A 168,107-nucleotide genomic window follows, 5' to 3' on the forward strand; every position below is an offset into this window, starting at 1 on the left:
GGGGACTGCGCCTCCTTCCCGTCGGCGCGGTACGGGGAGCGGCTGCTGATCCACCACTGGGACAACGCCGTGCAGGGGCCGCGCACGGCCGCCGCGAACATCCTGGGCGGCGACGAGCCCTACGACCCCGTCCCCTACTTCTGGTCGGAGCAGTTCGGGCGTTTCGTGCAGTACGCCGGGTACCACGTGGACTCCGACCGCATGCTGCTGCGCGGGGACCCGGACGGGCCCGCCTGGTCGGTGCTGTGGCTGCGCGACGGCCAGCTGGTCGCGCTGTTCGCCGTCGGCCGGCCCCGCGACCTGGCGCAGGCCCGCAAACTCATCGCCCGCGGCGTCCACCTCGACGACGCCCTGGCCGCCGACCCGGCGGTGCAGCTCCGGGCGGCGGTCCTCTGACGCCCGTGGTGGTGTCGGAGGCGTAGCGGACCCGTCAGGACGGAGCAACGGGTGGCCTGAGCGGTTCCATGGTGTCGGTCCGGGATGGCACGCTTGTCCTGTGACCGAGATCGACGCAAAGATTGACTCCCTCGTCCCCTCCTGGCTGTACGTCCCCGATGTCGCCGAGCGCCTCGGCGTGGAGGTGACCCGGGTCCGCCAGCTCATCAAGGAGGGCCAGCTCATCGCCGTGCGCCGCGGTGAGAACCGGGTGCTGATGATCCCCGCCGACTTCATCGGCGAGGAGAAGATCGTGAAGGGCCTCGCGGGTACCCTCACCCTGCTCAAGGACGACGGGTTCAGCGACGAAGAGACCCTGGAGTGGCTGTTCACCCCGGACGAGAGCCTGCCCGGCACCCCCGTCCAGGCCCTGCGCGACAACCGCGGCACCGAGGTGAAGCGCCGCGCCCAGGCACTCGCCGTCTGACCGAACGACCCGCCACCGCCGCAGCCACCCGAGGGGGACCCGCCCGTATGAGCACGCGTACGAGCACGAGCACGAGCACGAGCACCAGTACGGGCATCCGCGCCCAGCTCGCCGACGCCCGGCTCTACCTGTGCACCGACGCGCGCAAGCGCCACGGCGGCCTGGAGGAGTTCGCGGCGTTCGCGGACGCCGTGCTGGCCTCCGGGGTCGACGTCGTCCAGCTGCGCGACAAGAGCCTGGAGGCCCGCGAGGAGCTGGAGTACCTCGCGGCCCTCTCGGAGGAGTGCGGACGGCACGGCAGGCTGCTCGCGGTGAACGACCGCGCCGACGTGGCGCACGCCGCCGGGGCGGACGTCCTGCATCTGGGCCAGGGCGACCTGCCCGTGCCGGCCGCCCGCGCGCTTCTCGGCGACGAGGTGATCATCGGGCGGTCCTGCCATTCCGAGGCCGAGGCGACCGCGGCCGCCGTGGAGCCCGGTGCGGACTACTTCTGCACCGGGCCGGTGTGGCCCACCCCGACCAAGCCCGGCCGGGCCGCGCCGGGCCTCGACCTGGTCCGGTACGCGGCGGACCTGGGCACGGACCGGCCGTGGTTCGCCATCGGCGGGATCGACCTTTCCAACGTGGAGCAGGTGCTCGACGCCGGGGCCCGCCGGATCGTGGTCGTACGGGCCGTCACCGAGGCGGCCGACCCGGGTGCCGCGGCGGCCGAGCTGGCCAAGCGGGTGCGCTCCTACGAGGACTGAGCGAGGGCCGGGCGACGGCGGAGCGGTGGCCCGCAGGGGGCGGGCGCCGTGCGCGGCCGTCTCGCGCCGCGAGTGCGGGATGTCCAAGGAGTGGACATTTGGGCGTCGTCTGTTGGGACGGCCCAGTACTCGCCGATAGCCTGAGGCGCATGGCCCTCGGAACCGCCTCCACCAGGACCGATCACGCGGTCACCATCCGTGAGCTGCTGGCCTCCGGCGAGCGCTCGTACTCCTTCGAGTTCATGGCGCCGAGGACCGAGAAGGGCGAGCGGACCCTGTGGAACGCGATCCGCCGCATCGAGGCGGTGGGCCCCACCTTCGTCTCCGTCACCTACGGCGCGGGCGGCAAGTCCCGCGAAGGCACGGTCCGGGCGACCGAGCGGATCGCCTCCGACACCACCCTGACCCCGGTGGCGCACCTGACCGCGGTCGACCACTCCGTCGCCGAGCTGCGCAACATCATCGGCCAGTACGCGGACGCGGGCATCCGCAACATGCTCGCGCTGCGCGGCGACCCGCCCGGCGACCCCATGGGGGAGTGGCTGCGGCACCCGGAGGGCGTCGACTACGCCTACGAACTGGTCCGGCTCATCAAGGAGTCGGGCGACTTCTGCGTGGGTGTCGCCGCCTTCACCGAGATGCACCCCCGTTCGACCGACTGGGAAAGTGATACGCGTCACTTCGTCGAGAAGTGCCGGGCCGGCGCGGACTACGCCATCACCCAGATGTTCTTCAACGCCGAGGACTACCTGCGCCTGCGTGACCGCGTCGGGAAGGTGGGCTGCGAGACCCCGATCATCCCCGAGATCATGCCGGTCACGAACGTGAAGCAGATCGAGCGCTTCGCCCAGCTCGGCAACGCGCCTTTCCCGCAGGAGCTCGCGGACCGTATCCTCGCGGTCAAGGACGATCCGGCCGCGGTGCGGGCGATCGGGGTCGAGTACGCGACCGAGATGTGCCGGCGGCTGATGGCCGAGGACATCCCGGGGCTGCACTTCATTACCCTTAATCACTCCACGGCGTCGTTGGAAATCTACGAGAATCTGGGACTGCACCAGAGGTCGTGAGGGCGGACCCGCCGCCCCAGTGGGCCGACGACGGTGAACGGTGAGGAAGTGCGCTCATGGCCTACACAGTGCTCTACATCGCCTTCGGGGTGGTCGCGCTGTGGCTGCTCGGTGAAGTGCTCCTGCAGTACAAGGCGCGGCTGAGATGGCGTCTGCTGGCCTTCGCGGGGTTCCTTGGTGTCGTCCTGGGCGTCTACCTGCCCTCGGTCCTCGTCATCGTGGTCGGTGCCGTCGCCTTCGGCGCGGGCCAGACCTTCGTCACGCTCTCCTACCGCCGCGGCTTCGTCGAGGGATGGGCGCTGCGGTCCCCCAAGGAGGGCGCCGACGACGAGGAAGACGAGGAGGCGCCGCCGCTGCCACGCCGTGCCGCCGGCCGCCGCGGCCGGGGCGCGCAGCGTGACGAACTGCCGGACGACGGCCTGACGACGCCGTACGAGGAGCCCGCGGGCGACACTCCGGCCGGTGCGGGCGTCGGGCAGTCCTACGACAGCTACGCCGCCGCCGGCCCGGCCGCGGCGGCACCCGCCGGGATGGACTCCACGCAGGTCTATCAGCCCATGCCCCTGCACGAGGACAGCGGCGAGTACCCGATGTACAACGGGCAGCCGAACTACGCCCAGGACCCGTACGCGGGCGCCGGTTACCAGGACTACGCCGCCACCACCGGCTACGGCGACTGGAACGGCGGCCAGCAGCAACAGCAGCCCGCCGCCGCCTCGTACGACGCGTACGGACAGCAGCAGCAGACCGGCGGCTGGGAGCAGCAGCAGACGGCGGCCTACGGCACCTACGCGGGCGGCTACCAGGACCCGTACCAGGGGCAGGGCCAGGGTCAGGGGCAGGGGCAGGGCACCCAGCAGCAGTACGGCTACGAGACCCCGGCGGGCGGCGTGTGGGTGCCGCAGCAGGGCGGGGAGCAGCAGCCCTACGTCCCGCAGCAGCAGAACACCTACGACCAGCAGGGCCAGCAGCAGGGGCAGCAGCAGGGCCAGTACGACCCGTACGACCCCTACCGCTACAACTAGCGACCGCGGGCCGCGGACCCGTCAGCCGAAGCCGACCCGCTCCAGCCGGAAGTCCAGCAGCCCGGCGTCGCCGAGGACCTCCACGTCCTCGGCGGCGACGGTCCGCCGCCGGTGGACGAGGAGCAGAAGTCCGAGCAGCGGGCCGCGCACCGCGACGGCAGCCTTCTCGCCCCCGAGGTGCCGCAGCAACGGGGGGCAGCGGGGAGGCCAGGTCCGCGCCCTCCGGCACGGAACCCGGCGACTCGGTCTGCGCGACGATCTCGCAGCAGAGGCGGTAGGGGGCGCCACCGCTGTCCGGGCGCGGGACGCGTGTCTCAGCGGCTGCCGCCGGGACCGCCCGCTATGAGGTCGGCGGCGATGGCACCGGACATGCCGGTGTGGGCGAGGCCGCCACCGGGGTGGGACCAGCCGCCCACCAGATACAGACCGGGGACGAGGAGCCGGTTGCCGGGGTGCAGATGCGCCCCGTCCGCGCCGGCCAGGGCGGGGCGGGGGAGCCGGCCGCCCGGGGTGCCCGTCTCCTCCTCGGTGTCGGCGGGCGTGTGCACCGCCCGCCACAGCAGGCGGTCCGTCAGATCGGGCAGGACCGCGGCCGCGGCCTCCTGCGCCGCGTCCGCGACGCGCTCGGCCGGACCCGGCGCCCGCCAGTCCACCCCCGACGGGCCGTGGGGCGGGACCGTGACGCTCAACGTGACCGACTCCGAGGCGTCGTCGGGCCGCAAGGTGTCGTCGTCGGGGCGCAGCACCGTGACCGTCGGGCGGTCGTACAGCTCGCCCCGCGACAGTGCGGCCGCCTCGGCCTCCAGGTCGGCGGTGTGGACGACCGTACGGTGCACGGCGTCCGAGGGCCGGGCCCCGCGCAGCGCCAGACAGACCGTGAGGCGCCCGGGGCCCTCGCAGCGGGGGCCGGGACCGATGCCGTCCCACACGCGGTCGGCGCCCCGGACGCCCCGGGCGCCGTGCGCCAGCAGCGGGGGCAGCAGCCACGGGGCGACACCGGCGACGACCGTGTCGGCCTCCACCCTTGTGCCGTCGGCGAGTTCGAGACCGGCCGCGCGGCCGTCCTTCTCCACGATCCCCGCGACCCCGGCCCCGAAATGGAACTCCACCCTCCGCGCCACGCACCGGGCGTGCACGGCGTCGGCCAGCGCCCGCATGCCGCCGCGTACGTACCAACTGCCGAAGGTCTGCTCCAGGTACGGCAGCACGGTGGCGCTGCCGGGCGCGGTGCGCGGGTCGAAGCCGTACGCCAGGGCGTAGGAGCCGAGCAGCGCGGCGAGCCGAGGATCGTCCAGTTCGCGCCGGCCGACGTCGGCCAGGGTGGGCGCGCCGCGCCGGAACAGCCCCCGTCGCACGGGAGGCGCCGGATACGGATCGCGGCCGAGCGCGGCCGGGTCGCCGGCGAGCGCGTCCTCCAGCAGGGGGCGGCGCGTGGCGTCCCACACCTCCCGGGCCCGCACCAGCAGCTCGCTCCAGCGCTCGCCCGCGCCGGTGCCGAGCGCCGCGTCCAGGGCCGCGACGACCCCGCCGCGGGACGCGTTGGGCAGCGACACGGACGCGCCGTCGGAGAAGACGTGGCGGCTCGCCGGATCGACCTGGCGCAGCGCGACGCTGTCCTCCAGGCTCTCCCTGCCGGTCTTGACGAACAGGTCGCGGTAGACGGCGGGCAGGTGCAGCAGGCCCGGGCCGGTGTCGAACCCGAAACCCGCGCGCTCCAGTCGCCGCACCCCGCCCCCGTGGGTGCCGGCCCGCTCGTACACCGCCACCCGGTGCCCGCCGGTGGCGAGCCGGGCGGCGGCAGCCATGGCGCCCATCCCCGCGCCGATCACCGCAATCCGTGCCATGAACGGGACTCTAACCCCAGCCACCGACAACGCCGCGACCGGCCTTGCGGCGTTCCCTGCGGGCCTTCCAGCGCTGCCAGGCACGGCGGATCCGCGACAGTATGAAGATCACCGTGATGACGCCCAGCACGAGCAGCACGGCCGCGATGCAGGCCGCGGCCACCGGGTGGAAGAGCGCGAAGACGATGATCGCGGCGACGCCGACGTCCTCCGCGAGGCTGATCACGATGTTGCTCACGGGCTCCGGCGAGGTGTTGACGCCCAAGCGGAGCCCGGCTTTCACCAGATGGCTCACCAGCGCCGTCGTCCCGCCGACCGCGCCCGCGGCGAGCTGCGGCAGCGAGCCGTCCTGCCCGGCCAGCAGGGCCGCAACCACGCCCCCGGCGACCGGCCGGATCGCGGTGTGCACGGCGTCCCACGTGGTGTCGACGTAGGGGATCTTGTCCGCGACCGCCTCGCAGAGGAACAGGATCCCCGCGGCGATCAGCACGTCGGTTCGCTCCAGGGCGGGCGGCACCTGGTCGCTGACGCCCGTGGCGCCCATCAGGCCCAGCAGGAAGACCACGGCGTAGGCGTTGATCCCGCTCGCCCAGCCGCTGGTGAACACGAGCGGAAGTACCGACATGGGCCGTGATGCTACCGAAGCCCTGGAAAACCACCGCGGCCTTTGAGCGATACGACCCGGTCATGAGTACCTGTACTCAGACCCCCACTTGAGTACCCGCACGGATGAGCGCGGGGCGGCCCGGACGCCAAGGTGGAGGCAACGGAAGGGCACGGCACCGGCACCGCCGACACGGGGCGGCGGAACGGCGCGGCGCCCGGCCGGAGCGGGGGTGCACGGCGGAGCGCCGTCCTGGAACGGCCCGACGGGGGATCGGGCCGCGCCGGGACGGCGCGCCGTCGTGCCGCGCTCAGGTGCGGGCGTGCCCCGCGACCCGTCCCTGCAGGAGCCGCGACAGGGCCGCGTGCACGTCGTCGATCGACCGCTCGGGCTGGAAGGACAGCCAGTCCAGCGCCGCGACGAGCACCATCCCGAAGAGAGCGGCCGCCGTGAGCGGCACGTCGATCTCGTCGCTGAGTTCGCCCGCCGTCACCGCGTCGTGCAGCGTCTGCTCGACGACCGCGACCGCCTCCTTGCGCAGCACCATGAGCGTGTCCTGCCAGGCGCGGTTGGTCCGCCACAGCTCTGCCACGTACAGCTGCGTGAAGGACGGGTACTCGGCGATGAAGGCGAGGCCGGCCCGGATCATCGCGTCGATCGCGTCCACGTGGCTGCCGCCGCGGGCCGTGACGCCCGCCCCCGCCTCCCGCAGGGAGGCCGTCAGCAGGCCGACGCCGTGCCGCAGCAGTTCCTCGAAGAGCTCGTTCTTGCTGGCGAAGTTGTAGTAGACGGTGCCCTTGGCCACCCCGGCGCGCTCGGCGATCTCGTCGACCGTGGTGGCGGAGAAGCCCTGCTCGGCGATGAGCGTGACCGCGGCCTGGAAGAGCTTCTGCCGGGTGGCCTGCCGTCGTGCACTGTTCATGACGACGATTGTCTACGGTCCGGGCGCCCGGTTCCGTGCGGCCTCACAGGGACAGCTCCGGATGCAACCGGTCCAGCGTCCACACCTGCTTGCGGCGGGCCGCCACCGCGGTCAGCGCCAGCGCGCCCGCGGTGAAGGCGAGCAGCACCAGGACCGCCCGCCACACCGGCCAGAGCCCGCCGCCCGTGATGAGGTGGCGCAGCCCCTCGACGACGTAGGTCATCGGCAGGAAGGGGTGGATCGCGTTGAAGAAGCCGGGGCTGGTCTGCACCGGGTAGGTGCCGCCCGCCGAGGTCAGCTGCAGCATGAGCAGCGCCAGCACCAGCACGCGTCCCGCCGGCCCGAAGCGGGCGTTGAGCCACTGCACGATGGCGGCGAAGCAGGCGGTCACCAGCACGAGGAAGCCGACCGTCCCGGCCGACCGCACCATCTGCAGGCCGATCGCCCAGTGCAGCACCGCCATCAGGGCCAGTGTCTGCAGCACCCCTATGGCGAGCACCGGCAGCCAACCGGCCACCGCGATCCGCCAGGCGGGGGCGCCCGCGGCCATGGCGCGCCTGCTGAGCGGCGTCAGCAGCATGTAGGCGACCATCGCGCCGACCCACAGGGACAGCGGGATGAAGTAGGGGGCGAAGCCCGTCCCGTAGTTGGGCGCCTTGTGCAGCGACTGCGCGGCGAGCCGGACCGGGTCGGCCATCACCTCGGTGCGGTCGGCGCGCTCCGCGCCGTCGTAGTCCGGGATCCGGGACGCGCCGTCGTGCAGGCCGTCGGCGAGCTGACCGCTGCCGTCGGTGAGCCGGGTCAGACCGGTCGTCAGCTGGTTGCTGCCGTCCGACAGCCGGTACATCCCGCCCGCCAGGGTGTCGGCTCCCGAGGCCAGGTCCCGGAGCCCGGCGTCGAGGGCGCCCGCGCCGTCCGACGCCGTCCGCAGCCCCTTCGCCACCTTGTGGGCGCCCGCGTTGAGCCGGTTGACACCGTCGACGGCGTTCTGCAGCTTCGTGGCGAGCGCCGGGTCCGACAGCGCCACGGCCGCCGAGTGCAGCGTGCCGAGGTCGTCGCGGAGGTCGTCGAGGGCGGCGGAGTGCCCCTGCACGTAGGCGTCGAGACGGGCGGCGACGCCTGCCACCTCGTCGGCGGCGTCGACGGCCTTCTTCAGCGTCCGGCACTGGGGGGTGACGGCGCCCAGCGGGCACTGCTCGGCGTAGGCGTCGTGGATCCCGGCGGCGGCCGCCTCGGCGTCGCGGGCCGCCCGCGCCGACTGCCGCGGCAGGTCGCCGATGCCGTCACGGGCGGCCTGCGAGCCGCGGGCGACGACCCGGGCCACCGCGTTGATCTCCTTGACGTGCTGCTTGACGAAGGTCAGTTCGTCCGAGGCGCCGTTGACCTTGTCGGCCAGTGCCTGGGTCCCCGAGGCGACCTGACCGGCGCCGCTGTCGAGCGCTCCCAGCCCGCCGGCCAGCGAACTGCTGCCCTTCTTCGCCGTGTGCAGGCCGCCGGCCAGTCGGCGCGCGCCGTCCTCGGCGGTGGATATGCCGTCACCGAGCCTCTTGGAGCCGGTCCGGGCCGAGCCCGCGCCCTTGGTGACGTCGTCCGCGCCGTCGGCGGCCCTGACGGTCTCGTCGTGGAGGTCGGAGAAGGCCACGAAGATCCGGTCGTAGAAGTCCCTCGACGCCTTGGTGGAGGCGGCGGACCGCACTTCGGAGAAGACCGTGCGGGAGATCTGCCCCACGACGTAGTTGTTCGCGTCGTTGGTGCGCACCTGGAGCGCGCCGGTACGCGGGTGGTCGCCGGAACTCGATGCGACGCGCGCGCTGAAGTCCCCCGGGATGGTCAGCGACAGGTAGTACGTGCCGTCCTCGACGCCCCTGGCCGCCTCGGCGGCACTGGTCTCGCGCCAGTCGAAGGTGTCGCTCTCCCGCAGGCCGTCCACGATGGAGTCGCCCGCGGCGAGCCGTTGCCCGTTCACGGTGGTGCCCTGGTCGGCGTTCACCAGGGCGACGGGGATCTTGTCCAGCCGCCCGTAGGGGTCCCAGAAGGACCACAGGTACAGGGCGCCGTAGAGCAGCGGCAGGAGCAGCAGCGACACCATGGCCGCGCGGGGCAGCCGCCCCCTGCCGAACTTCCTCAGCTCAAGCGCTGCCAGCCTCGGCGTGCGCATCGGCCGCCCCCTCCTCGTCGTCGGTCTTCGTGTCGGTTTCCGCGGCGGTTTCCGTGGCGGGCGGCCGGGTGCGCACCACCACGGCGTCCTCCGGAGCCTGGGAGCACACCGCCAGCACGGTCGTGCCGCCCGCGGCGACGGCCCGCAGCATCGCCCAGGCCTCCTCGCGTTCCGCCGGGGCCAGCTTGTGGTCGGCGTCGTCCACCGCCAGCACCTTGGGGCGGGCCAGCAGCGCGAGGGCGGTGCCCAGACGCAGGGCCTCGAGCCGCTCCAGGTCCCGGGCGGCGGTGCGCTCGGCCTTGGGCAGCGTCGACAGGTCCAGCCCGGCCGCCGTCAGCGCCTCGTCGACGCGCGCCCTGTCCGTCGCGCCGGGCCGCACCAGTTCGCGCAGCGAGCCGCCGAACCGCCGCTGCAGCAGCACGCGTTCCCGAAGGTGCTCGCCGACGGTGAGGGCCGGGTCGAGTTCCGCGACCCCGGTGACGGGGCCGAGCGCCGCGACGCGGCGGACCGCGGCGAGCTGTTTGGGCAACGTGAGCCCGGCCACCTCGGCCCGGCCCTCCGTGGCGCGCATGCGCCCGGTCAGCGACAGCAGCAGACAGGTGCGGCCCGAGCCGGAGGCACCCTCGACGGCGACCAGGCCGCCCGCCGGCGCGGTGAAGGTGACGTCCCGGAACACCCGGCCCCGGGGCCCCCTGAGCCCGAACCCCTCCGCGGTGATCACTCGCCCGCCCCCATTCTCCTTTGTACTGACTGGTCAGTGCAAAAACACTAACGCATGGCGCCACCGGACCGCGAATCCAGGGGCGTTGTCCGGCCACCGCGACCGTTTGTGCAGGTCAGCGCGATTGTCAGAGGTGTGCTTCACGATGAGTGGCGAAGGTCAGGAACTGTCGGACACGTCATGCGAAGACAGGAGGAACGTGATGACCGTGCCAGCCCGCAGGGCCGCCGTCGCCGGCGGCAGTGCCGCCGACGTCCACCCCGTGCTGCGCAAGGCCACCGCCCCCGCGGCCGCCCTCGACCTGCTCGTCCAGGCCCGGCGGGGGCTCGATGAGGCCGCCGTCATGGAGACCCCCAACGACCGTTTCGCCACCGCCCACTTGGCCGCCCTGCGCACCGCGGCCGCCGTCCTCGCCGTGCGCGGCCGCCCCGAACCCACCAGGCGGCGCCGGCGGCGGATACGCAGTGCCTGGGAGGTACTGCCCGAGGTCGCGCCCGAACTGGCCGAGTGGAGCGCCCTGTTCGAGGCGGGAGCCCGTCAGCGGGCCCGCGCCGAGGCCGGCATCCAGGGCGCGGTCAGCCCCCGGGAGGCCGACGACCTCGTCCGTGCGACGGGGATGTTCCTGCGGCTCGTGGAGCGCCTGCTGGTGCTGCAGCCCGTGCTGGACCGGCCGCAGACCGGCCGTCCCGCTTGATCGGCCGCCGGGCGGCGGCCCACTAGAGTGGGTCCCAGGCTGGGCCGACCGGTCCCCTGCCCCGTCCGTCCGCGAGGAGCCGTCCGCATGTCCCGTCCAGGAGGGGCCGAACCGCTGCGGCCCCGCGCAGCCCTGCGTACCGCCGTGGTCTGGGAGGTCCTGCGCGATGCGCTGGACCGGCAGGCCAAGGCCGCCGGACGGGACGTCCTCGACGTGCTCGACACCGGTGGCGGCACCGGCAACTTCGCGGTACCCGTGGCCAGTCTGGGTCACCGGGTGACCGTGGTCGACCCCAGTCCCGACGCGCTCTTCGCCCTCGAACGCCGCGCGGCGGAGGCAGGCGTCACCGAACGTGTCCGCGGGGTGCAGGGCGACGCCCACGGCCTGCTCGACGTCGTGCCGGCCGGCAGCCACGACGTCGTGCTCTGCCACGGCGTGCTGGAGTACGTGGACGACCCCGCCGAGGGCGTGCGCAACGCCGCCGGCACCCTGCGCGCCTCCGGCGCCCTCAGCCTGCTCGCCGCCAGTCGTCACGGGGCCGTGCTCGCCCGGGCGCTCGCCGGTCACTTCGGCGAGGCCCGGCACACCCTGGACGACCCCGACGGCCGCTGGGGCGAGGGCGATCCGGTGCCCCGCCGCTTCACCGTGGGCGAGCTGACCGCGCTGGTCGCCGACGCCGGGCTGCGGGTCGGATCGGTGCACGGCGTCCGGGTCTTCGCCGACCTCGTCCCCGGCGTCCTGGTGGACACCGAACCGGGCGCGATGGACGCTTTGCTGAGGCTGGAACTGGCCGCCGCCGAGCAGCCCGCGTTCCACGCCGTGGCGACCCAGTTGCACGTGCTGGCCGAGCGCGGCTGAGCCGGAACGGGGGGCGCTTCCCCTTGCCTCTTCCGGTCACCCACCGGGAGGAGTCCGTCACACGCCCCCCGATTCCCGGTTCAGGGCCTTATGCTGGCATGACGTGGCGTTCGACGGGGAAAACACCCCCCGTCGGATTGGCGTAGTGGGGCGGGTTTCACGGGGGCGATTCCCTGCCTATCCTGGAAGGGTCGTACCGGTCGCTCCCCCGCGACCGACGAGGAGGAGGACTCCGTGCCGCTCTCGGAGCACGAGCAGCGCATGCTCGAGCAGATGGAGCGAGCGCTGTACGCCGAAGATCCCAAGTTCGCGTCGGCGCTTGAGGGAAGCGGGCTGCGCACCTACACCAGGCGGCGCGTCTACCTGGCTGTGGCGGGCTTCCTGGTGGGCATCGGGCTGTTGATGGGCGGCATGATCGCCCAGCAGCCCTGGATCAGTGTCGTGGGCTTCCTCGTGATGCTCGGCTGTGCCGTTCTCGCCGTCACCGGCTGGCGCCGTGCCGCCAAACCGGGTGCGGCCCCCGCTCCCGCGGGGAACTCCCCGCAGGGTGCCGCCGGACGGGGCCGTCGCCACCAGCCGCGGCGCAAGATGATGGACCGCATCGAGGAGCGCTGGCAGCGGCGCCGCGACGAACAGGGCCACTGACACACAGACCAAGACGAAGGGGGCGGGGTTCCGGTCGGAACCCCGCCCCCTTCGCCATGCCGTCCTTGCGTGGGCCGGCGGGAGTGCGGCAGGCGGCCCGCCGACAAGCGGCACCGCACACCGCCGCGCGCCGCTCGTGGGGACCGGACCCCTGGGGGCCGGCCGACCGGCCGGCCCCCAGCCAGGGGCCTCAGGAGCTCCGGCGCTGCCGCAGCGGTCGCATCACGGCATCGCCCGCACCGCGCAGCCGGGCCGAGAAGCGGTCCGAGGCCGCCGACCAGCGCTCCGCGGACCGCCAGACGACCCGGACCGTGGAACGCGGCAGCAGCACGGCACGGATCCGCGTCATGACGTCCGCGTTCCTGCGCAGCCCCTCCCGCACCAGCTGGACGTCCTTCGCGGAGCCCGTGTTCGTCGGCGGTCGCGGTGAGAACAGGGCCTGCTCCACCGCGGTCGCCAGACGCTGCGCCGCCTCCGCCGAGGGCCCTTCCAGGCCGCCGTCGCGGACGAGGCGCGCCGCGACCCGGCGCGGGGTCTCGGACTCGTCGGGCCGCAGACCGTAGTCCCAGGCGGTGTCGATCAGCTCCAGCCAGGCCGCCAGGGTCCGGGCACCGTCCCGGGCGCCCATGGCGTCCAGCTCGCCGGCGGTCAGGCCCTGCGGGGCCCCGCCCTGCCCGTCGGCTCCCGCCGTGCCCCGGGCGCGCCCGGTGAGCTCCAGCCACGCCGCCAGGGCCGCCGGGTCCTGGCCGCCGCCGCGCAGCCGCTGGAAACGCTGCCTGCGCCGCCAGAGCAGCGGCAGCAGCAGGACCAGGACCACCAGCGGCACCACGGCCCAGGCGAGGACGCGCAGCGTCCATGTGACGATCCGCGGCCACAGCCGCTCGTCCTCCGTGCCGACGCCCGAGGCCTGCCCCAGGGGGTCGCAGTTGCCGAGCTGGGCGTCCTTGCCCAGGCAGGACGGGGAGACGGTCGGGCCGGTGCTGGCCCCGGCCCCCGCGGACTGCTCAGGGGTGTCGGGCGCAGCGGGCCCGGAGTCGGAGGTGGCCGCCTCCTGGGTGTAGCCCGGCAGGGTGCCGCGGGTCGGCGTGGGCTCGAACCGCGTCCAGCCGACGCCCTCGAAGTACACCTCGGGCCAGGCGTGCGCGTCCTTCAGCCCCACCGCGTACGCACCGTCCGACTCCGAGGTGCCGGGCGTGAAGCCGACCGCCACCCGCGCGGGGATGCCCAGGGTCCGCGCCATCGCCGCCATCGTGAAGGCGAAGTGGATGCAGAACCCCTCCTTGTTGCGCAGGAAGCGGGTGATGGCCTGCACGCCGCTGCCGGAGCGCACCGAGGTGTCGTACGAGAAGGCGCCCGAGGTGAACCACCGCTGCAGCGCGAGGGCCCGCTCGTAGTCGTTGGTGGCGTCCTTGGTGACCTCCAGGGCCGTCTGCGCCACCACCGCGGGCAGCGAGTCCGGCACCTTCGTGTACTCGGCCCGCAGCCGGGCGTCCGCAGGCGGCGCGCTCGCCAGCTGCTGCGCGGTCGGCTCCAGCGCCAGGCTGCTGACCTGGTAACGGGTGTCCGAGGTGGTCTGGCCCCGGTCGCCGATGATGGTGCGGCCCGTGGGCTCGAAGCGCCAGCGCCCGTCGACCTGCACCTGTGTGGCCGGGTACGGCAGCGGCAGCCACATCTGGACGTAGCTCTTGTCCGCCGCGACCGAGGTGGTGACCTCGGTGGCCTTCACGTCGGGACCGAGCCCCTGGGGGCTGGGCAGCACCTTGGGCACGCCGGTGAGGGAGCGCTGTGCGGGCTCCCACTTGTCACCGGTGAAGTGGTCGAGCGCCACGATCCGCAGGTACATGTCCGCGTTGGAGACGGCGTTCGTCCGGTACCGGAGCACGACGCGGTCGTCCGGCTGGTTGAGGTTGTCCTGGAGCGCGACCACGGGGTTGACCGCGGAGATCGTGCCGCCGCCGCGCCCGCTGCCCGTGCCCGAGCCCCCCGTCGGCAGCAGCCCCACGCCCATCGAGGGCAGCGCCGCCGGCGCCACCAGGGCGACGCCGAGCGCCATCGCCCCTATGCGGCGCCCGGTCCGCACCGGGGCCACCGCCCCGGTCGGTCCTCCGTACCCGGCGCGCGCCCCGGACCCGACGCCGCCGAAGACCCGGCCCCAGCGCGAGATCCGGTCCCGGCCCTCGGCCAGCAGGAGCAGCAGGTAGCCGACGGCGGCCAGCAGGAAGTACGGCCAGCGGGTGCCGTCGCTCCCGGCCAGCCCCGCCGCGATCGAGTACAGGGCCAGCAGCGGCAGCCCGGCCGGGGCCGCGCTGCCGTAGGTCACCGCCAGCGCGTCCACGGTCAGCCCGATCAGCAGCACGCCGCCGAGCAGCAGCAGCCGGATGCCCGGGGTGACCGGCGCCGGGATGGCGAACTGGGTCACGTCCTGCATCGCGGACGTCAGCAGGTTGCCGAACTGGGTGTACGCCGCGGGCCCCGGCAGGAACCCGAGCAGGGCCTGTTCCCCGGCGAACATCAAGGTGAGCACGAGCAGCGTGACCACCGCCTGCGCCAGCACGGTCAGCGGGCGGGCCAGCGGCACCCGCCGGGCCAGCGCGCCCACCCCGGTCTGCAGCGCCACCAGGAAGGCGGCCTGCAGGATCCACGAGTTCGGCGTCGCCAGCGGCAGCAGCGAGCAGGCGGTCATCAGCGTCGCCGCCGCCGCGCAGACCGCGAGCCGTCCTCGTCCGCTCATCATCGCGTCCCCGCCTCCTCACGCGACCGGTACCGGTCGGCGCGCTGCCACAGGTCGGGCAGCCCGTCGCCGGCGGCGGCCGGGAGCACCGTCCAGCCCGCCTCGTGCAGCATCCGCACGGCCCGGGCCGAGCCGTCCTCCGGTGCGTCCGCGTCCGTGCCCGTCCGCGGCGCCTCGGGCCGTCCCGTCCCGTCCTCGTCCAGCGCCCCCCAAGCGGCGCTGTCCAGGACGAAGGCGACGGCGGCCCCCGCCCGCTGCCTCATCCGCCCCGCCATCGCGGCCTGCTCCTCGTCGAGGTCCCCGAAGAAGGCCACTAGCAGGCCCTCGCTGCCCGTGCGCAGCACGTCCAGTGCACGGGAGAGCCCGGCGCCGTCCGAGTGGTCGACCACGGCCAGGGTGTCCAGCAGGGTGCCGGCCGCGTCGGAGGAGTCGGTGCCGCCGAAGCCGTCGTTCCCGGGCACCGTGCTGCCGGTGTCGGTGAGCAGCCGTACGGAGTAGCCGCGCTCCAGCATGTGCATCGCCACCGAGGCCGCCCCGGACACCACCCACTCGAAGGCCGAGTCCGGCCCGGCGCCGAAGTACGCCACGGCCCGGGTGTCCAGCAGCACCGTGCACCGGGCGCGGTGCGGCTGCTCCTCGCGGCGCACCATGAGCTCGCCGTACTTGGCGGTCGAGCGCCAGTGCACCCGGCGCAGGTCGTCGCCGTGGCGGTAGCCGCGCGGGATCACGTCGTCCTCGCCCGCCAGGGTCAGCGCGCGGGTGCGGCTCTCCCCGTAGCCGGAGGAGTCGCCCTTGAGCTTGACCGGCGGCAGCGGCTCCACGCGGGGCACCACGGTCAGGGTGTCGTACGCGCTGAAGGAACGGGTCAGCTCGCACATGCCGAAGGGGTCGGTCAGGCGCAGCTGCAGCGGCCCCAGCGGGTAGCGCCCGCGCAGGTCGGAACGGACCCGGTAGGACACCTCGCGGTGGCCGCCGGGCTCCACCCGGTCCAGGATGAAGCGGGGCCGGGGCCCCAGCACGTACGGCACCCGGTCCTGGAGCATCAGCAGGCTGGTGGGCAGCCGCGACACGTTGTCCACCCGCAGGTGCACCCGCGCCTCGGACATCGCCGGCACGCGCGAGGGCGACAGCCGGCGGCTGCCGGCGACGCGGTAGCGCGTGCGGTGGAGCACGGCCACGCAGACCAGTGGCAGCACGGCCAGCAGCAGGCCGACCCGCAGCAGGTCCGGCTGCCCCAGGACGTAGGCGCAGACGGCCGCCGCGATCCCCGCGGCGAGGAACGAGCGGCCCCGCGTGGTGAGGCCGCCCAGGGCGGCCCGGAAGCCGCTTTCACGCTCGGTCACGCGGCACCTCCAGCGCCCCCGCCCGTCGTCCGGGTCACCGGCTGCCGTACGGGTCGGGGACCGGCGTGCGCTGCACGATCTCCGCGACGACCTGCTCCGGGGTGCGCCGGTTCAACTGGGCCTGCGCGGTCGGCAGCAGACGGTGCGCCAGCACGGCGCCGGCCAGCGTCTGGACGTCGTCCGGGAGCACGTAGTCCCGGCCGTCCAGGGCCGCCGCGGCGCGGGCCGCGCGCACCAGGTGCAGTGTGGCGCGTGGGGAGGCGCCGAGTCTCAGGTCCGGGTGGTCCCGGGTGGCCGAGACCAGGCTCACCGCGTAGTGCCGCACGGCCGGGGACACGTGAACCGTCCGTACCGCGTCGACGAGTTTGACGATCTCGTGCGCGTGGGCGACCGGCTGCAGGTCGTCCAGCGGGCTGACGCCCGCGTGCACGTCGAGCATCTCCAGCTCGGCCTCCATGCTGGGGTAGCCGATGGAGACCCGGGCCATGAAGCGGTCCCGCTGCGCCTCGGGCAGGGGATACGTCCCCTCCATCTCCACCGGGTTCTGGGTGGCGATGACCATGAAGGGGCTCGGCAGCGGGTAGGTGCTGCCGTCGATGGTGACCTGCCGCTCCTCCATCGACTCCAGCAGCGCCGACTGCGTCTTGGGCGACGCGCGGTTGATCTCGTCGCCGACGACGATCTGCGCGAAGATCGCGCCCGGCTTGAACTCGAAGTCGCGGCGCTGCTGGTCGAAGACGCTGACCCCGGTGATGTCCGACGGCAGCAGGTCCGGCGTGAACTGGATGCGCCGGACCGAGCAGTCGATCGACCGGGCCAGCGCCTTGGAAAGCATCGTCTTGCCGACGCCGGGGACATCCTCGATGAGCAGATGTCCCTCGGCGAGCAACACCGTCAGCGCAGTCCGTACGACCTCGGGCTTGCCCTCGATCACGTTCTCCACCGACCGGCGTACGCGGTCCGCCGTGGCAGTCAGATCGCTGAGGCTCGCTCGCGCGTCATAGGTCGTCACCCGGTTCTCCTCGGCCCGTTCCTAGGGACACGGTCATCCCTGGACCGGCCCTCCCCGTTACACGAAGCATTCTCCCCTTCAACTATGCTCCGCGTCACTCCGCTTCCGTTACTCGTTTGTGATTTCGCGCAGCAGGCCGGTGTGCACGTCGAACACAAACCCCCGCACATCGCCCGTGTGGGTCAGGAAGGGGGACGTCCGGACCCGCTGCATCGACTGCCGTACATCCTGGTCGACGTCACGGAAGGACTCCACCGCCCAGGTCGGACGCTGGCCCACCTCCTCCTCCAGCTCCGTGCGGAACTCCTCGGTCAGCGACTCCAGGCCGCAGCCGGTGTGGTGGATCAGCACGACCGAGCGGGTGCCCAGGGCGCGCTGGCTGATGGTCAGCGAGCGGATGGTGTCGTCGGTGACCACGCCGCCGGCGTTGCGGATGGTGTGGCAGTCGCCGAGCTCCAGGCCCAGCGCCTTGTGCAGGTCGAGGCGGGCGTCCATGCAGGCGACCACGGCCACCTGCAGAACGGGGCGGGCGTCCATGCCGGGGTCGCGGAACTGCTCCGCGTAGCGCCGGTTCGCCTCGACCAGCCGGTCGGTGACGGACGCCGTGCCGGTGCCGGCGGGAACCGCGGACTCATGCGCGTTTATCGACATGACACGACCGTAGAGGGCACGGTCTCTTCCGACCTGCTGTGGGGTCCGGCAAATCTCGGTCAAACCGGTGCACTGTGAGGTAACCCACAGGCGTCTCGCGCGCTCGCCCGTGCGGGTGATTCGGGCACGGACACCCACGAGGGCGCCCGTGCCAGGGCAGGCTTCTCGTTGACCGTGGGGGCCGGTGGAGTAAAGTGGCGCGAAGTGGGTCGACCAACCTGGTGCGGGAGGTGCGGATGTTCCTCGGGACGTACGCGCCACGGCTGGACGACAAGAGCCGGCTGGTCCTCCCCGCGAAGTTCCGCGAACAGTTCGCGGACGGCCTGGTCATCACCAAGGGCCAGGAGCGCTGTCTGTACGTATGGCCGGTCGAGGGCTTCCACGCCCTCACCGAGGAGCTGCGCAGCGCCCCCCTCACCTCCAGGGCGGCCCGCGACTACATGCGCGTGCTCTTCGCCGGCGCCCATGACGAGGTCCCCGACAAGCAGGGCCGCGTCACCCTCCCGCAGCCCCTGCGCGACTACGCCGGACTGCGCCGCGACTGCGCGGTGATCGGCGCCAACACCCGGGTCGAGGTGTGGGACGCGGTGGCCTGGGAGGACTATCTGGCGGGTCAGGAAGACGCCTTTTCGGCGTTGTCCCAGGAGGTGCCTCCCGGCTTACTGTGACCTCGCCCGTAGCCTGATGGCTCACGTACGAGTACGTGACGCTCGGCCTCCTCCCGCTCCCCGGTCCGCTGGCACTCCTTCCCCGGTGCCAGAAGGCCGCCCACGAGCGGGCGGGGACCCAGTGGTACGTCCCCGCGAGCAGATGAGAAGGGCTTCATGAGCACCACCCCGTCCGAGCCACGCCACGTCCCGGTCATGCTGGACCGCTGCCTGGACATGCTGGCGCCCGCCGTCGAAGCGCCGGGCGCCGTGGTCGTGGACGCCACCCTCGGCCTCGGCGGGCACAGCGAGGCACTGCTGCGGCGGTTCCCCGAGGTCCGGCTGGTCGCCGTCGACCGCGACCCCGCCGCGCTCAAGCTCGCCGGTGAGCGGCTCGCCCCGTACGGCGACCGGGCCACCCTCGTGCACGCCGTCTACGACGAGATCCCCGAGGTGCTGGAGCGGCTCGGCGTCCCCAAGGTGCAGGGCGTCCTGTTCGACCTGGGCGTCTCCTCCATGCAGCTGGACGAGGCCGACCGCGGCTTCGCCTACGCCCAGGACGCGCCGCTGGACATGCGCATGAACCAGACCGCGGGCATCAGCGCCGCCGAGGTCCTCAACACCTACCCGCCGGGCGAGCTGGTGCGGGTGCTGCGCGACTACGGCGAGGAGAAGTTCGCCCGCAAGATCGTGGAGGCGGTCGTCCGCGAGCGGGCACGCGAGCCCTTCACCACCAGCGCCCGGCTGGTCGAGCTGATCCGCGAGGCGCTGCCGCAGGCCGCCAAGCGGACCGGAGGCAACCCGGCCAAGCGCACCTTCCAGGCGCTGCGGATCGAGGTCAACGGGGAGCTGACGGTGCTGGAGCGCGCCATCCCCGCGGCCGTCGCCACGCTCGCCGTGGGCGGCCGGATCGTCGTGCTGTCCTACCACTCCCTGGAGGACCGCCTCGTCAAGGGCGTCCTCGCCGCCGGCGCGGCCATCACGGCACCGCCCGGGCTGCCCGTGGTGCCGGAGCAGTACCAGCCGCGGCTCAAGCTGCTCACCCGCGGCGCCGAGCTGCCCACGGAGGACGAGATCGCCGCCAACCGCCGGGCCGCCCCGGCGCGGCTGCGCGGCGCCCAGCGGATCCGCGAGGCCCTGGCGTGAGGCGGCGCACCTCGGCGGCGCGCTCGCCCTTCGTCCTGCTGATCGTGCTGCTGCTGGGCGGCGGCCTGATCACCCTGCTGCTGCTCAACTCGGCGGTGAACCGGGACTCCTTCAAGCTCAGCGAGCTGCAGAAGAAGACCACCCAGTACACCGACGAGGAGCAGGCGCTGCAGCAGGAGGTCGACCAGTACTCGGCGCCGGACGCGCTGGACGAGCAGGCCCGCGACCTGGGCATGGTCCCCGGCGGCAACCCGGCCTTCCTCGCCCCCGACGGCACCGTCCTGGGCCGCCCCGGCGCCGCGCCGTACGTGCCGGCCCCCAGCCCGAGCACGGCGCCCGCCACCGTCGCGCCCAGCGGCTCCGCGGCCGCCTCCCTGGGCCCGACGACGTCCGCCTCCGCCAAGCCCAGCACGAGCCCCGAGGAGACCCCGTGACCGCTGCTCCGGGGCCCCGTGCCCTCCACCCGCCCCGATCCGCCCGTCCGGCCGGCCGGGAAGGTGCCGGGGCGTGGTGACCCGCGACGGGGAGCCGCCGCGCGAGCGGGGCGACCGCGGCGAGCGGGGCGAACGGCGTGACCGGGCCGACCGGGAGAACGGCGCCGGCCGCCCGGGGCCCGACGCCCGGGGCCGTGGCGGCCGCGGTGACGGCGACGGGGCCGCCCCCCGGCGCCGCCAGGTGCCCCGGGGACGCGACGGCGACGCCGGAGCGCCCGCACGCGGCGGCGAGACCGGCGAACCCCGCCGCAGGACCGCGCCCGGGCCGCAGGCGGGGGCACGCCGGCCCGCCGCACGCGGCGCGCGGCCGCGTGACGACGGCGGCCGGACCGCCCGCGAGCCGGGCCGCGACCCGCGCGCCCGCAGGCCCACCCCGCGCCGCGAGGGATCCGGCGCGTCCGGCACGTCCGGCAGCGCCGGCACCTCCGGCGTGCCGCACGGACGCACTCCCGGGGCCCGCAGGCCGGCGGCCGGCGGACGCGACGCCAGGGGCGCCCGGGACCGGGCCGGCCGCGGGGCCGTACCGCCGCGGCGCAGGCCCCCGCGCCCGGTCACGCCGGCCGGTGCGCCGCTGCTGCGGCTGGGCCGGCCGCGGCCGCGCCTGCGGCTGGTCAGCTTCGCGCTGACGCTGGTGATGCTGACCTTCGTGATCCGGCTCTTCCAGGTGCAGGCCGTGGACGCCGCGACCTACGCCGCCAAGGCCGAGGTCAACCGCAACGTCAAGGTGACCCTCGCCGCCGAGCGCGGGACGATCACCGACCGCAGCGGGGTCGACCTGGCCACCACCGTCGACGCGTACGACATCACGGCCGACCCGATGCTCTTCACCCCCAAGTACGCGAAGGCCAAGGACGCCCCGGCGCGCGCCGCCGAACTGCTCGCGCCGATCGTCGACGGCGACCAGAAGAAGATCGCCAGGCAGCTCGCCAACTACCCGGGGTCCCGCAACGAGATCATCGCCCGGCAGCAGTCGCCGCAGGTCTGGAACCAGATCAAGGACCTGCAGAGCGCGCTCGCCGACCGGGCCGAGAAGGGCGACGGCGTCAACTACCTCGCCGGGGTGTTCCGGCTCCGGCACGCCAAGCGCGTCTACCCCGCGAGTGACCTCGCGGCGGGCGTGATCGGCTGGGTGAACGCCTCCGGCGCGGGCGGCGGCGGCCTGGAGAGCCGCCTCGACAAGGCACTGGCGGGCAAGGACGGCACCGTCACCTACGCCCAGTCCGGCGGCCGCCGGGTGCCCACGGCCAGCGTGCAGGAGCGCGCCGCCGAGCCCGGCACCGACGTGGAGCTGACCCTGGACCGGGACATCCAGTGGGCCGCCCAGCGGGCGATCACCCAGCAGGTGAGGGCGTCCGACGCCGACCGCGGCTACGTGATCGTCCAGGACACCCGCACCGGGCAGGTGCTGGCCATGGCCAACGCCCCCGGCTTTGACCCCAACGACCTGACCCGGGCCGACCCCACCGCCCTCGGCAACGCCGCGCTGCAGGACGCGTACGAGCCCGGCAGCGTCAGCAAGCTGATGTCCATGGCCGCGGTCCTCGACGAGGGCGTGGCCACCCCGGACACCCACGTCACGGTGCCCGGCACCCTGCCGCGCGCCGACCGCGTCTTCCACGACGACGTGGACCACGGCACCTGGCACCTGACCCTGAACGGGGTGCTCGCCAAGTCCAGCAACATCGGCACGATCCTGGCCGCCGAGCAACTCGGCAAGAACCAGAAGCAGGCCAACCGCGTCCTCTACTCGTACCTGAGGAAATTCGGCATCGGGCGGCCCACGGGGGTCGGTTTCCCCGGCGAGACGCCCGGCATCCTGGCGAGGCCGGACCAGTGGAACGCGTCCCAGCAGTACACCATCCCCTTCGGGCAGGGCCTGTCGCTGAACGCGCTGCAGGCCACCTCGGTCTACTCGACGATCGCCAACGGCGGTGTACGGGTCGAGCCCAGCCTGGTGCGCGGCACGACCGGCCCGGACGGCCGCTTCGTGCCGTCCCCGCAGGCGCCGAGGAGCCGGGTGGTCAGCGCGAAGACCGCCAAGACGCTCACCACCATGCTGGAGTCCGTGGTCGGCGACGAGCAGGGCACCGGCACCAAGGCCCGCATCGCGGGGTACCGCGTCGCGGGCAAGACCGGCACGGCCAACCGGGTGGACCCGGAAACGGGCACCTACAGCGGCTACACGGCCTCGTTCATGGGATTCGCCCCCGCCGACGACCCGCGGCTGACCGTGTCCTGCGTGATCCAGAACCCGACCCGCGGCAGTTATTTCGGTGGTCAGATCTGCGGCCCGGTGTTCAAGCGGGTCATGGAGTTCGCCCTGAAGTCCCTGCAGGCGGCGCCCAGCGGAACCAAGGCCCCGAACCTGCCGGTCGAGTGGGACCCCTCGAAGTCGTGACCGGCGAGCAGGGGAGGAAGGAACGGCGGCCGTGAACGGACACGACCCCACAGCGGAAGGCACGGGCGGTAGCCCCGCGCACGCGGACCGTACCGGAGGAAGCAGCAGGCCGGAAGCCCGGCGAGGGGCTTTTGGCCCGGAGCCCGGCCCGGCGGGTACTCTCACGGCCGTGTCACACGCCGATCAGTCCCCCCGCCCCGAACCGACGCAGCCGGGCGCACCCCGCCCCAGCCGGGTCCGGCCCGTACCGACCGCGGAACTGGCCGCGCGGCTGGGCGCGGAACCGCCCGCGCCGAGCGCCGCCCCGGTCACCGGGATCACGCACGACTCACGGGCCGTCCGCCCCGGCGACCTGTACGCCGCGCTGCCCGGTGCCCGCTTCCACGGTGCCGACTTCGCCCCGCAGGCGGCCGAACTGGGGGCCGCGGCAATCCTCACCGACCCGGCGGGCGCCGAGCGCGCGGCGGCGACCGGCCTGCCGGTGCTGACGGTCGGGGACCCCCGGTCGCGGATGGGGGAGCTGGCCGCCGAGATCTACGGCCGGCCGGGTGAGGACCTGCTGCAGATCGGGATCACCGGCACCTCCGGCAAGACCACCACCGCCTACCTCATCGAGGGCGGCCTGCGGGCGGTGCACGGCGGCAGGACGGGACTGATCGGCACGGTCGAGTCCCGGATCGGCGACGAGCGGATCAAGAGCGAGCGCACCACCCCCGAGGCCACGGACCTGCAGGCACTCTTCGCGGTGATGCGCGAGCGCGGGATCGAGTCCCTGGTCATGGAGGTCTCCAGCCACGCCCTGGTGCTGGGACGGGTGGACGGGGCGGTCTTCGACGTCGCCGTCTTCAACAACCTCAGCCCCGAGCACATGGAGTTCCACTCGGGCATGGAGGACTACTTCCAGGCCAAGGCGCAGTTGTTCACCCCGCGCCGCAGCAAGGCCGGCGTGGTCAACATCGACGACGAGTACGGCCGCCGCCTGGTCCGCGAGTCGCAGGTCCCGGTCACCACCTTCTCCGCCGACGGCCACCCCGACGCCGACTGGCGCGCCGAGCACGTGGTGACCGGGCCGCTGCGCTCCACCTTCACCGTCGTCGGCCCGGGCGGCGTGCGCATCGAGGCCGCCTCGCCCCTTCCCGGCCCCTTCAACGTCGCCAACGCCCTCGCCGCGATCGCCGCCCTGGCGGTGGCCGGGATCGACCCGCAGACGGCCGCCCAGGGCGTCGCCGCCGTTCCGGGGGTGCCGGGCCGGCTGGAGCGCGTCGACGCGGGCCAGCCGTACCTCGCGGTCGTCGACTACGCCCACAAGACCGACGCCGTCGAATCGGTGCTGCGGGCCCTGCGCAAGGTCACCAAGGGCAACCTGCACATCGTCCTCGGCTGCGGCGGGGACCGCGACGAGACCAAACGCGGCCCGATGGGCGCCGCCGCGGCACGGCTGGCCGACACGGCCGTGCTGACCTCGGACAACCCCCGCTCCGAGGATCCGCTCGCGATCCTCACCGCGATGCTGGCCGGAGCGGCCGGGGTGCCCGCGCACGAGCGGGGCCACGTCGTCGTCGAACCCGACCGGGCGGCGGCCATCGCGACCGCCGTCGCCCTGGCCCGGCCGGACGACACCGTACTGGTGGCCGGCAAGGGCCATGAGCAGGGCCAGGACATCGCCGGAGTGGTACGCCCCTTCGACGACCGAGAAGTGCTGCGCGCGGCCATCGAACGGGCCGCCGGCACACCAGCGCAGGAGAAGGACCAGGACCAGCTGTGATCCCACTCACCCTCGCCGAGGTCGCACACGCGGTCGGCGGGAGCACGTACGACATACCGGACCCGACGGTGCCCGTCACCGGGTCCGTGGAGATCGACTCCCGCAAGGTGACGCCGGGCGGCCTCTTCGTCGCCTTCCAGGGCGAGCACGTGGACGGTCACGACTACGCGGAGCGGGCCGTCGCGGCCGGAGCGGTCGCCGTACTGGCCGCCCGGCCGGTCGGCGTGCCCGCGATCGTCGTGGACGACGTCCAGGTCGCCCTGGGCGCACTGGCCAGGCACGTCATCGAAAGGCTCGGCGCGACCCTCGTGGCGCTGACCGGATCGGCGGGCAAGACCAGCACCAAGGACCTCACCGCCCAGCTGCTGCAGCGGCTGGCGCCCACCGTGTGGCCGCCCGGCTCGCTCAACAACGAGATCGGGCTGCCGCTGACCGCGCTGCGCGCCGACGCCTCCACCCGGCACCTGGTGCTGGAGATGGGCGCCCGCGGCATCGGCCACATCCACTACCTCACCGAACTGACCCCGCCGAGGATCGGCGTGGTCCTCAACGTAGGCACCGCCCACATCGGCGAGTTCGGCGGCCGAGAGCAGATCGCCCAGGCCAAGGGCGAGCTGGTCGAGGCGCTGCCGGAGGCCGCCGACGGCGGCGTCGCCGTACTCAATGCGGACGATCCCCTCGTACGCGCCATGTCCTCCCGCACCAAGGCGCGCGTCGTGCTGTTCGGCGAGTCCGCCGACGCCGACGTCCGCGCCGAGAATGTCCGCCTCAACGACCGAGGTCAGGCCGTCTTCACGCTCACAACGCCTACCGGGTGCAGCGAAGTGACCTTGCGCCTGTACGGTGAGCACCACGTGTCGAACGCGCTTGCCGCGGCCGCCGTAGCCCGTGAACTCGGCATGCCCGTCGAGGAGATCGCCACCGCGCTCTCCGAGGCGGGGACGCTGTCCCGCTGGCGCATGGAGGTCGTCGAACGGCCGGACGGCGTGACGGTCGTGAACGACGCCTACAACGCGAACCCCGAATCCATGCGAGCCGCCCTGCGCGCGCTCGCGGCCATGGGCCGTGCCGCCGAGGCACACGGGGGACGCACGTGGGCGGTGCTGGGCGAGATGGCGGAGCTCGGCGGGGAGGCCCTCGCGGAGCACGACGCTGTCGGACGGCTGGCCGTCCGGCTCAACGTCAGCAAGCTCGTGGCAGTCGGCGGCCAGGCGGCCGCCTGGGTGCAAATGGGCGCCTACAACGAGGGTTCGTGGGGTGAGGAGTCGGTGCACGTGTCCGACGCTGAGGCGGCGATCGACCTGTTGCGCAGTGAACTGCGTCCGGGGGACGTCGTGCTGGTGAAGGCATCGAGGGCGGTCGGCCTGGAGCGGGTCGCACTCGCGCTGCTCGACGGCGTCGAGGGCGGGGGCGCTGAGTAATGAACCAGATCCTGGTCTCGGGTGTTCTCGGTCTGTTCCTGTCCCTCATCGGCACCCCGATGCTGATCAAGCTGCTGGCCCGCAAGGGCTACGGCCAGTTCATCCGCGACGACGGGCCCAAGGAACACCACAGCAAGCGCGGTACGCCCACCATGGGTGGCATCGCCTTCATCCTGGCCACGCTCGTCGCGTACGCGCTCACCAAGGTCATCACCTCGGAGCGCCCGACGATCTCCGGCGTGCTGGTGCTCTTCCTCTTCACGGGTCTGGGCGTCGTCGGCTTCCTCGACGACTACATCAAGATCGTCAAGCAGCGCAGCCTGGGCCTGCGGGCCAAGGCGAAGATGGCGGGCCAGCTGATCGTCGGCATCACCTTCGCAGTGCTGTCGCTGCAGTTCTCCGACGCCCGCGGCGTCACCCCGGCCTCCACCCGGCTGTCCTTCACACAGGACTTCGGCTGGTCCCTGGGCCCGGTGATCTTCGTGATCTGGGCGCTGTTCATGATCCTCGCGATGTCGAACGGCGTGAACCTCACCGACGGCCTCGACGGCCTGGCCACCGGCGCCTCGGTGATGGTCTTCGCCTCCTACACCGTCATCGGCGTGTGGCAGTACGGCCAGTCCTGCTCCAACGTCATCACCGCGGGACCCGGCTGCTACGACGTACCGCACCCGCTCGACCTCGCGGTCGTCGCCGCGGCGCTGATGGGCGCCTGTTTCGGCTTCCTGTGGTGGAACACCTCGCCGGCCAAGATCTTCATGGGTGACACCGGCTCGCTCGCGCTCGGCGGCGCCCTGGCCGGTCTGGCCATCTGCTCCCGCACCGAGCTGCTGCTGGCGATCCTGGGCGGCCTCTTCGTCCTGATCACCCTCTCCGTGGTCATCCAGGTCGGCTCCTTCCGCCTGACCGGCAAGCGCGTCTTCCGCATGGCACCACTGCAGCACCACTTCGAGCTCAAGGGCTGGAGCGAGGTCCTGGTCGTCGTCCGCTTCTGGATCATCCAGGGCATGTGCATGGCCGTCGGCCTCGGTCTCTTCTACGCGGGCTGGGTGGCCGCGCAGTGACCTCGGCCCCCGGGCAGGAGCCCGGCTCCCGTCAGGACGGACTTCCGCCGGCCGCCGTCGAGGCGGCCGGGCGGCTCGGACTGCCGGGCCGCCGGGTCACCGTCGCGGGCCTCGGCGTCTCGGGCGTGCCCGCCGCCAAGGTGCTGCACGCCCTCGGCGCCCGCGTGACGGTCGTCAACGACGGCGACGACGAGCCGGCCCGGGCCCAGGCCGCCGAGCTGGAGGCGCTGGGCGTCACCGTGCGGCTCGGGGACGGCCGGACCCTGCCCGAGGGCACCGAACTGATCGTCACCTCGCCCGGGTGGAAGCCCACCAGCCCGCTCTTCACGGCCGCCGAGGCCGCGGGCGTGCCCGTGTGGGGCGATGTGGAGCTGGCCTGGCGGCTGCGCGGCCCCGGGGCGGCGCCCTGGCTCGCCGTCACCGGCACCAACGGCAAGACCACGACCGTGCAGATGCTCGCCTCCATCCTGAGCGCTGCGGGCCTGCGCACCGCGGCGGTCGGCAACATCGGCACGCCGATCCTGGACGTCGTCCTGTCCGGGCAGGAGTACGACGTCCTCGCCGTGGAGCTGTCCAGCTACCAGCTGCACTGGGCCCCCTCGGTGCGCCCGCACTCGGCCGCCGTCCTGAACCTCGCCCCGGACCACCTCGACTGGCACGGCTCGATGGAGGCCTACGCCGCCGACAAGGGCCGCATCTACGAGGGCAACAAGGTCGCCTGCGTCTACAACCTCGCGGACCCCGCCACCGAGGCGCTGGTCCGCGAGGCCGACGTCGAGGAGGGCTGCCGCGCGATCGGCTTCGGCCTCGGCAGCCCCCGGCCCTCGGAGTTCGGGGTCGTCGAGGGCATCCTGGTCGACCGGGCCTTCGCGCCCGAGCGGCACAAGAACGCCCAGGAGCTGGCCGAGGTCGCCGACGTGCACCCGCCGGCCCCGCACAACATCGCCAACGCCCTGGCCGCGGCCGCCCTCGCCCGCGCCTTCGGCGCCCCGCCGGCCGCCGTCCGGGACGGGCTGCGCGCCTTCCGGCCCGACGCCCACCGCATCGCCCACGTGGACCGGATCGACGACGTGGACTACGTCGACGACTCCAAGGCGACCAACACCCACGCCGCCGAGGCCTCCCTCGCCGCCTACGAGCACATCGTCTGGATCGGCGGCGGCCTCGCCAAGGGCGCCACCTTCGACGAGCTGGTCAAGGGCGCGGCCAAGCGGCTGCGCGGCGCCGTGCTGCTGGGGGCGGACCGCGCCCTCATCCGTGAAGCGCTCGCGCGACACGCCCCCGAGGTCCCGGTCGTCGACCTCGACCGCACCGACACTGGGGCGATGGCGGCGGCCGTCCACGCCGCGCGGGACCTCGCCCACCCGGGGGACACGGTGCTGCTGGCACCGGCCTGCGCCTCGATGGACATGTTCGCGGACTACAAGGCTCGCGGAAACGCCTTCGCGCAGGCCGTACGGGATCTGCGGGCGCCCGGCGCCGGGCAGTAGCCGGGGCCGCTCCGGCACGCACCGCGACCTAGGAGGGGACATGACGGCAGCCGACCACGGTGACGCCTCCGGTTCTCGTTCCCGCAACGCCCTGAAGGCGCCCGGCCGCCCCCCGCGGGCGGCGTCGTCCCGGCCCGGGGCGGCCGCCTCCGGGGCGCGCACCCCCGGTGGGAAGGCGTCGCGGGGCAGCGCGCTGCGCGGCGCCAGGGTCGTCCTGGACCGCGCCATGCGGGCCTGGGACCGCCCGCTGACCGCGTACTACGTCATCCTCGGCAGCAGCCTGCTGATCACCGTGCTCGGCCTGGTGATGGTCTTCTCCGCCTCGCAGATCAAGGCGCTGGAGTACGGGCTGCCGTCCACGTACTACTTCCGCAAGCAGCTGTTCGCCGCCGTGCTCGGCACCGGCCTGCTCGTCGCGGCCTCGCGGGTTCCGGTGCGGCTGCACCGGGCGCTGTCCTACCCGCTGCTCGTCGGCTCGGTCTTCCTCATGGCCCTGGTCCAGGTGCCGGGGATAGGGCAGTCCGTCAACGGCAACCAGAACTGGCTCTACCTCGGCGGCCCGTTCCAGCTGCAGCCCAGTGAGTTCGGCAAGCTCGCGCTCGTCCTGTGGGGCGCGGACCTGCTGGCCCGCAAGGAGGACCTCAAGCTCCTCGTCCAGTGGAAGCACCTGCTGATCCCGCTGGTGCCGGTGGCCTTCCTGCTGCTCGGCCTGATCATGCTCGGCGGTGACATGGGCACCGCGATCATCCTCACCGCGATCCTGTTCGGCCTGCTGTGGATCGCCGGTGCCCCCACCCGGCTGTTCGCGGGCGTCCTGGGGGTCGCGGGGATGATCGGCTTCCTGCTGATCAAGACGAGCGGCAACCGCATGGACCGGCTGGCCTGCATCGGGGCCACCGACGTCACTCCCGGTGGCGGCTGCTGGCAGGCCGTGCACGGGATCTACGCCCTGGCCTCGGGCGGATGGTTCGGTTCCGGACTCGGCGCGAGCGTGGAAAAATGGGGTCAACTGCCCGAACCGCACACCGACTTCATCTTCGCCGTGACCGGGGAGGAACTGGGGCTGACGGGGACGCTGTCGGTGCTCGTCCTCTTCGCGGCTCTAGGCTATGCGGGTATCCGCGTGGCCGGTCGTACGGAGGAGCCCTTCGTCAGGTTTGCCGCGGGAGGCGTGACGACGTGGATCACGGCGCAGTTCGTGGTCAACATCGGTGCGGTGCTCGGCCTGCTGCCGATCGCCGGTGTCCCGCTCCCGCTGTTCTCCTACGGGGGCTCGGCCCTCCTGCCGACCATGTTCGCGATCGGGCTGCTCATCTCCTTCGCGAGGAGCGAGCCCGCCGCGCGAGCGGCACTCAACGCGCGGGGGCCCGGCTACTGGCCGGGGGCAATGACACGGACGATGAGGCGGTTCGTCAGACGGCGACCGTCCGGAGAGCGGTGAATTTCGGTGCATGTCGTACTCGCCGGTGGGGGGACCGCCGGCCACATCGAGCCCGCGCTCGCGCTCGCCGACGCCCTGCGCAGGCAGGACCCGACCGTGGGGATCACGGCACTCGGCACCGAGCGGGGTCTGGAGACCCGGCTGGTGCCGGAACGCGGCTACGATCTGGCGCTCATCCCGGCCGTCCCGCTGCCGCGCAAGCCCACCCCCGAGCTGATCACCGTCCCAGGGCGGCTGCGCGGCACCATCAAGGCCGCCGAGCAGATCCTGGAGCGGACCAAAGCCGACGCGCTCGTCGGCTTCGGCGGCTACGTCGCCCTGCCCGGCTACCTGGCCGCCAAGCGGCTCGGCGTGCCGATCGTGGTGCACGAGGCCAACGCCCGCCCGGGCCTCGCCAACAAGATCGGCTCCCGCTACACCGGCTACGTGGCCGTGAGCACCCCGGACAGCAAGCTCCGGCACTCCCGCTACGTCGGCATCCCGCTGCGCCGGTCCATCGCGACCCTCGACCGCGCCGCGGTCCGCGCGGAGGCGCGTGCCGCCTTCGGCCTCGACCAGAACCTGCCGACCCTGCTGGTCTCCGGTGGTTCCCAGGGCGCCCGGCGGCTCAACGAGGTGATCGCCTCCGTCGCCCCGCGCCTGCAGCAGTCCGGCGTCCAGATCCTGCACGCGGTCGGCCCGAAGAACGAGCTCCCGCACGCCGACAACATGCCCGGCATGCCGCAGTACGTCCCGGTCCCCTACCTGGACCGGATGGACCTCGCGTACGCCGCCGCCGACATGATGCTCTGCCGGGCCGGCGCCATGACCGTCGCCGAGCTCTCCGCCGTGGGCCTGCCGGCCGCGTACGTCCCGCTGCCGATCGGCAACGGCGAGCAGCGGCTGAACGCGCAGCCGGTCGTCAAGGCGGGCGGCGGCGTCATCGTCGACGACGCGGACCTCAGCGCGGAGTGGGTGCTCGGCAACGTGCTGCCCGTCCTGACCGATCCGCACCGTCTGTACGAAATGTCGCGCGCCGCGGCCGAGTTCGGCCGCCCGCACGCCGACGAGCTGCTCGTCGGCATGGTCTACGAGGCGATCGCCGCCCGCCGCGGCTGAACCCCGGTGCCGGCCGGGCACCTCCGGCACCCCCGGCGGGCGACGCCGGGGGTCCCCCGTGCTCCGTTGGGGTCACGGGGGAGGAGGCCCGGCCCGCCGGGCGGCGCGCGGCCGCCCGGGCACCCAGCACGACGACTAGCCTGCCCGGAAGCGCAAGGCAGTTCCGACGACCCCGGAGGCGAACGTGGCCGTACCGACGACCGTCGAGGCGGCCGGCGAGCAGGACGGCGGGACCGAGCGCCCGCCGCGGCGGAGCCGGCGCCTCATCGTCCTGACGGCGCTCGCCGCGGCCACCGTGCTGGGCGGCACGGGCACCTGGCTGTTGTACGGCTCCGCCTGGCTGCGCGCGACGCAGGTCCGCGTGACGGGCACGGAGGTGCTCTACCCCGACGAGGTGCGCGACGCCGCGCAGGTGCCCCTCAACGGGCCGCTGGTTTCCGTGGACACGGACGTGATCGCCCGCCGGCTGAAGGCGCGGCTGCCGCGCATCTCCGCCGTGGAAGTGGAGCGTTCGTGGCCGCACGCGATCACGCTGAAAGTGACGGAGCGAACTCCCGCCGCCCTTGTGAAAGGTGACGGGTACTTCGTCGAAGTCGACGCGGACGGCTTCCGGTTCGACGAGCGGGACACTCCTCTCAAGGGTGTCCCCATCATCGAATTGAGGCCTGACCGCGACTCCGCGAGCTACCGTCTTTTTGGGACAAAACGACTATTGGCGGCGGCGGTTCAGGTCGCGGCGGACCTGCCGAAGGCCGCATACCGGGACGCACAGCTCATCGATGTGCGCTCATATGACGACATTACGGTCGAACTGACCGGTGGGCGTGCGGTGATGTGGGGGAGCGCGGATCGAGGGGCGGAGAAAGCGGTTGCCCTCACGGCGCTGATGAAAGTCGAGCACGATGCCGAGTTCTTCGACGTGAGCGCCCCAACATCCCCTGCTGCGTCGGACGGTTGACGTCCCAGCCTTCTGTTCGACACCCTGGTTGGTCCGGCTCTGGCGTGATCACATAGGGTCAAAAGAAAAACGGGAGGTTCGGCGTGTTCGTTGAACGCGAACCGCTTGTCGATTTAGTGTCCTGTCCCAAAGGCAGTGCGGGACAGACATACTGGTAACCCTAAACCTCAGGGTTAGGGTTCGGATCGGCCGGCCTTCCCGACGGTCCCCACAGGTATACGTAACTCGAGGCGAGAGGCCTTCGACGTGGCAGCACCGCAGAACTACCTCGCAGTCATCAAGGTCGTCGGTATCGGCGGCGGTGGCGTGAACGCCATCAACAGGATGATCGAGGTCGGTCTCAAGGGCGTCGAGTTCATCGCGATCAACACCGATGCACAGGCCCTGCTGATGAGCGACGCCGACGTCAAGCTGGACGTCGGCCGTGAACTCACGCGTGGACTCGGCGCCGGGGCCAACCCGGACGTCGGCCGGAAGGCCGCCGAGGACCACCGCGAGGAGATCGAAGAGGTGCTCAAGGGCGCCGACATGGTCTTCGTCACCGCGGGCGAGGGCGGCGGCACCGGTACCGGCGGCGCGCCCGTCGTGGCCAACATCGCCCGCACGCTGGGCGCCCTCACCATCGGTGTGGTCACCCGGCCGTTCACCTTCGAGGGACGCCGCCGGGCCAACCAGGCCGAGGACGGCATCGCCGGGCTGCGCGACGAGGTCGACACCCTCATCGTGATCCCGAACGACCGGCTGCTGTCCATCTCGGACCGCCAGGTGAGCGTGCTGGACGCCTTCCGCTCCGCGGACCAGGTGCTGCTCTCCGGTGTCCAGGGCATCACCGACCTGATCACCACCCCCGGTCTGATCAACCTCGACTTCGCCGACGTGAAGTCCGTGATGTCCGAGGCGGGTTCGGCCCTCATGGGCATCGGCTCGGCCCGCGGGGACGACCGCGCGGTCGCCGCGGCGGAGATGGCCATCTCCTCGCCGCTGCTGGAGGCGTCCATCGACGGCGCCCGGGGCGTACTGCTCTCCATCTCCGGTGGCTCCGACCTCGGCCTGTTCGAGATCAACGAGTCGGCCCAGCTGGTCAGCGAGGCCGCCCACCCCGAGGCCAACATCATCTTCGGTGCGGTCATCGACGACGCCCTGGGCGACGAGGTCCGGGTCACCGTCATCGCGGCCGGCTTCGACGGCGGGCAGCCGCCGACCCGCAACCGCGACAAGGTGCTCGGCTCGTACTCCTCCCGCGAGGAGAACTCCCCGTCGTCGCCGGCCCGTCCGGCCACCCAGGCCACCGAGCCGGCCCGCCCGGCCTTCAGCGGCCTGGGCAGCGTCACCCAGCGTGAGGAGGGGCCGAAGCCGGAGCCGGTGGCCGAGGTGCCCGCCCAGCCGATCGCCCCGCAGGTTCCCCCGGCGCGTCCGTACCAGGACACCGCCGCCGAGGAACTCGACGTACCCGACTTCCTGAAGTAAGCACAGTCACACGTGATAACGCTCAACCACGCACGTCCGGGCGGCGCCCACTTCGCCTTCACCGACAGGTGGGGCGGGGTGAGCGCCGCTCCGTACGACAGCCTCAACCTCGGCGGCGCGGTCGGTGACGACCCGGCCGCCGTCCGTTCCAACCGTGACCTCGCCGCACGCGGGCTGGGCCTCGACCCCGCCCGGGTGGTGTGGATGAACCAGGTGCACGGCAACGACGTCGCCATGGTCGCCGCCCCCTGGGCCGACGGCCGGGTCCCGGAGGTGGACGCCGTCGTCACCACCCGGCCCGGACTCGCCCTCGCGGTCCTGACCGCCGACTGCGTCCCGGTCCTGATGGCCGACGCGCACGCCGGGGTGGTGGCCGCGGCCCATGCCGGCCGCCCGGGTCTGCTGGCCGGGGTCGTCCCGGCGGCGGTCGAGGCCATGGTCGGCCTCGGCGCCCGCGCGGAACGGATCACCGCGATGACCGGCCCCTCGGTCTGCGGCGCCTGCTACGAGGTGCCCGAGGCGATGCGCGACGAGGTCGCCGCCGCCGTCCCCGAGGCCCGGGCCACCACCAGCTGGGGCACCCCCTCCCTGGACATCGCCACCGGAGTGCACGCCCAACTTGCCCGGCTGGGTGTCCCGATGGGTGAGAAATCCCATATTTGTACGATGGAGTCCGGAGACCACTTCTCGTACCGCCGTGAGCGGACCACCGGACGACTCGCGGGATATGTCTGGCTGGACGGCCCGAGTGACTGACCGTACGCAAGAGCGAAGGGCCGAGCTGGCCGGGAACCTGGCAGCGGTCGAGGAGCGCATCGCGGCGGCCTGTGCGGCGGCCGGCCGGGCGCGGGACGAGGTGACCTTGATCGTGGTCACCAAGACCTACCCGGCGAGCGACGTGCGGATCCTGTCGGAACTCGGCGTCCGCCAGGTCGCGGAGAACCGCGACCAGGACGCCGCCCCCAAGGCGGTTGCCTGTGCGGACCTGCCGCTGACCTGGCACTTCGTGGGCCAGCTGCAGACGAACAAGGTGCGCTCGGTGGTCCGCTACGCGGACGTCGTGCACTCGGTCGACCGCCTCCGGCTGGTCGACGCGCTCTCCGCGGCCGTCATGAAGTCCGAGCGGGCCGACCGCGAACTCGGCTGCCTGGTCCAGGTCGCGCTCGACGCCGAGGCCGGGGCGCAGGGCGCCCGCGGCGGAATCGCACCCGATGCCGTCGAAGGGATCGCCGAAACCGTCGCGGCCGCCCCCGGACTGCGCCTTGACGGACTGATGACGGTCGCACCGCTGGCGGGCCCGTACGCGGGTCAACCCCGCGCCGCCTTCGATCGGCTGGCGGAAATCGCATCCTGCCTGCGCGCGTCGCATCCGGCTGCAAACATGGTCTCGGCAGGGATGAGCGCGGACCTCGAAGAGGCCATCGCCGCCGGTGCGACACACGTACGCATCGGTAGCGCGGTACTCGGAGTCCGGACCGGGCTCGGGTAACGTCACCAAACAAGTCGGACCACACAAAAAATATGGTCTTTCCCCGCTGAGAGGACGCAGAGCATGGCCGGCGCGATGCGCAAGATGGCGGTCTACCTCGGCCTCGTGGAGGACGACGGGTACGACGGCCCGGGCTTCGACCCCGACGACGAGTTCGAACCGGAACCCGAGCCGGAGCGCTCCCGCCGACCGCACCAGTCCCACCAGCCACCACATCAGACACAACCGGAGGAACCGGCACGCATCGTGCATGCCCCGGCCCCCCGGGAACCACGGATCGCCGCAGTGGCATCCATCACACAAGAACGCCATAGCCTGGAGAAGAACGCGCCGGTGATCATGCCTAAGGTCGTGTCGGAACGAGAGCCGTACCGGATCACGACACTCCACCCCCGGACGTACAACGAAGCCCGTACGATCGGGGAACACTTCCGCGAGGGCACGCCGGTGATCATGAATCTGACGGAGATGGACGACACGGACGCGAAGCGACTTGTCGACTTTGCCGCCGGGCTGGTCTTCGGGCTGCACGGCAGCATCGAGCGGGTGACGCAGAAGGTGTTTCTGCTGTCGCCTGCTAACGTCGATGTCACGGCGGAGGACAAGGCCCGCATCGCCGAGGGCGGGTTCTTCAATCAGAGCTGAGATACGCAACCGTACGAAACCGGCCGCGAGGGCCATGGACGAGCAAGGGAGAGGGAAGCGCGATGGACATCGCACTCCAGGTGCTGTGGATCGCGCTGATGTGTTTCCTGCTCGTCCTGATCTTCCGGTTGGTGATGGACTATGTTTTCCAGTTCGCTCGATCGTGGCAGCCTGGGAAGCCCATGGTGGTCGTCCTGGAGGCCACCTACACTGTCACCGATCCGCCACTCAAGCTTCTGCGGCGGTTCATCCCGCCGCTGCGTCTCGGGGGCGTGGCGCTCGACCTGTCCTTCTTCGTATTGATGATCATCGTGTACATCCTGCTCACCGTCGTAGGGGGCTTGCGAGGATGACCGATGCGGGCTCCCGATATGTCGACGATCACGTTGAGGTGAAGAGATGCCACTGACCCCCGAGGATGTGCGGAACAAGCAGTTCACGACCGTCCGCCTCCGAGAAGGCTATGACGAGGACGAGGTGGACGCCTTCCTCGACGAGGTCGAGTCGGAACTGACGCGTCTGCTCCGTGAGAACGAGGACCTGCGCGCCAAGCTGGCCGCGGCGACCCGTGCGGCCGCCCAGAACCAGCAGCAGGGCATGCGCAAGCCGGAGCCGCAGGACGGCCGCGGTCCCGGGGCCCCCGTGCCCGCCGCCATATCAGGACCGCAGCCGGTACCGCCCCAGCAGATGGGCGGACCCGGTCCCCAGGGACCCGGCAGCGGCCTCGCCCTGCCCGCCGGGCCCAGCGCACAGCAGGGCCCCGGTCCGATGGGCCAGGGTCCGATGCAGGGCGGTCCCATGGGCCAAGGCCCGATGGGTCAGGGTCCGATGGGCCAGGGCCACATGGGCCAAGGCCCGATGGGTCAGGGTCCGATGGGCCAGGGCCCGATGCAGGGCGGTCCCATGGGTCCCGGCCCGATGGGCCAGCACGGCCAGCACCCCATGGGTGGTCCCGGTCACCCGATGCAGCAGCAGGGCCCCGGTGGCGACAGCGCCGCCCGTGTGCTCTCGCTCGCCCAGCAGACGGCCGACCAGGCGATCGCCGAGGCGCGCGCCGAGGCGAACAAGATCGTCGGCGAGGCCCGCAGCCGCGCCGAGGGCCTCGAGCGCGACGCCCGCGCCAAGGCCGACGCCCTTGAGCGGGACGCGCAGGAGAAGCACCGCGTGGCCATGGGCTCCCTGGAGTCCGCCCGCGCCACGCTGGAGCGGAAGGTCGAGGACCTGCGCGGCTTCGAGCGCGAGTACCGCACGCGCCTGAAGTCGTACCTGGAGAGCCAGCTGCGTCAGCTGGAGAACCAGGCCGACGACTCGCTCGCCCCGCCGCGCACCCCCGCGGCCGCGTCCCTGTCCTCCGGTTCCGGAGGCATGGGCGGCACGATGGGCGGCGGCACGATGGGCGGCATGGCCACGGCCGGTGCCGGCACCATGGGCGGCGGCCAGGGCTACGGCGGGCAGGGCATGGGCGGCGTCGGCGGGCAGAACCCGACGTACGGCGGCCAGCAGCAGATGTCTCCCGCCATGACGCAGCCGATGGCACCGGTGCGGCCGCAGGGGCCGGCGCCGCTGCAGCAGGCGCCGACGCCGATGCGTGGGTTCCTGATCGACGAGGACGACAACTAGTCGCCTGCGGCTTGCGTGACAGGGCCGGGCCCCCAGGGAATCGCTTCCCTCGGGGGCCCGGCCCTTTGGCGTGCCTGTTGCGGCCGGGTGGTTGTGTGCGGGTCGTTTGCGCCTGCGGCGGGCGGTTTTCCCGCCGCCCGCCCGGTTGCCCGGCGCGGTCAGTGCGGGTCTGCGCTCTGTTGGGTTGGGGTCGGTGCCGCGCCGGGGCACGTCTCCCCCAGCCTTCGGCCGGGGGGACCCCCACAGCGCTCGCGGTTTACCCCCACGTCATTGGGCGCCGGGTCCGCCGCTCGTCTCCCCCAGCCTTCGGCCGGGGGGACCCCCATGGGCGCACCCCGCCACACCCCCTCCCGATGTCGCGGCGCATGACGGCCGGTGGGGGGTGAGTAGGACACTTGCGGCAACCCCGAACCGCTTTCTGAACCCCGTCCGGCCGTCAGCCGCCCATACGACCGGAGGGGGTGTGGCGGGGTGGTCCCCCCCGGCCGAAGGCTGGGGGGGAGGGGCGGGCGGCGGGGGATGCCCGCCGCAGGCGCAAACGGCCCGCGGACGACGACGCCCTCCGCCCACAGGGAACGTGGGCGGAGGGCGGCGTGTGGGGGTGCGGTCCCGCGGGGGTTACCGCTTGCGGAGGTGGAAGGTGAGGCCGAGGGCCTCGTCGGTGAAGGCGGGGCCGTAGCCCTCCTCCGGGGCGCCGGAGGCGAAGTCCGTCGCGAGGACCTCGTCCGCGACGAGCCGCGCGTGCTCGGCGAGGGCCTCCGCCAGTTCCGCGTCCGCCGCGGCCCAGCGCAGCGCGATGCGGTCCGCGACGTCCAGGCCGCTGTTCTTGCGGGCCTCCTGGACGAGCCGGATGACGTCACGGGCCAGGCCCGCGCGGCGCAGCTCCGGGGTGATCTCGAGGTCGAGCGCCACGGTCGCGCCGGAGTCGGACGCGACGGACCAGCCCTCCCGCGGGGTCTCCGTGATGATCACTTCCTCCGTCGACAGGGCGACCGGCTCGCCGTCCACGAGGACCGACGCGTTGCCCTCGCGCAGCGCCAGCGACAGCGCCGCCGCGTCGCACTCGGCGATGGCCTTGGCGACGGCCTGGACACCCTTGCCGAAGCGCCTGCCGAGGGCGCGGAAGTTGGCCTTGGCCGTGGTGTCGACCAAGGAGCCGCCGACCTCGCTCAGGGACGCCAGGGAGGCGACGTTGAGCTCCTCGGCGATCTGCGCCCGCAGCTCCTCGCCCAGTGTCTCGAAGCCCGAGGCGGCCACCAGGGCCCGCGAGAGGGGCTGGCGGGTCTTGACCCCGGACTCGGCACGCGTGGCGCGGCCCAGCTCCACCAGGCGGCGTACGAGGGCCATCTGGTCGGACAGGACGGGATCGACCAGCGCCTCGTCCACCGTGGGCCAGCCGGCCAGGTGCACCGACCCGGGGGCGCCCGGGGTGACCGGGACGACCAGGTCCTGCCAGACGCGCTCGGTGATGAACGGCACCAGCGGCGCCATCAGCCGGGTCACCGTCTCGACGACGTCGTGCAGGGTGCGCAGCGCCGCCTTGTCGCCCTGCCAGAAGCGGCGCCGCGAGCGGCGCACGTACCAGTTGGACAGGTCGTCGACGAAGGACGAGAGCAGCTTGCCCGCGCGCTGGGTGTCGTACGACTCCAGGGCGTCGGTGACGTCCCGCACGAGCGCGCCCAGCTCGCCCAGCAGCCAGCGGTCCAGCAGCGGGCGGTCGGCCGGGGCCGGGTCGGCCTCGCCCGGGGCCCAGTCGGAGGTGCGGGCGTACAGGGCCTGGAAGGCGACCGTGTTCCAGTACGTCAGGAGGGTCTTGCGGACGACCTCCTGGATCGTGCCGTGGCCGACCCGGCGGGCCGCCCAGGGCGAGCCGCCGGCCGCCATGAACCAGCGCACGGCGTCGGCGCCGTGCTGGTCCATGAGCGGGATGGGCTGCAGGATGTTGCCCAGGTGCTTGGACATCTTCCGGCCGTCCTCGGCGAGGATGTGGCCCAGGCAGACCACGTTCTCGTAGGCGTTCCGGTCGAAGACCAGGGTGCCGACCGCCATCAGCGTGTAGAACCAGCCGCGGGTCTGGTCGATCGCCTCGGAGATGAACTGCGCCGGGTAGGTGCCCTCGAAGAGCTCCTTGTTCCGGTACGGGTAGCCCCACTGCGCGAACGGCATGGAACCCGAGTCGTACCAGGCGTCGATGACCTCGGGCACGCGCACGGCCTCGGCGGAGCACTGCGGGCACGCGAAGGTGACGTCGTCGATGAAGGGCCGGTGCGGGTCGAGGCCGGTCTGGTCGGTGCCGGTCAGCTCCGACAGCTCGGACAGCGAGCCGACGCAGGTGAGGTGGCCCTCCTCGCAGCGCCAGATGGGCAGCGGCGTGCCCCAGTAGCGGTTGCGGGACAGCGCCCAGTCGATGTTGTTGTTGAGCCAGTCGCCGAAGCGGCCGTGCTTGACCGCCTCCGGGTACCAGTTGGTGCGCTCGTTCTCGCGGAGCAGGGCGTCCTTGACCGCGGTCGTGCGGATGTACCAGGACGGCTGCGCGTAGTAGAGCAGCGCGGTGTGGCAGCGCCAGCAGTGCGGGTAGCTGTGCTCGTACGGCAGGTGCCGGAAGAGCAGCCCGCGCGCCTGCAGGTCGTCGACGAGGGCCTCGTCGGCCTTCTTGAAGAACTGGCCGCCGACGAGCCCCAGGTCCTCCTCGAAGGTGCCGTCGGGGCGCACCGGGTTGACCACGGGCAGGCCGTAGGCGCGGCAGGTCTTGAGGTCGTCCTCACCGAAGGCGGGCGCCTGGTGGACCAGGCCGGTGCCGTCCTCGGTCGTCACGTACTCGGCGTTGACGACGAAGTGCGCGCCCTCCATCTCCACCAGGTCGAAGGGCCGGTCGTACGTCCAGCGCTCCATCTCGCGGCCGGTGAAGCTCTGCCCGGTGGCCTCCCAGCCTCCCCCCAGGCCTGACGGCCCGGGAGGTGCCCCCACGCCGAGCGCCTTGCCGAGCAGCGGCTCGGCGACGACCAGCTTCTCCCGGCCGTCGGTGGCGACGACGTAGGTGACGTCGGGGTGGGCGGCGACCGCGGTGTTGGAGACCAGCGTCCAGGGGGTGGTCGTCCACACCAGGAGCGCGGCCTCGCCCGCGAGCGGGCCGGAGGTGAGCGGGAAGCGCACGTAGACCGAGGGGTCGACCACGGTCTCGTAGCCCTGTGCCAGCTCGTGGTCGGACAGGCCCGTGCCGCAGCGCGGGCACCAGGGCGCGACGCGGTGGTCCTGGACCAGCAGGCCCTTGTCGAAGATCTGCTTCAGCGACCACCAGACGGACTGGATGTACTCCGGGTCCATCGTCCGGTAGGCGTCGTCGAGGTCCACCCAGTACCCCATGCGGGTGGTCAGCTCGGCGAAGGCGTCGGTGTGCCGGGTCACGGACTCGCGGCACTTGGCGTTGAACTCGGCGATGCCGTACGCCTCGATGTCCTTCTTGCCGGAGAAGCCCAGCTCCTTCTCGACGGCGAGCTCGACCGGCAGGCCGTGGCAGTCCCAGCCGGCCTTGCGGGTCACGTGGTGGCCCTGCATCGTCTTGAAGCGCGGGAAGACGTCCTTGAAGACGCGGGCCTCGATGTGGTGCGCGCCGGGCATGCCGTTGGCGGTGGGCGGGCCCTCGTAGAAGACCCATTCCGGCTTGCCCTCGGTCTGCTCCAGGGAGCGGGCGAAGACCTTGTTCTCCTGCCAGAACGCGAGCACCTCGTGCTCGAGCGCGGGCAGGTCGACCTGGGCGGGGACCTGGCGGTACTGCGTCATCGGATTCTGCCTCCGGCGGACACGTCGTGTGCGTATTCCGTCGGAGGGACGAGAGCACGTGCTGTGACTGCTCCCGCGGTACCACCCTCCTTGGCTGCGGACGGGCCCTCGCGGGCTCGCTCCGCAACCCCCTCATTGGGGTCGCGCTACCGGGTCTACTCGCCCTCGCGGGCTTTCTTCCGGCGGCTCCGGGGTGATCTTCACGTCGCGCACACCCCCGGGCTTCCACCGTCCCCGGGTCGCTATGGGCTGCGTACGGCGCTACTCGTCCCCTTCCACGCCTTTCGCTCCGCCCAGTGTAAGGGGCCGCGGGGTGCCGTGTCGGCCGGGTTTCCGCAGGGAGGCGGTGTGACCCGAATGGCCCGGTCCGCACCCTGTTACCCGTTGGTACCGGAATACCTCGTGGAGAGCTGGGCACAACGGATGCAGACCTGCCTCCCGACCCGGCACGGCAGGCGGATCAGGCGGCGTGCCCCGTTGCCGCGGGTCCGGAGTCGATTTATCGTTCCGGCACGATTCGCGAGCAAGATCACAATATGTGAAGGGGCCTCGGCCATGGTGGGGAAGAAGACCACCGTCACGAAGAAGACGACGGCGAAGAAGACGGCACCGGCGGCCGCCTCCGCGGCCCGCAGGAGCGCCGCGCCCACCGCCCGGAAGGCGGCGGCCAAGCGCCCCACCAGGGCCGCGTCCCCCGCTCGCAGCGACACCGCCACGGCCGGCGAAGGAGCGGCCGAGGAGAAGCGGACCCCCGCGAAGCGGGCGGTCCCCCGTACGTCGGCGCCGCCGGAGAAGGCGGCGCCGGCCACCAGGACGACCGCGAAGAAGGCCGCGGCCGGGAAGAAGGCGCCCGCGAAGAAGGCTGTCGTACGCAAGGCGGCACCCGCCGCGAAGAAGGCCGCGGCGCCCGCCGCGGGGAAGACCGCGGCCAAGGCCGCAGGAAAGAAGGCGGCCGTGGCGGAGGAGACGACGACCAAGGCGGCGTCCACACGGAAGACCGCGGGACGTACCGCGAGGAAGACCGCGCCTCCCGCCAAGAAGGCGGTCACGGCGGCGGAGAAGCCCGCGAAGGCGCCGGCCGCGGCGAAGAAGACCGCACCGGCGAAGAAGGCCGCGCCCGCGGGGAAGGCCGCGAAGACGTCCAAGACCGCCAAGACCGCCAAGACCGCCGGTACGGCCGCGACGGCCGCACCCCCGAGGACTGCGAAGACCGGCACGACCCCCGCCCGAGCGGCGGCGAAGACCACGAGGGCCACGAAGGCCACGAAGACGGGAGCCAAGACGGTGGCAGCGAAGAAGACGGCGGCCGGTACGGCCGCGGCAGGGGCGTCCGCCTCCGCGGTCCCCACGGCCCGCATCGCCGAGGCGACGGGCGTCGTCGCCGCGGGCGACCTGGCCGTACGGCCCGACGAGGAGCCGTGGTCCGAGGAGGAGGTGGACGCGGCACGCGCCGAGCTGCTGGCCGAGATGGACCGGCTGCGGTCCGAGATCTCCACCTCCGAGGACGCCATCACCGGGCTGCTGCGCGACTCGGGCGACGGAGCCGGCGACGACCAGGCCGACACCGGCACCAAGAACATCACGCGCGAGCACGAGATGGCGCTGACCGCCAACGCCCGCGAGATGCTCGCGCAGACCGAGCACGCGCTGGAGCGGCTGGACTCCGGCACGTACGGGCTCTGCGAGTCCTGCGGCAAGCCGATCGGCAAGGCGCGCATGCAGGCCTTCCCCCGTGCGACGCTCTGCGTGGACTGCAAGCAGCGCCAGGAGCGCCACTGACCGCGGACACGGGGGAATCGCGGGGCCCGAACGCCCGCAGCCCCGCTGTTCGGACGTATGTGCCGTAACCTCGTCTGCGTCAGGATCCGGACTGGCGCAGATCAGGGCTGAAGGACTCACATGGCGAAGGCACAGGAGACCGCGGCGGACACGGCCGAGGAGCCGACCGGCGGTACGGACGAGGTCACCGGCAAGGGGCCGCGGCGGATCGCCGTGCTGCTCGGCGTCGCGGCGCTCGCGTACGTCCTCGACCTCCTCTCCAAGATCTGGGTGGTGACCAGCCTCGAGGGGCACGAGTCCATCGACGTGTTCGGCAGCTACCTGCGCCTGGAGGCGGTGCGCAACGCGGGCGCGGCCTTCGGCTTCGGCCAGGGCATGACCATCGTCTTCACGGTGATCGCGGTCACGGTGATCGTGGTGATCGCCAGGATCGCCCGCAAGCTGCACAGCGTGCCGTGGGCGATCGCGCTGGGGCTGCTGCTCGGGGGTGCCTTCGGCAACCTCACGGACCGGGTGTTCCGCGCGCCGGGCTTCCTGCAGGGGCATGTGGTCGACTTCATCGCGCCGACCCACTTCGCGGTCTTCAACCTGGCCGACTCGGCGATCGTCTGCGGCGGCATCCTGATCGTCCTGCTGTCCTTCCGCGGTCTCGACCCGGACGGAACCGTCCACAAGGACTGAGCCGGGATCGGGGCGGCGGAGGACGCCCCGCGGATCCGGCATACTCGATCAGGTGAGTATGCCTGCCGAAGTTCGATCCCTCCCCGTCCCCGATGGTCTCGAGGGCGAGCGCGTCGACGCCGCCATCGCCCGCATGTTCGGTTTCTCGCGGACCAAGGCGGCCGAGCTGGCCGCCGCCGGGAAGGTGACGATCGACGGCAGCGCCGCCGCCAAGTCCGACCGGGTGTCGGGCGGTGCCTGGCTCGAGGTCGAGATGCCCGCGCCGCCGCGCCCGGTGGAGGTCGTCGCCGAGCCGGTGCCCGGCATGCGGATCGTCCACGACGACGAGCACGTGGTCGTGATCGACAAGCCCGTGGGCGTGGCCGCACACCCCAGCCCCGGCTGGACCGGCACCACGGTCATCGGCGGCCTGGCCGCCGCCGGCTACCGGATCTCCACCTCCGGCGCCGCCGAGCGCCAGGGCATCGTCCACCGGCTCGACGTCGGCACCTCGGGGCTGATGGCCGTCGCCAAGTCGGAGATCGCGTACAGCGACCTCAAGCAGCAGTTCCGGGAGCGCACCGTCGACAAGCGCTACCACGCGCTGGTCCAGGGCCATCCGGACCCGCTCAGCGGCACCATCGACGCGCCGATCGGCCGCCACCCGAACCACGACTACAAGTGGGCCGTGACCGCCGACGGCAAGCCCAGCGTCACGCACTACGACCTCGTCGAGGCGTTCCGCGCGGCCTCCCTGCTCGACATCAAGCTGGAGACCGGCCGCACCCACCAGATCCGGGTCCACATGGCCGCCCACCGCCACCCCTGCGTCGGCGACCTGACCTACGGGGCCGACCCCACCCTCGCCAAACGGCTGAGGATCACCCGCCAGTGGCTGCACGCCGTCCGCCTGGGCTTCTCCCACCCCGAGGACGGCCGCTGGGTGGAGTTCGAGAGCTCCTACCCCGACGACCTGCAGTACGCCCTGGACGCCGTGCGAGCCGACAGTGCCTGAGACCTACGAGGTCCGGGTCGCCTCCGACCCGGACGACCTGAAGGCGTACTACGCGGTGCGGCACGAGGTCTTCGTCGTCGAGCAGAAGGTCCCCGCCGAGCTGGAGTACGACGCCCACGACGCCGACGCCGTGCACGTCCTGGCCACCGGCCCCGGGGGCGGCCTCGGCGCGGGCCGGCTGCTCCTCGGCGAGGACGGCACCGGCATCCTCGGCCGGCTCGCCGTGACCGGCGCGTCCCGCGGGCTGGGCATCGGCGTGGCCCTGGTGCGCGCCATCGAGGACGAGGCCCGGCGGCACGGCCTGTCCGCCGTCGAGCTGCACGCCCAGTCCCACGCCGTCGGCTTCTACGAGCGCCTGGGCTACACGTCCTTCGGCGAGGAGTACGAGGAGGCGGGCATCCCGCACCTCTCGATGAGGCGCGTGCTCTGACCGGGGCGGAGGCGGCCGACATGCCACGCTAGGGGTGTGGATCAACTCGCGCTGTTCTTCGCCCTGATGCTCGCGGCCATCGTCATGGTGCCGCTGGGCGACCGGATGGGGCTGCCGTCGCCCGTGCTGATGACACTGCTCGGGGTCGTGCTGGCCCTCCTGCCGTTCGTGCCGAACGTCGAGATCAACCCCGAGCTCATCCTGCCGCTCGTGCTGCCGCCGCTGCTCTACGCCTCCGTACAGCGCACGTCCTGGCGGCAGTTCGCCGTCAACAAGAAGGCCATCTTCCTGCTGGCCGTCGCACTGGTGCTGATCACCACCGCGGCGGTGGGCGCCATCGCCAACGCCGTCGTCCCCGGCATCTCGCTGGCCGCCGCCCTCGCGCTCGGCGCGCTGGTCGCCCCACCCGACCCGGTGGCCGCGACCGCCGTCGCCGGGCGCCTCGGCCTGCCGCGCCGCATGGTGTCGACCCTGGAGGGCGAGGGGCTGTTCAACGACGTCACCGCGATCGTCGTCTACAACGTCGCCGTCGCCGCGGCCGTGACCGGCTCCTTCTCCTGGCCCGAGGCGCTCGGCGAACTGCTGCTGTCGGCGGTGGTCGCGGTCGGCGTCGGCGTCGTGCTCGGCTGGACCGCCTCCAAGCTGATGGGCGTCGTGGGTGACCCGACCCTGCAGATCGGGCTCTCGCTGCTCGTCCCGTTCGCCTCGTACGCGATCGCCGACGAGGCGCACGGCTCCGGCGTCCTCGCGGTGCTCACCACCGCGCTGTTCCTCGCCGAACACGCCCGCGACGCCGACGACGTGACCGGGCGACTGGTCGGCGCCACCTTCTGGGAGGTCGTCGACACGCTCGTCACCGGCGTCGCCTTCGGCCTGATCGGCCTGGAGCTGCACAACGTCTTCGGCGTCGGCGCCGGCCGCTGGGGCACGATGCTGAGCCACGCGGCGATCGTCGTCGGCGCGGTCGTCCTCGTGCGGCTGGCCTACCTGATGCCGGCCGCGGCGGTGACCAGACGGCTGCACAAGCGGCGCGACCTCGACGAGGACATCCCGATGTCCTGGCGGGAGACCGTCGTCATGTGGTGGGCCGGCATGCGCGGTGTGGCGTCCGTCGCCCTGGCGCTGGCCATCCCGCACACCACGGAGGCCGGCGAGGCCTTCCCGGCGCGTGACGAGATCCTCTTCATCGCCTTCTCCGTCGTCCTCACCACCCTCGTGCTGCAGGGCCTCACCCTTCCGCAGGTCGTCAAGCGGCTCGGGGTGAGCAGCGACACCCAGGTGGAGCACGACATGGAGATGCTGCTCGCGCTGCGCGCCATGGCCGCCGCCAAGCAGCGGCTGAAGGAGGTCGAGGCGACCGAGGACTTCTCCGAGGAGGTCTCCGAACTCCTGCACCGCCGCGCCTTCGACGTTGGGGCCCGGATCTGCCCCGACATCGTCGACGACGAGAAGCGCGAGCGGCACACCGCCCGCGTGCGCCGCATCAGGACCGTCGAGCGCGTCCAGCGCGACATGCTCTCCGCCGCCCGGCACGAGGTCCTCGCCGCCCGCAGCGAGCCCGGCTACGACCCCGAGATCGTCGACCGGGTGCTGCGCCAGCTCGACGTGCGCAGCCTGCGCGTGTCCCGGTAGCCGGCCCGGCGCGTTGCCTAGCGGGATCCGGGGCCGGGACCGATGTCCTCGGCCCCGGGCGTGGCCTGCTCCCGGTCCGGGGCCTCGGCCAGGCCGGGGGCGGTGGCGGTGTTGATGCGCGGCAGCGCGTACGGGTGCTCGCGGCGCAGCCAGTCGATCATCTGCTCCCGCACCACGCAGCGCACCGTCCAGATGTCGTCCGCGTCCTTCGCCGTGGCCAGGGCCCGCACCTCGATCGTGGACGGGGTGGCGTCCGTCACCACCAGGCCCCAGGCCCGGCCGTCCCACTGCTCGCATTCCTTGAGGACGTCGTGGAGGTGTCCGCGCATCAGGTCGACGGGCGTGGCGTGGTCCAGGTGGAAGTAGACGGTGCCGGTCATCCGGGCGTTGCCGCGGGACCAGTTCTCGAAGGGCTTGCTGGTGAAGTACGAGACCGGCATGGTGATCCGCCGCTCGTCCCAGGTGCGGACCACCAGGTAGGTGAGGGTGATCTCCTCCACCGTCCCCCACTCGCCCTCCACGACCACCGCGTCGCCGATCCGGACCATGTCCCCGAAGGCGATCTGCAGCCCCGCGAAGAGGTTGCCCAGCGTCGACTGGGCGGCGATGCCGGCGACGATGCCGATCAGCCCCGCGGAGGCCAGCATCGAGGCGCCGAAGCCGCGCATCGCGGGGAAGGTCAGCAGCATGGCCGCGATCGCCACCACGCCGACGACCGCGGTGACCACCCGCTGGATCAGGCTCACCTGCGTCCGCACCCGCCGCACCCGCGCCGCGTCCTGGGCGGCGGAGGCGTAGCGCGAGTAGGACGCCTCCACGACGGCCGCCGCGACCCTGACGACCAGCCAGGCACAGGCCCCGATCAGCACCAGCGTCAGCACCTGCCCGATCCCGCGGGTGTGGCCGCGGGCCAGGTGCGCCTGTTCGTACGAGCCGCGCAGCAGCGAACTGCAGATCACCAGCTGGAGCGCCAGCCGGGCGCGCCGCAGCAGGTTCCACAGCGGGGTCTCCGGATGCCGGGCGTCCGCCCGGCGCAGCGCGTGGTCCACGGCCCAGCCCACGGCGAGCGTGACGACGAGGGAGCCGCCCACCACGCCGAGCGGTCGTATGACGGAATCCATGTCTTCGACGGTAACGGGCATGATGGAGCCCGTACCCGACCGTGCGCCGATCATGGGAAGTGAAATTGTGAGCTCCGGCATGACCATCGTGCTGTTCCACTCGGCCTACGGACTCCGTCCCGCCGTGCACGCCGCCGCCGACCGGCTGCGCGCGGCCGGCCACGAGGTGCACGTGCCCGACCTCTACCAGGGGCGCACCGCGGACACCGTCGAGGAGGGCATGGCCATCAAGGACGAGATCGGCCGCGACGAACTGCTGATGCGCGCCGTCACCGTCTCCGGCCCGCTCTCCGGCCGCGGCCTGGTCTACGCCGGGTTCTCGCTGGGCGGTTCCATCGCCCAGAACCTCGCCCTCGCCGACGAGAGGGCCCGCGGCCTCCTGCTGCTGCACGGCACCTCGGACATCGCCGACGACGCGGCCACCGACCTCCCCGTCCAGCTGCACGTCGCCGAGCCCGACCCCTTCGAGCCCGACGACTGGCTGAACGCCTGGTACCTGCGCATGCGCAAGGCGGGCGCCGACGTGGAGATCCACCGCTACCGGGGCGCCGGACACCTCTTCACCGACCCGGACCTCGACGACTACGACGCGGAGGCGGCCGAGCAGACCTGGGCGGTCGCCCTGGACTTCCTCGCCGACCTCGCGGCGGAGGCCGGGACGGCGGGGGAGGCGTAACGCCCCTGCGGACGGGGGCCGTTGTCAGTGCCCGCTGAGATCATCCGGGACATGGGTGTTCTCTACGGGTACTACTCCGCCGCCGACGACAAGGACGCCGCACGCGCCGTGGTCCGGGAGTTCCGCGAGCTGTGCGAGTTCCGCGGGCCTCGCGAGTTCCGCGAGGCCGACGGCGACGGTCGCGACCAGCACGTGACCCAGGGCATAGACCCGGTCGTGGAGTTGCTCCCCGCGGAGGTGCTCATCACCGGCCGCGCCCCCGAGGACGTGCGCTCCGACCCGCGCCGCGGCGCCCTGGTGGGCGTGGCCGGCGAGGGCAGGGTGGTCGCCGTCTCCCTCACCGACAGTTTCCGCGACGCCCTCGCCGCCTTCGACGCGGACCTGCTGGACGACGTCGCCATGGGGTGGTCCCGCACCTCCGGAGGTCTCCACGGCGTCCACGGCCCGGACGTCCTCGGGCCGTTCCTCAAGGAGCTCGCCGGGCTGGCCGGCCGCGCGGCGGCGGGCGGACGGCGTCTCTACTGCTGGATCCGCCCCTGAGCGAGGGCGGCCCGGCGCTGCCCGGCGGCCGCGGCGAGCAGCAGGAGCGCGGCCGAGGGCAGGAACACGTACATCGCGGGCACCGCGCCGATGACGGACCAGGTGACCAGCGCCAGTGCGATGACGACGCAGGCCTGGGCGAACACCCTGGGGAACCGCCCCAGGAGCGGTGGCAGCGCCAGCGGCACCACGGTCAGCACGAAGAAGCCTCCGTAGTAGCTGTCCAGCCCGAAGAGCAGCCCGGGCACGGCCGCGGCCAACGCCCCCACCGCGAGCACCCACTGCCGACGCCCGATCCCCGCCCGCGCCTTCGGCCGCCCCGCCTCAGCCCTCATGGCCGCCCCTTCCCCCCGGCGAACAGCACTTTGAACGCGTTCAACCTAGCGGATCGAGGCCCGGCTCAGTACCAGCGGCTGAACACGGCGGCACCGAGGCCGGACCGGGCGGCGTGACGCAGCACACGCAAGGGGGCGTCGAGCAGTTCGGCCCCGTCGAACTCCGGGGCGTCGCCCATGCCGCGCATCCAGTCGGCCACGCGGGAAAGGACCTCGTCCCGCCGGGCGCCGGAGACATCCAGGGCCCGCACGGCCCGGGGGAGTGCCGCCGCCACCTCGTCGTGGGTCAGCAGGAACTCGCCGAACCTGCCGGGCAGCAGGGCCGAAGCCTCCGCGCCGAGACCGTGCAGCAGCGCCGCGGCCGGGCTCGCCTTACGGGCGACGGCGGCGAACGGGCCGTCGCCCCCGGTCGCCGGCATGAGCTCCATGAGCTCGTCCTGAAGGGTCAGCGCGGGCTCGTCGTCGGGGGCGGTGTTGCAGTGGACGAGTTCGGCGAACCGCAGCGCGGCCGGGGTGGGGCAGGCGCCACCTGAGCCGTCCGCGGTGTCCTCGAAGAAGCGTTCCTCGTCACCGCCGCCGGACCACCAGGCGAGCGCCTGCGCGTCCTCCGGTGGCAGGTCCTCGTCTCCGGTGCCCCGCCGGGCGGCGCGCCGGGACAACGCCCGCGCCTCGTCGTCGGGGACGGCCCCGACCACCCAGACGCCCATCACGCTCACGCCCCCACCTCCCGGTTCGATCCCGACCGTATCCGGAGGCCCGGAGGGGCGTGGCGGGGGCGTCAGGTCGTGGATGACGGTCGGCTCGGCTCGGCACGGCGCCTCGGCCTGGCGGCGCCACCGCCGATCGCCACGACGGCGTACGCGTTCCCGTTCCGCGCGACGGCAACGTTCGTTGCCGTTCCGGGGACGGCCGGGATGGAATGGGCGGATGGAAGACCTGTCCTCGATCGCCGCCACGCTGGCGGAGGTCGGCCCCCGCCTCAAACGCCTGCGCACACAGCGGGGCGTCACGCTGGCCGCGCTGTCCGAGGCCACGGGCATCTCCACGAGCACGCTGTCCCGCCTGGAGACCGGCGGGCGCCGCCCCAGCCTCGAACTCCTCCTGCCGATCGCCCGGGCCCACCGCGTACCGCTGGACGAACTGGTCGGCGCCCCCGAGGTCGGCGACCCCCGGGTACGCCTCAAGCCCCGCCGCGTGAACGGCCGCACCGTCCTGCCGCTGACCCGGCAGCCGGCGTCCCCGCAGGCCTGGAAGGTCGTCGTCCCCGCGGGCCAGTGCGAGCCCGACCTCCGCGTCCACGAGGGCTACGAATGGCTGTACGTGCTCTCCGGACGCCTCCGCCTCCTGCTGGACGACCGCGAGGTCGTCCTCGGCGTCGGCGAGGCCGCCGAGTTCGACACCCGGCTGCCGCACTGGTTCGGCAGCGCCGGCGACCAACCCGTCGAGATCCTCAGCCTCTTCGGCCGCCAGGGCGAGCGCATGCACGTCCGCGCCAGACCCGGCCGGGGGAAGGGGGGCGGCAGCGGTGACGGCTGAGGACCAGCTGGTGCCGGGGTACCCACGGCACTGGCTCGTCGTCCCTGAGGCCGATCGCCAACACGCGGATCAGTCCCATGCCGCACCGGATGCCGGATCCGCGACCGAGGGACCGGATTCGTCGCGGCAGCGGAGTGCGGTCACTTCACCTGTCCGGGCGGCGCTCGGGATAGACCCGCAGCGGCGTGGGCTCCGTCTCCTCGCCGGCCGGCGAGGCCGCTGCCTCAGTAGACCGATATGTGCACGTGGTCGAAGTGGTTCTGCGTGATGGACCCGCGGTCCTCCATCAACTTCCACCCCTGTTGGGGGAGTCGGCTCGACCAGATGTGCTGCTCGTAGATGACGTACCAGATGCCGTATTCGTCCGCGTGCTCCCGCACCCAGGCCACGATGGCCTCGCCCAGGGCGTCGGACTTGCCGGTGGCCTTCTTGCCGGCGGGCATGAGCATGAAGTCGCAGGCGCGGCCCAGGGGGTGTTCGCCGCCGCCGGCGATGCCGCCTTCCTCGCGGTAGCAGCCGGGGGCGCCCTCGAGGCCGCGGGGGCCGAACTCCTTGACGACGGCCTCGCGGACGGCCTCCATGCGGGCGGTGATGTGCTGCGGCCCGCGGGGTTGCTGCTTCGGCCAGTTGGCCGCGCGGACCTGTGCGGAGAGTGTGGGCCACGCCACGGCGGCCAGTACGAGGCCGCCGATCAGCAGCAGCCCGAATATGGTGCGCCGCCGGCCGCGGCGCGCGGTGTCCCGCCCCCTGGTGGTGTTCATCGCAAGCCAGAACGCGCGACCGTGGCCGGAAGTGCCCGGTTGAACGCGGTGCGACGGTGACGCGAATAACGCCCCGCCGGGGGTCGTCCGCGGGCACGCGAGCGTACGCTCCTGCGTTGGACGCGGCAGACACGGACCAGCCCAGGAGGCACAGCACCGATGGCCACAGGCATGACGACGGACGAAGAGCGCGGCGAGCGGATCCTCGAGGTCTTCGGCACCGCGTTCGGGGAGCTGCTGGCCGCCGATCCGGCCGCGTTCCGGGTCAAGTTCCGCAAGATGGCGGCGTCGGCGTTCGCCTTCTACCGGGGCACCGCGTGCCTCTACTACGCGGACCTGGCCGACGCCAAGGACGGCGGCCCGTTCCTGGACGAGCGCACGTCCCGGGTGTGGATCCACGGCGACCTGCACGCCGAGAACTTCGGCACCTACCTGGACGCCAACGGCCGCCTGATCTTCAACGTCAACGACTTCGACGAGGCCTACGTCGGCCCCTTCACCTGGGACCTGCAGCGCTTCGCCGCCTCCATAGCGCTGATCGGCTACAGCAAGGCCCTGGCCGACGACCTGATCTCCGGCCTGGTGCGCAGCTACGCCACCGCCTACCGCGAGCGCGTCCGCGCCCTCGCCCAGGGCGAGGCCGTCCCCGCGCTGACGCTGGACTCGGCGCAGGGCCCGCTGCTGGAGGCGCTGCGCCACGCCCGCTCGCAGACCCGGTTCGGGCTGCTGGACTCGATGACCGAGATCCGCGCCTGGGACCGCCGCTTCGGTGCGGGGGGCGGCGCCGTGGAACTGGACGGCGGCACCCGCGAGAAGGTGCTGCGGGCGTTCGAGGCCTACCTGGACACGCTGCCGGAGACCAGCCGGATCAACCCGGAGAGCCACCGCGTCAAGGACGTCGTGGGCCGCCGCGGCGTGGGCATCGGCAGCGCGGGCCTGCCCTCGTACAACATCCTCCTCGAGGGCCACACCGACGCCCTGGAGAACGACGTCGTGATCTACATGAAGCAGGGGCAGACCCCGGCGGTCTCCCGGCACATCACCGACCCGGCGGTGCGCGACTACTTCCGCCACGAGGGCCACCGCACCGTGATCTCGCAGCGCGCGCTGCAGGCGCACGCCGACCCGTACCTGGGCTGGACCGAGCTGGACGGCGTCGGCCAGCTGGTCGCCGAGGTGTCGCCGTACGCGGTGGACCTGGACTGGTCGGACCTCGACGACCCGGAGCAGATCGAGGCCGTCGTCGCGGACCTCGGGCGGGCCACCGCCGGGATGCACGCGGCCGCGGACGACGAGAGCGGGCACTCGCTGGTGCCGTTCTCCACGGAGGACGCCATCGACGCGGCCATCGCCCGGGACGAGGAGGGCTTCACGGAGTCCCTGGTGGAGTTCGCCCACTCCTACGGCGCCCGGGCCCGCGCCGACCACCAGATCTTCGTGGACCTGTTCCGCAACGGGCGCATCCCGGGGCTCTGATCACGGGCGCCTTGTTCGGGGGTTTAGGCATTGCTTACACACCGGCATGGCACACTCTGCGCCATGGAAGGGACCGGACCCCGGCTGAGGGCACTGCGCGCGGGATGCTTCGCCGCGCTGTGCGTGACGCTGTCCGCGACCGCCCACATCATGCTCTCGCGGGAGCCCCTGCCGATGACGACCACGGCGGGGGCCTTCGCGGGCGTCTTCGCGGTCGCGTACGCGCTCGGCCGCCGGGAGCGCGGCTACTGGCCTATCGCCGGGCTGCTCGTCCCGCTGGAACTGGCCCTCGACACGCTGTTCACCGCGGGCCAGCACACCTGTTACGGCCCCGGGGGCGGTCCCGTCACCGGCTCGTGGCGCTCGATCAACGAGGCGCTGGCCTGCCACGGCGGTGACGTCGGCGGCTCGCTCGCCACGGGGCAGGGGATGTCCGGCGCCGGCACCTCGCCGTGGCTGCTGCTCCTGGCGCACGTCTGCGTCGGCCTGGTCGCCGCCGGGTGGCTGCGGTGCGGTGAGGACGCCCTGCACCGCCTGCTGCGTGCCGCCTTCCGGCCGCTACTCGTCGCGCTGGCGGTCTTCCGGACGGCCGGACCGCGCGGCACCGCCCGCCCCGGCGCGGCCGGGCCCGTGGCCGCCGCCCCGGCCTTGCCCCTGCTCCTGCACTCCGTCGTACGGCGAGGGCCGCCCGCCCGCCTCGGCTTCCGCTGAGCACGGCGCCCCACCCCTCACCCACGTACGCACGAGTCGGAGATCACACCACCATGAGCAAGCGAAACAGCCAGGCCGCCAAGAACGCCGCCCGCGAGCGGCTGCGCGTCGAGCGCGAGCGGCAGGCGAAGCGGGACAAGCTGCGGCGGCAGCTCGTCGTCGGCGGCAGCGTCCTGGGCGTGCTGGCGCTCGGCGCCGGCATAGCCGTGGCCGTCGTCAAGATGAACGCGCCCACCTACTGGGAGAAGGCCGCGGACAAGCCGCTGGTGAAGCCGGCCAACTCCTCGGGCAAGAACGGCACGTCGATCGTCATCGGCGACGAGAGCGCCAAGCACACGCTGAAGGTGTACGAGGACCTGCGCTGCCCGGTGTGCGCGCAGTTCGAGCAGACCTCGGGCGAGACCGTCCAGAAGGACGCCAAGGACGGCAAGTACAAGATCTCGTACACCATGGGTGCCTTCCTCGACGACCGCCTCGCCCAGGGCCAGGGTTCGAAGAACGCGCTGAGCGCGCTGGGCGCCGCCCTGAACGTCAGCAAGGACGCGTTCGTCCAGTACCACACGCTGCTGTACTCCAAGGACGTCCACCCCGAGGAGACCAAGGACGACTTCGGCAGCGACGACAAGCTGATCGAACTGGCGCAGAAGGTCGACGCGCTCAAGGGCAACAAGACCTTCGAGAACGCGGTCCGCAACGGCACCTACGACAAGTGGGCGCTGACCATGGACCAGCAGTTCACCGACGACGGCATCACGGGCACGCCGACCGTGAAGCTCGACGACAAGACCATCGACAGCGTGCAGGCGATGACCGCCGACCAGTACACGGCCGCGGTCGACCAGATCATCGGCAAGGGATAGCACCGGCCCGTGGCCGGTTCCGCCCTCCGGTCCCCCGGCGTCACGCCGGGGGACCGGAGGGCGAAGTCCTTCCGAACTCTTGTGCATTCGGTCCCGGAAAGGGGTTACCGGCGCGTAATCTGACGCCCCGTGACCGATACCTCTGCACCCTCACAGACCTCATCGAGAACACCGAGCCGCCGTTCGGTCGTCAAGGCCGGCGCCGTCGTGACCGGTGCCGCGCTGATACCGCTGGCGGCCTCCGCCGCCCCCGCCTCCGCCGCACCGGCCCCCGCCTTCCTGCACGGCGTGGCCTCCGGTGACCCGCTGCCCGACGGCGTGCTGCTGTGGACGCGCGTGACTCCCCTGCCCGAGGCCGTCCCGGGCTCCGGGCTCGGCCCCGCGACCGAGGTGAGCTGGACCGTCGCCAGGGACAAGGCGTTCACCTCCGTCGTGGCGACCGGCACGGCGGCCACGACCGCCGCCTCCGACCACACCGTCAAGGCCGACGTGCGCGGACTGCAGCCCGCCACGGAGTACTGGTACCGCTTCACGGCCGGCGGTGTGACCTCGCCGGCCGGCCGTACCCGTACCGCGCCCGCCGAGAACGCCGCCGCCGACCGGCTGCGCTTCGGGGTGGTCTCCTGCGCCAACTGGGAGGCCGGGTACTTCTCCTCGTACCGCCACCTGGCCGCCCGCGGGGACCTGGACGCCTGGCTGCACCTGGGCGACTACATCTACGAGTACGGCACCGGGGGCTACGCCGCCCGGGGCACCGTCGTCCGCCCGCACGCGCCCGCCCACGAGATCGTCACGCTGGCCGACTACCGCACCCGGCACGGGCGCTACAAGACCGACACCGACCTGCAGGCGCTGCACGCCGTGGCCCCGGTCGTGGCGATCTGGGACGACCACGAGTTCGCCAACGACGCCTGGTCCGGCGGCGCCGAGAACCACACCGAGGGCGCCGAGGGCGCCTGGACGGCGCGGGTGGCCGCCGCCAAGCAGGCCTACTTCGAGTGGATGCCGGTGCGTCCCTCGGTGGCCGGCACCACCTACCGGCGGCTGCGCTTCGGCAAGCTCGCCGACCTGTCCCTGCTCGACCTGCGCTCCTTCCGCTCCCAGCAGGCCTCGATCGGCAGCGGCGCGGTGGACGACCCGGACCGGACGATCACCGGCCGGGCCCAGCTCGACTGGCTGAAGGCCGGCCTGAAGGCCTCGGACACCACCTGGCGGCTGATCGGCAACTCGGTGATGATCTCGCCGGTCGCCTTCGGCGCACTGCCGGACTACCTGCTGGCGCCGCTGGCGAAGCTGCTCGGCCTGCCCGCCGAGGGCCTGGCGGTCAACGTCGACCAGTGGGACGGCTACACCGACGACCGCCGCGAGATCCTGGCCCACCTGCGGGACAACGGCATCCGCAACACGGTCTTCCTGACCGGCGACATCCACATGGCGTGGGCGAACGACGTCCCGGTCAAGGCGGCGACCTACCCGCTGTCGGCCTCGGCCGCCACCGAGTTCGTGGTCACCTCGGTCACCTCCGACAACCTGGACGACATCCTCAAGGTCGCCCCGGACACCGTCTCCACGGTCGCCGAGGCCGCCGTGAAGGCCGCCAACCGCCATGTGAAGTGGCTGGACATGGACTCCCACGGCTACGGCGTGCTGGACATCACCGGCGAGCGGGCGCAGATGGACTACTACGCGCTCTCCGACCGCACCGACCCGAACGCCTCGTCGACCTGGGAGCGTTCGTACCGCACCCTGTCGGGCACGCAGAAGGTCGAGCGGGTCTACTCGCCGGTACGCTGAGCCCCCCGAACGTCGATTTCCGGCCAACCCCCCGCGCCGTGCGCGGACCGGCCGGCGCGGGGCGGGCGGTGGGGAGCCCCCGGGTCCGAATCCGGACACACCGCCCACCCCGTGTTCCGGGGGTGTTGCGCCGGCCGGCGCGGACCCTCAAGGGTCCTTCGTTGTCTAGGGATTACCCTCTGTCCGCCAATGGGCCGGAAGGGGGCTGCACCGGTTCTGGCATGGACACATAACCTCCGGGCGGCGAGGAGGAAATTCCTCCCGTACGTCCCACGAGGAGTGCCCCCACATGTCACGCACCCCCCGTTCCCGCCGTCTCGTCGGTCTCTCCGCCGTGGCCGGAACCCTGGCCCTGCTCCCCCTCACCGGCGCGACGGCCACCGTGAGCAGCGCCTCCGCGCACGCGAGGACCCCCGCGGAGCAGTGCGCGGACAGCGGCGACGCCGCGGCCCGCAAGATGAAGGGCTCCACGGCCCACGAGCCCAACGCCGTCAGCGACGCCACCGCCAAGGCGATGGACGCGGACCTGAGGAAGCGCGTCGCGAGGATCAAGGCCGAGGGCAAGGGCTCCCGGGTCGCCGCCGCCGCGACGACGACCATCCCGGTCTACTGGCACGTCATCCACAGCGGCAGCACCGGCAAGCTCAGCGCCGCCGCCGTCGCCGGCCAGATAGCGGTGCTCAACGCGGCCTACGCCGGCCAGGGCACCGGCAACGTCGACTCCGGCTACCAGTTCTCGCTGGTCGCGACGGACTACACCGACAAGGCCGCCTGGTACAACCTGACCGAGGGCTCCTCGGCCGAGACCTCGATGAAGACCAGCCTCCGCAAGGGCGGCGCGAGCGCGCTCAACATCTACTCGGCCAACCTCCAGGACGACCTGCTCGGCTGGGCCACCTTCCCGAGCTGGTACGCCGGCGACCCCAAGGACGACGGCGTGGTCATCCTCGACGCGTCCGTCCCCGGCGGCTCCGCCACCAACTACAACCAGGGCGACACCGCCACCCACGAGGTCGGCCACTGGATGGGCCTGTACCACACCTTCCAGGGCGGCTGCGGCGCCAACGGCGACTACGTCTCCGACACGCCCGCCGAGAAGACCGCCGCGAGCGCCTGCCCGACCGGCCGTGACACCTGCACGGCCGGCGGGGTGGACCCCATCCACAACTTCATGGACTACACCTACGACTCCTGCATGTACCAGTTCACCGCAGGCCAGGTGAGCCGCATGAAGAGCTCGTGGGCCGCCTACCGGGCGGGCTGACGCCACCGTCCGCGTCCGGCCGGTCACGGGGCCGGCCGGCCGCGGCGGGGAGGGCGGGGAGGGCGCGAATGGCATCGGCTGTCGGACCCCCGGCGTAGGATTCCAACGCCGCCAGATGACGACCGATGCCGGAGGTGTCGCTTCCCGTGACCACGCCGTTCACCCACCTTCACGTCCACACCCAGTACTCCCTGCTGGACGGAGCGGCGCGGCTCAAGGACATGTTCAAGGCCTGCGGTGAGATGGGCATGACGCACATCGCCATGACCGACCACGGCAACCTGCACGGGGCGTACGACTTCTTCCACCAGGCCAAGGGCGCCGGGATCACGCCGATCATCGGGATCGAGGCGTACGTCGCCCCCGAGTCGCGGCGGAACAAGCGCAAGGTCACCTGGGGCCAGCCGCACCAGAAGCGGGACGACGTCTCGGCCTCCGGTTCGTACCTGCACAAGACGATCTGGGCGGCGAACGCGACGGGTCTGCACAACCTCTTCCGGCTCTCCTCCGACGCCTATGCCGAGGGCTGGCTGACCAAGTACCCGCGCATGGACAAGGAGACCATCGCCCAGTGGTCGGAGGGCCTGATGGCCTCCACCGGCTGCCCCTCGGGCGAGGTGCAGACCAGGCTCCGCCTCGGCCAGTTCGACGAGGCGGTGAAGGCCGCCGCCGAGTACCAGGACATCTTCGGCAAGGAGCGGTACTTCCTGGAGCTGATGGACCACGGCATCGAGATCGAGCGCCGGGTCCGCGACGGGCTGCTGGAGATCGGCAAGAAGCTCGGCATCCCGCCGGTCGTCACCAACGACTCGCACTACACCTATGCCAGCGAGGCCGACGCCCACGACGCGCTGCTGTGCATCCAGACCGGCAAGAACGTCTCCGACCCGGACCGCTTCCGCTTCGACGGCACCGGCTACTACCTGAAGACGACGGACGAGATGTTCGCCATCGACTCCTCCGACGCCTGGCAGGAGGGCTGCCGCAACACCACGCTGCTCGTCGCGCAGCAGGTGGACACCGACGGCATGTTCCAGGCGCGGAACCTGATGCCCCGCTTCGACGTCCCCGAGGGCTACACCGAGGTCACCTGGTTCCGCGAGGAGACCATGCGCGGCATGCAGCGCCGCTACCCCGGAGGCATCCCGGACGACCGGACGAAGCAGGTCGAGTACGAGATGGACACCATCATCCAGATGGGGTTCCCGGGCTACTTCCTCGTCGTCGCCGACTTCATCATGTGGGCCAAGAACAACGGCATCGCCGTCGGCCCCGGCCGAGGCTCCGCGGCCGGCTCGATCGTCGCCTACGCCATGGGCATCACCGACCTCGACCCGATCGACCACGGCCTGATCTTCGAGCGCTTCCTCAACCCCGAGCGCATCTCCATGCCCGATGTCGACATCGACTTCGACGAGCGCCGGCGCGCCGAGGTGATCCGGTACGTCACCGAGAAGTACGGCGCCGACAAGGTCGCCATGATCGGCACCTACGGCACCATCAAGGCCAAGAACGCGATCAAGGACTCCGCCCGTGTCCTGGGCTACCCGTACGCCGTCGGCGACCGCCTCACCAAGGCGATGCCCGCCGACGTCCTCGGCAAGGGCATCCCGCTCTCCGGCATCACCGACTCCGCGCACCCGCGCTACAGCGAGGCGGGCGAGATCCGCTCGATGTACGAGAACGAGCCCGACGCCAAGAAGGTCATCGACCTCGCCCGCGGCGTGGAGGGCCTGGTCCGGCAGATGGGCGTGCACGCCGCCGGTGTGATCATGTCCAGCGAGCCGATCGTCGACCACGCCCCGGTCTGGGTGCGGCACTCCGACGGCGTCACCATCACGCAGTGGGACTACCCGAGCTGCGAGTCGCTCGGCCTGCTGAAGATGGACTTCCTGGGCCTGCGCAACCTCACGATCATGGACGACGCCGTCAAGCTGGTGAAGGCCAACAAGGGCGTCGACATCGAGCTGCTGGCCCTGCCCTTCGACGACCCCAAGACCTTCGAACTGCTGGGCCGGGGCGACACCCTCGGCGTCTTCCAGTTCGACGGCGGTCCCATGCGCTCCCTGCTGCGCATGATGAAGCCCGACAACTTCGAGGACATCTCCGCCGTCTCGGCCCTCTACCGGCCGGGCCCGATGGGCATGAACTCGCACATCAACTACGCGCTGCGCAAGAACAAGCAACAGGAGATCACCCCGATCCACCCGGCGCTCGAGGCCCCCCTCAAGGAGGTCCTCGACGTCACCTACGGCCTGATCGTCTACCAGGAGCAGGTGCAGAAGGCCGCCCAGATCATCGCCGGGTACTCCCTCGGCGAGGCCGACATCCTCCGCCGCGTCATGGGCAAGAAGAAGCCCGAGGAGCTGGCGAAGAACTTCACCATCTTCCAGGAGGGCGCCCGGAAGAACGGCTACAGCGACGAGTCGATCCAGGCGCTGTGGGACGTCCTGGTGCCGTTCGCCGGCTACGCCTTCAACAAGGCGCACTCCGCCGCGTACGGCCTGGTCTCCTACTGGACGGCCTACCTCAAGGCCAACTACCCGGCCGAGTACATGGCGGCGCTGCTCACCTCGGTGCGCGACGACAAGGACAAGTCGGCGATCTACCTCAACGAGTGCCGCCGCATGGGCATCAGGGTGCTCCCGCCGAACGTGAACGAGTCGGACGCCAACTTCACCGCGCAGGGCGACGACGTCATCCTGTTCGGCCTCACCGCCGTCCGCAACGTCGGCCAGAACGTGGTGGACTCGATCATCCGCTGCCGCAAGTCCAAGGGGAAGTACACCTCCTTCCCCGACTTCCTCGACAAGGTCGAGGCCGTGGTCTGCAACAAGCGCACCGTGGAATCGCTGATCAAGGCCGGCGCGTACGACGAGATGGGGCACACCCGCAAGGGCCTCACCGAGCACTACGAGCCGATGATCGACAACGTGGTCGCGGTGAAGCGCAAGGAGGCCGAGGGCCAGTTCGACCTCTTCGGCGGCATGGGCGACGACGCCGGGGGCGACGAACCGGGCTTCGGGCTCGACGTCACCTTCTCCGACGTCGAGTGGGACAAGACGTACCTGCTCGCGCAGGAGCGCGAGATGCTCGGCCTGTACGTCTCCGACCACCCGCTCTTCGGCATCGAGCACGTCCTCAACGACAAGGCGGACGCCTCCGTCTCGGCGCTGGCCGGCGACTACTCCGACGGCTCGATCGTCACCATCGGCGGCATCATCTCCGGTCTCCAGCGCAAGATGACCAAGCAGGGCAACGCCTGGGCCATCGCCACCGTCGAGGACCTCGGCGGCTCCATCGACTGCATGTTCTTCCCGGCCACGTACCAGTTGATCTCGACCCAGCTCGTCGAGGACGCCGTCGTCTTCGTCAAGGGCCGGCTCGACAAGCGCGAGGACGTCCCGCGCCTGGTGGCGATGGAACTGATGGTCCCCGACCTCACCGACGCCGGGACCAACGCGCCGGTGACGATCTCCATCCCGACGGTGAAGGTGACCCCGCCGCTGATCGCCCGCCTCGGCGAGGTGCTCGCCAGCCACAAGGGGAGCACCGAGGTCCGGGTGCGGCTGCAGGGCGCCCGCAAGACGACGGTGCTGCGGCTCGACCGCCACCGCGTCACTCCCGACCCGGCACTCTTCGGCGACCTCAAGGCCCTCCTGGGCCCCTCCTGCCTCGCCACCGCCCAGCAGCAGGCGGGCTGAATCACCCCCCGCGCGAGCGGGCGGACGTGCCGAGGGTGGCACCCCTTCCGGACGGGGTGCCACCCTCGGTCATGAGCGTCCGGCGCTCGCGCGCTAGTTGTGGCCGAACTTCTTCTGCCGCTTCTGCGACACGTGCGGTTCGGCGCCCGGGGCCGTCATCGCCATCTGCTCGCGTCCGCCTGCGCTCTTCGCGTGCTCTTCGGTGGTCGCGGCGCTGCGGTCGTGGTGCTGGCCGGTACGTTCGCCCCGGTTCTTGTTCTTGCCCACGATTCCTCCTTGGGGGAAATCTCGGATGATGGGCCGCACTCAGGCTTGCACGGGAGTACGAAGGTCGCATTTCGGGCAGTTGCAGAGTGTGGCGCGCCGGTGATCGCGTAACCGGTCACAACGCCCCGGTGTTCGGGCAGACTCGGGGCAACAGCGTTACCGGGGGGACGGACGGCAGGACTTTCGGAGAAGAGGGTGAGACCGATGGACCGCTGCGTCGTCCTCGTGGATGCCGGCTACCTGCTCGGGGCTGCCGCGAGCCTCCTCGCCGGAGAGCCCTCCCGGTCCAGGATCACGGTCGACCACGCCGAGGTCGTCGCGGGTCTGCGGGAGCGCGCCGAGAAGGAGACGGGCCAGCCGCTGCTGCGGATCTACTGGTTCGACGGCGCCCCCGACCGCGTCCCCCAGCCGGAGCACCGGCGACTGCGTGTGATGCCCCGGGTGACGGTCCGCCTGGGCGCGCTGACCCGGACCGACGGCCGCTGGGCGCAGAAGGGCGTCGACGCGGCCATGCACGCCGAGCTGTCGGAGCTGGCCCGCAACCGCGCCTGCTCCGACGTCGTCCTGGTCACCGGCGACGGCGACCTCCTGCCCGGCATGATGTCGGCGAAGGAGCACGGCGTCGCCGTCCACCTGTGGGCCGTGCAGGCCGCGGACGGCGACTTCAACCAGTCCGAGGACCTGGTCGCCGAGGCCGACGAGCGGCGTGTGCTGGACCGGGAGTGGATCACCCGGGCCATCCACGTGCGCGAACCCGCCGGGGTCTGCGCGCCCCTCACCCCGCGGCCCGAGATCGCCGCGATCCTGTCCGCGCCGCTGCCCGAGACCACCCGCGGCGCCGAGCCGCAGCCCGCGGCGGACCAGCCCGCGGAGCCGGCCGCCGTCGCGCCCCAGGTCGTCACCGTCGAGCGCAACGGCACCCGCCCGGGCCCCGAGGCGCCCGCCGCCGCGACCGGCAGGGGCATGGTGCCCACCCCCAAGGACGTCGCCGGCATCGTCCACCGCGGGCACTCCTCCCCGCACCCCGCCTCCCCGTCCGCCACCGGGGCCACCCTGCGCTGGTCCTCCGACCGCGGGCTGGTCGGCGGCGTCGAGGCCGCCGACGCGAGCCTGCCCACGCTGGCCCAGCTCACCAGCCCCGAACAGCGCTGGGCGGACCGCGAGGAGGACATCACCGCCGTCAGCGGCGACCCGTACGAGGTCGGCCAGGTCTTCGCCCGCCGCTGGATCGGCCGGCTCACCGACACGTCCCACCTCCAGGTGCTCTCCGCCGAGTACCCGCGCGTCCCGCACCGCATCGACGGCGAGCTGCTGCGCTACGCCGCCCGGTTCGGGCTGCTGGCCCACAAGGACGACCAGATCGACGAACACGACCGTTACGCCATCCGGGCGGGCTTCTGGCGCGAGATCGACGCCCGCGCGGTCGTCGCGAGGGCCTCTGCGGGGGAGTGAGCGCGCCCGGACCCGACCCTGCGGCACGTCCCGGCCGGGATGCAGCGTAGGCTCGATGCTCGTGAGTACGGGCACGGAACAGGGCGCCACCACGCGGACGGCGATGGTGGTGACCGTGCGCGGGCTGGTGAAGAGCTATCCGGGCGGGCGGGGGCGGCGCGGCGCCGCGAGCCCCCCGGTGCGCGCCAACGACGGCATCGACCTGGACATCCGGGGCGGTGAGATCTTCGGGCTGCTCGGCCCCAACGGTGCCGGGAAGACCACCCTGGTACGCCAGTTGACGGGGCTGCTGCGCCCCGACGCGGGCACCGTCCAGCTCCTCGGGCACGACCTCGTCCGGCACCCGGAGCGCGCGGCGCGGCTGGTCGGCTACCTCGGTCAGGAGTCGAGCGCGCTGGACGAGCTGACCGTCGCCCTGGCCGCCGAGACCACCGGACGGCTGCGCGGTCTGGACGCCAGGGCCGCGCGCGCCGAGCGGGACGCCGTCCTGGAGGAACTGGACCTGACGGCCCTGGCCTCACGGCCGGTGAAGAGGCTGTCGGGCGGGGAGCGGCGGCTCGCCTGCTTCGCCGCCGCCCTGGTGGGCGAGCGGCCGGTGCTCGTGCTGGACGAGCCGACCACCGCCATGGACCCGGTCGCCCGGCGGGCGGTGTGGGCGGCGGTCGACCGGCGGCGCGCCGAACGCGGCACCACGGTGCTGCTGGTCACCCACAACGTGATCGAGGCGGAGACCGTACTGGACCGGGTCGCGGTCATCGACGACGGCCGGGTCATCGCCTGCGACACCCCGGCCGGGCTGAAGGCACTCGTCGCCGACGAGGTACGGCTGGACCTGGTGTGGCGGGACGCGCCCCCGCTGGCGGTGCCCGCCGTGGCGGCCCTGCGCGACGCCGCCCACGTCACCGGGCGCCGCTGGACGCTGCGGCTGCCGCAGCAGCGGGCCCGTTCCGTGGTCGCCGAGCTGACCGGCGGCCCGGCCTTCGGCGCGCTCGACGATTTCACCCTGACGGCGCCGAGCCTGGAGGATGTCTACCTGGCGCTCGGCGGTCGCCGGAAGGGACTGGTCAAGGCGTGAACGGCGGCAACGGCGGAGACGTGACCCTGGACGTGGACCGGAACGTGGACCTGGACGTGCGCGGCACCGCGCAGCGGGGCGGCGTGGAGTGACGATCATCTCCGCGGGAGCGGACACCCGGACGGCGGCACCCGCGGCGCCCGCCGCCCCCCTCGGCGATGCGGCCGCGACGCTCGCCCCGCGCGCCCGGCTGCTGCCGGCGATGGCGGCGGTGTACCGGGCGCAACTGTCGCGGGCGAAGGTCGCCCGGATCCCGCTGCTGTTCGTGGCGACCTTCCAGTCGGTCGGCATCATGATCATGATGCGTGGCGTCGTCGACGGCGGCCCGGCCGCGCGCGCGGTGGTCGCCGGGTCGAGCGTGCTGGTCGTCGCCTTCGTGGCGTTGAACCTGCTGGCCCAGTACTTCGGGCAGCTGCGCGCCTCCGGCGGGCTCGACCACTACGCCACCCTGCCGGTGCCACCGGCCGCCGTGGTGCTGGGCGTGGCGGGCGCGTACGCGTCCTTCACCGTGCCCGGGACGCTCGTGACGGCGGGCATCGGCTGTGCGCTGTTCCAGCTGCCGTTCGCCCACCTGTGGATCCTCGCCGCGGTCATCCCGCTGGCAGGGGCCGCGCTGTCCGGGCTGGGCGCGGCGCTCGGGCTGCTCGCGCCGCGCCAGGAGCTGGCCACCCTCGCCGGTCAGCTCGGCATGTCCGCGGCGCTGCTGCTGGGTGTGCTGCCCGCCGGCAACCTTCCCCAGCCCATCGGCTACGTACGGGACCTGCTGCCCTCCACCTACGGCGTGGAGGCCTTCATCCGCAGCTTCGACGCCCACCCCGACTGGCTGGCGATCACCACCGACCTGTCGGTGTGCGCGGCCGTGGGCCTGGTGTCGCTGGCCGTGGCCACCTGGGCCTACCGCCGGGCGGCCTGCCGGTGACCCGTGGGTGTGGTGCCGGTGTGGTGCCGGTGCCGCGTGCCACGGACGGACCTGGCACGATGGCAGGGTGACCGCACCCCTGACCCCCCATGATCAATGGCCGCCCGCGCCGCTGCCGCCGTTCCCGCAGCAGGAGAGCCGCATGGATCCCGTCCGGGAGCTCAAGAGCGGCGCGCTGACCGCGGTGCTCGTGGCCGTGGCGGGCGTGGTCCTCGGCCTGCTGTGGCTGTGGCTCGCGCCACGGATCCCGCTGGTCTCCGACGGCAAGGCGGTCTACCTCAAGGACACCGAGGGGGAGCAGGCGATCGGCGCCGACGGCGTCTTCGCGCTGCTCGGGCTCGGCATCGGGGTGCTGACCGGGGCCGTCGTCTTCTGGCGCAACCGGCGCGGGGGCGTCGGCGTCGTCCTCGGCATGGCGGTGGGCGCGGTACTGGGCTCCCTGCTCGCCTGGCGGCTGGGTACCTGGCTCGGCCCCACCAGCGACCTGATCGCGCACGCCCGGGCGGTCGGTGCGAAGAAGGTGTTCGACGGCCCCCTCGCACTGCAGGCCAAGGGCGCGCTCCTGGCCTGGCCCACAGGGGCCGTCCTCACCCATCTGCTGCTCACCACGGGGTTGGGCCCGCGCGACGAGCAGCCCCCCACCGTGCAGTGGACGCCGCCGCCCCCGGGCGCGTGACCCGGGGCCCGGAGGTCACGCCGGGCGCCTGCCGTGGTTGGCGTTGCGCTTCTTGATCCGCCACTTGCGCTTGCGGGTGCGCTTGGACATCGGGCCTCCCCTGAACCGGGTGTGCTTCCCGGCAGAGTGCGCCCGTACGGCCCCGCCGTCCAGGGGTCAGGCGCGACCGATCGGCGCGACGACCGCGTCCGTGAGCCGCACCAGGTCCTGCGGCGCCAGCTCGACCTCCAGACCGCGCTTGCCCGCCGAGACGAAGACCGAGGGGTGCTCCAGCGCGGAGGCGTCCACCACGGTGCGCAGCCGCTTGCGCTGCCCCAGCGGGGAGATGCCGCCCCTGACGTATCCGGTGGTCCGCTCGGCGGCGGCCGGATCCGCTATCCCGGCGCGCTTCCCGCCGGCCGCGGAGGCCAGCGCCTTGAGGTCCAGTGAGCCCGCGACGGGGACGACGGCGACGGTCAGCGCCCCGTCCACGTCGGCGACGAGGGTCTTGAACACCCGGTCGGGGGAGGTGCCCAGCGCCTGCGCGGCCTCCTCACCGTAGCCGAGCTCCGAGGCGGGGTCATGGGCGTACGCGTGCACGGTGAAGGCGGCACCCGCCTTCTCCAGGGCGACGGTGGCGGGCGTGCCGCCGGAGGATGACTGCTTCTTCTTGGCCATGGCGCTGTGAGGATACGTCAGTTCGGGCTCGGGACCTGCCGGGTCAGGTCCACGGCGGGCAGGGTGCCGAGCTTGTTGATGACGGCCGCCTCGCGGCGCAGCAGCCGCAGTTCCCGCTCCAGCCGGGCCGCGGTGTCCGGGGCCTCCAGCAGGGCCTGCTTCTCCGGGGTCTCGGCGACGGTCGCGGCCGCCACCAGGTACGACAGCACGGTCGGGTCGTCCGGCAGCTCCTGGCTGCCCGCCAGGCTCCGCTCCCGCGCTCCCGCCAGCCGCTTCTGGTAGGTGCGGAAGGCCCGGGCCACGTCGGCCGCCAGCGCCCCCGACCCGCTGCCGGGCTCCTCCGGGACCTCCTCGACCTCTCCGACCAGGTACGGGCCGGAGGCGTCCACCGACAGCAGCCGGAAGCGCGTCGTACCGGTCGCCACGACGTCGAAGCCGCCGTCCTCGCGCTCCCCGATCGTCGCCGCGTCCGCGGTGCAGCCCAGCGCGTACAGCGCCCCGGACAGGTCCGGCGCGTACCCGGCCGCGGCCTCCTGCGCCCCGGCGGGGGCGACCTCGTGGCCGTCCCGGATCGCCACGACGCCGAAGGTGCGCGGCGCGTCCTCCGGCAGGGCCAGCAGGTCGCGGAAGAGCGCGCGGTAGCGCTCCTCGAAGACGTTCAGCGGCAGCACGAGCCCCGGGAAGAGGACGGAGCCGAGCGGGAAGAGCGGAAGACGAGCGGTCACGGTCAGCAATCCTAGGGCCTGCGGCGTTCACCCCCATCGTCGTCCTCGTCCCGCACCACCCGTTTTGGCCCCGGACGGCCTGTATGCGGTCATCGCCGGGTCCACCGGGTCCACCGGGTCCACCGGGTCCACCGGGCCCGCCGTCGCGACGGCGTCAGCCGCGGCGCAGGAGGCGGGAGGCGCCGGCGGCGACCGTGGTGGCGAGGATCCAGCCGAGCATGCTGAGGACCGCGGCGGCCCATTGGGCGTTGCCGGTCAGGCGCCAGGCGTTGTCCTGGCCGAGGTTGATGACCGGCAGGAGCAGGTCGAGGGCGAAGAGGGAGGGGTTCCAGTCGGGGAAGGCGCCGCCGTCGACGGGATCGGGCCTGCCGTGCGCGGTGAAGAAGACCGCGCCGAAGGCCCAGAGCAGCGCCATCCATATGGCGGCGCGGCCCGGGCGGTAGCCGTAGCCGACGGTCACGTCCTGCAGGTAGCCCCACAGCTTGCCCGCGAGGGGGAGGGTCTCGCGGCGCCGGCGTTGCTTGGCCAGCAGCACCTCGCGGGCGTCGGCGTCCTCTCCGCTCGCGCGCAGGGCGGCCGACAGGTGCTCGTACGGCTCTGGGCTGTACTCCGGGGTGGCCGCGGCCAGCCAGGCGATCCGGGCGCGCAGCGGGAAGGCGCCCTCGGGGCTGAGCGAGCCGTAGGCGAAGCCGGTCAGGTCGAGACCGCCGGCGTCGGGCCAGCAGGTACGGCTGTCCGTGAGGTTGCCCACCCGCGCGCCGGCCAGCGAGATCGTCCCGGTCGGCGGCTGGTCGAGGGTGAGCCGCAGCTCGGGCGTCTGGATCCGGCGCAGTGACAGCTGCTGGCCGCCGGTGAGCCGGAACCGCGCCTGGTGGATGATCACCGCGTTGCCGAACCGGCCGTCGTCCAGCCGCACCCCGCCGTCCGAGCTGAAGCGCCGGGTGCGCACGCCCAGCGGCGGGGTGCCGCCGCCGGAGCCGCCGGTGCCGACGTAGCCCGCGCTCAGGTAGAGGGTGTGCTCGACGGTGACCCGGGCCGCGTTGAGCGCGTAGCGCCCGTACGGGTTGTGCAGCCGGCTGCCGCGCAGGCTGAGCCGGCCGCCGATGCGGGCGCTGCGCAGGCTGATCTCGCCGGTCGCCTCGATCAGTTCGGCCTCGACGTCCTGGGCGACGCTGAGCCCGTCGGCCGCCAGCGCCCGGCCGTGCCGGTCCTTGCGCAGGGTGATCTGGTTGAGCAGCAGGTCCGTGCCGATGTGGGCGTCGGTGAGCCGTATCCCGCCCTCGATCGTGCACTGCGGCAGGTGCAGGTCCCCCGAGGTGTGCAGACGGGCCGCCTCCAGCCGCGGTATGGCGCAGCGCACCATGCGCAGGGTCGTGAAGCTGCACTCCGCGAGCAGCACCTGCTGCTCGAAGCGGCAGTCGTGCAGCTCCACGTACGGCACAACCGTGCCGCCCGAGAGGTTGAGCTGCCCGCTGATCTGGGCCCCGGACAGCTTCACGCACGACACGCGCCCCGAGGCGGCCTGCGGCCCGTCGAGCAGCAGCTTGGCGATCACCTCGGCCCGCACCGTGCGGTCCGGTCCCCAGAAGCGGTCGGCGGCCGGGTCGTCCCGCTCCGGGATGCCGGTGCGCAGGTCGTACAGCTCTCCCCGGCGGAAGGCCTCCCACAGGCCCTGCTCCACAGCGCTCCAGTCGTGCGGCGGCGCGACGTCCGACGGCTCGGTCACCGGTTTCCCTCCCGTGGCTGGCGACGACGACGGAAACGCTAGCCCGGGAGATCATGGGACGGGGCCCGTACGCGTATCACGGACTGATACTCGACGAAGGCCGTGAGGGCGGTTCTCTACACTTGGGAGGGTGATCTCCCGAATCGATCTGCGCGGCGACGCCTTCCCGGCGGACGGCGTCGACCGCGACCTGCTGCCCCGTGCCGAGCTCGACGTCGAGGCCGCACTGGAGAAGGTGCGCCCGATCTGCGAGGACGTGAAGCATCGTGGCACCGCGGCACTGATCGACTACGCGGAGAAGTTCGACGGCGTCACCATCGACCGGGTGCGCGTTCCGGCCGAGGCGCTGACCCGGGCCCTGGCGGAGCTGGACCCGACGGTGCGGGCGGCGCTGGAGGAGTCGGTCCGCCGCGCCCGGCTCGTCCACGGCGAGCAGCGCCGCACCGACCACACCACGCAGGTCGTGCCGGGCGGCACCGTCACCGAGCGCTGGGTGCCGGTGGACCGCGTGGGCCTGTACGTGCCCGGCGGCCGCTCGGTCTACCCGTCCTCCGTGGTGATGAACGTGGTGCCCGCGCAGGAGGCCAAGGTCGGCTCGATGGCCGTCGCCTCCCCGCCGCAGAAGGAGTTCGGCGGGCTCCCGCACCCGACGATCCTCGCCGCGTGCGCGCTGCTCGGCGTGGACGAGGTGTACGCCGCGGGCGGCGCCCAGGCCGTCGCGATGTTCGCGTACGGCACCGAGGAGTGCCGTCCGGTGAACATGGTCACCGGCCCCGGCAACATCTGGGTCGCCGCCGCCAAGCGCCTGCTCAAGGGCCGCATCGGCATCGACGCGGAGGCCGGCCCGACCGAGATCGCCATCCTCGCCGACGCCACCGCCGACCCGGTGCACGTCGCCGCCGACCTGATCAGCCAGGCCGAGCACGACCCGCTGGCCGCCGCCGTCCTGGTCACCGACTCCGTGGACCTCGCCGAGGCGGTGGAGAAGGAGCTGGTGACCCAGGTCGCCGCGACCAAGCACGTCGAGGACCGGATCGCCCCCGCGCTCTCCGGCCGCCAGTCCGGCATCGTCCTGGTCGACGGGATCGAGCAGGGCCTGCAGGTGGTGGACGCCTACGCGGCCGAGCACCTGGAGATCCAGACCGCGGACGCCGCCGCCGTCGCCGCCCGGGTGCGCAACGCGGGCGCGGTCTTCGTCGGCGCGTACGCGCCCGTCTCGCTCGGCGACTACGCGGCGGGCTCCAACCACGTCCTGCCCACCGGCGGCTGCGCCTGCCACTCCTCGGGCCTGTCCGTGCAGTCCTTCCTGCGCGGCATCCACGTCGTGGACTACACCCGCGAGGCGCTCGCCGAGATCGCCGCGCACGTGGTGACCCTGGCCGACGCCGAGGACCTGCCCGCGCACGGCGCCGCGGTCCGCGCCCGATTCGATTGGACGGTACCGGGTCCGTGACCGGCATCGACGACCTGCCCATCCGGGACGAACTGCGCGGCATGTCGCCCTACGGCGCCCCGCAACTCGACGTCCCCGTACGCCTGAACACCAACGAGAACCCGTACCCGCTGCCCGAGGCGCTGGTCGAGCGGATCGCCGAACGGGTCCGCGAGGCCGCCCGCGACCTCAACCGCTACCCCGACCGGGACGCGGTGGAGCTCCGCACCGAACTGGCCGGGTACCTGACCCGCACCGCGGGCCACGAGGTGGGGCTCGCCAACGTGTGGGCCGCCAACGGCTCCAACGAGGTCATCCAGCAACTGCTGCAGACCTTCGGCGGCCCGGGGCGCACCGCGATCGGCTTCGAGCCCTCGTACTCCATGCACGGGCTGATCTCCCGCGGCACCGGCACCGGCTGGATCTCCGGCCCGCGCCGCGAGGACTTCACCATCGACGTGGCCGCCGCCGCGCGGGTCATCGCCGAGCAGCGGCCGAACGTGGTCTTCATCACCTCGCCCAACAACCCGACCGGGACCGCCGTCGCCGCCGACACCGTCGTGGCGCTGTACGAGGCCGCCCAGGCCGCCCGTCCCGCCCTGGTGGTGGTCGACGAGGCGTACGGCGAGTTCAGCCACGGCCCGTCCCTGCTGCCGCTGATCGAGGGCCGCCCCAACATGGTGGTCAGCCGCACCATGTCGAAGGCCTTCGGCGCGGCCGGCCTGCGGCTGGGCTACCTCGCCGCCGACCCGGCGGTGGTGGACGCCGTCCAGCTGGTGCGGCTGCCGTACCACCTGTCGGCCGTCACCCAGGCCACCGCGCTGGCCGCCCTGGAGCACACCGATACGCTGCTGGGGTACGTCGAGCAGCTGAAGGCCGAGCGGGACCGCCTGGTCGGCGAGCTGCGGGCGATCGGCTGCGAGGTCACCGACTCCGACGCCAACTTCGTCCAGTTCGGCCGCTTCGAGGACAGCCACCGCGCCTGGCAGGCGATCCTCGACCGCGGCGTGCTCGTCCGCGACAACGGCGTACCGGGCTGGCTGCGGGTCACCGCGGGCACCCCGGCCGAGAACGACGCGTTCCTCGAAGCGGTACGCGAGCTGAAGAAGGAGCAGTAACCACATGACCCGCGTCGGCCGCGTGGAGCGCACGACCAAGGAGACGTCCGTCGTCGTCGAGCTCGACCTCGACGGCACCGGCAGGACCGAGATCTCCACCGGAGTCGGCTTCTACGACCACATGCTCGACCAGCTCGGCCGCCACGGCCTCTTCGACCTCACGGTCAAGACCGAGGGCGACCTGCACATCGACACCCACCACACCATCGAGGACACCGCCCTCGCGCTGGGCGCCGCCTTCAAGCAGGCGCTCGGCGACAAGGTGGGCATCTACCGCTTCGGCAACTGCACCGTGCCGCTGGACGAGTCCCTGGCCCAGGTCACCGTCGACCTGTCGGGCCGCCCGTACCTGGTGCACACCGAACCCGAGAACATGGCGCCGATGATCGGCTCCTACGACACGACGATGACCCGGCACATCCTGGAGTCCTTCGTCGCCCAGGCGCAGATCGCGCTGCACGTCCACGTGCCGTACGGGCGCAACGCCCACCACATCGTGGAGTGCCAGTTCAAAGCGCTGGCCCGGGCCCTGCGCTACGCCTCCGAGCGCGACCCGCGCGCCGCGGGCATCCTCCCGTCGACGAAGGGCGCCCTCTGATGAGCAAGCCGGCCGTTCTCTTCATCCTGCTCGGTCTCTTCCTGGCCGGCGGGGTGTACTCCTTCTGGAAGCAGAAGATGCCCAAGAGCGTCGTCGTGCTGCTCGGTGTCGGCTCCGCCATGTCGCTGGCGGCCGGCCTGCTGCGGCTGTAGGGGGTTCCGGCAGATGAGCAAGGCCGCCAAGAAGGTCGTGGTCCTCGACTACGGCTTCGGCAACGTCCGTTCCGCCGAGCGCGCGCTCGCCCGGGTCGGCGCGGACGTGGAGATCACCGCCGACTTCGACAGGGCCATGAACGCCGACGGACTGCTCGTCCCCGGTGTCGGCGCCTTCGCCGCCTGCATGGCCGGGCTGAAGGCGGTGCGCGGTGAGTGGATCATCGGCCGCCGGCTGTCGGGCGGCAGGCCCGTGATGGGCATCTGCGTCGGCATGCAGATCCTCTTCGAGAAGGGCGTCGAGCACGGCGTCACCACGGAGGGCTGCGAGGAGTGGCCCGGCACCGTGGAGCCGCTGCGCGCACCGGTCGTGCCGCACATGGGCTGGAACACCGTCAAGGCGCCCGAGGACTCCCGGCTGTTCGCGGGCCTGGACGCCGACGCCCGCTTCTACTTCGTGCACTCCTACGCGGTGCGCAGCTGGGAGCTGGAGACCGCCAACCCCGGCATCCGGGTCCCGAAGGTCACCTGGGCCACGCACGGCGAGCCCTTCGTCGCGGCGGTGGAGAACGGTCCGCTGTGGGCCACCCAGTTCCATCCGGAGAAGTCCGGCGACGCCGGCGCCCAGCTGCTGACCAACTGGCTCGACACCTTCAAGGACTAGGACGTACGCCGCCATGAGCACGACGCACCGCCTCGAACTCCTTCCCGCCGTCGACGTCCGCGACGGCCAGGCCGTCCGCCTCGTCCACGGCGAGTCCGGCTCCGAGACGTCCTACGGCGACCCGATGGCCGCCGCCCTGGCCTGGCAGCAGGCCGGTGCCGAATGGCTGCACCTGGTCGACCTGGACGCCGCCTTCGGCACCGGGGACAACCGGGGGCAGATCGCCGAGGTCGCCCGCTCCATGGACATCAAGGTCGAGCTGTCCGGCGGCATCCGTGACGACGGGACGCTGGCCGCGGCGCTCGCCACCGGCTGCACCCGGGTCAACCTCGGCACCGCCGCCCTGGAGACCCCGGAGTGGGTCGCCAAGGTCATCGCCGAGCACGGCGACCGGATCGCGGTCGGCCTGGACGTCCGCGGCACCACCCTGCGCGGCCGCGGCTGGACCCGCGACGGCGGGGACCTCTATAAGACGCTGGCCCGCCTCGACTCCGAGGGCTGCGCCCGCTACGTCGTCACCGACATCAACAAGGACGGCACCCTCCAGGGCCCCAACGTCGAGCTGCTCAGGAACGTGTGCGCCGCGACCGACCGGCCGGTGGTCGCCTCCGGCGGTGTCTCCTCCCTCGACGACCTGCGGGTCCTGGCGACTCTGGTCCCGGAGGGCGTCGAAGGCGCCATCGTGGGTAAGGCCCTGTACGCCAAGGCGTTCACCTTGGAAGAGGCTCTGGAGGCTGTGTCGCGATGACCCAAACCCCTGCCGTACGGCGTGTGCAGAGCGACAGCCCCTGGGAGGAGCAGTTCGGTTTCGCACGTGGCGTCGAGGCGGGGGACCGGGTCCTCGTCGGCGGCACGATGCCGTTCGTCGGCGCCATGCTGTACGGCGAGGGCGACCCGTACGAGCAGGCGAAGACGGCGTTCACCAACGCGCTCGGCGTGCTGGAGGAGTTCGGCCTCGGCGCCGAATCGGTCGTCCGCACCCGCATGTACCTCACCCACACCCGCGACGTGGACGCGGTGGGCCGGGCCCACAAGGAGTTCTTCGACGCCGTGCGACCCACCGCGACGGTGGTCGTCGTCTCCGGTTTCGTGGACTCCCGGGTCCTGGTCGAAGTCGAACTGGAAGCATTCCGAGGAGCTTGAGCACCATGACCCTGGCGGTCCGAGTCATCCCCTGCCTGGACGTGGACAACGGCCGGGTCGTCAAGGGCGTCAACTTCCGGAACCTGCGGGACGCCGGCGACCCCGTCGAGATGGCCAAGCTGTACGACGCCGAGGGCGCCGACGAGCTGACCTTCCTCGACATCACCGCCTCCTCCGGCAACCGCGAGACGACCTACGACGTGGTGCGGCGCACCGCCGAGCAGGTCTTCATCCCGCTCACCGTCGGCGGCGGCGTGCGGTCCGCCGAGGACGTCGACAAGCTGCTGCGCGCCGGGGCCGACAAGGTCGGCGTCAACACCGCCGCGATCGCCCGGCCCGAGCTGCTGCGCGAGATCGCCGAGCGGTTCGGCCGCCAGGTGCTGGTGCTGTCCGTGGACGCCCGCCGCACCGACGCCGGGACGCCGTCCGGCTACGAGGTGACCACGCACGGCGGCCGCCGGGGCACCGGCATCGACGCCGTGGAGTGGGCGCACCGCGCGGCCGAACTGGGCGCCGGCGAGATCCTGCTCAACTCGATGGACGCCGACGGCACCAGGGACGGCTACGACACGGAGATGATCGCCGCCGTCCGCAAGCACGTCACCGTCCCCGTCATCGCCTCCGGCGGCGCGGGCCGCCTCACCGACTTCCCCCCGGCCGTCGCCGCCGGCGCCGACGCCGTCCTGGCCGCCTCCGTCTTCCACTTCGGCGACCTGCGCATCGGCGAGGTCAAGCGGACCCTCCGGGACGCCGGGCACCCGGTGCGCTAGGCCGTGTCGTCACATGAGCTCCCCCAGCTACCGCTGGGAGGTGCCCCCACCGCCCGAAGGGCGGGCCCCGCGGTTCCCCCAGCTCCGCTGGGAGGTGCCAGTGCCCCCAGGTGCGGTGCATCGCAAGGCGGAGAGTCGTCCTCGTAGTGGGCTACTCGGACGATTCGACAACGCAGCGTGGGGGCACCCCCGGCCGAAGGCTGGGGGAGTGCCGTGCCTGGGGGCACCTCCCAGCGTCAGCGGGGGGAGCGTCGCGGGGCAGGCGGGCATGTGACGACACGGCCTAGGCGCCCCGGACCGCGCGCCGCGCCCGTACGCCGGCCCCGTACTATCCCGCGGCCCGGACGGTGACGCGCTCGCGGGCCAGGAGGGGCCGCGCGGCGGCGAGGGTGAGGGCGGTGAGGGTGACGCCGCTCGCGGCGCTGACGGCGGCCGCGGGGAGGGAGCCGTCGGCGAGGATCAGGCCGCTGACGGCGGAGCCGCCCGCGATGCCGGTGGTGACCAGGGTGACCAGCCAGGCGAAGGCCTCGGTGACGGTGCCCGCCGGGGCGAGTTCGCCGGTGAGCCCGAAGACCACGGTGAGCAGCGGCGCGAAGAACACCCCGCTCAGCAGGGCGGCCGGCACCATCGGCAGCGGGCCGGGGACCAGGGCGAAGGGCCAGAAGGTGACGGCCATCCCGGCACCGGTGACGGCCGCCTTGGTGGCCGCGTCCGCCCGCCAGGGCAGGACGGCGATCAGCAGGGCGCCGATCAGGGCGCCGGTGGAGTTCAGCGCCAGCAGGGTGCCCGCGCCTCCGGGCAGCGGGTGGCGCTCGGCGTAGGCGACGGCGAAGACGTTGAACGTGCCCAGGGCCCAGCCGCATCCGGCCAGCGCGCACAGCAGCACCACCAGGGCCCGGTTGCGCAGCGGACCCAGCCAGTCGACGGAACGGGTGGCGGAGGCCCAGGCACGGGAGGGCGCGGAGGTCGCGACGGAGAGCGCGCCCACCACCCCGAGGACGGCCGCGGCCAGCAGCGCCAGCCGGGCCGGGCCGAGCACCGCCAGCCCGCCGACCAGTAGCGGGCCGGCGATGAAGACCAGTTCCTGCGCGCCGGCGTCCACCGCGTACGCCGACTCCAGTTCGTCCGGCTCGACCAGGTCGGGCCAGAGCGCCCGCAGGCACGGCTCCAGCGGCGGCGAGGCGGCCCCGGCGACGGCCGGGCCGAGCACGGCCACCACCGTGCTGCCCGGTGCGGCGGCCAGCGCGGCGAAGCCGCCGGCCGAGACCAGCGCCGAGACGATCAGCACGCGCGGCTGGCCCAGCCGGTCCGCCCACCGTCCGAGCAGCGGCCCGCCGATCGCTCCGGACACCGCGTAGATGCCCCCGGCGGCGCCCACCAGCCGGTAGTCGGCGCCGGCCGCGCGGAGCGCCAGCGCGATGGCCAGGGCCGCCATCGCGGTCGGCAGCCGTCCGACGAGCGAACCGGACAGCAACCGGCCCACATGGGGCCGGCGGAGCAGCTTCAGGTACGGCACACGTCACCCACGGAGGTCGAGCGTTGCGGCGATCACGTCGTGCACCAGGGTCTCACCCGGCGCACGGTTCTCCGCCGGCCGTCCGAGGTCCGCGGGGCCGAAACCGGTCCGTACGTGCCGTGCTTGCCCGGCTCCGGGCGGGAAGGCGTGAGGTCCCCTTCGGCATCGGCCGCGAAGTCCGCCTCATGGCACGGGCCTTGACCGCCGTCGCCCTCCCGGGTGGGCACCCCGGCCGGCCGCCGTACCGCGCGTGGCGCCGATGTGCAGGATCAGTTGCGCAATTTCTGTTGCGCAAATTTCCTTTCCTGTCTAGCCTCCCGGGTATGCCCGAGGAAGAGACGGAAGAGACCTCCGCAGACCCCCGCAGGATCACCGACCTCGACGCGCTCAAGGTCTTCACGCACCCGCTGCGCATCGAGCTCTACCGCGCCCTGTTCACCGCCCGCACCGCGACCGCCTCCCAGCTGGCAGACCAGGTCGACGAGGCGGTGTCGCTGGTCAGTTACCACCTGCGCAAGCTCGCCGCGCACGGCTTCATCACCGAGGCCCCCGGGCAGAGCTCGGACGGCCGCGAGCGGTGGTGGAAGGTCAGCTCCGAGCGCGGATTCACCTTCCGCACCTCGGACTTCGCCGACCGCCCCGAGGGCGCCGCCGTCATGGGCGAGGTGACCCGGCAGCTCCTCGCCACCCGGTACGCGCGCTACGCCGCCTACCTCGACCAGCAGCTCGCCTGGGACAAGGAGTGGACCGACGCGTCCTTCAGCTCCGAGTACATGCCCCGGCTCACCGCGCAGGAGATGCGCCGGTTCGGCGATGAGCTGGGCGAGCTGGTCATGCGCTGGGTCGACCGCGGGCGCGCCGCCGAGGAGGCGGGCGACACCGAGGGCCGTGAGCACGTCGCGGTGCACCTGTACGGATTCCCCCACCGGCCGTGAACCCCGAAGGAGGCGACCGCATGACGGCGCCCGCCACCGCCGCACCGTCCCTGTCACCCTCCCGTGCCCCCGCCCACCGGGACGCCAACGTCCTGCGCTGGCTCGCCGCCTTCACCGCCTCGCTCGTCGGCGACGCCGTGTGGTTCCTCGCCCTGTCCTGGGCCGCCACCCGCGCCGGGGACCCCGGGCGGGCCGGCCTGGTCCTCGCGGCGGGCGCCGTGCCGCGCGCGGTGCTGATGCTCGGCGGGGGAGTGCTGGCCGACCGGTTCGGGCCGCGACGCATCGTCATCGGCAGTGATCTGACCCGGTGTGCGGTGATGTTCGCGGCGGCCGCGCTGCTCGCCCTCACCACCCCCGGGCTGTGGGCGCTGGCCGTGGTCGCGGTGCTCTTCGGCGTCGTGGACGCGGTCTTCCTGCCCGCCGTCGGTGCCCTGCCGCCGCGCATCACCGGCCCGGACCAACTGGGCCGCCTGCACGGGATGAAGGGCATCGCGATGCGGGTCGGCAACGTGGCCGGCGCCTCGCTCGGCGGCACGGCCGTCGCGACCGGCGGCGCCCCCACCGCGTTCGCCGTCGCGGGCGTGCTGTTCGCGGTCTCGCTCGTGCTGCTGCTCGCCGTCCGCGTGGCCCCGCTGCCGCCCGACGACCGGGCCGCACAGGCGGGCGGCACCCCGTGGCAGGAACTGGTGGACGGTCTGCGCCACATCCGCGGACGGCGAGCGCTCACCGCGCTCATGGTCGTCATCGCGGTCGGCGAGCTCGGTTTCGCCGGGCCGTTCAACATCGGCCTCGTGCTGGTCGCCGCCGACCGGGGCTGGGGCGCCGCCGGTCTCGGCTGGATCGTCAGCGGCTTCGGCGCCGGCGCGGGCGCCGCCTCACTGCTGCTGACGGTGCGCGGCCGGCTGCCGCGCGCCGGGCTGGCCCAGGCCTGCTGCCTGGGGCTGGGGGCGGTCGCGGTGGCCGCCTTCGCCTTCGTCCCGGCGCTGCCGGGGGCGGTCGCCGTGGCCGTCGTGATCGGCCTCGTGGCGGGACTGAGCGGCGCACTGTGCGGAGCCCTGCTGCAGACCCTCACCGACCCGGTCTACCTCGGCCGGGTCAGTTCGGTGGCCGCGCTGTTCTCGCTCGGCGTCGCCCCGATGAGCTACCCGCTCACCGGGGCCGCCATCGGAGCCTGGGGTCCGCAGCCGGTGTTCGTCGCCAGTGCGGCGGTCGCGGCCGCGGGGGCCGTCGCGGGACTCGCCGCGCCGGCGCTGCGGCGGGCGGAACTCGCCCGCCGCCCCCGGTAGCCGGACTCAGGCGGTGATCCCGAGCCTGGCGTCGTACAGCCGGGTCACCGCGTCCTTGTCGCCCTCGGTCTCCACCCGGGCGGAGTCCTGCCGGCCGAAGGCGAACAGCAGCAGCTCGCCGGGCTCCCCGGTGACCGTGACGACCGGGGCGCCGCGGTGCGCCACCGCGGTCTGCCCGTCCGGACGGCGCAGCACCACGCCGACCGGGGCCTTGCGGCCCAGCAGCCGGGCGGAGCGCTCCAGCCGGGACCAGAGCAGTTCGGCGAAGACGGGGTCCAGTTCGCGCGGCGACCAGTCCGGCTGGGCCCGGCGCACGTCCTCGGCGTGGACGAAGAACTCGACGGTGTTGGCCGCCTCGTCGATCTGCTTGAGGGCGAACGGCGACAGCCGCGGCGGCCCGGTGCGGATCAGCCGGATCAGTTCCTGGAAGGGCCGTTCCGCGAACTCCTTGCGCACACGCTCCGACCGGTCCGCGAGGAAGGGGATGACCAGGCCGGCCGAGGCGTCACCGCGGCGCTCCCGCACCACGATGTGGGCGGCGAGGTCGCGGGTGGTCCAGCCCTCGCAGAGGGTTGGCGCCTCGGGTCCGGCACTCTCCAGCAGGTCGGCGAGGAGCAGACGTTCACGCTGGGCATGAGTCGACATGCCGTCAGCCTACGTCCGGCCCCCGCCGGTGGGCAGCAGCTACGGCAGCGGTTTCGTCAGCTTCTTGCCGTCCACCTTGTTGCTGAGGGTCAGGGAGCAGGAGATGGTGTCCTTGCCCTGCACCTGGTAGCCCGAGAGCTTCGGGTACAGCGCGTAGTAGTAGTACCCGGGGTTGTCCTTGACGTCCTTCAGGCGCTTGGCGGCGTCCGCCTCGCACAGCTTCAGGACCTTGGCCTTGAGCGCGGCCTCGGTGTCGAAGGTGCCCGTGATGGTCTCGTTGGCGATGACCTCGGCGTCGTGCGGGCCGTTGCAGGAGACCGTCGTGACCTCGGTGACGCCGCTGTCCAGGCCCGGATCGTCGAAGCACTGGCCGGGGCTGAGCACGACGTACTTGCGGAAGGTCTCGGAGGGATCCGGCTCCGTGGACGCGGTCGCGGTGTCCTGCGTGGCGGGGGCCGAGGCGGTGGGGCTGCTACTCGTGGACCCGGTGGCGCCCTTGTCGTCGTCCTCGCCGCCGCTCAGCGCGATCGCCAGGCCGCCGACCACGACGGCTATCAGGACGACCGCGCCGATGACCATCGCGGCCACCTTCGCGCCGCCACCGCTGCGCGGCGGCTGCGGCGGGTAGCCGTAACCGCCGCCCTGCTGAGCAGGCCCGGGGAACTGCGGCTGGTTCTGGTACGGCGGCATCGGCTGCGGCTGGTACTGCGGCTGCGGCTGGGGCTGGTACTGCGGCGGGCCGAAACCCCCCGGGGGCGGCCCGAAACCGCCGCCCTGTCCGGAGCGCGGGTCGTCGGGCGGCGACGGCGGAGGAAAACTCATGGACGAAGCATGCCCCATACGGGTGAGCGGGGTGAGGGCAGGAGCCGAAGTCACGCCGCCCGCAGCGGGCAGAATGGGGGTATGGAATCCCCGCTCGACCCAGCCGTCGCCGCCCGTCTCAAGCGCACCGCCGACGGCCTCGTCCCCGCCGTCGCGCAGCAGTACGACACCGGCGAAGTCCTCATGCTCGGATGGATGGACGACGAGGCGCTGCACCGCACCCTCACCACCGGCCGCTGCACCTACTGGAGCCGCAGCCGCCAGGAGTACTGGGTCAAGGGCGACACCTCCGGGCACGTCCAGCACGTGAAGTCCGTGGCCCTGGACTGCGACGGCGACACGATCCTCGTCAAGGTCGACCAGGTCGGCGCGGCCTGCCACACCGGCGACCGCACCTGCTTCGACGCGGGCGAACTGCCGCTGGCCTGAAGCGGCCGCGCCCGGGCACTAGGCTGCGGAGCATGACCACGGGCACCGTCACCCCCGACCTCGACACCTTCCGCAAGCTGGCGCGGGACCGCCGTGTCATCCCGGTCAGCAGGAAGCTGCTGGCCGACGGGGACACCCCGGTCGGCCTGTACCGGAAGCTCGCCGCCGAGCGTCCCGGCACCTTCCTGCTGGAGTCCGCGGAGAACGGCCGCTCGTGGTCCCGCTACTCGTTCGTCGGCGTCCGCAGCGCCGCCACCTTGACCGAGCGCGACGGCCAGGCCCACTGGCTCGGCACGCCGCCGGTCGGCGTGCCGGCCGGCGGCGACCCGCTGGAGGCGCTGCGGGCCACGATCGAGGCCCTGCACACCCCGCGCGACCTGCACGACGACGCCGGCCTGCCGCCGTTCACCGGGGGCATGGTCGGCTACCTCGGCTACGACGTCGTACGCCGTCTGGAGCGCATCGGCGACCACGCCCGCGACGACCTGGGCCTGCCCGAGCTGACGATGCTGCTCACCTCCGACCTGGCGGTGCTCGACCACTGGGACGGCTCGGTGCTGCTGATCGCCAACGCGATCAACCACAACGACCTCGACACCGGCGTCGACGAGTCGCACGCCGAGGCCGTGCGGCGGCTCGACGCCATGACCGCCGACCTGGCCCGTCCCGTGGACTCCGCGCCCGCCGAGCTGCCGCCGTCCCGGCTGCCGGAGGAGGTCACCTCGCGCTTCGGCGGCGCCGCGTACCAGGCCGCGGTGGAGACGGCCAAGGAGTACATCCGGGCCGGCGACGCCTTCCAGGTCGTGCCCTCGCAGCGGTTCGAGACGCCCTGCCCGGCGACCGCGCTCGACGTCTACCGCGTGCTGCGGGCGACCAACCCCTCGCCCTACATGTACCTGCTGCGCTTCGACGGCTTCGACGTCGTCGGCTCCAGCCCCGAGGCGCTGGTGAAGGTCGAGGACGGCCGGGCCATGGTGCACCCCATCGCGGGCACCCGCCCGCGCGGCGCGACGCCCCAGGAGGACCAGGCGCTCGCCGACGAACTGCTCGCCGACCCCAAGGAGCGCGCCGAGCACCTGATGCTCGTCGACCTGGGCCGCAACGACCTCGGGAGGGTCTGCGAGCCCGGCAGCGTCGAGGTCGTCGACTTCATGTCGATCGAGCGGTACAGCCACGTCATGCACATCGTCTCCACCGTCACCGGCAGCCTCGGCGCCGGCCGCACGGCCTTCGACGTCCTCACCGCCTGCTTCCCCGCGGGCACCCTGTCGGGGGCGCCCAAGCCGCGCGCGATGCAGATCATCGACGAGCTGGAGCCCACCCGGCGCGGGCTGTACGGCGGCGCCGTGGGCTACCTCGACTTCGCCGGGGACTCCGACACCGCCATCGCCATCCGCACCGCGGTGCTGCGCGACGGGACCGCCTACGTCCAGGCCGGCGCCGGCATCGTCGCCGACTCCGACCCGGTCAGCGAGGACACCGAGTGCCGGAACAAGGCCGCCGCGGTGCTCCGCGCCGTCGCCACGGCGGGCCGGATGCGCGGCGGGGCGTGACCGCCACCGGCGGGACCCGCGTGCCGGGGCGCGGAAGCGAGAGGGGATAGTGGTCCGGTGAGCAGTTCCGTACCCCAGTCCGTACCCCAGCCCCGCACCGTCGCAGAACCGGCCGCCGGGCCCGCACCCCGCCGGACGGCCGGCCGCGGCAGCCTCGTCCTCGCCCTGGCGAGCGGCGTGGCCGGCGCCGCGGTCGTGCTGCTGGCCTCGGGCAAGACCTGGCAGAAGGGCAGCGCCCCGTTCGCCGGCGGCGGGATGCCGGTCAGTGTCTCCGGCCACCAGGTCACCGGGGTGCCGGGCGCGCTCGCGCTGGTGGGACTCGCCGCCCTCGTGGCGGTCTTCGCCGTACGGGGAGCGGCCCGGCTGCTCGTCGGCGGGCTGCTCGCGCTGTGCGGGGCCGGGGCCCTCGCGGCGGCGCTGCTCGCGCTCGGCGACACCGCGGCCCTGGACGCCGCCGCGGCGACCGCCAGCGGACTCAGCCGTACGACCGTCACCGGGGCCGCCACCAGCGCCTGGCCGGGCGTCTGCGCGGCCGGTGGCGCGCTGCTGCTGTTCGCAGGCGCCGTCGCCCTCCTCCGCGCGCGGACCTGGCCCGGGATGTCGAACCGGTACGACCGCGACACCCCGGGGGCGTCGCAGCCCGTCCGTACCGCCGCACCCGCCGCCGGCGAGGAGCGCCCCGAGGACCTGTGGAAGGCGCTGGACCGCGGCGAGGACCCCACCGAGGCGCCCTGACGCGCCGGGCCACCCCCCGCGCGCGGAGCGTGAGCGGAACGGGGGACAATGGCGCGTGACGCGCGCCATCGCGCGGGCGGAGCAACTGACGACCCTTTTGTAGAACGACTTGGGAGCACTCATGGCGGGCAACAGCCACGGACACACCCCTGCCGCCTGGACCGGCGTGACCATCGCCTTCATCGGCTTCTGCGTCGCGGCTGCCTTCGTCGTCCTGGCGGAGCCGATCGGTATGTTCGCCGGCCTGGCGGTCGCCGCCCTGGGCGGTCTGGTCGGTCTCGGCATGCGCGCCGCGGGCCTCGGCAAGCCGGTGCCTGAGAAGCAGCACGGCTGACCCGGGCACGGACTCCGCAGCCGCCGCCGGCGCATCCGCCGGCGGCGGTTGCGTCCTTTCCGGCCACCCCGGGTGTCCCCGGCGGGCGCGGCGCGGGACAATCACCGCGTGACCGAGACCGCCGCCAGGCCGAAGCCGATTGCCCTCGCCGCCCCGCTGGGCGTGCTCGGCGGTGTCGCCGCCGCCTTCGCGTACGTCGGCACCTTCGACCCGAACGAGGCCGGGCACTACCCGGTCTGCCCCCTGCTGCACTACACGGGCCTGTACTGCCCCGGCTGCGGCGGGCTGCGCAGCGCGTACGCGGTCGTGCACGGCGACTTCGGCACGGCGTTCGGCCTCAACGCGCTGGCCGTGGCGGGCTACTTGCTCTTCGCCGTGGTGTGGACGGTCTGGCTCACCCGGACGCTGCGCGGCCGGCCCTTCTCGCTCGCGCTGCGGGCCGTCCACTGGTGGGCGATCACGGGTGTCGTGCTGCTCTTCACCGTCGTCCGGAACCTTCCGTTCGGGACCGCGCTGGCGCCCTGACCAGCGACGAAGGGGCGCCCGGACGGTCCGTCCGGTGGGCCCCCGCCCCGCCGGATGCGGGTCCTCCGCCCACCGGCGGTTACCATCGCAGTGCTGGTGGAACATCTCACTGGCTTGATCGTTTCGCTTTCGGAAGGGGTCCTCTCGCGTGAGTGTGCTCGACGAGATCATCGACGGAGTCCGTGAGGACCTCGCCGAGCGGCAGGCCCGGGTCTCCCTCGACGAGCTCAAGGAGCGGGCGGCCAAGGCGCGCGACGCCAAGGACGGCGTGGCGGCCCTGCGCGGGGACAGCGTCAAGGTCATCTGCGAGGTCAAGCGGTCCAGCCCCTCCAAGGGTGCTCTGGCCGCCATCGCCGACCCCGCGGGCCTGGCCGCGGACTACGAGGCGGGCGGCGCCGCCGTCATCTCGGTCCTCACCGAGCAGCGCCGCTTCGGCGGCTCGCTGGCCGACCTCGAGGCCGTCCGGGCCAAGGTCGACATCCCCGTGCTCCGCAAGGACTTCATCGTCACCGCCTACCAGCTCTGGGAGGCCCGCGCCTACGGTGCCGACCTGGCGCTGCTGATCGTCGCGGCGCTGGAGCAGGATGCGCTGGTCTCCCTGATCGAGCGGGCCGGGTCCATCGGGCTCACCCCGCTGGTCGAGGTGCACGACGAGGAGGAGGTCGAGCGCGCCGTCGACGCGGGCGCCCGCATCATCGGCGTCAACGCGCGCAACCTCAAGACCCTCGAGGTCGACCGCGGCACCTTCGCCCGCGTCGCCCCGGAGATCCCGGACCACATCGTCAAGGTGGCCGAGTCCGGCGTCCGCGGCCCGCACGACCTCATCGCCTACGCCAACGACGGCGCCGACGCCGTCCTCGTCGGCGAGTCGCTGGTGACCGGCCGCGACCCCAAGGCCGCCGTGGCCGACCTCGTGGCCGCCGGCGCGCACCCCGCGCTGCGCCACGGACGGGGCTGACCGGCTCCATGACGACCTACGCGCGACTGGCCCGGGGCTGCCGTCCCCGTGGCTGCCGCGCGCCCGCGCGGCGCGTCCTCGGCCGCCGCGTGCGCTACCACATCGGCTGCGAGCCGGGTCAGATCAACGGGCGCCGATGGCGCTGACGGCAGCGCCGTCCTCCTGATGACCGGGGCACGGGCGTGCCCACCGGCGTACCGCCGGTGAGCGTCCCGTCGTGCCCCCGGTCGCGGGCGTGCGCATGCCGCCGGCGGCGCCGAACGCGCCGTAACGTGACCATTGGTACGCGAAACCCTGGGGGCTGCCGACGCGCGCCCCCGAAGGAGCCGAGAACGTCATGTCCGAAGACTTCTTCATCCCCGACCCCGAGGGCCGGGTGCCCAGTGCCGAGGGCTACTTCGGCCGGTTCGGCGGCAAGTTCATCCCGGAGGCGCTGGTCGCCGCCGTGGACGAGGTCGCCGTGGAGTACGACAAGGCGAAGTCCGATCCGGCCTTCGCCGCGGAACTGAACGACCTGCTGGTGCACTACACCGGCCGCCCGAGCCCGCTCACCGAGGTGCCGCGGTTCGCGGAGCACGCCGGCGGGGCGCGGGTCTTCCTCAAGCGGGAGGACCTCAACCACACCGGCTCGCACAAGATCAACAACGTGCTGGGCCAGGCGCTGCTCACCAAGCGCATGGGCAAGACCCGGGTCATCGCCGAGACCGGCGCCGGCCAGCACGGCGTGGCCACGGCCACCGCCTGCGCCCTGTTCGGCCTGGAGTGCACCATCTACATGGGCGAGATCGACACCGAGCGCCAGGCGCTCAACGTCGCCCGCATGCGCATCCTCGGCGCCGAGGTCATCCCCGTGAAGTCGGGCAGCCGCACGCTGAAGGACGCGATCAACGAGGCGTTCCGCGACTGGGTCGCCAACGTGGACCGCACCCACTACCTCTTCGGCACGGTCGCGGGCCCGCACCCGTTCCCGGCGATGGTGCGCGACTTCCACCGCGTCATCGGCGTCGAGGCCCGCCGCCAGATCCTGGAGCGCGCGGGCCGGCTGCCGGACGTGGTCGCCGCCTGCGTGGGCGGCGGGTCCAACGCGATCGGCCTGTTCCACGCCTTCATCCCGGACGAGTCCGTGCGCCTGGTGGGCCTGGAGGCGGCCGGCCACGGCGTGGAATCCGGCGAGCACGCGGCGACGCTCACCGTCGGCGAGCCCGGCATCCTGCACGGCTCCCGCTCCTACGTCCTGCAGGACGACGAGGGCCAGATCACCGAGCCCTACTCGATCTCGGCCGGCCTGGACTACCCCGGCATCGGCCCCGAGCACGCCTACCTCAAGGAGACCGGCCGCGCCGAGTACCGTCCGGTCACCGACGACGAGGCGATGCAGGCGCTGCGCCTGCTGTCCCGCACCGAGGGCATCATCCCGGCCATCGAGAGCGCCCACGCCCTCGCCGGCGCGCTGGGGGTCGGCCGGGAGCTGGGCGAGGAGGGCCTGGTCCTGGTCAACCTCTCCGGCCGCGGCGACAAGGACATGGACACGGCCGCCCGCTACTTCGGGCTGTACGACGAGGCTGAAGGAGCACAGCGGTGAGCGGGCGGATCGAGCTGCTGGACCGGACCCTGGCCGGGGCCAGGGCCGAGGGGCGCGCCGCCCTGGTGGCCTACCTCCCGGCCGGCTTCCCGACCGTGGAGGGCGGCATCGAGGCGGCGAAGGCGGCCCTGGAGGGCGGTGCCGACGTCCTCGAGATCGGCCTCCCGCACAGCGACCCCGTGCTGGACGGCCCGGTCATCCAGACCGCGGACGACATCGCGCTGCGCGGCGGCGTGCGGATCAAGGACGTGCTGCGCACGGTGCGGGAGGCGCACGCCGCGACCGGGAAGCCGATCCTGGTCATGACGTACTGGAACCCGGTGGACCGCTACGGCACCGAGCGTTTCGCGGCCGAGCTGGCCGAGGCGGGCGGCGCGGGCTGCATCCTGCCGGACCTGCCGGTGGAGGAGTCCGAGGTGTGGCGGAAGGCCGCCGAGCAGCACGGACTGGCCACCGTCTTCGTGGTCGCCCCGAGCAGCCGGGACGAACGGCTGGCGAAGATCACGGCGGCGGGCTCCGGCTTCGTCTACGCGGCCTCGCTGATGGGCGTCACCGGCACCCGCGAGAGCGTCGGCGCCGAGGCGGCCGACCTGGTGCGGCGCACCCGCGCCCAGACCGAACTGCCGGTCTGCGTGGGCCTGGGCGTCTCCAACGCCGCCCAGGCGGCCGAGGTGGCGGGCTTCGCGGACGGGGTGATCGTCGGCTCGGCGTTCGTCAAGCGGCTGCTTGACGCGCCGGACCTGGAGCAGGGCCTGGCCGGGGTGCGCGAGCTGGCGGCGGACCTCGCCCAGGGTGTCCGCCGGTAGCGGAGCCTCACTCTTACGGGCGAAACATGGGCCGGGGGTACGCGCGAGCGTGCCCCCGGTTCGTTGTGCCTGGGTGTGAGCGAGAAGAACCGTGAAGGAAAGCGCAGTGCCCGGGACCGGCTGCAGGAGCAGCGCGCGGAGGACGAGCGCCGGCACAAGCGCAAGAGGACGCTGATCGTCGCGGGCTCCGTGGTGGGGGTCCTGGCCGTCGGCGCCGTCATCGGGGTCGTGGTGGCGGGCAGCGGCGGTGGTTCCGGCGCCCCGGCCGTCACCCCGGTGGGCGCGACCGGCAAGGACAAGCTGGCCCTCCCCAACGGCGCGAGCGACGCCCCGTCCACCCTGACCGTGTACGAGGACTTCCGGTGCCCGGCCTGCGCGGCCTACGAGAACGAGCTCCGCGACACCATCCACGGCCTCCAGGACCAGGGCCAGCTCAAGGTCGAGTACCACCTCGTCCGGCTCATCGACGGGAACCTGGGCGGCACCGGCTCGCTCAACGCCGCCAACGCCGCGGCCTGCGCGCAGGACGAGGGCAAGTTCCGCGCGTACCACGACGTCCTCTACCAGAACCAGCCGCAGGAGAACGACGACCACTTCGCCGACAAGACCTACCTGCTGGAGCTGGCGGGCAAGGTGCCGGGGCTGAAGACCGACGCCTTCACCACCTGCGTGAAGGACGGCACGTACGACGACTGGGTGAACGCCAACAACGAGGCCTTCGGCGCCGCCGGCTTCAACTCCACGCCCACCATCCTGCTCAACGGCGGGGAGAACCTGCTCGCCAAGGGGCAGCCCAACCTGACCGCGGACCGGCTGAAGCAGCTGGTCACCGAGGCCAACAAGGGCAAGAAGCCCGGCACCGCGACGCAGGGCGCCACCCCGCCGAGCGCGTCCGGGTCGCCCGGTGCGCCGGGATCGGCGAGCGGCTCCGCGCCCGCGGGAGGCTCTCCCGCGGCCTCGCAGGGCGGCTGAGCTCCCGCCCGTTATCCAGCCGTTGCCGGGCGGGTGCCCGCCGCACCCGCCCGGCACGGTAGCGTCGGCAGTGCCATGGAACTCATCGCCTTCATCCCCAGCCCGTCGCGCGGGGTCATCCACCTCGGCCCCATCCCTCTGCGCGGCTATGCCTTCTGCATCATCATCGGTGTCTTCGTGGCCGTGTGGCTCGGCGGCAGGCGATGGGTCGCCCGCGGCGGACTGAAGACCACGGTCGCCGACATCGCCGTCTGGGCGGTGCCGTTCGGCCTGGTCGGCGGCCGCCTCTACCACGTGATCACCAGTTACGAGCTCTACTTCGGTGAGGGCAAGGACTGGATCAACGCGTTCAAGATCTGGGAGGGCGGCCTCGGCATCTGGGGCGCCATCGCCCTGGGTGCGCTCGGCGCCTGGATCGGCTGCCGGCGCCGCGGCATCTCGCTGCCCGCGTACGCCGACGCCGTGGCCCCGGGCATCGCCTTCGCCCAGGCCATCGGCCGCTGGGGCAACTGGTTCAACCAGGAGCTGTACGGGCGCGCCACCGATCTGCCCTGGGCGCTGAAGATCGACAGTGCCCACCGGCCGGCGGACAGCCTGGACGTCGCGACGTACCACCCGACCTTCCTCTACGAGTCGCTGTGGTGCGTGGGCGTGGCCCTGCTGGTCATCTGGGCCGACCGGCGCTTCCGGCTCGGCCACGGCCGCGCCTTCGCGCTCTACGTCGCGGCGTACACCGTCGGGCGCTTCTGGATCGAGTACCTGCGCGTCGACGACGCCCACCACGTCCTCGGCCTGCGTCTGAACGACTGGACGTCGATCCTGGTCTTCGTCGCCGCCGTGGTCTACATCGTGGTCTCGGCGAGGCTGCGGCCGGGCCGCGAGGAGGTCGTCGAGCCGGCGGCCGTCGCCGCGGCCGAGGCCTCCGCGGAGGGGACGGACCCCGAGGCGAAGGCCAAGGACGCCGGGGACGCCAAGGGCGAGCAGGCGACGGACGCGGACGCCGAGAAGACCGAAGCCGGCGAGGCGGAGCCCGGCCCGGACCGGGACGAGGAGGACGGCGCCGTCCCCGTCGACGCCGAGGCCAAGCCCGCCAAGAACCTCTGACGCGTACGTCGCGCAGCCCGCGGCCGCCGTTCACCACCCTGGTGACGGCGGCCGCGGCGTTTCCCCTCCGGGCGCGTTTTCGCAGGTAAGGCAGGCTTTCCTTGCTGGAAACGCAGGGAATTCGAGCGTACGGTCGAGGCGTTCGAGGGAGGGACGCGGGGATCGCCGCCCCGGGGGAAGGAGCACATCGACCATGCCGTCAGCCGTGGAGGACGAGCGGGCCGCGCCGTACCACGTGGCGCACCACACCCACCGGGACGTCAGCGGCGGCTGGCTGCGTCCGGCCGTGTTCGGGGCGATGGACGGTCTGGTGTCGAACCTCGCGCTCATGACCGGCGTCGCCGGCGGCAACGTCGCCCCCTCGACCATCGTGATCACCGGATTGGCGGGACTCGCGGCGGGCGCTTTCTCGATGGCCGCGGGCGAGTACACCTCCGTCGCCTCCCAGCGGGAGCTGGTCCAGGCGGAGCTGGACGTCGAGCGGCTGGAGCTGCGCCGCAACCCCAAGGACGAGCTGCGCGAACTGGCCGCGCTGTACGTCGCCCGGGGCGTCGAGCCGGAGCTGGCCGAAGAGGTGGCCCGGCAGATGTCCAGGGACCCGGAGCAGGCCCTGGAGATCCACGCCCGCGAGGAGCTGGGCGTCGACCCGACCGACCTTCCGTCGCCGCTGGTGGCGGCCGGTTCCTCGTTCCTGTCCTTCGGCGTCGGCGCCCTGCTGCCGGTGCTCCCGTACCTGATCGGCGCAACGGTGGTCTGGCCCGCGGTGATCGTCGCGCTGATCGGTCTCTTCCTCTGCGGGGCGGCTGTGGCCCGTGTGACGGCGCGCAGCTGGTGGTTCAGCGGACTTCGGCAGCTCGTCTTGGGCGGAGCCGCCGCCGGGGTTACCTTCGTTCTGGGCGCGCTGTTCGGCACCGCCGTCGGCTGAGCCGGGTGACGGCCACAAGCCACTTGTTACCCGCTCGTTTCAGCGCGACCGACAGAGGGCATCAGTCTGTGGCGCCGTGGGCAGTGTCGCCTGCGTCTCACGTGAGCGATGCTGGCCCATACTGCCTGCTCGTAGCGCTGCTTAGTCCACATGATGGAACTGGCTATCCACTTTTCGGCCATCCGGCCATCATGTAACCTGCACGAAATCGCAGAGGGCCAACGTCGTCCCTAGTGCGCATGTCATATGCCAGATGACGACGACGGGAGAGCCGATGCGTTCCGCGTCCACGCACCCCCAGACCGCCGGCTCCGGTTCCGGCCGGTGGTCCCACATGGACGGGCGTCCCGCCCCCCAGGGGATGTACGACCCCCGCAACGAGCACGACGCCTGCGGCGTCGGCTTCGTGGCCACCCTCACCGGCGAGGCGGACCACGCGCTCGTGGAGCAGGCACTGACCGTGCTGCGCAACCTGGAGCACCGCGGGGCCACCGGCTCCGAGCCGGACTCCGGCGACGGCGCGGGCATCCTGATGCAGGTCCCGGACGCGTTCCTGAGGGCGGTCGCCGGCTTCGAGCTGCCCGCCGCCGGCCGGTACGCGGTCGGTACGGCCTTCCTGCCCGTCGAGGACGAGGACCGCCGCAAGGCCGTCGAGTCCATCGAGCGGCTGGCCGCCGAGGAGGGCCTCACCGTCCTCGGCTGGCGCGAGGTGCCGATCGGCCCCGACGTCCTCGGCGCCACGGCGCGCTCGACGATGCCGTACTTCTCCCAGCTCTTCGTCTGCGACGCCGAGGACGCGCGGTCCGGGATCGACCTCGACCGCCCGGCCTTCGTGCTGCGCAAGCGCGCCGAGCGCGAGGCGGACGTCTACTTCCCGTCGCTGTCGGCCCGGACGCTCGTCTACAAGGGCATGCTGACCACCGGCCAGCTCGAGCCCTTCTTCCCGGACCTGTCCGACGGGCGCATCGCCACCGCGATCGCGCTGGTGCACTCCCGCTTCTCCACCAACACCTTCCCCAGCTGGCCGCTGGCGCACCCGTACCGCTTCGTCGCCCACAACGGTGAGATCAACACCGTCAAGGGCAACCGCAACTGGATGCGCGCCCGCGAGTCGCAGCTCGCCTCGGGCCTCTTCGGCGGGGACCTGGAGCGGATCTTCCCGGTCTGCACCCCCGACGCCTCCGACACGGCGACCTTCGACGAGGTGCTGGAACTGCTCCACCTCGGCGGCCGCTCGCTGCCCCACAGCGTGCTGATGATGATCCCCGAGGCGTGGGAGAACCACGACTCCATGGACCCGGCCCGGCGTGCCTTCTACCAGTACCACTCCACCCTGATGGAGCCCTGGGACGGCCCGGCCTGCGTCACCTTCACCGACGGTTCCGTCGTCGGCGCCGTCCTGGACCGCAACGGCCTGCGCCCGGGGCGCTACTGGGTCACCGACGACGGCCTGGTCGTGCTCGCCTCCGAGTCCGGTGTGCTGGACGACATCTCCCCGGACAAGGTGGTCCGCAAGGGGCGGCTGCAGCCCGGGAAGATGTTCCTGGTCGACACGGCCCGGCACCGGATCATCGAGGACGACGAGATCAAGGCCCAGCTCGCCGCCGAGCACCCCTACGCGGAGTGGCTGGAAGCCGGCCTGATCCACCTCAACGACCTGCCCGAGCGTGAGCACATCGTGCACACCCACGCCTCGGTCACCCGCCGCCAGCAGACCTTCGGGTACACCGAGGAGGAGCTGCGGATCATCCTGGCGCCGATGGCGAAGACCGGCGGTGAGCCGCTGGGCTCCATGGGCACCGACTCGCCGATCGCGGCGCTGTCGGAGCGGCCCCGGCTGCTCTTCGACTACTTCACCCAGCTGTTCGCGCAGGTCACCAACCCCCCGCTGGACGCCATCCGGGAGGAGCTGGTCACCTCGCTGATCAGCGCGGTCGGCCCGTCCGGCAACCTGCTGGAGCCGTCGCCTGCGTCCTGTCGCAACATCACCCTGCCCTTCCCGGTGATCGACAACGACGAGCTGGCCAAGCTCATCCACATCAACGCCGACGGCGACCTGCCGGGCCTCAAGGCCGCGACCCTGTCGGGCCTGTACCGGGTCTCCGGCGGCGGCGAGGCCCTGGCCGCGCGGCTCACCGAGATCTGCGCCGAGGCCGACGACGCCATAGAGGACGGCGCCCGGCTGATCGTGCTCTCCGACCGGCACTCGGACGCCGAGCACGCGCCGATCCCGTCGCTGCTGCTCACCTCCGCCGTGCACCACCACCTCATCCGCACCAAGCAGCGCACCCAGGTGGGCCTGCTGGTCGAGGCCGGCGACGTCCGCGAGGTGCACCACGTCGCGCTGCTCATCGGTTACGGTGCCGCGGCGGTCAACCCGTACCTGGCGATGGAGTCGGTCGAGGACCTGCTGCGCGCGGGCACCTTCCTCCAGGGTCTGGAGCCCGAGGCGGCCATCAGGAACCTGATCAAGGCGCTGGGCAAGGGCGTGCTGAAGGTGATGTCCAAGATGGGCATCTCCACCGTCGCCTCCTACCGCGGCGCGCAGGTCTTCGAGGCCATCGGCCTGGACACCGACTTCGTCGACACCTACTTCCACGGCACCACGACCAAGCTCGGCGGCGCCGGCCTCGACGTGGTCGCCAAGGAGGTCGCGGCCCGGCACGCCAAGGCCTACCCCGCCTCCGGCATCGCCCCGGCGCACCGCCGGCTGGAGATCGGCGGCGAGTACCAGTGGCGCCGCGAGGGCGAGCCGCACCTGTTCGACCCGGAGACGGTCTTCCGGCTGCAGCACGCCACCCGCTCGCGCCGCTACGACATCTTCAAGCAGTACACGGACCGGGTGAACGAGCAGTCCGAGCGCCTGATGACGCTCCGCGGCCTGTTCGCGTTCAAGGACGGCGAGCGCGCCCCGATCCCCGTCGACGAGGTCGAGCCGGTCTCCGAGATCGTCAAGCGCTTCTCCACCGGCGCCATGTCGTACGGCTCCATCTCGCGCGAGGCGCACGAGACGCTGGCCATCGCCATGAACCAGATCGGCGGCAAGTCCAACACCGGGGAGGGCGGCGAGGACCCGGACCGCCTGTACGACCCGGCGCGCCGTTCCGCGATCAAGCAGGTCGCCTCCGGCCGCTTCGGCGTCACCTCGGAGTACCTGGTCAACGCGGACGACATCCAGATCAAGATGGCCCAGGGCGCCAAGCCCGGCGAGGGCGGCCAGCTGCCCGGCCACAAGGTCTACCCGTGGATCGGCAGGACCCGGCACAGCACCCCCGGTGTCGGCCTGATCTCGCCGCCGCCGCACCACGACATCTACTCCATCGAGGACCTGGCGCAGCTGATCCACGACCTCAAGAACGCCAACCCGCAGGCCCGCATCCACGTGAAGCTGGTCTCCGAGGTCGGCGTCGGCACGGTCGCGGCGGGCGTCTCCAAGGCCCACGCCGACGTCGTGCTGATCTCCGGCCACGACGGCGGCACCGGCGCCTCCCCGCTGACCTCGCTGAAGCACGCGGGTGGCCCCTGGGAGCTGGGGCTGGCCGAGACCCAGCAGACGCTGCTGCTCAACGGCCTGCGCGACCGCATCGTGGTGCAGACCGACGGCCAGCTGAAGACCGGCCGCGACGTCGTGATCGCCGCCCTGCTGGGCGCCGAGGAGTTCGGCTTCGCGACCGCCCCGCTGGTGGTCTCCGGCTGCGTGATGATGCGGGTGTGCCACCTGGACACCTGTCCGGTCGGCATCGCCACCCAGAACCCGGTGCTGCGCGACCGCTTCTCCGGCAAGGCCGAGTACGTGGTGAACTTCTTCGAGTTCATCGCGCAGGAGGTCCGCGAGCTCCTGGCCGAGCTCGGCTTCCGCTCGATCGAGGAGGCCGTCGGCCACGCCGAGCTGATCGACACCACCGCGGCCGTCACCCACTGGAAGGCGCAGGGCATGGACCTGGCCCCGCTCTTCCACGTGCCCGAGCTGCCCGCGGGCGCGGCCCTGCACCGCACCACCGACCAGGACCACGGCCTGGGCAAGGCGCTCGACAACGAGCTCATCGCGCTCGCCAAGGACGCCCTCGACAACGGCGACCCGGTCCGCGCCCAGGTCGCGATCCGCAACGTCAACCGCACGGTCGGCACCATGCTCGGCCACGAGGTGACCAAGAAGTACGGCGGCGCCGGCCTGCCCGACGACACGGTCGACATCACCCTGACCGGCTCCGCGGGCCAGTCCTTCGGCGCCTTCCTCCCCAAGGGCATCACGCTCCGCCTGGAGGGCGACGCCAACGACTACGTCGGCAAGGGCCTGTCCGGCGGCCGGGTGATCGTCCGTCCCGACCGGGGCGCCGACCACCTGGCCGAGTACTCGACCATCGCCGGCAACACCATCGCGTACGGCGCCACCGGCGGTGAGCTCTTCCTGCGCGGCACCACGGGCGAGCGCTTCTGCGTCCGCAACTCCGGTGCCACTGTCGTGTCCGAGGGCGTGGGCGACCACGGCTGCGAGTACATGACCGGTGGCCGCGCGCTCGTCCTCGGCCCGACCGGGCGCAACTTCGCGGCGGGCATGTCCGGCGGCATCGCGTACGTCCTCGACCTCGACCCGGACAACGTCAACACCGGCATGGTGAACGTCGAGGAGCTGGACGCCGACGACATCAAGTGGCTGCACGACGTGGTGCGCCGCCACCAGGAGGAGACGGGCTCCACGGTCGCCGAGAAGCTCCTCGCCGACTGGGGTCACACCCTCACCCGCTTCGGCAAGGTCATGCCGCGGGACTACAAGGCAGTGCTCGCCGCCAAGAACGCCGCCGAGCAAGCCGGGCTCTCCGAGTCCGAGACCGTCGCGAAGATGATGGAGGCGGCAAATGGCTGACCCGAAGGGCTTCCTCACCACGCCCCGCGAGACCGCTCCGACCCGTCCGGTCGAGGAGCGCAAGCAGGACTGGAACGAGGTCTACGTTCCCGGCGGCCTGCTGCCGATCATCACCAAGCAGGCCGGACGCTGCATGGACTGCGGCATCCCCTTCTGCCACAACGGCTGTCCGCTGGGGAACCTGATCCCCGAGTGGAACGACTACGCCTACCGTGAGGACTGGAAGGCCGCCAGCGAGCGCCTGCACGCGACCAACAACTTCCCGGAGTTCACCGGTCGCCTCTGCCCGGCCCCCTGCGAGTCCGCCTGTGTGCTCGGCATCAACCAGCCGGCGGTGACCATCAAGAACGTCGAGGTCACCATCATCGACAAGGCCTGGGACACCGGGGACGTCACCCCGCAGCCCCCGGACCGGCTCTCCGGCAAGACCGTCGCCGTCATCGGCTCCGGCCCGGCGGGCCTGGCCGCCGCCCAGCAGCTGACCCGGGCCGGCCACACGGTCGCGGTGTACGAGCGGGCCGACCGCATCGGCGGCCTGCTGCGGTACGGCATCCCCGAGTTCAAGATGGAGAAGCGGCACATCAACCGCCGCATCGAGCAGATGCGCGCGGAGGGCACCAAGTTCCGCACCGGTGTCGAGGTCGGCCGGGACATGCCGGGCAGCGCACTGCGCAAGCGGTACGACGCCGTGGTGATCGCCGCGGGCGCCACCCAGTGGCGCGACCTGCCCGCCGAGGGACGCGAACTCGGCGGCATCTACCAGGCGATGGAGTACCTGCCGCTGGCCAACAAGGTGCAGGAGGGCGACTTCGTCGCGCCGCCGATCACCGCCGAGGGCAAGCACGTGGTCGTCATCGGCGGTGGCGACACCGGCGCCGACTGCGTCGGCACCGCGCACCGCCAGGGCGCCCGCTCGGTCACCCAGCTGGAGATCATGCCCCGGCCGTCGGAGGACCGCCCGGCGCACCAGCCCTGGCCGACCATGCCGATGACGTACAAGGTCACCTCCGCCCACGAGGAGGGCGGCGAGCGGGTCTACGCCGTCAACACCATGAGGTTCGAGGGCGACGAGGACGGCAACGTCAAGGCGCTGCACCTGGTCGAGGTCGAGTTCCAGGACGGGAAGTTCGTCCCGCAGCCCGGCACGGAGAAGGTCATCCCGGCCGAACTGGTCACCCTCGCCATGGGCTTCACCGGCACCGACCAGCGCAACGGCCTGGTCGAGCAGCTCGGCCTGGAGCTCGACGCCCGCGGCAACATCGCCCGCGACAAGGACTTCACCACCAACGTGGACGGTGTCTTCGTCGCCGGTGACGCGGGCCGCGGCCAGTCGTTGATCGTGTGGGCCATCGCCGAGGGCCGTTCCGCGGCCCGCGCGGTGGACCACTACCTCACCGGCGCGAGCATCCTGCCGGCCCCGATCCGCCCGACGGATCGCCCGCTGACGGTCTGACCCTCCGTCACACCTGAGACGTCCCGTACAAGGGCGTACGGAACGGAACGCGGCGCCTGCCCTCACCCGACCGGGGGCAGGCGCCGCACTGCCATGTCGTGGAACTCCACCCGGGCGTCCTCGGTGTAGGCGCCCACACCGCCCCGGGTGTAGGGGCGTTCGGCGTCCGCGAACGAGGTCAGGAAGCGCCCGTCGACCGTGACCGTGAGCGTGGCGCCGCGCTGCTCCACCTCGATCCGGTACCAGCGACCGGTGGGGAACGGCGCCGGACCGGTGGCCAGGAAGCGCTGGCCGCCCGGGTACGCCGGGTCGCGCTTGCCCAGCTCCCAGCCGTTCGGCTTGAGGGCGAGGTAGTAGAAGTGCTCCGGGTCGCGGTACGCCCAGACCAGCCACGGCACTTCCCAGGGGTTGGGGCGGGGGGTGCGCAGCTGACGGAGCGTCCGCGTCCGCGCCCCGTACGCCATGTCCCCGTACTCCTCGGTGGAGACCACCAGGCCCGCGTGCGTGACGTCCGGGCGGTCCGCCACGCCCGGCGAGAGCAGCAGCGAGGTGGCGTCCCCGCGGTTGTCGCCGTAGCCGTCGTACACCGACAGCCAGGGCCCGTGCACCGTGCCGTCCGTCCAGCCGGGCCCGGTGCCGCCGCGCCCCTGGCACGCGTACACCACGCCGCCCACCACCAGCAGCAGGGCGAGCACCAGCCCGGTGGACCGCGGGCCCCTCCGCCGCTGGGGACGGAGGGGCCGGAGCACGGAGGACCTCAGGGCGGTGGTCATGCCGCGGGGGAGGGCTCCGGGGCACGGGGCGGCGGGACCGCGGAGGAGAGCGTGGTGGGCACGTCCTCGCCGAAGTCCTCCGCGAGCTGGGCGAGCACGCGTTTCGCCGCCCGCCCGTCGCCGAAGGGATTGCCCGCGGTCGCCATGCGGTGGTACTCCGCCGGGTCGTCCAGCAGCCGGCCCGCGGCCGTCAGGATCGCCTCGGGGTCGGTGCCGATCAGCCGGGCCGCGCCCACCTCCACGGCCTCCGGCCGCTCGGTGGTGGTACGGAGAACCAGCGCGGGCTTGCCGAGGCTGGGCGCCTCCTCCTGGATGCCGCCGGAGTCGGTGAGGACCAGCTCGCAGTCGGCGAGGGTGGCGGCGAAGTCGGGGTAGCCCAGCGGCTCGACGACGTGCACGGCGTGGTGGCCGGACAGTTCGGGCAGCAGGGCCTCGCGCACGGCCGGGCTCTTGTGCAGCGGCAGCAGGATCTCCACGTCCCCGCGCCGGCCGAGCCGGCGCAGCGCGCGGCCCATGGCGCGCATCCGCTCCCCCTGGTTCTCCCGGCGGTGCAGGGTGAGCAGCACCCGGCGGCGGCCGCTGCCCGGGAAGGCGCTGCGGCCGACGCCCTCGCCGAGCACCCACAGCAGGTTGTCGATGACCGTGTTGCCGGTGGTGAACACCTGGGTGTCCGGGGTGCCCTCGGCGAGCAGGTGGGCGGCGGCCCGCGGGGTGGGGGCGAAGTGCCAGCGGGCGATCCGCCCGATCATCCGGCGGTTGAGCTCCTCGGGGAACGGGTTGTCGAGGACGCCGGTGCGCAGGCCCGCCTCGACGTGGGCGACGGGGACGCGTTCGTAGAAGGCGGCCAGCGCCCCGGCCAGCGCGGTCGTGGTGTCGCCCTGGACGATCACCAGGTCCGGGCGGTCGTTCCTGATGACCTCGCCCAGTCCCTCCACCAGACGGGCCGTCAGCTCAGAGAGCTGCTGGCGCTCGCGCATCACGTCGAGCCCGGCCCTGGCCTGCACCTGGAGCAGGTCCAGCATCTGGTGGAGCATCTCGCGGTGCTGTCCGGTGGTGACCACGATCGGCTCGAACAGCTCCGAGGCCGCCATCGCCCGTGCCACGGGGGCCAGTTTGATCACCTCCGGCCGGGTGCCGAGGACGAGCATCGCGCGGATCGTTCCCGTCGTTCCGGGCGATTCGGATGGGTGAGCGGACATGGTTCCCCCCTGGGACGTTGGTGCCGGTGATCGGGACGAGAAGGAGTACGGGCCGTCAGGTGCGCGCGGTCTTCAGCCAGGTGCGCTTGCCGGTGAGCATCCGCCACAGGCCCCACCAGCCGGCGGCGAACCAGATGTAGCCGTAGAGGATGAAGGCGTGCGCCACCAGGACGGAGCGCACCAGCCCGAGCGTGCGCTCGCGCTTGGCGTAGACGAAGCCGTAGACGTAGGCCGCGGTGAAGGAGAGCAGGTACGGACCGAGCAGCCACATCGGCGAGACCAGCGGCCGGCCCTCCTGGAACGAGGCGGCGACGGTGCCGCCGACGGCGACCAGGAAGGACAGCGGCAGCAGCGAGGTGAGCAGGATCAGCACCGGGCTGGACAGGTGGTAGAGCAGGTCCAGGGCCGGGCGGGTGGCGACCTCGCGCAGGATCAGCGGCACCAGGCCGGCGGACTGCAGGTGGCCCTGGAACCACCGCGAGCGCTGCCGCACCAGCCGCCGTACGTCGAGCACGGCCTGCTGGGAGACGGCGGCGGTGGTGCAGTACTGGTTGCGCCAGCCGCGCGCGATCAGCCGGACCCCGAGGTCGAGGTCCTCGGTCAGGCTGTCGCTCCAGGGGCCGTCGCCGCCGAGCGTGTCGAGCGCGGACAGCCGCATGAACTGCCCGTTGCCGCCCATGCCGACGCTGCCCAGGAAGCGCCGGGCGCTCTGGAAGACGTCGCCGTAGACGACGAACTCCATGTCCTGCAGCCGGGCCAGCAGCCCCAGGTGCCGGTTGTACATGCGGACGCCGATCTGGACGGCCCCGGTGGCCGGGTCGTCGAAGTACGGGTCGACGGCCTGGATGGTGTGCGGGTCGAGCCGGCCGTCGGCGTCGACGACGCAGATGATGACGTCCTCGGGGGCGCGGTGGCCGAGCAGTCCTGCGGCCCGCAGGTGGCGCACGCCCGCGTTGAGCGCCGCGCCCTTGCCGCGCCGGGCGTCGGGGAGCCGGCGCCGGTAGAGCCGGACCCGCGAGCTGTCGGCGGCCCGGGCGACCTCGGACGTACGGTCGTCGGAGGCGTCGTCGATGACCAGTGCCACGAAGCTGTCGGCGGGCAGTGAGGTGATCCGGGCCAGGCTCTCGGCGAGGACCTTCTCCTCGTTGAGGCAGGCGAGCAGGAAGACGTAGAAGCGCTGCCGTCCCGGCTGGCGCACCCGGCGGATGTGGCGCCGGGAGAGCAGGAACAGCGTGGTGTTGTAGGTCCCGGCCAGCACGATCAGGGCGGTCGCGGCCCACAACGCGAACTGGCCGGTCATGACCGGCCTCCGGCGGGGCGGCCGGCCGCCGCACGGGCCGAGGGTCGGCGGAGCCAGAGTCTCGCCGCCATCAGACCGAATGCGATCAGGCAATACAGCAGGAAGCCCATTCCTGCCGCTATTTGTAAACCCCTGGCGAACGGAATGCCAGGAACAGCCCTCGAAGCCGTGGCCATACCGGCCAGCGGCAGCATTGTGCCCAGTGCGGGCCTTCCGTACATGAGTGAGTTCCCCCCAATGCGTTCCGGCACGAAAGACGGTCCGGAACTTCAGGGCAGGAAGTTAGCAGATACTTTTTGATGATCATCGCCTGATAGGTGGTGCGTGGGGTCGCGCGCGGGGCGTGCGCCCGTATTGCCGCAGCTCCGGGGTGTGCGCCGAAAGGGAGATTCACCCTTCCGGGGGCATTGGGTTTCCATGCCGGAATGAAAATCGAACGAGAGGCGAATCCGATGATCGTGTTGACAGCGGGCATTGCCGCTCTGAACAATCGGCGACCTGTTCTGAACCGATGCAATGGGGGGAAACATGCAATCCCGCATCAGGAGGCCCGGGAAGTCCCGGGTCTCCGTCATCGTCATGCTCATCTCGGCCCTCTTGGGCGTCGCATTCCTGTCCGCTCCGGCCGGCGGCGCCGCAGGGCGCGGCCCTGCCGGCAAGGGCGACCACCGCCACCGCGGCGAGCTCCTGGGCGGCCGCGCCGGCCTCGGCAAGGTCGACTTCACGGGCTGGGCCACGGCCCAGCGCGCCGCCGACCGGGAGCGGCGCGCCAAGGCCCCGGTCCGCGGGGGCGGTCAGCCGCCACGGGCCGGCCGCGACCTGACCGGCGCGCGCGCCCCGCTGGCGGTCGCGGCCGCCGCCGGCACCACCGCGCTCGTGCTGTACGACACCGCCGGCCCCTACGGGCACCTCGGCGAGCTCTATGCCATGGCCACCGCCAACCTCGCCGGCCACTTCGGGACCGTGACCGCCAAGCCCGTCTCGCAGTACACCGCGGGCATGGTCAACCAGTACACGGCCACCTTCTACATCGGCTCCACCTACTACGGCGGGAGCATCCCCGACGCCGTCCCCGCCGCCTTCTACCAGGACGTGGTCACCACCACGCGTCCTGTGACCTGGCTCGCCGACAACATCTGGTCGCTGGCGAACGCGACCGGGGTCGCGCAGTTCCAGACCAAGTACGGCTGGGACCCCACCGCGTCGTACTTCGAGGCGAACGGCAGCGTCGGCACGATCACGCAGGTGACGTACAAGAACCAGACCCTCACCCGGAAGATCCCGGCCGGCCAGGACGGCGGCGTGCTGCGCCCCGCCATCTCGTCGGGGCCCGGCTACCCGGCGGTGACGCAGCTGGCCACCGCGCGCGACACCAGCACCGGCACCGACTTCCCGTGGGCCGTGCGATCGGGCAACCTCACGTACGTCGGTGAGATCCCCTTCGCCTACGTCTCCGAGAGCGACCGGATCATCGCCTTCGAGGACCTGCTCTTCGACTCCCTCGCCCCCGCCACCGCCGAGCGGCACCGGGCCATGATGCGGCTGGAGGACATCAGCCCCAACTCCGACCCCGCGCAGCTGCGGGCCATCGCCGACTACCTCGCCGCGGAGCAGATCCCCTACGGCATCAACGTCATCCCCGTCTACACGGATCCGAACGGCACCTACAACAACGGCCGGCCGCAGACCGTCACCCTGGTGCAGCGTCCCGAACTGGTCACCACCCTGAAGTACATGCTCCAGCATGGTGCCGTGCTGATGAACCACGGCTACACCCACCAGTACGGGAACACCGCCAACCCCTACAACGGCGTCACCGGCGACGACTTCGAGTTCTACCGGGCCCACGTCGACGCCTCCGACAACGTGGTCTACGACGGCCCGGTCGCCGGGGACTCCGCCCTGTGGGCGCAGACCCGGGTCACCCTGGGCCCGGCCCAGTTCGCCCTCGCGGGGCTGCCGGTGCCCAAGCTGTGGACCACCCCGCACTACGCGGCCTCCGCCACCGACTACAAGGTCTTCGCCCAGAACTACACCGCGCGCCTCGAGCGTTCGCTCTACTTCTCGGGCACCCTCGGCGGCAGCACGGCCGACCCCAACCGCTTCATCGGGCAGTTCTTCCCGTACGTCGTCAAGGACGTGTACGGCACCACCGTGCTCCCCGAGAACATCGGCAACTACGAGCCCGAGGCGTACAACAACCACCCGGCGCGCCTGCCGGCCGACCTGATCGCCTCGGCCAAGGCGAACCTCGCCGTCCGCGACGGCTTCGCCGGCTTCTTCTACCACCCCTACTACCCGGTCCAGCCGCTCAAGGAGACGGTCGAGGGCATCCGCGCCCTCGGCTACACCTTCGTCAGTCCCGCGACCGCCGCGTGACCCTGCTCCGGAGGACCGCCGCCGCCATCGTCGCGGCGGCGGTCCTCGCCCTCACCGCCGGCTGCACCACCGTCGGCGCCCGGCCCGCGGACCGCCCCGACGACCGGCCGCACGAGCGTCCCGGGGCCGCCGCGGGCGACCGCGTCCGCGGCATCGCGCTGCCCTCCTGGGCCGCGGACGACTACGACAGCCCCGCCGCCGGGCGCTACCTGCGCGGCATCGCCGCCACCGGTGCGCGCTGGGTGTCCTTCACCCCCACCTGGTACCAGTCCGGCGTCCACGACACCTCGATGCGCACCACCGAGGAGACCGCGAGCGACGCGAGCCTGCGGCGGATCGTCCGCGAGGCCCATGCCGCCGGCCTGAAGGTGCTGCTCAAACCGCACGTCGACCTGACCGGCGGCGGCGACCGGGCGGGCATCACGCCCACCGACCCCGATGCCTGGTTCCGCGCCTACACGCGCTTCATCACCCACTACGCGGAGCTGGCGGGCGGGCTCGGCGTCGAGCAGTTCTCCGTCGGCACCGAACTGGCCGGCACCTCGCGGGACGGCGGGCGCTGGCGGGCGGTGATCCACGCCGTCCGGGACGTCTACGACGGTCCGCTGGTCTACGCCGCCAACTACGACGAGTACGAGCACGTCCCCTTCTGGGACGCCCTCGACCTGATCGGGGTCGACGCCTACTGGCCGCTGGCCGAGCGCCCCACCGCCGACGTCGGCCGGCTGCGCGCCGCCTGGCGGCCCGTCATCCGGGAGCTGGCCGGCTACTCCGCCCGGCACCACCGCCGCGTGCTGTTCACCGAGGCCGGCTACGTCAGTCAGCGCGGGACGACCACGGCCCCGTACTCCTGGACCGTCAGCAGGCAACCGGGGGAGGCCGAGCAGGCGGCCGCGTACCAGGCGTTGCTCGCCGCCCTGGAAGGGGAGCACTGGTGGGCCGGGGTGTGCTGGTGGATGTGGGACGACTGGCCGGACAGCGGGGCGACCCCGGCCCGGCTCGCGTACAGCCCGCGCGGCAAACCCGCGGAGGAGGTGCTGCGCCGCTGGTGGCGCACATGAGCGTGACAATTCAGGCGAAACGCTGACATTGTGTCGTCATGACGGCTCTCGCACCCGGCGCAACCGAGGACACGACGGACTTCGCCGACGCCGACCGGGGATTCCTCGGTGCCCTGACCCCCGGCCGCGTCACCGACGGCGACGGCCGGGTGGTCTGGGACGGCGACGCGTACTCCTTCCTGCAGGGCCCGTGCCCCGACACGGCGCACCCCGGCCTGTGGCGGCAGAGCCGGCTCGCCTCCCGGCAGGGGCTGTTCGAGGTCGTCGAGGGGATCTACCAGGTGCGCGGCCTGGACCTGTCGAACATGACCCTCGTCGAGGGGGACCGCGGGGTCGTCGTCATCGACCCCCTCCGCTCCGCCGAGTGCGCCGCCGCCGCCCTCGCCCTCTACCGCGAACACCGCGGGGACCGGCCCGTCACCGCCCTCATCTACAGCCACTCGCACGTCGACCACTTCGGCGGCGCCCGCGGTGTCCTGCCGCACGGCCACGACCCGGTGCCCGTCCTGGCCCCGGCCGGCTTCCTGGAGCACGCCGCCGGCGAGAGCGTCGACGCCGGGGTCGCGATGACCCGCCGCGCCGTCTACATGTACGGCTCCGAACTGCCCAAGGGCCCGGCCGGGCAGATCGGCTGCGGCCTCGGCCAGACCGCTTCCACCGGAAGCGTCACCCTGATCCCGCCCACCGTCCTGGTCACCCGCACCGGCCAGGACGAGACGATCGACGGGGTCCGGATCATCTTCCAGCTCACCCCGGGGGCCGAGGCGCCCGCCGAGATGAACTTCCACTTCCCCGCCAAGCGGGTGCTGTGCATGGCGGAGAACGCCACCCACACCATGCACAACGTCCTCACCCTGCGCGGCGCGCAGGTCCGAGACGCCCGGCTGTGGGCGCACTACCTCAACGAGGCCCTCGTCCTGTTCGGCAACGCCTCCGACGTCGTCATCGCCTCCCACCACTGGCCGACCTGGAGCCGCGAGGGCATCCACCGGCTGCTGTCGCACCAGCGCGACCTCTACGCCTACCTCCACGACCAGACCCTGCGGCTGATCAACAGGGGCCTCACCGGCAGCGAGATCGCCGAGGAGCTGACCCTGCCCCCGGCCCTGGAACGGATCCACTGCAACCGCGGCTACTACGGCTCCCTCAGCCACAATGTGAAGGCCGTCTACCAGCGCTACATGGGCTGGTTCGACGGCAACCCGGCCCACCTGTGGCAGCACCCCCCGGCGGAGGAGGCGCGCCGCTACGTGGACTGCCTCGGCGGCACCGACGCCACCGTCGCCAAGGCCAGGGAGTACGCCGAGGCGGGCGACCTGCGCTTCGCCGTCACCCTGCTGGGCCACGCCGTCTTCGCCGACCCCGGGCACGCCGCCGCGGCGGAGGAACTGGCCCTGCTGTACGAACGGCTGGGGCACGGCTGCGAGAACGGCCCCTGGCGCAACTTCTACCTGATGGGCGCCCAGGAACTGCGGCAGGGCGTGACCCGGACCCCCGTCGTCATCGCGAACCCGGAGCTGATGGCCGCCCTGACCGTCGACCAGCTCATCGACTCCCTCGCCATCCGCGTCAACGGCCCCAAGGCCTGGGACGTCCACCTGACCATCGACTGGCGCCTCACCGACGAGCACCGCACCTGGCACCTGACCCTCTCCAACGGCGCCCTCACCTACTTCTCCACCCAGGACGGGCGTCCCGCCGTCCGGCACGCCGACCTGACGCTCACCCTCAGCCGGCCCGAGCTGCACCGGCTCCTCGCGGGCGGCCGCTTCGAGGGCGTCGACCACGAGGGGGACCTGAAGGTGGTCGCGACCCTCGTCGGACTGCTGGACGCCGCCGACCAGGACTTCCCGATCGTCACACCGTGAGGATCCCCCGGCGCGCGCCCGGCGCCATGGTCCACCACCGCACCGTCGAAACGAACGGGATCCGGCTGCACATCGCCGAGCAGGGCGAGGGCCCGCTGGTGCTGCTGCTGCACGGCTTCCCCGAGTGCTGGTACTCCTGGCGCCACCAGTTCGCGCCGCTCGCCGCCGCCGGCTACCGGGTGGTCGCCCCCGACCAGCGCGGCTACGGCCGCAGCGAGCGGCCCGGCGCCGTCGACGCCTACACCGTCCTCGACCTCGTCGGCGACGTCGTCGGGCTCGTGCACGCCCTCGGCGAGAGCCGGGCCGTCGTCGTCGGCCACGACTGGGGCGCCCCCGTCGCCTGGCACACCGCGCTGCTGCGGCCCGACGTCGTCCGCGCCGTAGTGGGCCTCAGCGTCCCGCCGACCTTGCGCAGCGGCGACACTCCGCCGCTGCGGTCCATGCGCGAGCTGTACGACGGGCGGTTCTACTGGAACTACTTCGAGCGGCCCGGTGTCGCCGACGCCGAGTTCGCCGCCGACCCGCGGGCCACCTTCCGTCGTTTCCTGTACGGCGCGTCCGGCGACAACCCCGCCAACGACCCGGTCCCGGCCCAGCCCCTCGTCCCGCCCGGCGGCGGCTTCCTCGACCTCGTCGAGGAGCCCGGGGAACTCCCGGACTGGCTCACCGACGAGGACCTCGACGCCTTCGCCGCCGAGTACGCCGAGGCAGGCTTCACCGGCGGGCTCAACTGGTACCGCAACCTCGACCGCAACTGGCGGCTGACCGCGCCCTGGGCCGGTGCCGCCCTCCAGGTCCCCGCCCTCTACGTCACCGGCGACCGCGACCTCGTCCACGGCTTCCCGGGGATGTCCGAGCTGCTCCCGGTGCTGCGGGAGCTCCACCCCACGCTGCGCGAACCGGTGGTGCTGCCCGGCTGCGGCCACTGGACCCAGCAGGAGCGCCCGGCGCAGGTCAACGCCGTGCTGCTGGACTTCCTGCGGGAGGTCGCGCCGCCCACCGGCTGATCACGTGTCGCACTCCAGCACGGTGCGGCACAGCCCGCACCGTGCCTTCACGCGGCCGCGCACGGGCACCCGGATCCGCTGGTGGCACGTGGGGCAGGAGAAGGAGACCCGCTGGGGGTCGGCGCCCTCGAAGGCGTAGCCCGCGGCCGGGTACGCGCCGCCGCGGCGCCGGTCGTGGGCGTACCGGCGGCGGCCCGCCCAGCCGCAGCCGACCATCGGCGGATGGCGCAGATCGGCCTCGGCGAGCCGCAGCCCGGTCCGGTAGGCCTCCTGTGCCCTCGGGCTGGTGAGCCACGGCTCGATGTCGTCGCCGAAGGCCTGCGCCCGCTTGGCCAGGACGTAGCCGAACTCCTCCGGGGTGAGGTAGCCCAGCTTGGACGCGGCCGTGGTCAGCCGCTCCCCGAGCAGCGCCGGCTCCTCCCGGTAGGAGTCCAGCAGCAGCCAGCCCGCGCCCAGGTAGGTCGTGGCGGTGTCGGTGAGGATCTCGTTGTCCCGCACCCCGGGGTACTCCAGGCCGAGCCGGTGCAGGTAGACGTGCATGACCTCGTGCGCCAGCACCGCCCCCACGTCGCGCCGGTCGTCCCGGAAGCGTGCGTGCAGCTCCACGAAGTACTCGGGCCCGGCGGCCAGTTCCACGTTACCCGCGTGCACCATGTCCCGGAAGCTGACCACCATGCGGGCCTCCGGCAGCCGGAAGTGCTGCACGATGGCCCGGGCCACCCGCTGGGCGCCCAGATGGAGGTCCTCCTCCGCGGGGAACGCCACGGCTTCCGGGCGCACGCTCGCGGGGAAGCGGCTCACCGTGTCGTACGACAGCCGCCGGTACAGCGCGGTGAGGGCGGCCCGGACCTTCTCCAGGTGCGGGAAGCCGTGTTCGATCGGGCTGGACGACGGCTCGGTCACGGCGCCTCCCCGGCGGGTACGACGCTTCGAGCCTACGCGTCGACCCAGGCCGTTGTCGCCGTGCGTTCCGGCCCCGTGCCGCTCGCCGAACCGGCCACCGGCACGCCCAGCGCGGCCAGCCGCTCGGCGGCGGTCGGCGCGGTGCCGCCCTCCGCCTGGTACACGCTGACCAGCAGCCGCCCGCCCGGCTCCACGAGTTCCGCCAGCAGCCTGCGGACCAGGTCGCCCAGCCGGCGCTCGGGCACGCAGTCGGCGAGGGTGTGCACGAAGGTGAACCGGCCGCCGTCGGCGGGCCGCCAGTCCAGCGCGTTGCCCACCGCGATCCGCCCGGCCCACTGCGGCAGCCGGCGCCGGGCCAGCGCCACCAGGCGCGGGGCGAAGTCCACACCGTGGGGCTCGACCACCCGGCCCCGCTCCGCCGCCCACCGCCGCACCGACTCCATCAGCAGCCCGTTGGCGCAGCCGACGTCCAGGAACGTGCCGTCCTTGTGGAGCGCCTCGACCACCATCGAGCGCCGCGCCCGCCACTGCTCCGGCTCCCGGCCGAAGCCCGAACCGCCCTCGGGCGTGGTCGCCCGCAGGTAGGCGGGCTCCAGCAGGCGCAGGTTGTCGGCGAAGTACGAGGCCTCGTCCTGCTCCCGGAAGGAGCGCGCCGCGTCCAGCACCGCACGCCGCTCGGGGCCGTGGGGGAGCAGGCCCGCGATCGTGCCGGCGTCGGCCACGACCAGGTCCGCGTCGGCGGCGTGCGGCCGCCGGCCCCGGTACCGGTCGCCGTCCAGCCAGGCGTAGAGCCGCTGTTGCCCCGCGTCCCAGGCGAAGGGGTGCACCCGCTGCCGGTAGTAGCCGGCGCTCTCCAGCGGCACCCGGGCGGCGGTGTCGAGCATCCAGTCCTCGCCGGGCAGCACCTCACCGGACGGCAGGCGCACCACCCCGTCCGCGCCGCGCACCGCGCCCGCCAGGCCGCCCGGCAGGAACGGCACGAAGGTGACCCGGCGCACCGACGCGGGGTCCGGGTCCTCCTCGACCAATGCGTACGCCGTCCGCCGTGCGTCCATGCCGTTCCCCCTCGGCCGAGTGCGTTCGGGAACACCGTACAAGCGGCCGCCGGCACCGGGCCGCCGCTCACCCCGTGACGGCCGGTCCCGGCGTCTGCCCGTAGCAGAGGCAGAACGGGTGCCCGGCCGGGTCGGCGAAGACCCGGAAGCCGCTGCGCTCGCCGCCGCTGTCGTGCAGGAAGGCGGCGCCCAGCGCGACGACCTCCTGGTGGGCGCGCTCCACGTCGGCGCGGGTGGGGACGTCGAAGTCCAGGTGGAACTGCTGGGGGTGCTCCGGATCGGGCCAGCGCGGCGGCCGGTGGAAGGGCACCTCCTGGAAGGCGATCCGGGTGCCGTCCGGGGCCGTCAGGGTCACCCACGAGGGGTCCGCGGTGTCCAGGGCCCAGCCGAGGATCCCCTGGTAGAAGGTGCCCAGCGCGGCCGGGTCCGGGCAGTCGATCACGGTGCACTGCAAGGTGGCGATCATCCGCCGAGCCTGCCCGGCCTCCTCCTCGGGACGCAAGGCCCGCCCACGGGACCATACTTTCGGCTGATACGGAACCGGTCGGCCGGGGGAGGCCCCGGCACCCCCGGGCTCCGTACGGTGGGACCCGTGGCCGGCCGCCCGTCGCCCGGCGGCCGGCCACGGCATCCGTACCGCCGTCGCCCGAAGGACCCCCACCACCCATGTCCGCCGCCTGTGCCGCCTCCGCCGTGACCTCCTCCGCCGTGACCGCCCGGATCGCCACCGCCCGGATCGCCGCCGCCGTCGCCTGCCGCGCGGTGCTCGCGTCGGTGCTCGCGGTGTCCGCGGTCCTCGCGGTGTGCGTGGCCAGGGCGGCCGGGGTCCCCGGCACCCTGGGCGGCCCCGGGCCGGCGCTGACCGGCGCGTTCCTGCTGGGAGCCGGCGTCTGCGGCGTCCTGTACGCCGTCCGCCCGAGGTGAGGGGGCGATGAGGATGACGCACCGTCGCATCAACGTCCTCGCCCTCGTCCTCCTCGCCGTCGCCGCCGCCGCGACCACCTGGGCGGTCACCCGCGCGGGGCAGGGCGCCGCCGCCGTGGTCCACGGCAGCACGCCCGTCCGCGCCTCCGACCCGGCCGGGCACACCCCGGTGCGCATCGACATCCCCGGCGCCGACGTGCACGCCCGCGTCGTCGACCTCGGGATCACCGACGACGGCACCCTCCAGACCCCCGCGACCGAGCAGGGCCGCTACGCCGGCTGGTACGACCGCAGCGCCGCCCCCGGCGACACCGGCACCTCGGTGATCGTCGGCCACGACGACGGCGGGCGCGGCCGCGCGGTCTTCCACGACCTGCACGCCGTGCGCCGCGCCGACACCGTCGTCGTCACCCGCCGTGACGGCAGCCGCGCCCGCTTCACCGTCACACGGATCGAGCACGTCCCCCGGCGCTCCTTCCCCTCCCAGGACCTGCGCACGGACGGCGGCGTACCCACCCTGCGGCTCGTCACCTGCGCGGGCGACCGGCACGACGGCCACCGGCCCGCCGGGGCGCTGGTCGTGCACGCGACCGCCGTCCGCGCCTCCTGAGTGGCGCTGCGGGCCCGGGTACCCCTCCCACCGCCCCGGTTGCCGCGGCATTTCCGGCGGAGGATCGTGAAGAGCGGGGCTGTCCTCGCGTCGGATGCCGGAGTCGAGCGCCCTCGCCGGCGCGGGCCGCCCGGTTCCGCGCCGCCTCGGGCGCCGCCCGGCGGACCCCGGGTCATCCCCCGTCAGCCGGGCCGCCTCGGGCACCCGGGACGCAGGGTCACGGGAGGCCGTGATGTGCTTCGTGCATTCTGGTACCGCGGGCGCCGGCAGCCTGGTGCAGCGGGCCTCCGCAGGACCGGCCGCGGCCGCGCTGTCGGCACTGGCCGCGGGGGGCGGGACGGTCGGCGGAATGGACGTCGCCGGCTCCGGCAGCCCGGACGTGACGACGGGACCGGACGGGGACAAGGTCGTGGACGGGTTCGGCCGCGTACTGCACAACCGGTGGAACCGGGACCTGCCCCCGGTGACCACGGTGCGGCCGGGCGAGGTCGTCCAACTGCTGTGCCGGGACGCCCTGGACATCGGCGCCGCGGCCCGGACGATGACCCCCGAGGCGACCCTGACCATCGACCTGGGGAAGGTCCATCCGCTCACCGGCGCCATCGAGGTGGAGGGCGCGAAGCCGGGCGACATCCTCGAGGTCGAGGTCCTGGACGTCGCCCCGCTCGTGGACTTCGGCTACGTCGTCGTCAGCCCCGCCCTGGGCCTGTTCGGATCCCTGCGCCCCGAACTGCTCGCCCCGCTCGCCCCCTGGAGCGAGGCCTCCCAGTTCAGCGACCCCACCCCAGGACCGGCCGCCGGCGCCCTGCCGGAGGACCAGCCCCACAACAGCGGCGCCCCGTTCCTCCAGTTGTTCGGCTTCGAGCGCGGCCAGAACACCGGGTTCGCCACGTTCACCGGCGCCGACACCGGCCGGCAGGCGCGTATCCCCATCGCGCCCTTCATGGGGATCATGGGCGTCGCGCCCCTGCGCAAGGGCATGTACCGCACCTTCCCGCCCGATGTCAGCGGCGCGATGGGCGGCAACACCGACATCCGGCAGCTGGTCAAGGGCGCGCGCATACAGATCCCGGTCTACGCCGAGGGCGCGCTGTTCTCCGCCGGGGACGGCCACATGGCGCAAGGCGACGGAGAGGTGACCGGGACGGCCATCGAGACGCTCATGGCCGTCACGCTGCGGTTCAGTGTCGTCCCGGACACGGTGATCGCCGGTCCCCGGGCCGTCGTGCCCGCCGCGGACCCGACCCAGCTGGCCATGCCCGAGGAGATGCTCGCACAGGGCTACTACCAGACGACCGGCACCGGACCGGACCTGATGGAGAACGCGAAGAACGCGGTCCGGGACATGGTCGACTGGCTCGCCGGCGAGCAGGGTCTGAGCCTGCACGAGGCCTACACGCTCTGCAGCGTGGCGGGCGACCTGAAGATCAACGAGACGGTGGACCTGCCGTCCTGGCTCGTGTCGATGACCCTTCCGCGCGGCATCTTCACCTGACGGCACGCCGGCCCGCACGCCCGGCCGGCCGGCCCGCGCGACCGTGGGCCGCGGCGAACCGCCGTGCGCCGCGGACCGGGCATGGGGCAGCATGACCGCATGCCTGTTCTCACACGTGCCGAGGCCGAGACCCGCGCCCGGCGGATCACCGTCCAGCACTACTCCGTCGACCTGGACCTCACCCGCGGCGACGAGGTGTTCGGATCGACCACCGTCATCCGCTTCACCGCGCTCGCCGACGGCGACACCTTCGTCGAGCTGAAGCCCGCCGCGCTGCACGGCGCCGTCCTGGACGGGCGGCCGCTGGACCCCGCGTCCCTGGACGACAACCGGCTGCCGCTCACCGGGCTCGCGGCCGGCCCGCACGAACTGCGGGTCGAGGCGGACATGCGGTACTCCCGCACCGGTGAGGGCATGCACCGCTTCACGGACCCCGCCGACGGCGAGACGTACCTGTACACCCAGCTCTTCCTGGACGACGTGCAGCGCGTCATCGCCGCCTTCGACCAGCCCGACCTCAAGGCCGTCTTCGAGGTCGCCGTGACCGCGCCCCCCGCGTGGACGGTCCTCGGCAACGGCGTCGCCGAGCGCACCGGGGAGGCCGAGGGCCGCTGGCGCGTCGCGGCGACCCCGCCGATCAGCACCTACCTGCTCGCCGTCGCCGCCGGACCCTGGCACTCGGTGCGCACCGAGCACGCGGGCCTGCCCTTCGGGCTGCACTGCCGCCGCTCCCTCGCCCCGTACCTGGACGCCGACGTCGAGGAGCTCTTCGACATCACCCGGCGCTGCTTCGACCGCTACCACGAGCTGTTCGAGGAGCCGTACCCCTTCGACTCCTACGAACAGGCCTTCGTCCCCGAGTTCAACGCGGGCGCGATGGAGAACCCGGGCCTGGTCACCTTCCGCGACGAGATGGTCTTCCGTTCCGCCGTCACCGACACCGAACGGCAGACCCGCGGCATGGTCGTCGCCCACGAGATGGCCCACATGTGGTTCGGCGACCTCGTCACCCTGCGCTGGTGGGACGACATCTGGCTCAACGAGTCCTTCGCCGAGTACATGGGCTACCAGGTGCTCTCCGAGGCCACCCGGTTCACCGGCACGTGGACCGACTTCGCCGTCGCGCGCAAGGGCTGGGGCTACGACGCCGACCAGCGCCCCTCCACGCACCCCGTCGCCCCGGCCCCGGAGGCCGTCCCCGACACCGCCTCGGCGCTGCTCAACTTCGACGGGATCTCCTACGCCAAGGGCGCCTCCGCGCTGCGCCAGCTCGTCACGTGGCTCGGCCGCAAGGACTTCCTCGCCGGCATCAACGACCACTTCGCACGGCACCGCTTCGGCAACGCCGCCCTCGCCGACTTCATCGACTCCCTCGCCCGCGCCACCGACCGCGACGTCCACGCCTGGGCCGACCGCTGGCTGCGCACCACCGGCGTCGACACGCTCACCCCCGTCCCCGCGGGCGCCGACGGCGGCTGGCGGCTCGACGTGACGCATCAGGGCAGCCGCCCGCACCGCATCGCCGTCGCCGCGTACGACCGCGCCGACGCCGACCCGGCGCAGCTGGTGCTGCGCGAGCGCTTCGAGACCGACGTGCCCGCGAACGGCGAGGCGCCCGGCGCCCGTCCCGGCCCCCGCCCCGACCTGGTGCTCCTCAACGACCAGGACCTGACCTACGCCAAGATCCGCTTCGACGCGCAGTCCTGGGACACCCTGGTCGCCGCGCTGCGCGGCCTGCCGGACCCGCTCAGCCGCGCCCTGGTCTGGAACGCCGCCCGCGACCTCGTCCGGGACGGCGAACTCCCGCCCGCCGCCTACCTCGACGTCGCCCGCGCCCACCTGCCGTACGAGAGCGACATCGCCGTCGTGCAGGGCGTGCTCGGCTTCGCCCGCGGGCAGATCGCCGACCGCTACCTCCCCGCGGCGGAACGCCCCGGCGCGCTCGCCACCCTGGAGGTGCTCGCCCGCCATCTGCTCACCCGTCAGGACCCCGGGCTGCGGCTGGCCGCGGCCCGCGAGCTGATCGCCGCCACCGCCGACCCCGGCGCCCTGCGCGGCTGGCTCACCGAGGGCACCCTGCCCGGAGGGCCCGCGCTCGACCCCGAACTGCGCTGGCAGATCCTCACCCGGCTCACCGTCCTGGGCGCGGCGTCGGCCGAGGACATCGCGGCCGAACTGGCCACCGACCCCAGCGCCACCGGCCAGGAGGGCGCCGCCCGCTGCCGGGCCGCGCTGCCCGACCCGGAGGCGAAGCGGGACGCCTGGGCGCGGATGTTCGACGGCGACACCCTGTCCAACTACCTCTTCACGGCCACCGCCCAGGGCTTCTGGCAGCCCGAACAGCTCGACCTCGTCCGCGAGTACGTGCCCCGCTTCTTCCCCGCCGCCGTCGCGGTCGCCGCCCGCCGGGGACCGGCACTCGCCGAGGCGGCGGGCCGCTGGGCCTTCCCCGTCCCCGTCGTCGAGCCCGCCGTGCTCGACCTCGGCGAGCAGTGCCTCCGCTCCGGCGACCCCGCCCCGACCCCCGCCCTGCGCCGCCGCCTCGCCGACCAGCTCGACGACCTGCGCCGCGCCCTCCGCGTCCGCACGGGTTCCGCGTAGCGGGTGCGGGCGGCTGCGCCGGGCTGGCCGGGGGTGGTTGTGTGCGGGTTGTTTGCGCCTGCGGCGGGCGGGTGAACCCCCAGCCGGAACCACGACGGCGCCGCACACGACAGCTGGGCGAACGCCCCCGTGGGTGCGCCGGGGCGGCGACCGTTCGGGGAGTGGGGGCAACACCCGGGGCGGGGGAGCGTCGTTACGCAGGTCGCCCAGCGCGCACGCGCCGGTGATCCGCGACAACGGAGGGGCGCCGACTCCATGCCACCCCATCTCGCCGGAGGCAGTGAAGGGCCGGACCGGCTGCGCCCGTTGGTCGAGGCCGTGCTCGGCGCGCTCGCGGCGGGCGCGGCCGCCCGCAAGGGGCCGCTTCCCGCGGGTGGTCCCGGGGCGGTCGCGCGGCGGGTGCGGGAGGTGCTGGGGGAGGCCCTGCCGGAGGACGGCACCGGGGCGGCGGAGGCGCTGCGCGCGCTGGTCGGGGTCGTCGCCGAGGGCGCGGCCGACCCGGCGGACCCTTTGTGCGCCGCCCATCTGCACTGCCCGCCGCTGGGGGCGGCCGTGGCGGCCGACCTGGCCGCGAGCGCGCTCAACCCGTCGATGGACTCCTGGGACCAGGCCCCGGCTGCGACCGCCCTGGAGGCGGAGGTCACCCACGCGCTGGCCCGTCTGGTCCACCCGGACGCGGCCGCGCCGGACGCGCTGGTCACGACCGGCGGCACGGAGTCCAACCAGCTCGCGCTGCTGCTGGCCCGGGAGAGCGCCCGGGGCGTTCCTGGCGTTCCAGGCGTTCCCGGCGTGCGGGTCGTCGTCGGGGCCAACGGCCACCACAGCGTCCCGCGGGCCGCCTGGCTGCTCGGGATGCCCGCTCCCGTCGTCGTGGACACCCCCGGCGGGGTGCTCGACCCGGAGCGGGTGCGGGCCGCGCTCGCCGCGGGCGGGGGGCCGGCCCTGCTGGTCGCCACCGCGGGCACCACGGACTCGGGCGACATCGACCCGCTCCCCGAACTCGCCCGCGTCGCAAGGGAGTACGGCGCGTGCCTGCACGTGGACGCCGCCTACGGCGGGTCGCTGCTGTTCAGCGACCGGGAGGCGGTGAGGCTCGCCGGGCTGCGTGAGGCCGACACCGTCACCCTGGACCTGCACAAGCTGGGCTGGCAGCCGGTGGCGGCCGGGGTGCTCGCGGTCCGCGAGGCCGCGCTGCTGCGCCCGCTGGACCACCGCGCCGACTACCTGAACGCCGCCGACGACACCGAGGCCGGCTTCCCCGACCTGCTCGGCCGCTCGCTGCGCACCTCCCGCCGCCCCGACGTGCTGAAGATCGCCGTCACGCTGCGCGCCCTCGGCCGCCGCGGGCTGGGCGGGCTCGTCGAGGTGGTCTGCGACCGGGCCCGGTACCTGGCGGACCTGGTGGAGCGGCATCCCGCACTGACCCTGCGCGCCCGTCCCGCCGTCAGCACCGTGCTGTTCCGCCCCACCGGCGCCGGCGACGAGGAGGTCGCCGCGATCCGCCGCCGGCTCATGCTCGACGGCCGCGCCGTTCTCGGCCGGGCCCGCGCCGACGGACGGCTCTGGCTCAAGGCCACCCTGCTCAACCCGACCACCACGCCCACCGACCTCGAGGCTCTGCTCACGCTCGTATGCGCGACCCACCAGGAAGGCAGCACCCCCCGATGACCGCCACCGACGACCACGACCCCCACCCGGACCAGCCCTACGACCTGCTCGGCATCGGGATCGGCCCGTGCAACCTGTCCCTGGCCGCCCTCGCCGACGGCGTCCCGTACCTGAGCGCCGCCTTCTACGAGCAGGAGCGCTCCTTCCGCTGGCACCCCGGGCTGCTGCTCGACGACGCCACCCTCCAGGTGCCGTTCCTCGCCGACCTGGTGAGCCTGGTCGACCCCACGAGCCGGTGGAGCTTCCTGAACTACCTCAGGACCCACGAGCGGCTCTACCCCTTCTACTTCGCCGAGCGCTTCCACGCGCACCGCACCGAGTACGACGCCTACTGCCGCTGGGTCGCCGAGTCGCTGCCCAGCACCCGCTTCGGGCACCAGGTCGACACCGTCCGCTGGAACCCCGGACGCGCCGTCTTCGAGGTGGACCACACCCAGCTCGACGCCGACGGCCAGGCCGAGGCCCTCGGCCGTACGTACGCCCGCAACCTGGTGCTCGGCGTCGGCAGCGCGCCGTACGTGCCCGAGCCGCTGCGGCCGCTCGCCGAGTCGCCCGCCGTCCCCGTCGTGCACTCCGCGCACTACCTGGAGCACCGGGACCGGTTGCTGGCCGCCGAGCACGTCACCGTCGTCGGCTCCGGGCAGTCGGGCGCCGAGGTCTTCCTGGACCTGCTGCGCGCCCGGCCCGCCGGGCGCGAACGGCTGACGTGGATCGCCCGCAGCCCCTCGTTCGCCCCGATGGAGTACAGCAAGCTCGGCCTGGAGCAGTTCACCCCCGACTACACGCGGTTCTTCCACGGGCTGTCCGAGCCGGTCCGCGACGAGCTCCTGCCCCGGCAGTGGCAACTGCACCGCGCCATCGACCACGGCACGATCGGCGCCGTCCACGACGAGCTGTACCGCCGCACCCTGGGCGGCGGCTGGCCGGACGCCGTCCTCACCCCCGGCGTGACGGTCCGCACGGCCGGCCGGCTGGGCATGGGAGCCGTGGAACTCCACCTGGAGCACGAGCAGCAGGGCAGCCGCAGCCGGCTGATCACCAACGCGGTCGTCCTCGCCACCGGCTACCGCGAGCGCTCCCTGGACGCGCTGCTCGCCCCGATCCACCCCTACGTCCGCCGCGACGCGGCCGGCCGGCCGCGGATCGACGGGAGCCACCGGCTGGAGCTCGACCCGGTCGTCGCGAGCACCGGCGCGGCCGTCCACGTGCAGAACGCCGAGCGCCACACCCACGGCGTCGGCGCCCCCGACCTCGGGCTGGCCGCGTGGCGCTCGGCGGTCGTCCTCAACGCGGTGACCGGCAAGGAGCCCTACCCGCTGCCCTCCCGCACGGCCTTCACGACCTTCGGGCTCGGCGCGGCCACCAACCCGGTCAGCCCTTGGACCGCGACTTCTCCTTGCGCAAGGCCCGCAGGTACTCGCGGTTCATAGCGGCGATCGACGGCAGCGGGATGCCCTTGGGGCAGGCCGTCGCGCACTCCCCGGTGTTGGTGCAGCCGCCGAAGCCCTGGTCGTCCATGGCGGCGACCATGTCCAGCACCCGGGTCTCGCGCTCGGGCTGCCCCTGGGGCAGCACGTTGAGGTGGTTGACCTTGGCCGAGGTGAACAGCATCGCCGAGCCGTTGGGGCAGGCCGCCACGCACGCGCCGCAGCCGATGCACTCCGCGTGCTCGAAGGCGAAGTCGGCGGCCTCCTTCGGCACGGCCGTCGCGTGGGCCTCGGGCGCGCTGCCGGTCGGCACGCTGATGTAGCCGCCCGCCTGGATCACCCGGTCGAAGGCCGAGCGGTCCACCACCAGGTCCTTGACGACCGGGAAGGCGGCGGCCCGCCACGGCTCGACGTCGACGGTGTCGCCGTCCTTGAAGTGCCGCATGTGCAGCTGGCAGGTGGTGGTCCGCTCCGGGCCGTGGGCCTGGCCGTTGATGACCATGCCGCACGCGCCGCAGATGCCCTCCCGGCAGTCGTGGTCGAAGGCCACGGGCTCGTCGCCCGCGAGGATCAGCTCCTCGTTGAGGACGTCGAGCATCTCCAGGAAGGACATGTCGGGGCTGATGCCCTCGACGCGGTAGGTGACCATGGCGCCCTCCTCCTCGGAGGACTGCTGGCGCCAGATGCGCAGGGTGAGGTTCACGCGTAGCTCCGCTGGGTGGGGTGTACGTACTCGAAGTCGAGGGCCTCCTTGTGGAGCACCGGATCCTCACCGGAGCCGGTGAACTCCCAGGCCGCGGCGTACGAGAAGTTCTCGTCGTCGCGCAGGGCCTCGCCGTCCGGGGTCTGGCTCTCCTCGCGGAAGTGGCCGCCGCAGGACTCGGCGCGGTGCAGGGCGTCCAGGCACATCAGCTCGGCCAGCTCCAGGAAGTCGGCGACCCGGTTGGCCTTCTCCAGGGACTGGTTGAGCTCCTCGCCGCTGCCGGGCACCTTCACCCGGCGCCAGAACTCCTCGCGCAGCGCCGGGATCCGCTCCAGCGCCTTGCGCAGCCCGGCCTCGGTGCGGGCCATGCCGCACTCGTCCCACAGCAGCTCGCCGAGCTCGCGGTGGAAGGAGTCCGGGGTGCGGTCGCCGTCCACGGCGAGCAGCAGGTTCAGCCGGTCCTCGACGTCGGCGACGGCCTCGGCGACGGCCGGGTGGTCGGGGGCCACGGTGTCGTGGGGGCCGCGCGCCAGGTAGTCGTTGATGGTGGCGGGGAGGACGAAGTAGCCGTCGCCCAGACCCTGCATCAGGGCGCTGGCGCCGAGCCGGTTCGCGCCGTGGTCGGAGAAGTTGGCCTCGCCGATGGCGAACAGGCCCGGGACGGTGGTCTGCAGGTCGTAGTCGACCCACAGGCCGCCCATCGTGTAGTGCACGGCGGGGTAGATCCGCATGGGCCGGGTGTACGGGTCCTCCGCGGTGATCCGCTCGTACATCTCGAAGAGGTTGCCGTACTTCTCCTCCACCTTGGCGCGGCCCATGCGGGCGATCGCGTCGGCGAAGTCCAGGTAGACGCCCTGGCCGCCCGGTCCGACGCCGCGGCCCTCGTCGCAGACGTTCTTGGCGGCGCGGGAGGCGATGTCCCGGGGCACCAGGTTGCCGAAGGCGGGGTAGATCCGCTCCAGGTAGTAGTCGCGCTCGTCCTCGGGGATCTCGTTCGGCGGGCGCGTGTCGCCCTTGGCCTTCGGCACCCAGATGCGGCCGTCGTTGCGCAGCGACTCGCTCATCAGCGTGAGCTTGGACTGGTGGTCGCCGGAGCGCGGGATGCAGGTCGGGTGGATCTGCGTGAAGCAGGGGTTGGCGAAGTACGCGCCGCGCCGGTGGGCGCGCCAGATGGCGGTGGCGTTGGAGCCCTTGGCGTTGGTCGACAGGTAGAAGACGTTGCCGTAACCGCCGGTCGCCAGCACCACGGCGTCGCCCATGTGCGTCGAGACCTCGCCCGTCACCAGGTCGCGGGCGACGATGCCGCGGGCTTTGCCGTCCACCACGATCAGGTCGAGCATCTCGGTGCGCGCGTGCAGTTCCACGTTGCCCGCGTCGATCTGCCGGGACAGCGCCTGGTAGGCGCCCAGCAGCAGCTGCTGGCCCGTCTGGCCGCGGGCGTAGAAGGTGCGGGAGACCTGGACGCCGCCGAAGGAGCGGGTGTCCAGCAGGCCGCCGTACTCACGGGCGAAGGGCACGCCCTGCGCCACGCACTGGTCGATGATCTGCACGGAGACCTCGGCGAGGCGGTGCACGTTGGACTCGCGGGCGCGGAAGTCGCCGCCCTTGACGGTGTCGTAGAACAGGCGGTGCACGCTGTCGCCGTCGTTGCGGTAGTTCTTCGCCGCGTTGATGCCGCCCTGGGCGGCGATCGAGTGCGCCCGGCGCGGGGAGTCCTGGTAGCAGAACTGCACGACGTGGTAGCCCTGCTCGGCCAGGGTGGCGCCCGCGGCGCCGCCCGCCAGGCCCGTGCCGACCACGATCACCGTGTGCTTGCGGCGGTTGGCGGGGTTGACCAGCTTCGCCTCGAACCTGCGGCGGTCCCAGCGCTCGGCGATCGGTACGTCCGGCGCCTTGGTGTCGGCGATCGGCTCGCCCAGTCGGTACTCCACGGTCAGTCCACCAATCCGGTCATCACGGAGACGGGTACGACGAGGAAGCCCGCGGTCAGCGCCGCCGCCAGCACGTTCGCCGTGATCTTCAGCGCGCGGTCGCGGCGCTTGTTCACCGCCCCCAGGGTCTGCGCGGCGCTCCAGAAGCCGTGCCTGATGTGCAGGCCGAGGGCGAGCATCGCGACGATGTAGACGACGTCCACCCACCAGATCCGGAAATCGGCCACGATGTTCTCGTAGGGGTGGTGCTCCTTGCCCAGCGGGTTCACGGTGAGCGTGGTCAGGTCCAGGATGTGCCAGACGATGTAGAGGCCGAGGATCACCCCGCCCCAGCGCATCGTCCGGGTCGCGTAGCTGGCCCGCTGCCGCTTGTGCTCGTACTTCGCCGGGCGCGCCTTGATGTCGCGCTTGCTGAGCTGGTAGGCGGCGACGCCGTGCAGCACCACCGCGACGACCAGGCCGGTGCGCTGGATGTACAGGTACCAGCTGTTGTGCAGGGCGGGCTCACCGATGGTGCGCAGCCACGCCGCGTACCCGTTGAACTCCTCCGGGCCGAAGAAGATCTTCAGGTTGCCCAGCATGTGCGCGACCAGGAACAGCAGCATGATCACGCCGGTCCCGGCCATGACCGCCTTCTTGCCCACGGTCGAGCCCCACAGTGCCCGTAGGAGCGACGGTCGGCGGCCGGTGTCCGTCGCCCCCGTCGTCGCCCTCGTCCTCGTCGTCGCCAAAGCCATGCGCTCGACGCTAGGTCTGCCTGCCACGAAAGGTCCAAGACATGTTCCGGCTCGTTTCGATAGGTGACACCTATCGCGTTATCGTGCCGATATGCAGCTGCAGCAGCTCGTGTACTTCCTGGCGGTCGCCGACACCCTGCACTTCACCCGCGCCGCCGAACGCGTCCACGTCGCGCAGCCCTCGCTGTCGCAGCAGATCAAGGCCCTGGAGCGGGAGCTGGGCGCGGACCTGTTCAGCCGCGCCCGCGGCAACATCGCGCTGACCGACGCCGGGCAGGCCCTGCTGCCGCTGGCGCGCCGGATCATCGCCGACACCGAGACCGCCACCCAGGAGGTCCAGGAGCTGGTGCACCTGCGCCGCGGCCGGGTGCGCCTCGGCGCGACCCCCAGTCTCGCCACCGGCCTGCTGCCGGACGTGCTGCGCGACTTCCACGACCGCTACCCCGGCATCCGGCTGGTCGTCGAGGAGGGCGGCTCACGCGACCTGGTGCGCGAGCTCGCCTCCGGCAGCCTCGACCTCGCCCTGATCGTGCTGCCGCTGCAGAGCCACGACCCGGCCCTGGACGCCACGCCGCTGCTCCACGAGGACCTGGTGGTGGTGACCGCCGCCGACGAGCCGCCGCCCTCCGCGGGGCCCACCCTCCGGGTCGCCGACCTCAGGGACCGGCCGCTGGTCATGTTCCGCAGCGGCTACGACCTGCGGGACCTCACCGTCGCCGCGTGCCGGGCGGCGGGTTTCGAACCGCGCTTCGCGATCGAGGGCGGCGAGATGGACGCCGTGCTGGGCTTCGTGGAGGCGGGACTCGGCCCCGCGGTCGTGCCCAGCATGGTCGCCGGGCGCCGGCCCCGACTGCGTACGACGCCCTTCGAGGCCCCCGGGCTGCAGCGCACGGTCGCCCTGGCGCACCGCAAGGACGCCGAGCCCCCGCGCGCCGCCAGGGAACTGCGCCGTGTGCTCCTGGAACACGTACCGGCCTGAGGCCGGCGGTGCCGGCGTCCTCGGCGCACGGCCACCGCGGAACGCCCGGAGGGCATGTGCACAGCCCGCACATGCCCTCCGGCGTACCGGGGCCGCTCGGAAGAACGATCGGTAGAACGAGAAGTCGGTAGAACGAGAAGTCGGAAGAACTAGAAGACCGGCACGCCGCCGCGGGTCAGCTTCCAGTCCTGCGAGGCGAACCGCGCCGGGTCGATGGAGCCGCCCGCCTGCACCCAGGTGATGATGGTGTTCCGGATCTCCTCGGAGTTGGCCCACACCTGCTGCGCGGTGGCGACCGCGGGGAAGTTGCCGCCGCCGTTGGCCCGGTAGTTGTTGACGGCCAGGACGAAGCGGGCCGACTCGTCGATCGGCGCACCCTGGAAGAGCACGTTCGACACCCGGGAACCGGCGGGGCGGGAGATGTCGATGTCGTAGGTGACGCCGCTGACCACGTCGTAGTTGTAGTCGGGCGTGCCGTTCGCGTTCGTCAGCTTCGCGACGTCGACGGGCGCGCCGGGCGCCGTCTGCACGAAGTAGTTCGCGGAGAACTCGATGTACGCCTTGACCTGGGCACCGGTCAGGATCCGGGCCTCCAGGGTGTTCTCGAAGACGTACAGCCCGGCGACGTCGCGGATGGTGACCCGGCCCGCCGGGATGGCGGCCGTGCGCGAGAAGCACGCGGCCTGCGACAGCACCGGCAGGGAGGCGTGCTCGGTCCCGGCGAGCGCCGCCTTGACCGTCTCGGCCTGGACGAAGTTGATGAAGTCGATGGTCGGCGTGTCCTTGTAGGGGGACTCCTCGGCCGACATCGCCGCGGCCGACGTGCCGATCACCTGGTTGACGTAACCCACGACCTCCTTGTGCTCGTCCGAGAGCAGCCGGACGATCTTGGGGTCCTCCTCGACCGTGTTGGAGTTGAGGACGGACGCGCCGACGGTGACGACCTCCCACGTGCCCCGGACCAGCTCCAGGTCGAAGTCGAAGACGGTCAGGCGCTGGCCCCACTTCAGCGGCTCGGAGAGCACCACGCCCTGACCGGTCTGCTTGTTGGCCACCACGTACTCGGGGAGCTCGGAGTGGGCGTGGCCGACCAGGATCGCGTCGATGCCCGGCACCTGCTCGGCCACCAGCGCCGCCGCGTTCTCGACGTACGGCAGCTGGTCACCGTAGGAGGAGGTGCCGGAGGAGCCGCTGTGGGCCGAGACGACGACCACGTCGGCGCCCATCGCACGCAGCCGCGGCACGTACTTCGCGGCCTGCTCCTCCAGGCCCAGGAAGGTCATCTTGCCCTGCACGTTGGCCTTGTCCCAGATCGCGATGCCGGGGTTGGTCAGGCCCAGGACCGCCACCTTCACGTCGGGGGCGCCGTCCACGCGCAGCCGGTGGAAGGAGTACGGCGGGAAGGCCGGCCGGCCCGTGCGCGCGTCGAGCGCGTTGGCGCCGAGCAGCGGGAAGTCGCACTGCTCCTCGAACTTGCGCAGCACCGGGATGCCGTAGTTGAACTCGTGGTTCCCCAGCGCCGCGGCGTCGTAGCCGATGGCGTTCATGGCCTGCGCCATCGGGTGCACCGGACCGTGCTTGGCGGTGATCGGGTCGATCTTGGCGTAGTAGTACGACAGCTGGGTGCCCTGGATGGTGTCGCCCGCGTCGATCAGCAGGGTGTTGCGGCGGCCCTTCGCCGCGCGCTGCTGCGTGACCAGGGTGGAGATCTTGGCGAGGCCGACGTCGTTGTGCGCCTTGTCGTCGAACTCCGCGTCCGTGAAGTAGTCCCAGTTGAAGACGTTGCCGTGCAGGTCGGTGGTGCCGAGGACGCTGAAGGAGTACTTCTTCGGCCCGTGCCCGTGCCCCTGCCCGTGGCGGCCCGTGGCCTGGGCCGGAGCCGCGCCGGCCAGGGCGCCCGCCGTGCCGGCCAGCGCGAGGCCCGCGCCGGTGACGGCGGAGCGGTTGAGGAAGTCCCTGCGGTTCAGCGGCATGCGTCGGCTCCTGGTGTCCGGGGGCGCCTCCGGCGGTCGCCGGGGGCGGGATGATGGTCTGCTGGTGGTGTTAACGCGCGTAGATTCTGGCGCACGGGTGCTCCGGGCAACACCCCCGCCAGGTTGCGAACAGATGACTCGTCACGGCGGTACCGGCCTGGCAAGGTGGGACGCATGAGCACAGAACCGGCCAGGACGTACCCGACGCCCGAGAGCCCACATGTGGGGGTGCGGGGCGAGGCGACCCTCGAGGTCGAGCCCGAGCTCGCCCGGATCGCCGTCACCGTCAGCGCCCGCGGCACCGACCGCCGCGCCACGCTGGACGACCTCAGCCGGCGCAACGCGCAGGTGCTCGACCTCGTCAAGGGCTACACCGACGCCGTCGAGAAGCTGGAGACCGGGGCCTTCGTGATCACCCCCGAGCTGCGGGAGCGGGGCCGCGGGGAGCGCGTACGGGCGTACCACGGCAGCGTGCGCGTGGGGGCGACCCTCACCGACTTCACCGCTCTGGGGGAGCTCACCACCCGGCTGGCCGATCTGGAGCTCACCCGTGTCGACGGCCCTTGGTGGTCGCTGCGGCCCGACTCCGCGGCCTACAGCGAGGCCCGCCGGCAGGCCGTGCGCGACGCGGTGCAGCGGGCCCGCGAGTACGCGGAGGCGCTCGGCGCCCGCCTGGTCGCGCTGGTAGAGCTGGCCGACGAGGGAGTGCAGCAGTCGGCGCCCTTCCGTGCCCGTCCGGCGATGCGGACCGCCGCCTTCGCGGCACCCGGCGGCGCCGAGGACACGGCCCAGGCCCTTGACATGGAGCCGGAGCGACAGAACGTGTACGCGCAGGTCACCGCGCACTTCACGATGACGGCGCCCGACCTGTCGGCCTGAGCCCCGCCCCACCGGCAGTGTGCTCATCGGAGCGGGCCCCAGCTCACTTCACCACTTGTCAACAACCGTTAATCAGGCTGACGTTGGACAGTCGCCTTCCACGAGGTACCTACTGTGAAGTAGGTCATAGGCTCGGTCCATGCGCCGAGCAAAAATCGTCTGCACCCTCGGGCCCGCCACCGACGCCTACGACCAGATCAAGGCCCTGGTCGAAGCCGGTATGGACGTCGCCCGCCTGAACATGAGCCATGGTTGCCACGCCGATCACGAGGAGCGTTACCGGCGCGTGCGCAAGGCCGCCGACGAGAGCGGCCGCAGCGTCGGGATCCTCGCGGACCTTCAAGGCCCGAAGATCCGGCTGGGACGCTTCGCGGAGGGCCCCGTACTGCTTGAACGCGGTGACGAGTTCACGATCACCACCGAGGAGATCGAGGGCGACCGGCTGATCTGCGGCACCACGTACAAGGGCCTCGCCGCCGACGTCACGCGTGGTGAGCGGATCCTCGTCGACGACGGCCGCGTCACCCTGGAGGTCACCGGCGTCGAGGGCACCCGGGTCCGCACCCTGTGCATCGAGGGCGGTCTGATCTCCGACAACAAGGGGCTCAACCTCCCCGGTGTCGCCGTCTCCGTGCCCGCCCTGTCCGAGAAGGACGTCGAGGACCTGCGCTGGGCGCTGCGCACCGGTGCCGACATCATCGCGCTGTCCTTCGTCCGCAGCGGCCGGGACGCCGAGGACGTGCTGCGCATCATGCGCGAGGAGGACCGCCGGGTCCCCGTCATCGCCAAGATCGAGAAGCCGCAGGCGGTCGACAACCTCGAGGAGATCGTCGCCGCGTTCGACGGGATCATGGTGGCCCGCGGCGACCTCGGCGTGGAGATGCCGCTGGAGGCCGTGCCCATGGTGCAGAAGCGCGCGGTCGCCCTCGCCCGGCGCAACGCCAAGCCGGTGATCGTCGCGACGCAGATGCTGGAGTCGATGATCGACTCCTCGCGTCCCACCCGCGCCGAGGCCTCGGACGTGGCCAACGCCGTCATGGACGGCGCCGACGCGGTCATGCTCTCCGGCGAGACCAGCGTCGGCAAGCACCCCGTCGAGACGGTCAGGACCATGGGCCGGATCGTCGCCGCCGCCGAGGAGGACATGCTCGCGGCCGGCCTGCCGCCGCTGACCGAGCAGAACAAGCCCCGCACCCAGGGCGGCGCCGTCGCACGCGCGGCCGCGGAGATGGGCGACTTCCTCGACGCCAAGTACCTGGTGGCCTTCACCCAGTCCGGCGACACCGCCCGGCGGCTCTCCCGCTACCGCTCGCCGATCCCCGTGCTCGCCTTCAGCCCCGAGCCGGCCACCCGTTCGCAGCTCAGCCTCACCTGGGGCGTGGAGACCTTCCTCGGGCCGATGGTGCAGACGACCGACGAGATGGTCGACCAGGTCGACGAGCAGCTGCTGCGCATCGGCCGCTGCCAGGAGGGCGACGTCGTCGTCATCACGGCGGGCTCGCCGCCCGGTGTTTCGGGGACGACCAACCTTGTGCGCGTGCACCACATCGGCGAGGACGACTCCCCTTCGCCCCGCTGAGGCCGCCGACGGCGCCGACGCCGCCCGCTGCCGGGCGGCGGCCGCGCGCCTCCAGGACGAGCGCGAGCGACAGCAGCGCGGCGCCCAGCAGGAGCGAGCCCCACGGCAGGTAGGAGGTCATCGCCAGCACCACCTGCCGCTGGGACTTCACCAGGCCGACGGTGTGCCGCACGTAGTCCTCGCGCATCGTCACGTGCCCGGCGAACGCGGTGACCGGCTGCTGCTTCCCGTCGGTGAAGCGCATCTCCTCCCGGTGGACCTCCTCCCCGTTGACCGGGGCCCCGGTGACGGGGTCCACCCAGAACATGCGCTTCGTGGTGTACCAGCGCTCCATGCCCATCGCCGCGACGGTCTGCGGTGTGACGCCCTCGACCGGCATCTTCTTGGGCAGCGGGACCTTGGTCCAGGGCACGGTCTGCTCGAAGTAGTAGACGTCCAGGCCGCGGAACTGCCGCGTGCCCCGGTAGTGGATGGGCGCCGAGCTCCGCGCCTGCGCGTCGAAGTAGTAGTAGTCCCGCTTCTCGGTGAGGAGGGGGAACTTGAACTCGACGCCCCGGCGTTCGACGGCGTCGCCGTCGACGCTCTCGCCCCCCGCGTGGACGGGTTCCTGCGTGTGCGCGTCGAAGACGTACCGCTCGGGGACCTGGGAGACCATCGCGCCGTCCGGGCCCACCACGTATGCCAGTCCGTCCCACACGACCACGTCCCGGCCGGTGAGCCGGTCGATCCTGTGCGCCTCCTCCACGTTGCCCTTCAGGGTCTGCACGATGCTGACCTTGGAGACCTTCTTCGGGCGCATCGTCCCGTAGTCGAGCAGCGTGGCGTCCCGCGCCTCCAGGACGACCGCCTGGTACTGGCCGGCCGGGATCTTCGCCAGCCGGGGGAAGGCGTACCAGCGCACCAGCGGTGACAGCGCGGCGAAGAACACCGCGAGGGAGAGGAGGACCAGGCTTGACCTGCGGCGCATGGGACCGCCCTCCTACGGGTGCGCGGGGACGGTGGTGAGCAGCGGCTCGGGGGACGTGCTGCCGTCCGGCGGACCTACCGCGGTCACGAGGAGGACGATCCCGAGCGCGGCGACGAGTCCGATGGCCGCGGCGATGACTGCGCGCATGGCCGTACCTCCCGGTCGTACGGCTACGTCGGCTGGGCCGGTGCACCGTAGCAACCGGGAGTTGAAATGAGAACAGGTTCTACGGCGTCAGTTGGTCGGGCCGGAGGCGGTGGCGCCCTCGGTCTCCGTCGCGGTCGGCGACGGGCTGTCGCCGGGGGAGGCCGTCGCACAGGGGTCGGACGTACCGGACGGCGACGGGGAGGCCGTGTCGGTGGGGGTCGCCGTGGGCGACGCGGAGTCCGTCGGGCAGGTCGGCGGGTCCGTCGGGTCCGTCGGGCCGGTGGTGGGGCCCGTCGTCGGGGAGTCGGTGGGCGAGGTCGTCGGCGAGGGGCTGCCCGAAGGGGGGCCGATCGTGCCGCTGGCGGTCGCGGTCGGCGTGGACGACTTCGTCGGCCGGGGCGAGGCGCTCATGCTCGGGGACCACGTCGGCGAGGGCGAGGCGGACGGCGCCGTGGAGGACGGCGGGTCATCGGGGGTGTCGCTGCCCGCACCGCCCACGTCGGGGACGGAGACGACGTCGCCCTTGCGGAAGTGGTCGTACCAGGACAGGACGGTGTTCAGGTACGCGGTCGAGTTGTTGTAGCCCAGGATCGCGCGGTGGAGGTCGTGCTCGACGGACAGGTCGCGGTTGCCCGCGCACAGGTAGCGGCCGGCGGCGAGCGCCGCGTCGAATATGTTGTTCGGGTTGGTGACGCCGTCGTCGTTGCCGTCCGCGCCCCAGGTCTGCCAGGTCGACGGTATGAACTGCATCGGGCCGACCGCACGGTCGTGGACCTTGTCCCCGTCCCAGACGCCGTCGTCGGTGTCCGTGATGTTCGCGAAGCCGTTGCCGTTGAGGACCGGGCCCAGGATGGGGGAGAGCGTGGTGCCCGCGGAGTCGACGTTGCCGCCGCGCGCCTGGTTGGACTCCACCTGGCCGATCGCGGCCAGCAGCTCCCAGCGCAGGTTGCACCCGGGGTCGCTGGCGGCGAGCGCCGTCTCGGCCCTGCGGTAGGCCTCCAGCACGGACACCGGCAGGCCGGTGCCGTCGGTCGTGCCGGTGCCGGTCCCCGGCCCGGTGCCCGGGGTGGCGGAGGTGCCGGGAGCGGGTGTGTTGAGCGGCGGGAGCCCGGTGAAGTACTCCGACGAGTTGCCGTCGATGGGGTCGCCGGGCGGGGGCACGATCGGGGCGCCTGCGCTGGTGTTGAGGATGCCCGGCAGCAGTCCCGGAGCCTGGGAACCCGTCAGCGCCGCCATGGCCGCGGCGGCCACCGCGGTGCCCGCGACTCCCCTGCGGATCCGCCGTCCGTACCGCGCTCGCATACCCGCTGCCCCTCCCGAAAGCCGTGTGTCGCCCGTCTCCCTGCGTGGCAACCCTGGTGACCCTACGGCAACTTCCCGAACGGAGCCACCGTCCCGGACGTCGCATACTGATCAGACAGATGTGTTCCGGAAGAGGTTGCATGCCGTTCACGATGAGTCATGCGTTGGCTGTGCTGCCGGGTCTGCGGCAGGACCGCGCCGGCACCGTACGGGGACGCGGCCCGCTCGTCGCGGCGGCCCTCGTCGCCGGCTCCTTCGCCCCCGACGTGCCCTACTTCGCCGATTCACTGGTGCGGGGCCTCTTCGGCTTCGGGCAGGTCACCCACGCCCCGCTGGGCGTCGTCCTCGTGGACCCGGTCATCGCCGCCGGGCTGGTGAGCGGTTGGGCGGTGCTGCGCGGCCCCCTCGTGGCCCTGCTGCCCGAGCACCGGCAGGCCGGGATCGCCGCCCTGGCGGGCGTCGGCGACCGCATGCGGCCCTCGCCGCGCTCGGTCGCCGCCTTCTGGGCGTCGGCCGTGGCCGGGGCGACCACCCACGTGGTCTGGGACGCCTTCACCCACCCCGGGCGGTGGGGCGTGCGCCTGCTGCCCGTGCTCGACCACGAGGTGCACGGCACGGCACTGCACAAGTACGTCCAGTACGGAAGCTCGGCCGTGGCGCTGGCCCTGCTGGGCTGGTACGGGCTGCGCGCCCTGAGGGCCGTGCCACGTCCGGCCGGAAAGCGCCCCTCCTCGGTGCCCCGGCTCTCGCGCCGGGCCCGGCGGCTCGCCCTGGCCGCCCTCGGCGTCACCACGGCCGCCGGAGCGGCCGTACGCGCGGAGCAGTGGTACGGGGCGACCGGCGACGCCGCCGGGATGATCCCGGCCGGCCTCTTCGGCGCCGGGGCGGGACTCGCCCTGGCCGCCGCGACCTGCGCCGGCGCGGTGCACCTCACGCACCGCGCCGCCCGCCGCGACGGCCCGGCGACCGGCGGTCAGTGGGCCGCCGACTCCCAGTCCGGACCGACGCCCACGGAGACGTCCAGCGGCGCCCGCAACGGGTAGGCGGCGGCCATCTCGCGGCGGACCAGCTCCTCCACCGCGGCCCGCTCGCCGGGGGCGACCTCGACCACGATTTCGTCGTGCACCTGCAGCAGCATCCGGGACCGCAGCCCCTCCCGCGCCAGCGCCGCGTCCACCTTCAGCATCGCGATCTTGACGATGTCGGCGGCCGAGCCCTGGATCGGCGCGTTGAGCGCCATCCGCTCGGCCATCTCGCGGCGCTGACGGTTGTCGCTGGTGAGGTCGGGAAGGTAACGGCGGCGGCCCATCAAGGTCTCGGTGTAGCCCGTGACCCGGGCCTCCTCCACCACCCGCTGCAGATAGTCCCGCACGCCGCCGAACCGCTCGAAGTACGTCTCCATCAGGCCGCGCGCCTCGGCCGCCTCGATGCCCAGTTGCTGCGACAGGCCGAAGGCCGACAGCCCGTACGCCAGCCCGTACGACATCGCCTTGATCTTGCGGCGCATCTCGGCGTCCACCTGCTCGGGCGGCACCGAGAAGACGTAGCTGCCGACCGTGGTGTGCAGGTCCTCGCCGGAGTCGAAGGCCGCGATCAGCCCCTCGTCCTCCGACAGGTGGGCCATCACCCGCAGTTCGATCTGGCTGTAGTCGGCGGTCAGCAGCGACTCGTAGCCCTCGCCGACCACGAAGCCGCGGCGGATCGCCCGGCCCTCGTCGGTGCGCACCGGCACGTTCTGCAGGTTGGGGTCGGTCGAGGACAGCCGGCCCGTGGCCGCCACGATCTGGCTGAACGTGGTGTGGATCCGCCCGTCGGGAGCGATCGTCTTGACCAGCCCCTCGACCGTCACCCGCAGCTTCGCCTGCTCCCGGTGACGCAGCATGATCACCGGCAGCTCGTGCTCGGTCTGCGCCGCCAGCCACGCCAGCGCGTCCGCGTCGGTGGTGTAACCCGTCTTGGTCTTCTTCGTCTTGGGCAGCCCCAGCTCGCCGAAGAGCACCTCCTGCAGCTGCTTGGGGGAGCCCAGGTTGAACTCGTGCCCGACCGCGGCGTGCGCCTCCTTCACCGCGAGCTGCACCTCGCCCGCGAACCGCTGCTCCAGGCGCTCCAGATGCTCACGGTCCGCCGCGATGCCCGCCCGCTCCATCCGCGCCAGCAGCGTCGAGGTCGGCAGCTCCACCTCGCGCAGCAGCCGCAGCGCGCCGTCCTGCTCCAGCCGCGCGGCGAACGCGTCGCCCAGGTCCAGCACGGTGCGCGCCTGCACCATCAGGGCGTCCGCCTCGGCCTCGTCGTCGGCGCCGAAGGCCAACTGGCCGTCCTCGCCGCCCGCGGGGGCCAGCTCCCGCCCCAGGTACTCCACCGACAGGTCGTCCAGCGCGAACGAGCGGCGGCCGGGCTTGACCAGGTACGCGGCCAGCGCCGTGCACATCGCGACCCCGTCCACGCTCCAGCCGTGCTCGGCGAAGACCCGCATCACGTTCTTGGCGTTGTGCAGCACCTTCGGCCGGGCGGCGTCCGCCAGCCACGCCGCGAAGGCCTGCTCGTCCTTCTCGTCCAGCGCCGCCGGGTCGAACCACGCCGCCGGGCCCTCCGCCGTCGCCAGCGCCACCTCGGACACGCTGCCCGCGCCCAGCGCCCACGCGTCGACCGTCGCCACGCCCAGCGGCCCGCCGGCGTGCTCCACCAGCCAGTCCGCCAGCTCGCCCGCGGCCAGAACGCGGCCCTCGACGGCCACACCGCCGGCGACCTCCGGCGTGCCCTGCTCCGCGGCACCCGGGTCGGCCGCGTACAGCCGCTCCCGGAAGTTGGGGTGGCGGAACTCCAGGGTGTCCAGCACCACGTCGAGCGCGTCCCGGTCGTACGCCTGCCGCGCCAGCTGCTCCGGCCTGCAGGGCAGCTCCACGTCCCGCACCAGCTCCGTCAGCCGGCGGTTCAGCTTCACCGACTCCAGGTGGGCGCGCAGGTTCTCGCCCGCCTTGCCCTTCACCTCCTCCGCGCGGTCCGCGAGCTCCGCGAACGAGCCGAACTGGGTGATCCACTTGGCGGCGGTCTTCTCCCCGACGCCCGGGATGCCGGGCAGGTTGTCCGACGGGTCGCCGCGCAGCGCCGCGAAGTCCGGGTACTGCGCGGGGGTCAGCCCGTACTTCTCCTCGACCTTCGCCGGGGTGAACCGGGTCAGCTCCGAGACGCCCTTCGTCGGGTACAGCACCGTGACGTGGTCCGAGACGAGCTGGAAGGAGTCGCGGTCGCCGGTGACGATCAGCACCTCGTACCCCAGCGCCTCCGCCTGCGTGGCCAGCGTGGCGATCACGTCGTCCGCCTCGTAACCCTCCGTGGCGAAGCGCTGCACCTTCATCGTGTCCAGCAGCTCGCCGATCAGCGTCACCTGGCTGCGGAACTCGTCCGGCGTCGCGGACCGGGTCGCCTTGTACTCCGGGAACTCCTCCAGACGCCACGTGCGCCGCGAGACGTCGAACGCCACCGCCAGATGCGTCGGCCGCTCGTCACGCAACGTGTTCGCCAGCATCGACGCGAAGCCGTACACCGCGTTCGTCGGCTGCCCGGTGGTGGTGTTGAAGTTCTCCACCGGCAGCGCGTAGAAGGCCCGGTACGCCAGCGAGTGCCCGTCCAGCAGGAGCAACCGGGGCCGCTCACCCCCCTGGGGTCCGGTGCCGGTCGCTGCGTTCGTCTTCTCTGCCTTGGCTGCCACGTCCCCGATCCTCCCACGCCCGACTGACACTGCCGGTCCGCCGCCTTGTCGTGGCAGGATCGAAGCCATGGCAGGCAAAGCACCCGCAGGCGACCCCGTCCAGGACGCACCCGAGGTCAGCGCCCCGCAGCACGCCGCTGCCGGGCTCCCGGCCATCGGGCACACCCTCCGCATCGCGCAGCAGCAGATGGGGGTGCGACGCACCGCGCTCACCCTCCTCAAGGTCAACCAGAAGGACGGCTTCGACTGCCCCGGCTGCGCCTGGCCCGAGCCCCAGCACCGGCACACCGCCGAGTTCTGCGAGAACGGCGCCAAGGCCGTCGCCGAGGAGGCCACCCTGCGCCGGGTCACCCCGGACTTCTTCGCCGCGCACCCCGTCGCCGACCTCGCCCGGCGCAGCGGCTACTGGCTGGGCCAGCAGGGCCGCCTCACCCAGCCCATGTACCTGCCGGACGGCGCCGACCACTACGAGCCCGTCCCCTGGGAACGCGCCTTCGAGATCGTCGCCGACGAGCTGAACGGCCTGACGGGTCCCGACGAGGCCGTGTTCTACACCTCGGGCCGCACCAGCAACGAGGCCGCCTTCCTCTACCAGCTCTTCGCCCGCGAGTTCGGCACCAACAACCTGCCCGACTGCTCCAACATGTGCCACGAGTCGTCGGGCTCCGCGCTCGCGCAGACCATAGGCATCGGCAAGGGCAGCGTCCTGCTCGAGGACCTCTACCGCGCCGACCTGATCATCGTCGCCGGGCAGAACCCCGGCACCAACCACCCCCGCATGCTCTCCGCCCTGGAGAAGGCGAAGGCGGGCGGCGCCAAGATCGTCACGGTCAACCCGCTGCCCGAGGCCGGCCTGCAGCGCTTCAAGAACCCGCAGACCCCCAAGGGCCTGGCCGGCGGCGGCACCGCGCTCGCCGACCTCTTCCTGCAGATCCGGCTCGGCGGCGACCAGGCCCTCTTCCGCGCCCTCAACAAGGCGCTCCTGGAGGCCGAGGACCAGGCGCCCGGCACCGTCCTGGACCAGGCCTTCATCGACGGGCACACCCACGGCTTCGAGGAGTGCGCCGCCGCCGCCCGCGCCACCGACCCCGAGGAGGTGCTGCGCGCCACCGGGCTGCCCCGGTCCGAGATCGACGAACTCCTCGCCATGGTGCTCGGCGCCAAGAGCGTCATCGTCTGCTGGGCCATGGGCCTCACCCAGCACAAGCACTCCGTGCCCACCATCAAGGAGGTCGTCAACTTCCTCCTCCTGCGCGGCAACATCGGCCGCCCCGGCGCCGGCGTGTGCCCCGTCCGCGGCCACAGCAACGTCCAGGGCGACCGCACCATGGGCATCTACGAGAAGCCCGCGCCCGCCTTCCTCGACGCCCTGGAGAAGGAGTTCGGCTTCGCCCCGCCCCGCGAGCACGGCCTGGACACCGTCGCCGCCATCCGCGCCCTGCGCGACGGCGACGCCAAGGTCTTCTTCGCCATGGGCGGCAACTTCGTCGCCGCCTCACCCGACACGGACGTCACCGAGGCCGCCATGCGCCGTGCCCGCCTCACCGTGCACGTGTCCACCAAGCTCAACCGCTCCCACGTGGTCACCGGCGCCCGCGCCCTGATCCTGCCCACCCTGGGCCGCACCGAGCGGGACGTCCAGGCCGCCGGCGAGCAGTTCGTCACCGTCGAGGACTCCATGGGCATGGTGCACGCCTCCCGCGGCGGCCTGGAGCCCGCGAGCCCCCTGCTGCTGTCCGAGCCGGCCATCGTCTGCCGCCTCGCCGCCGCCGTCCTCGGCCCGGACAGCCGCGTGCCCTGGCAGGAGCTCGAGGGCGACTACGACCGGATCCGCGACCGCATATCCCGCGTGATCCCCGGCTTCGACGACTTCAACGTCAAGGCGCGCCGCCCCGGCGGCTTCACCCTCCCGCACGCCCCGCGCGACTCCCGCAGCTTCCCCACCGCCACGGGGCTGGCCAACTTCACCGCCGCCCCCCTGGAGTACCCCCGGGTCCCCGAGGGCCGGCTGCTGCTGCAGACGCTGCGCTCGCACGACCAGTACAACACCACCATCTACGGCCTCGACGACCGCTACCGCGGCATCAAGGGCGGCCGCCGCGTCGTCCTGGTCCACCCCGACGACGCCGCCGCCCTCGGCTTCGCCGACGGTGCCTACACCGACCTCGTCAGCGAGTGGACGGACGGCACGGAACGCCGCGCCGAGGGCTTCCGGGTGGTCCACTACCCGACGGCCCGCGGCTGCGCCGCCGCCTACTACCCGGAGACCAACGTGCTGGTCCCGCTCGACCACACCGCCGACACCAGCAACACCCCGGCGTCCAAGTCCGTCGTCGTCCGGCTGGAACGGACCACCCCGCCCGGCGGTCCCCACTGACCGTCCGGTAGAAAACGGGCCAGTACACCGAACGACGACGATCGGAGCCACCGTCCATGGGCGAGCAGACCACGACCAGCCTTTTCTCCCCGGAGGTCATCGAGCAGTACGCCGGACTCGGCGTCGACCTGGTGGCGCTGTTCTCCGCCGGCGACCTCGGCTCCCGCATGGGCATCGAGATCGTCGAGGCGTCCGCGGAGCGCGTCGTGGGCACCATGCCCGTCGAGGGGAACACCCAGCCCTACGGGCTCCTCCACGGCGGCGCCTCCGCGGTCCTGGCGGAGACCATCGGCTCCATCGGCGCCATGCTGCACGGCGGCCCCGGCAAGCTCGCCGTCGGCGTCGACCTCAACTGCACCCACCACCGCGGCCTGCGCTCCGGCCGGGTGACCGGGGTCGCCACCCCTGTCCACCGCGGCCGTTCCTCCGCGACCTACGAGGTCGTCATCAGCGACGAGCAGGACCGCCGGGTCTGCTCAGCCCGCCTCACCTGCGCGCTGCGCCCGGCCACCCCGGCCACGCCGGGCACCGTCACCGCCTGACGCCCGCACGGGACGCACGAGGAGGGCGGCCCCCGGAATCCTCCGGGGGCCGCCCTCCTCGCCGTATGGCACGCCGTACGACGCCGGACGCTACGCCGCGCCCTCACCGAGGTACGCGGCACGCACGCGCGGGTCGGACAGCAGGGCCGAGGCGTCGTCCTCCATGACGATCGCGCCCGTCTCCAGCACGTAGCCGCGGTCGGCCAGCTGCAGCGCCTGCGAGGCGTTCTGCTCCACCAGCAGCACCGTGGTGCCCTGGTCGTTGATCTCCTTGATGATCTCGAAGATCTGCTGGACGATCAGCGGCGCCAGCCCCATCGACGGCTCGTCGAGCAGCAGCAGGTTCGGGCGGCCCATCAGGGCCCGGCCGATGGCCAGCATCTGCTGCTCACCGCCGGACAAGGTGCCCGCCAGCTGCGTACGCCGCTCCGCCAGGCGCGGGAAGAGCGTCAGCACACGGTCCAGGTCGTCCTTGGAGACGCCCTTGAACCGGTACGCGCCCATCTCCAGGTTCTCCAGCACCGTCATCACCGGGAAGACGCGGCGGCCCTCCGGCGACTGGCCGATGCCGAGCTCCACGACCTTGTGCGCGGGAACGCCGTCGATCCGCTCACCGCCGAGGCGCACCTCGCCGTGGCGGGGCTGCAGCAGACCGGAGATCGTGCGCAGGGTGGTCGTCTTGCCGGCGCCGTTCGCGCCGAGCAGCGCCACGACCTCACCCTGCCGGACCGTCACGTTGATGCCCTTGAGCGCCTGGATCGCGCCGTAGAACACCTGCAGGTCGACCAGCTCCAGCATCGCCGGGGCCTGGGCGACGGAACCGTCCGTCGCCTTCTCGAAGTTGGCGGCCTCGGTCATCGGCCCTCCTCCTCGGACTCACGCGGTGCGGGGACTTCCGGAGCGTCGGCCGCGTGGTGCGACTCGACGATCTCCACCATCTCCGCGACGGCCTCCACGGCCTCCTCGTCGGCAGAACCCAGGTACGCCTCGATCACCGCGGGATCGCGCTGCACCTCCTCGGGCAGACCCTCGGCGATCACCTTGCCGAAGTTCAGCACCATGACGCGGTCCGCGACCGACATCACGAGCTTCATGTCGTGCTCGATCAGCAGCACGCTGACGCCCAGGTCCTGGTTGATCCGGCGGATCAGCTGCTCCAGCTCCAGCTTCTCCGTCGGGTTCGTACCGGCCGCCGGCTCGTCCAGCAGCAGCACCTTCGGGTCGGTCGCCAGCGCCCGCGCGATCTCCAGACGCCGCTGGTCACCGTAGGAGAGGCTGGCTGCCAGCTCGTTGTGCTTGCCCGACAGGCCCACGTACGACAGCAGCTCCTGCGCCCGCTCGTCGCTGGCCTTCTCGTCCCGGCGCGCCCACGGCAGGCCCAGCATGATCGAGATCGCTCCCGACTTCTGCCGCGACTCCGCCGCGATCTTGACGTTCTCCAGCGCCGTCAGGGCGCTGAAGAGCCGGATGTTCTGGTAGGTCCGGGCGACACCGTAACGGTTCACCAGGTACGGCTTGGCGCCGAGCAGCTTGTGCTCGGAACCGCCCTCCGCGTGGAAGGTGATCGCGCCCTCCTGCGGGACGTACACGCCCGTCAGGGAGTTGAACAGCGAGGTCTTGCCCGCGCCGTTCGGGCCGATCACCGCGAGGATCTCGCCCCGCCGCATCGTCAGGTTGACGTCCGACAGGCTGGTGAGACCGCCGAACCGCAGCGTCACGCCACGGGCCTGCAGCACCGCATCGCCGGTCTGCGCGGGCTGCACGCCCGCTTCCTCCACCGCGTTCACGACTTCACGCCTCCCGTCGGCTCGGTCATCGCATCGGCGTCACCGATGCCCGCCTCCGCCATGTGCAGCTCACGCTGCCTGCGGCGGGAGGGGATCACACCCTGCGGACGGAAGATCATCATGATGACGAGCAGCGCACCCAGGTAGATGAAGCGGTCCTGCTCCGGCACCAAGTCACGCAGCGCGTTCGGCAGCCACACCAGCAGCGCGGCACCGAACAGCACGCCCGCGATGGAGCCCATGCCGCCGAACACCACGTACGCCAGCGCGAGCACCGACAGCACGATGGTGAAGTTCTCCGGGTTGATGAAGCCGACCTTGCTGGAGTAGACGACGCCCGCCAGACCCGAGGTCGACGCGCCGATCGCGAAGGCCAGCAGCTTGTACCGGACGGTGTTGATGCCCGTCGCGGAGGCGGCCACCTCGTCCTCCCGGATCGCCGTCCAGGTGCGGCCGATCCGCGAGTGCTCCAGGCGGTTGTACAGGAAGATCAGCACCACCAGGAAGAACAGCAGCAGGTACCAGTACGGCAGCGGGTCCAGCGTCCAGTCGTAGTTGATCGGACCGATGTGGATCGACGGGTGCGGGATGCCGATGACACCGCGCGAACCGTTAGTGAAGCCGTCCGAGTTCTTCGCGACCAGGTACACGATCTCGTGGAAGCCCAGCGTCACGATCGCGAGGTAGTCACCGCGCAGCCGCAGCGTCGGGGCACCCAGCAGCACACCGGCGATCAGACAGGTGACGATGGCGAACGGGATCGACTCCAGCGCGCCCACCGTGAACGGCGGCTTCACCGGCATGTGGCCGGTCCAGAAGGCGCAGGAGTACGCGCCGATCGCGTAGAAGGCGATGAAGCCCAGGTCCAGCAGACCCGCCCAGCCGACCACCACGTTCAGACCGACCGCGATGATCATGAAGATCCCCATCTGCGTGACGAGGACCTCCTGCCAGAACAGGCTGGTGTTGGCCGGGATGACGATCGCCAGCACCAGGACGACCACCAGTCCGCCCAGCCGCAGCCAGCCGTTGGACCGGAACATCGCCCGCGTCGGCTCCAGCGACTTGCCGACACCCTGCGCACCCTGCCGGGCCGCGTCGCGCACCGGAGCGCCGAACTCCACCAGCGCCCACACGCCCACCATGATGGCCAGGCAGATCCACAGCCGCGCCGACTGGAAGGCGCCGGTGAACGCCGACAGCCTCTCCGCCGGGTTGCCGTCCTCGCCCGTCATCAGCGCCAGGATGAAGCCCAGCACCAGCATGCCGAGCAGCCGCGTCCAGCGGGGCTGCTGGTACCAGGCCTTGCGGCGCAGTTTCGCCACGTCCACCGAGAAGGACTTGGCAGCGGTCGCGTTGCTCATGCCGACCTCCCCAGACGCTCGCCCATGATGCCCGTCGGACGGAACAGCAGCACCAGGATCAGGATCACGAACGCGGTCACGTCGATCCACTGGGTGCCGAAGAGCGGGGAGCTCAGGTTCTCGACGATGCCCAGCAGCAGACCGCCCAGCATCGCACCACGGATGTTGCCGATACCGCCCAGCACCGCCGCCGCGAAGGCCTTGATGCCCGGCAGGAAGCCCACCGTGAACCAGACCTGGCCGGAGATGCCGAAGCCGTACAGGAAGCCGGCCGCGCCACCCAGCAGACCGCCGATGATGAACGTACGAGAGATGATCTTGTCGATGTCGACGCCCATCAGACCCGCCGTCTCGGCGTCCTGCGCCACGGCCCGGATGCCCGCACCCATCTTCGTGCGGTTGACCACCAGGTCCAGACCGATCATCATCGCGACCGCGGAACCGATGATGATCAGCTGCGTGATCTTCACCGGGGTGCCGAAGACGCTGAAGACCTCACCGTTGGTGTACAGCTCCGGCATCGGCACGGGGTTGCGGCCCCACAGCTTGCCCGCCAGGTTGTACAGGAAGAACGACGCGCCGATGGCGCTGATCAGGAAGACCAGCTTGGGGGCGTTGCGCTTGCGGAGCGGCTTGTACGCCGCCTTCTCCAGCCCGAACGCGGTCAGCGCTCCGACCAGGGCGCCGGCGATCATGCCGACGATCACCCACACGACGGAGTTGAACCCGTGCGGGGACTGCGGGGCGAGCTCGGAGAGCACGACGAGCGAACCGAAGCCGCCCATCATGAAGACCTCGCTGTGCGCGAAGTTGATGAGCTGGAGCACGCCGTAGACCAGGGTGTACCCGATCGCTATGACGGCGTACATGGAACCCGTCGTCAAGCCTGGGATGAAGTAGTCCCAGAAGTTGTGGAAGAGATTCATCGTGCGTGGGAATCCTTGCTGAAGCCGGTGAAGGGCGGCGAAAACGCGTCCGACACAGCGATGGGGAGCGCGGGGCAGCGGCCGGAATCCGTGCCGCGCCCCACGCCCCCCACCTCAGGTGTCAGTTGCCGGGTCAGCTGGCGCTGAGGGTGGCCACGTCACCCAGGTAGCCGATCTTGCCGTCGGCGACCTGGTACAGGTACACGTTCTTGGTCTTCAGCTCACCCTTGTCGTCGAAGGCGAACTCCTTGGTCAGGCCCTTGTAGTTGACGCCCTTCAGAGCCGCCAGCAGCTTGTCGCGCGTGACGTCCTTACCGAGCTTCTTCATCTCGGAGATGATCAGGTTCGCGATGTCGTACGACTCGGCCGAGTAGGTGCCCGGAGGCGTGTTGAACTTCGCGGTGTACGCCTCGGTGAACGCCTTGGTGCTCTCGTTCTTCGTGGCGTCGGTGCACGGGCAGGTCAGGAACCACTTCTCGGACGCGGCGCCGGCCAGCTCGACGAACTTCGCGTCGTTGGAGCCGTCACCCGAGACGCCGATGCCCTTGAAGCCGCCGTCGGCCAGCTTCTTGGCGAACGGGGCCAGGTCCGCGTAGTAACCCGCGTAGATGAGCGCGTCGGCCTTGGAGTTGACGACCTTCGTCGCGGCGGCGGTGTAGTCCGGGGTCTTCGCCGGGACGGAGTCCGTCTCCACCGTGACGCCCGCGGCCTTCAGGCTGTCGATCGCGACCTTCGCCAGACCGACGCCGTACTCGCTCTTGTCGTCGATGACGAAGACCTTCTTGGCCTTCTCGTGCTTCGAGAGGTACTCGGCCATGCCGGCACCCTGCTCGTTGTCGTTCGGCGCACCGCGCAGGAACGAGGAGAAGCCCTGGTTCGTCAGGTCCGGGTTGGTCGCCGACGGCGTCACCGCGGCGAGCTGCGCCTGGGCGTACAGACCGCCCGCGGCCTTCGTCGGACCGGAGAACGCGGGGCCGACGACGGCGACGACGCTGGTGTCACCGATCAGCTTCTGGGCCGCAGCGGGCGACTGGTCCGGCAGGCCCTGGTCGTCGCCGTCCACGACCTTCAGCGTGAAGGGCAGGTCGCCCTTCTTGTTGGCCTCTTCCACGGCCAGCTTCAGACCGTTGTCCTCGTTGATGCCCAGCGCGCTGTTGTCACCCGACAGCGGACCCTGGAAGCCGATGGAGAACGTCGGCTTGCCGCCGCCACTGCTGCTGTCGTCCTTGTCGCCACCGCATGCGGTGAGCGCGAGAGCGCCAACTGCCACCGGGATGGCAAGCTTGACGAGCTTCTTGTTGAGCACTACGACCCCCTGGAGCCGCTCAATGAGATTACGAGTCGGCGGGCCGTAGGCCCTCCGGATTGCGACCGCGTGAACGCCACGCGGGTTGGCGGGAATGTAATCCGCTGATCAGGCACTCAGATAGGCCGTCGGAAGATATGTGATCGGACGGTGACCTCGGTCATGTGCCGGAAACAGAACGGTCCTTACCGGTAACCGGACGACCCGTGGGGGAGAGATGGAAGCAAAGGTCCGATTTGGTGGCCTTGTGCGGCGGTTGGCCCGCCGGCCCGCCCTGACGGCCCTGGCCGCAGCGCTCGCCGGAGCCACGGTAGCGGCCCTCGCCGCCGCCGCGATATGGCCCACCCCTTCCCCACCCCGGACCGGCCAACCCCTCCGTCAGCTCGAAATCCCCCTCGACGCACCGGCCGTCCACGCGGGGAACCTCGAATTCCGCGCCCTCGCCCTGCGTTGCGGCATCGCCGTCATCATCGGCACCCACGCCGAACACCCCGCCAAAGGCCGCCTGTGCCGCATCCGCGTCACCGTCACCGTCGACGACTCCGTCAGCGCACGCCTCGACAACGACCTCCACCGGCTCGTCCTCACCGACGGCAGCCGGCACACCATGGACTGGGAGGCCATGCAGATCAAGCGCCAGCCCCTCACGATCGACATCGGCGCCCACGACAGCGCCACGTACGACCTGTGGTTCGACATCCCCCGCGACACCGCCGTCGACCACCTCGCCGTCACCAACGACAAAGGGATGCCCACGGCGGACATCCCCCTGCCACAGCGCGACTGGCCCGACCGCGCGGCCTGACCCGGTCCGCGGCCGACGCTACTTGGCGGCGCCGTCCACCTCGTCCAGCACGGCCTGCGCCACCGCCTGCATCGTCATGCGACGGTCCATCGACGTCTTCTGGATCCACCGGAACGCGGCCGGCTCCGTCAGCCCGTACTTCGTCTGCAGGACGCTCTTCGCCCGGTCCACCAGCTTCCGCGTCTCCAGCCGCAGGCTCAGGTCCGCGACCTCCGCCTCCAGCGCCCGCAGCTCCGTGAACCGCGACACGGCCATCTCGATCGCCGGGACGACGTCGCTCTTGCTGAAGGGCTTGACCAGGTACGCCATGGCGCCCGCGTCCCGGGCCCGCTCCACCAGCTCGCGCTGCGAGAAGGCGGTCAGCATCAGCACCGGCGCGATCTTCTCCTTGGCGATCCGCTCCGCGGCCGAGATCCCGTCCAGCACGGGCATCTTCACGTCCAGGATCACCAGGTCCGGCCGCAGCTCCTCGGCGAGCTTCACGGCCGTCTCGCCGTCACCCGCCTCACCGACGACGGAGTAGCCCTCCTCCTCGAGCATCTCTTTCAGGTCGAGCCTGATCAGAGCCTCGTCCTCGGCGATCACCACACGGGTGGTCAGCGGCGGTACGTGCGACTGCTCGTCAACGGGCTCGGCGGCGCTCACGGGACTCCTCGTTCCAGGGCAGGTGCTGCCCCAAGAGCCTACCTATCTCCGGTATGTTTAGGACACGGAGGGTATACGCTAGCCTTCGCTTCAAAGGAAGCCCCGGTAGCCCAGCGGTAGAGGCAATGGTCTCAAACACCATATAGCGTGGGTTCGAATCCCACCCGGGGTACTCCACCTTCAAATTCAAGGCGTTTATCACTCAGGGTGATCTTCACTGAGTCGAGTGAGCGGCACGGGATTTCCGGTCACGCGTGGCGGGAATCACGCCAAAGTCGTTCACATGTACGACCTGGAAACCCGCCGCCGGGCCCTCGCGCTCCTCACCGAAGGCCGGAGCCTCAACTCCGTGAGCCGGATGACCGGCGTGTCCCGTTCCGCCATCCGCGACTGGCGCACCCGCATCGAACCCAGGCGAAGCGGCACCGACTGCACCGGCCGCGCATCCGGCCCCGCCTACGCCTACCTGCTCGGCCTCTACCTCGGCGACGGCTGCATCAGCCCCCAGCCGCACGGCGGCCACGCCCTGCGCATCGCCTGCGGCGACGCCTGGCCCGGACTGATCGACGCGTGCGAGCAGGCCATGAGGGACGTCCGGCCCGGGAACTCCGTGTGCCGCGTCCACACCCAGGGCTGCACCATGGTCACGTCCTACAGCGACCACTGGCCCTGCCTCTTCCCCCAGCACGGACCCGGCAGGAAGCACGAGCGCCGCATCGCGCTGGAGCCCTGGCAGCAGGCCGTCGTCGACGAACGGCCCTGGGACTTCGTGCGCGGGCTCATCCATTCCGATGGGAGCCGGGTCGTCAACCGGACCACCCGGACCGTGGCCGGCGGCACCAGGAGCTACGAGTACCCGCGCTACTTCTTCACCAACAGGTCCGACGACATCCGGCGCCTGTGCACCGACACGCTCGACGCCCTCGGCGTCGCCTGGAGGCAGGCCAACGCCTGCAACATCTCCGTCGCCCGCCGGGAGGCCGTCGCGCTCATGGACCGGTTCGTCGGCCCGAAGCATTGAGGCGGGCGTTGGTGTGCCGGGTGGCGACCGCCGTGGTGGGGTCCTCGGGCCAGGGGTGCTTGGGGTAGCGGCCGCGGAGTTCCGCGCGCACCGCGCGGTAGCCGTCGCGCCAGAAGGAGGCGAGGTCGGCGGTGACGGCGGCGGGGCGTCCCGCGGGGGAGAGCAGGTGGACGAGGAGGGGGACGCGGCCGCCGGCGATGCGGGGGGTGGCGGTCCAGCCGAAGAGTTCCTGGAGCTTGGCGGCGAGGACGGGGCGATCCTCGTCGTAGGAGACGCGGACCTTGGAGCCGGAGGGGATCTCCATGCGTTCCGGGGCGAGTTCGTCGAGGCGGGCGGCGTCGCCGGTGGCCCAGGGCAGGAGGCGGCCCAGGGCGGTGGCGGCGTCGGCACGGGCGAGGTCGGCGCGGCGGCGGGCGGTGGCGAGTTCGGGGGCGAGCCAGTCGTCCGCGCGGGAGAGCAGGGCCTCGTCGGAGACGTCGGGCCAGGGGGCGCCGATCTCGCGGTGGAGGAAGGCCAGGCGCCGGCGCAGGGTGTCGGCGTCGCGGGTCCACTTCAGCAGGCGGGGTCCTTCGCGGCGGAGGCCGTCGAGGAGCGCGGTGCGCAGCTGTGCGGGGTCGGGGTCGGTCAGGGGCCGGGTGGTGAGGGTGATCGCGCCGAGGCGGGCGGCGTGGTGGGCGGTGACGTCGCCGTCGGCCCAGGTGACCTCGTCGGTCCCGGTGAGCAGGGGCGCGGCGGCGGTGCGGGCGGTGTCCTCGTCGATGACGGCGGCGAGGCGTACGCGGGCGGCGGGGGAGCCGGCGGGGCGGTCGGCGACGGCGACGGCGAGCCACTGGGGGGTGCCGAGGCGGGTGCCGTCGGCGAGGTCGGCGGCGGTGCCGGAGGCCATCAGGTAGCCGGTCCCCGTGCCCGTGCCGCTGCCGCTGCCGCCCGTGCCAGCGCGGCGGCGGGCGACGCGCTCGGGGAAGGCGAGTGCGGTGAGGAGGCCGGCGGCGGTGTCGTCGGTGAGCGCGGTGGCGGGGTGGTCGGGGGCCGCGGCGGCGAGGCGGCGGGCCTCGCGGCGCCAGCGGTCGGCGTGGGCGTCGTGGGCGCGGCGGGTGGTGCGCCAGGCGGCGGCGAGGTCGTCGCCGCGCTCGCGCGGGGGCTGTTCGGACAGGAGGGCGACGATGTCGGCGGCGCGGCGGGTGCCGGTGCGGGGGGCGCCGTCGAGGAGGGCGCGGGCGAGGCGGGGGTGGAGGCCGATGCGGGCCATGCGGTCGCCGCGGTCGGTGGTGCGGCCGTCGGGGCGGAGGGCTCCGATGGCGGTGAGGACGTCGTGGGCGGCGGCGAGGGCGCCGGGCGGGGGCGGGTCGAGGAGGGCGAGTCCGGAGGCGTCGGGGTCGCCCCACGCGGCGGCCTGGAGGGCGAAGGGGGTGAGGTCGGCGATGGCGATCTCGGGGGAGGGGAAGCGGGGCCGGGCGGTGTCCTCGGCCTCGCTCCAGCAGCGGTAGGCGGTGCCGGGGGCTTCGCGTCCGGCGCGTCCGGCGCGCTGGGCGGCGGTGGCGAGGGAGGCCCGCACGGTGGTGAGGGAGCCGAGTCCGCGGGCGTGGTCGGTCCGGGGTTCGCGGGCGAGGCCGGAGTCGACGACGACGCGTACGCCGGGGACGGTGAGGCTGGATTCGGCGACGGAGGTGGAGAGTACGACGCGGCGCCGGGTGCCGTCGCCGCCGCGGAGCACGGCGTCCTGGACGGCGGCGGGTGCCTGGCCGTGGAGTTGGAGGACGTCGGCGCCGGCGTCGCCGAGCATCCCGGCGACGCGGGCGATCTCGCCGGTGCCGGGGAGGAAGCACAGGACGTCGCCGTCGCTGGTGCGCAGCGCGGTGCGGACGGTGGCGGCGACGTGGTCGAGGAAGGCGGGGTCGACGCGCATGCCGTGCGGCGGCCGGATGCCGTGCGGCGGGGGTGCGTGGGTGACGGTGACGGGGTGGAGGCGGCCTTCGGCGTGGACGACGGGTGCGTCGCCGAGCAGCCGGGACCAGGCGTCGGCGTCGGTGGTGGCGGAGGCCGCGACGATGCGCAGGTCGGGGCGGAGGGCGGCGCGCACGTCGAGCAGGAAGGCCATGGCGGTGTCGGCGTCGAGGTGGCGTTCGTGGCACTCGTCGAGGAGGACGGTGGTGGTGCCGGGGAGTTCCTGGTCGCGCTGGAGCCGCTGGAGCAGGACGCCGGTGGTGACGACCTCGACGACGGTGCCGGGGGAGACCTTGCGGTCGCCGCGCACGGTGTGTCCGACGCGGCCGCCGGTCTCCTCGCCGAGGAGCCAGGCCATGCGGCGGGCGGCGGCCTTGGCGGCCATGCGGCGTGGTTCGGCGACGACGACGGTCCGGGCGGGGCGGCCGTCGTCGAGGAGCCCGGCGAGGGCGAGCGGGACGAGGGTGGTCTTGCCGGTGCCGGGCGGGGCGGCGAGGACGGCGCAGCCGTGGCTGTGGAGGGCGTCGTGGAGGGCGGGCAGGGCGGTGCGCACCGGGAGGGCGGCGAGGGCGTCCTCGCGCAGGTCCGCGGGGCGGGGGGTCACGGGGCGACGCAGACGAAGATCGCGGTGCCGGGGATGATCCTGCCGCGCAGCGGGGACCAGCCGCCCCATTCGGCGGTGTTCCAGGCGGGCCATTCGGGTTCGACGAGGTCGACGAGGTGGAAGCCGGCGGCGGCGAGTTCGCGGACGCGGTCGCCGAGGGTGCGGTGGTGTTCGACGTAGACGGCGTGTCCGCTCTCGTCCTGTTCGACGTAGGGGGTGCGGTCGAAGTAGGGGGCGGAGGCGGTGAGTCCGTCGGGGCCGGGTTCGTCGGGGAAGGCCCAGCGGATGGGGTGGGTGACGGAGAAGACCCAGCGGCCGCCGGGGCGCAGGACGCGCCGGACCTCGCGCATGACGTGGGCGGTGTCGGCGATGAAGGGGAGGGCGCCGTAGGCGGAGCAGGCGTGGTCGAAGGAGGCGTCGGCGAAGGGGAGGGCGCCGGCGTCGGCCTGGACGAGGGGGAAGGGGCTGTGGCCGTCGTCGATGCGGCGGGCGTGCTGGAGCTGGCGGTGGGAGAGGTCGAGGGCGACGGGCCGGGCGCCGTGCGCGGCGAGCCAGCGGGAGCACTGGGCGGCGCCGGCGCCGATCTCCAGGACGGACGCGCCCTTCAGTCCGGTGGCGGGTCCGAGGAGGTGGAGCTCGTCCTCGGTTGCTCCTTCCGGGCCCCAGACGAAATCTCCGTCGCCGAGGAAGTCTCCGTGGTCGTTCTGGTACTCGTCGGCGTTGCGGTCCCACCATCCGCGGTTGGCTCGGCTGCTCTCCGTGACGCCTGCGACACGGCGCGTGGCCTCGGGTTCTTCGGGGGCGGGCCGGGGGGCCGGTGCTTGGATCATCGCGCTGCTCGTCGTACCCTCTGTGGTGACCTGTGGCTGCGGTGCCGCCGCAACACGTCTATGTGCCAGTGCCCGGTACGGGGTGTTACGCCCGTGGTGCGCTCTTCGTGCATTGACCGTGCCCGGCTGCCCCCGTATGCTACAAGTTGCGCTGCGAGCCTGCGCGCCTCGGACGGAGCAGGCTGCGCTCACATCTGTTGTAAACCTCTCGGCCTCTGGGCTGTCCGGAATCGGCAGGAGCGAAACGGGCTTACGGCGTAGCAGTACCTACGACTTCATGTCCGTACCGGAGCCCTTTTCCTAATGACGAGCAGCACCGAGGCCCAGGCCCCTCGTACCACCCCGCAGGTGGCGGTCAACGACATCGGTTCCGAGGAAGCCTTCCTCGCCGCGATCGACGAGACGATCAAGTACTTCAACGACGGCGACATCGTCGACGGCGTCATCGTGAAGGTCGACCGGGACGAGGTCCTGCTCGACATCGGTTACAAGACCGAGGGTGTCATCCCCTCGCGCGAGCTTTCGATCAAGCACGACGTCGACCCCAACGAGGTCGTCGCCGTGGGCGACGAGATCGAGGCCCTGGTCCTCCAGAAGGAGGACAAGGAGGGCCGTCTGATCCTGTCCAAGAAGCGCGCTCAGTACGAGCGTGCCTGGGGCACGATCGAGAAGATCAAGGAAGAGGACGGGATCGTCACCGGTACCGTCATCGAGGTCGTCAAGGGTGGTCTCATCCTCGACATCGGCCTCCGTGGCTTCCTCCCCGCCTCGCTGGTCGAGATGCGCCGTGTCCGCGACCTCCAGCCGTACGTCGGCAAGGAGCTCGAGGCCAAGATCATCGAGCTGGACAAGAACCGCAACAACGTGGTCCTGTCCCGCCGTGCCTGGCTGGAGCAGACCCAGAGCGAGGTCCGTCAGACCTTCCTCACCACCCTCCAGAAGGGTCAGGTGCGCTCCGGCGTCGTCTCCTCCATCGTCAACTTCGGTGCCTTCGTGGACCTGGGTGGCGTGGACGGCCTGGTGCACGTGTCGGAGCTGTCCTGGAAGCACATCGACCACCCCTCCGAGGTCGTCGAGGTCGGCCAGGAGGTCACGGTCGAGGTCCTGGACGTCGACATGGACCGCGAGCGTGTCTCCCTGTCGCTGAAGGCGACCCAGGAAGACCCGTGGCAGCAGTTCGCCCGCACCCACCAGATCGGCCAGGTCGTGCCCGGAAAGGTCACGAAGCTGGTGCCGTTCGGTGCGTTCGTCCGCGTGGACGAGGGCATCGAGGGTCTGGTCCACATCTCCGAGCTGGCCGAGCGCCACGTGGAGATCCCGGAGCAGGTCGTCCAGGTCAACGACGAGATCTTCGTCAAGGTCATCGACATCGACCTCGAGCGCCGTCGCATCAGCCTCTCGCTGAAGCAGGCCAACGAGTCCTTCGGTGCCGACCCGGCCTCGGTCGAGTTCGACCCGACCCTGTACGGCATGGCCGCGTCCTACGACGACCAGGGCAACTACATCTACCCCGAGGGCTTCGACCCCGAGGCCAACGACTGGCTCGAGGGCTACGAGACCCAGCGCGAGGCGTGGGAGCACCAGTACGCCGAGGCGCAGTCCCGCTTCGAGCAGCACCAGGCCCAGGTCATCAAGTCCCGCGAGGCCGATGCCGAGGCTGCGGCCCAGGCCGGCGAGGCGGCTCCGGCCGGCCCGACCGGTGGCTCGTACTCCTCGGAGTCCGGCGACCAGTCCGGCGCGCTCGCGTCGGACGAGGCGCTGGCCGCGCTCCGCGAGAAGCTGGCCGGCGGCCAGAGCTGATCGCAGGGCGTATCGCCCATGCACCACGGAAGGACCCGCTCTCCCCTGGAGGGCGGGTCCTTCCGCGTTGCCGGGTCCGGGTGGGAATGCGCGGGCTGTGCGGTCCGTTGCACTCAGAGTTGACGAAGACCGAAGGAAGGGTGCGCAGTGCTGGATCCGCAGGGGCTGTACGCATACGAGCCGGGCGGGGCAGAGGCGGTCGACGAGGCGTTCGGTGAGACCGGACCCGTGCTGCTGTACCACTTCGACGGGTACATCGACGCCGGGGAGACCGGCGCGCAGGTCGTCGAGGAGCTGCTGGAGCGGCAGGAGCACCAGGTGGTGGCGCGTTTCGACGCGGACCGCCTGGTGGACTACCGCGCGCGCCGTCCGTTGATGACCTTCAAGCGGGACCGCTGGACGGCGTACGACGCGCCGGAGATCGCGTTGCGGCTGGTCCGTGACAGTACGGGCAGCCCCTTCCTGCTGCTGTCGGGCCAGGAGCCGGACATCGAGTGGGAGCGTTTCGCCGCCGCGGTGGTGCAGGTCGTGGAGCGGCTGGGGGTGCGGCTGGCGATCAACTTCCACGGCATCCCCATGGGCGTGCCGCACACCCGTCCGGTGGGGCTGACGCCGCACGGCAACCGGCTGGACCTGGTGCCGGGGCACCGCAGCTGGTTCGACGAGGCGCAGGTGCCGGGCAGCGCGGAGTCGCTGGTCGAGTTCCGGCTGGCGGAGGCGGGCCGTGATGTGCTGGGCCTGGCCACCCACGTACCCCACTACCTGGCGCGTTCGGGTTACCCGGACTCCGCGCTGACGGTGGTGGAGACGCTGACGGCCGCCACCGGACTGGTGCTTCCGCAGGTGGCGCACGCGCTGCGGATGGAGGCGCACACGGTGCGTGCCGAGATCGACCGGCAGGTCGCCGACGGCGACGCGGAGCTGGTCGCGGTGGTGCAGGGCCTGGAGAACCAGTACGACGCGCTGGCGGGCGGCGGCAGCCGGCAGAACCTGATCGCCGAGCCGGTCGAGCTGCCGTCGGCGGACGACCTGGCGGCAGAGTTCGAGCGCTTCCTGGCCGACCGCGAGGACGACGGCTCCTGACCCGGATCGTGGGCGTGCGGGGGCACCGGTAGTCTCGCGCCATGGTCAAAGTGGGGTTGACGGGCGGGATCGGGGCGGGCAAGAGCGAGGTGTCGCGGCTGCTGGCCTCGTACGGGGCGGTGCTGGTCGACGCCGACCGGATCGCGCGCGAGGTGGTGGAGCCGGGCACACCCGGGCTGGCGGCGGTGGTCGCCGAGTTCGGCGAGGGGGTGCTGGCCGCCGGCGGCGCCCTGGACCGGCCGAAGCTGGGCGCGATCGTCTTCTCCGACCCCGAGCGGCTGCGGGCGCTGAACGCCATCGTCCACCCCCTGGTCCGGGACCGTTCGGCGGCGCTGGAGCAGGCGGCCGGCCCGGATGCGGTCGTCGTGCACGACGTGCCGCTGCTGGCGGAGAACGCCCTGGCACCGCTCTATGACGTGGTCGTGGTGGTGGACGCCGCGCCGGAGACCCAGCTGGACCGGCTGGTGCGGCTGCGCGGCATGGCCGCGGAGGACGCCCGGGCCCGGATGGCGGCCCAGGCCACCCGGGAACAGCGGCTGGCGGTCGCCGACGTCGTGATCGACAACGACGGACCGCTGGAGGCGCTGGAGCCCCAGGTCCGGCAGGTGTGGGAGCAGTTGCGTCAAAAGATCGTCAAGAGCTGATCCGGAATCCCCTCCGCGGACGTCTGTGCAGCAGTAGCGTCGCTCCACCGCGGACAGAGGGGGCTGGGATGGAAGCCGTGTCGGCAGCGATCGGGATCGCCGTCGTGGTGCTGGGACTGGGTGGTCTCAAGAGCAGTTTCCGGGTGATCAAGCAGTACGAGCGGGGTGTGGTCTACCGCTTCGGGCGGGTGCGGCCGCACGCCAAGCAGCCCGGACCGCGTCTGCTGGTACCGCTGGCGGACCGGATGACCAAGGTCAACATGCAGGTGGTGACCATGCCGGTGCCCTCGCAGGAGGGCATCACCCGGGACAACGTCTCGGTCCGGGTGGACGCCGTGCTGTACTTCCGGGTCATCGACCCGATCAAGGCCACGGTGGACGTGCAGAACTACCAGTTCGCCATGTTGCAGGTGGCGCAGACCTCGCTGCGCTCGGTGATCGGCAAGAGCGAGCTGGACGACCTGCTGTCGGGGCGCGAGGCGATGAACGAGGGCCTGGAGCTGATGCTGGCCACACCGGCCGTCGAGTGGGGCATCCACATCGACCGCGTGGAGATCAAGGACGTGGCCCTGCCGGAGTCGATGAAGCGGTCGATGGCGCGGCAGGCCGAGGCCGACCGCGAGCGCCGGGCGCGCATCATCACCGCCGACGGCGAACTGCAGGCCTCGCAGAAGCTCGCGCAGGCCGCGGCCGCGATGGACGGCACGCCGGCGGCGATGCAGCTGCGCCTGCTGCAGACGGTCGTGGAGGTGGCCGCGGAGAAGAACTCGACGCTGGTCATGCCGTTCCCGGTGGAGATGCTGCGCTTCTTCGAGCGGGCGGCGGGAAGCGAACGCCCGGCCGCGGAACCGGCCCCCGTTCCCGCCCCGGCACCCGACCCCGCCGCGGCTGTGGAGCCGGCGCGGCCCGTCGCCGAGGTCGACGGCGCGGCGCCGGCGGCCCTGGAGGCGCCGAAGGGCCCGGCCGGGCCCGCGGTGCCGGCGGAACGGCGCCCGGCCGACGAGGAGGCGTGAGCGACCGCCGGGCTGTTCCGCCGGGGAATGCATATGCGAATGGTGATGTTGGGTAGTTGTGTGGTGGCGAGTGCCCGGGGAAGGAGGCGGCTGTGCCCGAGCAGAGCCCCGAGAACCACGTCATCGACTTCCGTGCGGCCGAGCAGTTGCTGGCGGCCCGCGACGCCCGTGGGGCGGTGAAGCTGCTGGACTCGGTCATCGCCGCCCACCCGGAGAACACCGCCGCGCGGCTGCTGCGCGCGCGGGCCTTTTTCCTGTCCGCGCAGCTGCGCCCGGCCGAGCTGGAGTTCCAGGTCGTCCTGGAGCGGGAGCCGGACAACGCGTACGCGCACTTCGCCCTCGGCCGCACCCTGGAGCGTTCCGGCCGCTCCGGCGAGGCGCTGCGGCACTTCCGGCTGGCGGCGGCGCTCGACCCCAAGCCCGACTACCTGCAGGCGGCCCGCTTCCCCGACCCGGCGTGAGCCAGGGTGGGTAGTTCGTCCGCTTTTGCGGCGAACACCCCTCGCGTCACATTGATCCGTATCGTCACTCCCGTTACCGTTCCGGGGCACGCGTTCTGACGCAGCCTCAACTGTCGGGAGCCGGCCGTGACTCGAGTGACCAGGCGGATGCTGCTGGGTTCCGCCGCCGCGACCGCGACGGGCGCGGTGTTCGCGACGGGGGCGGCGGGCGCGACCATGGCCGCCGCCTTCGACACCGCTCCCGCACGTGCCGCGCTGGGCCGGCTGCTGCCACGGCACGCGGGGCAGTTCCGGCTGGTCGCGCAAGGCCGGGGGAACGGCGGCAAGGACGGTGAACGGTCCGACCGCTTCCGGATCGCGGGTGCGCGGGGCCGTATCGAGGTGCACGGCACGTCCCCGGCCACACTGCTGTGCGGCGTGCGCTGGTACCTCAAGCACGTGTGCGGCGTGGGCGTCTCCTGGGTGGGCGACAGCCTGGACGCCCTGCCCGCGACGCTCCCGGCGCCGCCCCCGGGCGGCATCGCCCGCCGCGCCACCGTGCCGCACCGCTTCGTCCTCAACGACACCAACGACGGTTACACCGCCCCCTACGCCGACTGGTCGCGCTGGGAGCGCTTCATCGACGTCCTGGCACTGCACGGCTGCAACGAGGTGCTGGTGGTGGCCGGTGCGGAGGCCGTGTACCGGCGCGTGCTGCGCGAGTTCGGCTACTCCGACCAGGAGGCCCTGGCCTGGCTGCCGGCCCCGTCCCACCAGCCGTGGTGGCTGCTGCAGAACCTCTCCGGGTACGGCGGCCCGTTGACCGCGGGCATCGTCGATGCCCGCGCGGCGCTGGGCCGCAGGATCACCGCGCGGCTGCGGGAGTTGGGCATGGCCCCCGTGCTGCCGGGCTACTTCGGCACCGTCCCGGACGGCTTCGCCCGTCGCAACGCCGGGGCGCGCGTCGTCCCGCAGGGGACCTGGCACGGCTTCGCCCGTCCGGACTGGCTCGACCCGCGCACCGGCGCCTTCGCAGCGGTCGCCGCCTCCTTCTACCGCCACCAGGAACAGCTGTTCGGCGAGGCCGCGTACTTCAAGATGGACCTGCTCCACGAGGGCGGCACCGCGGGCGGGGTTCCCGTGGCCGCGGCCGCCCGCGGCGTCCAGGCGGCGCTGCGCGCGGCGCACCCCCGCGCCACTTGGGTGATCCTCGGCTGGGAGAAGAACCCGAGGGCCGACCTGCTGGAAGCGGTCGACAAGGAGCGGATGCTCGTCGTGGACGGCGTCTCCGACCGGTTCGCCTCGGTCACCGACCGCGAGCGGGACTGGGCGGGCACCCCGTACGCCTTCGGCTCCATCCCCAACTTCGGCGGCCGGACGACGATCGGCGCCAAGACCCATGTGTGGGCGGACCGCTTCTTCAGCTGGCGGGACAAGCCCGGCAGCGCCCTGGCCGGCACCTGCTACCTCCCGGAGGCCGCCGAGCGCGACCCGGCCGCCTTCGAGCTGTTCTGCGAACTGCCCTGGCACGAGCAGCGGGTGGACCTGCCGACCTGGTTCGACACCTACGCGCGGACCCGTTACGGCACCGAGGACGGCCAGGCACGCGTCGCCTGGCAGGCGCTGCGCCGCACCGCCTACCGGCACGACGCCCTGGAGCGCGCCGACGCCCACGACAGCCTCTTCACGGCCCGTCCCTCGCTGACCGCCGACTCCAGCAGCGTGTACGCGCCGAACGCCCTCACCTACGATCCCGCCGCCTTCGACGCGGCGTTCGCCGCGCTGCTGGCGGTGTCCGCCGGGGCACGCGGCAGCGACGCCTACCGCTACGACCTGACCGACGTCGCCCGGCAGGCCGTCGCCAACCGCAGCCGGCAGCTCCTGCCGCAACTGCGCGCCGCGTTCGCGCGCGGCGACGCGGCGGTCTTCCGCCAGTTGTCCGAGCTGTGGCTGCGGCTGATGCGGCTGGCCGACGAGGTCGCGGGCGGCCACCGGGCCTTCCTGCTCGGCCCCTGGCTCGCGGAGGCCCGGGCCTGGGGCGGGGCGGACGCGCAGCGCGCCAAACTCGAGCGCACCGCCCGGGTGCTGACCACCACCTGGGGCGGGCGCGCGACGTCGGTGTCGCTGCACGAGTACGCCAACCGTGACTGGAACGGGCTGGTCGCGGACTTCTACCTGCCGCGCTGGCGGACCTTCCTGGACGAGTGCGCGGCGGCCCTCACCACCCGCCGCACACCGCGGGCCGTCGACTGGTACCGCGCCGAGGAGCCCTGGACGAAGCGCGCCGGGCGCTACCCCACCCGGCCCATCGGCGACGCGCACACGCTCGCCCGGCGGGCCTACGAGATCCTTGCCGCGGCCCCCTACCAGGGCACGCTGACCGTGACCGCGGACCCGGTGACGCTGGTGCCGGGCGGCCGGGCCCTGGTCACCGCGGAGTTCGCCAACGCCAACGGGCTCGCCCCCACCGGCACGGTCGGCTTCTCCCTGACCACGGACGGGGTGCGGGCCGCACCGCGAGGGGCCCTGTCGCTGCCGCGCGTGGCGGCCGGCGGCACCGGCCGGGCGACCTGGCACGTCACCGCGCCCGAGGCGCGCCCCAAACGGCCGCTGTCGCCGCTGCGGTACGAGGCGCGGGCCGCGTACGAGCCGGTGCCGGGCGGCGCGCGGGTGCCCGCGGTCGCCGCGGGGGACCTGTACGTCGCGGGTCCGCTGGACCGTGCGTACCGGACCGTCAACGGCACCGGAGCCGTGTTCGGGCAGCTCGGCGACCGCTTCGCCATCGACGGCGCCGGGCGCGACCTGTGGAAGGGCACCGCCGAGTTCGCGGCGGTCCTGCGGCCCGGCGCGCTGCGGGACGGCGGGACGGTCACCACCCGTGTCGACAGCCAGGCCGAGACCGCCGCATGGGCGCGGGCCGGCATCGTCGTCCGCGACGACCTCGACGACCCGGACGCCCCGGGCTTCCTGAACCTGGCGGTGAGCCCCGGGCACGGGGTGACGCTGTCGTACGACTCCGACGGCGACGGCCTGCTGAACCGCTACCGGCGGCTCGCCGGCGTGCGGGCCCCGGTGCTGCTGAGGCTGCGCCGCAGCGGCCGTGCGTACACGGGGGAGTGCAGCACCGACGACGGGACGACGTGGCGGAAGGTCGCGACCGTGACCGTCCCGGCGGCGGCCCGGACCCAGGACGTGGGGCTCTTCATGACCGCGGGGAACGGCGGCACGGGCGACCACGGCCTGGTGGAGTTCACCGGCTTCCGCGTCAGCTGAGGCCGCCGGTTCCGCTGCCACCGCCGGTTCCGCCACCCGTGCCCATGGCGGCGACGAGGGCGGCCAGGGCGTCACCGAGCCGGTCCACTCCCTCGCCGGGGGCACCACCGGGCTCGCTCATGTACCCGTCCCTGCGGATCTCGACCATCAGCGCCGAGACCTCGCGGACCTCGCCGTAGTGCTTCAACGGCACATAGGTGCCGGCGAACGGCGAGTCGACACCGACCTCCCCGCACGGCGCGAAGGCATCGCGGGCGGCGTCCAGCAGCCAGGCCGGGGTGTGGAAGGCGTCGGTGCCCAGGCAGACGGCGGGGCGGGGCCCGTCGCCGTGCAACTCGTAGGGGAGTCGCGCGCCGGGGTAGGAGTGCACGTCGATGACGACCGCTCGCCCCGTGGCCTCCAGCCGGTCCTGCACGGCTGCCGTCATGGCGGCCGCGTACGGCTCGAAGTAGGCCTCCAGCAGGGCCCGTTCGTGCCGGGGGTCGTGCTCGCGCAGCGGCGCCCCGTGCGAGGTGCGGGTGTAGACGGCGCCCATGCCGACGGCGCGCATCTCCTCCCGCTCGTCCGGGAACCGCTCGGGGTCGACGACCAGCCGCGACAGCCGGTTGGTGAACTGCCAGGCCCCCGTCCGTCCGGCGGCGCGCGCCGCGATCAGGTCGGTGTACGAGTCCGTCATGTGGTCGAGCTCGGCCGTCAGTCCGGCGTCGTCCAGGAGGATGCGCTCACGGACGTGCCCGGGCACGGCGCGGGCGCTGTGCGGGACGTGGAGGAGCACCGGTGAGTCCGGCGCGCCCTCGGTGACGCGGAAAGTCGATTCGTCCATTTCTCCACCCCTCCCCGGCGCCCGCCGGTGTGACCTGCCGTCCCGCACGGCGGTGTGTTGAGGAACCCTCAGAACAGCGGCTCCGGCAGGACGCCCTCCAGGGCCAGCAACGAGCGCTTGATGTCGAGCATGCGCAGGCCCCCGCCGAAGCCGCCGATGCCCCCGTCGCTCTCCAGGACCCGGTGGCACGGGACGACGACGGGCAGCGGGTTGGCGCCCATGGCCACCCCGACGGCCCGGGCGGCGCCCGGCTCGCCGACCCGCTTGGCGAGGTCCTGGTAACCGACCACACTGCCGAACGGGACGCCGGCCGACAGCTCGCGCAGCACACGGCGGTTGAAGCCGGTCGTCAAGGACCAGTCGAGGTCGAGGTCGAAGGTGTGGCGCGTCCCGGCGAAGTACGCCTCCACCTGGCGTATCGCCTCGTCCAGCCGGGCCCCCGCGGCGCTCGCGGGACCGGGCCTGCGCGCGGGCACGGCGCCCAGCCGGGAGCAGATCCGCTCCAGCACGCCGGGCGCCTCCTCCTCCCCGGTCCGGAAGGCGACGTGGACCAGGCCCTGCCCGGTCGCGGCGAGCAGCAGCGGCCCGACCGGTGCCTCCAGCACCGACCAGGCGACCTCGGCGGAAGGGGTCTGTGGTTGCGTCACGGTCCCCAGCGTAGGACGGGGCACTGACAACCGGTCCCGGCCGGGGTCGCGCCGGGGATCCCACCGGGGTCCGGAAGGGCGACGGCAACCGGCCGCACGCCCCGCCACCCGGGAGGGTGGCCGTTCTCGACAGGTCTGTCACAAGCGGTAGTCGACCGGTTATGAGGGGGGATGGGGCGCGCATGACGCGAAACGACTTCACCCCGGCCGTCCGCCGGCTCGCCCGTGAACAGGACCGGGTCGCCACCGTCGCCCAGCTCGCCGCGGTGGGCGTGCCGCAGAGCAGGCTGCGGGAGTGGTGCCGCCCCGGCGGCCGGTGGCAGCGGCCGCTGCCCCGGGTGGTCGTCCTCCAGCCCGGTCCGCTCACCGCCGCGCAGCGGTCCAGGGCGGCTCTGGCCTTCGCCGGGTACCCGCAGGTCCCGGCCATGATCACCGGCGTGGCGGGGCTCGCCCTGCACGGCGTCGCCGTGGCCTCGCCGCCCTGCGGGCTCCCGGTGGTGGACGTGCTCGTCCCGAGCGAGCGCCGCATCCGCACCCACACCTGGGTGCGGGTCCACCACGGCCGCGGGCTCCCCGTGCCCGACACCCTGGACGGTGTGCCGGTGGCGCCGGTGGCCCGGGCGGCGGCCGACGGGGTACGGGAGTCCATCGACCCCGAGTGGGCCCTGGAAGTGGTCCGCGAACTGGTCATAGCGCTCGGCGTGCCCGCCCCCGCGCTCACCGCGGAACTGGGTGGCGCGGTACTCGCCCGGCGCCCCGCCGTGGCCGCCCTGCTCGACGCCATGGATCCCGGCCCGCGCGCCGCCTCCGCCGAGCCCATGGCCCGCGCCCTGGTGGCCCGGTCGGGACTCCGGCAGCCGCTGTGGCGTCCCACGCTCCAGCTCGACGGCGCCTTCCTGGGCTCGCCCGACGCGTACTGGGTGCGTGACGGCCTCGTCCTGGACCTCGGCCCGGGGACCGGGCGCGGCCGGCTGGAGTCGCGGGGTCTGCGCGTGCTGCGGGTCGCGCCCGCCGCGCTCACCCGCAGCCCCGCCGAGGTCGTCGCCGCCCTGCGCACCGCGCTCGCGGCCGGACCGTACGGCCCGCTGGACCGCATCACGGCACTGCCCGGGGCGATGTGACGTACGGGTGTCCGCGCGATGAAGTCGCCATGAGGCGGCCGCGCGGGGCGGGCCGGCGAGCCTAGCGTGTGTCAGCACGGGGGACGGAAGGAAGCGGGGGACCGGGGCGGCAAGGGGAGGGTGCCGTGAGCGGCACGTACGGAACGGTCAATGGCTTCACCTACGGATGGGCGACCCCTCTCGCGGGTTTCCTGATGGCCTGCTTAGGCGCCGCCCTCGGGCTGCGCTGCACGACCCGGGCCCTGGCCATGCACCCCTCGCGACGGGCCGGCTGGCTCGCGCTGGGTTCCGCGGCCATCGGCTCCGGCATCTGGACCATGCACTTCATCGCCATGATGGGGTTCACCGTCGGCGAGGTGCGGATCACCTACGACACGCTCGTCACCTTCGAGAGCCTGCTGGTCGCCGTCGTGGTCGTCGCTCTCGGGGTGTTCCTCGTCGGCTTCGTGGGCCGTACGCTCCCCGCCGTACTGGCCGGAGGCTGCGTCACGGGACTCGGCATCGCCGCCATGCACTACATGGGCATGCGGGGCATGCGGCTGCGCGGCGACCTGGAGTACACGCAGTCCACGGTGGTGCTGTCGGTCGGCGTCGCCGTCCTGGCCGCCACCGTCGCCCTGTGGTCGGCGGTCTCCGTCCGGCGCCTGTACGCCGGCGTGCTCGCCAGCCTCGTCCTGGGCTTCGCCGTCACCGCCATGCACTACATCGGCATGGCCGCGCTGACGGTGCATCTGCACAGCGGCGCGCGGGAGGGATCGAGCGGGGCGGGACCGGCCGCGTTCCTCGCCCCGGTGCTGATCGGGCCGGTCGTCTTCCTCTTCCTCGCGGGGGTCGTGGTGGCGCTGGACCCGCCCGTCGGCGACTTCGACCCCGAGTCAGAGCCCGAGCCCGCGCCCGCCCGCGGCCGCCGTTCCTCGCGGGCGGCCCGCTCCTCGCACGCCGCCCGGCCCTCACGCGTCCGCGAGCGCCCGCGCGAACGCCAGTGACCGCTGGTCGACCCCGCTGCACCGGGCCGGGGCCGTCCCCTTGGTGTCGTCCTCGCAGGGCCGGTCCCGGTCGGCCGACCACATGGACAGGCCGCCCAGCCCCTTGTCGCGGGCGAAGGCGGCCAGTGCGGCCGCGTCCCGCAGGGTGAACACCTCGCCCTGGATGTCGTTCACCCCGATCATCGGGGTCACCGAGAGGGTCCGCCACGCCGCGGCGTCCGGCAGGCCCAGCAGCGCCTTGAGCTGCCGGTGCGCCGCGGTGGCCGCCTGGATCGCGTACCGGCCCATGTCGCCGGTGTACGTCTCCCCGTAGTCCATCGCCATGATGTTGACCGCGTCGACGCGTACCCCTTGGTGCCGGGCGTCCGCGAGCAGCGCGGAGGCCTCAGGGGTCAGCCCGGACGGCATCACGGGCAGCGTGAAGGAGACCGACAGCGTCCGGCCTTCCCGCTCGGCCTCCCGCTGGAGGCGGGCGACGGCGCGCGCCCGGCGGGTGCCGGCGGCGGTGTCCGCCAGGTCGTCGCCCTCGACGTCGAAGTCGACCCCGGTCAGCCGGTAACGCCCGATCACGTCGGCGTAGGCGGCCGCGAGTTCGTCCACGCCGTCGCAGGCGCCGGCGAGTTCCGTGCCGTCGGCGCCGCCGAACGAGACCCGCACGTCGCGGCCGGCGGCCCGCAGCGCGGCGATCCGGCCCGCCAGGTCGCCGTGGGCGATGCCGTCGCGCCCGTCCCAGGTCGGGGCGCAGTCACCGCGCGCGGTCACGAACCCGAGGGTGAAACCGTCGGCCCCGGTCCTGCGGGCGGCGTCCGCCATGTCGTACGCGGTGGAACGCGAGGCGTCCACGTAGGGGGTGAAGGCCACCTCGGCCACCGGTTCCCTCCCCTCGGGCGCGTGGCGCGCCGGGGAGCCGGCGGGCTCGGTGCCGGTGAGGAGGGAGGCGGTCGTGGCGGCGACGGCGACCGCCACGAGTCCGGTGATCAGCTGTGCCGCGCGGCTCTTCATGACGGAGAGACTATCTGCCCCGGGAATTTCGGATCACGCTTTCCTTGAATTGAGTGAATGGGGTCTCGGGTCATTCGTGGGATTAATGCGGAAGCGAATCCGCGGAATTCATGGAGAGAAATTACTGCTAGCATTCCGCCCATGCATTCCCTCTCCCGACGGGCGTGTCCCCGTGGGCGGTCCACGGAGGAAGGGCCCGTATTCGTCGATGCGTCGGGCCGCCGGGCGCGCATTATCCGGCGCGCCGGACTGGCCGTCGGGATCGCCTGCGCGGGATATGCCGTGCTGCTGGGGGTGGCTTTCGCGGGAGGCACCCCCTTCGCGCCCGAGACCCTGATTCCGGGCGCCGACGTCCCCGAAGGCGCGTCGGCGCAGGCCGAGGCGGGTGGAAGAACCGGGGGTACCGCAGAACGCGTCGCGAGCGCCCCTGCCGCCGCTCACGCCCCCGCCCCGGCGGCCCGCGGCCCCGCCGCCGTGCCCACCGTCGTCGCGGCCGCCGAGGTCACCCCCTCCGCCACCGGGCGCCGCGCCACGGCCTCGGCGACCCCCTCCGCCGGCCCCGGCGGCACCGCGACGGCGAGCGCCTCCCCGCGGCCCACGTCCGCGCGCACCCCCACGGCCACCGCCTCGCCGTCCGCCTCCGTCCCCGTGACACCCGGGCCGGACACCCCCGCCTTCCCCCCGGGCGACGCCGGCGGCGACCCGGTGCCCGGCGACGGCTGGGACGACTGAGCGGCCATGGTGCGGACGGCCCGGCACGCGGCACCCGGCGCGATCACCAAGGTGGCGTCGGCCGGCCGGCAGGCCGTGCCCAGACCTCGCGTGGTCATGGCCGTGCTGGGGCTGTTCGCGCTCGTGTGCGTGATGCTGCTGGACGGTTACCTGCACTCGGAGATCGGCAACGACAGACGCGTCCACGAGTCCGGGAGCGCGAGCCGGGTGCCCGCCTCCGTCCTCGAGGGCGGCCCCGTGCTGACCTTCGGCGCCGACGGCGAGCCCGTCAGCCACACCCTGCCGCCCCGGACGATCGCGCTCACCTTCGACGACGGCCCGGACCCCCGGTGGACCGCGAAGGTGCTCGCGGTGCTGCGCGAGCACGACGTGCCGGGCACCTTCTTCGTCGTCGGCCAGATGGCCGCCCGGTACCCCGCGCTCATCCGCGACATCGTCGACTCCGGCGGCGAGATCGGCGTCCACACCTTCTCCCACGTCGACCTGGCGTACCAGGACAGGGCCAGGATCGACCGGGAACTCGCCCAGACCCAGCTGGCGCTCGCGGGCGCGGCGGGCATCACGACCTCGCTCTTCCGCGCCCCGTACTCCTCCGAGCCCGACGCCGTCGACGACACCACGTGGCCCGTCTACCGCTACCTCGGCACCAAGGGCTACATCAGCGCCTTCGTCGACACCGACAGCGAGGACTGGCGGCGCCCCGGTGTCGCCGCCATCGTCCGTGACGCCACCCCCAGGGGCGGCAAGGGCGCCTCCGTGCTCTTCCACGACGCCGGTGGCGACCGCTCCCAGACCGTGGAGGCGCTCGGCACGTACATCGACACCATGAAGGCGAAGGGCTACACCTTCACGACGCTGACCGCGAGCCTGGGCGCCACGACCGCCAACCACCGGGCGAGCGGCGCCGAGTTGTGGCAGGGGCGCGCCCTGATCGGGGTCGTGGCGCTGGCCGAGTTCACCATGCCCGTCCTGTTCTGGCTGCTCGTCGTGGTCGGCGTCGCCGTCCTGGCCCGCTTCGCCCTGATGCTCGTCCTCGCCCGCCGGCACGCCAGGATCCGCGGCCGCCGCCGCTTCAGCTGGGGGCCCGCGGTCACCGAACCGGTCAGCGTCATCGTGCCCGCCTACAACGAGAAGGAGTGCATCGCCAACACCGTCGGCTCGCTCGCGGCCAGCACCCACCCGGTGGAGATCGTCGTCGTGGACGACGGCTCGACCGACGGCACCGCCGCCATCGTCGAGGCGATGGGCCTGCCCCAGGTGCGTGTCGTGCGCCAGGAGAACGCGGGCAAGCCCGCCGCGCTCAACCGCGGCCTGGAGCACGCCCGTCACGACCTCGTCGTGATGATGGACGGCGACACCGTCTTCGAGCCCGGCACCGTGCACCGGCTCGTGCAGCCCTTCGCCGATCCACGGGTCGGCGCCGTCGCGGGCAACGCCAAGGTCGGCAACCGCGGCACGGTGATCGGGGCCTGGCAGCACATCGAGTACGTGATGGGCTTCAACCTCGACCGGCGCATGTACGACCTGCTCAGCTGCATGCCCACCGTCCCGGGCGCCGTCGGCGGCTTCCGCCGCGCCGCGCTGCTCGAGGCCGGGGGCATGAGCGGGGACACCCTCGCCGAGGACACCGACGTCACCATCGCGCTGCACCGCGCGGGCTGGCGCGTGGTGTACGCCGAGCACGCCCGCGCCTGGACCGAGGCACCGGGCAGCATCGGCCAGTTGTGGCGGCAGCGCTACCGCTGGAGCTACGGCACCATGCAGGCGCTGTGGAAGCACCGGCGCTCCCTGGTGGACCGCGGGCCCTCGGGACGCTTCGGCCGGGTCGGCATGCCGCTGGTCGTGCTCTTCCAGATCGTCACGCCCCTCTTCGCGCCGCTGATCGACCTCCTGACCGTCTACGGCGCCGTCTTCGTCGCCCCGGTCAGGTCGCTCCTCGCCTGGGCCGCGCTGATGTCCGTCCAGCTGCTGTGCGCGGCCTACGCCTTCCGCCTGGACCGCGAGCACTACCGCCACCTGCTGATGCTGCCGCTGCAGCAGATCGTCTACCGGCAGCTGATGTACCTGGTCCTGATCCACTCCTGCGTCACGGCCATGACCGGAGGCCGGCTGCGCTGGCAGAAGCTCGAGCGCACCGGCGAGGTCAACTCCCCACAGGCGTCCGCGGGAGCCGCCCGGTGACCGCGTCCGACGCCTCCCTGCCCCTGCCCCGGCCCGGGACCTCCGGCCGGCACGCCGCCCGCCGCGGCGCGCGGGCGGTCGCCGCCGCCACCACCGTCCCGGGCGCCCGCGACCGGTACCTGGACCTGCTGCGCGCCCTGGCGCTCGTCCGCGTCGTGACGTACCACACGTTCGGCTGGGCGTGGCTGAGCCTGGTCTTCCCCTCCCTCGGCGTGATGTTCGCCCTCGCGGGCTCGTTCATGGCGCGGTCGCTGGAGAAGCGGCCCGCGCTGCCGGTGGTGCGGCGGCGGCTGCGCAGGCTCCTGCCGCCGCTGTGGTGCCTCGGCGCCGTCCTGGTCCCGGCGATGCTGCTCCACGGCTGGTCGCCCGGAGAGCACCCCGCGGGGCGCTGGTGGGCGCAGCTGCTGTGGTGGGTGGTGCCGCTGGCGGACCCGCCGGGCAGCGTCTGGGCCGAACAGGCCACGGGGGTCCTGTGGTACGTGCGCGCCTACCTGTGGTTCGTCCTGCTCTCGCCGCTGCTGCTGCGCGTGTTCCGGCGGTCACCCACCGCCGTGCTCGTCGCCTCCCTCGCCCCGGTCGTGCTCCTGCAGACGCTCCGGATCCCGCCGGAGGGCGGGGCCGGGAGCACCGTCACCGATCTGGCGACCTTCCTCACCTGCTGGCTGCTCGGCTTCGCCCACCGCGACGGACTGCTGGACCGCGCGCGGGCGGGTCTGGTGCCGGTCCTTGCCGCCGTCGCCATGGCGGCCGGCGGCTGGTGGGCCTGGTCCCACCGTGCGGACGGCTCGTACGACCTCAACGAGATCCCGCTCGCCCAGGCCCTGTGGTCGGCCGGTTTCGTCCTGCTCCTGCTGCGCTTCCGGCCGGGCGCCGGCCCGGCCGGGCGGCTCCGGACGCTGGACCGGGCGGCGCGGATCGTCAGCGCACGGGCCGTGACCGTCTACCTGTGGCACGAGGTCGCCCTCATGCTCAGCGTCCCCCTGATCGACCTGATGTGGCGGGTCAGGCTCCTCGAGCTGTCGCTGCCGCTGGACAGCACCTGGTTCCAGTTCGCGGTGGCCTGGGTGCTGATCGCGGTGGCGGTGCTGCTCCTGGGCGGGGTGGAGGACCTCGCCGCGGGGCGCCGGCCCCGGCTCCTGCCCTGACCCGGGCCGGTCGGGACCGGTTGTCGGTGGGGGGTCGTACCGTTGACCCATGCGGCCCGTATCAGACATCGAACGCAGTGTGGCGCCCTTCGAGGTCGTCAGCCCCTTCCAGCCCAGCGGCGACCAGCCGACCGCCATCGACGACCTCGAGCGGCGCATCCGCGCGGGCGAGAACGACGTCGTCCTGCTCGGCGCGACGGGCACGGGGAAGTCGGCGACCACGGCGTGGATGATCGAGCGGTTGCAGCGCCCGACCCTGGTCATGGCGCCCAACAAGACCCTGGCCGCCCAGCTGGCGAACGAGTTCCGCGAGCTGCTGCCGAACAACGCGGTCGAGTACTTCGTGTCGTACTACGACTACTACCAGCCCGAGGCCTACGTCCCGCAGACGGACACCTACATCGAGAAGGACTCCTCGATCAACGAGGAGGTCGAGCGGCTGCGCCACTCCACCACCAACTCGCTGCTGACCCGCCGCGACGTGGTCGTGGTCGCCTCGGTGTCCTGCATCTACGGCCTGGGCACCCCCCAGGAGTACATCGACCGCATGGTGCGGCTCAAGGTCGGCCAGGAGATCGACCGGGACGCGCTGCTGCGCAAGTTCGTCGACATCCAGTACGCGCGCAACGACGTGGCGTTCACCCGCGGCACCTTCCGGGTGCGCGGCGACACCATCGAGATCTTCCCGGTCTACGAGGAGCTCGCCGTCCGCATCGAGATGTTCGGCGACGAGATCGAGGCCCTGTACACGCTGCACCCGCTCACCGGCGAGATCATCACCGACGACCAGCAGCTGTACGTCTTCCCCGCCACCCACTACGTCGCCGGCCCCGAGCGCATGGAGCGCGCCATCGCCGGCATCGAGAAGGAGCTCGGCGAGCAGCTCGCGGTCATGGAGAAGCAGGGCAAGCTGCTGGAGGCCCAGCGGCTGCGGATGCGCACCACGTACGACATCGAGATGATGCGGCAGATCGGCACCTGCTCCGGCATCGAGAACTACTCGCGGCACATCGACGGCCGCGAGGCGGGCTCCGCCCCCGACACCCTCATCGACTACTTCCCCGAGGACTTCCTCCTCGTCATCGACGAGTCGCACGTCACCGTGCCGCAGATCGGCGCCATGTACGAGGGCGACGCCTCCCGCAAGCGCACCCTGGTCGACCACGGCTTCCGCCTGCCCTCCGCCCTCGACAACCGCCCGCTGAAGTGGGAGGAGTTCCTGGGACGCGTCGGGCAGACCGTCTACCTGTCGGCCACCCCGGGCAAGTACGAGCTCTCCCGCGGCGACGGCGTCGTCGAGCAGATCATCCGCCCGACCGGCCTGGTCGACCCCGAGGTCATCGTCAAGCCCACCAAGGGGCAGATCGACGACCTGGTGCACGAGATCCGGCTGCGCGCCGAGCGCGACGAGCGCGTCCTGGTCACCACCCTCACCAAGAAGATGTCCGAGGACCTCACCGACTACATGCTGGAACTCGGCATCCAGGTGCGGTACCTGCACAGCGACATCGACACGCTGCGCCGGGTGGAGCTGCTGCGCGACCTGCGGGCGGGCGAGTTCGACGTCCTGGTCGGCATCAACCTGCTCCGCGAGGGCCTGGACCTGCCCGAGGTGTCGCTGGTCGCCATCCTCGACGCCGACAAGGAGGGCTTCCTGCGCTCGGGCACCTCCCTGATCCAGACCATCGGCCGCGCGGCGCGCAACGTCTCCGGCCAGGTCCACATGTACGCCGACAAGATCACCCCGGCGATGGAGAGGGCCATCGAGGAGACCAACCGGCGCCGGGCCAAGCAGATCGCGTACAACGAGGAGAGGGGCATCGACCCGCAGCCGCTGCGGAAGAAGATCGCCGGCATCCTGGACTCCTTCGCCCGCGAGGACGCCGACACCGAGGAGCTGCTGGGCTCCGGCCGCCAGCGCTCGCGCGGCAAGGCGCCGGTGCCGGGCCTGTCCGCCAAGGCGGGGGAGAAGCGGGCCGCCAAGAGCCTGCCCGCGGCCGAACTGGCCGAGCTCATCGGCGAGCTGACCGACCAGATGCACGCCGCCGCCGCGGATCTCCAGTTCGAGGTCGCGGCCCGGCTGCGCGACGAGGTGGGCGAGTTGAAGAAGGAGCTGCGGCAGATGCGGGAGGCCGGCGTGGCCTGACCGTACCGGCTGTCGAATCTCTTGCCGAACCACGGTGCCCTACCCGTGCGTCTCCCCATAGGGTGCGGAGCAACCGCACGACGGCAAAACGGTTGAGAGGGGACAGCGCGTGACGGTCAACATGACCAAGGGTCAGAAGATCAGCCTGCAGAAGTCGGACGGGGGGACGCTTTCGTCGGTCCGCATGGGGCTCGGCTGGCAGGCCGCCCCGCGGCGCGGTCTCTTCGGTTCCCGCACCCGGGAGATCGACCTCGACGCCTCCGCGGTCCTGTTCGCCGACAAGCAGCCCGTGGACGTGGTGTTCTTCCGTCACCTCGTCAGCGACGACGGCTCGGTCCGGCACACCGGCGACAACCTCGTCGGCGGTGCCGGACAGGGTGGCGACGACGAGTCGATCCTGGTCGACCTGCAGCGGGTGCCGGTGCACATCGACCAGATCGTCTTCACCGTCAACTCCTTCACCGGGCAGACCTTCCAGGAGGTGCAGAACGCCTTCTGCCGCCTGGTCGACGAGACCAACGGGCAGGAACTCGCCCGCTACACCCTGACCGGGGGCGGTGGCTACACCGCGCAGATCATGGCGAAGGTCCAGCGCAACGGTGACGGCTGGTCGATGACCGCGATCGGCTCCCCGGCCAACGGCCGCACGTTCCAGGACCTCATGCCGGCGATCCTGCCGGCGCTCTGACCGCACAGGGGGGCGCGGGCATGACCATCGAGCTGGTCCACGGGCAGAACCATCCGCTTCCCGGCACCTCGCTGGTGGTACGGGTGTCGGCCGGCACGCCGGTGGTGGCCGGCGTCTCGCTGGGTGACGGGCAGGGGCGCGTGAGCGGCCCCGGGTCCGTCGCCCACCCCGGGGCGCCGCGGCTGCCGGGCATCGAGGTGCCCTCGGGCCTCGCCGCCGAGCAGCGCGTCACCGCCGACCTGGCGGCCGTGCCGGCGGATGTGGACCGCGTCCACGTCCTGCTGGCGCTGCCACCGGTAGCGGGGGCACCGACCCGCTTCGGGGCCTGCCCCGCGCCCCATCTGACCGTCGCCGGCCCCGACGGGGCGCCGGTCGTGAGCTTCACCGTCACCGGGCTCGGCGCCGAGGCCGCGATCGTCGCCCTGGAGCTCTACCGCCGCCAGGGCGCCTGGAAGGTGCGGGCGCTCGGCCAGGGGTACGGCGGCGGGCTGGCGGAGCTGCTGCGCGACCAGGGGCTGGGCCGCCCCGAGGCGGACGCCGTGGCCGCGCGCGTGGCGGACGCCGTACGCCCCGCGCCCACGGTGCCCACCGCACCCTCCCCCGCGCCGCCCCCGCCCCCCGTTCCCCCGACCCCGCCCCCCGCGGACTCCGTGCCGCACACGGTGCCCCCGGCCTCCGGGCCCGTCGCGGGTGACGCCGCGGGCTGGAGCATGGAGGAACGGCTCTACAACCAGGTCTGGGGCATGTTCGAGGACCTGGCCCGCACCATCGCGGCGTACCGCAGCGCCGTCGACTTCGCCGAGTCCCGGCTCGACCAGGAGCTGGACACGCTCCTCGCCGACCCCCGCACCCGGGTCGGCCCCGCCGCCGAGGCCGCCCGCGACCAGGCCAGGGCCCGCCAGGCCGAGCTGGTGGACCGGGCGCGTGCCGTGCTCGACCGCGACCTGGCCCAGCTCATCGCAGAGGCCGAGGTGGTCGAGCCCGCCCTGCCGCCGCCCTACGCCGGCTGGGAGAGCCCGGTCTGGCACGGCTACCGCGCCCCCGCCGAGCCGCCGATGGCGGTCCGGCTCGGCGACCTCCACCTGCCCGAGCGCCCGGAGCTGCGCGTCCCCCTGCTGGTACGGCTGCCGCTGGAGCGCGGGCTGTGGGTGGACAGCGCCCAGGACCGCCGCCGTGCCGTGGACGTGGCCGTGGCGCTCGCCGCCCGCCTGCTGGCCTCCCACCCGGCGGGGGAGTGCGCCGTCCACGTCATCGACCCGGCGGGCTCCGCCGGGACGGCGCTGGCCCCGTTCACGGACTCCGGCGCGCTGCGCGAGCCGCCCGCCACCGGCGCCGCCGGGGTGGCGGCCCTGCTCGCCCGGCTCACCGAGCGGGTCGACCTGGTGCAGATGGCCCTGCGCGCCGACGTCCCCTTCGAGGTCCCCCCGGGTGTCGACCCGGCCCGCCAGGTGCTGGTCGTCAACGACTTCCCGTACGGCTTCGACGACCGGACGGTCAACCAGCTGCGCTACCTCGCCGACGAGGGCCCGCAGGTCGGCGTCCACCTGGTCCTGGTCGCCGACCGCGAGGACGCCCGCGAGTACGGTCCGCTCCTCGACCCGCTGTGGCGCTCGATGCTGCGGCTGACCCCGCAGCCCGACGACCACCTCGCCGACCCCTGGGTGGGCCACGCCTGGACGTACGAACCGCTGCTGGCCCCGGCCGGCAGCGCGGTCCTGTCGCAGGTGCTGCGCCAGGTGGCCGCCGCGCGCCGGACCTACGACCCGGGCCGCCACTGACCGGCTGCCGACCGGTCCCACGAGGCCTCGGCACACCGTCCTGATTGACCATCACTTTACTCTCTTTACCTTTCCTTGGGATTTCATGTACTCTTCTTTACGCGGAGGGGAGTACTCCCTGCTTGCGGTGCATCCCGTCATCACGGGCCGGAACGGCCCCGGGACACCGGCCCCGGCCTGACGGCCCGGGTGGAAGAGACCTCCGGCAGCGACAACGCTGACAATCGCCAGCCCATCTGCCGGAGGCATCGCGTGGATGTATCCCTGACCCTGTGGGTGCTGACCATCGCCGGTCTGTGCGCCCTGATCGCCGCCGACTTCTTCATCGGGCGCAAGCCCCATGAGGTGTCCGTCAAGGAAGCCGGGACCTGGACCGTCGTCTGGATCGTCCTGGCCGCCCTGTTCGGGCTCGGCCTGCTGTTCTTCGCCGGCGGGCAGCCCGCGGGCGAGTTCTTCGCCGGCTACATCACCGAGAAGTCGCTCAGCGTCGACAACCTCTTCGTCTTCGTCCTGATCATGGCGAAGTTCGCGGTGCCGTCCCAGTACCAGCAGCGCGTGCTGCTCTTCGGCGTGCTCATCGCGCTCGTCCTGCGAGCGGCCTTCATCGCCGCCGGCGCCGCCATCATCGCCAGCTTCTCCTGGGTCTTCTTCATCTTCGGCGCCTTCCTCATCTGGACCGCGTGGAAGCTGGTCCAGGAGGCCCGGGCCGAGGAGCACGACGAGGAGTTCGAGGAGAACCGGCTGCTCAAGGCCGCCGAGCGCCGCTTCGGCGTCGCCGACCGCTACCACGGCACCAAGCTCTTCATCCAGCAGAACGGCAAGCGGATCATGACCCCGATGCTGGTGGTCATGCTGGCGATCGGCACCACCGACGTCCTGTTCGCACTGGACTCCATCCCGGCGATCTTCGGCCTGACCCAGGACCCGTACATCGTCTTCACCGCCAACGCCTTCGCCCTGATGGGCCTGCGGCAGCTGTACTTCCTCATCGGCGGTCTGCTGAAGAAGCTGGTACACCTCTCCTACGGGCTGTCGATCATCCTCGGCTTCATCGGCGTGAAGCTCGTGCTCCACGCCCTCCACGAGGCGGGGGTCCACGTCCCCGAGATCAGCATCCCGTTCTCCCTCGGCTTCATCGTCGTGGTCCTCGCCGTCACCACGGTCACCAGCCTCATGGCGTCGAAGAAGCAGGCGGCCGCGGACAAGCGCGACGAGGAGCACATCGACGCCTGACCCACGGCTCCTCAGCCCGGACGGGGTGCGCGGCGGCCCGCCGCGCCCCCCGCGGGGGCGGACCCGGGCGCCGCGGCCCCCGTCTGCCGCAGCGGCGCCGGGCAGCCGAGGCGGAGCCGGGGGGGGC

At 72.6% G+C, this 168,107-nt stretch carries 148 protein-coding genes and 1 tRNA gene (1 of these 149 only partly in view); 101 read left to right on the forward strand and 48 right to left on the reverse strand.

The genetic code is table 11. The features are described 5' to 3' along the window. From ACFV3E_RS01565 to ACFV3E_RS01585, 5 genes are all read left to right on the forward strand, one after another. On the forward strand, positions 1–396 hold the 3' end of the coding sequence (locus tag ACFV3E_RS01565) for an NAD(P)/FAD-dependent oxidoreductase (RefSeq protein WP_500532989.1). Its footprint begins 765 nt before the window's first position; 396 of the gene's 1,161 nt are visible here — the last part of the coding sequence; the start codon falls outside the window, past its left edge; it ends in the stop codon at positions 394–396. A gap of 100 nt (positions 397–496) precedes the next feature. Then, positions 497–862: an Rv2175c family DNA-binding protein gene (locus ACFV3E_RS01570; RefSeq protein ID WP_499511381.1), complete on the forward strand. Its 366-nt coding sequence runs from the start codon at positions 497–499 to the stop codon at positions 860–862. A 47-nt stretch (positions 863–909) separates the two neighbouring features. Next, complete coding sequence (thiE, locus tag ACFV3E_RS01575) at positions 910–1,608, forward strand: thiamine phosphate synthase (RefSeq protein WP_500532870.1); 699 nt, start codon at positions 910–912, stop codon at positions 1,606–1,608. A 149-nt stretch (positions 1,609–1,757) separates the two neighbouring features. Beyond that, positions 1,758–2,675 carry a methylenetetrahydrofolate reductase [NAD(P)H] gene (metF, locus tag ACFV3E_RS01580; RefSeq protein WP_500532871.1) on the forward strand — a complete coding sequence of 306 codons (918 nt, stop codon included), beginning with the start codon at positions 1,758–1,760 and terminating at the stop codon, positions 2,673–2,675. 56 nt (positions 2,676–2,731) lie between these two features. Beyond that, positions 2,732–3,700 (forward strand): hypothetical protein, encoded by a 969-nt coding sequence (locus ACFV3E_RS01585; RefSeq protein ID WP_500532872.1) that lies wholly within the window; start codon positions 2,732–2,734, stop codon positions 3,698–3,700. A gap of 21 nt (positions 3,701–3,721) precedes the next feature. On the opposite strand, the gene ACFV3E_RS01590 is transcribed toward ACFV3E_RS01585, so the two are convergent. The 6 genes from ACFV3E_RS01590 to ACFV3E_RS01615 form a co-directional block, all read right to left on the reverse strand. Then, on the reverse strand, positions 3,722–3,889 hold the full coding sequence (locus tag ACFV3E_RS01590) for a hypothetical protein (RefSeq protein WP_500532873.1): 168 nt from the start codon (positions 3,887–3,889) through the stop codon (positions 3,722–3,724). Positions 3,890–4,014: 125 nt separating this feature from the next. Beyond that, positions 4,015–5,544, reverse strand: a complete 1,530-nt coding sequence (locus ACFV3E_RS01595; RefSeq protein ID WP_500532874.1) for a phytoene desaturase family protein — start codon at positions 5,542–5,544, stop codon at positions 4,015–4,017. Positions 5,545–5,554: 10 nt separating this feature from the next. Beyond that, positions 5,555–6,169, reverse strand: a complete 615-nt coding sequence (locus tag ACFV3E_RS01600) for a DUF4126 domain-containing protein (RefSeq protein ID WP_500532875.1) — start codon at positions 6,167–6,169, stop codon at positions 5,555–5,557. 289 nt (positions 6,170–6,458) lie between these two features. Next, complete coding sequence (locus ACFV3E_RS01605; RefSeq protein WP_500370079.1) at positions 6,459–7,070, reverse strand: TetR/AcrR family transcriptional regulator; 612 nt, start codon at positions 7,068–7,070, stop codon at positions 6,459–6,461. A 43-nt stretch (positions 7,071–7,113) separates the two neighbouring features. Further along, on the reverse strand, positions 7,114–9,228 hold the full coding sequence (locus ACFV3E_RS01610) for a YhgE/Pip family protein (RefSeq protein WP_500532876.1): 2,115 nt from the start codon (positions 9,226–9,228) through the stop codon (positions 7,114–7,116). Beyond that, entirely contained in the window at positions 9,200–9,949 is a 750-nt protein-coding gene (locus tag ACFV3E_RS01615) for an ATP-binding cassette domain-containing protein (protein WP_500532877.1), read from the reverse strand. The genes ACFV3E_RS01610 and ACFV3E_RS01615 overlap by 29 nt, the downstream gene beginning before the upstream one ends. A 202-nt stretch (positions 9,950–10,151) precedes the next feature. Here ACFV3E_RS01615 and ACFV3E_RS01620 point away from each other — a divergent pair, with 202 nt between their 5' ends. From ACFV3E_RS01620 to ACFV3E_RS01630, 3 genes are all read left to right on the forward strand, one after another. Then, positions 10,152–10,643: an SAV_6107 family HEPN domain-containing protein gene (locus tag ACFV3E_RS01620; RefSeq protein ID WP_500532878.1), complete on the forward strand. Its 492-nt coding sequence runs from the start codon at positions 10,152–10,154 to the stop codon at positions 10,641–10,643. An 87-nt stretch (positions 10,644–10,730) separates the two neighbouring features. After that, complete coding sequence (locus ACFV3E_RS01625) at positions 10,731–11,501, forward strand: methyltransferase (RefSeq protein ID WP_500532879.1); 771 nt, start codon at positions 10,731–10,733, stop codon at positions 11,499–11,501. 234 nt (positions 11,502–11,735) lie between these two features. Beyond that, on the forward strand, positions 11,736–12,146 hold the full coding sequence (locus ACFV3E_RS01630; RefSeq protein ID WP_500532880.1) for an SCO2097 family morphological protein: 411 nt from the start codon (positions 11,736–11,738) through the stop codon (positions 12,144–12,146). 190 nt (positions 12,147–12,336) lie between these two features. Here ACFV3E_RS01630 and ACFV3E_RS01635 read toward each other — a convergent pair whose 3' ends face one another. From ACFV3E_RS01635 to ACFV3E_RS01650, 4 genes are all read right to left on the reverse strand, one after another. Continuing rightward, positions 12,337–14,877: a transglutaminase TgpA family protein gene (locus ACFV3E_RS01635; protein ID WP_500532990.1), complete on the reverse strand. Its 2,541-nt coding sequence runs from the start codon at positions 14,875–14,877 to the stop codon at positions 12,337–12,339. Beyond that, complete coding sequence (locus ACFV3E_RS01640; protein WP_500532881.1) at positions 14,877–16,220, reverse strand: DUF58 domain-containing protein; 1,344 nt, start codon at positions 16,218–16,220, stop codon at positions 14,877–14,879. Before ACFV3E_RS01640 ends, ACFV3E_RS01635 begins: the two co-directional genes overlap by 1 nt. Positions 16,221–16,254: 34 nt before the next feature. After that, complete coding sequence (locus ACFV3E_RS01645; RefSeq protein ID WP_499511368.1) at positions 16,255–17,232, reverse strand: AAA family ATPase; 978 nt, start codon at positions 17,230–17,232, stop codon at positions 16,255–16,257. Positions 17,233–17,340: 108 nt separating this feature from the next. Beyond that, positions 17,341–17,883 carry a beta-class carbonic anhydrase gene (locus tag ACFV3E_RS01650; protein ID WP_499511367.1) on the reverse strand — a complete coding sequence of 181 codons (543 nt, stop codon included), beginning with the start codon at positions 17,881–17,883 and terminating at the stop codon, positions 17,341–17,343. A 194-nt stretch (positions 17,884–18,077) separates the two neighbouring features. On the opposite strand from ACFV3E_RS01650, the gene mraZ reads away from it, so the two are divergent. The 17 genes from mraZ to ACFV3E_RS01735 all read left to right on the forward strand — a co-directional run bounded on the left by mraZ (position 18,078) and on the right by ACFV3E_RS01735 (position 37,026). Then, on the forward strand, positions 18,078–18,551 hold the full coding sequence (gene mraZ, locus ACFV3E_RS01655; protein ID WP_500532882.1) for a division/cell wall cluster transcriptional repressor MraZ: 474 nt from the start codon (positions 18,078–18,080) through the stop codon (positions 18,549–18,551). 156 nt (positions 18,552–18,707) lie between these two features. After that, complete coding sequence (gene rsmH / locus ACFV3E_RS01660) at positions 18,708–19,676, forward strand: 16S rRNA (cytosine(1402)-N(4))-methyltransferase RsmH (protein WP_500329850.1); 969 nt, start codon at positions 18,708–18,710, stop codon at positions 19,674–19,676. Further along, the gene (gene ftsL / locus ACFV3E_RS01665; RefSeq protein ID WP_500532883.1) at positions 19,673–20,110 is read left to right on the forward strand and encodes a cell division protein FtsL; all 438 of its coding nucleotides are present in this window, start codon (positions 19,673–19,675) and stop codon (positions 20,108–20,110) included. Before rsmH ends, ftsL begins: the two co-directional genes overlap by 4 nt. A 73-nt stretch (positions 20,111–20,183) precedes the next feature. After that, positions 20,184–22,568, forward strand: a complete 2,385-nt coding sequence (locus tag ACFV3E_RS01670) for a peptidoglycan D,D-transpeptidase FtsI family protein (RefSeq protein WP_500532884.1) — start codon at positions 20,184–20,186, stop codon at positions 22,566–22,568. Positions 22,569–22,737: 169 nt separating this feature from the next. Beyond that, a complete protein-coding gene (locus ACFV3E_RS01675) occupies positions 22,738–24,333 on the forward strand; it encodes a UDP-N-acetylmuramoyl-L-alanyl-D-glutamate--2,6-diaminopimelate ligase (RefSeq protein ID WP_500532885.1) in 1,596 nt (531 codons plus the stop codon). Then, positions 24,330–25,754 carry a UDP-N-acetylmuramoyl-tripeptide--D-alanyl-D-alanine ligase gene (locus tag ACFV3E_RS01680; protein ID WP_500532886.1) on the forward strand — a complete coding sequence of 475 codons (1,425 nt, stop codon included), beginning with the start codon at positions 24,330–24,332 and terminating at the stop codon, positions 25,752–25,754. Before ACFV3E_RS01675 ends, ACFV3E_RS01680 begins: the two co-directional genes overlap by 4 nt. Beyond that, entirely contained in the window at positions 25,754–26,818 is a 1,065-nt protein-coding gene (mraY, locus tag ACFV3E_RS01685; RefSeq protein ID WP_500370088.1) for a phospho-N-acetylmuramoyl-pentapeptide-transferase, read from the forward strand. Before ACFV3E_RS01680 ends, mraY begins: the two co-directional genes overlap by 1 nt. Before the next feature lie 80 nt (positions 26,819–26,898). After that, positions 26,899–28,308 carry a UDP-N-acetylmuramoyl-L-alanine--D-glutamate ligase gene (murD, locus tag ACFV3E_RS01690; protein WP_500532991.1) on the forward strand — a complete coding sequence of 470 codons (1,410 nt, stop codon included), beginning with the start codon at positions 26,899–26,901 and terminating at the stop codon, positions 28,306–28,308. Between the two features lie 40 nt (positions 28,309–28,348). Beyond that, complete coding sequence (gene ftsW, locus ACFV3E_RS01695) at positions 28,349–29,749, forward strand: putative lipid II flippase FtsW (protein ID WP_500532887.1); 1,401 nt, start codon at positions 28,349–28,351, stop codon at positions 29,747–29,749. Between the two features lie 6 nt (positions 29,750–29,755). Next, positions 29,756–30,847 (forward strand): undecaprenyldiphospho-muramoylpentapeptide beta-N-acetylglucosaminyltransferase, encoded by a 1,092-nt coding sequence (gene murG / locus ACFV3E_RS01700; protein WP_500532888.1) that lies wholly within the window; start codon positions 29,756–29,758, stop codon positions 30,845–30,847. A gap of 184 nt (positions 30,848–31,031) precedes the next feature. Beyond that, complete coding sequence (locus ACFV3E_RS01705) at positions 31,032–31,805, forward strand: cell division protein FtsQ/DivIB (protein ID WP_500532889.1); 774 nt, start codon at positions 31,032–31,034, stop codon at positions 31,803–31,805. A gap of 246 nt (positions 31,806–32,051) precedes the next feature. Next, positions 32,052–33,272 carry a cell division protein FtsZ gene (gene ftsZ, locus ACFV3E_RS01710; protein ID WP_500532890.1) on the forward strand — a complete coding sequence of 407 codons (1,221 nt, stop codon included), beginning with the start codon at positions 32,052–32,054 and terminating at the stop codon, positions 33,270–33,272. A gap of 15 nt (positions 33,273–33,287) precedes the next feature. Further along, positions 33,288–34,028 carry a peptidoglycan editing factor PgeF gene (gene pgeF, locus ACFV3E_RS01715; protein ID WP_500372772.1) on the forward strand — a complete coding sequence of 247 codons (741 nt, stop codon included), beginning with the start codon at positions 33,288–33,290 and terminating at the stop codon, positions 34,026–34,028. Next, entirely contained in the window at positions 34,000–34,761 is a 762-nt protein-coding gene (locus ACFV3E_RS01720) for a YggS family pyridoxal phosphate-dependent enzyme (RefSeq protein ID WP_500532891.1), read from the forward strand. The genes pgeF and ACFV3E_RS01720 overlap by 29 nt, the downstream gene beginning before the upstream one ends. 63 nt (positions 34,762–34,824) lie before the next feature. Beyond that, the gene (locus tag ACFV3E_RS01725; protein WP_018557119.1) at positions 34,825–35,406 is read left to right on the forward strand and encodes a cell division protein SepF; all 582 of its coding nucleotides are present in this window, start codon (positions 34,825–34,827) and stop codon (positions 35,404–35,406) included. 62 nt (positions 35,407–35,468) lie between these two features. Next, on the forward strand, positions 35,469–35,759 hold the full coding sequence (locus tag ACFV3E_RS01730; protein ID WP_018557120.1) for a YggT family protein: 291 nt from the start codon (positions 35,469–35,471) through the stop codon (positions 35,757–35,759). A 46-nt stretch (positions 35,760–35,805) separates the two neighbouring features. Next, a complete protein-coding gene (locus tag ACFV3E_RS01735) occupies positions 35,806–37,026 on the forward strand; it encodes a DivIVA domain-containing protein (RefSeq protein ID WP_500532892.1) in 1,221 nt (406 codons plus the stop codon). A 618-nt stretch (positions 37,027–37,644) separates the two neighbouring features. Here the strand turns inward: ACFV3E_RS01735 and ileS are convergent. Continuing rightward, entirely contained in the window at positions 37,645–40,806 is a 3,162-nt protein-coding gene (ileS, locus tag ACFV3E_RS01740; protein WP_500532893.1) for an isoleucine--tRNA ligase, read from the reverse strand. A 555-nt stretch (positions 40,807–41,361) separates the two neighbouring features. On the opposite strand from ileS, the gene ACFV3E_RS01745 reads away from it, so the two are divergent. The 5 genes from ACFV3E_RS01745 to ACFV3E_RS01765 all read left to right on the forward strand — a co-directional run bounded on the left by ACFV3E_RS01745 (position 41,362) and on the right by ACFV3E_RS01765 (position 46,322). Then, positions 41,362–42,585 carry a TraR/DksA family transcriptional regulator gene (locus ACFV3E_RS01745; RefSeq protein ID WP_500532894.1) on the forward strand — a complete coding sequence of 408 codons (1,224 nt, stop codon included), beginning with the start codon at positions 41,362–41,364 and terminating at the stop codon, positions 42,583–42,585. 120 nt (positions 42,586–42,705) lie between these two features. Then, positions 42,706–43,266: a signal peptidase II gene (gene lspA / locus ACFV3E_RS01750; protein WP_500532895.1), complete on the forward strand. Its 561-nt coding sequence runs from the start codon at positions 42,706–42,708 to the stop codon at positions 43,264–43,266. A 58-nt stretch (positions 43,267–43,324) separates the two neighbouring features. Beyond that, a complete protein-coding gene (locus ACFV3E_RS01755) occupies positions 43,325–44,260 on the forward strand; it encodes an RluA family pseudouridine synthase (RefSeq protein ID WP_500532992.1) in 936 nt (311 codons plus the stop codon). After that, positions 44,253–44,690, forward strand: coding sequence for a GNAT family N-acetyltransferase (locus ACFV3E_RS01760; RefSeq protein ID WP_500532896.1), 438 nt, complete (start codon positions 44,253–44,255; stop codon positions 44,688–44,690). Before ACFV3E_RS01755 ends, ACFV3E_RS01760 begins: the two co-directional genes overlap by 8 nt. A gap of 36 nt (positions 44,691–44,726) precedes the next feature. Beyond that, positions 44,727–46,322: a cation:proton antiporter gene (locus ACFV3E_RS01765; protein WP_499511349.1), complete on the forward strand. Its 1,596-nt coding sequence runs from the start codon at positions 44,727–44,729 to the stop codon at positions 46,320–46,322. Between the two features lie 17 nt (positions 46,323–46,339). Here the strand turns inward: ACFV3E_RS01765 and ACFV3E_RS01770 are convergent, their stop codons facing one another. Next, a complete protein-coding gene (locus ACFV3E_RS01770) occupies positions 46,340–47,443 on the reverse strand; it encodes a mechanosensitive ion channel family protein (protein ID WP_500532897.1) in 1,104 nt (367 codons plus the stop codon). 79 nt (positions 47,444–47,522) lie between these two features. Between ACFV3E_RS01770 and ACFV3E_RS01775 the strand changes: the two genes are divergently transcribed. After that, positions 47,523–48,119, forward strand: a complete 597-nt coding sequence (locus ACFV3E_RS01775; protein WP_500532898.1) for a dienelactone hydrolase family protein — start codon at positions 47,523–47,525, stop codon at positions 48,117–48,119. A 51-nt stretch (positions 48,120–48,170) separates the two neighbouring features. Continuing rightward, positions 48,171–48,659 carry a hypothetical protein gene (locus ACFV3E_RS01780; RefSeq protein ID WP_500532899.1) on the forward strand — a complete coding sequence of 163 codons (489 nt, stop codon included), beginning with the start codon at positions 48,171–48,173 and terminating at the stop codon, positions 48,657–48,659. On the opposite strand, the gene ACFV3E_RS01785 is transcribed toward ACFV3E_RS01780, so the two are convergent. Together ACFV3E_RS01785 and ACFV3E_RS01790 are read right to left on the reverse strand one after the other, a co-directional pair. Beyond that, on the reverse strand, positions 48,638–48,994 hold the full coding sequence (locus tag ACFV3E_RS01785) for a hypothetical protein (protein WP_500532900.1): 357 nt from the start codon (positions 48,992–48,994) through the stop codon (positions 48,638–48,640). The two genes, ACFV3E_RS01780 and ACFV3E_RS01785, sit on opposite strands and share 22 nt — an antisense overlap. A gap of 65 nt (positions 48,995–49,059) precedes the next feature. Beyond that, on the reverse strand, positions 49,060–49,710 hold the full coding sequence (locus tag ACFV3E_RS01790; RefSeq protein WP_500532901.1) for a hypothetical protein: 651 nt from the start codon (positions 49,708–49,710) through the stop codon (positions 49,060–49,062). 211 nt (positions 49,711–49,921) lie between these two features. Here ACFV3E_RS01790 and ACFV3E_RS01795 point away from each other — a divergent pair, with 211 nt between their 5' ends. Then, positions 49,922–50,530: a helix-turn-helix domain-containing protein gene (locus tag ACFV3E_RS01795; RefSeq protein ID WP_500532902.1), complete on the forward strand. Its 609-nt coding sequence runs from the start codon at positions 49,922–49,924 to the stop codon at positions 50,528–50,530. 224 nt (positions 50,531–50,754) lie between these two features. Here the strand turns inward: ACFV3E_RS01795 and ACFV3E_RS01800 are convergent, their stop codons facing one another. Beyond that, complete coding sequence (locus tag ACFV3E_RS01800; RefSeq protein ID WP_500370105.1) at positions 50,755–51,291, reverse strand: VldE C-terminal domain-containing protein; 537 nt, start codon at positions 51,289–51,291, stop codon at positions 50,755–50,757. Positions 51,292–51,450: 159 nt separating this feature from the next. Between ACFV3E_RS01800 and ACFV3E_RS01805 the strand changes: the two genes are divergently transcribed. From ACFV3E_RS01805 to dnaE, 6 genes are all read left to right on the forward strand, one after another. Continuing rightward, entirely contained in the window at positions 51,451–52,767 is a 1,317-nt protein-coding gene (locus ACFV3E_RS01805; RefSeq protein ID WP_500532903.1) for a DUF2252 domain-containing protein, read from the forward strand. Between the two features lie 63 nt (positions 52,768–52,830). Beyond that, the gene (locus ACFV3E_RS01810; RefSeq protein ID WP_500532904.1) at positions 52,831–53,478 is read left to right on the forward strand and encodes a hypothetical protein; all 648 of its coding nucleotides are present in this window, start codon (positions 52,831–52,833) and stop codon (positions 53,476–53,478) included. A 53-nt stretch (positions 53,479–53,531) separates the two neighbouring features. Further along, positions 53,532–54,338, forward strand: a complete 807-nt coding sequence (locus tag ACFV3E_RS01815) for a thioredoxin domain-containing protein (RefSeq protein WP_500532905.1) — start codon at positions 53,532–53,534, stop codon at positions 54,336–54,338. Between the two features lie 129 nt (positions 54,339–54,467). Next, positions 54,468–56,132 carry an alkaline phosphatase D family protein gene (locus ACFV3E_RS01820; RefSeq protein ID WP_500532906.1) on the forward strand — a complete coding sequence of 555 codons (1,665 nt, stop codon included), beginning with the start codon at positions 54,468–54,470 and terminating at the stop codon, positions 56,130–56,132. A gap of 289 nt (positions 56,133–56,421) precedes the next feature. Further along, the gene (locus ACFV3E_RS01825) at positions 56,422–57,396 is read left to right on the forward strand and encodes a zinc metalloprotease (RefSeq protein ID WP_500532907.1); all 975 of its coding nucleotides are present in this window, start codon (positions 56,422–56,424) and stop codon (positions 57,394–57,396) included. 125 nt (positions 57,397–57,521) lie between these two features. After that, the gene (gene dnaE / locus ACFV3E_RS01830; RefSeq protein ID WP_500532908.1) at positions 57,522–61,100 is read left to right on the forward strand and encodes a DNA polymerase III subunit alpha; all 3,579 of its coding nucleotides are present in this window, start codon (positions 57,522–57,524) and stop codon (positions 61,098–61,100) included. A 93-nt stretch (positions 61,101–61,193) separates the two neighbouring features. Here dnaE and ACFV3E_RS01835 read toward each other — a convergent pair whose 3' ends face one another. After that, positions 61,194–61,367: a hypothetical protein gene (locus tag ACFV3E_RS01835; RefSeq protein WP_500370111.1), complete on the reverse strand. Its 174-nt coding sequence runs from the start codon at positions 61,365–61,367 to the stop codon at positions 61,194–61,196. A 204-nt stretch (positions 61,368–61,571) separates the two neighbouring features. On the opposite strand from ACFV3E_RS01835, the gene ACFV3E_RS01840 reads away from it, so the two are divergent. The 4 genes from ACFV3E_RS01840 to ACFV3E_RS01855 all read left to right on the forward strand — a co-directional run bounded on the left by ACFV3E_RS01840 (position 61,572) and on the right by ACFV3E_RS01855 (position 65,489). Further along, on the forward strand, positions 61,572–62,819 hold the full coding sequence (locus tag ACFV3E_RS01840) for an NYN domain-containing protein (RefSeq protein ID WP_500532909.1): 1,248 nt from the start codon (positions 61,572–61,574) through the stop codon (positions 62,817–62,819). A gap of 55 nt (positions 62,820–62,874) precedes the next feature. Further along, complete coding sequence (locus ACFV3E_RS01845) at positions 62,875–63,894, forward strand: ABC transporter ATP-binding protein (protein WP_500370113.1); 1,020 nt, start codon at positions 62,875–62,877, stop codon at positions 63,892–63,894. A gap of 202 nt (positions 63,895–64,096) precedes the next feature. Then, positions 64,097–64,813 carry an ABC transporter permease gene (locus tag ACFV3E_RS01850; protein WP_500372773.1) on the forward strand — a complete coding sequence of 239 codons (717 nt, stop codon included), beginning with the start codon at positions 64,097–64,099 and terminating at the stop codon, positions 64,811–64,813. A gap of 67 nt (positions 64,814–64,880) precedes the next feature. Continuing rightward, the gene (locus ACFV3E_RS01855; protein ID WP_500532910.1) at positions 64,881–65,489 is read left to right on the forward strand and encodes an ABC transporter permease; all 609 of its coding nucleotides are present in this window, start codon (positions 64,881–64,883) and stop codon (positions 65,487–65,489) included. A gap of 15 nt (positions 65,490–65,504) precedes the next feature. Here the strand turns inward: ACFV3E_RS01855 and ACFV3E_RS01860 are convergent, their stop codons facing one another. The 4 genes from ACFV3E_RS01860 to ACFV3E_RS01875 all read right to left on the reverse strand — a co-directional run bounded on the left by ACFV3E_RS01860 (position 65,505) and on the right by ACFV3E_RS01875 (position 68,597). Next, positions 65,505–65,579 carry a 50S ribosomal protein bL37 gene (locus ACFV3E_RS01860; RefSeq protein WP_488180945.1) on the reverse strand — a complete coding sequence of 25 codons (75 nt, stop codon included), beginning with the start codon at positions 65,577–65,579 and terminating at the stop codon, positions 65,505–65,507. A gap of 66 nt (positions 65,580–65,645) precedes the next feature. Next, entirely contained in the window at positions 65,646–66,146 is a 501-nt protein-coding gene (gene ybaK, locus ACFV3E_RS01865; RefSeq protein WP_500532911.1) for a Cys-tRNA(Pro) deacylase, read from the reverse strand. A 17-nt stretch (positions 66,147–66,163) separates the two neighbouring features. Next, a complete protein-coding gene (locus ACFV3E_RS01870) occupies positions 66,164–66,871 on the reverse strand; it encodes an LON peptidase substrate-binding domain-containing protein (RefSeq protein WP_500532912.1) in 708 nt (235 codons plus the stop codon). 154 nt (positions 66,872–67,025) lie between these two features. After that, on the reverse strand, positions 67,026–68,597 hold the full coding sequence (locus ACFV3E_RS01875; RefSeq protein WP_499511327.1) for an oxidoreductase: 1,572 nt from the start codon (positions 68,595–68,597) through the stop codon (positions 67,026–67,028). 130 nt (positions 68,598–68,727) lie between these two features. Between ACFV3E_RS01875 and hisD the strand changes: the two genes are divergently transcribed. From hisD to hisF, 8 genes are read left to right on the forward strand one after another with little or no spacing between them, the layout of a single operon-like run. Next, positions 68,728–70,050 (forward strand): histidinol dehydrogenase, encoded by a 1,323-nt coding sequence (hisD, locus tag ACFV3E_RS01880; protein WP_500532913.1) that lies wholly within the window; start codon positions 68,728–68,730, stop codon positions 70,048–70,050. Next, positions 70,047–71,147 (forward strand): histidinol-phosphate transaminase, encoded by a 1,101-nt coding sequence (locus ACFV3E_RS01885; RefSeq protein ID WP_500370118.1) that lies wholly within the window; start codon positions 70,047–70,049, stop codon positions 71,145–71,147. The genes hisD and ACFV3E_RS01885 overlap by 4 nt, the downstream gene beginning before the upstream one ends. Before the next feature lie 4 nt (positions 71,148–71,151). Next, positions 71,152–71,745 (forward strand): imidazoleglycerol-phosphate dehydratase HisB, encoded by a 594-nt coding sequence (gene hisB, locus ACFV3E_RS01890; protein ID WP_319661088.1) that lies wholly within the window; start codon positions 71,152–71,154, stop codon positions 71,743–71,745. Beyond that, a complete protein-coding gene (locus ACFV3E_RS01895; protein ID WP_450396188.1) occupies positions 71,745–71,897 on the forward strand; it encodes a CG2302 family histidine operon protein in 153 nt (50 codons plus the stop codon). The genes hisB and ACFV3E_RS01895 overlap by 1 nt, the downstream gene beginning before the upstream one ends. A gap of 13 nt (positions 71,898–71,910) precedes the next feature. Continuing rightward, positions 71,911–72,561: an imidazole glycerol phosphate synthase subunit HisH gene (gene hisH / locus ACFV3E_RS01900; protein ID WP_500370119.1), complete on the forward strand. Its 651-nt coding sequence runs from the start codon at positions 71,911–71,913 to the stop codon at positions 72,559–72,561. 13 nt (positions 72,562–72,574) lie between these two features. Then, a complete protein-coding gene (priA, locus tag ACFV3E_RS01905) occupies positions 72,575–73,309 on the forward strand; it encodes a bifunctional 1-(5-phosphoribosyl)-5-((5-phosphoribosylamino)methylideneamino)imidazole-4-carboxamide isomerase/phosphoribosylanthranilate isomerase PriA (RefSeq protein ID WP_500532914.1) in 735 nt (244 codons plus the stop codon). Then, positions 73,306–73,704: a RidA family protein gene (locus ACFV3E_RS01910; protein WP_500532915.1), complete on the forward strand. Its 399-nt coding sequence runs from the start codon at positions 73,306–73,308 to the stop codon at positions 73,702–73,704. The genes priA and ACFV3E_RS01910 overlap by 4 nt, the downstream gene beginning before the upstream one ends. 5 nt (positions 73,705–73,709) lie before the next feature. Then, positions 73,710–74,474 carry an imidazole glycerol phosphate synthase subunit HisF gene (hisF, locus tag ACFV3E_RS01915; protein ID WP_500532916.1) on the forward strand — a complete coding sequence of 255 codons (765 nt, stop codon included), beginning with the start codon at positions 73,710–73,712 and terminating at the stop codon, positions 74,472–74,474. Between the two features lie 328 nt (positions 74,475–74,802). Here the strand turns inward: hisF and ACFV3E_RS01920 are convergent, their stop codons facing one another. Next, entirely contained in the window at positions 74,803–75,990 is a 1,188-nt protein-coding gene (locus ACFV3E_RS01920; protein WP_500532917.1) for an MFS transporter, read from the reverse strand. Between the two features lie 323 nt (positions 75,991–76,313). Here ACFV3E_RS01920 and ACFV3E_RS01925 point away from each other — a divergent pair, with 323 nt between their 5' ends. Then, a complete protein-coding gene (locus ACFV3E_RS01925; protein WP_500532918.1) occupies positions 76,314–76,925 on the forward strand; it encodes a winged helix-turn-helix domain-containing protein in 612 nt (203 codons plus the stop codon). Positions 76,926–76,945: 20 nt separating this feature from the next. Beyond that, complete coding sequence (locus ACFV3E_RS01930) at positions 76,946–78,211, forward strand: MFS transporter (RefSeq protein WP_500532919.1); 1,266 nt, start codon at positions 76,946–76,948, stop codon at positions 78,209–78,211. Between the two features lie 6 nt (positions 78,212–78,217). On the opposite strand, the gene ACFV3E_RS01935 is transcribed toward ACFV3E_RS01930, so the two are convergent. Together ACFV3E_RS01935 and ACFV3E_RS01940 are read right to left on the reverse strand one after the other, a co-directional pair. Further along, positions 78,218–78,856 carry a TIGR03085 family protein gene (locus tag ACFV3E_RS01935; protein WP_499511315.1) on the reverse strand — a complete coding sequence of 213 codons (639 nt, stop codon included), beginning with the start codon at positions 78,854–78,856 and terminating at the stop codon, positions 78,218–78,220. Positions 78,857–78,895: 39 nt separating this feature from the next. Continuing rightward, positions 78,896–79,678, reverse strand: a complete 783-nt coding sequence (locus ACFV3E_RS01940) for a hypothetical protein (RefSeq protein WP_500532920.1) — start codon at positions 79,676–79,678, stop codon at positions 78,896–78,898. Between the two features lie 81 nt (positions 79,679–79,759). On the opposite strand from ACFV3E_RS01940, the gene hisI reads away from it, so the two are divergent. The 14 genes from hisI (at position 79,760) to ACFV3E_RS02010 (ending at position 95,918) form a co-directional block, all read left to right on the forward strand. After that, positions 79,760–80,107, forward strand: coding sequence for a phosphoribosyl-AMP cyclohydrolase (gene hisI / locus ACFV3E_RS01945; protein WP_499511313.1), 348 nt, complete (start codon positions 79,760–79,762; stop codon positions 80,105–80,107). Between the two features lie 32 nt (positions 80,108–80,139). After that, a complete protein-coding gene (locus ACFV3E_RS01950; protein ID WP_500532921.1) occupies positions 80,140–81,660 on the forward strand; it encodes an anthranilate synthase component I in 1,521 nt (506 codons plus the stop codon). Between the two features lie 57 nt (positions 81,661–81,717). Continuing rightward, positions 81,718–82,395, forward strand: coding sequence for a TIGR02234 family membrane protein (locus ACFV3E_RS01955; RefSeq protein WP_500532922.1), 678 nt, complete (start codon positions 81,718–81,720; stop codon positions 82,393–82,395). Positions 82,396–82,516: 121 nt separating this feature from the next. Beyond that, on the forward strand, positions 82,517–82,729 hold the full coding sequence (locus tag ACFV3E_RS01960; RefSeq protein WP_500330558.1) for an HGxxPAAW family protein: 213 nt from the start codon (positions 82,517–82,519) through the stop codon (positions 82,727–82,729). A gap of 108 nt (positions 82,730–82,837) precedes the next feature. Then, positions 82,838–83,254 carry a DUF2752 domain-containing protein gene (locus ACFV3E_RS01965; protein ID WP_500532923.1) on the forward strand — a complete coding sequence of 139 codons (417 nt, stop codon included), beginning with the start codon at positions 82,838–82,840 and terminating at the stop codon, positions 83,252–83,254. A 148-nt stretch (positions 83,255–83,402) separates the two neighbouring features. Further along, entirely contained in the window at positions 83,403–84,212 is an 810-nt protein-coding gene (gene trpC, locus ACFV3E_RS01970) for an indole-3-glycerol phosphate synthase TrpC (protein ID WP_500330562.1), read from the forward strand. An 8-nt stretch (positions 84,213–84,220) separates the two neighbouring features. Next, complete coding sequence (trpM, locus tag ACFV3E_RS01975; RefSeq protein WP_431959897.1) at positions 84,221–84,358, forward strand: tryptophan biosynthesis modulator TrpM; 138 nt, start codon at positions 84,221–84,223, stop codon at positions 84,356–84,358. A 191-nt stretch (positions 84,359–84,549) separates the two neighbouring features. Next, positions 84,550–85,794: a tryptophan synthase subunit beta gene (trpB, locus tag ACFV3E_RS01980; RefSeq protein WP_500532924.1), complete on the forward strand. Its 1,245-nt coding sequence runs from the start codon at positions 84,550–84,552 to the stop codon at positions 85,792–85,794. Then, positions 85,791–86,600: a tryptophan synthase subunit alpha gene (gene trpA, locus ACFV3E_RS01985; RefSeq protein ID WP_500532925.1), complete on the forward strand. Its 810-nt coding sequence runs from the start codon at positions 85,791–85,793 to the stop codon at positions 86,598–86,600. The genes trpB and trpA overlap by 4 nt, the downstream gene beginning before the upstream one ends. A gap of 75 nt (positions 86,601–86,675) precedes the next feature. Beyond that, on the forward strand, positions 86,676–87,572 hold the full coding sequence (locus tag ACFV3E_RS01990) for a DsbA family protein (RefSeq protein WP_500532926.1): 897 nt from the start codon (positions 86,676–86,678) through the stop codon (positions 87,570–87,572). 75 nt (positions 87,573–87,647) lie between these two features. Continuing rightward, positions 87,648–88,676, forward strand: a complete 1,029-nt coding sequence (lgt, locus tag ACFV3E_RS01995; protein ID WP_500532927.1) for a prolipoprotein diacylglyceryl transferase — start codon at positions 87,648–87,650, stop codon at positions 88,674–88,676. A gap of 193 nt (positions 88,677–88,869) precedes the next feature. Beyond that, positions 88,870–89,601, forward strand: coding sequence for a VIT1/CCC1 transporter family protein (locus ACFV3E_RS02000; RefSeq protein WP_500532928.1), 732 nt, complete (start codon positions 88,870–88,872; stop codon positions 89,599–89,601). 274 nt (positions 89,602–89,875) lie between these two features. After that, positions 89,876–94,465: a glutamate synthase large subunit gene (gene gltB, locus ACFV3E_RS02005; protein WP_500532993.1), complete on the forward strand. Its 4,590-nt coding sequence runs from the start codon at positions 89,876–89,878 to the stop codon at positions 94,463–94,465. Further along, entirely contained in the window at positions 94,458–95,918 is a 1,461-nt protein-coding gene (locus ACFV3E_RS02010; RefSeq protein ID WP_500532929.1) for a glutamate synthase subunit beta, read from the forward strand. Before gltB ends, ACFV3E_RS02010 begins: the two co-directional genes overlap by 8 nt. A gap of 62 nt (positions 95,919–95,980) precedes the next feature. Here ACFV3E_RS02010 and ACFV3E_RS02015 read toward each other — a convergent pair whose 3' ends face one another. The 3 genes from ACFV3E_RS02015 to ACFV3E_RS02025 are packed head-to-tail and all read right to left on the reverse strand — an operon-like array spanning position 95,981 to position 99,190. Further along, on the reverse strand, positions 95,981–96,691 hold the full coding sequence (locus tag ACFV3E_RS02015; RefSeq protein WP_500532930.1) for a calcium-binding protein: 711 nt from the start codon (positions 96,689–96,691) through the stop codon (positions 95,981–95,983). Beyond that, on the reverse strand, positions 96,688–97,890 hold the full coding sequence (gene wecB / locus ACFV3E_RS02020; protein ID WP_500532931.1) for a non-hydrolyzing UDP-N-acetylglucosamine 2-epimerase: 1,203 nt from the start codon (positions 97,888–97,890) through the stop codon (positions 96,688–96,690). The genes ACFV3E_RS02015 and wecB overlap by 4 nt, the downstream gene beginning before the upstream one ends. A gap of 55 nt (positions 97,891–97,945) precedes the next feature. Next, positions 97,946–99,190 carry a glycosyltransferase family 2 protein gene (locus ACFV3E_RS02025; protein ID WP_500532932.1) on the reverse strand — a complete coding sequence of 415 codons (1,245 nt, stop codon included), beginning with the start codon at positions 99,188–99,190 and terminating at the stop codon, positions 97,946–97,948. Between the two features lie 528 nt (positions 99,191–99,718). On the opposite strand from ACFV3E_RS02025, the gene ACFV3E_RS02030 reads away from it, so the two are divergent. The 4 genes from ACFV3E_RS02030 to ACFV3E_RS02045 are packed head-to-tail and all read left to right on the forward strand — an operon-like array spanning position 99,719 to position 105,505. Further along, positions 99,719–101,569 carry a DUF2334 domain-containing protein gene (locus ACFV3E_RS02030; protein ID WP_500532933.1) on the forward strand — a complete coding sequence of 617 codons (1,851 nt, stop codon included), beginning with the start codon at positions 99,719–99,721 and terminating at the stop codon, positions 101,567–101,569. Continuing rightward, on the forward strand, positions 101,566–102,630 hold the full coding sequence (locus ACFV3E_RS02035; protein WP_500532934.1) for a glycoside hydrolase family 113: 1,065 nt from the start codon (positions 101,566–101,568) through the stop codon (positions 102,628–102,630). The genes ACFV3E_RS02030 and ACFV3E_RS02035 overlap by 4 nt, the downstream gene beginning before the upstream one ends. Positions 102,631–102,668: 38 nt before the next feature. Continuing rightward, entirely contained in the window at positions 102,669–104,498 is a 1,830-nt protein-coding gene (locus ACFV3E_RS02040) for an alkyl/aryl-sulfatase (protein WP_500532935.1), read from the forward strand. 26 nt (positions 104,499–104,524) lie between these two features. Beyond that, positions 104,525–105,505, forward strand: a complete 981-nt coding sequence (locus ACFV3E_RS02045; protein ID WP_500532994.1) for an alpha/beta fold hydrolase — start codon at positions 104,525–104,527, stop codon at positions 105,503–105,505. Here the strand turns inward: ACFV3E_RS02045 and ACFV3E_RS02050 are convergent, their stop codons facing one another. From ACFV3E_RS02050 to ACFV3E_RS02060, 3 genes are all read right to left on the reverse strand, one after another. Continuing rightward, complete coding sequence (locus tag ACFV3E_RS02050) at positions 105,506–106,408, reverse strand: hypothetical protein (protein ID WP_499511295.1); 903 nt, start codon at positions 106,406–106,408, stop codon at positions 105,506–105,508. A gap of 32 nt (positions 106,409–106,440) precedes the next feature. Beyond that, a complete protein-coding gene (locus ACFV3E_RS02055; protein ID WP_500532936.1) occupies positions 106,441–107,463 on the reverse strand; it encodes a class I SAM-dependent methyltransferase in 1,023 nt (340 codons plus the stop codon). A 67-nt stretch (positions 107,464–107,530) separates the two neighbouring features. Further along, on the reverse strand, positions 107,531–107,929 hold the full coding sequence (locus tag ACFV3E_RS02060; protein WP_500532937.1) for a VOC family protein: 399 nt from the start codon (positions 107,927–107,929) through the stop codon (positions 107,531–107,533). Between the two features lie 200 nt (positions 107,930–108,129). On the opposite strand from ACFV3E_RS02060, the gene ACFV3E_RS02065 reads away from it, so the two are divergent. From ACFV3E_RS02065 to ACFV3E_RS02090, 6 genes are all read left to right on the forward strand, one after another. After that, the gene (locus ACFV3E_RS02065; protein WP_500532938.1) at positions 108,130–108,387 is read left to right on the forward strand and encodes a hypothetical protein; all 258 of its coding nucleotides are present in this window, start codon (positions 108,130–108,132) and stop codon (positions 108,385–108,387) included. A gap of 7 nt (positions 108,388–108,394) precedes the next feature. After that, complete coding sequence (locus tag ACFV3E_RS02070; RefSeq protein ID WP_500532939.1) at positions 108,395–108,997, forward strand: sortase domain-containing protein; 603 nt, start codon at positions 108,395–108,397, stop codon at positions 108,995–108,997. 241 nt (positions 108,998–109,238) lie between these two features. Continuing rightward, entirely contained in the window at positions 109,239–110,492 is a 1,254-nt protein-coding gene (locus ACFV3E_RS02075; RefSeq protein ID WP_500532940.1) for an acetamidase/formamidase family protein, read from the forward strand. Positions 110,493–110,591: 99 nt separating this feature from the next. Continuing rightward, a complete protein-coding gene (gene pepN, locus ACFV3E_RS02080; RefSeq protein ID WP_500532941.1) occupies positions 110,592–113,093 on the forward strand; it encodes an aminopeptidase N in 2,502 nt (833 codons plus the stop codon). Positions 113,094–113,348: 255 nt separating this feature from the next. Then, positions 113,349–114,761, forward strand: coding sequence for a pyridoxal phosphate-dependent decarboxylase family protein (locus ACFV3E_RS02085; RefSeq protein WP_500532942.1), 1,413 nt, complete (start codon positions 113,349–113,351; stop codon positions 114,759–114,761). After that, a complete protein-coding gene (locus ACFV3E_RS02090; RefSeq protein ID WP_500532943.1) occupies positions 114,758–116,191 on the forward strand; it encodes a lysine N(6)-hydroxylase/L-ornithine N(5)-oxygenase family protein in 1,434 nt (477 codons plus the stop codon). Before ACFV3E_RS02085 ends, ACFV3E_RS02090 begins: the two co-directional genes overlap by 4 nt. Here ACFV3E_RS02090 and ACFV3E_RS02095 read toward each other — a convergent pair. Genes ACFV3E_RS02095 through ACFV3E_RS02105 form a run of 3 tightly spaced genes read right to left on the reverse strand, consistent with a single transcriptional unit; the run spans position 116,133 to position 119,559 of the window. Next, positions 116,133–116,891 (reverse strand): succinate dehydrogenase/fumarate reductase iron-sulfur subunit, encoded by a 759-nt coding sequence (locus ACFV3E_RS02095; RefSeq protein WP_500532944.1) that lies wholly within the window; start codon positions 116,889–116,891, stop codon positions 116,133–116,135. The two genes, ACFV3E_RS02090 and ACFV3E_RS02095, sit on opposite strands and share 59 nt — an antisense overlap. Beyond that, positions 116,888–118,822, reverse strand: a complete 1,935-nt coding sequence (locus tag ACFV3E_RS02100) for a fumarate reductase/succinate dehydrogenase flavoprotein subunit (RefSeq protein ID WP_500532945.1) — start codon at positions 118,820–118,822, stop codon at positions 116,888–116,890. Before ACFV3E_RS02100 ends, ACFV3E_RS02095 begins: the two co-directional genes overlap by 4 nt. Positions 118,823–118,824: 2 nt before the next feature. Continuing rightward, on the reverse strand, positions 118,825–119,559 hold the full coding sequence (locus tag ACFV3E_RS02105) for a succinate dehydrogenase cytochrome b subunit (RefSeq protein ID WP_500532946.1): 735 nt from the start codon (positions 119,557–119,559) through the stop codon (positions 118,825–118,827). Between the two features lie 91 nt (positions 119,560–119,650). Here ACFV3E_RS02105 and ACFV3E_RS02110 point away from each other — a divergent pair, with 91 nt between their 5' ends. Beyond that, positions 119,651–120,538, forward strand: coding sequence for a LysR family transcriptional regulator (locus tag ACFV3E_RS02110; RefSeq protein WP_500370152.1), 888 nt, complete (start codon positions 119,651–119,653; stop codon positions 120,536–120,538). Between the two features lie 149 nt (positions 120,539–120,687). Here ACFV3E_RS02110 and ACFV3E_RS02115 read toward each other — a convergent pair whose 3' ends face one another. Then, positions 120,688–122,511 (reverse strand): bifunctional metallophosphatase/5'-nucleotidase, encoded by a 1,824-nt coding sequence (locus ACFV3E_RS02115; RefSeq protein ID WP_500532947.1) that lies wholly within the window; start codon positions 122,509–122,511, stop codon positions 120,688–120,690. 174 nt (positions 122,512–122,685) lie between these two features. Here ACFV3E_RS02115 and ACFV3E_RS02120 point away from each other — a divergent pair, with 174 nt between their 5' ends. Then, on the forward strand, positions 122,686–123,390 hold the full coding sequence (locus tag ACFV3E_RS02120) for an SIMPL domain-containing protein (RefSeq protein ID WP_500532948.1): 705 nt from the start codon (positions 122,686–122,688) through the stop codon (positions 123,388–123,390). Positions 123,391–123,529: 139 nt separating this feature from the next. Beyond that, complete coding sequence (pyk, locus tag ACFV3E_RS02125; RefSeq protein ID WP_500370155.1) at positions 123,530–124,969, forward strand: pyruvate kinase; 1,440 nt, start codon at positions 123,530–123,532, stop codon at positions 124,967–124,969. Here pyk and pgfA read toward each other — a convergent pair. The 3 genes from pgfA to ACFV3E_RS02140 form a co-directional block, all read right to left on the reverse strand. Continuing rightward, the gene (gene pgfA, locus ACFV3E_RS02130; protein WP_500532949.1) at positions 124,878–125,936 is read right to left on the reverse strand and encodes a cell envelope lipid trafficking protein PgfA; all 1,059 of its coding nucleotides are present in this window, start codon (positions 125,934–125,936) and stop codon (positions 124,878–124,880) included. The two genes, pyk and pgfA, sit on opposite strands and share 92 nt — an antisense overlap. 12 nt (positions 125,937–125,948) lie before the next feature. Then, entirely contained in the window at positions 125,949–126,083 is a 135-nt protein-coding gene (locus ACFV3E_RS02135; RefSeq protein ID WP_500331946.1) for an SPW_0924 family protein, read from the reverse strand. 87 nt (positions 126,084–126,170) lie between these two features. Then, complete coding sequence (locus ACFV3E_RS02140; protein ID WP_500532950.1) at positions 126,171–127,385, reverse strand: lytic transglycosylase domain-containing protein; 1,215 nt, start codon at positions 127,383–127,385, stop codon at positions 126,171–126,173. A 152-nt stretch (positions 127,386–127,537) separates the two neighbouring features. Here ACFV3E_RS02140 and ACFV3E_RS02145 point away from each other — a divergent pair, with 152 nt between their 5' ends. Next, entirely contained in the window at positions 127,538–128,428 is an 891-nt protein-coding gene (locus tag ACFV3E_RS02145; protein WP_500532951.1) for a DUF4184 family protein, read from the forward strand. On the opposite strand, the gene polA is transcribed toward ACFV3E_RS02145, so the two are convergent. Next, a complete protein-coding gene (gene polA / locus ACFV3E_RS02150) occupies positions 128,359–131,094 on the reverse strand; it encodes a DNA polymerase I (protein WP_500532952.1) in 2,736 nt (911 codons plus the stop codon). The genes ACFV3E_RS02145 and polA overlap by 70 nt on opposite strands. 67 nt (positions 131,095–131,161) lie before the next feature. Between polA and ACFV3E_RS02155 the strand changes: the two genes are divergently transcribed. Together ACFV3E_RS02155 and ACFV3E_RS02160 are read left to right on the forward strand one after the other, a co-directional pair. Further along, positions 131,162–133,471 (forward strand): FdhF/YdeP family oxidoreductase, encoded by a 2,310-nt coding sequence (locus ACFV3E_RS02155; RefSeq protein ID WP_500532953.1) that lies wholly within the window; start codon positions 131,162–131,164, stop codon positions 133,469–133,471. 56 nt (positions 133,472–133,527) lie between these two features. Beyond that, positions 133,528–134,013, forward strand: a complete 486-nt coding sequence (locus ACFV3E_RS02160; RefSeq protein ID WP_499511273.1) for a PaaI family thioesterase — start codon at positions 133,528–133,530, stop codon at positions 134,011–134,013. Positions 134,014–134,103: 90 nt separating this feature from the next. On the opposite strand, the gene ACFV3E_RS02165 is transcribed toward ACFV3E_RS02160, so the two are convergent. From ACFV3E_RS02165 to ACFV3E_RS02185, 5 genes are all read right to left on the reverse strand, one after another. After that, positions 134,104–134,871: an ABC transporter ATP-binding protein gene (locus tag ACFV3E_RS02165; protein WP_499511272.1), complete on the reverse strand. Its 768-nt coding sequence runs from the start codon at positions 134,869–134,871 to the stop codon at positions 134,104–134,106. Next, positions 134,868–135,800, reverse strand: a complete 933-nt coding sequence (locus ACFV3E_RS02170) for an ABC transporter ATP-binding protein (RefSeq protein ID WP_500532954.1) — start codon at positions 135,798–135,800, stop codon at positions 134,868–134,870. The genes ACFV3E_RS02165 and ACFV3E_RS02170 overlap by 4 nt, the downstream gene beginning before the upstream one ends. Continuing rightward, the gene (locus ACFV3E_RS02175) at positions 135,797–137,164 is read right to left on the reverse strand and encodes a branched-chain amino acid ABC transporter permease (RefSeq protein ID WP_499511270.1); all 1,368 of its coding nucleotides are present in this window, start codon (positions 137,162–137,164) and stop codon (positions 135,797–135,799) included. Before ACFV3E_RS02175 ends, ACFV3E_RS02170 begins: the two co-directional genes overlap by 4 nt. Beyond that, positions 137,161–138,090, reverse strand: a complete 930-nt coding sequence (locus ACFV3E_RS02180; RefSeq protein WP_500532955.1) for a branched-chain amino acid ABC transporter permease — start codon at positions 138,088–138,090, stop codon at positions 137,161–137,163. The genes ACFV3E_RS02175 and ACFV3E_RS02180 overlap by 4 nt, the downstream gene beginning before the upstream one ends. Positions 138,091–138,223: 133 nt before the next feature. Continuing rightward, the gene (locus ACFV3E_RS02185; RefSeq protein WP_500337959.1) at positions 138,224–139,396 is read right to left on the reverse strand and encodes a branched-chain amino acid ABC transporter substrate-binding protein; all 1,173 of its coding nucleotides are present in this window, start codon (positions 139,394–139,396) and stop codon (positions 138,224–138,226) included. Positions 139,397–139,643: 247 nt separating this feature from the next. Here ACFV3E_RS02185 and ACFV3E_RS02190 point away from each other — a divergent pair, with 247 nt between their 5' ends. After that, positions 139,644–140,201: a DUF4352 domain-containing protein gene (locus tag ACFV3E_RS02190; RefSeq protein WP_500370163.1), complete on the forward strand. Its 558-nt coding sequence runs from the start codon at positions 139,644–139,646 to the stop codon at positions 140,199–140,201. Positions 140,202–140,219: 18 nt separating this feature from the next. On the opposite strand, the gene ACFV3E_RS02195 is transcribed toward ACFV3E_RS02190, so the two are convergent. Continuing rightward, on the reverse strand, positions 140,220–140,846 hold the full coding sequence (locus ACFV3E_RS02195) for an ANTAR domain-containing response regulator (protein WP_499511266.1): 627 nt from the start codon (positions 140,844–140,846) through the stop codon (positions 140,220–140,222). 99 nt (positions 140,847–140,945) lie between these two features. Between ACFV3E_RS02195 and ACFV3E_RS02200 the strand changes: the two genes are divergently transcribed. Both ACFV3E_RS02200 and ACFV3E_RS02205 read left to right on the forward strand, forming a co-directional pair. Next, a tRNA-Leu gene (locus ACFV3E_RS02200) sits at positions 140,946–141,018 on the forward strand. 111 nt (positions 141,019–141,129) lie between these two features. After that, positions 141,130–141,867 carry a hypothetical protein gene (locus ACFV3E_RS02205; RefSeq protein ID WP_500532956.1) on the forward strand — a complete coding sequence of 246 codons (738 nt, stop codon included), beginning with the start codon at positions 141,130–141,132 and terminating at the stop codon, positions 141,865–141,867. On the opposite strand, the gene hrpB is transcribed toward ACFV3E_RS02205, so the two are convergent. Further along, entirely contained in the window at positions 141,836–144,508 is a 2,673-nt protein-coding gene (gene hrpB / locus ACFV3E_RS02210) for an ATP-dependent helicase HrpB (protein WP_500532957.1), read from the reverse strand. The genes ACFV3E_RS02205 and hrpB overlap by 32 nt on opposite strands. Then, positions 144,412–145,245 carry a class I SAM-dependent methyltransferase gene (locus tag ACFV3E_RS02215; RefSeq protein WP_500532958.1) on the reverse strand — a complete coding sequence of 278 codons (834 nt, stop codon included), beginning with the start codon at positions 145,243–145,245 and terminating at the stop codon, positions 144,412–144,414. Before ACFV3E_RS02215 ends, hrpB begins: the two co-directional genes overlap by 97 nt. A 303-nt stretch (positions 145,246–145,548) precedes the next feature. Between ACFV3E_RS02215 and rpsA the strand changes: the two genes are divergently transcribed. From rpsA to ACFV3E_RS02245, 6 genes are all read left to right on the forward strand, one after another. Further along, the gene (rpsA, locus tag ACFV3E_RS02220) at positions 145,549–147,045 is read left to right on the forward strand and encodes a 30S ribosomal protein S1 (protein WP_500532959.1); all 1,497 of its coding nucleotides are present in this window, start codon (positions 145,549–145,551) and stop codon (positions 147,043–147,045) included. 147 nt (positions 147,046–147,192) lie between these two features. Further along, complete coding sequence (locus ACFV3E_RS02225) at positions 147,193–148,128, forward strand: PAC2 family protein (protein WP_500370167.1); 936 nt, start codon at positions 147,193–147,195, stop codon at positions 148,126–148,128. 41 nt (positions 148,129–148,169) lie between these two features. After that, on the forward strand, positions 148,170–148,772 hold the full coding sequence (gene coaE / locus ACFV3E_RS02230; protein ID WP_500532960.1) for a dephospho-CoA kinase: 603 nt from the start codon (positions 148,170–148,172) through the stop codon (positions 148,770–148,772). Positions 148,773–148,840: 68 nt separating this feature from the next. Next, on the forward strand, positions 148,841–149,785 hold the full coding sequence (locus tag ACFV3E_RS02235; protein ID WP_500532961.1) for a slipin family protein: 945 nt from the start codon (positions 148,841–148,843) through the stop codon (positions 149,783–149,785). 92 nt (positions 149,786–149,877) lie between these two features. Further along, the gene (locus ACFV3E_RS02240) at positions 149,878–150,246 is read left to right on the forward strand and encodes a tetratricopeptide repeat protein (protein ID WP_499511258.1); all 369 of its coding nucleotides are present in this window, start codon (positions 149,878–149,880) and stop codon (positions 150,244–150,246) included. A 147-nt stretch (positions 150,247–150,393) separates the two neighbouring features. After that, positions 150,394–153,498: an alpha-N-acetylglucosaminidase gene (locus ACFV3E_RS02245; RefSeq protein WP_500532995.1), complete on the forward strand. Its 3,105-nt coding sequence runs from the start codon at positions 150,394–150,396 to the stop codon at positions 153,496–153,498. Here ACFV3E_RS02245 and ACFV3E_RS02250 read toward each other — a convergent pair. Next, on the reverse strand, positions 153,491–154,321 hold the full coding sequence (locus ACFV3E_RS02250; RefSeq protein WP_500532962.1) for an N-formylglutamate amidohydrolase: 831 nt from the start codon (positions 154,319–154,321) through the stop codon (positions 153,491–153,493). The genes ACFV3E_RS02245 and ACFV3E_RS02250 overlap by 8 nt on opposite strands. A gap of 68 nt (positions 154,322–154,389) precedes the next feature. Continuing rightward, a complete protein-coding gene (locus ACFV3E_RS02255) occupies positions 154,390–154,968 on the reverse strand; it encodes a methylated-DNA--[protein]-cysteine S-methyltransferase (protein ID WP_500532963.1) in 579 nt (192 codons plus the stop codon). Between the two features lie 182 nt (positions 154,969–155,150). Here ACFV3E_RS02255 and ACFV3E_RS02260 point away from each other — a divergent pair, with 182 nt between their 5' ends. Together ACFV3E_RS02260 and ACFV3E_RS02265 are read left to right on the forward strand one after the other, a co-directional pair. Further along, a complete protein-coding gene (locus tag ACFV3E_RS02260) occupies positions 155,151–156,089 on the forward strand; it encodes a hypothetical protein (protein WP_500532964.1) in 939 nt (312 codons plus the stop codon). 125 nt (positions 156,090–156,214) lie between these two features. After that, positions 156,215–157,075 carry an MHYT domain-containing protein gene (locus ACFV3E_RS02265; RefSeq protein ID WP_500370173.1) on the forward strand — a complete coding sequence of 287 codons (861 nt, stop codon included), beginning with the start codon at positions 156,215–156,217 and terminating at the stop codon, positions 157,073–157,075. Here the strand turns inward: ACFV3E_RS02265 and ACFV3E_RS02270 are convergent. Then, a complete protein-coding gene (locus ACFV3E_RS02270) occupies positions 157,040–158,077 on the reverse strand; it encodes a chitinase (protein WP_500532965.1) in 1,038 nt (345 codons plus the stop codon). The genes ACFV3E_RS02265 and ACFV3E_RS02270 overlap by 36 nt on opposite strands. 294 nt (positions 158,078–158,371) lie before the next feature. Here ACFV3E_RS02270 and ACFV3E_RS02275 point away from each other — a divergent pair, with 294 nt between their 5' ends. The 7 genes from ACFV3E_RS02275 (at position 158,372) to ACFV3E_RS02305 (ending at position 167,980) form a co-directional block, all read left to right on the forward strand. Then, positions 158,372–158,809 carry a hypothetical protein gene (locus tag ACFV3E_RS02275; protein ID WP_500532966.1) on the forward strand — a complete coding sequence of 146 codons (438 nt, stop codon included), beginning with the start codon at positions 158,372–158,374 and terminating at the stop codon, positions 158,807–158,809. A gap of 6 nt (positions 158,810–158,815) precedes the next feature. Next, positions 158,816–160,990, forward strand: coding sequence for a bifunctional polysaccharide deacetylase/glycosyltransferase family 2 protein (locus ACFV3E_RS02280; protein WP_500532967.1), 2,175 nt, complete (start codon positions 158,816–158,818; stop codon positions 160,988–160,990). Continuing rightward, positions 160,987–162,135: an acyltransferase family protein gene (locus ACFV3E_RS02285; protein ID WP_500532968.1), complete on the forward strand. Its 1,149-nt coding sequence runs from the start codon at positions 160,987–160,989 to the stop codon at positions 162,133–162,135. Before ACFV3E_RS02280 ends, ACFV3E_RS02285 begins: the two co-directional genes overlap by 4 nt. Positions 162,136–162,184: 49 nt before the next feature. Beyond that, positions 162,185–164,281 (forward strand): excinuclease ABC subunit UvrB, encoded by a 2,097-nt coding sequence (gene uvrB, locus ACFV3E_RS02290; protein ID WP_500532969.1) that lies wholly within the window; start codon positions 162,185–162,187, stop codon positions 164,279–164,281. Positions 164,282–164,390: 109 nt separating this feature from the next. Beyond that, positions 164,391–164,969 (forward strand): TerD family protein, encoded by a 579-nt coding sequence (locus ACFV3E_RS02295; protein ID WP_499511249.1) that lies wholly within the window; start codon positions 164,391–164,393, stop codon positions 164,967–164,969. Positions 164,970–164,989: 20 nt separating this feature from the next. Next, on the forward strand, positions 164,990–166,747 hold the full coding sequence (locus ACFV3E_RS02300) for a TerD family protein (protein WP_500532970.1): 1,758 nt from the start codon (positions 164,990–164,992) through the stop codon (positions 166,745–166,747). 252 nt (positions 166,748–166,999) lie between these two features. Further along, a complete protein-coding gene (locus ACFV3E_RS02305) occupies positions 167,000–167,980 on the forward strand; it encodes a TerC/Alx family metal homeostasis membrane protein (protein WP_500327216.1) in 981 nt (326 codons plus the stop codon). Positions 167,981–168,107: the final 127 nt, after the last annotated feature.

The organism is Streptomyces sp. NPDC059718, assembly GCF_042733315.1.
Classification (GTDB): domain Bacteria; phylum Actinomycetota; class Actinomycetes; order Streptomycetales; family Streptomycetaceae; genus Actinacidiphila.

What these genes read in the sequence shown, in the direction of transcription:
- thiE (WP_500532870.1), top strand. Translation starts at nt 910, where the DNA reads ATGAGCACGCGTACGAGCACGAGCACGAGCACGAGCACCAGTACGGGC.
- metF (WP_500532871.1), top strand. Translation starts at nt 1,758, where the DNA reads ATGGCCCTCGGAACCGCCTCCACCAGGACCGATCACGCGGTCACCATC.
- ACFV3E_RS01585 (WP_500532872.1), top strand. Translation starts at nt 2,732, where the DNA reads ATGGCCTACACAGTGCTCTACATCGCCTTCGGGGTGGTCGCGCTGTGG.
- ACFV3E_RS01595 (WP_500532874.1), bottom strand. Translation starts at nt 5,544, where the DNA reads ATGGCACGGATTGCGGTGATCGGCGCGGGGATGGGCGCCATGGCTGCC.
- ACFV3E_RS01600 (WP_500532875.1), bottom strand. Translation starts at nt 6,169, where the DNA reads ATGTCGGTACTTCCGCTCGTGTTCACCAGCGGCTGGGCGAGCGGGATC.
- ACFV3E_RS01605 (WP_500370079.1), bottom strand. Translation starts at nt 7,070, where the DNA reads ATGAACAGTGCACGACGGCAGGCCACCCGGCAGAAGCTCTTCCAGGCC.
- ACFV3E_RS01610 (WP_500532876.1), bottom strand. Translation starts at nt 9,228, where the DNA reads ATGCGCACGCCGAGGCTGGCAGCGCTTGAGCTGAGGAAGTTCGGCAGG.
- ACFV3E_RS01620 (WP_500532878.1), top strand. Translation starts at nt 10,152, where the DNA reads ATGACCGTGCCAGCCCGCAGGGCCGCCGTCGCCGGCGGCAGTGCCGCC.
- ACFV3E_RS01625 (WP_500532879.1), top strand. Translation starts at nt 10,731, where the DNA reads ATGTCCCGTCCAGGAGGGGCCGAACCGCTGCGGCCCCGCGCAGCCCTG.
- ACFV3E_RS01635 (WP_500532990.1), bottom strand. Translation starts at nt 14,877, where the DNA reads ATGAGCGGACGAGGACGGCTCGCGGTCTGCGCGGCGGCGGCGACGCTG.
- ACFV3E_RS01650 (WP_499511367.1), bottom strand. Translation starts at nt 17,883, where the DNA reads ATGTCGATAAACGCGCATGAGTCCGCGGTTCCCGCCGGCACCGGCACG.
- rsmH (WP_500329850.1), top strand. Translation starts at nt 18,708, where the DNA reads ATGAGCACCACCCCGTCCGAGCCACGCCACGTCCCGGTCATGCTGGAC.
- mraY (WP_500370088.1), top strand. Translation starts at nt 25,754, where the DNA reads ATGAACCAGATCCTGGTCTCGGGTGTTCTCGGTCTGTTCCTGTCCCTC.
- ftsW (WP_500532887.1), top strand. Translation starts at nt 28,349, where the DNA reads ATGACGGCAGCCGACCACGGTGACGCCTCCGGTTCTCGTTCCCGCAAC.
- ACFV3E_RS01720 (WP_500532891.1), top strand. Translation starts at nt 34,000, where the DNA reads ATGTCTGGCTGGACGGCCCGAGTGACTGACCGTACGCAAGAGCGAAGG.
- ACFV3E_RS01725 (WP_018557119.1), top strand. Translation starts at nt 34,825, where the DNA reads ATGGCCGGCGCGATGCGCAAGATGGCGGTCTACCTCGGCCTCGTGGAG.
- ACFV3E_RS01730 (WP_018557120.1), top strand. Translation starts at nt 35,469, where the DNA reads ATGGACATCGCACTCCAGGTGCTGTGGATCGCGCTGATGTGTTTCCTG.
- ACFV3E_RS01735 (WP_500532892.1), top strand. Translation starts at nt 35,806, where the DNA reads ATGCCACTGACCCCCGAGGATGTGCGGAACAAGCAGTTCACGACCGTC.
- ileS (WP_500532893.1), bottom strand. Translation starts at nt 40,806, where the DNA reads ATGACGCAGTACCGCCAGGTCCCCGCCCAGGTCGACCTGCCCGCGCTC.
- ACFV3E_RS01745 (WP_500532894.1), top strand. Translation starts at nt 41,362, where the DNA reads ATGGTGGGGAAGAAGACCACCGTCACGAAGAAGACGACGGCGAAGAAG.
- lspA (WP_500532895.1), top strand. Translation starts at nt 42,706, where the DNA reads ATGGCGAAGGCACAGGAGACCGCGGCGGACACGGCCGAGGAGCCGACC.
- ACFV3E_RS01755 (WP_500532992.1), top strand. Translation starts at nt 43,325, where the DNA reads ATGCCTGCCGAAGTTCGATCCCTCCCCGTCCCCGATGGTCTCGAGGGC.
- ACFV3E_RS01770 (WP_500532897.1), bottom strand. Translation starts at nt 47,443, where the DNA reads ATGGATTCCGTCATACGACCGCTCGGCGTGGTGGGCGGCTCCCTCGTC.
- ACFV3E_RS01775 (WP_500532898.1), top strand. Translation starts at nt 47,523, where the DNA reads ATGACCATCGTGCTGTTCCACTCGGCCTACGGACTCCGTCCCGCCGTG.
- ACFV3E_RS01780 (WP_500532899.1), top strand. Translation starts at nt 48,171, where the DNA reads ATGGGTGTTCTCTACGGGTACTACTCCGCCGCCGACGACAAGGACGCC.
- ACFV3E_RS01785 (WP_500532900.1), bottom strand. Translation starts at nt 48,994, where the DNA reads ATGAGGGCTGAGGCGGGGCGGCCGAAGGCGCGGGCGGGGATCGGGCGT.
- ACFV3E_RS01795 (WP_500532902.1), top strand. Translation starts at nt 49,922, where the DNA reads ATGGAAGACCTGTCCTCGATCGCCGCCACGCTGGCGGAGGTCGGCCCC.
- ACFV3E_RS01800 (WP_500370105.1), bottom strand. Translation starts at nt 51,291, where the DNA reads ATGAACACCACCAGGGGGCGGGACACCGCGCGCCGCGGCCGGCGGCGC.
- ACFV3E_RS01805 (WP_500532903.1), top strand. Translation starts at nt 51,451, where the DNA reads ATGGCCACAGGCATGACGACGGACGAAGAGCGCGGCGAGCGGATCCTC.
- ACFV3E_RS01810 (WP_500532904.1), top strand. Translation starts at nt 52,831, where the DNA reads ATGGAAGGGACCGGACCCCGGCTGAGGGCACTGCGCGCGGGATGCTTC.
- ACFV3E_RS01815 (WP_500532905.1), top strand. Translation starts at nt 53,532, where the DNA reads ATGAGCAAGCGAAACAGCCAGGCCGCCAAGAACGCCGCCCGCGAGCGG.
- ACFV3E_RS01825 (WP_500532907.1), top strand. Translation starts at nt 56,422, where the DNA reads ATGTCACGCACCCCCCGTTCCCGCCGTCTCGTCGGTCTCTCCGCCGTG.
- dnaE (WP_500532908.1), top strand. Translation starts at nt 57,522, where the DNA reads ATGCCGGAGGTGTCGCTTCCCGTGACCACGCCGTTCACCCACCTTCAC.
- ACFV3E_RS01840 (WP_500532909.1), top strand. Translation starts at nt 61,572, where the DNA reads ATGGACCGCTGCGTCGTCCTCGTGGATGCCGGCTACCTGCTCGGGGCT.
- ACFV3E_RS01845 (WP_500370113.1), top strand. Translation starts at nt 62,875, where the DNA reads ATGCTCGTGAGTACGGGCACGGAACAGGGCGCCACCACGCGGACGGCG.
- ACFV3E_RS01850 (WP_500372773.1), top strand. Translation starts at nt 64,097, where the DNA reads ATGGCGGCGGTGTACCGGGCGCAACTGTCGCGGGCGAAGGTCGCCCGG.
- ybaK (WP_500532911.1), bottom strand. Translation starts at nt 66,146, where the DNA reads ATGGCCAAGAAGAAGCAGTCATCCTCCGGCGGCACGCCCGCCACCGTC.
- hisB (WP_319661088.1), top strand. Translation starts at nt 71,152, where the DNA reads ATGACCCGCGTCGGCCGCGTGGAGCGCACGACCAAGGAGACGTCCGTC.
- ACFV3E_RS01895 (WP_450396188.1), top strand. Translation starts at nt 71,745, where the DNA reads ATGAGCAAGCCGGCCGTTCTCTTCATCCTGCTCGGTCTCTTCCTGGCC.
- hisH (WP_500370119.1), top strand. Translation starts at nt 71,911, where the DNA reads ATGAGCAAGGCCGCCAAGAAGGTCGTGGTCCTCGACTACGGCTTCGGC.
- priA (WP_500532914.1), top strand. Translation starts at nt 72,575, where the DNA reads ATGAGCACGACGCACCGCCTCGAACTCCTTCCCGCCGTCGACGTCCGC.
- ACFV3E_RS01910 (WP_500532915.1), top strand. Translation starts at nt 73,306, where the DNA reads ATGACCCAAACCCCTGCCGTACGGCGTGTGCAGAGCGACAGCCCCTGG.
- hisF (WP_500532916.1), top strand. Translation starts at nt 73,710, where the DNA reads ATGACCCTGGCGGTCCGAGTCATCCCCTGCCTGGACGTGGACAACGGC.
- ACFV3E_RS01925 (WP_500532918.1), top strand. Translation starts at nt 76,314, where the DNA reads ATGCCCGAGGAAGAGACGGAAGAGACCTCCGCAGACCCCCGCAGGATC.
- ACFV3E_RS01930 (WP_500532919.1), top strand. Translation starts at nt 76,946, where the DNA reads ATGACGGCGCCCGCCACCGCCGCACCGTCCCTGTCACCCTCCCGTGCC.
- ACFV3E_RS01935 (WP_499511315.1), bottom strand. Translation starts at nt 78,856, where the DNA reads ATGTCGACTCATGCCCAGCGTGAACGTCTGCTCCTCGCCGACCTGCTG.
- ACFV3E_RS01940 (WP_500532920.1), bottom strand. Translation starts at nt 79,678, where the DNA reads ATGAGTTTTCCTCCGCCGTCGCCGCCCGACGACCCGCGCTCCGGACAG.
- hisI (WP_499511313.1), top strand. Translation starts at nt 79,760, where the DNA reads ATGGAATCCCCGCTCGACCCAGCCGTCGCCGCCCGTCTCAAGCGCACC.
- ACFV3E_RS01950 (WP_500532921.1), top strand. Translation starts at nt 80,140, where the DNA reads ATGACCACGGGCACCGTCACCCCCGACCTCGACACCTTCCGCAAGCTG.
- ACFV3E_RS01960 (WP_500330558.1), top strand. Translation starts at nt 82,517, where the DNA reads ATGGCGGGCAACAGCCACGGACACACCCCTGCCGCCTGGACCGGCGTG.
- trpM (WP_431959897.1), top strand. Translation starts at nt 84,221, where the DNA reads ATGACGACCTACGCGCGACTGGCCCGGGGCTGCCGTCCCCGTGGCTGC.
- trpB (WP_500532924.1), top strand. Translation starts at nt 84,550, where the DNA reads ATGTCCGAAGACTTCTTCATCCCCGACCCCGAGGGCCGGGTGCCCAGT.
- lgt (WP_500532927.1), top strand. Translation starts at nt 87,648, where the DNA reads ATGGAACTCATCGCCTTCATCCCCAGCCCGTCGCGCGGGGTCATCCAC.
- ACFV3E_RS02000 (WP_500532928.1), top strand. Translation starts at nt 88,870, where the DNA reads ATGCCGTCAGCCGTGGAGGACGAGCGGGCCGCGCCGTACCACGTGGCG.
- gltB (WP_500532993.1), top strand. Translation starts at nt 89,876, where the DNA reads ATGCGTTCCGCGTCCACGCACCCCCAGACCGCCGGCTCCGGTTCCGGC.
- ACFV3E_RS02010 (WP_500532929.1), top strand. Translation starts at nt 94,458, where the DNA reads ATGGCTGACCCGAAGGGCTTCCTCACCACGCCCCGCGAGACCGCTCCG.
- ACFV3E_RS02015 (WP_500532930.1), bottom strand. Translation starts at nt 96,691, where the DNA reads ATGACCACCGCCCTGAGGTCCTCCGTGCTCCGGCCCCTCCGTCCCCAG.
- wecB (WP_500532931.1), bottom strand. Translation starts at nt 97,890, where the DNA reads ATGTCCGCTCACCCATCCGAATCGCCCGGAACGACGGGAACGATCCGC.
- ACFV3E_RS02025 (WP_500532932.1), bottom strand. Translation starts at nt 99,190, where the DNA reads ATGACCGGCCAGTTCGCGTTGTGGGCCGCGACCGCCCTGATCGTGCTG.
- ACFV3E_RS02030 (WP_500532933.1), top strand. Translation starts at nt 99,719, where the DNA reads ATGCAATCCCGCATCAGGAGGCCCGGGAAGTCCCGGGTCTCCGTCATC.
- ACFV3E_RS02040 (WP_500532935.1), top strand. Translation starts at nt 102,669, where the DNA reads ATGACGGCTCTCGCACCCGGCGCAACCGAGGACACGACGGACTTCGCC.
- ACFV3E_RS02045 (WP_500532994.1), top strand. Translation starts at nt 104,525, where the DNA reads ATGGTCCACCACCGCACCGTCGAAACGAACGGGATCCGGCTGCACATC.
- ACFV3E_RS02055 (WP_500532936.1), bottom strand. Translation starts at nt 107,463, where the DNA reads ATGGACGCACGGCGGACGGCGTACGCATTGGTCGAGGAGGACCCGGAC.
- ACFV3E_RS02060 (WP_500532937.1), bottom strand. Translation starts at nt 107,929, where the DNA reads ATGATCGCCACCTTGCAGTGCACCGTGATCGACTGCCCGGACCCGGCC.
- ACFV3E_RS02065 (WP_500532938.1), top strand. Translation starts at nt 108,130, where the DNA reads ATGTCCGCCGCCTGTGCCGCCTCCGCCGTGACCTCCTCCGCCGTGACC.
- ACFV3E_RS02070 (WP_500532939.1), top strand. Translation starts at nt 108,395, where the DNA reads ATGAGGATGACGCACCGTCGCATCAACGTCCTCGCCCTCGTCCTCCTC.
- pepN (WP_500532941.1), top strand. Translation starts at nt 110,592, where the DNA reads ATGCCTGTTCTCACACGTGCCGAGGCCGAGACCCGCGCCCGGCGGATC.
- ACFV3E_RS02085 (WP_500532942.1), top strand. Translation starts at nt 113,349, where the DNA reads ATGCCACCCCATCTCGCCGGAGGCAGTGAAGGGCCGGACCGGCTGCGC.
- ACFV3E_RS02090 (WP_500532943.1), top strand. Translation starts at nt 114,758, where the DNA reads ATGACCGCCACCGACGACCACGACCCCCACCCGGACCAGCCCTACGAC.
- ACFV3E_RS02105 (WP_500532946.1), bottom strand. Translation starts at nt 119,559, where the DNA reads ATGGCTTTGGCGACGACGAGGACGAGGGCGACGACGGGGGCGACGGAC.
- ACFV3E_RS02110 (WP_500370152.1), top strand. Translation starts at nt 119,651, where the DNA reads ATGCAGCTGCAGCAGCTCGTGTACTTCCTGGCGGTCGCCGACACCCTG.
- ACFV3E_RS02115 (WP_500532947.1), bottom strand. Translation starts at nt 122,511, where the DNA reads ATGCCGCTGAACCGCAGGGACTTCCTCAACCGCTCCGCCGTCACCGGC.
- ACFV3E_RS02120 (WP_500532948.1), top strand. Translation starts at nt 122,686, where the DNA reads ATGAGCACAGAACCGGCCAGGACGTACCCGACGCCCGAGAGCCCACAT.
- pyk (WP_500370155.1), top strand. Translation starts at nt 123,530, where the DNA reads ATGCGCCGAGCAAAAATCGTCTGCACCCTCGGGCCCGCCACCGACGCC.
- pgfA (WP_500532949.1), bottom strand. Translation starts at nt 125,936, where the DNA reads ATGCGCCGCAGGTCAAGCCTGGTCCTCCTCTCCCTCGCGGTGTTCTTC.
- ACFV3E_RS02135 (WP_500331946.1), bottom strand. Translation starts at nt 126,083, where the DNA reads ATGCGCGCAGTCATCGCCGCGGCCATCGGACTCGTCGCCGCGCTCGGG.
- ACFV3E_RS02140 (WP_500532950.1), bottom strand. Translation starts at nt 127,385, where the DNA reads ATGCGAGCGCGGTACGGACGGCGGATCCGCAGGGGAGTCGCGGGCACC.
- ACFV3E_RS02145 (WP_500532951.1), top strand. Translation starts at nt 127,538, where the DNA reads ATGAGTCATGCGTTGGCTGTGCTGCCGGGTCTGCGGCAGGACCGCGCC.
- ACFV3E_RS02155 (WP_500532953.1), top strand. Translation starts at nt 131,162, where the DNA reads ATGGCAGGCAAAGCACCCGCAGGCGACCCCGTCCAGGACGCACCCGAG.
- ACFV3E_RS02160 (WP_499511273.1), top strand. Translation starts at nt 133,528, where the DNA reads ATGGGCGAGCAGACCACGACCAGCCTTTTCTCCCCGGAGGTCATCGAG.
- ACFV3E_RS02165 (WP_499511272.1), bottom strand. Translation starts at nt 134,871, where the DNA reads ATGACCGAGGCCGCCAACTTCGAGAAGGCGACGGACGGTTCCGTCGCC.
- ACFV3E_RS02175 (WP_499511270.1), bottom strand. Translation starts at nt 137,164, where the DNA reads ATGAGCAACGCGACCGCTGCCAAGTCCTTCTCGGTGGACGTGGCGAAA.
- ACFV3E_RS02180 (WP_500532955.1), bottom strand. Translation starts at nt 138,090, where the DNA reads ATGAATCTCTTCCACAACTTCTGGGACTACTTCATCCCAGGCTTGACG.
- ACFV3E_RS02205 (WP_500532956.1), top strand. Translation starts at nt 141,130, where the DNA reads ATGTACGACCTGGAAACCCGCCGCCGGGCCCTCGCGCTCCTCACCGAA.
- hrpB (WP_500532957.1), bottom strand. Translation starts at nt 144,508, where the DNA reads ATGGCCCGCCTGGAACACCGCCGAATGGGGCGGCTGGTCCCCGCTGCG.
- ACFV3E_RS02215 (WP_500532958.1), bottom strand. Translation starts at nt 145,245, where the DNA reads ATGATCCAAGCACCGGCCCCCCGGCCCGCCCCCGAAGAACCCGAGGCC.
- rpsA (WP_500532959.1), top strand. Translation starts at nt 145,549, where the DNA reads ATGACGAGCAGCACCGAGGCCCAGGCCCCTCGTACCACCCCGCAGGTG.
- coaE (WP_500532960.1), top strand. Translation starts at nt 148,170, where the DNA reads ATGGTCAAAGTGGGGTTGACGGGCGGGATCGGGGCGGGCAAGAGCGAG.
- ACFV3E_RS02235 (WP_500532961.1), top strand. Translation starts at nt 148,841, where the DNA reads ATGGAAGCCGTGTCGGCAGCGATCGGGATCGCCGTCGTGGTGCTGGGA.
- ACFV3E_RS02245 (WP_500532995.1), top strand. Translation starts at nt 150,394, where the DNA reads ATGCTGCTGGGTTCCGCCGCCGCGACCGCGACGGGCGCGGTGTTCGCG.
- ACFV3E_RS02250 (WP_500532962.1), bottom strand. Translation starts at nt 154,321, where the DNA reads ATGGACGAATCGACTTTCCGCGTCACCGAGGGCGCGCCGGACTCACCG.
- ACFV3E_RS02260 (WP_500532964.1), top strand. Translation starts at nt 155,151, where the DNA reads ATGACGCGAAACGACTTCACCCCGGCCGTCCGCCGGCTCGCCCGTGAA.
- ACFV3E_RS02270 (WP_500532965.1), bottom strand. Translation starts at nt 158,077, where the DNA reads ATGAAGAGCCGCGCGGCACAGCTGATCACCGGACTCGTGGCGGTCGCC.
- ACFV3E_RS02280 (WP_500532967.1), top strand. Translation starts at nt 158,816, where the DNA reads ATGGTGCGGACGGCCCGGCACGCGGCACCCGGCGCGATCACCAAGGTG.
- uvrB (WP_500532969.1), top strand. Translation starts at nt 162,185, where the DNA reads ATGCGGCCCGTATCAGACATCGAACGCAGTGTGGCGCCCTTCGAGGTC.
- ACFV3E_RS02300 (WP_500532970.1), top strand. Translation starts at nt 164,990, where the DNA reads ATGACCATCGAGCTGGTCCACGGGCAGAACCATCCGCTTCCCGGCACC.